At 43.0% G+C, this 230,686-nt stretch carries 219 protein-coding genes, 8 tRNA genes, 6 rRNA genes and 2 pseudogenes (2 of these 235 cut by a window edge); 143 read left to right on the forward strand and 92 right to left on the reverse strand.

All coding sequences use genetic code 11. The features are described 5' to 3' along the window. Positions 1–613, reverse strand: partial view of a phosphoglycerate dehydrogenase gene (serA, locus tag BS636_RS07125; protein ID WP_099338153.1) — the beginning only. It extends 620 nt beyond the left edge of the window; only the first 613 of its 1,233 coding nucleotides appear in the window; its start codon is at positions 611–613; its stop codon lies off the left edge, out of view. Between the two features lie 354 nt (positions 614–967). Here serA and BS636_RS07130 point away from each other — a divergent pair, with 354 nt between their 5' ends. From BS636_RS07130 to BS636_RS07145, 4 genes are all read left to right on the forward strand, one after another. Further along, a complete protein-coding gene (locus tag BS636_RS07130) occupies positions 968–2,377 on the forward strand; it encodes an FAD-binding oxidoreductase (RefSeq protein WP_099339621.1) in 1,410 nt (469 codons plus the stop codon). A gap of 151 nt (positions 2,378–2,528) precedes the next feature. Beyond that, positions 2,529–2,900: a hypothetical protein gene (locus tag BS636_RS07135; protein WP_099338154.1), complete on the forward strand. Its 372-nt coding sequence runs from the start codon at positions 2,529–2,531 to the stop codon at positions 2,898–2,900. A 76-nt stretch (positions 2,901–2,976) separates the two neighbouring features. Further along, positions 2,977–4,062: a hypothetical protein gene (locus BS636_RS07140; protein ID WP_099338155.1), complete on the forward strand. Its 1,086-nt coding sequence runs from the start codon at positions 2,977–2,979 to the stop codon at positions 4,060–4,062. Positions 4,063–4,210: 148 nt separating this feature from the next. After that, positions 4,211–5,440 (forward strand): MFS transporter, encoded by a 1,230-nt coding sequence (locus BS636_RS07145; protein ID WP_099338156.1) that lies wholly within the window; start codon positions 4,211–4,213, stop codon positions 5,438–5,440. Between the two features lie 153 nt (positions 5,441–5,593). On the opposite strand, the gene BS636_RS07150 is transcribed toward BS636_RS07145, so the two are convergent. The 4 genes from BS636_RS07150 to BS636_RS07165 form a co-directional block, all read right to left on the reverse strand. Beyond that, positions 5,594–5,896: a DUF3817 domain-containing protein gene (locus tag BS636_RS07150; RefSeq protein ID WP_099338157.1), complete on the reverse strand. Its 303-nt coding sequence runs from the start codon at positions 5,894–5,896 to the stop codon at positions 5,594–5,596. Positions 5,897–6,113: 217 nt separating this feature from the next. Continuing rightward, the gene (sodC, locus tag BS636_RS07155; protein ID WP_099338158.1) at positions 6,114–6,677 is read right to left on the reverse strand and encodes a superoxide dismutase family protein; all 564 of its coding nucleotides are present in this window, start codon (positions 6,675–6,677) and stop codon (positions 6,114–6,116) included. Positions 6,678–6,804: 127 nt separating this feature from the next. Further along, complete coding sequence (locus BS636_RS07160) at positions 6,805–7,947, reverse strand: AI-2E family transporter (RefSeq protein ID WP_099338159.1); 1,143 nt, start codon at positions 7,945–7,947, stop codon at positions 6,805–6,807. Between the two features lie 117 nt (positions 7,948–8,064). Next, on the reverse strand, positions 8,065–8,709 hold the full coding sequence (locus tag BS636_RS07165) for a ParA family protein (RefSeq protein ID WP_099338160.1): 645 nt from the start codon (positions 8,707–8,709) through the stop codon (positions 8,065–8,067). Positions 8,710–8,833: 124 nt separating this feature from the next. On the opposite strand from BS636_RS07165, the gene BS636_RS07170 reads away from it, so the two are divergent. Further along, positions 8,834–9,310 carry a Holliday junction resolvase-like protein gene (locus tag BS636_RS07170; RefSeq protein ID WP_099338161.1) on the forward strand — a complete coding sequence of 159 codons (477 nt, stop codon included), beginning with the start codon at positions 8,834–8,836 and terminating at the stop codon, positions 9,308–9,310. Positions 9,311–9,321: 11 nt separating this feature from the next. Then, a complete protein-coding gene (locus BS636_RS07175) occupies positions 9,322–9,900 on the forward strand; it encodes a hypothetical protein (protein ID WP_099338162.1) in 579 nt (192 codons plus the stop codon). Between the two features lie 26 nt (positions 9,901–9,926). Here BS636_RS07175 and BS636_RS07180 read toward each other — a convergent pair whose 3' ends face one another. Beyond that, a complete protein-coding gene (locus BS636_RS07180; RefSeq protein WP_099338163.1) occupies positions 9,927–10,553 on the reverse strand; it encodes a class I SAM-dependent methyltransferase in 627 nt (208 codons plus the stop codon). A gap of 195 nt (positions 10,554–10,748) precedes the next feature. On the opposite strand from BS636_RS07180, the gene BS636_RS07185 reads away from it, so the two are divergent. Next, the gene (locus BS636_RS07185) at positions 10,749–11,300 is read left to right on the forward strand and encodes a hypothetical protein (RefSeq protein WP_099339622.1); all 552 of its coding nucleotides are present in this window, start codon (positions 10,749–10,751) and stop codon (positions 11,298–11,300) included. 82 nt (positions 11,301–11,382) lie between these two features. Here the strand turns inward: BS636_RS07185 and BS636_RS07190 are convergent, their stop codons facing one another. Further along, entirely contained in the window at positions 11,383–11,715 is a 333-nt protein-coding gene (locus BS636_RS07190) for a HopJ type III effector protein (protein ID WP_099338164.1), read from the reverse strand. A gap of 167 nt (positions 11,716–11,882) precedes the next feature. On the opposite strand from BS636_RS07190, the gene crcB reads away from it, so the two are divergent. Then, entirely contained in the window at positions 11,883–12,263 is a 381-nt protein-coding gene (gene crcB, locus BS636_RS07195; protein ID WP_099338165.1) for a fluoride efflux transporter CrcB, read from the forward strand. Between the two features lie 63 nt (positions 12,264–12,326). Here crcB and BS636_RS07200 read toward each other — a convergent pair whose 3' ends face one another. Together BS636_RS07200 and BS636_RS07205 are read right to left on the reverse strand one after the other, a co-directional pair. Then, positions 12,327–12,578, reverse strand: coding sequence for a type B 50S ribosomal protein L31 (locus BS636_RS07200; RefSeq protein WP_099338166.1), 252 nt, complete (start codon positions 12,576–12,578; stop codon positions 12,327–12,329). Between the two features lie 118 nt (positions 12,579–12,696). Continuing rightward, positions 12,697–13,995, reverse strand: a complete 1,299-nt coding sequence (locus tag BS636_RS07205) for an ABC1 kinase family protein (protein WP_099338167.1) — start codon at positions 13,993–13,995, stop codon at positions 12,697–12,699. A gap of 256 nt (positions 13,996–14,251) precedes the next feature. On the opposite strand from BS636_RS07205, the gene BS636_RS07215 reads away from it, so the two are divergent. Next, the gene (locus BS636_RS07215; RefSeq protein WP_099338168.1) at positions 14,252–14,467 is read left to right on the forward strand and encodes a DUF1737 domain-containing protein; all 216 of its coding nucleotides are present in this window, start codon (positions 14,252–14,254) and stop codon (positions 14,465–14,467) included. Between the two features lie 205 nt (positions 14,468–14,672). Here BS636_RS07215 and BS636_RS07220 read toward each other — a convergent pair whose 3' ends face one another. Together BS636_RS07220 and BS636_RS07225 are read right to left on the reverse strand one after the other, a co-directional pair. Further along, positions 14,673–16,031, reverse strand: a complete 1,359-nt coding sequence (locus BS636_RS07220) for an MATE family efflux transporter (protein WP_099338169.1) — start codon at positions 16,029–16,031, stop codon at positions 14,673–14,675. A 40-nt stretch (positions 16,032–16,071) separates the two neighbouring features. Further along, positions 16,072–16,530 carry a DMT family transporter gene (locus BS636_RS07225; protein ID WP_099338170.1) on the reverse strand — a complete coding sequence of 153 codons (459 nt, stop codon included), beginning with the start codon at positions 16,528–16,530 and terminating at the stop codon, positions 16,072–16,074. A gap of 124 nt (positions 16,531–16,654) precedes the next feature. On the opposite strand from BS636_RS07225, the gene hemW reads away from it, so the two are divergent. Next, positions 16,655–17,809: a radical SAM family heme chaperone HemW gene (gene hemW / locus BS636_RS07230; RefSeq protein WP_099338171.1), complete on the forward strand. Its 1,155-nt coding sequence runs from the start codon at positions 16,655–16,657 to the stop codon at positions 17,807–17,809. A gap of 3 nt (positions 17,810–17,812) precedes the next feature. Here hemW and BS636_RS07235 read toward each other — a convergent pair whose 3' ends face one another. From BS636_RS07235 to hemF, 7 genes are all read right to left on the reverse strand, one after another. Beyond that, positions 17,813–18,781: a hypothetical protein gene (locus BS636_RS07235; protein WP_099338172.1), complete on the reverse strand. Its 969-nt coding sequence runs from the start codon at positions 18,779–18,781 to the stop codon at positions 17,813–17,815. A gap of 148 nt (positions 18,782–18,929) precedes the next feature. Beyond that, positions 18,930–19,211, reverse strand: coding sequence for a hypothetical protein (locus BS636_RS07240; protein ID WP_171265995.1), 282 nt, complete (start codon positions 19,209–19,211; stop codon positions 18,930–18,932). 377 nt (positions 19,212–19,588) lie between these two features. Further along, positions 19,589–19,798: a cold-shock protein gene (locus BS636_RS07245; protein ID WP_004786992.1), complete on the reverse strand. Its 210-nt coding sequence runs from the start codon at positions 19,796–19,798 to the stop codon at positions 19,589–19,591. A gap of 360 nt (positions 19,799–20,158) precedes the next feature. Beyond that, the gene (locus tag BS636_RS07250; protein WP_099338173.1) at positions 20,159–21,982 is read right to left on the reverse strand and encodes an acyl-CoA dehydrogenase C-terminal domain-containing protein; all 1,824 of its coding nucleotides are present in this window, start codon (positions 21,980–21,982) and stop codon (positions 20,159–20,161) included. Positions 21,983–22,374: 392 nt separating this feature from the next. Further along, positions 22,375–23,163 carry a shikimate dehydrogenase gene (gene aroE / locus BS636_RS07255; protein WP_099338174.1) on the reverse strand — a complete coding sequence of 263 codons (789 nt, stop codon included), beginning with the start codon at positions 23,161–23,163 and terminating at the stop codon, positions 22,375–22,377. A gap of 92 nt (positions 23,164–23,255) precedes the next feature. Further along, positions 23,256–23,462, reverse strand: coding sequence for a hypothetical protein (locus BS636_RS07260; RefSeq protein WP_099338175.1), 207 nt, complete (start codon positions 23,460–23,462; stop codon positions 23,256–23,258). A gap of 280 nt (positions 23,463–23,742) precedes the next feature. After that, on the reverse strand, positions 23,743–24,687 hold the full coding sequence (gene hemF / locus BS636_RS07265; protein WP_099338176.1) for an oxygen-dependent coproporphyrinogen oxidase: 945 nt from the start codon (positions 24,685–24,687) through the stop codon (positions 23,743–23,745). A gap of 238 nt (positions 24,688–24,925) precedes the next feature. Here hemF and hemN point away from each other — a divergent pair, with 238 nt between their 5' ends. Then, positions 24,926–26,299 carry an oxygen-independent coproporphyrinogen III oxidase gene (hemN, locus tag BS636_RS07270; RefSeq protein ID WP_099338177.1) on the forward strand — a complete coding sequence of 458 codons (1,374 nt, stop codon included), beginning with the start codon at positions 24,926–24,928 and terminating at the stop codon, positions 26,297–26,299. 142 nt (positions 26,300–26,441) lie between these two features. On the opposite strand, the gene ribA is transcribed toward hemN, so the two are convergent. Continuing rightward, positions 26,442–27,044, reverse strand: a complete 603-nt coding sequence (gene ribA, locus BS636_RS07275; protein ID WP_099338178.1) for a GTP cyclohydrolase II — start codon at positions 27,042–27,044, stop codon at positions 26,442–26,444. A 312-nt stretch (positions 27,045–27,356) separates the two neighbouring features. Here ribA and dxs point away from each other — a divergent pair, with 312 nt between their 5' ends. The 8 genes from dxs (at position 27,357) to BS636_RS07315 (ending at position 36,173) form a co-directional block, all read left to right on the forward strand. Then, on the forward strand, positions 27,357–29,261 hold the full coding sequence (gene dxs, locus BS636_RS07280) for a 1-deoxy-D-xylulose-5-phosphate synthase (RefSeq protein WP_099338179.1): 1,905 nt from the start codon (positions 27,357–27,359) through the stop codon (positions 29,259–29,261). A gap of 120 nt (positions 29,262–29,381) precedes the next feature. After that, complete coding sequence (locus BS636_RS07285) at positions 29,382–30,212, forward strand: inositol monophosphatase family protein (RefSeq protein ID WP_004809859.1); 831 nt, start codon at positions 29,382–29,384, stop codon at positions 30,210–30,212. A 451-nt stretch (positions 30,213–30,663) separates the two neighbouring features. Beyond that, a complete protein-coding gene (locus tag BS636_RS07290) occupies positions 30,664–32,538 on the forward strand; it encodes a DEAD/DEAH box helicase (RefSeq protein ID WP_099338180.1) in 1,875 nt (624 codons plus the stop codon). A 403-nt stretch (positions 32,539–32,941) separates the two neighbouring features. Further along, positions 32,942–33,760 (forward strand): ABC transporter ATP-binding protein, encoded by an 819-nt coding sequence (locus BS636_RS07295; RefSeq protein WP_099338181.1) that lies wholly within the window; start codon positions 32,942–32,944, stop codon positions 33,758–33,760. Further along, positions 33,757–34,536, forward strand: coding sequence for a lipid asymmetry maintenance ABC transporter permease subunit MlaE (gene mlaE, locus BS636_RS07300; protein WP_099338182.1), 780 nt, complete (start codon positions 33,757–33,759; stop codon positions 34,534–34,536). Before BS636_RS07295 ends, mlaE begins: the two co-directional genes overlap by 4 nt. Continuing rightward, positions 34,536–35,216 (forward strand): outer membrane lipid asymmetry maintenance protein MlaD, encoded by a 681-nt coding sequence (locus BS636_RS07305; RefSeq protein ID WP_099338183.1) that lies wholly within the window; start codon positions 34,536–34,538, stop codon positions 35,214–35,216. The genes mlaE and BS636_RS07305 overlap by 1 nt, the downstream gene beginning before the upstream one ends. An 18-nt stretch (positions 35,217–35,234) precedes the next feature. Next, positions 35,235–35,870: an MlaC/ttg2D family ABC transporter substrate-binding protein gene (locus tag BS636_RS07310; RefSeq protein WP_099338184.1), complete on the forward strand. Its 636-nt coding sequence runs from the start codon at positions 35,235–35,237 to the stop codon at positions 35,868–35,870. A 12-nt stretch (positions 35,871–35,882) separates the two neighbouring features. Then, positions 35,883–36,173: an STAS domain-containing protein gene (locus BS636_RS07315; protein WP_099338185.1), complete on the forward strand. Its 291-nt coding sequence runs from the start codon at positions 35,883–35,885 to the stop codon at positions 36,171–36,173. Positions 36,174–36,396: 223 nt separating this feature from the next. Here the strand turns inward: BS636_RS07315 and BS636_RS07320 are convergent, their stop codons facing one another. Next, on the reverse strand, positions 36,397–37,410 hold the full coding sequence (locus BS636_RS07320; RefSeq protein ID WP_099338186.1) for a CorA family divalent cation transporter: 1,014 nt from the start codon (positions 37,408–37,410) through the stop codon (positions 36,397–36,399). Positions 37,411–37,563: 153 nt separating this feature from the next. On the opposite strand from BS636_RS07320, the gene BS636_RS07325 reads away from it, so the two are divergent. Further along, positions 37,564–38,154, forward strand: a complete 591-nt coding sequence (locus tag BS636_RS07325) for a TIGR00730 family Rossman fold protein (protein ID WP_099339624.1) — start codon at positions 37,564–37,566, stop codon at positions 38,152–38,154. A gap of 31 nt (positions 38,155–38,185) precedes the next feature. Continuing rightward, positions 38,186–38,587 (forward strand): NUDIX hydrolase, encoded by a 402-nt coding sequence (locus BS636_RS07330; RefSeq protein ID WP_099338187.1) that lies wholly within the window; start codon positions 38,186–38,188, stop codon positions 38,585–38,587. Position 38,588: 1 nt separating this feature from the next. Here BS636_RS07330 and BS636_RS07335 read toward each other — a convergent pair whose 3' ends face one another. Together BS636_RS07335 and recG are read right to left on the reverse strand one after the other, a co-directional pair. After that, positions 38,589–39,224, reverse strand: coding sequence for a ComF family protein (locus BS636_RS07335; RefSeq protein ID WP_099338188.1), 636 nt, complete (start codon positions 39,222–39,224; stop codon positions 38,589–38,591). Continuing rightward, complete coding sequence (gene recG / locus BS636_RS07340; RefSeq protein WP_099338189.1) at positions 39,211–41,256, reverse strand: ATP-dependent DNA helicase RecG; 2,046 nt, start codon at positions 41,254–41,256, stop codon at positions 39,211–39,213. The genes BS636_RS07335 and recG overlap by 14 nt, the downstream gene beginning before the upstream one ends. Positions 41,257–41,290: 34 nt before the next feature. On the opposite strand from recG, the gene BS636_RS07345 reads away from it, so the two are divergent. After that, positions 41,291–42,091 carry an NAD-dependent epimerase/dehydratase family protein gene (locus tag BS636_RS07345; protein WP_099338190.1) on the forward strand — a complete coding sequence of 267 codons (801 nt, stop codon included), beginning with the start codon at positions 41,291–41,293 and terminating at the stop codon, positions 42,089–42,091. A gap of 124 nt (positions 42,092–42,215) precedes the next feature. Here the strand turns inward: BS636_RS07345 and plsB are convergent, their stop codons facing one another. Next, positions 42,216–44,777, reverse strand: a complete 2,562-nt coding sequence (gene plsB / locus BS636_RS07350) for a glycerol-3-phosphate 1-O-acyltransferase PlsB (protein WP_099338191.1) — start codon at positions 44,775–44,777, stop codon at positions 42,216–42,218. A gap of 285 nt (positions 44,778–45,062) precedes the next feature. Between plsB and BS636_RS07355 the strand changes: the two genes are divergently transcribed. Beyond that, the gene (locus BS636_RS07355; RefSeq protein WP_099338192.1) at positions 45,063–45,935 is read left to right on the forward strand and encodes an acyl-CoA thioesterase; all 873 of its coding nucleotides are present in this window, start codon (positions 45,063–45,065) and stop codon (positions 45,933–45,935) included. A 387-nt stretch (positions 45,936–46,322) separates the two neighbouring features. Next, complete coding sequence (locus tag BS636_RS07360) at positions 46,323–47,558, forward strand: dicarboxylate/amino acid:cation symporter (protein WP_099338193.1); 1,236 nt, start codon at positions 46,323–46,325, stop codon at positions 47,556–47,558. Here the strand turns inward: BS636_RS07360 and BS636_RS07365 are convergent. The 7 genes from BS636_RS07365 to BS636_RS07395 form a co-directional block, all read right to left on the reverse strand. Continuing rightward, positions 47,555–47,974: a VOC family protein gene (locus tag BS636_RS07365; protein WP_099338194.1), complete on the reverse strand. Its 420-nt coding sequence runs from the start codon at positions 47,972–47,974 to the stop codon at positions 47,555–47,557. The two genes, BS636_RS07360 and BS636_RS07365, sit on opposite strands and share 4 nt — an antisense overlap. A 96-nt stretch (positions 47,975–48,070) precedes the next feature. Beyond that, a complete protein-coding gene (locus tag BS636_RS07370; protein ID WP_099338195.1) occupies positions 48,071–49,015 on the reverse strand; it encodes a metal-dependent hydrolase in 945 nt (314 codons plus the stop codon). A gap of 102 nt (positions 49,016–49,117) precedes the next feature. Continuing rightward, complete coding sequence (yihA, locus tag BS636_RS07375; protein ID WP_099338196.1) at positions 49,118–50,041, reverse strand: ribosome biogenesis GTP-binding protein YihA/YsxC; 924 nt, start codon at positions 50,039–50,041, stop codon at positions 49,118–49,120. Positions 50,042–50,140: 99 nt separating this feature from the next. Then, on the reverse strand, positions 50,141–50,581 hold the full coding sequence (locus BS636_RS07380; protein ID WP_099338197.1) for an RrF2 family transcriptional regulator: 441 nt from the start codon (positions 50,579–50,581) through the stop codon (positions 50,141–50,143). Between the two features lie 85 nt (positions 50,582–50,666). Then, complete coding sequence (gene hmpA / locus BS636_RS07385) at positions 50,667–51,875, reverse strand: NO-inducible flavohemoprotein (protein WP_099338198.1); 1,209 nt, start codon at positions 51,873–51,875, stop codon at positions 50,667–50,669. Between the two features lie 152 nt (positions 51,876–52,027). Then, on the reverse strand, positions 52,028–53,611 hold the full coding sequence (locus BS636_RS07390; RefSeq protein WP_099338199.1) for a helicase HerA-like domain-containing protein: 1,584 nt from the start codon (positions 53,609–53,611) through the stop codon (positions 52,028–52,030). An 18-nt stretch (positions 53,612–53,629) separates the two neighbouring features. Further along, the gene (locus BS636_RS07395; RefSeq protein WP_099338200.1) at positions 53,630–54,832 is read right to left on the reverse strand and encodes a PLP-dependent transferase; all 1,203 of its coding nucleotides are present in this window, start codon (positions 54,830–54,832) and stop codon (positions 53,630–53,632) included. A gap of 162 nt (positions 54,833–54,994) precedes the next feature. On the opposite strand from BS636_RS07395, the gene BS636_RS07400 reads away from it, so the two are divergent. From BS636_RS07400 to BS636_RS07545, 30 genes and pseudogenes are all read left to right on the forward strand, one after another. Further along, a complete protein-coding gene (locus tag BS636_RS07400) occupies positions 54,995–55,729 on the forward strand; it encodes a type 1 glutamine amidotransferase (RefSeq protein WP_099338201.1) in 735 nt (244 codons plus the stop codon). A 274-nt stretch (positions 55,730–56,003) separates the two neighbouring features. Next, on the forward strand, positions 56,004–56,315 hold the full coding sequence (gene rpsJ, locus BS636_RS07405; RefSeq protein WP_000070912.1) for a 30S ribosomal protein S10: 312 nt from the start codon (positions 56,004–56,006) through the stop codon (positions 56,313–56,315). Positions 56,316–56,375: 60 nt separating this feature from the next. After that, positions 56,376–57,014, forward strand: coding sequence for a 50S ribosomal protein L3 (gene rplC / locus BS636_RS07410; RefSeq protein ID WP_086195775.1), 639 nt, complete (start codon positions 56,376–56,378; stop codon positions 57,012–57,014). An 11-nt stretch (positions 57,015–57,025) separates the two neighbouring features. Beyond that, complete coding sequence (rplD, locus tag BS636_RS07415; RefSeq protein ID WP_004786925.1) at positions 57,026–57,628, forward strand: 50S ribosomal protein L4; 603 nt, start codon at positions 57,026–57,028, stop codon at positions 57,626–57,628. Next, positions 57,625–57,945 carry a 50S ribosomal protein L23 gene (gene rplW / locus BS636_RS07420; RefSeq protein ID WP_099338202.1) on the forward strand — a complete coding sequence of 107 codons (321 nt, stop codon included), beginning with the start codon at positions 57,625–57,627 and terminating at the stop codon, positions 57,943–57,945. The genes rplD and rplW overlap by 4 nt, the downstream gene beginning before the upstream one ends. 11 nt (positions 57,946–57,956) lie before the next feature. Beyond that, a complete protein-coding gene (rplB, locus tag BS636_RS07425; RefSeq protein ID WP_004809807.1) occupies positions 57,957–58,781 on the forward strand; it encodes a 50S ribosomal protein L2 in 825 nt (274 codons plus the stop codon). A 19-nt stretch (positions 58,782–58,800) separates the two neighbouring features. Further along, positions 58,801–59,076, forward strand: a complete 276-nt coding sequence (gene rpsS / locus BS636_RS07430) for a 30S ribosomal protein S19 (RefSeq protein ID WP_004673001.1) — start codon at positions 58,801–58,803, stop codon at positions 59,074–59,076. Between the two features lie 11 nt (positions 59,077–59,087). Continuing rightward, a complete protein-coding gene (gene rplV, locus BS636_RS07435) occupies positions 59,088–59,417 on the forward strand; it encodes a 50S ribosomal protein L22 (protein ID WP_001982638.1) in 330 nt (109 codons plus the stop codon). A gap of 1 nt (position 59,418) precedes the next feature. Then, positions 59,419–60,235, forward strand: a pseudogene (rpsC, locus tag BS636_RS07440) (30S ribosomal protein S3). Next, a complete protein-coding gene (gene rplP / locus BS636_RS07445) occupies positions 60,175–60,588 on the forward strand; it encodes a 50S ribosomal protein L16 (protein ID WP_099338203.1) in 414 nt (137 codons plus the stop codon). The pseudogene rpsC and the gene rplP overlap by 61 nt, the downstream one beginning before the upstream one ends. Next, positions 60,588–60,785 carry a 50S ribosomal protein L29 gene (gene rpmC, locus BS636_RS07450; RefSeq protein WP_004786915.1) on the forward strand — a complete coding sequence of 66 codons (198 nt, stop codon included), beginning with the start codon at positions 60,588–60,590 and terminating at the stop codon, positions 60,783–60,785. Before rplP ends, rpmC begins: the two co-directional genes overlap by 1 nt. Then, complete coding sequence (rpsQ, locus tag BS636_RS07455; RefSeq protein WP_004809803.1) at positions 60,782–61,039, forward strand: 30S ribosomal protein S17; 258 nt, start codon at positions 60,782–60,784, stop codon at positions 61,037–61,039. The genes rpmC and rpsQ overlap by 4 nt, the downstream gene beginning before the upstream one ends. A 91-nt stretch (positions 61,040–61,130) precedes the next feature. Beyond that, positions 61,131–61,499 (forward strand): 50S ribosomal protein L14, encoded by a 369-nt coding sequence (gene rplN / locus BS636_RS07460; protein ID WP_001982634.1) that lies wholly within the window; start codon positions 61,131–61,133, stop codon positions 61,497–61,499. 11 nt (positions 61,500–61,510) lie between these two features. Then, positions 61,511–61,828 carry a 50S ribosomal protein L24 gene (gene rplX / locus BS636_RS07465; RefSeq protein WP_099338204.1) on the forward strand — a complete coding sequence of 106 codons (318 nt, stop codon included), beginning with the start codon at positions 61,511–61,513 and terminating at the stop codon, positions 61,826–61,828. A gap of 16 nt (positions 61,829–61,844) precedes the next feature. Continuing rightward, positions 61,845–62,381, forward strand: a complete 537-nt coding sequence (rplE, locus tag BS636_RS07470) for a 50S ribosomal protein L5 (RefSeq protein WP_099338205.1) — start codon at positions 61,845–61,847, stop codon at positions 62,379–62,381. A gap of 9 nt (positions 62,382–62,390) precedes the next feature. Next, complete coding sequence (gene rpsN, locus BS636_RS07475) at positions 62,391–62,696, forward strand: 30S ribosomal protein S14 (protein ID WP_004809795.1); 306 nt, start codon at positions 62,391–62,393, stop codon at positions 62,694–62,696. A 12-nt stretch (positions 62,697–62,708) separates the two neighbouring features. Next, the gene (gene rpsH, locus BS636_RS07480; protein ID WP_099338206.1) at positions 62,709–63,104 is read left to right on the forward strand and encodes a 30S ribosomal protein S8; all 396 of its coding nucleotides are present in this window, start codon (positions 62,709–62,711) and stop codon (positions 63,102–63,104) included. Between the two features lie 13 nt (positions 63,105–63,117). Further along, on the forward strand, positions 63,118–63,651 hold the full coding sequence (rplF, locus tag BS636_RS07485; protein WP_099338207.1) for a 50S ribosomal protein L6: 534 nt from the start codon (positions 63,118–63,120) through the stop codon (positions 63,649–63,651). A gap of 14 nt (positions 63,652–63,665) precedes the next feature. Continuing rightward, positions 63,666–64,016 (forward strand): 50S ribosomal protein L18, encoded by a 351-nt coding sequence (gene rplR, locus BS636_RS07490; RefSeq protein WP_004281497.1) that lies wholly within the window; start codon positions 63,666–63,668, stop codon positions 64,014–64,016. 2 nt (positions 64,017–64,018) lie between these two features. Further along, the gene (gene rpsE / locus BS636_RS07495; RefSeq protein ID WP_004657688.1) at positions 64,019–64,516 is read left to right on the forward strand and encodes a 30S ribosomal protein S5; all 498 of its coding nucleotides are present in this window, start codon (positions 64,019–64,021) and stop codon (positions 64,514–64,516) included. A 5-nt stretch (positions 64,517–64,521) separates the two neighbouring features. Beyond that, positions 64,522–64,698, forward strand: coding sequence for a 50S ribosomal protein L30 (gene rpmD / locus BS636_RS07500; RefSeq protein ID WP_004809788.1), 177 nt, complete (start codon positions 64,522–64,524; stop codon positions 64,696–64,698). A 3-nt stretch (positions 64,699–64,701) separates the two neighbouring features. Continuing rightward, on the forward strand, positions 64,702–65,142 hold the full coding sequence (gene rplO, locus BS636_RS07505; RefSeq protein ID WP_099338208.1) for a 50S ribosomal protein L15: 441 nt from the start codon (positions 64,702–64,704) through the stop codon (positions 65,140–65,142). Positions 65,143–65,187: 45 nt separating this feature from the next. After that, the gene (secY, locus tag BS636_RS07510; protein WP_171266072.1) at positions 65,188–66,507 is read left to right on the forward strand and encodes a preprotein translocase subunit SecY; all 1,320 of its coding nucleotides are present in this window, start codon (positions 65,188–65,190) and stop codon (positions 66,505–66,507) included. Between the two features lie 19 nt (positions 66,508–66,526). Then, positions 66,527–66,643, forward strand: coding sequence for a 50S ribosomal protein L36 (rpmJ, locus tag BS636_RS07515; protein WP_000867907.1), 117 nt, complete (start codon positions 66,527–66,529; stop codon positions 66,641–66,643). A gap of 107 nt (positions 66,644–66,750) precedes the next feature. Beyond that, positions 66,751–67,107: a 30S ribosomal protein S13 gene (gene rpsM / locus BS636_RS07520; RefSeq protein ID WP_004281492.1), complete on the forward strand. Its 357-nt coding sequence runs from the start codon at positions 66,751–66,753 to the stop codon at positions 67,105–67,107. A 19-nt stretch (positions 67,108–67,126) separates the two neighbouring features. Beyond that, the gene (gene rpsK / locus BS636_RS07525) at positions 67,127–67,513 is read left to right on the forward strand and encodes a 30S ribosomal protein S11 (RefSeq protein WP_001040166.1); all 387 of its coding nucleotides are present in this window, start codon (positions 67,127–67,129) and stop codon (positions 67,511–67,513) included. Positions 67,514–67,525: 12 nt separating this feature from the next. Then, positions 67,526–68,152 (forward strand): 30S ribosomal protein S4, encoded by a 627-nt coding sequence (gene rpsD / locus BS636_RS07530; protein ID WP_004809780.1) that lies wholly within the window; start codon positions 67,526–67,528, stop codon positions 68,150–68,152. A gap of 16 nt (positions 68,153–68,168) precedes the next feature. Then, positions 68,169–69,176: a DNA-directed RNA polymerase subunit alpha gene (locus tag BS636_RS07535; protein WP_004809777.1), complete on the forward strand. Its 1,008-nt coding sequence runs from the start codon at positions 68,169–68,171 to the stop codon at positions 69,174–69,176. 18 nt (positions 69,177–69,194) lie between these two features. Then, complete coding sequence (gene rplQ / locus BS636_RS07540; protein WP_004786886.1) at positions 69,195–69,560, forward strand: 50S ribosomal protein L17; 366 nt, start codon at positions 69,195–69,197, stop codon at positions 69,558–69,560. A gap of 217 nt (positions 69,561–69,777) precedes the next feature. Further along, on the forward strand, positions 69,778–71,283 hold the full coding sequence (locus tag BS636_RS07545; protein WP_099338210.1) for a flavin-containing monooxygenase: 1,506 nt from the start codon (positions 69,778–69,780) through the stop codon (positions 71,281–71,283). Positions 71,284–71,344: 61 nt separating this feature from the next. Here the strand turns inward: BS636_RS07545 and BS636_RS07550 are convergent, their stop codons facing one another. Continuing rightward, positions 71,345–72,517, reverse strand: a complete 1,173-nt coding sequence (locus BS636_RS07550) for an acyl-CoA dehydrogenase family protein (RefSeq protein WP_099338211.1) — start codon at positions 72,515–72,517, stop codon at positions 71,345–71,347. Positions 72,518–72,693: 176 nt separating this feature from the next. On the opposite strand from BS636_RS07550, the gene BS636_RS07555 reads away from it, so the two are divergent. The 5 genes from BS636_RS07555 (at position 72,694) to BS636_RS07575 (ending at position 77,915) form a co-directional block, all read left to right on the forward strand. Continuing rightward, a complete protein-coding gene (locus BS636_RS07555) occupies positions 72,694–72,951 on the forward strand; it encodes a succinate dehydrogenase assembly factor 2 (protein WP_099339625.1) in 258 nt (85 codons plus the stop codon). Further along, positions 72,944–73,330 carry a hypothetical protein gene (locus BS636_RS07560; RefSeq protein WP_099338212.1) on the forward strand — a complete coding sequence of 129 codons (387 nt, stop codon included), beginning with the start codon at positions 72,944–72,946 and terminating at the stop codon, positions 73,328–73,330. The genes BS636_RS07555 and BS636_RS07560 overlap by 8 nt, the downstream gene beginning before the upstream one ends. 532 nt (positions 73,331–73,862) lie before the next feature. After that, positions 73,863–74,903 (forward strand): hypothetical protein, encoded by a 1,041-nt coding sequence (locus BS636_RS07565; RefSeq protein ID WP_099338213.1) that lies wholly within the window; start codon positions 73,863–73,865, stop codon positions 74,901–74,903. Positions 74,904–74,964: 61 nt separating this feature from the next. Then, positions 74,965–75,543 (forward strand): rhombosortase, encoded by a 579-nt coding sequence (gene rrtA, locus BS636_RS07570; RefSeq protein ID WP_099338214.1) that lies wholly within the window; start codon positions 74,965–74,967, stop codon positions 75,541–75,543. A 176-nt stretch (positions 75,544–75,719) separates the two neighbouring features. Continuing rightward, the gene (locus tag BS636_RS07575) at positions 75,720–77,915 is read left to right on the forward strand and encodes a TRAP transporter large permease subunit (RefSeq protein ID WP_099338215.1); all 2,196 of its coding nucleotides are present in this window, start codon (positions 75,720–75,722) and stop codon (positions 77,913–77,915) included. Between the two features lie 48 nt (positions 77,916–77,963). Here BS636_RS07575 and BS636_RS07580 read toward each other — a convergent pair whose 3' ends face one another. The 6 genes from BS636_RS07580 to rnr all read right to left on the reverse strand — a co-directional run bounded on the left by BS636_RS07580 (position 77,964) and on the right by rnr (position 84,835). Continuing rightward, entirely contained in the window at positions 77,964–78,851 is an 888-nt protein-coding gene (locus BS636_RS07580; protein WP_099338216.1) for a DMT family transporter, read from the reverse strand. Between the two features lie 55 nt (positions 78,852–78,906). Further along, entirely contained in the window at positions 78,907–79,338 is a 432-nt protein-coding gene (locus tag BS636_RS07585; RefSeq protein ID WP_099338217.1) for a hypothetical protein, read from the reverse strand. A 28-nt stretch (positions 79,339–79,366) separates the two neighbouring features. After that, positions 79,367–79,567, reverse strand: a complete 201-nt coding sequence (locus BS636_RS07590) for a YheV family putative zinc ribbon protein (RefSeq protein WP_171266075.1) — start codon at positions 79,565–79,567, stop codon at positions 79,367–79,369. Between the two features lie 40 nt (positions 79,568–79,607). Then, positions 79,608–81,647, reverse strand: a complete 2,040-nt coding sequence (locus BS636_RS07595) for a M3 family metallopeptidase (protein WP_099338219.1) — start codon at positions 81,645–81,647, stop codon at positions 79,608–79,610. A gap of 74 nt (positions 81,648–81,721) precedes the next feature. Next, on the reverse strand, positions 81,722–82,309 hold the full coding sequence (locus BS636_RS07600) for a hypothetical protein (RefSeq protein ID WP_099338220.1): 588 nt from the start codon (positions 82,307–82,309) through the stop codon (positions 81,722–81,724). A 78-nt stretch (positions 82,310–82,387) separates the two neighbouring features. Next, positions 82,388–84,835 (reverse strand): ribonuclease R, encoded by a 2,448-nt coding sequence (rnr, locus tag BS636_RS07605; protein ID WP_099338221.1) that lies wholly within the window; start codon positions 84,833–84,835, stop codon positions 82,388–82,390. A gap of 262 nt (positions 84,836–85,097) precedes the next feature. Between rnr and BS636_RS07610 the strand changes: the two genes are divergently transcribed. From BS636_RS07610 to BS636_RS07630, 5 genes are all read left to right on the forward strand, one after another. Next, positions 85,098–85,187 (forward strand) — tRNA-Ser (locus BS636_RS07610). A 16-nt stretch (positions 85,188–85,203) separates the two neighbouring features. Next, positions 85,204–85,280 (forward strand) — tRNA-Arg (locus BS636_RS07615). A 49-nt stretch (positions 85,281–85,329) separates the two neighbouring features. Next, positions 85,330–85,406, forward strand: a tRNA-Arg gene (locus BS636_RS07620). 115 nt (positions 85,407–85,521) lie between these two features. After that, the gene (locus BS636_RS07625) at positions 85,522–86,124 is read left to right on the forward strand and encodes a dihydrofolate reductase family protein (RefSeq protein ID WP_099338222.1); all 603 of its coding nucleotides are present in this window, start codon (positions 85,522–85,524) and stop codon (positions 86,122–86,124) included. 205 nt (positions 86,125–86,329) lie between these two features. Then, positions 86,330–86,406 (forward strand) — tRNA-Arg (locus BS636_RS07630). A 100-nt stretch (positions 86,407–86,506) separates the two neighbouring features. On the opposite strand, the gene BS636_RS07635 is transcribed toward BS636_RS07630, so the two are convergent. Further along, positions 86,507–87,808 carry an SRPBCC family protein gene (locus BS636_RS07635; protein WP_099338223.1) on the reverse strand — a complete coding sequence of 434 codons (1,302 nt, stop codon included), beginning with the start codon at positions 87,806–87,808 and terminating at the stop codon, positions 86,507–86,509. Between the two features lie 171 nt (positions 87,809–87,979). On the opposite strand from BS636_RS07635, the gene BS636_RS07640 reads away from it, so the two are divergent. The 3 genes from BS636_RS07640 to BS636_RS07650 all read left to right on the forward strand — a co-directional run bounded on the left by BS636_RS07640 (position 87,980) and on the right by BS636_RS07650 (position 90,366). After that, complete coding sequence (locus tag BS636_RS07640) at positions 87,980–88,477, forward strand: YcxB family protein (RefSeq protein ID WP_099338224.1); 498 nt, start codon at positions 87,980–87,982, stop codon at positions 88,475–88,477. 31 nt (positions 88,478–88,508) lie between these two features. Beyond that, complete coding sequence (locus BS636_RS07645; RefSeq protein ID WP_099338225.1) at positions 88,509–89,150, forward strand: fumarylacetoacetate hydrolase family protein; 642 nt, start codon at positions 88,509–88,511, stop codon at positions 89,148–89,150. Between the two features lie 295 nt (positions 89,151–89,445). Beyond that, positions 89,446–90,366, forward strand: a complete 921-nt coding sequence (locus BS636_RS07650; RefSeq protein ID WP_099338226.1) for a DMT family transporter — start codon at positions 89,446–89,448, stop codon at positions 90,364–90,366. A gap of 106 nt (positions 90,367–90,472) precedes the next feature. Here the strand turns inward: BS636_RS07650 and BS636_RS07655 are convergent, their stop codons facing one another. Next, a complete protein-coding gene (locus BS636_RS07655) occupies positions 90,473–91,756 on the reverse strand; it encodes a YihY family inner membrane protein (RefSeq protein WP_099338227.1) in 1,284 nt (427 codons plus the stop codon). 111 nt (positions 91,757–91,867) lie between these two features. Here BS636_RS07655 and wrbA point away from each other — a divergent pair, with 111 nt between their 5' ends. Then, on the forward strand, positions 91,868–92,464 hold the full coding sequence (gene wrbA, locus BS636_RS07660) for an NAD(P)H:quinone oxidoreductase (RefSeq protein ID WP_099338228.1): 597 nt from the start codon (positions 91,868–91,870) through the stop codon (positions 92,462–92,464). A 26-nt stretch (positions 92,465–92,490) separates the two neighbouring features. Here the strand turns inward: wrbA and BS636_RS07665 are convergent, their stop codons facing one another. Continuing rightward, positions 92,491–92,907 (reverse strand): hypothetical protein, encoded by a 417-nt coding sequence (locus BS636_RS07665; RefSeq protein WP_099338229.1) that lies wholly within the window; start codon positions 92,905–92,907, stop codon positions 92,491–92,493. Positions 92,908–93,768: 861 nt separating this feature from the next. Between BS636_RS07665 and BS636_RS07670 the strand changes: the two genes are divergently transcribed. From BS636_RS07670 to BS636_RS07680, 3 genes are all read left to right on the forward strand, one after another. Next, a complete protein-coding gene (locus BS636_RS07670) occupies positions 93,769–94,146 on the forward strand; it encodes a hypothetical protein (RefSeq protein WP_099338230.1) in 378 nt (125 codons plus the stop codon). Further along, on the forward strand, positions 94,140–95,342 hold the full coding sequence (locus BS636_RS07675) for a CsgG/HfaB family protein (protein WP_099338231.1): 1,203 nt from the start codon (positions 94,140–94,142) through the stop codon (positions 95,340–95,342). The genes BS636_RS07670 and BS636_RS07675 overlap by 7 nt, the downstream gene beginning before the upstream one ends. Positions 95,343–95,428: 86 nt before the next feature. Beyond that, entirely contained in the window at positions 95,429–96,103 is a 675-nt protein-coding gene (locus BS636_RS07680) for a hypothetical protein (protein ID WP_099339626.1), read from the forward strand. A gap of 206 nt (positions 96,104–96,309) precedes the next feature. On the opposite strand, the gene BS636_RS07685 is transcribed toward BS636_RS07680, so the two are convergent. The 3 genes from BS636_RS07685 to BS636_RS07695 form a co-directional block, all read right to left on the reverse strand. Further along, positions 96,310–96,885 carry a xanthine phosphoribosyltransferase gene (locus tag BS636_RS07685; protein WP_099338232.1) on the reverse strand — a complete coding sequence of 192 codons (576 nt, stop codon included), beginning with the start codon at positions 96,883–96,885 and terminating at the stop codon, positions 96,310–96,312. Between the two features lie 90 nt (positions 96,886–96,975). Continuing rightward, positions 96,976–97,689 carry a DUF3108 domain-containing protein gene (locus BS636_RS07690; RefSeq protein WP_099338233.1) on the reverse strand — a complete coding sequence of 238 codons (714 nt, stop codon included), beginning with the start codon at positions 97,687–97,689 and terminating at the stop codon, positions 96,976–96,978. A gap of 138 nt (positions 97,690–97,827) precedes the next feature. Beyond that, positions 97,828–98,517 (reverse strand): hypothetical protein, encoded by a 690-nt coding sequence (locus BS636_RS07695; RefSeq protein WP_099338234.1) that lies wholly within the window; start codon positions 98,515–98,517, stop codon positions 97,828–97,830. Positions 98,518–98,784: 267 nt separating this feature from the next. Here BS636_RS07695 and BS636_RS07700 point away from each other — a divergent pair, with 267 nt between their 5' ends. Next, positions 98,785–99,648: an energy transducer TonB gene (locus BS636_RS07700; RefSeq protein WP_213064238.1), complete on the forward strand. Its 864-nt coding sequence runs from the start codon at positions 98,785–98,787 to the stop codon at positions 99,646–99,648. Here BS636_RS07700 and BS636_RS07705 read toward each other — a convergent pair. From BS636_RS07705 to miaB, 5 genes are all read right to left on the reverse strand, one after another. Beyond that, the gene (locus tag BS636_RS07705; protein WP_099338235.1) at positions 99,645–99,944 is read right to left on the reverse strand and encodes an antibiotic biosynthesis monooxygenase family protein; all 300 of its coding nucleotides are present in this window, start codon (positions 99,942–99,944) and stop codon (positions 99,645–99,647) included. The genes BS636_RS07700 and BS636_RS07705 overlap by 4 nt on opposite strands. Positions 99,945–100,039: 95 nt before the next feature. Beyond that, positions 100,040–100,357: a hypothetical protein gene (locus tag BS636_RS07710; RefSeq protein ID WP_228206889.1), complete on the reverse strand. Its 318-nt coding sequence runs from the start codon at positions 100,355–100,357 to the stop codon at positions 100,040–100,042. Between the two features lie 328 nt (positions 100,358–100,685). Beyond that, the gene (ybeY, locus tag BS636_RS07715) at positions 100,686–101,168 is read right to left on the reverse strand and encodes an rRNA maturation RNase YbeY (protein WP_099338237.1); all 483 of its coding nucleotides are present in this window, start codon (positions 101,166–101,168) and stop codon (positions 100,686–100,688) included. A gap of 22 nt (positions 101,169–101,190) precedes the next feature. Next, positions 101,191–102,267 (reverse strand): PhoH family protein, encoded by a 1,077-nt coding sequence (locus BS636_RS07720; RefSeq protein WP_099338238.1) that lies wholly within the window; start codon positions 102,265–102,267, stop codon positions 101,191–101,193. 39 nt (positions 102,268–102,306) lie between these two features. After that, positions 102,307–103,764 carry a tRNA (N6-isopentenyl adenosine(37)-C2)-methylthiotransferase MiaB gene (gene miaB, locus BS636_RS07725; RefSeq protein ID WP_099338239.1) on the reverse strand — a complete coding sequence of 486 codons (1,458 nt, stop codon included), beginning with the start codon at positions 103,762–103,764 and terminating at the stop codon, positions 102,307–102,309. A gap of 295 nt (positions 103,765–104,059) precedes the next feature. Between miaB and BS636_RS07730 the strand changes: the two genes are divergently transcribed. The 6 genes from BS636_RS07730 (at position 104,060) to BS636_RS07755 (ending at position 109,012) form a co-directional block, all read left to right on the forward strand. Then, positions 104,060–106,033 (forward strand): lytic transglycosylase domain-containing protein, encoded by a 1,974-nt coding sequence (locus BS636_RS07730; protein ID WP_099338240.1) that lies wholly within the window; start codon positions 104,060–104,062, stop codon positions 106,031–106,033. Between the two features lie 31 nt (positions 106,034–106,064). Next, positions 106,065–106,703: a ribonuclease I gene (locus BS636_RS07735; protein ID WP_099338241.1), complete on the forward strand. Its 639-nt coding sequence runs from the start codon at positions 106,065–106,067 to the stop codon at positions 106,701–106,703. Between the two features lie 173 nt (positions 106,704–106,876). Next, positions 106,877–107,863, forward strand: coding sequence for a malate dehydrogenase (locus BS636_RS07740; RefSeq protein WP_099338242.1), 987 nt, complete (start codon positions 106,877–106,879; stop codon positions 107,861–107,863). 182 nt (positions 107,864–108,045) lie between these two features. Beyond that, a complete protein-coding gene (locus BS636_RS07745; RefSeq protein ID WP_099338243.1) occupies positions 108,046–108,324 on the forward strand; it encodes a DUF2789 family protein in 279 nt (92 codons plus the stop codon). A gap of 50 nt (positions 108,325–108,374) precedes the next feature. Continuing rightward, on the forward strand, positions 108,375–108,638 hold the full coding sequence (locus tag BS636_RS07750; protein ID WP_099338244.1) for a DUF2789 family protein: 264 nt from the start codon (positions 108,375–108,377) through the stop codon (positions 108,636–108,638). Positions 108,639–108,754: 116 nt separating this feature from the next. Next, the gene (locus BS636_RS07755) at positions 108,755–109,012 is read left to right on the forward strand and encodes a DUF2789 family protein (protein ID WP_099338245.1); all 258 of its coding nucleotides are present in this window, start codon (positions 108,755–108,757) and stop codon (positions 109,010–109,012) included. A gap of 70 nt (positions 109,013–109,082) precedes the next feature. Here BS636_RS07755 and BS636_RS07760 read toward each other — a convergent pair whose 3' ends face one another. Both BS636_RS07760 and BS636_RS07765 read right to left on the reverse strand, forming a co-directional pair. After that, complete coding sequence (locus BS636_RS07760) at positions 109,083–109,610, reverse strand: hypothetical protein (protein WP_099338246.1); 528 nt, start codon at positions 109,608–109,610, stop codon at positions 109,083–109,085. A gap of 61 nt (positions 109,611–109,671) precedes the next feature. Beyond that, positions 109,672–110,274: a 2OG-Fe(II) oxygenase gene (locus BS636_RS07765; protein WP_099338247.1), complete on the reverse strand. Its 603-nt coding sequence runs from the start codon at positions 110,272–110,274 to the stop codon at positions 109,672–109,674. Positions 110,275–110,387: 113 nt separating this feature from the next. Between BS636_RS07765 and BS636_RS07770 the strand changes: the two genes are divergently transcribed. The 9 genes and pseudogenes from BS636_RS07770 to BS636_RS07815 form a co-directional block, all read left to right on the forward strand. Beyond that, positions 110,388–111,245, forward strand: coding sequence for a 23S rRNA (adenine(2030)-N(6))-methyltransferase RlmJ (locus tag BS636_RS07770; protein WP_099338248.1), 858 nt, complete (start codon positions 110,388–110,390; stop codon positions 111,243–111,245). 40 nt (positions 111,246–111,285) lie between these two features. After that, positions 111,286–112,104, forward strand: coding sequence for a CDP-diacylglycerol--serine O-phosphatidyltransferase (gene pssA, locus BS636_RS07775; RefSeq protein WP_099338249.1), 819 nt, complete (start codon positions 111,286–111,288; stop codon positions 112,102–112,104). 18 nt (positions 112,105–112,122) lie between these two features. Continuing rightward, positions 112,123–113,199, forward strand: a complete 1,077-nt coding sequence (locus tag BS636_RS07780; RefSeq protein ID WP_099338250.1) for a DUF6670 family protein — start codon at positions 112,123–112,125, stop codon at positions 113,197–113,199. 432 nt (positions 113,200–113,631) lie between these two features. Beyond that, a 16S ribosomal RNA gene (locus BS636_RS07790) occupies positions 113,632–115,170 on the forward strand. A gap of 61 nt (positions 115,171–115,231) precedes the next feature. After that, a tRNA-Ile gene (locus tag BS636_RS07795) sits at positions 115,232–115,308 on the forward strand. A 57-nt stretch (positions 115,309–115,365) separates the two neighbouring features. After that, positions 115,366–115,441: transfer RNA gene (locus BS636_RS07800), tRNA-Ala, on the forward strand. A gap of 418 nt (positions 115,442–115,859) precedes the next feature. Continuing rightward, a 23S ribosomal RNA gene (locus BS636_RS07805) occupies positions 115,860–118,753 on the forward strand. A 217-nt stretch (positions 118,754–118,970) separates the two neighbouring features. Beyond that, a 5S ribosomal RNA gene (gene rrf, locus BS636_RS07810) occupies positions 118,971–119,085 on the forward strand. Together the 16S, 23S and 5S rRNA genes with 2 tRNA genes alongside form the textbook arrangement of a ribosomal RNA operon. Before the next feature lie 148 nt (positions 119,086–119,233). Continuing rightward, positions 119,234–119,443: pseudogene (locus BS636_RS07815) on the forward strand (Na/Pi cotransporter family protein); the annotation flags it as partial. A 70-nt stretch (positions 119,444–119,513) separates the two neighbouring features. On the opposite strand, the gene istB reads toward BS636_RS07815, so the two are convergent. Continuing rightward, the gene (gene istB, locus BS636_RS07820; protein ID WP_099339628.1) at positions 119,514–120,287 is read right to left on the reverse strand and encodes an IS21-like element ISAba8 family helper ATPase IstB; all 774 of its coding nucleotides are present in this window, start codon (positions 120,285–120,287) and stop codon (positions 119,514–119,516) included. After that, the gene (gene istA, locus BS636_RS07825; protein ID WP_099338251.1) at positions 120,287–121,306 is read right to left on the reverse strand and encodes an IS21 family transposase; all 1,020 of its coding nucleotides are present in this window, start codon (positions 121,304–121,306) and stop codon (positions 120,287–120,289) included. Before istA ends, istB begins: the two co-directional genes overlap by 1 nt. Before the next feature lie 100 nt (positions 121,307–121,406). Between istA and BS636_RS07830 the strand changes: the two genes are divergently transcribed. Genes BS636_RS07830 through BS636_RS07840 form a run of 3 tightly spaced genes read left to right on the forward strand, consistent with a single transcriptional unit; the run spans position 121,407 to position 123,254 of the window. After that, the gene (locus tag BS636_RS07830) at positions 121,407–121,703 is read left to right on the forward strand and encodes a DegT/DnrJ/EryC1/StrS family aminotransferase (protein ID WP_228206947.1); all 297 of its coding nucleotides are present in this window, start codon (positions 121,407–121,409) and stop codon (positions 121,701–121,703) included. Continuing rightward, complete coding sequence (locus tag BS636_RS07835; protein ID WP_099338253.1) at positions 121,703–122,332, forward strand: acetyltransferase; 630 nt, start codon at positions 121,703–121,705, stop codon at positions 122,330–122,332. Before BS636_RS07830 ends, BS636_RS07835 begins: the two co-directional genes overlap by 1 nt. A gap of 7 nt (positions 122,333–122,339) precedes the next feature. Next, the gene (locus BS636_RS07840) at positions 122,340–123,254 is read left to right on the forward strand and encodes a glycosyltransferase family 2 protein (RefSeq protein WP_099338254.1); all 915 of its coding nucleotides are present in this window, start codon (positions 122,340–122,342) and stop codon (positions 123,252–123,254) included. A 34-nt stretch (positions 123,255–123,288) separates the two neighbouring features. On the opposite strand, the gene BS636_RS07845 is transcribed toward BS636_RS07840, so the two are convergent. Then, positions 123,289–124,377, reverse strand: coding sequence for a glycosyltransferase (locus BS636_RS07845; RefSeq protein WP_099338255.1), 1,089 nt, complete (start codon positions 124,375–124,377; stop codon positions 123,289–123,291). A gap of 156 nt (positions 124,378–124,533) precedes the next feature. On the opposite strand from BS636_RS07845, the gene BS636_RS07850 reads away from it, so the two are divergent. Then, positions 124,534–126,513: an acyltransferase family protein gene (locus BS636_RS07850; protein WP_099338256.1), complete on the forward strand. Its 1,980-nt coding sequence runs from the start codon at positions 124,534–124,536 to the stop codon at positions 126,511–126,513. A gap of 64 nt (positions 126,514–126,577) precedes the next feature. Here BS636_RS07850 and BS636_RS07855 read toward each other — a convergent pair whose 3' ends face one another. The 4 genes from BS636_RS07855 to BS636_RS07870 all read right to left on the reverse strand — a co-directional run bounded on the left by BS636_RS07855 (position 126,578) and on the right by BS636_RS07870 (position 130,752). Then, positions 126,578–126,796, reverse strand: a complete 219-nt coding sequence (locus BS636_RS07855) for a hypothetical protein (protein WP_099338257.1) — start codon at positions 126,794–126,796, stop codon at positions 126,578–126,580. Between the two features lie 109 nt (positions 126,797–126,905). Continuing rightward, positions 126,906–127,772, reverse strand: coding sequence for a lysophospholipid acyltransferase family protein (locus BS636_RS07860; protein ID WP_099338258.1), 867 nt, complete (start codon positions 127,770–127,772; stop codon positions 126,906–126,908). Positions 127,773–128,041: 269 nt separating this feature from the next. After that, positions 128,042–129,826, reverse strand: a complete 1,785-nt coding sequence (aspS, locus tag BS636_RS07865; RefSeq protein WP_099338259.1) for an aspartate--tRNA ligase — start codon at positions 129,824–129,826, stop codon at positions 128,042–128,044. 161 nt (positions 129,827–129,987) lie between these two features. After that, the gene (locus BS636_RS07870) at positions 129,988–130,752 is read right to left on the reverse strand and encodes a DUF4184 family protein (protein ID WP_099338260.1); all 765 of its coding nucleotides are present in this window, start codon (positions 130,750–130,752) and stop codon (positions 129,988–129,990) included. A gap of 152 nt (positions 130,753–130,904) precedes the next feature. On the opposite strand from BS636_RS07870, the gene znuD reads away from it, so the two are divergent. Both znuD and BS636_RS07880 read left to right on the forward strand, forming a co-directional pair. Then, complete coding sequence (gene znuD, locus BS636_RS07875; protein WP_099338261.1) at positions 130,905–133,070, forward strand: zinc piracy TonB-dependent receptor ZnuD; 2,166 nt, start codon at positions 130,905–130,907, stop codon at positions 133,068–133,070. A gap of 106 nt (positions 133,071–133,176) precedes the next feature. After that, positions 133,177–134,640: a phospholipase D family protein gene (locus BS636_RS07880; protein WP_099338262.1), complete on the forward strand. Its 1,464-nt coding sequence runs from the start codon at positions 133,177–133,179 to the stop codon at positions 134,638–134,640. A gap of 54 nt (positions 134,641–134,694) precedes the next feature. On the opposite strand, the gene BS636_RS07885 is transcribed toward BS636_RS07880, so the two are convergent. The 3 genes from BS636_RS07885 to BS636_RS07895 form a co-directional block, all read right to left on the reverse strand. Further along, a complete protein-coding gene (locus BS636_RS07885) occupies positions 134,695–135,990 on the reverse strand; it encodes a Y-family DNA polymerase (RefSeq protein WP_099338263.1) in 1,296 nt (431 codons plus the stop codon). Between the two features lie 14 nt (positions 135,991–136,004). Further along, on the reverse strand, positions 136,005–136,583 hold the full coding sequence (locus BS636_RS07890) for a LexA family protein (protein ID WP_099338264.1): 579 nt from the start codon (positions 136,581–136,583) through the stop codon (positions 136,005–136,007). A gap of 322 nt (positions 136,584–136,905) precedes the next feature. Then, on the reverse strand, positions 136,906–138,546 hold the full coding sequence (locus BS636_RS07895) for an acyl-CoA synthetase (RefSeq protein ID WP_099338265.1): 1,641 nt from the start codon (positions 138,544–138,546) through the stop codon (positions 136,906–136,908). Between the two features lie 480 nt (positions 138,547–139,026). Here BS636_RS07895 and BS636_RS07900 point away from each other — a divergent pair, with 480 nt between their 5' ends. The 5 genes from BS636_RS07900 (at position 139,027) to BS636_RS07920 (ending at position 145,103) form a co-directional block, all read left to right on the forward strand. After that, positions 139,027–140,307 carry a D-arabinono-1,4-lactone oxidase gene (locus BS636_RS07900; RefSeq protein ID WP_099338266.1) on the forward strand — a complete coding sequence of 427 codons (1,281 nt, stop codon included), beginning with the start codon at positions 139,027–139,029 and terminating at the stop codon, positions 140,305–140,307. A 22-nt stretch (positions 140,308–140,329) separates the two neighbouring features. Further along, positions 140,330–141,487 carry an alanine racemase gene (locus BS636_RS07905; protein WP_099338267.1) on the forward strand — a complete coding sequence of 386 codons (1,158 nt, stop codon included), beginning with the start codon at positions 140,330–140,332 and terminating at the stop codon, positions 141,485–141,487. A gap of 238 nt (positions 141,488–141,725) precedes the next feature. After that, a complete protein-coding gene (thrS, locus tag BS636_RS07910) occupies positions 141,726–143,648 on the forward strand; it encodes a threonine--tRNA ligase (RefSeq protein WP_099338268.1) in 1,923 nt (640 codons plus the stop codon). Positions 143,649–143,707: 59 nt separating this feature from the next. Next, complete coding sequence (gene infC, locus BS636_RS07915; RefSeq protein WP_416202893.1) at positions 143,708–144,205, forward strand: translation initiation factor IF-3; 498 nt, start codon at positions 143,708–143,710, stop codon at positions 144,203–144,205. 226 nt (positions 144,206–144,431) lie between these two features. Further along, entirely contained in the window at positions 144,432–145,103 is a 672-nt protein-coding gene (locus tag BS636_RS07920) for an HAD hydrolase-like protein (protein ID WP_099338270.1), read from the forward strand. A gap of 46 nt (positions 145,104–145,149) precedes the next feature. Here BS636_RS07920 and BS636_RS07925 read toward each other — a convergent pair whose 3' ends face one another. Next, entirely contained in the window at positions 145,150–145,623 is a 474-nt protein-coding gene (locus BS636_RS07925) for an Hsp20 family protein (RefSeq protein WP_099338271.1), read from the reverse strand. Positions 145,624–145,905: 282 nt separating this feature from the next. Here BS636_RS07925 and BS636_RS07930 point away from each other — a divergent pair, with 282 nt between their 5' ends. From BS636_RS07930 to BS636_RS07940, 3 genes are all read left to right on the forward strand, one after another. Continuing rightward, positions 145,906–146,526 carry a glutathione S-transferase family protein gene (locus BS636_RS07930; protein ID WP_099338272.1) on the forward strand — a complete coding sequence of 207 codons (621 nt, stop codon included), beginning with the start codon at positions 145,906–145,908 and terminating at the stop codon, positions 146,524–146,526. Positions 146,527–146,601: 75 nt separating this feature from the next. Further along, positions 146,602–146,892, forward strand: a complete 291-nt coding sequence (locus BS636_RS07935) for a hypothetical protein (protein ID WP_099339629.1) — start codon at positions 146,602–146,604, stop codon at positions 146,890–146,892. Positions 146,893–146,908: 16 nt separating this feature from the next. Further along, complete coding sequence (locus BS636_RS07940) at positions 146,909–147,331, forward strand: YqaA family protein (protein WP_099338273.1); 423 nt, start codon at positions 146,909–146,911, stop codon at positions 147,329–147,331. A 26-nt stretch (positions 147,332–147,357) separates the two neighbouring features. On the opposite strand, the gene BS636_RS07945 is transcribed toward BS636_RS07940, so the two are convergent. Both BS636_RS07945 and BS636_RS07950 read right to left on the reverse strand, forming a co-directional pair. Next, the gene (locus tag BS636_RS07945) at positions 147,358–148,098 is read right to left on the reverse strand and encodes an energy transducer TonB (RefSeq protein WP_099338274.1); all 741 of its coding nucleotides are present in this window, start codon (positions 148,096–148,098) and stop codon (positions 147,358–147,360) included. Positions 148,099–148,194: 96 nt separating this feature from the next. Beyond that, a complete protein-coding gene (locus BS636_RS07950; protein WP_099338275.1) occupies positions 148,195–149,448 on the reverse strand; it encodes an MFS transporter in 1,254 nt (417 codons plus the stop codon). A 231-nt stretch (positions 149,449–149,679) separates the two neighbouring features. Here BS636_RS07950 and rpmI point away from each other — a divergent pair, with 231 nt between their 5' ends. Together rpmI and rplT are read left to right on the forward strand one after the other, a co-directional pair. Next, complete coding sequence (rpmI, locus tag BS636_RS07955) at positions 149,680–149,874, forward strand: 50S ribosomal protein L35 (RefSeq protein ID WP_004278281.1); 195 nt, start codon at positions 149,680–149,682, stop codon at positions 149,872–149,874. Positions 149,875–149,885: 11 nt separating this feature from the next. Further along, on the forward strand, positions 149,886–150,245 hold the full coding sequence (gene rplT / locus BS636_RS07960) for a 50S ribosomal protein L20 (RefSeq protein ID WP_004647525.1): 360 nt from the start codon (positions 149,886–149,888) through the stop codon (positions 150,243–150,245). Positions 150,246–150,327: 82 nt separating this feature from the next. Here the strand turns inward: rplT and BS636_RS07965 are convergent, their stop codons facing one another. Continuing rightward, positions 150,328–151,353 carry a hypothetical protein gene (locus BS636_RS07965; protein ID WP_099338276.1) on the reverse strand — a complete coding sequence of 342 codons (1,026 nt, stop codon included), beginning with the start codon at positions 151,351–151,353 and terminating at the stop codon, positions 150,328–150,330. 159 nt (positions 151,354–151,512) lie between these two features. Here BS636_RS07965 and pheS point away from each other — a divergent pair, with 159 nt between their 5' ends. The 3 genes from pheS (at position 151,513) to BS636_RS07980 (ending at position 155,301) form a co-directional block, all read left to right on the forward strand. After that, a complete protein-coding gene (pheS, locus tag BS636_RS07970; protein WP_099338277.1) occupies positions 151,513–152,493 on the forward strand; it encodes a phenylalanine--tRNA ligase subunit alpha in 981 nt (326 codons plus the stop codon). Positions 152,494–152,626: 133 nt separating this feature from the next. After that, positions 152,627–155,008 (forward strand): phenylalanine--tRNA ligase subunit beta, encoded by a 2,382-nt coding sequence (pheT, locus tag BS636_RS07975; RefSeq protein WP_099338278.1) that lies wholly within the window; start codon positions 152,627–152,629, stop codon positions 155,006–155,008. Beyond that, complete coding sequence (locus BS636_RS07980; RefSeq protein ID WP_004813003.1) at positions 155,005–155,301, forward strand: integration host factor subunit alpha; 297 nt, start codon at positions 155,005–155,007, stop codon at positions 155,299–155,301. The genes pheT and BS636_RS07980 overlap by 4 nt, the downstream gene beginning before the upstream one ends. Before the next feature lie 102 nt (positions 155,302–155,403). Here the strand turns inward: BS636_RS07980 and BS636_RS07985 are convergent, their stop codons facing one another. From BS636_RS07985 to trxA, 3 genes are all read right to left on the reverse strand, one after another. Continuing rightward, a complete protein-coding gene (locus BS636_RS07985; protein WP_099338279.1) occupies positions 155,404–155,691 on the reverse strand; it encodes a hypothetical protein in 288 nt (95 codons plus the stop codon). A gap of 413 nt (positions 155,692–156,104) precedes the next feature. Continuing rightward, positions 156,105–157,373: a transcription termination factor Rho gene (rho, locus tag BS636_RS07990; RefSeq protein WP_004812998.1), complete on the reverse strand. Its 1,269-nt coding sequence runs from the start codon at positions 157,371–157,373 to the stop codon at positions 156,105–156,107. Between the two features lie 327 nt (positions 157,374–157,700). Continuing rightward, entirely contained in the window at positions 157,701–158,027 is a 327-nt protein-coding gene (gene trxA / locus BS636_RS07995; RefSeq protein WP_004812997.1) for a thioredoxin, read from the reverse strand. A 269-nt stretch (positions 158,028–158,296) separates the two neighbouring features. On the opposite strand from trxA, the gene ppx reads away from it, so the two are divergent. From ppx to BS636_RS08020, 5 genes are read left to right on the forward strand one after another with little or no spacing between them, the layout of a single operon-like run. After that, positions 158,297–159,817 carry an exopolyphosphatase gene (gene ppx / locus BS636_RS08000; protein WP_099338280.1) on the forward strand — a complete coding sequence of 507 codons (1,521 nt, stop codon included), beginning with the start codon at positions 158,297–158,299 and terminating at the stop codon, positions 159,815–159,817. A 30-nt stretch (positions 159,818–159,847) separates the two neighbouring features. After that, positions 159,848–160,672 (forward strand): acetyl-CoA carboxylase carboxyltransferase subunit alpha, encoded by an 825-nt coding sequence (locus BS636_RS08005; RefSeq protein ID WP_099338281.1) that lies wholly within the window; start codon positions 159,848–159,850, stop codon positions 160,670–160,672. Continuing rightward, positions 160,609–161,982: a tRNA lysidine(34) synthetase TilS gene (gene tilS / locus BS636_RS08010; protein ID WP_099338282.1), complete on the forward strand. Its 1,374-nt coding sequence runs from the start codon at positions 160,609–160,611 to the stop codon at positions 161,980–161,982. The genes BS636_RS08005 and tilS overlap by 64 nt, the downstream gene beginning before the upstream one ends. Positions 161,983–161,984: 2 nt before the next feature. Next, positions 161,985–162,815: a pyrroline-5-carboxylate reductase gene (gene proC, locus BS636_RS08015; protein WP_099338283.1), complete on the forward strand. Its 831-nt coding sequence runs from the start codon at positions 161,985–161,987 to the stop codon at positions 162,813–162,815. Positions 162,816–162,848: 33 nt separating this feature from the next. After that, positions 162,849–163,418 (forward strand): YggT family protein, encoded by a 570-nt coding sequence (locus tag BS636_RS08020; protein ID WP_004889875.1) that lies wholly within the window; start codon positions 162,849–162,851, stop codon positions 163,416–163,418. Between the two features lie 343 nt (positions 163,419–163,761). Here BS636_RS08020 and polA read toward each other — a convergent pair whose 3' ends face one another. Next, positions 163,762–166,518, reverse strand: coding sequence for a DNA polymerase I (gene polA, locus BS636_RS08025; RefSeq protein WP_099338284.1), 2,757 nt, complete (start codon positions 166,516–166,518; stop codon positions 163,762–163,764). A gap of 161 nt (positions 166,519–166,679) precedes the next feature. Here polA and BS636_RS08030 point away from each other — a divergent pair, with 161 nt between their 5' ends. Continuing rightward, the gene (locus BS636_RS08030; protein ID WP_099338285.1) at positions 166,680–169,382 is read left to right on the forward strand and encodes a DUF2339 domain-containing protein; all 2,703 of its coding nucleotides are present in this window, start codon (positions 166,680–166,682) and stop codon (positions 169,380–169,382) included. A 151-nt stretch (positions 169,383–169,533) separates the two neighbouring features. Here BS636_RS08030 and BS636_RS08035 read toward each other — a convergent pair whose 3' ends face one another. Both BS636_RS08035 and BS636_RS08040 read right to left on the reverse strand, forming a co-directional pair. Beyond that, positions 169,534–170,457: a mechanosensitive ion channel family protein gene (locus tag BS636_RS08035; RefSeq protein WP_099338286.1), complete on the reverse strand. Its 924-nt coding sequence runs from the start codon at positions 170,455–170,457 to the stop codon at positions 169,534–169,536. Between the two features lie 9 nt (positions 170,458–170,466). Then, a complete protein-coding gene (locus BS636_RS08040; RefSeq protein ID WP_099338287.1) occupies positions 170,467–171,288 on the reverse strand; it encodes a hypothetical protein in 822 nt (273 codons plus the stop codon). Between the two features lie 103 nt (positions 171,289–171,391). Between BS636_RS08040 and gspE the strand changes: the two genes are divergently transcribed. Further along, positions 171,392–172,885, forward strand: coding sequence for a type II secretion system ATPase GspE (gene gspE, locus BS636_RS08045; RefSeq protein WP_099338288.1), 1,494 nt, complete (start codon positions 171,392–171,394; stop codon positions 172,883–172,885). 152 nt (positions 172,886–173,037) lie between these two features. Here gspE and BS636_RS08050 read toward each other — a convergent pair whose 3' ends face one another. The 5 genes from BS636_RS08050 to BS636_RS08070 all read right to left on the reverse strand — a co-directional run bounded on the left by BS636_RS08050 (position 173,038) and on the right by BS636_RS08070 (position 177,058). Next, a complete protein-coding gene (locus BS636_RS08050; protein WP_099338289.1) occupies positions 173,038–173,463 on the reverse strand; it encodes an organic hydroperoxide resistance protein in 426 nt (141 codons plus the stop codon). 102 nt (positions 173,464–173,565) lie between these two features. Next, the gene (locus tag BS636_RS08055; protein ID WP_099338290.1) at positions 173,566–174,390 is read right to left on the reverse strand and encodes a carbon-nitrogen hydrolase family protein; all 825 of its coding nucleotides are present in this window, start codon (positions 174,388–174,390) and stop codon (positions 173,566–173,568) included. A 24-nt stretch (positions 174,391–174,414) separates the two neighbouring features. Beyond that, complete coding sequence (gene gigB / locus BS636_RS08060) at positions 174,415–174,933, reverse strand: anti-anti-sigma factor GigB (RefSeq protein WP_099338291.1); 519 nt, start codon at positions 174,931–174,933, stop codon at positions 174,415–174,417. Between the two features lie 112 nt (positions 174,934–175,045). After that, positions 175,046–176,014, reverse strand: coding sequence for an RsbU family protein phosphatase GigA (gene gigA, locus BS636_RS08065; RefSeq protein ID WP_099338292.1), 969 nt, complete (start codon positions 176,012–176,014; stop codon positions 175,046–175,048). Between the two features lie 102 nt (positions 176,015–176,116). After that, complete coding sequence (locus BS636_RS08070; RefSeq protein WP_099338293.1) at positions 176,117–177,058, reverse strand: VacJ family lipoprotein; 942 nt, start codon at positions 177,056–177,058, stop codon at positions 176,117–176,119. Positions 177,059–177,602: 544 nt separating this feature from the next. Here BS636_RS08070 and BS636_RS08080 point away from each other — a divergent pair. The 12 genes from BS636_RS08080 to hisC all read left to right on the forward strand — a co-directional run bounded on the left by BS636_RS08080 (position 177,603) and on the right by hisC (position 190,355). Continuing rightward, a 16S ribosomal RNA gene (locus BS636_RS08080) occupies positions 177,603–179,141 on the forward strand. Between the two features lie 61 nt (positions 179,142–179,202). After that, positions 179,203–179,279, forward strand: a tRNA-Ile gene (locus tag BS636_RS08085). A gap of 57 nt (positions 179,280–179,336) precedes the next feature. Then, a tRNA-Ala gene (locus tag BS636_RS08090) sits at positions 179,337–179,412 on the forward strand. Positions 179,413–179,885: 473 nt separating this feature from the next. Further along, a 23S ribosomal RNA gene (locus BS636_RS08095) occupies positions 179,886–182,779 on the forward strand. 215 nt (positions 182,780–182,994) lie between these two features. After that, a 5S ribosomal RNA gene (gene rrf, locus BS636_RS08100) occupies positions 182,995–183,109 on the forward strand. A 258-nt stretch (positions 183,110–183,367) separates the two neighbouring features. Next, positions 183,368–184,819 carry an RNA polymerase factor sigma-54 gene (locus tag BS636_RS08105; protein ID WP_099338294.1) on the forward strand — a complete coding sequence of 484 codons (1,452 nt, stop codon included), beginning with the start codon at positions 183,368–183,370 and terminating at the stop codon, positions 184,817–184,819. 177 nt (positions 184,820–184,996) lie between these two features. Further along, positions 184,997–185,329: a ribosome hibernation-promoting factor, HPF/YfiA family gene (gene hpf / locus BS636_RS08110; RefSeq protein WP_099338295.1), complete on the forward strand. Its 333-nt coding sequence runs from the start codon at positions 184,997–184,999 to the stop codon at positions 185,327–185,329. Positions 185,330–185,463: 134 nt separating this feature from the next. Then, positions 185,464–185,715, forward strand: a complete 252-nt coding sequence (gene ibaG, locus BS636_RS08115; RefSeq protein ID WP_099338296.1) for a BolA family iron metabolism protein IbaG — start codon at positions 185,464–185,466, stop codon at positions 185,713–185,715. A 7-nt stretch (positions 185,716–185,722) separates the two neighbouring features. Further along, a complete protein-coding gene (gene murA, locus BS636_RS08120) occupies positions 185,723–186,979 on the forward strand; it encodes a UDP-N-acetylglucosamine 1-carboxyvinyltransferase (RefSeq protein WP_099338297.1) in 1,257 nt (418 codons plus the stop codon). Continuing rightward, positions 186,979–187,680, forward strand: coding sequence for an ATP phosphoribosyltransferase (hisG, locus tag BS636_RS08125; RefSeq protein ID WP_099338298.1), 702 nt, complete (start codon positions 186,979–186,981; stop codon positions 187,678–187,680). The genes murA and hisG overlap by 1 nt, the downstream gene beginning before the upstream one ends. 185 nt (positions 187,681–187,865) lie before the next feature. After that, positions 187,866–189,167, forward strand: coding sequence for a histidinol dehydrogenase (gene hisD, locus BS636_RS08130; RefSeq protein ID WP_099338299.1), 1,302 nt, complete (start codon positions 187,866–187,868; stop codon positions 189,165–189,167). A gap of 99 nt (positions 189,168–189,266) precedes the next feature. Next, entirely contained in the window at positions 189,267–190,355 is a 1,089-nt protein-coding gene (gene hisC / locus BS636_RS08135; protein WP_099338300.1) for a histidinol-phosphate transaminase, read from the forward strand. A gap of 125 nt (positions 190,356–190,480) precedes the next feature. On the opposite strand, the gene BS636_RS08140 is transcribed toward hisC, so the two are convergent. Continuing rightward, positions 190,481–191,812 (reverse strand): anthranilate synthase component I family protein, encoded by a 1,332-nt coding sequence (locus BS636_RS08140; protein ID WP_099338301.1) that lies wholly within the window; start codon positions 191,810–191,812, stop codon positions 190,481–190,483. Positions 191,813–192,070: 258 nt separating this feature from the next. On the opposite strand from BS636_RS08140, the gene BS636_RS08145 reads away from it, so the two are divergent. The 6 genes from BS636_RS08145 to BS636_RS08170 all read left to right on the forward strand — a co-directional run bounded on the left by BS636_RS08145 (position 192,071) and on the right by BS636_RS08170 (position 200,189). Continuing rightward, positions 192,071–193,183 (forward strand): DUF6160 family protein, encoded by a 1,113-nt coding sequence (locus BS636_RS08145; RefSeq protein ID WP_099338302.1) that lies wholly within the window; start codon positions 192,071–192,073, stop codon positions 193,181–193,183. Positions 193,184–193,380: 197 nt separating this feature from the next. Then, positions 193,381–194,214: a C39 family peptidase gene (locus BS636_RS08150; protein WP_099338303.1), complete on the forward strand. Its 834-nt coding sequence runs from the start codon at positions 193,381–193,383 to the stop codon at positions 194,212–194,214. A gap of 36 nt (positions 194,215–194,250) precedes the next feature. After that, on the forward strand, positions 194,251–195,399 hold the full coding sequence (locus BS636_RS08155; protein ID WP_171265997.1) for a hypothetical protein: 1,149 nt from the start codon (positions 194,251–194,253) through the stop codon (positions 195,397–195,399). Positions 195,400–195,411: 12 nt separating this feature from the next. Further along, positions 195,412–197,076: an OmpP1/FadL family transporter gene (locus tag BS636_RS08160; RefSeq protein ID WP_099338304.1), complete on the forward strand. Its 1,665-nt coding sequence runs from the start codon at positions 195,412–195,414 to the stop codon at positions 197,074–197,076. An 8-nt stretch (positions 197,077–197,084) separates the two neighbouring features. Next, the gene (gene filE / locus BS636_RS08165; protein ID WP_099338305.1) at positions 197,085–198,224 is read left to right on the forward strand and encodes a putative pilus assembly protein FilE; all 1,140 of its coding nucleotides are present in this window, start codon (positions 197,085–197,087) and stop codon (positions 198,222–198,224) included. Between the two features lie 21 nt (positions 198,225–198,245). Continuing rightward, a complete protein-coding gene (locus tag BS636_RS08170) occupies positions 198,246–200,189 on the forward strand; it encodes a hypothetical protein (RefSeq protein ID WP_099338306.1) in 1,944 nt (647 codons plus the stop codon). A 57-nt stretch (positions 200,190–200,246) separates the two neighbouring features. Here BS636_RS08170 and BS636_RS08175 read toward each other — a convergent pair whose 3' ends face one another. Next, positions 200,247–201,881: a phospholipase D family protein gene (locus BS636_RS08175; RefSeq protein WP_416202894.1), complete on the reverse strand. Its 1,635-nt coding sequence runs from the start codon at positions 201,879–201,881 to the stop codon at positions 200,247–200,249. A gap of 101 nt (positions 201,882–201,982) precedes the next feature. On the opposite strand from BS636_RS08175, the gene BS636_RS08180 reads away from it, so the two are divergent. After that, positions 201,983–202,993, forward strand: a complete 1,011-nt coding sequence (locus BS636_RS08180; protein ID WP_099338307.1) for a metallophosphoesterase — start codon at positions 201,983–201,985, stop codon at positions 202,991–202,993. A gap of 24 nt (positions 202,994–203,017) precedes the next feature. On the opposite strand, the gene BS636_RS08185 is transcribed toward BS636_RS08180, so the two are convergent. From BS636_RS08185 to trhA, 3 genes are all read right to left on the reverse strand, one after another. Continuing rightward, the gene (locus BS636_RS08185) at positions 203,018–203,458 is read right to left on the reverse strand and encodes a hypothetical protein (protein WP_099338308.1); all 441 of its coding nucleotides are present in this window, start codon (positions 203,456–203,458) and stop codon (positions 203,018–203,020) included. A gap of 144 nt (positions 203,459–203,602) precedes the next feature. After that, on the reverse strand, positions 203,603–204,910 hold the full coding sequence (locus BS636_RS08190) for an MFS transporter (RefSeq protein WP_099338309.1): 1,308 nt from the start codon (positions 204,908–204,910) through the stop codon (positions 203,603–203,605). A 142-nt stretch (positions 204,911–205,052) separates the two neighbouring features. After that, entirely contained in the window at positions 205,053–205,697 is a 645-nt protein-coding gene (gene trhA / locus BS636_RS08195; protein ID WP_099338310.1) for a PAQR family membrane homeostasis protein TrhA, read from the reverse strand. Positions 205,698–205,798: 101 nt separating this feature from the next. On the opposite strand from trhA, the gene BS636_RS08200 reads away from it, so the two are divergent. Beyond that, a complete protein-coding gene (locus BS636_RS08200; protein WP_099338311.1) occupies positions 205,799–207,019 on the forward strand; it encodes a class I SAM-dependent methyltransferase in 1,221 nt (406 codons plus the stop codon). After that, positions 207,013–207,444, forward strand: a complete 432-nt coding sequence (locus BS636_RS08205; RefSeq protein WP_099338312.1) for a GNAT family N-acetyltransferase — start codon at positions 207,013–207,015, stop codon at positions 207,442–207,444. The genes BS636_RS08200 and BS636_RS08205 overlap by 7 nt, the downstream gene beginning before the upstream one ends. Before the next feature lie 61 nt (positions 207,445–207,505). Here BS636_RS08205 and BS636_RS08210 read toward each other — a convergent pair whose 3' ends face one another. The 4 genes from BS636_RS08210 to BS636_RS08225 form a co-directional block, all read right to left on the reverse strand. Beyond that, complete coding sequence (locus tag BS636_RS08210; RefSeq protein ID WP_099338313.1) at positions 207,506–207,856, reverse strand: hypothetical protein; 351 nt, start codon at positions 207,854–207,856, stop codon at positions 207,506–207,508. A gap of 153 nt (positions 207,857–208,009) precedes the next feature. Next, the gene (locus tag BS636_RS08215; RefSeq protein ID WP_099338314.1) at positions 208,010–210,142 is read right to left on the reverse strand and encodes a 3-hydroxyacyl-CoA dehydrogenase NAD-binding domain-containing protein; all 2,133 of its coding nucleotides are present in this window, start codon (positions 210,140–210,142) and stop codon (positions 208,010–208,012) included. Positions 210,143–210,152: 10 nt separating this feature from the next. Then, positions 210,153–211,358 carry an acetyl-CoA C-acetyltransferase gene (locus tag BS636_RS08220; protein WP_099338315.1) on the reverse strand — a complete coding sequence of 402 codons (1,206 nt, stop codon included), beginning with the start codon at positions 211,356–211,358 and terminating at the stop codon, positions 210,153–210,155. Between the two features lie 212 nt (positions 211,359–211,570). Beyond that, complete coding sequence (locus BS636_RS08225) at positions 211,571–212,581, reverse strand: AraC family transcriptional regulator (RefSeq protein ID WP_099338316.1); 1,011 nt, start codon at positions 212,579–212,581, stop codon at positions 211,571–211,573. A gap of 212 nt (positions 212,582–212,793) precedes the next feature. Here BS636_RS08225 and BS636_RS08230 point away from each other — a divergent pair, with 212 nt between their 5' ends. The 3 genes from BS636_RS08230 to BS636_RS08240 all read left to right on the forward strand — a co-directional run bounded on the left by BS636_RS08230 (position 212,794) and on the right by BS636_RS08240 (position 216,293). Continuing rightward, on the forward strand, positions 212,794–213,915 hold the full coding sequence (locus BS636_RS08230) for a CaiB/BaiF CoA transferase family protein (RefSeq protein ID WP_099338317.1): 1,122 nt from the start codon (positions 212,794–212,796) through the stop codon (positions 213,913–213,915). A 256-nt stretch (positions 213,916–214,171) separates the two neighbouring features. Beyond that, entirely contained in the window at positions 214,172–215,815 is a 1,644-nt protein-coding gene (locus BS636_RS08235; protein WP_099338318.1) for a nitrite/sulfite reductase, read from the forward strand. Beyond that, on the forward strand, positions 215,808–216,293 hold the full coding sequence (locus tag BS636_RS08240; protein WP_099338319.1) for a DUF934 domain-containing protein: 486 nt from the start codon (positions 215,808–215,810) through the stop codon (positions 216,291–216,293). The genes BS636_RS08235 and BS636_RS08240 overlap by 8 nt, the downstream gene beginning before the upstream one ends. Positions 216,294–216,336: 43 nt before the next feature. Here the strand turns inward: BS636_RS08240 and BS636_RS08245 are convergent, their stop codons facing one another. From BS636_RS08245 to BS636_RS08255, 3 genes are all read right to left on the reverse strand, one after another. After that, on the reverse strand, positions 216,337–216,798 hold the full coding sequence (locus BS636_RS08245) for a VOC family protein (protein WP_099338320.1): 462 nt from the start codon (positions 216,796–216,798) through the stop codon (positions 216,337–216,339). Between the two features lie 271 nt (positions 216,799–217,069). Continuing rightward, on the reverse strand, positions 217,070–218,245 hold the full coding sequence (locus BS636_RS08250) for a thiolase family protein (protein ID WP_099338321.1): 1,176 nt from the start codon (positions 218,243–218,245) through the stop codon (positions 217,070–217,072). Between the two features lie 111 nt (positions 218,246–218,356). Next, a complete protein-coding gene (locus BS636_RS08255) occupies positions 218,357–218,878 on the reverse strand; it encodes a GspH/FimT family pseudopilin (protein WP_099338322.1) in 522 nt (173 codons plus the stop codon). A 372-nt stretch (positions 218,879–219,250) separates the two neighbouring features. On the opposite strand from BS636_RS08255, the gene omp38 reads away from it, so the two are divergent. Next, positions 219,251–220,369 carry an outer membrane protein Omp38 gene (omp38, locus tag BS636_RS08260; RefSeq protein ID WP_099338323.1) on the forward strand — a complete coding sequence of 373 codons (1,119 nt, stop codon included), beginning with the start codon at positions 219,251–219,253 and terminating at the stop codon, positions 220,367–220,369. 106 nt (positions 220,370–220,475) lie between these two features. Further along, a complete protein-coding gene (locus BS636_RS08265) occupies positions 220,476–221,009 on the forward strand; it encodes a peptidase C39 (protein WP_099338324.1) in 534 nt (177 codons plus the stop codon). Between the two features lie 48 nt (positions 221,010–221,057). On the opposite strand, the gene BS636_RS08270 is transcribed toward BS636_RS08265, so the two are convergent. From BS636_RS08270 to BS636_RS08280, 3 genes are all read right to left on the reverse strand, one after another. Next, a complete protein-coding gene (locus BS636_RS08270; RefSeq protein WP_099338325.1) occupies positions 221,058–222,521 on the reverse strand; it encodes an amino acid permease in 1,464 nt (487 codons plus the stop codon). Next, on the reverse strand, positions 222,521–223,555 hold the full coding sequence (locus BS636_RS08275) for a methyltransferase (protein ID WP_099338326.1): 1,035 nt from the start codon (positions 223,553–223,555) through the stop codon (positions 222,521–222,523). Before BS636_RS08275 ends, BS636_RS08270 begins: the two co-directional genes overlap by 1 nt. A 66-nt stretch (positions 223,556–223,621) precedes the next feature. Beyond that, positions 223,622–224,992 carry a uracil-xanthine permease family protein gene (locus BS636_RS08280; protein ID WP_099338327.1) on the reverse strand — a complete coding sequence of 457 codons (1,371 nt, stop codon included), beginning with the start codon at positions 224,990–224,992 and terminating at the stop codon, positions 223,622–223,624. 162 nt (positions 224,993–225,154) lie between these two features. Here BS636_RS08280 and typA point away from each other — a divergent pair, with 162 nt between their 5' ends. Next, the gene (typA, locus tag BS636_RS08285; protein WP_099338328.1) at positions 225,155–226,990 is read left to right on the forward strand and encodes a translational GTPase TypA; all 1,836 of its coding nucleotides are present in this window, start codon (positions 225,155–225,157) and stop codon (positions 226,988–226,990) included. Positions 226,991–227,155: 165 nt separating this feature from the next. Continuing rightward, positions 227,156–227,596: a large conductance mechanosensitive channel protein MscL gene (gene mscL / locus BS636_RS08290; RefSeq protein WP_099339632.1), complete on the forward strand. Its 441-nt coding sequence runs from the start codon at positions 227,156–227,158 to the stop codon at positions 227,594–227,596. A gap of 170 nt (positions 227,597–227,766) precedes the next feature. Here the strand turns inward: mscL and BS636_RS08295 are convergent, their stop codons facing one another. Then, entirely contained in the window at positions 227,767–228,051 is a 285-nt protein-coding gene (locus BS636_RS08295; RefSeq protein ID WP_099338329.1) for a peptidylprolyl isomerase, read from the reverse strand. Next, complete coding sequence (mutM, locus tag BS636_RS08300) at positions 228,048–228,908, reverse strand: bifunctional DNA-formamidopyrimidine glycosylase/DNA-(apurinic or apyrimidinic site) lyase (protein ID WP_099338330.1); 861 nt, start codon at positions 228,906–228,908, stop codon at positions 228,048–228,050. The genes BS636_RS08295 and mutM overlap by 4 nt, the downstream gene beginning before the upstream one ends. Before the next feature lie 383 nt (positions 228,909–229,291). On the opposite strand from mutM, the gene BS636_RS08305 reads away from it, so the two are divergent. After that, positions 229,292–230,560 (forward strand): carbohydrate porin, encoded by a 1,269-nt coding sequence (locus BS636_RS08305; RefSeq protein ID WP_099338331.1) that lies wholly within the window; start codon positions 229,292–229,294, stop codon positions 230,558–230,560. A gap of 91 nt (positions 230,561–230,651) precedes the next feature. Beyond that, positions 230,652–230,686, forward strand: partial view of an NADH:flavin oxidoreductase/NADH oxidase gene (locus BS636_RS08310; RefSeq protein WP_099338332.1) — the start only. 1,090 nt of this gene lie beyond the right edge of the window; the window shows 35 of its 1,125 coding nt (coding positions 1–35); it begins with the start codon at positions 230,652–230,654; its stop codon lies beyond the right edge, outside the window.

Raw genomic sequence — 230,686 nt, forward strand, 5'->3', positions numbered from 1 at the left:
CATTTGCAAGAAGTTCACCCATTGTGCCGACCTGACGTGCATTACCTAATGGTAATTTAGTCACTGTGTCGAAATAGATCACTTTCATGCCCATGCTTTCAGCAAGTACAGAAAGTTGTGAACCAATTGAACCGTAACCAACGATACCTAAAGTCTTACCACGAGTTTCGAACGAACCTACAGCAGATTTGTTCCAGCCGCCTGCGTGTGTATCTGTAGATTTTTCAGGTACACGGCGAAGCAGAAGAATCGCTTCAGCAAGTACAAGTTCAGCAACCGAACGAGTATTTGAGTATGGTGCGTTGAATACCGGAATACCGCGACGCATTGCTGCATCCAGGTTCACCTGGTTGGTACCGATACAGAAACATCCTACCGCGATCAGTTTGTTCGCAGCTTCAAACACTTCTTCAGTGAGCTGAGTACGGGAACGGATACCAATGAAGTGCGCATCTTTGATCGCTTCTTTCAGTGCTTCACCCTCAAGCGCTGTTTTACGATAGTCGATGTTGGTATATCCAGCTGCATTCAATGTGTCGATTGCGTTCTGGTGAACGCCTTCTAACAATAGAAAACGGATTTTATCTTTAGGTAGAGATAGATGTTGGCTCATTACGGCTCCGCTACAAAGGCCAAATTTAGTCGCCGTATAATAGCATAGGAAAGCAGCTGATTCACATTTCCATCTTGACGTGAATATCAGGTATTTTTGCAAGTGATATTGGTGAAAATGATGATTTTGGTTGAATTAAACTATCATTTTCAAAGGTATATTATCAAAATTGTCATTTTTTCAGGGAATCACCCAAAAATAGCTTATAATATTGCGCCATGCTTTTAAAGCAGCCCATTTTGATGCTTTAATGGTCATGCATCGTCTGAATTTCATACAGGCCTTGATGCCTGAAAAATATGCAAATGAACGGACGATCTCTCTCTTGTTTACTTCATGCTAGGTCTGCAAACGATGAATGCTCCAGTCGCTTTAACCCCTGAGTTATTGACCCAATTGACTGCAATTGTGGGTGAAAACCGTATTAAAACTGATGAGGACAGTCTCCAGAATTGGGGGCGCGATCATACTAAGCACTTTGATCCAAACCCATCGGTCATCGTTTTCCCATCAACCACTGAACAGGTTCAAGAAATTGTAAAGCTTGCTAACCTGTTTAATGTTGCTGTGACTCCATCAGGCGGTCGTACTGGTCTTTCTGCAGGTGCAGTAGCTGCGAATGGCGAGATCGTGGTGAGCATGGACAAGATGAACCAGATTCTGGAATTCTTCCCGGCTGACCGTATGGTACGCGTGCAGGCAGGTGTAGTAACTGAACAGCTTCAAAACTATGCTGAAGAGCAAGGCATGTACTACCCGGTAGACTTTGCATCTGCAGGTTCATCTCAGATCGGCGGTAACATCGGTACCAATGCCGGCGGTATTAAAGTGATCAAATACGGCATGACCCGTAACTGGGTACTTGGCCTGACTGTAGTAACAGGTAAAGGTGATGTGCTGCGTCTGAACAAGGGCATGATCAAGAACGCGACTGGTTATGCGTTACAACACCTGTTCATTGGTGGTGAAGGTACTTTAGGTTTAGTGACTGAAGCTGAAATCAAACTAGAGCGTCAACCACAAGATCTTCAAGTGATGGTACTCGGTGTACCTGACTTTGATGCCATCATGCCATTACTGCATGCTTTCCAGGCGAAAATTGACCTGACTGCATTCGAGTTCTTTGGTGAACTTGCCATGCAGAAAGTTCTGGCAAATGGTCATGTACAACGTCCATTCGAAACTGAGTGCCCATTCTATGTATTGCTTGAGTTTGAAGCGCCGTTTGAGCCGATCATGGACAAGGCGATGGAAATCTTTGAGCATTGTATGGAACAAGGCTGGGTACTGGATGGCGTAATGAGCCAAAGCCTGGAACAGGTACACAGCTTATGGCGTCTGCGTGAAGACATCTCTGAGTCAATCGCACCGTTTATTCCATACAAAAATGATATCTCAGTATTAATCACTCACGTACCAGCATTTATTAAAGAAATTGATGCGATCGTGAGCGAGAACTACCCAGACTTCGAAATCTGCTGGTTCGGTCATATTGGTGACGGTAACTTGCACTTGAATATCTTGAAACCGGCTGACCTGACGAAAGATGAATTCTTTGCAAAATGCCAAGTTGTGAACAAGTATGTATTTGATACTGTGAAGAAATATGACGGTTCAATTTCTGCAGAACACGGCGTGGGTATGACCAAGAAACCTTATCTTGAATACACCCGTTCAGCTGAAGAAATCGAATATATGAAAGCTTTGAAACAGGTATTCGATCCGAAAGGCATCATGAATCCGGGTAAATTATTTGACCTTTAATCAGATCGGATTTTAAAAATTTACAAAAGCGCATCGAAAGGTGCGCTTTTTTTATTGCTATGTAAACACACTTACATAGTCTCAATAGTTCGTTAAAAGAAAGCTCGGCATCATAGTTTCGAATAAGAAAGATCACAACGGAAACAAGACCATGCTACGTATAATTTTATTTGCTTCAACTTTGGGTGTGGCGGTGACAGGTTGTGCTACAACAGAGAATATCATTGCTAAAGTGCATACCCCAGATACACCATTAGAACAGGTTCTAAAATTACGTCCTGAATTGCGTAATGAAATGGCGACGGTAGAGTTACGACAATTTTTTAATAATCCAGAGTCGCCTACGGCAGGACAGGTGAAGGTGACGGAAACAGGCTTAAAAGATGATTCGGTAAAAGCAATTCAAACCATTTATCACTTTAAGTTGGATGGTCGTCAATGGGAGTTAGTGAATACTCAGAAGATGTATCAATGCACACGCAGTAGCGATCCTAAAAAATTCCAGCAAGAGACATGTCCATAATTTTGTTTGATCTTTAAACAAAATTTGGTTAAAAGCGTATCTAATTGATGCGCTTTTTTACTTTTGGGGATAAAAGTTGAGTACAAATAAGAATATTTCGGATGCGATAAAAGAGATATATGTTTCTTTGCATTTTTTAGAAGAAAAATATTCATTAGCAGGATTAGAAAAATATCCTCATATTATAAAAATATTCAAAGAGTTTGATGATTCAGATAAAGAATGGCGTTATTTTTATAAGCTTGAGAATCATACAGTACTACTTGATTTGGCAAGTATTTTTAGAAATTTTTTAGCTAATTTTAGAGATGACCTTTTACCGAGAATAGAAGAATTAAGCAAAAAATTATTGTCTCAACTTGTAAGTGTAAGATCCCAATCCGCAGTATTTCAAGGTTATGAAATTGATTGTGAGGAAATTCTACAGAATAGATTGAGATATATTCATCTTTCAGAAGAACTAGCTTTCAGCTTAAAACGTTGTAGAACTGAGCTAAAAGATTTAGAAAATAAAATTGATAAGGTTGAGGATCAAAGAAAGGAAACACTAAGTTCTTATAAAGACGCTAATCTACTTATCAGTGAATTAAAAACGAAAAAAGAATTACTTAATAAAATTACAGATGAGGTCACAAATTCAGAAATAAAAAAATTGTATGATGAAATCTATATGGAAGAGATATTAATAGCTAATAAATATAGAAATTGGGCATTAGGAATTTTTTTAATTATTGGAATTATTCTAATATTCGGGTTTCTTAATGTATCTATTCAAAATTGGAACCATTTAAGAGATAGTAATTATATTTATATCCCACTTGATTGGGGTAGTCTTGTAAAAACTCTAATGCTGTTTAGTCTAACAACACCAGCTTGGTATTTGGCTCGGGAATCATCTAAGCATCGACAAGTCGCTTATAAAGCAAGAATGTTAGGTACAGAACTTTCCTCATTCCCACTTTATGCACGTGAATTTAAAGATGAAGACCGTTTAGAACTTCGGAAAATCTTAGCTGATCGCTTCTTTGGACAAGAGCTTTATAACGATTCAAAAGCTAGTTCAAATTCTGATAATTCGTTGGAACAAATTAAATTATTAAATGAGGCAAACAAGGTTTTAGCTGAATCACTTAAAATTAAGAAAGTTGCTGAAGGAAGTTAACATTTTCTAAGTTAAGCCTATCGGGCAACAATGTACGGTAGGCTTAGCTCAAAAGCTTTAAACAAGAAACTCTGCTAAACTGCACCAAATTTTTTCAAATTCAGCTCTTTTAAAATTCCAAAAAGAGTAAATGAGCATTAACTCTTCCATGCAAAATATCCAGACCACAAAACTCACTCGCGCCACCATTATGTTCCCATTGGCGCTGGTGCTGTTTGAGTTCTCCGTCTATATCGGCAATGACCTGGTACAACCAGCCATGCTCGCCATTACTAAAGACTTTGGTGTGAGTAGTACTTGGGCACCATCGTCCATGTCCTTCTATTTATTGGGTGGAGCATTTATTGCGGCTGTGCTTGGACCTCTGTCAGATCGACTAGGTCGTAAAACTGTACTGCTCGGTGGCGTAGCTTTCTTTGTTCTGACTTGTTTGGCAATCTTATTTACCCCAAATATTGAAAGCTTTATTGCATTACGCTTTTTGCAGGGCTTTGGCCTGTCTGTGATTGGGGCAGTGGGCTATGCCGCAATTCAGGAAACCTTTGAAGAACGTGATGCCATTAAAGTCATGGCACTGATGGCGAATGTATCCTTGCTCGCGCCATTATTAGGACCAGTACTCGGTGCTTTTATGATTGAGCACGTGTCCTGGCATTGGGGTTTTATCGGTATTGCTTTGTTAGCTTTTCTAAGCTGGTTTGGTCTGAAAGCCAAAATGCCTGATCCTCAAATCAGTCGGGTGAAACAGCCACTCAGCTATGTTTGGGATGACTTTAAACAGGTTTTAAAGAATAAGCGTTTTGTCACGCTGACCATGTCATTGCCAACCATTTGTATGCCATTGATGCTGTGGATTGCACTGTCTCCAGTGATGCTAGTCGAGCATTTAGGTCTGACCAGCATGCAGTACGGCTTGGCACAAATTCCAGTGTTGGGTGGCTTGATTGCAGGCAATTTGGTGCTACTGAAAATCATCGACAAAATGCCATTAGGTCAAACGGTTATGCGCGCCGTACCCATGATGTTTGTGGGGACATTGGTGATCGTCGTAGGTCTGTTTATCCCAGATTATTTTGTGCATTGCCTGATTCTCGGCATGACTTTAATTAGCTTCGGTGAAGGTCTGAGTTTCTCAGTAATTTACCGCTTTGCTTTGATGTCTTCTGAAGTGTCTAAAGGCACTGTAGCCGCGGCTTTGTCAGTGCTGATGATGCTAAGTTTCTTCGGTGTGATTGAACTGGTACGAGTGATTTATGAAGCCTACGATATCTGGGGCTATAGTATTTCTTGCGCTGTACTGATTGCATTATGGTTTGGTATTCCAAGAGCGTGTTTAAAAACGCTGATGGCAGAAAGGAAGGGAAGAGGAAAGTTTTGATATTGTTTTCTTAATAACCTCACCCTAACCCTCTCCTGAAAGGAGAGGGAACATTTATTATAAATTTAATAGTTTTTAGAATTCACAACGAAAAATGAAAGAGGATTAAAAGTCCTCTCTCCCTCTGGGAGAGAGTTAGAGAGAGGGTAGAAGTTAAGCCTCCTCAACCACCGGCTGCTCCAACTTTTTCAATTTCATATCAAAGATAAATGGCCCAAACGGCAGGATCGAAGCGATCAGTCCCATTATAAAAATGCTAAGTGACCATTTCTGTTTTTCGCATACGGTAAACAGTACCACCAGAAAAAGCACAAATAACACGCCATGACCCATGCCGATATATTTAACCAAAATCGGGTTATCCATCATGTACTTCACAGGCATGGCAATGAATAACAACAGCAGAAAAGAAATACCTTCAATCAGGCCAACCAGGCGCAAGGTTTTGATGTTCATAAGCACATTTCAAAAATAAAAAACTGGGTTGAGTGTAGCTGATATAAATAACAGAATAAACAGATTTGAATAATTATAAGTATTTGTATTTAAATAAATAATTTAGAGTGGTGTGGTCGGTTTTAGCTACGTTTTTGCACTTTGGTAAAATGATCTACATGATTTATAAGACATAAAAAAAGCACCTTCGAGAAGGTGCTCCGCTATAGCAAATGAATTAGATCACGCCACAGGCAATACGGTCACCGCCACCGCCAAGTGGTTTAGGTGAATCGGAATAGTTATCGCCACCGGCATGAACCATAATGGCACGGTCTTGAACATCAGCCAGTTTCAAACGTGGTGCAACCACAGTCACTTTAGCAGTACCATCTGCTGCTACTTTCAATGTTGGCAAGTCACCCAAGTGACCGCTCATTGGCGTACCGTGATTCGGTGATTGGTTTATATTCAGGTGACCACCAGCAGCAATTGCAGCACCTACTTTTCCGTCTTTTTCAGCTGGGTCGCATGAACCATTTTCGTGGATATGGAAACCACGTTCACCCGCAGGCAAACCGCTTAAATTGGTGCGAATTACCAAACCTGCCGGACTATCAGCCAGGTAAACCATACCAATGGACTGACCAACACCTTGTGGTGATACGGCATTCACCGTAACTGCTTTCATATTGTCGATACTTGGTTGGGTAGAGGAAGTTGCACAACCGGTGAACAGTGCAGCGCTGATCACACCGAGTGCGGATAACTTGAACATCGATGACTTAAACAATGAAGACATGATTTGGCATCCCATACTTATTTTGATTATGTGCCTTCATTGAAACAGACAATTTTCGGCAATTCTATATAGATGAATTACTTAAATGTTTTAGCTTTGTAATCCTAGTAAGACTTGGCGACATCATTTAAAGCGGAGATGTTGGCGGAGGATCTTTCTTTTCTTCTTCCAGATCATAAGCCATGGTGGCTTTCGGCATCATCAATGGTTCATGTTGGTTATTTTCATGTAGCCATTCACGCCAGATTGCCAACAATACCGCCAGAATCACTGGACCGATAAACACACCAATCAGACCAAAGCTGGCAATACCACCCAGTACACCAAACATGATCAGCAGGAATGGGATCTGGGTTGCACCGGAAATCACCAATGGACGAATCACGTTATCTGCAGTACTCACGATACATACGCCCCATGCCATCACGCCGATTGCTTCAATGGTCTGACCTTGTGAAAATAGCCAGAGTGATACTGCGCCATAGGCCATTGGCGGGCCAAACGGAATCAGGGCGAATATAAAGGTGATAATGGTGAGTACCATGGGGTTCGGCACGCCCGCGACAAAGTAACTCACGCCAGCCAGCAATGCCTGTGCAATCGCTGTCAAACCAACACCATAGACCACGGCACGCGTGGTGTCAGAAATGGTATCCAGATAATGATGCACACGTGGACCGATGACTTTTTCTAGCGCTTTACTCACCTGCTTCAGGATGATTTCACCATCGCGATAGAAGAAAAACAACGACATCATCGCAAAAGTCAATTTAATTAGGTTTTTGCTGATCTCATTAAATAGGACTTTACCGTAGTTCAGATGTCCCTGAATCCAGATCGAAACATTTTGGGCAATACTGTTCGGGTCGTTATTGATGTCACGTAAGGTACGAGAAATTTCCTTACCCACAATCGGCAGGTTACGAATAAAGTCTGGAACAGTCAGATGGCCAGAAAAGACCTGTTTCTGCAATTCGAAATACAGGTTGCGACCTTCATGTTGTAGCAAGAAAATGGCAAAGGTCAGCGGAATACCAACTACCAACGTCACCATCAGCATCATGATAATCGCACTCAGGTTCGGTCTTGATCCAACAGAGCGCTTGATGGACTGATACAGCGGCCAGGTCATATAGGCAATAATGGCTGCCCAAACGACAGGTACAATAAAGTATTTGAGGACATTAAAACTCAAATAAAGCAGGATAAAAAACAATCCGAACAGTAAAACTTTTTGTATTGTTGGCGCGTATTGTTGCACTGAATTCAATGACTCATTCCTTAGGTCTGTCAGGCATATTAACTGAAAAAAAGCCGGGCGAAAACGCACACTGACAAAGTTATACGGATTCTTTTATAACAAAGAAAGATATAGCGCGCTGTGGATTTAGAACCACTGGGTTGGATCATCGATAATGGCATTTAATACAGGTTGCCATTGTTCCTGCATTTCGCGGTACATTTTTTGTGGTTTATCGAAGATCGACAGACCTTGCATCGCCAGACGTCCATACGGTGCACGCTCAGCAATCCAGGCCACCGGTTGCTGTTCAATCCGGTCAAAGAACTGCTGGATTTCCTGATTGGATGCTGCATTGGGGCGGGTACGATTGGCCAGAAGCAGAATCTGGACTTTGCCTTTGCGAATTCGCTTGATCTCCTGAAGATGTTTCAGGAAGCGTCGGGTCGAATCGATATCAAAGAATGAAGGCTGTAAGGGAATAATAATGGCATGTGCTTCACTGACCAATTGTTCTGCATGGTCACCATTCAACGCACCCGGAGCATCAATGATCAGATATTCGATTTTCTTCGGCGCATCGCCAATAGATTTGGCACTACGCCAGTCTAGACTCTGGATGGGTGCGGCATTTTCAGGACGATGTTTTAGCCATTGCAGCGCAGATTTCTGGTTGTCGGCATCAGCAAGCGCAACCTTGTAGCCTTTTTGGGCCAGTGCTGACGCCAGACTGATGGCAGTCATTGTCTTGCCACAACCGCCTTTCTGATTGGCAACTAAAATCGTTTTCATGAGTCGGGATGATTTCTTTTTGTACACTGCTAGCATATCATTCTTTACAGGCCGGCAGATGGCAGAAAACCTCGACTTCAGTCGAATCTACCCATAACTTAAGTAGCAAATTAAGGAAGATTGAATGTCCATATGGATGGCGATGTTAATAGGGGCATGTATCGGGATTGTACTGACCACCCTGATTCTGGGACAAAGCCGTAATGGCCGGATTAAGGCAGAATATGAGCAGTACATTGCCGAGCTTGAACTAGAACATCAGCAGGCACTAACTGCAGCTCAAAAGCGTAGCGTGAACACTAGCCGTGCCGTGCTTAAGGGGAAAATGGCCGAGCAGTTAGCCCCGATCATGCCTGAGTTTCAGTATTTACCGAGTGATGCCAAGTTCTTGGGTGACCCGGTGGATTATGTGGTCTTTGATGGCTATACCGATTTTCGTGATGGTGATGGTCTGGCCGAAGATATTGAAGTGGTACTGATTGATATCAAGAGTGGCGGGGCACGACTGACCAAAGGGCAGCAGGCGATTGCCCGGGCGATTCAGGAAGGGCGGGTGCGCTTTGAAACCATCCGCATCGACTTTGAAGAATTTGAGGATTAGGAAAATGTCGTATGGATAAGTTACTGATCACGGCAGCATTGTTCGCGCTTGGCGTCTGGATCTGGTCGGAGTATTTTCGTGCCATTCCACATTTGGAAGAAAGTGGTGTGCTCAAGAATTTCAAGGTGGAATCGGTGCAGCCTGTTTCAGCAACTTATATGGTTTTGGATAAGTCTTTTATCAAGCCAGACCGTCGTGTTTTGCATCAGGCCAGTCCCTTCGTTGGCAGTTTTAATGATCTGGCTTATGTCAGTAACATTGATGTCTTGCTTACCACTCAGCCTTTGCCAGATATGCAAGCGGAACTGGAGCTGGATAAGCCGAAACGCTGCTTTCAGATTGAAGGCGCAATCAATAATGCAGAGCAGGAAACAATTAAAACTCATGTACAACATTTTAGCCTGATTGCGGCCAATGAAAATATTGCCAATCTAATCCGCCGTCTGAAATCAGGACAGCAGGTTCATCTTCAAGGTGACATTGTCTCAGTTCATTCCGGGACTACAGGCCAGGCTTTTCACGCAGGAACTGGATCGAAACATCGTGCGCAATGTCAGATGCTGAAAGTGACATCTATTCAGATTCAATAATATTATTTAATTTCATATTTAATGCCTTAAGCAGGCTTACGTGCTCGAGCCAGCAGCATGCGCTGTCCAATACTTGGAATACCCGCAGCATCAACATATTTTACTTCATCCAGTTCAAAACCGGCTTCGAGTAAGGCAGTTTCAATATCCCGATCAAGATGGCATCCATCTGCGACTTTTTTCTGAATTGAGGTTAGTAAATGCTGTAAGCGTTGCACATTTAGATTCTGCCGATTAAGTACATGTTCCACCACATGCAAAGTCCCGCCCGGAATCAGTACCCGATAAATTTCCTTCAGGCTCTGATGCAGATCAGGGATGCTACATAAAGTCCAAGTCGAAACCACATTTTCCAACTGATCACGATCAAAAGGCAGTGCTTCGGCACTGGCAAGAATATGCTCAACTAAAAAGGGTGCAGACCGAATCCGTTCTTTTCCTAGTTTAAAAATCTCGGTACTGGGTTCTAAGGCATAGACAGTATTTACGCCTTGATAGAAGGGCAGATTCAGCCCGGTACCAAAGCCGATTTCTAGAACGTCGCCAGAAACGCCAAGCAGTAATTCACGGCGCAGATCCATCAGTGATGCAGTTTGCATGACCTGATTCAGCAGGTGTGGAAAAATGTGTTTTTGATAAAATTTATACAGCATAATTCTAAATTCGATTTGTTGCTGGACTAGGCTTAGCTTAACTGAAAATATCCTAGAAAATGTAATTTTCAGTGCGACTAATTCGCAGCACATTGTTACCAATTTCAACTATTTCCTTCACAAGTTCGCGCTAAGATAGTTGGAAAACAGATGAACTGAGAAGATTGGAATAATAGCAAGATGATGTTGAAAAGCATGAAGCATATTGCCCTGTGTCTGGGCCTGATGTTACCGGTGCTGTCACAGGCATCCATAGAGCATAATATCGCCAAAGGCTTGCCACCTGTGGCAAAAGGTCAGTCAATTTCGGTATTGCAGCCATTTAAAGGTGACTTCCGGATTTTGGGTTCAAAAATTTATAACAATGATCCGCAAGCCAAGTTTTCTCCGATCGATTATGCGGTGAGTTGGGGACTGTTTGCTGAGCCGGAAATTGCCCGTCATATCACGGTGAATCAGTATGACCGTTATCTGAACTGGAAAATGGATCGTCTGCCGGTGCCAAAAGCGCAGGCCATGCAGATGGTATCCAATATGCACATCATTCCTGCTAATCCTCAAATTGCTAAAGCGATTAAACAGGTGAAGCGTGGCGATTTGGTACGCTTGAAAGGCGAGCTGGTTGAAGTACGTGATAAAGATCTGGTCTGGACGTCTTCACTGACCCCGACAGATACCGGCGATGGTGCCTGTGAAGTGTTCCGTGTTAGTTCGATCCAATGGATTGAGAAAGTACAGCGTAGTTAATTATAGAGAAGCTTATTCACTGCCTACTATAGAAAAGAAAAACCGCTCAAAAGAGCGGTTTTCTTATGGCTTGGTGTAGCACTTATTTAGCAGTCAGTGCTTCGCCTTCAAACTGGATACCATCCCAGCCATTAATCATGAACTGACGGATATTCTGATGATCAGTCGCTTCAGGCGTTGCCAGTACTACTACATAGTGTTCAGCAAACAGGCTTAGCGTTTGTGCCTGATCTAAATCATTCAGTTTTGCAAAAGAAAATACTTTGGCACTGCCTTGGTTTTCAGTTGCCGCATTGGCTTGTTTACCATTTTTAAATGCAGTTGGTGTGTGCTGATAGCGTGCATCAATGAATGCGATTACATCAGCAAATTTTGCTTCGCCAGCAGCCAATTGAGCCAGTAATTCCTGAGCCATGTACTTTCCCTCTAGAACTTAAATAAATTTGAATGGCGTCGAATATACCAATTTTTTGGCAAAGATCCATGTTCATTGTGCAATTTTAGGTGCATGATGTTATTCATTATTCTCGTCTAGCATAATGGCTGGCGATGTATTTAAGATTGAATGATGACGGAGAGGACATGAACTGGCTTTTAGTGGCAATAGGCGGCGCGATCGGGGCGACACTGCGTTATGGAACAGGCATGCTAATCGCCAAGCCGCAGATGGTATTTCCTTGGCCAACCTGGTGGATCAACATCATTGGCTGTCTATGTGCTGGTATTTTCTTTGCCTTTAGCCAGAAATATAGTTTCCTGCAAAATGAAGCACGATTGCTGTTGATGGTAGGAATCTTGGGTGGCTTTACTACTTTTTCCAGTTTTGGCCTAGAGACCTTTCAGTTACTTAAACAGGGAGCGGTAACTATCGCTGTGAGTTATGTCGTATCTAGTGTGGTTGTTGGTGTGCTAATGCTCGGGATCGGTTTCTATCTGACTCAGCTGGCTTTAGCGCAGGCATAAAAAGTCAGGAAATTAGGGAGATTTCCTGACAATCGAGGTATTTAGAAAAGAGACCTTTAAGATTTAGCCACGTTTGAAGCGTGCAAAACGTTTGTTGAAGCTTGCTACACGGCCTTCATTACTGGTTTGACGCTGCTCACCGGTATAGAAGGGATGAGATGCACTTGAAATATCGAGAGTGACGTAAGGATAGGTCTTGCCTTCAAATTCACGGGTTTGACTCGAATTCATGGTGCTGCCAATTACAAAATAAACATCGGCATTGGTGTCATGAAATAACACTTCACGATACTCTGGATGGATATCTGAACGCATATTTTTCACCTTGCTTGAACAACAATGATTAGATTAATTGTTATGTTATAATATAACAATATTATTTTCAATATAAGCTCGGTTACGATCTGTATCTAGGCGTGATTCTTATTAAAGCTTAAGCACGTTTCGGTACCAGCTCTTCAAAGACATCACTCAAGTCATCTTTAACTTTCAAATGAATCAGGTTCCAGTATTGTCCAGAAATGGTCCGGTTCACCATTAACGTATCTGGAGAGGGCTTAAATACATCCCAATATTTTAAGGATGGTTTAATCAATTCCATACCATCATGATGTGCCGAGTTTTCCTCAAAATCATAATAACCATTCAGTGGACGTAACAACACTTCCAGCCATTGTTCATATAATTCTTGAGGGAATTTGCCCAGTTCTGTAAGTGATTTGAGTGAGTCTAACTGCTGCTCAATCATCGGGATATTCTGTTCCCGAGCGGCATGGACTAACTCTCTAAAATGACCAATCACCTCTGTAGATAAAGTTTTCACGCCACCGAAATCATAAATAATGACAGTGCCATCTTCACGGAAGGCGAAGTTACCCGGATGTGGGTCACAGTGGAAACGGCGCAAATAGAAAATTTCCTGACCTATGGCACGAAACAGGCGACGCCCTAAATCATTACGAATTTCCAATGGCCAGGTGCTGGCAGTTTCAATGCTTTCACCATGTTCCAGACTTAGGGTCAGAATATGGCGGGATGAATAATCCGGATAAACTTGCGGAATCATAATTTTGCTATCCAGGGTTTCGTGGAAAGCACGGGCTACATCCAGATTCTGGGCTTCGATCTCATAGTTCAGCTCATCGTCCAGACTATGCTGGATTTCCTTAAACAGCTGATCTTGCAGTTTACGGTCAATTTTCAATACGCCCATTAGACGTAGTGCCAGACGAACCTGTTTCAGGTCGCTTTCACAGGCTTCTTCCACACCCGGATATTGCACCTTGACCACGACTTGCTGACCATTCGGTAAGGTGGCTTTGTGCACCTGACCAATCGAGGCAGCTGCAAAAGGTTTAGGTTCAAAATCCTGGAAAATCTGTTCTAGTGGTTTACCGAGTTCTTTTTCGACCTGGGCTTTGATCACATTAAATGGCATAGCTGGCGCCTGACGTTGCAGCTTAGAAATGGCACGTGCCACTTCAGGCGGGAAAATGTCTTTATATTGAGAGGCGATCTGACCCACTTTCATTACCGCGCCTTTCATTTCTCCCAGAGTGTCAGCAATCTGCACGCCAATGTCCTGAAAAAGTTTGCTGCGCGATGCATTTTTCTGCTCTTCGTCGGCAGTTAAATTTTTAATAGAATTTGATAGTGTTTTGCTGGCGATACTTGCTGTCATACCGGCAAGTTTCATAAAGCGACGACCGGGTGTGCTAGCCGTTTTTGCCATGCGGAATTCCTCAAAATCATCTTTTTAATACTGCCTTTGATCATAGGTGACAAAGGCGTAAATGCCTATAACTAATTGTAGAGGTTGTGTTGCCAGGTCAATCTCATGCTTCACAATTCCTTCAAAAGTCTTCCAAAAACTATGCCAATCCAGCTTTAGTTTCGTTATAAGTATTGATTAGGCTGAATATTCATTTTGATTTTTTATATATTGATGGGATTAGAATAGTCAGCATTGTTTAAGCTAAGACTATTTCATGAAAGTTTATCGTTATTTTACCGGCAAGGATGATGTGCATTTTTGTGCCAGAGTCACCAAGGCATTGAATGAAGGTTATGAGCTGTATGGCTCACCCACCATGACTTTTAATGGTACGGATGTGATTGTGGGGCAGGTGGTGATTAAAGAAGTAGCAGATGAGTCGGAGATTCCGCAGGGCTTAAAGGATGCAATATCGGCAGGTCAATCTTGATTGGGTTGATTTCAGCACGGCCGCATATTGTTATTAGGGTTTTGATATTAGCGTGTAGGCTTGATTTACTTTTGACGGGGCAAAAGTAACAAAACCCCTTCATTGGTCTGATGCTACTTCCCTGTAGCACAGATCAATGACGGCATCCATGCCGCCTGATAGGTAATTCAATATAGATTTGAAAATTAATCCTTTTTTAATTTTTTTAAGCCTGCTGACTTAAACGTTTATTGTTGCCATAGAGACGCATTAGTAAAAGTACACAAGCTATACTAAGACCGACAATCAGCCCGACCCAGACACCGGCAGCACTCATATCACTAAAGCGAGATAGATAGACACCAACCGGGAAGGCAATCACCCAATAAGCAATCATGGTGATCCACATCGGACCTTTTGTGTCTTGCATACCGCGTAAGCAACCTGCGGCACTGATTTGCCATGCATCCATCATTTGATAGGCAATTGCGAACAGCACCAGATATACTGCGATCTGGGTAACCTGCATGTCTGAGGTATACAACGCCACAATTTCATGCTTAAAGAACCACAGCAGAAGCATGGTTAATATCGCAAGTACAGTGGCAGTGGCTAAACCGAGCCATTGCACCTTACGCATCGCCACCCAGTTTTTCTCACCATAATAGGTGCCAACACGAATGGTGAGTGCAATCGCCAAGGACATTGGAATCATAAACAGCTGCGAAGTAATCGAAATCGCAATCTGGTGTGCTGCGACAATGGTTTCACCAAGCGGACTCAGCACAATCGCCGCCGTACTGAAAATACTCACTTCAAAGAAAATTGCCAGACCGATTGGCAGACCGAGTTTTAAAATACGCTTGAGCCAATAGCTGTTAATCTTTTCCCAATGAGTAAAAGGTTGGGTCGCCTGATAGGACTTATTTTTTAGGATATAAGTTGCAAGCGTAACCAGCATCAGCCATTGTAGAATCGCTGTAGCAAAACCACAGCCAGCACTGCCGAGTGCTGGAATCGGACCGAATCCATACATAAAGATGTAGTTCAGCGGAATCAATGCCAGCAGTGCTAATAAACTGATAGCGGTTACTGGTCGAGGATAGCCAATCGCTTCGGAATAACCACGCAGCGCTGCATACATAGTCACAGCCGGCATACCAAAACCAATCGCGTGCAGGAACAAACTGGCTTTAGGTTGTAAGCTTTCCGGTACACCAAGTAATGGTAGGGTTAAAGGCAGAATTTGCAAGACTAAACCAGCAATGATCCCGAGCACTAACGCAACCCAAAGCGATTGGCGTGCAATGGTTGAAATTTTTTCAGGAGTACGAGCGCCATAGGCTTCTGCAACTAGAGGAGTCGTGGCGATCATGATGCCACTAAACAGTAACATCACTGGAATCCATAAACCGACCCCAACTGCAATGGCAGCTAAGTCAGTTGCAGACAAATGCCCCGCCATAATCGTATCAATCAGACCAAGTCCGGCTTGGGAAAACTGGGTTACCAAAATTGGCAACATTAAAGTAAACAGTCGTTTTAATTCAAAGCTTAGGGTTGTGGCTGACGAAACATTCGACACAAAAAATACTCATCTTTCATCATGTGCTTAGATATAAGGTTTAGCGTTGTAAAGTGAGAAGCACACCTATAAAAATCACCACGCCACCCAGAAGACGTTGCCAGTTGAGTTGTATTCTTTCACTACCGAGCCAGCCAAAATGATCGATGATCATCGATGAAACCAGCTGTCCAAAAATCACCAGAGCGGACAAAGCGAGTAACCCAAGTTTAGGCGCGCTATAGATGCTCATACTGATCGCATAGACGCCGAGAACACCCCCCAACCATAAATACCAGGGCAATTGTGCGAATGTGCTCAGGCCCGGTTTATCGACCTGCTGAAAAAATACCAACACAGCAAGCAATATTGTACCAATCAGAAAGGAGAAAAGGGCAGCTTGTAAGGGAGAATATAAATATTCCCGCAGTTGGGTATTAATACCGGTCTGAAAACTCAGGGCAATACCAATGGCCATTGCCAAAGGAATAAACAGCAGGATTTCGGAAGATATTTTCATTCTCAGGGTCTTGTTTTTGTTGGACTAAACTGAGTCTACTGTAAAGCGGATCAGAATTCATAAGCAGGGTACTTTTGTCATGCTAAAATACAACAAAATTCATCTGATGTTCTGAGCACTGTCCTTGACTGATTTAAACCCTGCCGCTATTCCACTGTCCTTATATATCCACATGCCATGGTGTGTGCGCAAATGTCCATATTGTGATTTTAATTCGCATGCGGTGCCTGACGGTAAACTGTCTTTGGATTTGGAGCAGGAATATTTGCATGCCTTGGTTGAAGATTTTAAAACCCAGGTTAGCTTTGCACAGGGGCGTCAGATTCATAGTGTATTTATTGGTGGCGGTACGCCGTCGCTGATTTCTGCGCAAGGTTATCAGTGGCTATTTAGCCAATTAAAAGTACTAATTCCGTTTGAAGAAGACTGTGAAATTACCCTGGAAGCCAATCCGGGGACGGTAGAGCATGATCCGTTTGCTGGTTATCTGGCTGCTGGAATCAACCGTCTTTCTATTGGCGTACAAAGTTTTAATACTGAGCATTTAAAAAAGCTGGGGCGTATTCATAGCAATGGTGATGCAATCTCGGCGATTGCGCATGCCAAAGAAGCTGGTTTTCAGCGTATCAATGTTGATCTGATGCATGGCTTGCCAGAACAGACTTTGGAACAGGCTTTAAATGATTTAAAACTTGCGGTGGCAAATGGTGCAACCCATATCTCCTGGTATCAGCTCACGATTGAACCGAATACTGTATTTTTCCGGACTCAACCGATTTTACCTGTGGATGAGGTCTTGGAGGATATTCAGGAACAGGGTGAGGCATATTTAAAATCTCAGGGCTTTATCAATTATGAAGTCTCTGCATGGCGTAAGGAGTTGCCATCGGCGCATAATCTGAATTACTGGCAGTTTGGCGATTACTTGTCGATTGGAGCTGGGGCACACGGGAAAGTGACTCAACCGGATGGGATTTATCGTTTCCAGAAAACCCGTTTGCCAAAAGACTATTTAGCCAAAGTACCCGCAGAGCATTTGCAGTTTAAGCCGATTGCAGCGGAAGACATGCCATTTGAATTTATGATGAATGCATTGCGTTTAAATGAGGGTGTTGAAGCGAAGCTGTATGCAGAGCGTACTGGCCTCAGTCTGGATAGCCTAAATGAATTGCTGACTTCACTGCGTCAGCGCAAACTCATGGTTGAAGATCTAGAATGTCTGGCATGTACCGAGCAGGGACATATATTTTTAAATTCAGTTTTGGAAGAGTTTTTATAAGACTTAATCTTGTATTCTAACTCGATGTAAGTGAGCCTTTCGGTGACCTTTATCTCCTACTGCAAAAAGGATGTTTAATTCTTTTCTCACCCCATCAATCGCTAAACCTTCAGGTTCCCAGAGGTTAGAATTACCAATAGTTCTTGCCTCTCTCATACCAAGATTAAGATTATCTATTTTTTGAATAATTTTTCCTGATAGATCATAAACGTATAAGCGTTTAGAAAATAAATTTCCTTTCCCGCTTAACATATACACATATCTACCATCTGTAGTCATTGCTTGGAATGGTTGTCCGCCTTGAGTAAAATCCGGATCAACTTGCCATTCATTATTAAATTTTGAGGTAATATCTGTTTGATTTCTAATCTTTGGAAAAGAATAGATCCGTATAATATTTGATTTCCCCTTTTTTCCTCTTACTACCATTATTTTTCCATCCGGAGAAATAGAAGGCATCGTATTCAAATTGGTATTATAGGTTTCATCAAATACTTTAATAATTTTTATATTTTTAGGTAAGGATTTTGGACTATAATTAAACTTAGTAATATACCAACCATTATTTACAACCCCTGTTCCACTTGAACTATATAGAGTACCAGATAAAGGATCTAGGGTAATTCCTTGATGTCCAATTAAATTAGAAGGGTTTTGAGTATCGCTAGCTATCCACTGTTTAGCTTTGTTGTTTATTTTAAAACGGTTTAACACTCCTTTTTCAGGATTGCCAGTAACATGTAATGTATAAAAGGTTTCACGTTTAGAATCTATCGTTAGACCTTGAACAACATTATTTTTTCCTGCACCTCGCCTTAATACAAGAGTAGGTTTATTTGAATATTGATCAAATAAATTTGAAAAAAATGTAGATTTTTTTTCGAGAAAATTCTGATTAAGAGGAATTGCTATAGCTCCTAATGAGATAAGGTAAATACTTAAACCTAAAGTGCAGGTAAGTAATATTTTCATTATATTCAAGTCTCATTAAAAGAACTGTTAAAGTATAGTTGATAGAGGTTATTTTTCTTAAATATAGTCGTCAAGACAATTAAAATTTTTGTTAAGAAATAATTTTTATAAAAAAGAGCGCACAGGCGCTCATTTTTTTTTATTCATCTTAACGATGCTTAGGCGGCATTTTGTGGTGTGGACCATTGTGATGATTTTTGTTGAAGAAGCCTTTATGGTCTTTCTTATCAAATCTGTCATGACGGTCATGTTTGTTGAAATGCGGTTTAGGGGGCGCTTTATGGAAACCACCTTTATGGGGCATTGGTTTATGATCAAAATGCGCTGCATGTGACGGAGCATGATGGTTATTACTAGGTGCAGCCATTGCCGACATAGTTGCAGTAGTTGCGATCAAGCCGATCATGAGGGAAGAAATCAATTTTTTCATGGTGATCCTCTATTTATTCAATGAGCTCATCATAAGAGTCTGTAGTGGAGAGAAGATGAAGCTATAGATTGCGCTTTTGTAAACTTGAAAGTTTTTTATTATTTTTAATTTAAGTTTATGAAATAGTTAAATTATTAACATTATTTTGAAGCTTTAAATCATAATTTTTGATTTTAAAATCATCAAACTTCTTCTTAATTCCTTCATGTTTTTACACTTTTGAAATCAGATGAATAAATTTGGTAGAGCATCTTGAATTGAAAGGTGAGGGCTTGGAGAGAAGTAAGGCTTTAATTAGTTGATTTGAGGTGAACATTCATTTATTTAGGGCACAAAAAAAGCACTCTAATGAGTGCTTTTTTTCATCTTAGCAACGATTAGATTGCAGTGATGTTAGTAGCTGTAGGACCTTTTTGGCCTTGAGCAACGCTGAAAGAAACCTTTTGGCCTTCAGCTAAAGTTTTGAAACCTGAACCTTGGATTTCGCTGAAGTGAGCGAAAACGTCTGGACCATTGTCTTGTTGAATGAAGCCAAAACCTTTAGTTTCGTTGAACCACTTAACTGTACCGGTAACTGTATTAGACATAATATAACCTATTGAGTTTTATTGATTTATAGCCAATCATTTTGAATGACTAAGATGTAACTTGGAAAAATAGACAGGATGGAGCTTTTGATCTATAAAAACGGAGGTTTATGACTAAAACTGCGATACTTAAAGAAGACTAACCAAAACAAGAATTTTTCTAGTTGCAACCATCATACCCGGAATTCTCAGATATTCAAGCTGTATATCACTATTATTTTTTATGCAGTTGATATCACTGAAAATAAAATTGTAGAAAATTTCGACAGCATCATAAAATCAAGGATTTATTAAGCCGTAAACAAAAAAAAGAGCGCCGTGGCGCTCTTCTTATTTTTAATTTAAAAATTCAGCGAGAACTTAGTAATCGAAACTAAAGTGTTCAGATGCCAGTGAAGTCATGGTTTTAGATGGATTGACCATCGCTTCAGCATGACCTTGCGTACGTGGCAACATACGCTCGAAGTAGAAATCAGCGGTTTTGATCTTCGCTTTATAGAACTCAGGAACTTCAGCACCGTTACCTTCAGCCAGTTTCGCTGAAGCCACGGCAGCCTGTTGAGCCCAGAAATACGCCATCATCACATAGCCTGAGAACATCAAGAAATCGACAGATGCAGAAGATACGATGTCACGGTCCTTACGGGCAGCCAGCATGATACGAACAGTTAATGCATTCCACTGTGCACATAGCTTGGTTAAGTCCCAAGCGAAACGGCGCATATACTTGTTACGAGCATGCTGACCACAGAATTTCAGGATTTCTGCGGTGTAGTCACGAATCACTTTGCCTTTAGAAGTTAACAGCACTTTACGACCGATCAGATCCAGTGCCTGTACGCCTGTTGTGCCTTCATACAAGGTAGAGATACGTGAATCACGTACGATCTGTTCCATACCCCATTCTTTGATATAGCCGTGGCCACCAAAGACTTGCATACCGTGATTCGCTGCTTCATAGCCCAGTTCAGTCAGGAAGCCTTTCAAAATAGGAGTATAGAAACCTAAGTGATCATCATGCGCTTCAAATGCTGCTGTATCACCGCGAACCAGAGCATCATTCATTTTGTCCGCAATTTGCGCTGCGTGATAAATCATTGAACGACCACCTTCAGCAATCGCTTTCTGAGTCAGCAACATACGGCGCACGTCAGCATGGTGAATGATGGCATCCGCTACTTTTTCTGGATCTTTCTTGCCAGAAAGGGCACGCATCGACATACGCTCTTTGGCATAAGGCAGAGCACCTTGGAAAGACAGCTCTGCATGGCAGATCCCTTGAATTGCAGTACCGATACGTGCGGTATTCATAAAGGTAAACATTGCATGTAAACCTTTATTTTTTTCACCAATTAGGTAGCCGACTGCATTATCAAAGTTCAACACTGCAGTTGCAGATGCGCGGATCCCCATTTTGTGTTCAATCGAACCACAAGTTACCGGGTTACGTTCACCGACACCGCCATCAGCTGATGGAATGAACTTCGGTACGATGAATAGGGAAATACCTTTAGTGCCTGCAGGTGCATCTGGCAGGCGCGCAAGTACGATATGAATAATGTTTTCAGTCAGGTCATGTTCACCAGCAGAGATAAAAATCTTGGTGCCTGAAATCGCATAAGTGCCATCCGCATTTGGTTCAGCTTTGGTTTTGACCTGACCCAAGTCGGTACCACATTGTGGTTCAGTCAGACACATCGTACCGGACCAAGTGCCTGCTACCAGGTGTGGTAGATAAAGATTTTTTTGCTCATCTGAACCAAATTGCATAATCGTGTTGATACAGCCGACGCTTAAGCCTGGGTACATCTGGAAGGACCAGTTGGCCGTCCCCATCATTTCAGATTTCACCAGATTTAAAGACATTGGCAGGTTTTGACCACCGAATTCTTCAGGATAAGAAAGACCTTGCCAGCCACCTTGTACGAACTGATCGTATGCTTCTTTAAAGCCTTTCGGTGTAGTCACTTCGCCATTTTCAAAATGACAACCTTCCAGATCACCACTTTGATTCAGTGGAGAAAGCACGTTTTCACAGAAATCTGCCGCACCTTCCAGAATCATATCCACGGTGTCAGTATCGGCATATTCACCATTTGACAGCGTCTGGTAATGTGCAGGGTAATCAAGCACTTCATTCATAAGGAAGCGAATGTCGCGTAACGGGGCTTTATATGCTGGCATGCGTTTTAATCCTGATTAAAATAGTTTTGGATTATCTGTATCGATTCTCTGATTATTCACATTGCTGTTAAAAATACATTGATAAGGCACGCAAATAAAAATGTCAGAAAGGCGAATCGAATTGATCTAAAAATATAGGCAATTCAAGTTAAAGGTATGAAGTAATAATGAGTGGTGAAAAATAAAAAAAGCTTATATGAAATGACTTTAACGAATAAATAATGGATTTGTCCAGATGATATTTCGAGTAATTTGTTCGCAAATATTATTACCTATAAATGAATAGAAGTAGTGTCATTAAATCCAATTTAGAGTTTGGGTATCGCCTTCTGTCGGAAAATAAAAAGAGCCTCCGGAGAGACTCTTGAATCACAATGAAAGCTTAAAGCAGCTTAAAGAAAATCTTTCAGCTCAGGTTTGACACCATTCCAGATGGAGAAAGATTCAATCGCTTGACCGACCAGCATGCCAAAACCTTCCGCGGTAGGAACACCACGCGCACGAGCTTGATCCAGGAAAGTGGATGGTTTGCCATAGGCCATTTCATAGGCATGCTTAAATTGTAGTGCTTCTGGCAGGATTAAGGCATCACCACTCAGGCTGGCAGATGTCGCGTTAATAATGATGTCGAAATTACCCGCTAGATCAGTTAAGGCAATCGCTTGCAGTTCAGCTTGTGGTACGGCATCTTTCAGATCCGCAATTAACTGTTCAGCACGGGCGAGGGTACGATTGGCAATGACAATTTTTTTCGCACCTGCTTGTACGAGGGGGTAGATCACGCCACGAGTCGCACCACCAGCACCAATAATCAGAATATCGGTATTTTCCAGCTTCCAGTCTAACGCACGAATGGCTTCAACCAGGCCTTGACCATCAGTATTGTCACCATGCAAGATGCCATTTTCCATCCATAACGTATTCACTGCGCCAGCAATACGGGCGCGTTCAGTCAGCACCTGACACTGGGCATAGGCTTGTTCTTTAAAGGGAACCGTGACATTCATGCCGATACCGCCTTGGGCAAAAAAGTCCTGAATATTGGCTTCAAAGCCATCTAGCGGAGCGAGGCGTTTACTATAGATGAGATCAATGCCGGTTTTAGCGGCAAAGGCATGATGTAATTCAGGAGAACGTGATTGTTCAATCGGGTTGCCAATAACAGCAAATTGTTTGCTCATTTCACAGTGTCCATGTGCTGAAATGCCCAACAATATACGTGAAAATGGGTATGGACTAAAGTGAAGAAAGGTCTAATTCTATAAGCTTATTTTTAGGAATTACAGGTTTTAATAATACGTTCAGTCAGTAGCAGGGCGCCACTTAAAATAATACCAATAATCATAAGAACACTGACACTAATTGCCAGACTGTCTAGGAGAAGATCCTTGGTTAAGAATGTTGTAGTAATTGCGCTGACTGTCACGGCCAGAAATATCCACATCATCAGCACATGATTATTGCGACGTTGTAGCTGCATATATTTTTTACCTTGTGTTTTTAAGATTTTACTATACAGGAGAGCTTGCGACGAAGTGAGGGCATTTCTGCTTATTTATATAAAGAAAGGTTTCTAAATGTTTACAGGATTTTTTTCTTTCACCTTTATTGTATCAAAGAATTACTTTTGTGAATTTTAGAATAGTTTTTGTGAGCACAATGGCGTTTTAAAGAGAGGGAGGATCAGATCTTTTTCATGTAGAAATTCATCAGATCAAAAAAATGCTCTCAGGTTAAGAGCATTCTTACAGGTATCAAATTTATTTCTTTAACCCTTTCAGCCAGTCTCGTGGTTTCAAATAATAATCGGTAAGCCTTTTTTCTGGAGAACCTTCAGCCCATTCGGGACGATAGGACCAGCCAGTGAGTGGAGGTAAGCTGACTAAAATGGATTCAATCCGCCCACCAGTCTGTAAACCAAACAGAGTGCCGCGATCATAAACCAAATTGTATTCCACGTAGCGTCCACGACGATAAAGCTGGAACTCACGCTGTGCTTCGGTATAAGGCTTGTCCTGATTGCGCTGGAAGATAGGTAAGATTGCTTCTAGATAGCCATTACCAACCGCCTGCATGTATTTAAAGCAGGTTTCAAAATCCCATTGATTCAGGTCATCAAAGAATAAACCACCGACACCACGCTGTTCATCTCTGTGCTTCAAGTAGAAATAATCATCACACCATTTTTTGTGCTGTTCATAAACATCTTCGCCGAATGGCGCACAAAGGTCATGTGCAGTCTGATGCCATGAAAGTACATCTTCATCATTTGGGTAGAACGGTGTCAGATCGAAACCGCCGCCAAACCACCAGATCGGATCCTGGCCTTCTTTTTCAGCGACAAATAAACGCACATTGGCATGTGAGGTCGGCACATTCGGATTTTTAGGGTGAATCACCAAAGACACACCCATCGCCTGTGCTTTAGCGCCTGCAATCTGTGGATGACGTTCAGTGGCAGAAGCAGGCAGCTTGGAAATATTGATGTGCGAGAACATCACGCCGCCTTTTTCAATCACCGTGCCATTTTGCAGGACACGTGAGCGGCCACCGCCACCTTCAGGGCGTTCCCATTCATCAATGATAAATTCAGCCGAGCCACCGCCAGCACGTTCTTGTTGTTCGAGAGCCGCACAGATGCGCGCCTGTAAGTCGAGGAGGAATTCGCGTACGCGTTGAATATCCGCAGAAGTTGGATGCTGCATCAAAGCCCTCATGGGGAGAAAGAAAGACTGCCTACATCAAAGCATAAAATGACATAAAAATTAAGGTGTATTTGCCGATACTGACCATCTGAAAAGACTTTCAAGTCATGATAAATCCGGGTGGGGTAGTCTTCTAAATCCGACTGATATGCTGGGTTGAATTCTTTTTTCAGCCCCCACACAATAGCTTGAGATGCCCAATCTTTGGGTCAGTTCTTGATGGTTATAGGTGGATAATATGTCGGTTCAGGCTGCTTCCCTCATTCAAAAATATAATGTCCCAGGTCCACGCTATACCAGCTATCCAACTGTTCCCTATTGGGAAGAACAGCATTTTTCACTGGAGTTGTGGAAACAGACTTTAAAGCGTTCCTTCCTTGAATCGAATCAGACTGAAGGTATTAGTCTGTATATCCATCTGCCATTCTGTGAAAGCCTGTGCACCTTCTGTGGCTGTCATAAACGTGTCACTAAACGTCATGAAGTTGAACAGCCTTATATTCAGGCGGTGTTAAAAGAATGGAATCTGTATTGCGAACTCTTAGAACAAAAACCGGTAATTAAAGAAATTCACCTTGGCGGTGGTACACCAACCTTCTTTTCAATTGAGCATTTAGCTCAGCTGATTCAGGGGATTTTGTCCAAAGCCGAAATTGCACCTGAACATGAATTTAGCTTTGAAGGGCATCCGAACAATACCACTCGTGAACATTTGCAGGGCTTGTATGACTTGGGTTTCCGCCGGGTCAGCTACGGCGTGCAAGACTATAATGAGACTGTGCAAAAAGCCATTCACCGCATTCAACCTTATGAAAACGTCAAACAGGTGACCGAATGGGCGCGTGAAATTGGCTATACCTCGATTTCACATGATCTGGTGTTTGGCTTACCATTCCAGAGCCTAGATGATGTGCTGAATACTATTGATCAAACTAATACCCTTATGCCAGATCGTTTAGCTTTATATAGCTACGCGCATGTGCCATGGATCAAGGGCAATGGCCAACGCGGCTTTAAGGATGTCGATGTACCGAAAGATGAGATCAAACGCCAGTGCTATGAAGAAGGCAAAAATAAACTTCTAGTACATGGCTATCATGAAATTGGTATGGATCACTTTGCTTTGGAAAGTGACAGCATGTACCAATCTTTTAAAGAGGGTTCTTTGCACCGTAACTTTATGGGTTATACGGCATCTAAAACCCAGGTGATGATTGGACTCGGAATTTCATCTATCAGTGATAGCTGGTACGGCTTTGCCCAAAATGTGAAAACCATTGAAGAATATTATGAATATTTAGAAAGAAATGAGATCCCGGTCTTTAAAGGACATATCTTAAGTCAGGAAGATTTGATTATCCGTAAACATATTCTGAATTTGATGTGTAGCTTCACTACTTCCTGGGCTGATCCTAAGATGCAGTTTGCTGAAATTGAGGATGTGCTGGAGCAGTTGGAAGAAATGGCGCAGGATGAGTTAATTAAAATCGAAGACTCATTAGTCACAGTTTTAGAGAAAGGGAAACCTTTTGTACGCAATATCTGTATGGCTTTCGACCTGAGACTCAAGCGCAAAATGCCGGAGAACCGGATTTTTTCGATGACGATTTAAGAATCCCTCCAAACCTCCCTGAGCGAGACTTAAGCATTGCTTTAAGTTGAAGCGCAAGAAAGGGAGGCTTTTATTCCTCCTCTTTTTCAAAGAGGGGTTAGGGGAGATTTTAAAAGCAGGGTAAGATTTAATAAAAGAAAAATTAAAAATCATCCTTCCGATATAAATGTGCCATACGCTCATGTTTAGTCTTGAGGTATTGCTCATTAAATGGATTTAGACCAACTGTCAGCGGTACACGGTCCACTACATTAATACCTAATTCTTTAAGTGCATTGATTTTTGTCGGGTTATTGGTAATCAGACGAACCGCTTTCACACCCAAGTGATCCAGCATGATACTGCACATGTCATATTCGCGTGCATCGGCTGGTAAATTCAGCATTAAGTTAGCATCTACAGTGTCATGACCTTGATCTTGCAGGGCATAGGCACGGATTTTATTGGTCAAACCAATCCCGCGGCCTTCCTGACGCAAGTATAGGATCACCCCACGACCGACTTCATTAATCAGCTTTTGTGTCGCCTGAAGCTGCGGTCCGCAATCGCATTTCAGTGAAGCAAAAGCATCACCGGTTAAACATTCAGAATGTACACGTACCAGCACTGGTTCATCACTTGGCTCTTCCAGTCCTTTAGACAGTGCGACATGTTCTTCGCCAGTCTTAGGGTCTTGAAAAACAGTAATTTTAAATTCACCGTGAGCGGTAGGTAATCTTGATGTTGCGACAAACTCGATAGGCACAGCTGAACCCGTTAAATCCTGAAATTGCTCAAAGTATAGCGTAATGATTGGACATTAGTAGGGTTGCATAGATGAATTTCTGGAGAACATTTTCTTTTTTGTATAAAGCGAACGATAATAGTTGATAAACAGTAAGATTATTCAGGATAATCGTATTCTGCAAAATTTTACCCTGATCAGGATCATTGTTTAATATTGCGCCGGTAACAGCTTTACACAATTGAAGCTGCTACAATTCGACTATATGATCGGGACTCCCCCATAGACAGACCTAGCTTAGGATTTGCCAGGCTTTTGAAGGCTTTGCCATTTATGCTGTATACAGAAATACCAACTCAACGCCCTGTAACACCGTTGCTTGATGCGATCGATCATCCAGAGCAATTGCGTTCACTTGAGCAAAATCAGCTTGAGCAGGTGGCCGATGAGTTACGTCAGTACATTTTGTATGCTGCAGGACAAAGTGGTGGGCATTTTGGTGCCAATCTGGGGGTGATTGAGCTGACTGTGGCTTTGCACTATTGCTTCAATACGCCAAACGATCGCCTGATCTGGGATGTAGGTCATCAAGCCTATCCGCATAAAGCCTTAACCGGCCGTCGTGAACAACTGACCACTATTCGGGCCAAAGATGGTCTGGCTGCATTCCCGGCACGTGATGAATCTGAATTTGATACCTTTGGTGTAGGGCACTCTTCAACGGCGATTTCAGCAGGTTTGGGGATGGCACTCGCACGTCGCTATCAAAAGAATCCATGTGAAGTGGTGTCTATCATTGGTGATGGTGCCATGACCGCAGGTATGGCCTTTGAAGCCATGAATGACGCCGTAGCACACAATGCAGATCTGATGGTGGTGCTGAATGACAATGATATGTCGATTTCCTGCAGCACTGGTGGTTTTGCCAAGCATCTAGCAGCACTGTGGGAACGTGGCGAATCGGTAAATATTACTGCAGAAGGTGAAGCCTTCGTTCAGCCCCATCCAGAATGGGTATATAACTCACGTCTGCATTCTGCTGCGACTGATGCTGCGGATAATCTGTTTAAAGCAATTGGTTTTGATTACTTCGGTCCTTATGATGGCCATGATCTGAATCAATTGGTACATGTCTTTAATGCGCTGAAAAAGCGTAAAGGTCCACGCCTGATTCATGTCTATACTAAAAAAGGTAAAGGCTTTGCTCCGGCAGAAGCAGAACAAATTAAATATCACGCGATTAGTCGTTTAAATTCAGTGGCTGCTGTAAATACAGCACCAAAATATTCTGATGTCTTTGGTCAATGGCTTTGTGATGAAGCGGCTAAAGATGATCGCCTGCTTGCGATTACCCCAGCCATGTGTGAAGGCTCGGGTATGGTGAAATTTGCTAAAGATTATCCTGAGCGTTTCTTTGACGTTGCAATTGCTGAACAGCATGCAGTGACTTTGGCAGCTGGTATGGCCTGTGAGGGCTTAAAACCCGTTGTAGCGATCTATTCAACTTTCTTGCAACGTGGTTATGACCAGCTAGTGCATGATGTGGCGTTGCAGAATCTGGATGTGACCTTTGGTATCGATCGTGCAGGTTTAGTGGGTGAGGATGGTCCTACGCATGCTGGGGCTTATGACTATGCTTATATGCGGACCATTCCAAACCTAGTGATCATGGCGCCTAAAGATGAAAATGAATGTCGCCAGATGCTGCATACTGCTTATCTATATAAAGGTCCGGCAGCAGTACGTTATCCACGTGGCAATGGTCTAGGTGTTGAGATTCAGCAGGACATGGTTGAATTACCAATTGGTCAGGCGGAAATTGTCGCCAGCTTTAATAGTCAGCATGATGACTATATCTCTGTGCTGGCTTTCGGTAGTCGCGTACAGGCTGCGATCGATGCAGCACAAACTTTTGCAGCCAAACATGATGTGGCAGTGCGTGTGGTGAACATGCGTTTCATCAAACCACTCGACACACAAATGCTAGATGACATTGCACCAAGTACCAGTCTGTTTGTGACTGTAGAAGAACATGCAGTGATGGCCGGTGCGGGAAGTGCTGTGAATGAATATCTGGCAGAAGCACAGATTGTGAAACCAATCTTAAATCTCGGTCTGGCTGATACCTTTATGGCGCAAGCGACGCATGCACAGATGCTGCAACAGGCTGGCCTTGATGCTCAAGGCATTGAAAAGTCGATGAATCAGGCTTGGTCTTCACTGACTCAGGCAGTCTAAAACAACGCCTGCAAAATTTTAGAAACATTTTTTTCCCAAAAAGCCCTTATATTTGCTAAAATGTAAGGGCTTTTATGCATTATTCTTTATCAATATCTTCAAATTTGTAGTGGGTGTTCAATGGAACCTATGGTGGTGATGGCTGCGCGTGCGGCTCAATTAGTTGGTCAAGAGCTTTTAAAAGCGCATCAAAATCGTCATAAACTCGATCTACAAGTCGAAGAAAAAGGCATTGATGGTCCTGTAACGCGTGTTGACCGTTACCTGGAACAACTGACTATCGATACGCTGCGTAAAAGTTATAAAAACCACAGCTTCCTTGGTGAAGAGTTTGGTCTGCAAGAAGGTAAAGGTCACGACGCTGAATGGTGTTGGGTGATCGATCCTCTTGACGGTACACTAAACTTTATCAACGGTTTCCCGCATTTCTGTATCTCTATTGCTGTTCAGCACAAAGGCGTAACTCAACACGGTGTGATCTATGACCCTGTGAAAGACGAGCTATTCTCTGCAAGTCGTGGTCGTGGTGCAATGTTGAACCAGCGTCGTATCCGTGTAAACGTAAAAGACAACTTACAGAATTCTTTCCTGGCAGTCGGTCATGCTTACCGCGCTCAACGCGGCGGTGAAGTGGTGTCTTATGCGAAAAACCATTTTGAATCACTTTTAAATGTAACTGAAGCGGGTGCTCAATACCGCCGTGCAGGTTCTGCTGCACTGGATCTGGCTTATGTTGCTGCAGGTCGTTTAGATGGTTACTTTGAACTTGGTTTGAAACCTTGGGATATCGCCGCTGGTGAGCTGATTGTGAAAGAAGCTGGCGGTACCGTAGTTGATGCACGTGGTGGCAGCGAATCTATGGAAAAAGGTCAGGTCATTGCCTGCTCTATGAAAATGCTTAAACCTTTAATGCAGGCTGTTGTGCCAGCATGGGGCGAGGCAGCTAAATAATCGGGTTTAGATATTTTGATCTAACATCTATATAAGAGGCATCCTACGGGATGCCTTTTTTATTTCTGAAAAATATTTTTGCTGCTAAATATGGTTAAAATATCAACTAATTTTTGATTAATACAAAATAACAATAAAACTTAATGACATTATTTTAAATCCTGCTATAATCCGCGCACGCACTTAATTTCTGTTCGTTACCTGAACATTTCTCTTCTTATCATTGTGTATGCGCGTGCGGTCCAAAGAGAGGACGATATCTCGCGCCCCAATCGCTAAAGCGATTCCTTCAGGTTATGCCGTAATCATGCGTGCGTTATATCACATCGTCGTTACTCGGATCGCCGCTGAATGATCTCTTCTTTTCAGCGTTTATTGCTGTACCGCTTTTTGTCGATGTTCATTTGACTTTATTTTTAATGGAGCACCCAATTTCCGGGTGAAAGACTCTATGAGCAAAACTTTTGCTGATTTTCCTCTGCACGAATCCTTACAACAAGCTTTACAAGCACTAGGCTTTACTGCGCCTACACCTGTACAGGAACTATCTATTCCTGCGGCGCTTGAAGGTAAAGACCTTCTAGTGTCAAGCCAGACTGGTTCTGGTAAAACTGCGGCCTTCCTTCTCCCTACATTGAATGGCCTTGCAACTGAAGATACTTTCGTTCCGTTCAAAGAACGTATGAAAGCAGTGACTCAACCGAATATCCTGGTAATTTCACCAACACGTGAACTTGCACAACAGGTATGTCAGGATGCAATTGCATTTGTACGTCACATGAAAGGTGTTCGTATTGCTGCAATCATGGGTGGTATGCCATTTGGTAAACAAATTCAACAATTAAAAGGTGCACAAGTTGTTGTTGCGACTCCAGGTCGTTTACTTGATCTTGTAAACCGTCGCCAGATTAAACTGGACAAAGTTGATGCGTTAATCGTCGACGAAGCTGACCGTATGTTAGACCTTGGCTTCTCTGAAGACCTTGAGGCAATCGGTGACTTGGCTGCGAACCGTAAACAAACTTTGATGTTCTCTGCAACATTCGCTCCGCGTATCATTACACTTGCTGAACGCATGATGAATGAACCAGAACGTATTGCGATCGAAACTGGTCACTCTACTAATACTGACATCACTCAGACTTTGCACTGGACTGATGGTTTTGAGCACAAGAAAAAATTATTAACTCACTGGTTAAACGAAGAAGACGTTGATCAGGCAGTTGTATTTGCTTCTACTCAAGAAGATACCGATATGCTGGCTGAAGAACTTGCTGAAGCAGGTCTATCAGTTGTAGCACTTCATGGTGCAATGCCACAGACTGTTCGTAACCGTCGTCTGCGTAGTATCCGTGAAGGTCGTGCAAAAATCCTGGTTGCAACTGACGTTGCAGCGCGTGGTCTAGACGTACCAACAATTTCTCACGTAATTAACTTCGGTCTTCCAATGAAGAACGAAGACTATGTACACCGTATCGGTCGTACAGGTCGTGCGGGCCGTACTGGTAAAGCGATTACTTTAGCAACTTACCGTGAACGCGGTAAAATCCGTGCGCTTGAAGATTACCTAGATGCTCGTTTAGAAGTATCTGAAATCGAAGGTCTTGAGCCATCTCCACCTCCTGCACGTGGTAGCCGTGATGGCGCTGGTCGTGGTCGTGGTCGTGATGGCGGTCGTGGCGGCCGTGGTGGCTTCGGCGGTGGTCGTCGTTTCGAAGGTGAAGGTAACTTCAAACGTCGTGATGGTGGTGATGACCGTCCACGTCGTAGCTTCGATGACAAACCTCGTGGCGAACGTCCTGCGTTCGGTGGCGAAGATCGTCCACGTCGCGAGTTCAACAGCGATCGTCCACGTCGTGAAGGCGGTTTCGGTGATCGTCCTAAACGTGACTTCGGTGATCGTCCAGCTCCACGTCGTGAAGGTGGTTTCGGTGATCGTCCGCAACGTTCTTTCGATGACCGTCCAAAACGTGATTTTGGCGACCGTCCTCGTTTCGAAGGTTCTGATGACAACCGTGGTAACCGCGTAGACTACAAACCACGTCGTGAAGGTTCTTTCGGTGACCGTCCTAAACGTGATTTCGGTGATCGTCCAGCTCCACGTCGTGAAGGTGGTTTTGGTGACCGTCCTAAACGTGATTTCGGTGATCGTCCAGCTCCACGTCGCGAAGGTGGCTTCGGTGACCGTCCAGCACGTTCATTCGGTGATGACCGTCCTAAACGCGATTTTGGTGGCGATCGTCCACGTCGTAACTTCGATGACAAACCACGTGGTGAGCGTTCGTTCGGTGGTGAAGACCGTCCACGTCGCAAATTCAATGACTAATTGAATCTAGCCAGAAAAAACCAGCGGTAACGCTGGTTTTTTTACAGGTGCATTTTTTTTGATTTTTTGGCTAAAGTGTGTGCTGTTTCTTAATTTAAATCAGTTATGATAATTAATCCTCAGAAAACACACCAAGTTCGTTATATCAATGAGGTCGCTATGCCTTATCTTGCGCTGATACTGATCTTATGTAATATCATTCTCTTTCTCTATAATTTTTATAATTGAGTGATTATTGAACGTATAAACAAGCCATAAAATTATAAGAACAAACCGTGCTTTTTCATTTTTTTCATTCAGATACTCTGTTTATGCCCTTGTAACATTCCGATCAAAAGGTAACATTTAGAGTATTAATCCTTTATAGTACGCATGCTGAAAAAATGCAGGAAAACGCTTAGCTATGAAAAATCAAACAGCGTTTGAGACTCAATCACTCATAGAAGTGAAGGGTTTGAGCTTCAAGCGAGGCGAACGTGTGATTTATGACAATGTCAGCCTGAATATTCGTCGTGGTCAGATCACTGCCATTATGGGACCTTCTGGTACCGGTAAAACTACATTATTACGTTTGATTGGCGGACAGTTGACGCCGGATCAGGGACAGGTATTGCTGGATGGCAAGGATATCGCACGTATGTCACGTAGCGAACTGTTTGCCGCACGTGCGCGTATGGGCATGCTCTTCCAGAGCGGTGCATTGTTCACGGATATGAGCGTCTATGAAAATGTGGCTTTCCCGATTCGTGCACACACTAAATTGCCTGAGCATCTGATTGCTGAAATCGTGGCGCTCAAACTGGAATCTGTCGGCCTGCGTGGCGCAGAACAGATGATGCCATCCGAATTATCTGGTGGTATGAACCGTCGTGTGGCATTGGCACGTGCGATTGCACTCGATCCAGAACTCATCATGTATGATGAACCGTTTGCCGGACAAGACCCGATTGTGATGGGCGTGCTGACACGTCTGATTCGTTCCCTGCGTGAAGCATTAGACCTCACGACAATTATCGTTTCTCATGATGTAGCAGAAACTCTATCAATTGCTGACTACATTTATGTGGTTGCACAAGGGAAGATCCAGGGCGAAGGCACACCTGAAGAATTAAAAGCACATCCTTCTGCATTTGTTCAGCAGTTCCTGACAGGTTCTGTTGAGGGACCTGTGGACTATCAGTTTAGCCATCAGGCTTATTTAAGTGATGAGGTGCGTTCATGAATGCCATTGCCTTATTGGGTAGACGCGTCATCGAACGTGTGCGCGGGATTGGGGTTGCGACCCTGATGCTGTTGCAAATTCTAATTTCGATGCCAACCTGGCTCGGGGTCAAGCTATTTGTCTACCAGATGTATCGAGTGGGTGTGCTGTCACTGCTGATTATTTCAGTATCCGGCCTATTTATTGGTTCGGTGCTTGGTCTGCAGATGTATACCATTCTCTCGACCTTTGGTAGTGAGGCAATGCTCGGTACTGCAGTAGCTTTAACTTTACTGCGTGAACTGGCACCTGTCGTAGCAGCTTTACTGTTTGCCGGTCGTGCTGGTTCTGCATTGACTGCTGAAATTGGTTTGATGAAAGCGACTGAACAGTTATCTAGTATGGAGATGATTGGGGTTGATCCGTTGAAACGGGTGATTTCACCACGTCTTTGGGCAGGTATTTTCAGTCTGCCAATGCTATCCGTGATTTTCGCTGCCGTAGGTATCATGGGCGGTAAAATGGTCGGTGTAGATTTCCTTGGCGCAGATGAAGGTGCTTACTGGAGCGGCATGGAAAGTACCGTGCAGTTCTATAAGGATATCTTTAACGGCACCATCATTAAAAGTTTTGTATTTGCATTAATTTGTACATGGATTGCGGTGTATCAGGGTTATGCCTGTGAGCCAACATCTGAAGGGATTGCAACGTCCACAACACGTACTGTGGTGTATTCATCGTTGTGTGTTTTAGGTTTTGATTTCGTGTTGACTGCGGTCATGTTCGGAGGTGTTTAATGAAATCACGTACCAGTGAGCTGGCCGTTGGTGTTTTTGTCATTCTATTTGGAATTGCAATTTTCTTCTTGGCAATGCGTGTTAGTGGTTTAGTCGGAACCAATATTGCCGACAGCTATAAAATGACAGCGACTTTCGAAAATGTGAACGGTATTAAGCCGCGCGCTAAAGTGGCTTTAAGTGGTGTGAAGGTCGGTCAGGTAGATACCATTACACTTGATCCTGTGACTCGTTTGGCAACCGTGCATATGACGCTGGATGGCTCTCTGACATCGTTCAATGCTGAACAGTTGAAGAAAGTACAGCAAGAAGCTCTAGATGAATTACGTTACAGTGCTGACTATGAAGCTGCGGCTCCTGCGCAACAAAAAACAATGGAAAAACAACTCTTAGATAACATGACATCCATCACCAATATTGATGAAGATGCTTACATTATGGTAGCGACTAATGGCTTGTTGGGTGAAAAGTATTTGAAAATTATTCCAGGTGGCGGTCTGAATTATCTAAAACGTGGTGACCAGATTGCGAATACCCAAGGCACCATGGAAATTGAAGATTTAATTACCAAATTCGTGACAGGTGGGGCAGGCAGTAAGTCATCAGAAACTCAGGAAGCATCTGCTGATGAAGCAGCGACTTCTGAAGCTACCGATGCAGAACCTGCATTTGTTGAATAATAGATTGAGGAAATTTGAGTGAATATTTTAGTGAAACAAACCCTTGCAGCAAGCATTCTATCTACCATGGCGATGGGAAGCGTTTTTGCTGCTCCGGCTGAAGCACCCCCTGCATTTATCAAGAAAGTAGCAGACAATCTGATCACTCGTCTGAAAGCAGATCATAGCAAGTTGCAAAGCAATCCGGCACTGGTGAAAACTATTATTCGTCAGAACCTTGATCCATATATCGACTCACAAGCATTTACCCGTATTGTAATGGGTACTTATGCGACCAATCAGTATAGCTCTGCTGCACAGCGTGCTCAGTTTGAACGTAACTTCCGTGAAACACTGATTGAAAACTATGGTTCAGCATTTGCGAAATATACCAACCAGTCTTATAGCATGCGTCCATACAAAGACACAGGTAGCAAGAATCCGGTTGTGACGATTGATTTCCATAACAATGGTGAAAAAATTCCGGTTTCTTTCCAGTTGGCGGATAAAGGTTCACAATGGAAAATCCGTAACATCAACGTTTCTGGTATCGACCTTGGCTTGCAATTCCGTAACCAGTTTGCAGCAACTGTAAAACGTAATGGCGGTAACCTGGATAAAGCAATTGCGAACTTCAAACCAGATGCAGAAGCAGCGGTTGAAAAGAAAAAATAAGATAGGTGAACTGTGATCAAATTCAGTAATCAGGAACTGCATGTTTCAGGCAAAATCGACTATAGCAATGCACAGCAATACTATGAACAGGGGCTGTGTGAAATTCAGTCGCAGGCAGGTTTTCCCATTGTGGTGAATCTGGCTGAGCTTGAAAGTGGCAGTACTTTGGCTTTGGCGATATTGGTTAGATGGTTACGCCAGACGCCAGAAGCGAAAGGATTACAGTTTAAAGCTGTTCCTGAAAAAGTGATGAAGATCATACAGGCCTGTCATTTAGAGAATGATCTGCAGATTATTCAATAAATAAAAAAAGCACCGAAAGGTGCTTTTTTAATGGATATAGAAATAACCAAATAAACTAGTGGAGTTCCCTCTCCTTTTAGGAGAGGGTTAGGGTGAGGTAATTATTTAATAACCCTCTCTCTAACTCTCTCCCAGAGGGAGAGAGGATTCCATTATTCATTTTAAGAAAGATTAATTATTAGATATTTGAGGACTTAATCGTAGTTCTAAAAATATGAACTCATCAAATCCATTTTTTCCATCTAAAGTAAATCAGTGGCCCAAAAAAGAAGACGGCAAGAATAATACTAACGATGACAAAACTGGTAGTACCGTGAGCGAATGGCAAAACTTCAGTGTTCATTCCATAGATACTTGCAACAAGCATCGGTGGCGCAAGCATACTTGGCAAGATCGAGAATCGACGAATCGTGTCGTTCTGTTCGGTGTTAATGAATCCTGAGGTAGTATCGAGCAAGAATCGAACCTTCTGGAATAAGAAGGCATCATGCTCAACCAGAGAGCGGACATCTTCGCTGAGCTCTCGAATATCCGCATCATAAATGTGACTACCCAGCGCACGTGGACGGGACAGGAAGGTGAGTACCCGGCGTAAATCGATCAGACATAGCTGAGCTTTTCCGAGCATATCTTCGAGTTGTGCCAGACGAGTAATCATGTCATCCAGATCCAGAATCTGTTCACGATGGCGGTTGTTCAGCACTTCGGTCGAATATTTCTCTAAGTCCTTATGCACATCTTCCAGAATATCGGCCAGCTCATCCAGTTTCGCTTCCAGCAAACCGAGTAGAATCCAGGTTGGATCTTTATAATCAATCTCATAGTCATTACGGCGCGCGCGGGCACGGAAGGCACGGAACGCGACCAGCTTTTCCCCACGCAGGGTAAATAGCCGATCTTTATGCAGAATGAACGCGACCGTTTGAACCGTGGCTAAAATACTGGACTGGTCTTCGGTATCTTCTTCGACCTGATAATTTTTATTTTTCGTTAAAAAATAAGTGCTGATATGCAAAATACCGTCGTCATCGCGGTAGAATCGTGCACTGGATGAAATGTCTTCTAATGATTTGAGGGTAGGAAGATTTTGCTCATACGCATCCATGATCCATTGCTGCTCTTCCTGTGAAGGTGCAATCAGATCGACCCAAACTAAATCTTGATGTAAATCAAAGTCGCCATTAATAGTGGCATCTTCTAAGCTACCGCGCTCTGTGGCATAAAAGGCTTCAAGCATGCTGTCTTTTCTCCCTTGCGCAGTATGTAAATTGGAATGGGTGTATTTTAGACAAGGAATTGAATAAAAACACTGATTGAACAGTTATTTTTTCAAAAAAACGTTCAATGGGGGATTCCTTGTGATGTTCAGAGAACTAAACGGTGAAAAATGATGAATTCTATCGCAATTTTTTGTGGTTCCGCACTGGGTGTTTCACCTGTTTATGCCGCGATTGCTGAAAAAGTAGGTCAAGCTCTGGCTGCAAGACAACTTACATTAATTTATGGCGGTGGACGTTCGGGCTTGATGGGAATAGTCGCAGACAGTGCTTTGGCTGCTGGTGGCAAAGTGATCGGGGTAATTCCAAAGCAGTTGGTTGATCGTGAATTGGCACATCCGGGACTGACCGAGTTGCATGTGGTAAACAATATGCATGAGCGTAAAACCAAAATGTCAGAATTGGCAGATGGTTTTATTGCGATTCCGGGTGGCGTGGGGACGCTGGAAGAAATTTTTGAACAGTGGACCTGGGCACAGCTTGGCATTCATGAAAAGCCATGCGCATTTTTAAATGCAGAAAATTTCTATACTGGTCTGATTCAGTTCCTGCAATACACTATGGATCAGGGTTTTACCAAGGAACGCTTTATGGACAAGCTGATTGTCAATGCGGACATTGATCAAATTCTGGATGTCTTTGCAGGTTACAAGCCACCACAAGCGAAATGGGGCATGGTGGATCAGCAAGATCTTGTAAAATAAAACTATTTGTTATTTTTAAATTTGAGTTGATATGAAAGTGATTACTGTTGCAGCAGGAATTGTGCTGAACGAAGCCCAACAGTTATTGGTGGTGCGTAAAAAGGGCACCAGCTGCTTTATGCAAGTTGGAGGCAAGCTGGAACCCAATGAAGCACCTGAAGTCACCATTGTGCGTGAGATTCAGGAAGAGATCTGCTGCAACGCTGAAGTACAGCAATTTATTGGCCGTTTTGAAACGAAGACAGCGAATGAGCCAGACCATCAACTAGTGAGTTATGTGTATTTAGTGAAATTAGATCAAATGCCAAAAATTGAGGCAGAAATTGCCGAGATGAAATGGATTGATCTGGATGAGCGGGACCTGTCATTAGCCCCACTGACGACAGAAGTTGTGATTCCGTGGGTGAAGTCAAATTTATTGGCTCAAGCCTGATTCAAAGTTTTGCACCTGCAACACAGGCGGCATAAATTTGCTGGCAGCCAAGTTCTTCCAGCTTTTGACTAAGTGCACGAAGCGAACTGCCTGTCGTGACCACATCATCAATGATCAGCACTTTGCGGTAACGCAGTTTTGATGATGTGCTGATCTGAAATTGTGCCTCAATATCTTCAATCCGTTCCAGTCGGCTTAAACCTTTTTGTGAATGCTGTTTGAGTCGACTTACTGGTTGCCATACTGGAACCTTAAGATGCTTTGCGACCTGTTTCGCCAGTAGTAAGGACTGGTTATAGCCACGCTGTACCAGCTTGTCTGTTGAGATCGGCATCGGAACAACCGCACTGACTTTAGGTAGATTCAGGCTTAGCAGAACACCTGCCAACAGATTTTCCAGATAGAGCTTCTGTTCATACTTAAATAGTTGAATCAAGCGATCCATGGGGTAGTCATAATGACAAGCAATCTGAATCTGTATTTCCTGACGCTGAATAGTTTGATGTGCCCAAGGCAGTTGCTGCCAGCAATCCTGACACACCGAATGAATCGCCTGATAATCACTGTGACAGAGCTGGCAGGGCTGTAACTTGCCCAGCCAGTGCTTGCCTTGCTGAATCAACTTAGACATAGGCATATCGTGGTGCCTCAGGCAGCCAGCGTTTTAATAGCGCATCAGCCTGTTTCGGATAATCTTTTAACATCTGTTGAGCCACATAATGTGACTGATTCAGCAGGTGGTCATCACGTTCCAGTTTGGCCACGCGAAAGCCCATATCACCCGTTTGTTTGGTGCCGAGCAGCTCACCTGGACCACGCAGTTCCAGATCTTTTTCCGCAATGATAAAGCCGTCATTGGTTTCACGCATGATACGCAAACGTTCCTGACCATTCTGGGAAAGAGGGTGCTTATATAGCAAGACACAGAAACTGGCTTTGACACCCCGACCGACACGACCACGTAACTGATGCAATTGCGAAAGTCCTAAACGCTCAGCATTTTCAATGACCATTAAAGAAGCATTCGGTACATCGACACCGACTTCAATGACGGTAGTCGCAATCAGCAGCTGCAGTTCATTGTTCTTGAATTGTTGCATCACGGTCTGTTTTTCATCGGCCTTCATTTTGCCGTGTACTAGACCAATGTTAATGTCTGGAAAGCGCTCCTTGATTTCGGCAAAAGTCGCTTCAGCGGCCTGTGCATCCAATGTTTCCGACTGTTCTACCAGCGTACACACCCAATAGGCCTGTTTGCCTTCAGCACAGTTGGTTGCAATGCGATGTAACACCTCTTCGCGACGATCCAGTGGAATAGTCACGGTTTGAATCGGGGTGCGGCCTGGAGGGAGTTCATCAATAATAGACGTATCCAGATCGCCATAAGCTGACATCGCCAAAGTGCGAGGAATTGGTGTTGCAGTCATCACCAACTGATGTGGTGACATCCCATCTAAGCCTTTATTGCGCAGGGCTAGACGTTGATCTACACCAAAGCGATGCTGTTCATCAATAATCACTAAGCCCAGTTTGGCAAACTCGACATTTTCCTGAAATAGAGCATGCGTGCCTACGACTAGATTAGCACTGCCATCTTTAATGCTTAGTTCTGTAGCAGTACGGGCTTTACCTTTTTGCTTACCAGAAAGCCAAGAAACATTTAGTCCGAGTGGTTCAAACCATTTTTTAAAATTTAAATAATGCTGTTCTGCGAGAATCTCGGTGGGTGCCATAAGAGCCACTTGCCAGCCTTCTTCTAAAGCATGACAGGCTGCGACACCGGCAACCAGTGTTTTACCTGCACCTACATCGCCCTGTACCAGACGCAACATCGGTTTGTTACCTTTCATGTCATGGGCAACTTCACGAGACACGCGTTTTTGTGCTCCAGTCATTTCAAAAGGTAGGCCGGCCAGTAGCTGTTTGGCATAACGCTTACTTGGGGAAAATGCAGGAGCTTCAACCTGCTGAATGAAGGCACGACGTGTGAGCAGGCTGATCTGATGTGCCACCAATTCTTCAAAGATCAGACGCTGTTGAGCTGGATGTGAACCTTGTGCCAGTTGCAACATATTGGCATCAACTGGCGGATGATGGATATATTCCAGTGCCTGTTTCAGGTCATAGCCATTGCTGAATTTTGCTGGTAATAGTTCTGGCAGATCATCACTATGTAGGGCTAAGGCTTGCTTGATATATTCACGCAGTTTTGGCTGAGTCAGTCCTTCAGTGGCTGGGTAGATCGCCGTCAATTGGGTTTGTGGCAGTGGGGTATGTTCAGTAATTACCTGCAGTTCAGGGTGATACATTTCCAAACCACGTGCACCGACACGCACTTCACCGAAGACTCTGAGGCGTGCACCGAGTTTGCAGCGGTCGGTAATGCCTTTATAGATATGATAGAAACGTAGAGTAACTTTGCCCCAGTCATCATCCAGTAGCACTGCCATAGACTTGCGTTTGCCCGGTGGAAAATCCACGCCTTTGACAATACCTTCCAACAAATAGCTACGTCCCACGGTCAATTGATTCATGGGAATGATCGTGCTACGGTCTTCGTAATCACGTGGCAGATGAAAGAGCAAATCATCAGTTGTAAACAGATTTAATTTTTCAAGTAATGCGGCGGCGGCATTGCCGACACCTTGTAACTGATGGACTGCAGCCATGTCCCCTCAACCAGGTCTTGTGATTCGGTGCTGAATGCATATTTTATTTATCGGTTATGGTAAAACATCCGCACGTATAGCTAAACAATTATTTGAGCAAGGTCATCAAATTAGCACAATCAGTCGCAGTGCTAAAACGGATTTGTATGCCACTCATCATATTCAGGATGTGCATCAGCTTGACCTCAGCAGCTTTGCGCCGATTGATTGGGTCTATGTCCTGCTTAGTCCAGATCAAAGCACGGTTGAGGCCTATCAACAGACTTATCTGGACTCCGTTCAGCCGATTGTCACTGCCTTAAAATCTCACCCTGTACAACGTTTAGTAGTGGTATCTTCCACCCGAGTTTACGGTGAAAATGCTGGAGAGAGGATAGATGATGACAGCGCGATTTATCCGGATGATCTGCAAGGAGAAATTTTGCGTCAAATGGAACAGGCTTATTTAGCAGCCTATCCAGACCGATGCACGATCATTCGCCCAAGCGGAATTTATGGCACCTCGGTGGCACGCTTAGAGAAAATGGCTACAACGATGACCAGCTATCCAAATTTGCACTGGTCGAATCGAATTCATATTGAAGATTTGTCACGTTTTATGGTGGGAATGATTCACGTGGAACATCTTGAATTTTCATATATTTTGACCAACAACCAGCCACAGCTGTTGCATGAAGTGCTGCAATGGTTCCAGCAGCAGATGGGGTTACCTTTATTGAATGTGGAAAGTGAGAAGGTGACTGGGAGAAAGCTCTATGCAACACGTATGGAAAAGATGGGGTTTCAGTTAAAGCATCAAGATTGTTTTCGGGATTATTTGGAATTGATGAAGTAATCCACTCATCTTGCATAAAGTTGAGTTCCCTATCCTTTTAGGAGAGGGCTAGGGAGAGGTTAATTTGTTTGAAATTCTCCCTCATCCCAACCTTCTCCCAGAGGGAGAAGGAGCTTAAAGAATTTTATTTCTTCTTCCGCTTTGCACGTTTCTTCGCTTGTTCTGCTGCCAACGCATCCAACGCTTCTTTCAGTTCTTCATCAGTAAAGGCTGTCAGGTTATGCAGCATTTGCAGCTTCACTTCATCCAATACTAGATCAGCATACTGAGCGATATTCTTGAAGCTTTCATCAAAGACAATCGCATTGTCTTCATTGGTCGCAATATAGCCTTTTCTGGTCAGTGTTTTGATAAAGCTTTGGAACAGCGCTTTATCAAAGAACTCTGGTGAGTTGAACTCGTACAGTACAGACAGGCGTTGACCAACTAGATGGCTTAGTTCTTCAACCTGACGGGTCGAAATGTTGCCTGAACCGCGTTGGGTGATGAGTGCCAGCGTCATGTAATAACGCTCGATACTTTGCATCACAGGTGCAGCCAGAACTTCTAACTGATGATGTGCTTCACTGTTAGGTGTCGGTGCAACTAGATTTTCACTATCTTGCGCAATCAGCTTGGCCGCAATCAAGGCATCAATATAAGCATTGACTGGCGCCTTAATTTCATCTTCATCCCATTTCAGAAATAGTTCAGCTTTCAAGAATGGATATAGAGTACTGCTAATATTCACCACATCATCACGGCGGATAATACCGTTATGATTGACCAGTGCAGCGACTAATGACGGTAATACAAAGGCATGCAAAATATTGTTGCGGAAGTAAGTCAGTAAAATCGCCTGATTATCTTCAATGGCAATAATATTGCCTAGCACATGATCCACACGTTTAATCAGCTTCAATTTCATTGCATAGGCAATGATTTCCTTACCTGATAACGGTGTTACTTGCATACGTTCATCGTATGGCAAGGAGATCAGCAGATTACGATAGGTATCTAGCTGTTTGATACAAATCGCTTCATCCAATGTGTGTTTTGGCGTTGCCAACAGAATGAGTGACAGTAGAGATACCGGGTTGATCACCGCTGCACGGTTGATATTTTCTAGAATCGCCTGTGCAGAGCTGTTGACTGCTTCAGATACCGCTGGTGGAATTGGATCATCATTCTTTTCAATTTTGACATCTTCCACACCGTGCTGTTTCAGGATATCATCTAAAAAGACGGGCTCACCAAAGTTCAGATGCACTTTACCGAAAACACGTTCAATCTTGCGCAGAGTCTTGAGAATGCCAAAGATCGATTCGGCTTCTTTCGGTTTACCATTCATTTCACCCACATAAGTTGCACCTTCCATCAGGCGTTCATAGCCGATATAAGTTGGTACAAATACGATTGGCTTAGACTTGCCACGCAGGTGACCATGCACCGTCATTGCCAGCATGCCAGTTTTTGGTGGTAATAAACGACCAGTACGTGAACGACCACCTTCAATGAAGTATTCCAGTGGATTGTTACGAGACAAAATACTGTATAGATATTCTTTAAAGACAGTCGTATAAAGCGCATTGCCGCGGAAGGTACGGCGAATAAAAAATGCGCCACCGCCACGAAGAATCTGCCCCACAAATGGCATATTCAGGTTATCACCCGCAGCAATATACGGCACCATCAGACCACGGCTATAAATCACATATGATAGTAGCAGGTAGTCGATATGACTGCGGTGACATGGCGCATAGACAATTTCATAGTCCTTCGCCAGTTCACGCACGGTACTGAAGTTATGCACTTCAACGCCGTCATAGAGCTGTGTCCACAAACGGGTTAATAATTTGTCGGCAAAACGCACGGTTGAGTTTGAATAGTCTGATACGATCTCATTTAAATAACCAATCGCACGACGTTCAGCTTCGTCTACACTAATTTTGCTGCGAATGCTTTCATTGCGAATAGCCGCTTGTACATCTGGGGACTTGATCAGGCCCTGCATCACATTACGGCGATCGGAAAGATCAGGGCCTAGAACGACTTCACGCTGTGCATCCAGATAGTCATTTAAGGTGCTGACAATATACGTTGCGGGAGACAGATTTGGATGCGTTACTTTGGCATGATCAATGAGCGCACGTAGTGATTGCGCTTCATGGAACTCTAGATAAGACTGACGACCATGCAGACCGATATTCACCAGCTGTTTCATCTTGCTTGGTGTTGACCAGGTATCGGTAAATAACAGTTTGAACCAGGAATCTTCTTTCTCTGGCTCACGACCCCACAGTACAGTTACTGGAATTAGTTCTACATCTAGTTCAGGATTTTGTTCCAGTACTTCAATCAGACGTAGTAAACGCGGCGGGAAAGCATGCGGTGGTGAGCTCAGCAGATTACTCTCATCGTGATATTGCAGGAACAATACTGATGCTTTTTCTTGGCTGGTGCCCAGATCCATTGGATCAAGTGCAGCAGGCAATTTCAGGCGACGGGTTTCACCATCCACCACCAACGCATTACTGCGTGAATGATTTTGCAGAACATAGCACACAATCTTTTTCTGATCTTGCTGGTCAGCCGCTGGAGCAGGGACTTCCGTTGGTACTTCCCCAAGTACATGCGGGGTAACCACAAGTTCAAGCATCTTACTTGAAAGCTTGCGATACATTTGACCAAAGCCACTCTTGGACATACCTACTCCTAATTTTACTGACCAGAACCACAGGATTTCTGAGGGGAATCTATTTTGATAGATTGTATTTGAAAACAATATGTCATTTTCTAACAAATTCTACAAAAGTTCTTTGATTTTAACGTGAAAAAACGTTTTTTTTATCGGAACGTACACAAAGGAAATGACAGGACAGTCAGCCAATCTCTAGGGATTTACTCAGAATTTGTGGCAGAATATTCTCAGAAATGAAGCACATTGTTATTTTTCCAATTTTGGATATCCCGAATATCGTATAGGTTGCCTATGAATGTCTTAACACAAGAACTGGTTGAATTGCTTAGCCTGGAAAAGCTGGAAGAGAATATTTTCCGCGGAATTAGCCGTAACCTGGTAGGCAAGCGCGTATTCGGTGGACAGGTGTTAGGGCAGGCATTGCGTGCAGCATCGTATACGACTGATCGCCCAGCACATTCATTACATGCCTATTTCCTGTTTGGCGGTGATGTCAATGCGCCGATTATCTATGAAGTAGATCGTATCCGCGATGGTAAGAGCTTTGTCAGCCGTCAGGTTCGTGCGATTCAGCATGGTCGAACCATCTTTATGTGTATGGTGTCTTTTACCCAGCCAGAGGAAGGACTGAACTATCAGATTTCTGAGCCGGAATATCCACCAGTTGAAAGTCTGAAAAATGAAGCTGAGCTGAAGCATCAAATCGTTGAATTTGTGCCTGAAAATGTACGTGCTTCATTCATGCGTGACCGTCATGTGGAAATCCGTCCGGTGATGCCGGTGAATCCATTCCAGCCGCAACCGGAAGCACCGAACTATGCACATTATGTGCGTACACAAGATCTAATTTCTCCAGAAGTTGATGAAGTATCTCTGCATCAAGCAATTGCAGCGTTCTACTCAGACTTTACTTTGATGACCACTGCACTACGTCCGCATGGTCTGAGCTATCTATCTCCAAACCTGCAATGTGCCAGTATTGACCACGCCATGTATTTCCATAGACCATTCCGCGCCGATGAATGGATGCTGTACGATATGGATGCAACTGTAAGTGCCAGCTCACGTGGTTTGAACTTCGGTCGTATGTGGCAAAATGGGGAACTGGTCTGCAGCACTACCCAGGAAGGCCTGATTCGCTTACGTGAAATCGAAACCCAGTAAGACTGAAAATAAAAAAAAGCCGGACTGAAGTTCCGGCTTTTTTATTACATCATCTACACTTAGTGGCAATGAGGTACTTCATTAGTCGAGTGCTTATGACAACCTTGTTGCTCTTTATTGCCCGAAGAATGTGCAAAAACCTGCCCGATGCTGCAAATAAGTGCAACAGCAATAATCATTTTTTTCATGAACGTGTATTTCCTTTCTATAAAACTATCTTATTGCACTGATTAAGCACATCGCGTGCCAGAATTAGTTACATCAACATATGTATTAAATGAATAATCAAAGAGATTATGCTGCAAAGCATTTATAAAATTTTACTCGATTATCCAAAACTTGCATGGCATAGTGCCGGATAAGTTCAATATTAAAACGTCTATGAAGATGAGCTTAAATACGCAGATTTTAGTTGCCGCGGTATTGGGTGTCCTGTTTGGTTTTTTATTAAATCTTTTTCCACAAACCACCTTTGAAGATGTCAGTCTGTATGGCCTAGGCATCATGAGCAGCATTTTTATTGGTTTGTTAAAGATGCTTTTGGTTCCGCTGATCTTTAGCTCGATTGTGGTTGGGGTATCCAATCTGCAGGCAGGTGGGCAGCTGAGTCGAACCTGGAAAATCACCTTGGCTTGCTGTGTCACCACGACTACGCTGGCACTCATCTTGGGGTTGGCTTGTGCGCATCTTTTTGACATCGGTAGGGGTGTCGATGTCGTGATGTTCCAGGATGCCATGGCCCAACATAAAACCCCCGATACTTTAACGCCGTCTTCATTCTTCACCAACTTTATTCAGAATACTTTAATTAATCCGTTTAAGGCTTTTGCCGATGGTAATGTGCTGGCAGTGGTGGTCTTTGCGTTATTTGTCGGAGTAGCATTGGTCGCAGGCGGGGATAAATTCCGTACCGTGCGTAAGCTCAGTATCCAGTTCTTTGACATCATGATGCTGATGATTGGCTGGGTGATGAAGCTGGCACCTTTTGGGATTTTTGCATTACTTGCCAAGCTGATCGCCACTGAAGATATTTCGGTACTGAGCCGTCTGGCAGAATTTGCTGCTGTAGTGACGGGAACGACCATTTTCCATGGTCTTGTAGTCCTGCCATTATTGCTGTGGATCTTTGGAAAAATGGATCCGATTACCTTTTTCAAAGGCACACGTGCAGCACTGATTACAGCGTTCGCAACCAGTTCCAGTTCAGCCACCATGCCACTCTCTATGAAATGTGCGCAGGAAAATCTCGGTGTACGTCCGCATACCGCAGGTTTCGTAATTCCGCTTGGGACCCAGCTAAATATGGATGGTACGGCACTGTATGAAGCTGCCGCAGCTCTGTTTATTGCCAATCTGATGGGGCTGGATTTAACTTTAGGTCAGCAACTGGTGGTTTGTGCCACTGCCATGATTGCATCCTTAGGTGCGCCGGGTATTCCAAGTGCTGGGATGGTGACCATGATCATGGTACTGCAATCGGTCGGTCTGCCGGCTGAAGCCATTGCGATTCTGTTGCCGATTGACCGTTTGCTGGATACGGTACGTACGGTGGTGAATGTGCAGGGCGATATGATGATCAGTGTGGTAGTCGATCGACATACCCGTGAACCGCAACTGGATTAGTCCATTTCCAGATTTGGATTAAAAACCACTTCCCACAAGTGTCCATCCGGATCCTGAAAATAGCCTGCATAGCCGCCATAAAATGTGGCTTGTGCAGGTTTCACAATCTTGGCGCCAGCTTTTTCAGCCTGCATCATCACTTGATCCACATCTAATGGGCTATAAACATTATGTCCCAAGGTCATTTGTGTCGGACACATTGGGCTGAGTTCCAGTCCGGTATCATGCTGAATACTGCTTTGCGGCCATAAAGCCAGTTTGAGTCCGGCCTGCAATTCAATAAAAGCCACTGCGCCGTATTCAAATTCTTGACCAATAATCCCTTCACTGGGAAAACCTAAGCCATCTCGATAAAACCGCAATGAAGCCTCTAAGTCGCACAAACCGAGTGTAATCACTGAAATCCGTGCTTGCATAGGTCCATCCTGATTATGATTGTTATCGTTCTATCTTAGGATAAATAAAAAGCAGGGAAGCGATCCCTGCTGTTAGAAATTGTAATAAGAGAGGGCTTAGGCGACTTTTAAACCCACGCGTTTGGCAGCAGGGGAATGGTTGAGATAATGTAGTGCATCATCCGTACTGCCTTCATGTACTGGGTCATACCAAGGCATCAGGTAGCCGAGTTGTTGTGAGACCAACCAGAGGGGATTGGGCAGTAAGCGATTATCTTCTTGGGAAATACGGAACCATTCTTTCCAGATCCACGGTTTATACACTGCAGGCTTAATCTGCTTAAAGCGCGGATCTTGTACTAACAAACGCGCTGCACCATCAACCCAAAGACCAATTACGCCAATAATTACCACCACGCTTAAATAGTAACGGGCAATATACCCACCCCCGAGATGGCGGTATAAATCGAAAGCAACACTGCGATGCTCGATTTCTTCAGCACCATGCCATTTCACTAGATCCAGCATATTCGGGTCGGCACCGAGTCGTTCCCACTCTGTATTGTAGAGCGCGTATTTCCCAAGGACACAGGTCATATGTTCCACCGTCGCAACAATTCCAAGACGGAACAGATCCCATTGATGTGCTGCGATTTTAGGAACTTTTAGACCAAATGGCTGATCAGCCAGCAACTTATTAAATAGGAAATTCATAATGTCCAGATTGTGCTGGATATCAATCTGACGCTCAGACAAATATTCTTTATTGGCCGAGTTATGTGCTTGAGCATGCATGGCTTCCTGACGGATAAAGGCCTGTACATCATGTTTTAATTTTTCATCAGTGATCTGCGGCAGTACCTTGTTATACAGGCGGCAGAACCAGAATTCACCGGCCGGCAGAATATTATTAATTTCATTGACGAAGTAACTGGAAAAAGGCTGATTCGGAATCCAGTCAATCGGGGTATCTTGCCATTCAAACTTGACTTTGCGCGGCTGGATGAAATAGGAAATTGAAGAGCCAATTTTTGTTGTTTTGAATTGCGAGAGTAAAGACATGGGGTGTATCCATCACTGCTTGATAAAGACAGTATGAAAAAAATGTCCCGAATCGCTGCAGGCAATACGGGACATTATTTTGTCACTTGGATCACATCACACTTATTTTGGTGGATCTTGTTCGACAATCTCTGACTGATCTGCTTCAACCGGCGCATCCAGATCATTTAATTCACTAGGAGTGATTTCATGAGCTGGTTCTGAATCAGTTTCATCTTCGAGTTCAACCGATTCAATCGGCTCATCAGCTTCGTTCAAATCATGGATTGAAGCTTCGGGAATACTGTCCAGATCAAATTCAGTTGGTTGATCCAAAGTAAAGTTTAGACGACCCGCCATCACGCTTGCCAGTTCTTCCAGACCTTCTTTGTTTAAAGAAGAGAACAATTGAATCGAGAAGTTCAGCTTCATTTTATTTAATGTTGCTTTAACTTCTTGTAGGGCTTTAGAGGCAGGACCGCGATTCAGTTTGTCTGATTTGGTGAGCAATACATGCACGAACAGGTGACGTGAATAAGCCCATTCCAGCATCATGACATCGAAGTGCTGCAGCGGATGACGGATATCCATCAACAGCACCAAGCCTTGCAGGCTCTTACGGTGAATCAGGTAATTTTCTAGTTCTTTCTGCCAGACCAGTTTCATTTTTTCAGGTACAGCTGCATAACCATAACCCGGTAAATCGACCAGACGCTGATCCGGATTGCCCAAGCTGAAGAAGTTAATCATCTGGGTGCGGCCTGGTCTTTTCGATGCACGTGCTAGTTGTTTTTGATTGGTTAGCGCATTGATGGCACTAGATTTACCTGCATTGGAGCGGCCAGCGAATGCCACCTCATAACCGGTATCTTCAACACATAGATTGAGTTTCGGAGCACTCATTAAAAATTCAGCTTTACGCAACCAATTAAGCGAGCGTACAGAGTATTCAGTAATCGCAGGATCGACTTTTTTGGTATAGCTAATCTTTTGCTTTGGGGCAGCAGCTGCCTTACTGTTTTTCGATTTTCCTCTGCTGTGGTGCATGGCTCACTTCAATAACTCAATTTACAAGCAGCTATTATAAAGGAAGTCGCTTGGGCAAGCGAACTTTCAATGCAAGACTTAGTAAGCAGAAAGAGAAAACTAGAGATTGATCAGGCTGATCGGAGACTGTGTACTGTAATGTCCTTGCAGTGGCGTCACGACTTCACTTAGGGTGTACTGATCCAAGCTGGCATAGAACTGTTCTACGGCATCATCCAAAATGCCTTTCAAGCCACAATTGCTGCGCAGCACGCAGGGTGGGGTATTACATTCTACCACCTGGCTATCCTGTTGCAGGATACGCACAATTTGACCGAGTGGAATTTTTAAGGTGAGCGGATTCATGCGAATACCGCCGCCTCGTCCACGGGTGGTGATGAGCCAGTCCTGCTTCGCCATAAAATGTACAATTTTTACGGCATGATTCTCTGACACCTGCAGCTCATTTGCCAGTTCCGCAATGGTATACGGCACTTCTTTCGGCTGGGCGATGTACATAAGAATCCGTAAGGCGTAATCAGTAAATTTATTTAACTGCATTATAAATCTAGAGTTTTCATAAAAAGCAAGGCTAGTCTAACACAGCCAGACTAGCCCTTGCTTGATTTCAGTTTAAGCTGACTGCTCAGTGGCGAACGCCACCAGTGCCAAAGGCTTCACTGTGAATATTCTCAGCAGGAATGCCTCGTGCAATCAGCACTTTGTGTTGTTCTGCCATAAATGGCATTGGGCCACACAGGTAGTAATCCGCATTTTCTGGTAATAGGGCACGGTCAACATTACTCAAATCCAGACGACCTGCTACATCATAATCCTCACCCAGTTTGTCACCTTGATGCGGGAATTCATAAGCAGTCAGGGTGCTCAAACGTGGATATTTAGCTTTCAGATCATGGATGTGCTGCTTCATAGCATGAACCTGTTTGCTACGGCAGGCATGAATGAAAGTCACAGGTTGTGGCATATCCAGTGTTACCAGTTGATTCAGCATCGCCACCATTGGAGTCAGGCCGACACCACCGCTAATAAATACATTACGTTTGTTTGGATCAATCAGGTAGAAATTACCTGTCGGTGCAGATACTTCAATTTCCGAACCTTCTGCCAGGCTATGTAAAGTATTCGATACCCAACCTGGAACCAGATCACCTTTTTGATCTTCACGTTTTACCGAAATACGCAGGTATTCATCTTGAGGGCAAGTTGAAAGCGTATATTGACGCGGTTGTCTTAAGTTTAATTCAGGGACAAACACACGTACAGAAATATACTGACCTGCTTCATATTTCGGTAATGGACCGCCGTCAACTGGTGCTAGGTAGAACGAAGTAATCTCATCGCTTTCTACCACTTTTTTCGCAATCTTGAAATTACGCCAGCCTAACCAGCTACCTTTAGTTTGTTCATGCTGCTCATAAATCGCTTTTTCAGTCGCAATGAACAGGTCCGCTAATTGACCATACGCCGCAGCCCAAGCCTCAATCAGTGGATCTTCCATAGAAATGTTCAGCACTTCGCTGATCGAATGCAGCAGATTTTCCCCAACAATACCGTAATCCGGCGCTTTAATATTCAGGCTGACATGTTTATGTGCAATCAGTTCAACTACAGGTAACAGCACAGAAGGATCTTCGATATTTTCAGCATAAGCCAGAACTGCACCAGCCAAAGCCTGTGCTTGAGCACCACTGCGCTGGTGACCCATGTTGAAGGTTTCTTTCAGGTCCGGGTTATTGCCTAACATACGGTTGTAGAAATAACCGGTTAAGGCAACGCCATTTTCACGAAGGACAGGAACTGTAGCTTTTACTAGGTCAATTTGCTGTGGAGTCATAGTAGATCTCTCATGGCTGTTATTTATAAGATGTATTTAAAATACATTTTTAAAGGTATATTCACAATACATCTTTAAATAAAAACCATAAAAAAATTATGGGATATCAAAATATCCCATAAAAATGACGAAGATGATCGGAGAAAGGAGGGCTATCTCTTGCCGAATAATGAACCTAATAAACCGCGGACAATTTTCTGCCCAGTACTTCCGCCCAAGCTACGTGCCGCACTTTTGGCAAAGGTACCAACAATGTCCTGTGTTAGCTTTTCACGTTGCTTGGCTGAACGTTCTGCTTCCTTCTGTTGCTCGCGTGCCAGACGTTCCTGTTCACGGGCTTGTTGTTTGGCGAATGCTTCTTGTTCTTTTGCGACTTGTTTGGCATGAGCCTCTTGTTCTTTGGCTTGCTGTTTAGCAAGTTCTGCCGCCTGAGCTTGTTGCTGACGTTCAGCGACTTTGTTTTGCAGCATTTCATGGGCACTTTCCCGATCGACCTGTTGCTCATAAATACCGGCTACAACGCTTTGTTGCATTAAAGCTTTACGTTCTTCGGCAGTGATCGAGCTAAAAGAAGAGTGTGGCGGCATGACCCAACCGCGCTCGACAATTTGTGGTGTGCCTTTTTCATCCAGGCAGCTAATCAGTGCTTCACCAACAGCCAGCTCGGTAATAGCCTCCTGAACTTTAAATTCTGGATTAGCCCGGAACGTATCGGCAGCTGTTTTTACTGCTTTTTGATCTTTGGGTGTGAAGGCACGTAAGGCATGCTGCACACGATTACCAAGTTGACCGAGCACGCTTTCAGGAAGATCCAATGGATTCTGGGTGATAAAGTAAATCCCCACACCTTTGGAGCGAATCAGACGCACGACCTGTTCGATCTTGTCCTGCAGGGCGGGGCTAGCATTATCAAACAGTAAATGCGCTTCATCAAAGAAGAACACCAGTTTAGGTTTATCCAGATCACCGACTTCTGGCAACTGTTCAAACAGTTCTGACAGCATCCATAACAGGAAAGTTGCATACAGCTTTGGTGTGTTCATCAGCTTGTCGGCAGCCAGGAGGTTGATATTACCGCGACCCTGACTATCGGTTTGCAGAAAATCCATCAGATCCAACGCTGGTTCACCAAAGAACTTGTCACCGCCCTGATCGGCCAAAGCTAAAAGATTGCGTTGAATAGCGCCAAGGCTGGCTGGTGAAAGATTGCCGTATTCTGCCTTGAAGTCAGCTGCATGCTCACTGACATAACTTATCATTGCCTTTAAATCTTTAAAATCGATCAGCAGTAATCCCTGATCATCAGCAATACGGAATACTGCAGACAGTACACCTTCTTGAGTGTCATTCAGATTCAGAATACGGGCGAGAAGGAGAGGACCAATTTCAGAAATGGTGGTGCGGATCGGATGTCCTTGCTCACCGAATAGATCCCAGAACACCACGGGTGAGGCTTCGAAAGGAATGGAGTCGATATTCAGGCTTTTAATGCGCTCATCAAATTTAGGATTACTTTCGCCGGGTTTCGCCAGGCTAGAAACATCACCTTTGGCATCAGCCAGGAATACGGGTACACCAATTCGGGAAAAGCTTTCTGCCAGTACCTTTAAGGTTACAGTCTTGCCGGTACCAGTAGCGCCGGCAATTAGTCCATGACGATTGGCGAGCTGAGAATGCAGCACGATATCTTGTGTAGTATCGGCGGTTTTTTTAGCGATTATGATTGGTGTACCCATATAATTTCCTATTGTTATTTATTCATTTTTAACTTTTTTCATCTGTTGTAGTGCATGTTGAATATCTTCAATCAGATCTTCAGGGTGTTCCAGCCCGATACAGAAGCGAACTAGGAAGCCATCTTTCAAATGTGAATGTTCAAGCACACGCATTTCTTTTAAGTTATATAACATGACCAGGCTGACAGGACCACCCCAGCTAAAGCCAAGCTTAAACAGTTTTAAGTTGTCACAGAAATTGCGGATATCTTGCAGTTCATATTTGTTGTCAAAAATCACACTGACCAGACCAGCACTATGACCTTCCTTGCAAATTTCTTTCCAATACTGATGACCGGCACTATGTGGATCGGCTGGATGTAGTACTTGCACAAACTCCGGTTGCTGTTTTAACCAGGCCAGGATGTTTAGCGCACTACTAGATTGATGTGCATAACGCAGTTGCATGGAAGCGAGACTACGTTGTACTTGAGCAACATCATCACCTGATACGGCAATGCCCTGAATGGCATGTGCGCGGAACAGTTTATGATGTAGTTCTTTATTACGGGTTACGACTGAACCCATCAGGATGTCACCGCCACCACTTGGATATTTGGTCAGCGCATGCACGGACAAATCTACGCTCAGGTGCTCATCACCAAAGTCAAAGGCGTTAAAGGCTAGGCCGGCACCCCAGGTATTATCCAGTGCTGTCAGAATATTGTGGGCTTGAGCTTTTTTCACCAAGCCATTTAAGTCCGGAAATTCCAGTGTGACTGAACCCGCTGCTTCCAACCAGATCAGTTTGGCTTTCTCGGATGGATTAAAGCTTTCCAGGCACACTGGATTATAAACTTGCACCTGAATGCCATAACGTGTTTCCAGATTACGCAGATGCTCCATATTTGGGCTATAGATATTGTCTGGTACCCAGACCTCATCACCATGGCTTAAAAAGCAGGAATTCACGAGATTAATCGCGGATAAACCGCTGGGTGCCAGCAGGTGATAGAGTCCACCCTCGAGCTGGGCAATGTTGTCACCCAAAGTAAATGTAGTTGGCGTGCCATGGGTGCCATAACTATAGTCATAGTCATCAGTCCAATGGCGATTAAACAGGGCATCGGTGTTATTAAAAATAATCGTTGATGCACGATAGAGGGGAGGTTGAACCGTCGAAATGTACTGAGGGGCCTTTCGTGGTGCATGAATCAGGGCGGTTTGAGGATTTTTTTTCATGCTGCAGCTCATATCTGGAATCAAAAACAGCTTTAGCTTAAGAGAATCTGTGCTTTAGCGCTACTTACGTTATCAATTGTTTAAAAACCTTACGTAAAAGAAAAAGTTGGCTTCATTTTTGCAAAACCTAGCTCATATAGATACAAGAATAGGTTCGAGCGCATGAAGTCGCATTTACGAGTACATTATTTTCAGCATATTGCTGGTGAAGGTTACGGTAGTTGTCACGAATTTTTAAAGCAGCATCAGGCACAAATTACAGCCACTGAATTTTTTGCTTTACCAGTGGATCGTCCACTGGAAATAGAAGCGCTGCCTGCAGTAGAAGAAGTGGATTTACTTATCATTATGGGCGGCACCATGAGTGTTAATGATGAGGCGAATTATCCTTGGCTAAAGCTCGAAAAACGCTGGTTACGTCGTTATCTTTCTCAAGGCAAGCCAGTCATTGGCTTATGTTTAGGTGGGCAGCTGATTGCTAATGCTCTGGGGGCAGCAGTAAGTTATAACCCAGAACAGGAATTAGGCTGGATGTCGGTCAGTAAAGTGGCCAATGTGCCAACAGACTGTTTTAATTTGCCTGAACAATTCAGGATTATGCAGTGGCATAGTGAGACCTTTGAAATTCCAAAAGGGGCGGTGCATCTGGCAGAAAATGAAGCCTGTCGTAATCAGATGTACCAGTTGGGCAAGAATGTACTTGGTTTCCAGTTCCATCCTGAGATTACCCCAGAAACCTTGGCCCTGTTTTTAGAAGATGAAGATGAACTGTTAAAATTTTCAGGAAAATATGTACAACCTGTGCATGAGCTTAGAAAAAGTCCAAAATCAAATTTTATTGAAGGAAATCAAATACTAAATCGCGCAATTGAATATGTCGTGGAAAAATCTGCCTAACGGGTGAAAAACAAACTCTTGATTTCCCAATCAAATTGATTCGTAGACGAAAACCATAAAATGGATTTGCTTATGCAATAAACAATGGCTATAATAGGCCACCCTTCGATAGGAAGGGCGTTAACTGCGAAGAAAGTAGTTAACTATCGTTACAGTCGTGGCATCGATCATGACCTTAGTGATAATTCACTGCTCTTGACACTTACCTCAAAAATTAGTGGGGTGAGATGCGTCAAGAGTGATTCTTTATATATTTGGCTTGGAGTTTACTGGTATGTCTAACCAGAGAATTCGTATCCGTCTTAAGTCTTTTGATCACCGTCTAATTGATCAATCAGCTCAAGAAATCGTAGAAACAGCAAAACGTACTGGCGCACAAGTTTGTGGTCCAATTCCAATGCCTACACGCATTGAACGTTTTAACGTTTTAACATCACCACACGTAAACAAAGACGCTCGTGACCAGTACGAAATCCGTACTTACAAGCGTTTGATCGACATCGTTCAACCTACAGACAAAACTGTAGATGCATTGATGAAGTTAGATCTTGCAGCTGGTGTTGATGTTCAGATCGCATTGGGTTAAGGCTTTCGGGTTAATTAACGCTCTAAGTTAATTAGGCCGCTTTTTTAGAGGTTTATGCACATGGCTATTGGTTTAGTCGGTCGCAAGTGCGGTATGACACGTATCTTTACAGATGCTGGTGTTTCTGTGCCTGTTACAGTGATTGAGGTTGATCCTAACCGCATCACTCAAATCAAAACGCTTGAAACTGATGGTTATCAAGCGATTCAAATCACTACTGGTGAACGTCGCGAATCTCGCGTAACTAACGCTCAGAAAGGTCACTTCGCGAAAGCGGGTGTTGCTGCTGGTCGTCTGGTTCAAGAATTCCGCGTATCAGAAGCTGAGCTTGAAGGTCGTGAAGTTGGCGCTACTATCGGTGTAGATCTGTTCACAGTTGGTCAAATTGTTGACGTAACTGGTCAGTCTAAAGGTAAAGGTTTCCAAGGTGGTGTTAAACGTTGGAACTTCCGTACTCAAGACGCTACTCACGGTAACTCTGTTTCTCACCGTGTTCTAGGTTCTACAGGTCAAAACCAGACTCCTGGTCGCGTGTTCAAAGGCAAAAAAATGGCTGGCCATTTAGGTGCTGAACGCGTAACTACACAGGGTCTTGAAATCGTTGCTATCGACGCAGAACGTTCAGTTCTAGTTGTTAAAGGCGCGGTTCCTGGTGCTACTGGTGGCGACGTAACTGTTCGTCCTACGATCAAGGCCTGAGGGGAAATAACGTGAATTTAAATACTGTTTCCGGCTCTGCTGTTGAATTATCAGAAGTTGCGTTCGGTCGTGAATTTAATGAAGCTCTTGTACACCAAGTTGTTACAGCTTATTTAGCTGGTGGTCGTCAAGGTTCTAAAGCTCAAAAATCACGCGCAGACGTTTCTGGCGGTGGTAAAAAACCATTCCGTCAAAAAGGTACTGGCCGCGCTCGTGCTGGTTCTATTCGTAGCCCAATCTGGGTTGGCGGTGGTAAAACTTTTGCTGCTCGTCCACAAGACTGGTCTCAAAAAGTAAACCGTAAAATGTACCGCGGTGCTATGCAATGCATCCTAGCTGAACTTGTTCGTCAAGATCGCTTAGTACTAGTTGAAGAGTTTGCTGTTGCAGCTCCAAAAACTAAAGAATTGCTTGCAAAACTTAACGACTTGAATGCTACTCGTGCATTGATCGTTACTGATGCTGTTGATGAGAACTTGTATCTAGCTGCTCGTAACCTTCCACACGTAGATGTGGTTGATGCGACTGCAATCGATCCTGTTAGCTTGATCGCGTTCGATAAAGTTGTTATGTCTGTAGCTGCTGCTAAGAAAATTGAGGTAGAACTCGGATGAACAACGAACGTTTATATCAAGTCCTGCAAGGACCTGTTTTCTCAGAAAAAGCACAAGTTTTAGGTGAAACTGCTGGTGTTCAAGTTTTCAAGGTTGCTACTGATGCAACTAAACTTGAAATCAAAAAAGCAGTTGAACAATTGTTTGGTGTTCAAGTTGTTAAAGTTAACACTACGATCACTAAAGGTAAAACTAAACGCTTTGGTAAAACATTAGGACGCCGTTCTGATGTTAAAAAAGCATACGTCACCCTGAAAGCTGGCCAAGATGTAGAAATGGCTGACTTGGGCGATGCCGCTGAAAGCGCAGCGGAATAAGGACGAAAACTATGCCTATTCAAAAATGTAAGCCAACGTCTCCAGGACGTCGCTTTGTAGAGAAAGTGGTTCATGATCACCTTCACAAAGGCGCGCCTTATGCTCCACTAGTTGAAGCTAAAAAACGTACTGGCGGCCGTAATAACAACGGTCACATTACGACTCGTCACGTTGGTGGCGGTCATAAACAACACTACCGTATCGTAGACTTTAAACGTAACAAAGACGGCATCCCAGCTGTAGTTGAGCGTATCGAATACGATCCAAACCGTTCTGCGCACATTGCGTTGTTGAAGTATGCTGACGGTGAACGTCGCTACATCATCGCGCCTAAAGGTTTACGCGCTGGTGATTCAGTACAATCTGGTAACGATGCTCCAATTCGTCCAGGTAACTGTTTACCACTTCGTAACATGCCTATCGGTTCTACTCTTCACAACATCGAGCTTAAAATCGGTAAAGGCGCACAATTAGTACGTTCTGCTGGTACATCTGCTCAATTGTTGGGTCGTGACGGTTCATACGCTATCATCCGTCTTCGTTCAGGTGAAATGCGTAAAGTACACGTTGAATGTCGCGCTGTGTTAGGTGAAGTATCTAACTCAGAAAGCAACCTTCGTTCATTGGGTAAAGCTGGTGCAGCGCGCTGGCGTGGCGTTCGTCCTACCGTTCGTGGTATGGCGATGAACCCGGTAGATCACCCGCACGGTGGTGGTGAAGGTCGTAGCAAAGGTATTCAACCTGTAAGCCCATGGGGTCAAAAAGCTAAAGGGTACAAAACACGTACCAACAAGCGTACGACTAAGATGATTATTCGCGACCGTCGCGTTAAGTAACAAGTAAAGGAATCTGACAATGCCTCGTTCTCTGAAAAAAGGCCCATTCGTCGATGCGCACTTGTTCGCTAAGGTTGAAGCGGCTATCGCGGCTAATAACCGTAAGCCGATCAAAACTTGGTCGCGTCGTTCGATGATCCTCCCGGATTTTGTTGGTTTAACAATTTCTGTACACAATGGCCGTAACCATGTTCCAGTGATCATCTCTGAACATATGGTTGGACACAAGCTTGGTGAATTTGCACCGACTCGTACCTACCGTGGTCACGGTGTTGACAAGAAATCTAAACGTTAATAGGTGCTATGATGGAAGTAACTGCTAAATTACGCGGTGCCGCTATCTCGGCACAGAAAGCTCGTTTGGTTGCAGATCTTATCCGCGGCAAATCTGTTGCGCACGCACTTAACATTTTGAACTTCAGCAACAAAAAAGCTGCAGTACTGGTTAAGAAAGCGTTAGAGTCTGCGATTGCAAACGCTGAACACAATAACAGTTTAGATGTAGACGACCTTAAAGTTTCTACGATCTACGTTGATGAAGGCATGAGCCTGAAACGTATTATGCCACGTGCTAAAGGCCGTGCAGATCGTATTACTAAGCGTACTTGTCACATTACCGTTAAGGTAGGGGTTTGATATGGGTCAGAAGGTTCATCCAATCGGTATCCGCCTAGGTGTTGTGAAACGTCATAACGCTAACTGGTATGCGAGTCCGAAACAATACGCTGAATACTTGCTTAAAGATTTGCAAGTTCGTGAGTTTTTAACTAAAAAACTCAAGAATGCAATGATCAGCAATATTCTTATCGAACGTCCAACAGGCGCTGCTAAAGTAACTATTAGCACTGCTCGTCCTGGTATCGTAATCGGTAAAAAAGGCGAAGACATTGAGAAATTACAACGCGAATTAACATCTATTATGGGTGTTCCTGCGCAAGTAAGTATCAACGAAATTGATCGTCCAGACTTGGATGCGCGTCTAGTTGCTGAAGCGATTGCTTCTCAATTAGAAAAACGTGTAATGTTCCGTCGTGCTATGAAGCGTGCGGTTCAAAACACGATGCGTGCTGGTGCGAAAGGTATCAAAGTAGAAGTTTCAGGCCGTTTAGGTGGTGCTGAGATTGCTCGTACTGAATGGTATCGTGAAGGTCGTGTACCTTTACATACTCTTCGTGCAGATATCGACTACGCGACTATGCGTGCTGAGACTACTTACGGTACGATTGGTGTTAAAGTTTGGATCTTCCGTGGCGAGATCTTGGGTGGCATGAAACAAGTCATGAACCCAGCTCCAGCTGAAGAACGTCCAGCTAAACGCGGTCGCGGTCGTGGTGAAGGTCAAGAGCGTCGTGGTCGTCGCAATGATCGTTCTGCTGAAAAAGGAGAATAATCCATGTTGCAACCTAAACGTACTAAATTCCGTAAGGTGCAAAAAGGCCGTAACACTGGTCTAGCTCACCGCGGTAGCGCAGTATCTTTTGGTACTATCGCACTTAAATCAATTGAACGTGGTCAAATGACTGCGCGTCAAATTGAAGCAGCGCGTCGTACAATTAGCCGTCGTATTAAACGTGGTGGTAAAATCTTTATCCGTGTATTCCCGGACAAGCCAATTACTTCTAAACCACTTGAAGTGCGTATGGGTAAAGGTAAAGGTTCTGTGGAATACTGGGTTTGCCAAATCAAACCAGGTAAAGTCTTGTACGAAATTGATGGTGTTAACGAAGAATTGGCTCGCGAAGCGTTTACGCTTGCAGCTGCTAAACTTCCGTTTAAAACCACTATCGTGACTCGGACGGTAATGTAATGAAAACTAAAGATCTACGTGAAAAGTCGGTAGAAGAGTTGACAGCTTTGCTTGATGAGCAACAGCTTAACCAATTCCGTCTTCGTATGGCGAAAGCAACTGGTCAATTGGGTAAATCGCACGAAGTGCAATTAACTCGCAAGACTATTGCTCGTATCAAGACCCTCCTTACCGAAAAACAGGGGAACGGACAATGAGTGAACAAACAGTCCGCACGTTAACAGGCAAAGTAGTAAGCGACAAAATGGACAAGTCTATTGTTGTGCTTATCGAACGTCGTGTTCAACACCCGTTGTATGGCAAATCAATCCGCCGTTCAACAAAATTACATGCTCATGATGAAAACAACACAGCTAAAACTGGTGATGTTGTAACAATCAAAGAAAGCCGCCCAATTTCTAAAACTAAGTCTTGGACTCTAGTTGAAGTTATTGAAGCAGCTGCTGAGTAATTAACGTTCTTGTTGCATCATCGGACAAATTCGAGTACTCTTTGAGCCTTTCGAATTTGCGACCGGTGATGCTCGGTTTTGGAGTAGGGCAATGATTCAGACCGAAACTATGCTCGACGTAGCAGACAACAGTGGTGCACGCCGCGTACAATGTATTAAAGTACTTGGTGGCTCACATCGTCGTTATGCTTCTGTTGGCGACATTATTAAAGTTACTGTAAAAGAAGCAATTCCACGCGCACGTGTTAAAAAAGGTGACGTGATGAATGCAGTAGTTGTTCGTACTAAATTCGGCATCCGTCGTCCAGACGGTTCAGTGATTCGTTTTGACGATAACGCTGCTGTTATTTTGAACAACAACAAAGCGCCGATTGCAACTCGTATTTTTGGACCAGTGACTCGTGAACTTCGTACTGAACAGTTCATGAAAATCATTTCATTGGCTCCTGAAGTTCTATAATAGAGGCAATCATGGCTAAGATTAAAAAAGGCGATCAAGTAATTGTGATCGCAGGTAAAGAAAAAGGCAAACAGGGTACTGTATTGTCTGTTTCAAATGACCAAGTGAAGGTAGAAGGTCTTAACCTAGTTAAGAAACATCAGAAGCCTAACCGAGCTACTGGCGCTGAAGGCGGCATCGTAACTCAAGAAGCTTCTCTTCACATCTCAAACGTGGCACTTTTTAATGCTACAACCCAAAAGGCTGACCGTGTTGGTTACCAAGTGATTGACGGCGTGAAAACTCGCGTTTATAAATCAAATGGTGAATCAGTGGCGGTAGCGAAGTAATAGGTTGAAAAAGGCAATGGCCAGACTTAAAGCACGTTACAACGACGAACTTAAAGCTCAATTACAAGAACAATTGGGTGTTAAGAATGTGATGGAGATCCCTCGCATCACTAAAATCACTATCAACATGGGTGTTGGTGCAGCTTCTGCTGACAAAAAACTCCTTGATGGTGCTCTTTCTGATATGCAAGCTATCGCTGGTCAAAAACCAGTACTTACGTTAGCTCGTAAATCTATCGCTGGTTTCAAAATCCGTGATGGTTGGCCGATTGGTTGTAAAGTTACTTTACGCGGCGAACGCATGTACGAATTCTTAGACCGTTTGATCTCTATTGCGATTCCTCGTATCCGTGACTTCCGTGGTTTCTCAGCGAAATCATTTGATGGTCGTGGTAACTACTCAATGGGTCTTAAAGAACAGATCATGTTCCCTGAGATCGATTTTGACAAGATTGACCGTATTCGTGGTATGGACATTACCATCACTACGACTGCTCGCACCGATGACGAAGGCCGTGCGCTAATGCGTGCATTCGGCTTCCCGTTCAAATAAGAGGTCGAAATGGCTAAGAAAGGTATGATTAATCGCGAATTGAAACGCGAAGCTACTGTTGCTAAATACGCTGCAAAACGTGCTGAATTAAAAGCTGTTATTGCAAACGTAAATGCGTCAGACGAAGAACGTTTCGAAGCGATGATGAAATTACAAGCATTACCACGTAATGCATCTCCAGTACGTCTACGTAACCGTTGTGGTTTAACTGGTCGTCCTCATGGTTACTTCCGCAAGTTCGGCTTAAGCCGTAACATGGTACGCGAAAAAGTAATGCAAGGTGATGTACCTGGCGTTGTTAAGGCAAGCTGGTAAGGAGCACTATAAATGAGTATGCAAGATACCGTTGCCGACATGCTAACACGTGTTCGTAACGCACAAATGGCGAAGAAACAAACTGTTTCTATGCCTAATTCTAAGTTGAAGGTTGCTATTGCAAACGTTCTTCAACAAGAAGGTTACATTTCAAACGTAGAAGTTGCTGATGTTGAAGGCAAAGCAACTTTAACTATTACGTTAAAATATTTTGAAGGCAAACCAGTTATCGAAACTGTGAAACGCGTAAGCCGTCCAGGTCTACGTCAGTATCGCGGTAAAGATGCACTTCCGAGCGTTAAGCAAGGTTTAGGTATTGCAATTGTTTCTACAAGCAAAGGCATCATGACTGATCGCGCTGCACGTGCTGCAGGCGTTGGTGGTGAAGTTATTGCTTTTGTTTCTTAATAGGTGATTCCTCATGTCTCGTGTGGCTAAAGCCCCAGTAACTGTACCTAACGGTGTAGCAGTTACTCAGAACGGCCGGCAGGTCGAAGTGAAAGGCACTAAAGGTACATTGTCTTTCAACCTGCATGCGCTGGTCGAGCTAAAACAGGAAGACGGTACTCTAGTTATTGCTCCTAAAGCTGAGTCGAAAGACGCTTGGATGCAAGCTGGTACTGCTCGCGCTGTGCTTAACAACCTTGTTAAAGGTGTTAGCGAAGGTTTCGAACGTAAGTTGCAACTTATCGGTGTTGGTTATAAAGCTGCGGTTAAAGGTAACATTGTTAACCTTAACCTTGGTTTCTCTCACCCGATCGATTACAACCTTCCTGAAGGTGTAACTGCAGAAACTCCTACAGCGACTGAAATCGTACTTAAATCTGCTGATAAAGCAAAATTAGGTCAAGTTGCTGCGGAAATCCGTGGTTACCGTCCACCAGAGCCGTATAAAGGTAAAGGTGTTCGTTATTCTGACGAAGTTGTACTTCGTAAAGAAGCTAAGAAGAAATAAGGCGCGAGGTTCTTATGAACGAAAAGAAACAATCCCGTTTGCGTCGTGCGAAAAGCACACGCTTGCACATCCGTGCATTGGGTGCGACTCGTTTGTGTGTAAACCGCACTCCGCGTCACATCTATGCTCAAGTTATCTCAGCAGATGGTGGCAAAGTATTAGCGCAAGCTTCTACTCTAGACGCTACTCTACGTGCTGGTACAACTGGTAATGTTGAAGCAGCTCAAAAAGTAGGTGCTTTAATCGCAGAACGCGCTAAAGCAGCTGGTGTAACTAAAGTTGCATTTGACCGTTCTGGTTTCAAATATCATGGTCGTATCAAAGCCTTGGCTGATGCTGCTCGTGAAAACGGCTTGGAGTTCTAATCATGGCTAAAGTTGAACAAAACGAAGGTCTTGTTGAAAAGCTGGTTGCCGTTGATCGTGTAGCCAAAGTTGTTAAGGGTGGTCGTATCTTCTCTTTCACAGCATTAACTGTGGTAGGTGATGGTAATGGTCGCGTAGGTTTTGGTCGTGGTAAAGCACGTGAAGTTCCAGCTGCTATCTCTAAAGCACTTGAAGCTGCTCGTCGCAACATGATCACTGTAGATCTTGCTGGTACGACTTTACAACACCCTGTGAATGCTCGTCACGGTGCAAGCCGTGTTTACATGCAGCCTGCTTCTGAAGGTACTGGCGTAATCGCTGGTGGCGCTATGCGTGCCGTTCTTGAAGCTGCTGGTGTACACAACGTACTTGCTAAATGTTACGGTTCTACTAACGCTGCCAACGTAGTTAACGCGACATTCAAAGGTCTGCGTGACATGACTTCTCCTGAGAAAGTTGCTGCGAAACGTGGTCTTTCAGTAGAACAAATTCAAGGGTAATAATCATGAAAACGATTAAAGTTACCCAGACTAAATCTGCATCGCACCGCTTGAAAAATCACAAGCTGAGCCTTAAAGGTTTAGGTCTGCGTCGTATTGGTCATACTGTTGAAGTGTTAGACACTCCATCTAACCGTGGTATGATCAACCAAGTCTACTATATGGTTAGTGTAGAGGAATAAGCCATGACTCTGCGTTTAAATACTATTGCACCTGCAGAAGGTGCTAAGCGTGACAACCTTCGTCTAGGCCGTGGTATCGGTTCTGGCGTTGGTAAGACTGGTGGCCGTGGTGTCAAAGGTCAAAACTCACGTAAGAGCGGTGGTACTCGTCCAGGCTTCGAAGGCGGTCAAACAGCGTTATATCGTCGTTTACCTAAATTCGGTTTCACTAGCCAACAGGCTTTGAAAACTGCTGAAGTACGTTTATCTGAGCTTGCTAAAGTTGAAGGCGACATCGTGTCTCTAGAAACTTTAAAAGCTGCGAACGTTGTACGTAAAGACATGACTCGTGCACGTATCGTACTTTCTGGTGAAATTACTCGCGCATTCACTATTCAAGGTGTTGTGTTGACTAAAGGCGCTAAAGCTGCTGTTGAAGCTGCTGGCGGTAAAGTCGAGGAGTAATCTCCAGTGTCTATGTCTCCTAGTTCTTCAGGTCATGTCAACATGATGAAAGGCCAACCATTTCATGTGAAATACCGTGAAATTATTCGTCGAATGATGTTTCTCATTGGTGCGTTGTTGGTGTTTCGACTGGGAGCACATATTCCAGTACCGGGCATTAACAATGCTGCGCTGGAGAATCTGTTTAATGCAAACCAAGGTACAATCCTTGGTTTGTTTAACATGTTCTCTGGTGGTGCATTGGAGCGAATGTCTATTCTTGCTCTTGGGATCATGCCATACATTTCTGCATCGATTATTGTGCAGCTGATGTCAACAGTCGTTCCGTCGCTGGAAGCTTTGAAAAAAGAAGGCGAGCAAGGCAAACGTAAAATAAATCAATACACACGACAGGGCACACTGTTCCTTGCATTTGTGCAAGCGGTCGGTATGTGCGCGGGCTTGATCAGTCAAGGAATTACTCTGACTGCTGGTCTGGCTTTTTATGTTCCTGCGGTAACCTCACTGGTTGCGGGGACCATGTTCCTGATGTGGTTGGGTGAACAGATTACCGAGCGTGGGGTGGGGAATGGTATTTCCATGATCATCTTCGCAGGTATTGTTGCAGGTCTGCCTACTTTGGTAATGCAGTCTCTGACTTCTGTCGATAATGGTCAGTCCAGCTTAATGGGTCTGGCAATATTTGCATTGTTATCCATCGCCGTGCTTGCAGCAATTGTGTTTATCGAGAAGGCGCAACGTCGTATTCCGGTGAACTATGCTCAGAAGCAGCAGGGTCGTCGCGTATTTACTGCACAGCAGACACATTTGCCACTTAAAATTAATATGGCCGGTGTGATTCCTGCAATTTTTGCAAGTTCATTGCTTTTGTTCCCTGCGAGCTTAGGTCAGTGGGTTGGTAGTGCAGATCCTGATGCAGGAATTATCAAGCGTAGTCTACAAGATTTGGCATTAGTTTTGTCGCCTGGTCAGCCGTTGTATTTGGTGCTCTTTGGTGCGTTAATTATCTTTTTCTGTTACTTCTACACTGCGCTAGTATTTAGCCCGAAAGAAGTGTCAGAAAACTTGAAACGCAGCGGAGCTTACGTGCCTGGTATTCGTCCAGGTGAGCAAACTGCTCGTTACTTAGATCATATTCTCAATCGTTTGACCTTTATTGGCGCGATTTACATCACTGTCATCTGTTTAATGCCGATGATCTTGCAAAGCTCTTTTGGTATTCCATTTAGCTTGGGCGGAACATCGTTGCTGATCGTGGTAGTGGTGGTGATGGACTTTATGGCTCAGCTACAAGCACATCTCACTTCGCACCAGTATGACAATCAAACATTAATGAGAAAAACGACTGCTCATCCTAAGGGATAGCGCACTTAGAGGTTTCATCATGAAAGTACAAGCTTCTGTAAAGAAAATTTGTGGTAGCTGTAAAGTTATCCGTCGTAATGGGGTTATCCGCGTAATTTGTAGCGCAGAACCTCGTCATAAGCAGCGTCAAGGTTAATCTGATCAAGACCTGTTGATTTCAGTAGGCGAATTGGGTTATTATCCGCCCCTCAAGATTTTTGTGGGGCGGTTGATTATCTCAGCTGCCTTTTTGGAGAAAATTGAATGGCTCGTATTGCCGGTGTAAACATTCCGGATAACAAGCATGCTGTTATCTCTCTAACGTATATCTTTGGTATTGGTCGCCATACTTCAAAAGCTATCTTAGCTGCTGCAGGTATCGCTCCGACTACTAAGATTCGTGAATTAGATGACGCTCAGCTTGATGCGATTCGTGCAGAAGTTGCTAAGGTTCCGACCGAAGGTGATTTACGTCGCGAAATTTCCATGAACATCAAACGTTTAATGGATTTAGGCTGCTACCGCGGTCTTCGTCATCGTCGCAGCTTGCCTGTCCGCGGTCAACGCACCAAAACTAACGCACGTACCCGTAAAGGTCCGCGCAAACCAATTAAGAAATAAGATTTCTGGAAGCTAAAAGATGGCTAAAGATACTCGCACACGCAAGAAGGTCACTCGTACCGTCTCTGAAGGTGTTGCACACATTCACGCTTCTTTTAATAACACCATTGTGACTATTACCGATCGTCAAGGTAATGCACTGGCTTGGGCCACTTCAGGTGGACAAGGCTTCCGTGGATCACGTAAATCAACTCCGTTTGCTGCTCAGGTAGCTGCTGAAGTTGCTGGTAAAGCTGCTTTGGATTACGGTTTGAAAAACTTGGATGTCCTTGTTAAAGGTCCTGGTCCAGGTCGTGAATCTGCGGTTCGTGCTTTAGGTGCAGTGGGTTATAAAATTAATAGCATTACCGATGTGACTCCAATTCCTCACAACGGTTGCCGTCCACCTAAAAAACGTCGCGTCTAAGGAGAATCATTCATGGCTCGTTATATTGGTCCAAAATGCAAACTCTCTCGCCGCGAAGGGACAGACCTGCAATTAAAATCTGGCGTTAAACCATTTGACGTTAAGACTAAAAAACATGCTAAAGCGCCTGGCCAACATGGTGGTGCGCGTGGCAGCAAACAATCTGAGTACTCACTACAATTACGTGAAAAACAAAAAGTACGTCGCATGTACGGTGTTTTAGAGCGTCAATTTAGTAACTACTACAAAGAAGCAGCTCGTGTTAAAGGCGCAACTGGCGAGAACTTGTTAAAGTTACTTGAAAGCCGTCTTGATAACGTTGTTTATCGCATGGGTTTTGGTTCTACACGTGCTGAAGCTCGTCAGTTAGTATCTCACCGCTCAATCACTTTAAATGGCCGTCGCGTTAACATCGCGTCTATCCAAGTTAAAGCTGGTGACGTGATTGCAGTTCACGAAGGCGCTAAACAACAATTACGTATCAAAAACGCAATTGAATTAGCTGCTCAACGTGGCATTCCTTCTTGGATGGAAGTAGATCATTCTAAACTAGAAGGTACGTTCAAAGCTGCACCGGATCGTTCTGATTTACCTGCTGAAATCAACGAAAGCTTGATTGTAGAATTGTATTCTAAATAATCCTTGAGGTAGCAATATGACGCGTACTGCAAATGAGTTTCTAACTCCGCAAGCGATCAAGGTCGAAGCGGCAAGCGGGACCTCGGCAAAAGTTATTCTAGAACCCTTAGAGCGTGGCTTTGGTCATACTCTGGGCAATGCTTTACGTCGCATCCTTCTTTCTTCTTTGCCTGGCGCTGCTGTGGTAGAAGTTGAAATTGAGGGTGTTGAGCACGAGTACAGTACTTTGGAAGGCTTGCAGCAGGACATCGTCGAGCTCTTGCTGAACCTAAAAGGATTGTCTATTAAGCTGTTCGATCAAAATGAAGCTTATTTAACATTAGAAAAACAAGGTCCAGGCGACGTAACTGCGGCTGACCTTCGTTTACCTCATAATGTTGAAGTGGTTAACCCTGAACACTTGATCGGCACATTAAGTGCTTCAGGCAATCTTAAGATGCGCCTGAAAGTGGCTCAAGGCCGTGGCTACGAGACTTCTGACTCACGTTTCCCAGAAGGCGAGACTCGCCCAGTGGGTCGTTTACAGTTAGATGCTTCTTACAGCCCGATCAAACGTGTGTCTTACACAGTTGAAAATGCTCGTGTAGAACAACGTACTGACCTTGATAAACTGATCATTGATCTTGAAACCAACGGTACAGTTGATCCTGAAGAAGCAATCCGCAAAGCGGCAACAATCTTGCAACAACAAATTGCAATCTTTGTTGACCTTCAGAAAGATCAAGCTCCTGTTGCTCAAGAGCCTCGTGAAGAAGTTGATCCGATTTTGCTTCGTCCAGTAGATGATCTAGAGCTAACTGTTCGTTCTGCTAACTGTTTGAAAGCAGAAAACATTTACTACATTGGTGATCTTGTACAGCGTACTGAAGTTGAGTTGCTTAAAACTCCTAACTTGGGTAAAAAATCGCTTACTGAGATCAAAGATGTTCTGGCTTCCAAAGGCTTACAACTCGGCATGCGTTTAGAGAACTGGCCACCAGCTAGTCTCCGTATGGACGATCGTTTCGCCTATCGTAGCCGTTAATTAAGTAGGACTATCACCATGCGTCATCGTAATAGTGGTGTGAAATTAGGCCGTACAAGCAGTCATCGTAAAGCGATGTTCCAAAACATGGCTAACTCTTTGTTTGAGCACGAGTTGATCAAAACAACCGTGCCTAAAGCAAAAGAATTACGTCGTGTTGCTGAGCCTTTAATCACTTTAGCTAAAGTCGATACAGTAGCAAACCGTCGTTTGGCGTTTGCTCGTACTCGTTCAGCTGCAACTGTTGGTAAATTATTTACCGTTCTTGGCCCTCGTTACAAAGAGCGTAACGGCGGTTATCTACGTGTTCTTAAAGCGGGCTTCCGTGCAGGTGATGCTGCACCGATGGCTTACGTTGAGCTAGTAGATCGCGAAGTTAACTAATTTCGTGAAGAGCAGCAAACGTTGTTAGGAAAGGTCGGTTGAATAAACCGGCCTTTTTTAATGTCTGTAATTTTTCTAAATAGACCAATTGTCGGACAGACTAACAATTTGTCCCAAAAAGATAAAAAAAGTAGGGCAATTATACAAACTTGACATGGAGTATTGTCAGTTTTATGTTTTAATAAAATAAATGATAAACATAGGTCAAAAGAAGAACATGGAAAAACAAGTTGATATCTTAATTGTGGGTGCAGGCATCTCGGGAATTGGACTGGCAGCTCATCTCTCTAAAAATTGTCCGAAACGTTCATTCGAGATTATTGAGCGTCGCGAAAGTGTAGGCGGTACCTGGGACTTATTTAAATATCCTGGTATCCGTTCTGATTCGGATATGTCAACTTTTGGCTTTAATTTTAAGCCTTGGAAAAAAGCCAGTGTATTGGCTGATGGCGCATCAATTAAAAATTATCTATCTGAAGTCGTAGATGAATTCAAACTGGAATCCAAAATCCACTATCAGCACCGTGTATTAAATGCCAATTATGATACGCATACTCATAAATGGTCAGTAAAAATCGAAAATGCTCAAGGTCAGACTGAAATTTGGGTAGCGAATTTTGTTCTGGGATGCACTGGTTATTACAATTACGATCAAGGCTTCCAGCCAGAATTTTCGAATCAGGATGCATTTAAAGGTACATTTATTCATCCGCAGCATTGGCCTGAGAACTTCGACTATAGCGGTAAAAAAGTGGTAATCATTGGCAGTGGCGCAACTGCGATTACTCTTGTTCCAGCCATGGTTAAAGGCGGGGCAGCGCATGTGACCATGTTGCAGCGTTCTCCGACCTATATTGCTTCTGTGCCATCGATTGATATGGTCTATGACAAGATGCGTAAGTATCTGCCTGAGGATGTGGCTTACAAGATTACGCGTGCGCGAAATATTGGTATGCAACGTGGGATTTATGCACTGGCACAGAAACAGCCAAAATTGCTTAAGAAACTGCTGCTGAATGCGGTGAAATTCCAGCTCAAGGGTAAGGTGGATATGAAACACTTTACTCCGGATTATGAGCCTTGGGATCAGCGTTTATGTGTAGTGCCGGATGGAGATTTGTTCAAGATTCTGCGTTCAGGTAAAGCTTCTGTTGAAACGGATCATATCGAGAAATTTACTGAAAATGGTATTCAGCTTAAATCAGGAAAACATCTAGATGCAGATATCATTATTTCTGCAACCGGACTGAATATTCAAATCCTTGGTGGCATTCAGGCATCTATCGATGGCAAGCCAATCGATACCTCTAAACATATGCTGTATCGCGGTATGATGGTCAGTGATATCCCGAATATGGCGCTGATTATTGGCTATATCAATGCATCCTGGACGCTGAAAGTAGACATTGCCGCTGAATATATCTGCCGTCTACTCAATTATATGGACAAAAAAGGCTTTGATGAAGTACTGCCGGAAGGTAATGCTGCAGAATTACTTGAGGATACTGTAATGGGCAGCCTGAGCTCAGGTTATATTGCCCGTGCTGCTGACGTGATGCCGAAACAGGGTAAGCATGGGGTATGGCGTGTTAGCAATAATTACCTCGCAGACCGTAAAGATCTTAAGAATGCAGCCTTTGATGATGATATTCTGCAGTTTAAGGCGAAGGCTGAGCAGGGAAAGACGCTCGGCAAGAAGGTTAAACCTCGTCTAGTATCTTAAAATTTGAATATATTATAAGGAGCATTTCAGTGCTCCTTTTTAATTTGCGTTTATATTTGAATTAAATTGAGCGTGAGATCAGTTCTTTCATAATTTCATTGGTACCGGCATAGATTCGATTGGCACGATGATCTATGTAGGCTCGTGCTATTGGATATTCCAGCATATAGCCATACCCGCCATGGAGTTGCAGACATTCATCGACCACGTTACTGAACATTTCTGAAATTTTGTATTTGGCGGCGGCAGCTGCATCAACCCCAAGCTGTTGCTGTAATTCCTGTTGCATGCAGCGGTCCAGATAAGCCCGGCAGATTTCAATTTCAGTACGCATTTCAGCCAGCTTAAATCGGGTATTTTGAAAGGCAGAGATGGGTTTGCCAAAAGCCTGCCGTTCCTTGGTGTATTTCACCGTATGGGCAAAAGCAGCTTCTGCGCCGGCCTGACAGATCATCGCCACAATCAAGCGTTCCCAGGCCAGTTCTTTCATCAGCATCATAAAGCCCATACCGGGCATGCCGAGCAGGTTTTCTTTAGGCACCCGCACGTTGTCAAAGAACAGTTCACAGGTATCTTGACCTTTCATGCCGATTTTATTGAGCGGTTTACCTTTACCAAAACCGTCCCGATCTGCTTCGACTATGATCAATGACAGATTGGCCGAGCCTTTATCACTATCACCAGTTTTACAGACCACAATTGCCATATCACAAAGATAGCCATTGGTAATAAAAATCTTTGAACCATTAATCACATAGTCATCACCTTCTAGAGCTGCGCTGGTACGGATAGCCTGTAGGTCTGATCCTGTACCAGGTTCGGTCATTGCAATCGCAGTGATGACTTCTCCGCTGGCCATTTTCGGTAACCATTGCTGTTTCTGGACTTCATTGCCAAAGTTCAGAATATAATTCGCCACAATATCGGAGTGCAGGGAAAAACCAGTCGCCGAGTCACCGGCATAGGCCTGTTCTTCAATCAGGATCATGCTATAAAGCCGATCTACACCTGAACCGCCATATTGTTCTGCTAAGGTCGGGCAGAGCAGACCTAATGCTCCGGCCTTCTTCCACAGCTCACGATCAACATGCTGTTGCTGTTCGAAGCGTTCGGTATGTGGAATCACTTCCTTCTCATAGAATTTGCGCACAGTCTCGCGGAAAGCATCATGCTCAGCATTAAACAGAGTACGTGGTAATAGATGCGGCAGCGGCCGAATCGCAGCAGATTGCATGACCAAGATTCCTTGTTCTGATTATTAGTCTTCTGAACATACGGGCAGGGTATAGCTGTGGACAATGTGCGAAATGTACAAAATACAGATAATACTGATGCTTTCCGCCAATTCCCTCGAAAATTACTTGGGGCTTAGGTAAACTACTCATGTTTTTAACACGTTGGGGAAATATGATGACTGAAGACATCAGCCTGGAAGAGCGTAAAGTGATTTACCGCGCACGTCGTGGTCTCAAAGAGATAGATGTGTATTTTGATCCCTATGTCAAAAACTACTATTTGACAGCAGAACCATTTGAAAAAGAAATGTTTGCTGAGCTGGTAGCGCAGGAAGACCCGGACCTGCTGGACTGGTTTATGGAAGTTTCTGAGCCGCCACGTCCTGAATTACGTGAGTTTATTAATAAGCTTAAACATTACGTTCATGGATAATCGTTGTTATCAGCTGAAACGTAGCCTGCTTGCACTTGCGTTTCAGTTTTTTATTTTTGCTGTATTAATGTTTGTGATGTATCAGTTATTGCCCCTATGGCTATGGGGGATTTGTCTGGTTGCAGGACTGATCATCTATCATCTGTTTTATCGCAAGCGTCCCCAGATTGCCCAGTTTGAATATCTGGATGGTCGGGAATGGACTATTACCCATCATGATCAGCGCACGCAGCGTGCTCAGATCAGTCATGTGATTGATCATCAAGCTTATCTGGTGGTGTATTTCCAGCATGCCAAAGTACCGCCACTGCTGATCTGGTGTGACCAGTTGCCAACACAACAATGGAAGTCACTGAAAGTCCTCACGAAAATGATCTGATTGCCAGACAATCGGTATTTTTATAAAGATCATAATTATATATTTTTCAAAATCTTATCTTTATAAAATGAGATTTTGTCGGACAATTCACTTAATTTATTCGAAAATGTTTGAATTGTCTGACAATTTTCTCAGCTGCTTTTATTTTAAACGGGTACATTTAACTCACCGAAGTCAACAGAGGAGATTAATATGGAGTTTCCAACGTGGATATTTCTAGTCGTCGCGGTAATTCTGGCACTGGTCATTGGAAGACTCGGAACAATTGTTAAGGAACGAATTTCAACTCAACCACATTAAGCTAAAAATTTAATTTAAAGCTTTCTCAGTTAATAAGTAGCATGTGCTGAACCGTCGCAATGCTACTTTTTTTTGCCCAAAATTTAGTATTTCTTTCTATCAAGTCAATTGCAGCGCCCGCAATTAATGGCAAAGTGACTCATCTAATTTAGAGTAAATACTCTTTAATTCATATATTTCATCTGCTATGTTTAGCAGCATGGACATAATCACAATTATAGAGGACAGGAAAATGTCAAAAGTCCAACAAATATGCCAGGGTATGGCGGCCATAGTAATAACAACAACGGCTTTAACAGGTTGCTCACAGGTGGTTAAAACTGGTGCCAATGTAGCGCTGGGTTTCACTGAAAAACATATTGTGCCACCGATTCTGGCTATGGACGATGCAGAAATGGTCTGTCATTCAGGTAACGCTTTGACCCCAGCCATTATGTCAACCAAGGACATGGGTGCGGATCCGACGCGTGTTGCAGTGCTGATGTATTCTGCAGCAGGGATTTGTGCAGAGCAGAAAGCACTGGATGCTGAACTACGTTATATGCGTGCGTCTAAAGCCAATCAGGTCACTGAGGCACAGGATGCTCGTGTAGAACAGAAACGTTGGGCGGCACTGGCTGCACAGCGACAATATACTGGCTATCAGATGTTCCAGAAACGTTATGAGAAAAAATATAGTGTAGCGCTGGGTGAGAGTTGCCCAACCTTGAAAGGTGATACAGAACAGACCGTCTATCTGCTAGGCATGCTCAGTGGCCTACAGGCGATGACCAACGATATTAACTCGGGTGGTGCAGTGCAGGTACCGAAAGATATCGCTGCGGTGGTAGAACGCGGTATGACTTGCCTAAACAATGAAAAATTCTGGGGTGCGCCAATGGCGACCCGTGCAGTGATCTGGACTTTATTGCCAGGCGCGGGTGAGGGTAAGCCAGACCCATATCAGACCTTGAAACAGTCCACTCAGATTGGTGAACAGAAAGGTGTGCGTCTATCCCATGCTCTTTACGCCGTAGCTGCTCAGGCTTCAGGTGATGATGCCAAGATGCGTGATGCATTGAAGACCTTTGCTCAGGCGCGTTCTGATGAAAAACCGGTGAATCCGCAATTCAAGCTGATCGATAGTATGGCTTCAATTATGGTGGGTGGTATTGCAGACCGTTACTGGACTGAACATACCGGCGTACGTAGTGCGGACGATGGCATGCAGCGTTTCTGGGATGAAAATGATACTGCATCCGATCTTGATGACCTGTTTAATACTGATTCCTGATCCAGTCTGATCCGTACACTTGAGATGGATCTGAATTGACAAGACGCTAAGGGACTAAGCGATGCAGATGCATGATCACTATCTTCGCAACAAGATTATCTTTCTGGCAGTCTTTGTTGTTTTCTGCGCGTGGCTGCAGATTTTCAAGGATAGTTTTATTTTTTGGCAAGACAGTCTGATGACTGAGCCCTGGCGCTGGTGGACAGCACATTGGGTGCATGTCGGCTGGACGCATTATTTCCTGAATATGCTGGCCTTTATCTGCTTGCCCTTTATTTTTCCACGTGCTTCGGTGTGGAATTTCATCAGTATTTTGCTGGTTCTGCCTCCACTGATCAGTCTCAGTTTCTATTATTTCCTGCCCGATATTGAGGCCTATGCAGGACTGTCTGGTGTCTTGCATGGTGCTTATGCTGCTGTGGCCTGTGTACATCTGCTATATAAGAGAGAGCGCAATTTTGCAGCTTTGGTACTGTTCCTGATTTTTGCCAAGCTGGTTTGGGAAAATACCATGGGCAGTGAAGGCACAGCACAATTGATTGGCAGTCCGGTACTGGTCGAAGCACATTTACTGGGGGTGATCTGGGGGATTGTGGTGGCAAATGTCTATATCGTGGGCAACTATTTACTTGATCAATGATGTAATTGGCATAAATAACGAAAAAGAAAATGCAAATTGTCATTTTCATTTTGCACAGTCTGGTGCAGAGTCAGAAGCATAATAATCAGATTGGTCTGTAAAACGGACTTACAAGACAAAGGGAAAGGGAAGCCGGTTATGGTGGACATTCCCAGAAAATAACAATAGGAATACACATGCAAAATGATGCTGAAAACAGATCAGGATTAGGTCTGTTGCGTTATATCTGGACAGAGTGGATCTCGACATTTGTCGTGCTGGTCTTGCTGCTGCTGACCCTTGTCATTGGTACTGGTGAAATGATCCATGGGCAATTACTGCGCATGGGTGAACGCCTGTATGGTGATCCAGCCACAGGGATGCAGTATTCATTCTTACGTGCAGAACCGAAAGCTCCGACCTGTGAACGTAATATTGACGTCGATAGCCGAATTCGGGAACAGAGACAAGCGGATGCGGCCGATGAATTTGCTGATATTTTCGGGGTACGCTCTGACGCTGATATCCGCGCAGCGATCATGCAGGCACAGCAGGTCTGTGAAGAGTCACATGCTTTCTATGACAAGGCTATCAAACATATTGAAGCGAATCCAAGTATTCGTGCCTACCGCACCTTTGAAACCAGTTTCTTTGGTCTGTTCAAGTTTGGAGTAGAAAACCGAGCGCTGCTGCTGGTGCTCATGGTGGTATTCGCTGCCATTAGTGCAACCTTGAAAACCCATCATATCGGCCTGCGCAGCCCAGCCACCAAGATTGATTTCCGGGTCTATACCCTTGCCATGCTGGCAGGTAATGCATTCCTGGCATTCTCATCCTATAGCCAGTATCAGTCAGTGTTGAATTCTGGTGTGGCCATGGGCGAGATGAAATATATCTACTGGCTATGGATGATCCTGTTTGGCACTTTGACCCTGATCAGCTTGTTCCAAGTAGTTAAGCTACCGAAACCTACCCGTGAAGGCGGCAGTTTTGGCCTGGCTTTCCTGAGTGTGCCACTGTATGCCTATATGGCGATCAGTACCGGGATTAATTTTACCTTCTTCATGGATTATCCAATGGGGCAGGGGATTTATCTCGGGCAGCTGGTAGAGTTCTCCAGTATCTTCCTGAACTTGGCGCTGTTTATCTGGGCAGGTATGTTATTGAAACAGACCCGTGTCGTGGACATGTTCCTGAACATTCTACGTCCATGGAATCTGGCACCAGAAACCCTAACCTGGTTAATCCTGTTAGCTGCTGCATTACCAACTGCTTATACCGGTGCATCGGGGATCTTTGTGATTGCCGCGGGTGCCATTATCTATAAGGAAGTCTGGAATGCGGGTGGACGTCGCCAGTTTGCTTTGGCGGCGACTGCTATGTCAGGTTCGCTAGGTGTGGTATTACGTCCTTGTCTGTTGATTGTCGTGGTGGCATCTTTGAATAAGGAAGTCACCACAGATATGCTATACCAATACGGTGTATATACCTTCCTGCTCAGTTCAACCCTGTTCCTAGTGATTTCGTTATTCTTTGCTGAAAGCAAGTTCCGTATTGCACCAGCAGGCGTAGCAGCACCGCAGTCCGGTCGTGCATTCTTAGCGGTGATTCCATATATCGTGATTTTTGTGCTGATCTGGGCATTCTATAAATATGCGCTATCGACCAATTTGAACGAGTTTACTGCACCAGTCATGATGCCAGTAATTCTGCTGATGATTGTGCTATATGACAAACTACGTCATCAGCCTGCACCAATACCACCAGTGGGGCATTGGGATGAAAGCCTGAATGTCAATTTGAATGGGATTAGCGGTGCGGCAGCACAGCCTGAACCAGCACCGGGTTCATCCCTACGTCAGTTTGGTTTCTGGAAGTCCATGCATATCTCGACCAGTGAAACGGTAGGGCATATCGGGGCATTGGTGATTCTGATGGCCTTGTCTGTCAGCGTGGGTGGTTTGTTGGAACGTCTGGAAATCATGGAAGCCTTCCCGACAGATATCAACAGTACAATTCTGGTCATTACCATGATTGTCGGCTTGATGGTCTTTGTCGGTATGATCATGGATCCATTTGGTGCTGTGATTCTGATTTCTGCAACGGTAGCACCAGTGGCGTATCAATATGGTATTCACCCGGTACATTTCTGGATGATTACCCTGATTGGCTTTGAGCTGGGTTATGTGACACCACCAGTGGCACTGAACCATCTGCTGGCCAGGCAGTCGATTGGCGATGCCGAAGTCGCTGAAGCGGATGCAGAAGTACGACATTTGTCCTTCTATTATCGCTATGAGCGTTGGATTCTGCCAGTAATTGTCTTACTGCCAGCGATGCTGATCATTGCTTACATCCCATATGTATTCAAACTATTCGGTTGGTATCATTAAAAACTGAATATTAAAAAAGCACCTGCGGGTGCTTTTTTATTGCTGCCTCTAAGATGTTGTGTGATTTCGTTTAAAGCGATTTTGCAGTAGAGGACTACAAAGTAGGATAGCTGAGAAAATCAGTGCCAGCCCAAGCAGGCTCATCACATCCGGTATTTCTTTCCAGAATATATAACCCCAAATCCCGGCAAAGATAATGGCTACATAGTTGACTGGTCCAATCTGACCTGCGGGTGCCAGTTTATAGGCATTCGACATAAAGATCTGACTGACATTGGCCAGAATACCTGCTGCGACTAAGTACATCAGTTCGGTCAGCTCATAGGGACGCCAGTGCCAGAACATCGGAATCACGGAAACCAAAGTACCGATAAAGCAGAAATAGAATACGATGCGTTCTGGCGGTTCGGTATCCGTCAATGCACGTACAGTCACAAAAGCCATCGCAGCTAAGAAACTGGCACTAAGTCCAATCACTGACATGATGTTAAACAGTCCCGAGTCTGGCTTGGTTACACAGAGAACCCCAATAAAACCGATCCCTGCGGCAAGTAGCATCGCTTTGGTGATCTTTTCTTTTAAAAATAGCCAGGCAATGAAGGGGATAAAGATCGGGGAAGAATAGGTAAACACCATGGCATTGGACAGCTTGAGATGAGCAATGGCATAGAAGAAGCCATACATTGCCATTAAACCGACCACAGAACGCCAGACATGCATCCATAACTTTTCAGTTTTAAAGAAACCGATACCTTTAGTCAGCAGCAAAGGTAGGAATAACAGCATGCCTACTGCATTACGGAAAAACACGACAGTCGCGTTATCGGCTGTATGTGAGGCATAGCGAATGCAGACACCCATCATGGAGAACAGCAAAGCTGAGCAGGTCAGCAGAAGGATGGCTTTAATCAGATTGGATGGGGCTGCGCTGGGCATAAAAAGGCATCGCTAAAAGATTGTGGAATATTCTAGCGAATTATTAGATTAAAAATTATGATTTTTCTGCAAGTTGGGCTTCAAGCAGCTTGATCTGCTCTTCCTTGAGTTTGATTAGCTCATCGGCATCTTTGTGCTGGGCATCTAGCGTCGCCTTCTGCTCATCTAGCTGTGACTGGATATCTTCCAGACGGGAGATTTCCTCTTTGGCTAATGCAGGGTTCTCAGGCACTGGTGCTTTAATCAGATCGTCCTGTACCAATCGCTTAGCACGGTTTGCTTCTGTTTCAGCTGGGGCAGTTTTAGCAGTTGCCTTAGTCTCAATAGGTTCTTGAACAGGAGTGACTGTTGCGACTTCCTGTTCAGGCGTTTCCTGTGACGAAGATGCACTGAACCACTGATACGCAAATACCAGAATCACGACAGTGACTAAAGCCCCAATAATCCCCATTAAAAGTTTAGAACTATCCCTTTGCTCCACACTCATATTTTCAACCTTATTTATTTTTCTATACTTAACGTGGTTTAAATTGAATCACACCCACTTCATCAGGTACAGCAGGAACTTCAGGTTGCTCAACGTGGGTCGGACGGTTTTCCTCATAGCCACAGTCGATACATTCGATCCATTCATTCTCGCCGGAGGTCAGCATGACAATCCGATCCATCGCCTGACATTTTGGACATTTAGCACCTGCAATGAAACGACGTTTGATGGTCATCATACTCACCTGTTGATTAACTTAAACCGCTAGTTTAAGCATTTTTTACCGTATTCGTCCAACCTTGATGACGGAGTAGGGCATCAATTTTTGGTTCACGACCACGGAAGTTCACAAATGCATCCAGTGCAGTGTCTTTTCCGCCGACTGCCAGGATGTTCTTGCGGAAGGCATGACCCGTGTCAGTATTGAAAATACCTTCAGTTTCAAAACGGTCAAAAGCATCACTTGCCAGGACTTCTGCCCATTTATAAGAATAGTATCCGGCTGCATAACCACCTGCAAAAATATGACTAAAGCTGTGCTGGAAACGGTTATACGGTGTTGTTGGCAACACGGCATATTTGTCGCGAATATCATTCAACGTCGCCTGAACCTGTTCGGCATTTAGCGCTGGATTGGCACGGTGAATGGTCAGATCGAACAGAGCAAACTCGAGCTGACGTAAGGTCTGCATGCCTGACTGGAAGAAGCGGGCATCTAGCAGAGCTTTAAGCAGATCTGCTGGCAGAACTTCTTTGGTCTCAATATGCTCGCTCAGCAGGTTCAGGCTATCCTGATCCCAAGCCCAGAATTCCATAAACTGACTTGGCAGCTCGACTGCATCCCAAGCCACGCCATGTGTACCCGCAACGGAGATATTGTCCACTTCAGTCAGCATATGATGCAGACCATGACCAAACTCATGAAATAGGGTAGTGACTTCATCGTGGCTCAATAGGGCAGGTTTGTCGCCCACTGGTGGGGTAAAGTTACCGACCATATAGCAGATTGGCTTTTGTACGCCGTCGTGAGTACGCATACGTGAGCGGAAACCACTCATCCAGGCACCACCACGTTTACCTTGGCGGGCATACAGGTCAAAGTAGAAACCACCGACCACTTCACCCTGATCTTCCAGTTCAAAGTAATGCGCATCTGGATGCCAAAGCGGCGCTTCACGTTCGATGACCTGAATGCCATATAGACGGTTCACAATATTAAACAGGCCTTGAATCACTTTTGGTGTTGGGAAATAAGGTTTCAATGCTTCTTGTGACAGGTTGAACTGCTGCATTTTCAGCTTTTCAGAATAATAGCTGCTGTCCCATGGTTGCAGTTCAGTAATGCCATCTTCAGCTGCAATCGCTTTCAGTTCAGCAATTTCTTTTTCGGCAGGTGCACGTGCATGTTCAGCCAGATCTCGCAGGAATTCATCAACCGCATCTACACTTGGTGCCATTTTGCTAGCTAGTGAATATTCGGCATAGTTGTTAAAGCCGAGCAAAGCTGCCATTTCCTGACGCAGACTCAGAATTTCTTCCATCACTGGCGTATTGTCAAATTCAGACTTGTCAGACTGATCTGAAGCACGCGTGGTATACGCCTTATAGATTTCCTCACGCAGACTGCGGTTTTCTGAATGAGTCATGATGGCTAGATAAGACGGGAAATCTAAGGTCGCAACGGGCTGATCTAGCTCATGTTGCTTGCCATATTGTTTGAGTAGTTCAATATTGCTTGCTGATAAACCTGCCAGCTCATCTTCATTTAATGGTCTGAAGTAGGCCTGAGTGGCATCCAGTACATGGTTAGAGAAGTCTGATGATAGGTGAGACAAACGTGCCGAGATTTCTGCATAACGTTTCTTTGCTTCACCTTCGAGTGCCACACCAGACAGTTTAAAGTCACGCAATGCCAGTTTAATCGCACTTTGCTGTGCGGCAGAAAGGTCAGTAAAAATCGATGCATCATGCACATGCTGATAGGTTTGATACAATGCTGTATGTTGACCGAGCTGAGTATAGTATTCACTTAAACCTGGTAATAGTGCTTGATAAACTTCACGCGTTTCCGCATTGTTCTTCACGGCATTGAGATGCGACAGGATGCCCCAAGCCTCGCTCATATTATTTTCGAGTGTGTCGACATGTTCTAAAATAGCGAGCTGTTCCTGAGCTGAATCAGGCGTTTCTGTGAGGTCATTTAGGAATTTTTGTCCTTCAGTAATACAGCTTTCAATCTTTTGTTTGAGCTCTTCTAATGTAATCTGATCAAATTGTGGAACAGGCAAAGTTGCCTTTTCTAAAGTCATGTCGGTCTGCCGATTTATTTCCTATGTTGGTTCTAGAAATAAGGGTACGCGAGGGATAAATCAAGCTTTTGATATTATTTATTCTGTATTGTTTTGAGCGTTTGAATGGATTCGATATTTTGTATATAGGTGCCAAAGCGACCTTGAATGATGGATAACTTCATGTGTAGAAATTGGTTTTTGTAATTTTCATATTCGATTGAGTTGAGGCGAAAAATACGGGAAGTGTCATAAGGTGTTTTAAAAGAATAGTAGATACTTCCTTTTTTGCCATGTTTTTTGACAGCTGTAGTATTGATCGTAACAACAGTAGGTTGACCAAAAATCATGGTGTGAAGCAGAGGTGGATAGAACATTATATTTGGATAAAGAATCAAAATAGCAAAAAGGGGAAGTAAGAATAAAAAATAGAACTTTGGTTTGTTATGTGCATTTTTCCATGTACGGGGTATGACCCACTCTTCCTGCCGATAGAGAATATAAAAGTAGATCAAAATAACCAAATAAATAAGAGTTGAAACAATGAAGGCACCTATTTTGACCTGAAGCGTTGGCGTAAAATCCAAAGCAAAGATGGCAAACAGTCCTGAAATAGCTAGCAGTAAAAATGTGATTAGCACATATTCATGATAATAATATTTAGAGATATTTTTGGGTTTCATTTTTTTAAGTGACTTATTTTTATAGAAATATATTAAATGAAAAAGAGCGCCGTAGCGCTCTTTTTTTAACTGTGAAAATTATTCACCCTTTGGCTTTGCATTGGATTTTTTCTTTTTCACTTTAGCTTTTTTCTTTACTTTACCTTTATCCTTTGCTTCAGACTTTCCTGCAGATTTTTTAGCAGGCTTTTTGCTGTAGGAACTGGGTTTTCCTTTGTCTTTTTTGCGTCGTATGGGTTGTTCTCCATCAGCACTGTCCTGGGCTTTGGACTCACGTTCATTTTTGCCAAAGACTTGTTCAGCTGCTTCTGGACGGACTAAAGGCTTTTTCTCTGCGACACGTGGTGCACGGGCACGGATTTGACGGCCAGCATGAGTGAGCTGTTGTACCAGTTCGAAGTCAATCTTACGTTCTTCCAGATTCACACCGGCAACTTTAATTTTCACTTCATCACCCAGACCGAAGATCTGACCACGGTTCTGACCGACCAGACTTTGGCTGCTTTGATCAAAGACAAAGAAGTCATCGCCGAGCTGGCTGACATGGATCATGCCATCGACATAAAGGTCTTTCAGCGTGACAAAAAGACCGAATTCTGCAGTCGCACTGATAATACCAACAAACTCTTCACCCAGATGCTGCTGCATATAGTGACATTTCAACCAGGTGGTTACAGAACGTGAAGCTTCATCGGCACGACGTTCAGTTGCAGAGAAATGCTCACCGGCATCATCCAGTGATGCACCTGAAATAGGATATGGTTTTTGCGCCAACTGTGCTTTGATCGCCCGGTGTAACAACAGGTCAGGGTAACGACGGATTGGCGAAGTGAAATGCGTATAAGCATCATATGCCAGGCCAAAGTGGCCATCATTCTTCGCGCCGTAGTAGGCCTGCATCATTGAGCGTAACAATACCGCATGAATACTTGGTGCATCGATCCGGTCTTTGGTCGCTTCAATAACTTCCTGATAATCTTTTTGTGTTGGCTGTTCCGGGAATTTCAGGCCGAGCAACTTCACAAAGTCACGTACTTTCTGGATGCGAGAAAATTCTGGTGGCTGATGCACACGGTACAGCATTGGAATTTCATTTTTTAGTGCATATTCCGCAGCGGCCACGTTAGCAAGCAACATGCATTCTTCAATCAGTTTGTGTGCATCATTACGGGTGCGTGGCAGAATTTCTTTAATACCGCCCAGCTCATCGAAAGTCATATAGGTTTCAATAGTTTCGAATTCCATTGCATGACGATCTGCACGTAATTCTTTTAATACCTGATATAGCTGGAATAGGGTGTTCAGTGATTTACGTACCTCACGATCTTCAGTAATCGCTGCACTATCACCATCAAAATACTTGGCCACCTGATCATAGGTCAGACGTGCTTTCGAATGCATCACAGAAGGGTAGAATTCAAAACTGGTCACCCGGCCAGCGCGTGATAGTTTTAAATCACAGACCATACATAAACGATCAACGTTTGGATTTAAAGAACATAGGCCATTGGATAGGGCTTCAGGCAGCATTGGCAAGACATAATGCGGGAAGTACACCGAAGTACCACGTTCCTGAGCTTCATCATCCAATGGTTTACCGACACGGACATAGTGGCTCACATCAGCAATGGCGACAACGACACGGTAACCGCCACCCGGACGTTTCTCTGCATAAACAGCATCATCAAAATCGCGGGCATCTTCACCATCAATAGTCACTAACGCCAGATCACGCAGGTCGATACGGCCTTCGCGGTCTTTAGCACTTGGTTCTTTAAAGCTTTCAGCTTCTTTAACGACTTCAGCAGGGAACTCGTACGGCAGGCCATATTCTAAAATCGTTTGTGGAATAATAATTTCTGTATCTGCTTTATCAGCCATTGACTGGATAATATGCGCAGTCGCAAATTCTTCTTTGGTTGGATAGGTATCAATCGCGACACGAATGGAGTCGCCAACTTTTACTTTGGCATGTTCAATCAGTTCTTTTTCTAGGGTGATTGGTTGATGTGCATTCGGGCTGGCTGGTTGTACGAAATATTCGCCTTCATATTCACACAATTTACCAATAATCTGTTTGACGCGATGCTGCACGACTTCAGTAATAAAGCCCCAAGCTTTGCCTTTGCGGTCGACTGAAGTTTGACGGACTTTAACGCGGTCACCATTAAAGACCTGACGTAATTCACGTTCTGGAAGTAACAGGTCATCCTGTCCAGAAATATTGGCAGTGCCCATGCCTTTAGAATTGATATACACCGTGGCTTCATATTCTGGTTGCTCTGTGGCAATCTGGAATTTATAACCATCTTTCATTAACTGACCATCACGCACCATGGCAATCAGGCGGTGGCTCAGGGCATCAATACTTTTTTGATCTGCAATTTCGAAATGTTCGACCAGGTCGGCATGCGACTGGGCATTATTCTTTTCAATAGTTTCTAAAATCAGTGTACGGCTTGGGATAGGGTTGTCATAACGTTCAGCTTCAGCTTTTGCTTCAGGATCGACCCAATTTTTCATCATGTCTTTAAATTTTCCTAGGAGATGGGATTAGCATAAGACATGTACGCTCAGACTGCACGTAAATGATTGCAATAATCTGTTTAAGTTTCCGTTTTTCGGCTGATTTTCGACTACTGGATATAAAGCGGAGCTTTTTCGCGCAATAAGTGTATAAAAATAGGTAAATTGTTTAAAAAGTATTTAATCGAGCAAAAAACTGCACTTTTTTTCAAAGCTTCGCTTGCAGTGCTATGCCGAAATTTGTATTATGGCGGCACGTTACGGTGAGATGGGTGAGTGGCTGAAACCACGTCCCTGCTAAGGACGCATACGGGTAACTGTATCGAGGGTTCGAATCCCTCTCTCACCGCCACGCTTACTTACGTCGCGCGCTCATAGCTCAGCTGGATAGAGCACTTGGCTACGAACTAAGGGGTCGGGAGTTCGAATCTCTCTGAGCGCACCAAGTAAGTTAAGCAGAAAAAACGTATTGCCAACCTAGGCACACAAGTTACGCGCTCATAGCTCAGCTGGATAGAGCACTTGGCTACGAACTAAGGGGTCGGGAGTTCGAATCTCTCTGAGCGCACCAACTTGAACAATTAACCGTACATGTTGCGGTTTTTTTGTGCCTAAAATATACAGAATTAAAATACATTGAATGCTAAAAATAAGTCTTAGGCGACATAATAAAAAGAAGGCATGCAATGAGAAAAATTATCGTACAGGAATTTCTAACCTTAGATGGTGTGATGCAGGCACCGGGTGGACCTGAGGAAGATAGCTCGAATCATTTTCAATATGGTGGTTGGGTTGCACCTTATTTTACCGATTCAGATGACGTATTTAATCAAATCATGCAAACCTGGATGCGGTCTACCGATATTCTTCTAGGTAAAAACACCTTCCAGATTTTTGAACCTTACTGGCCAAAGCATGCTGATGAGTGGCCGGGAATTAATCAGGTCAACAAATACGTTTTATCTACTAGCTTGAATCACTCGGATTGGCAAAATACATTTTTTCTGAAAACGATTGATGAGATAAAGCAGGTTAAAGCTTCGGAAGGTAGTGATATTAAAGTTCATGGCAGTGCCAGTCTGGTACAGGCACTTTTTAAACATGGGCTAGTGGATGAACTTAGTTTGATGACGTTTCCTGTTATTCTTGGTACAGGTAAGCGTCTGTTTGCTGAAGACTCCATTCCTGCAGCTTTTGAATTGACAGATCATCTAGTCACATCTAATGGCATCGTTTTTTCTTACTATAAGCGGGCAGGAAAGGTAAGAACTGGTACGGTAGGTGAGTGATCCATCATCTTGTGTTGTAATCCTCCAGGAAATCTCATGTGAGTGAGGGTGATTTATTGGTTTTAGCTCTAAATTGGCCGGGAAATTCCCCTATAAAACCTGAATTTGCTGATATCGTTTATTTACTGTACGTTTGGTTGGGTTTTTATTAAAAAAGACTTAACAAGTTTTGAAAAACATATATAATGCACCCCATCAAGACGTCGCGCTCATAGCTCAGCTGGATAGAGCACTTGGCTACGAACTAAGGGGTCGGGAGTTCGAATCTCTCTGAGCGCACCAATCTTGATAAGAATTCTGAAAAAACCGCACATTGATGCGGTTTTTTTACGTCTGCTGTTTTTGGTTTATAGATATAAAAAAACAATAACTACTTCTAAAGTCACTTCAACTTTTGCTGCACTTTCAGTGCATATACCGTATTTGCTCCCACTGCTGGCAGAACATCGTGATAAGGCATACTACGCATGGCACGTAATAAAAATGGTGCCTGATCATGAATCTTCATGCTGCTGGTCATTTGAAATAAAGTGCCATGATTCTGCGGCAGCAGTTTCATGCTTGCCTTTACAAATTTGAGATCTCCGCCAATCGCATCAAACTGACTTTGCAAAGGTGAAGGCTGTTGGTAACGCAGTTTAAAATCGAATGGAATTTGAATCACACCCAGTCCCACTGACACCTTATAGTTAGCATCCATCTGCTGACGATTTACTGGATTCAGTTCCACCTTGCGGATCTGTCGTGGAAATAATTGCTGACTGGCATCTGCTGCGAGCCAAGGTTGCAGTTTTTGTACGGGTTGCGGGTAATAATGAAAACTGGTGCTAAAGCGCATGTTTTCTGGTGTCTGTCCGTATTTAAGCTGATGTGCAGGCAGAATAAAACTGACAGGCTGGGCAGACTGTTGACTCAGTTGGCTGATTTTCTGTATCTGTGCGGTATTGAACTGAACTTGCGGAATCTGGCTTGCAGATAAGGGCGTAATGGTCTGGGATTTAAAGCGTTGCTGTAATGCTTCAAGCAAGAAAGCATTGGTGCCGGCCGGGATTCCCAATTTAGCTTCAGGTAAAGCATTCAGAATTTTGCTAAATAAAAAGCCTTTTGGCTGATCTAAATCTCCCCATTGGGTCACAGTAACCAGGGTTTTATTCGACCCGAGTGCAAACCATTCTAGTCGTCCTGCACCATAAGGAATCGGCGCATCTACAATCAGGGTTTCAATACTATTCTCGGTCACATGATGCTGCATCACCACATTTTCCTTGAAATTTAATACTGGAATGGGTGTAGGGATATGCACCTGATAACGTACTTGCTGAATGCTGCCTCGAGATTCTAAAATCTTGGCAGACTTGAGTGCCGGAAAAAGGCCAGCATAGCCTTGATAGTTTAAAAGATGCTTTTTAACTTGGGCTTCAGGGATCGGCAACACCACGGCACTGCTATAAAACTGCACTCTTTGAGCAGTCGATTGCTTAAAGGTCGGGAGTTGTAAGGATTGCCGAGGATGTGCATAGATCAATAGCCGGTCACCAGTCAAATCGGCTAGCTGCTGCGGACCACCGGAAAAAACATCAATACTGCTTGGAAGTGCGGGTGTCCAAGGAATGATTTTCGCCCAGCTAATAGGAATATAAGTCGTGCAGAGGCAGAGAAGCAGACACGATTTTAGTGATTTCATACAACGTCCTGTTGTGCATTTTATTATTCTGATACTGGTGAATTAAAAACGATTTTTATAGCCAGCGAAAGCACAGATATGTAATTCATTTCCGAATACATTTTGTTAATGGGGAGAGCAGTGAATTTGATATAGTATCACTCAAGGATTTCTATATTTTGATGTGATGCTATGACTGAGTCAGCACCGACTTTATCGACCCGCTATTTTCTGACTTTGGAAGAATCTCAGGACGGATTTGCCTTGGCCACTTTTGGCAAGAAGCAGATCAGCCGCTTCCTGACACCATTGGTGAGTATCGGGATCATCATCTGGGGCTTTTCTATGGGCTTCGATGGTGTAGGGCGTTATTACGTGGCACTGGGTGCATTCTTTCTACTGTTACAAGGCATCATGCGTTACTGGTTCCTGCCAATGATGTTCAAGCGTCAGTTTGTGAAATACCAGTTTGGCAAGAGCGAGCAGGGCATTGACCTGTATCAGGACCATGCACAAATCTTTCATAATGGCCGCAGCAAGATTGTACCTTATAGTGAAGTACAAAACTTTGCCAAAGGTAAGCTGACCTATATGCTGGAACTCAAAAATCGTACCGTGGTCATTGTGCCTAAGCGTGCCTTTGCCGATGCCACTGAACAAGGCATTTTCGAACATACTTTCAAGAAATAAGTTCAATATTTATCAGGGAAAATAGTCAATCATGAGTACACGTCTATCCAAGATTGTTTGTGTCGGCCGCAGTTATGCAGATCATGCCAAAGAACTGGGTAATGCCATTCCAGACCGTCCGGTACTGTTTATCAAGCCACCAAGTGCATTAGGCGATCTGGATGCGGGGATTGACTGGAATCGTGATCTGGGCAGCTGTCATTATGAATGTGAATTGAGTCTGCGTATTGACCGTACCCTGAAAAATGAAACTGATCCTGCAAAAGCTTTAGAGGCGGTGGGTGCGGTGACTCTAGGTCTGGATCTGACTTTGCGTGATTTGCAGGATGACTTGAAGAAAAAAGGCCAGCCATGGGAACGTGCCAAGGCTTATGATGGTGCTTGTTTGCTCTCTGACTGGGTGCCTGTTGAGGACGTAGTGAATGACTGGAAAGATGTGCACTATACCTTGCATGTGAATGATGAACTGCGTCAGAAAGGTGATACTGCTTTATTGATCTTTGATGTGGGCACATTGCTGGCGGATATTAGCCAAGTATTTACTTTGGAAGAAGGCGATGTGGTAATGACGGGTACGCCAGCAGGTGTTGCGGCATTGCAATCTGGCGAACAGCTGAAAATGACCTTACAAGGCAAAGATCAGGAATATGTCTGGACGACTTTTGTGAAATAAGTTGAATCTTGCTTAGAAAAAAAGGAGTTTAAAGACTCCTTATTTTATTGGGAATTTTATTAAGTAGTAGTATACGCAGGCTAAGTTTTATTAAGTTGAGCATCAAATAATATTAATAAAAATAAAAGGTTCCATGTGAAATCCCTAAATTGTGAGCCAAAGAATAAGCTCACTCATTCGTATTTTTAAATTTAAGTTAATAGAAAAATATAGTGAATGATCCAATTTAAGGCCTCGCTTTTTACTTTGATAGATTTATAGTGTGCATCTTTGATGATGTTTGTAGAGTTAAATTGTGGAGCAGCGTAAAGCGCTTAATGCGCAAGCCTCATTAATCATGTTTGTCTTGTGCATGCTGTGGGGACTCCAGCAGGTTGTACTTAAGCTGGCAGCGCCAGATATTTCAGCTTTAATGCAGATTGCATTGCGTTCAGCCTTATCGGCATTCATGGTGTATCCACTGATTCAAGCAGGTGTACGTCGGCAATTATGGAGTAGAAACTATCTTTCGGCTGGTCTACTGGTTGGTGTATTGTTCGCTTTAGAGTTCTACCTGGTCTCTGAAGCACTGCGTTATACCTCTGCCTCACATACCATCGTATTGCTGTATACCGCACCCATTTTCGTGGCATTAGGACTACATTGGAAACTTCCTTCGGAACATTTATCTCCGCTTCAGTGGGGCGGTATTCTGGTTGCATTCAGTGGGATCGTAGTAAGTTTTTTATTTCGTAGTCAAACTGGTCATGCGATGCAAGTCAGTGTGCTGCGGGGTGATTTATTGGCCTTAATGGCGGGGATATTCTGGGCGGCGACTACGGTGAGTGTTCGATTAACACGATTAGCTGAAGCGCCAGCCACGCAGACTTTATTCTATCAACTGTTGATGGGTGGCATCATCTTATTACCTCTCACTTGGATGACAGGGCAAGTCACAGTGAATTGGACAACACTCTCTATTTCTAGTTTGATCTTTCATACCGTTGTCATTTCTTTTGCCAGTTATCTGATCTGGTTCTGGATGCTGAAAAAATACTTAGCTTCACGTCTGGGTGTATTCTCTTTTCTCACGCCAGTATTTGGGATGATTTTTGGAATTCTGCTCCTTAATGAAAAGGTAGAGATGAACTTTATTATCGGTACGATCATGGTCATGCTTGGTGTAGTGTTGGTGAGTTTACAGGGCTGGCTGAAGCCGAAAAATATAAAAGCTTAAGACATTTTTATAGAGAGTATTTAATAGGCGTGAGTAATACGGCGAAAATAAGATCTTACCCTAATAAAAGATCCTCTCTTATGAGAGGATTTTTTATTAGAAGTGTTTAAGCTTTAGGCTGAGCTGGAGGTTCATTTTGTGCTTCTTTCTGCTTGAATAGCTCCGAAAGTGGAATGCCCAGATTTTCTGCCAGATACTGATCTGCATCTCGTAATTTCGGCTGTAGTCGTTGCATCCATAGGTCATCAATTTGAACATTTTCAATTTGATGCGTATGTGGCAGAGCATAAGGAAGTTTGAGGTAGAAATCCCAAAAATTGACCTGATCCAGATCGCGTACCAGAACATATTCATTATCGTCGGTACGTTTAATTAAATTCTGCTTTTCAAACATGGTGATATAGCTTGGTAAGCGGCCAATTTCATCACGCCCTAAGACTTCAAGTGCCTGTGACTCGCTAATACTTTCTCCAGTTTTCTGCTTACGATAAAACAATTCCAGTAAATCCAGCAACATTAGGATTGGATGGCTTTTACGATCCTGACCGGATTCAAAAGCAGTAATCGCATAACTAATCTCTACACCGAGCAGGACGATATTCCAGGAGAGATAAATCCAGAGCAGGAAAATAGGAACTGCTGCAAAAGCCCCATAAACAATTTCATAACTGGTGAAATTGGCCATGATTACGCCAAACAGATTCTTTAAAAGTTCAAAGACCACGGCACTAAATACACCCCCGACCAGTGCAGATTTAATCGGTACACTGCGGTTAGGAATGGTCCAGTTCAGGATGAAAAAACCGAGAATAGTCAGAGAAAATGAAATTAGCCAGAGTATAAAAGCGCCGTCCAGTTCATAGCCAGCAAAGTTATTGCTCAGCACATTCATAGAAGCTACGGTCGAGGAAATCACGAAAGCGCTGCCGAGTAAAATCGGACCTAGTGAGATAATAGTCCAGTAGCGCATAAAGCCGATAATCCCGCCACGGGTTTCGGTGACACGCCAGATCCGGTTAAAGACAGTTTCAATACTGGTCAGCATCATTACTGTGGTAATAAACAGGAACAGGATCCCGATAATCGTCAGATTACTGGATTTATCGGTAAAGGCGCTGAGTGCTTTGTCAAAAGCAATGGTGGTCTTAGGTAGGAAATTGGTATAAATCATTTCCTGAAGCTGTTGACGAGCGGGTTCTAAAGCCTTTATTGACGAGATGATGACCAGAAACACCGTCAGCATAGGAACAACGGCAAACAGGGTAGTATAAGTCAGTGAGCCGGCCTGTTCACGGCAGCGGTCAGCCTCAAAGCGCCTGAGTACAAATAAAATAAATTGAAACCAGTGTTTTTCATAGAAAGGTAATTTCTTTAAGTATTCAACGATCATGCGCTTGTTATCTCAATTTTTTATACATCATGAATTTTCTGGTTCAGCTTACCCAAAAAAACAGAAAAATACCGTATAGTTTTCTTTTTTTAAGTATCGAACATTCATATTATGCAACCTTATGTCCTTGTTTTATATTACAGCAAATATGGTTCAGTTAAAGAAATGGCACATCTGATTGCCAACGGGGTGGAATCTGCAGGTATGGCAGTGAAAATCAGAACAGTGCCTAATATTTCGACTGTGGTGAAGGAAGCCGAGCCAAGTATTCCAGCAGAAGGGGATATCTACTGCACGCTCGATGAACTGGCAAACTGTTCGGCTCTAGCAGTAGGTTCACCGACACGTTTTGGCAACATGGCTGCTGAAATGAAATATTTTTGGGATCAGACTACCAGTCTTTGGCTGAATGGGGCATTACACGGCAAGCCAGCCTGTGTGTTTACAGCATCTGGTGCAATGCATGGTGGTCAGGAAAGTACGTTGCTGAGTATACTACCGCCGTTGTTCCACCACGGTATGATCATTATGGGACTGAGTAATGCAGTTCCTGCACTGTCAAATACCAAAACGGGTGGTACACCATACGGTGCCAGCCATGTCAGTGGTGCACGTCATGACCAAGCACTCAGTCAGGATGAAAAGTTACTTTGTGAAGCACAAGGTAAGCGTCTAGCAGAAGTAGCCTTAAAGTTAAATCGGGCTTGAGCATTTTCAATTAAGACAATAAGGTTTCAGGCCTTATTGTCCTGATCATTAGATTCTAGGGTGGCATCTTTATTCGATTCAAGTGCCTGAGGATCTGTTATCTGGACATTAAAGCGATGTTTGCACTTCAGACAACGGTAGTCTAGAAATAAGTTACGATCCACGGTTACACCAGCTTTCTTGCCTAAAAAGTTACCGACTACACCGCCTGTAATACCCACACTAATTGCCCCGACAAAAGTTCCGACAGTTCCGCCGACAATCACTCCCAATGGGCCTGCCACGGTACCAATCGCTGCACCAATAGAGGCACCTGAAGCCGCACCACCTACTGTTCCTGCTGTTGCCCCCGCAGAGGTCATTAGCAGACCGCCAATTTTTTTCAGATTTTGTTCATGATCACGTTGTTCAATATCTGTTGAGCCACATTTTGGACATTGCATAGGTTATTCCATCAACGATTATTCTTTGCTGCTATGCAGCATAGTTATGATTTGTCATTTTGCCTCATCAGGCAGGTTAGAATGACGTTTCTAAAGTATGTCTGCTCTATGTTTTTATGTCAGGGGCATTTCCTGCCAATTTGATTGTAGATGAAGTGCGAATAAGGCTTTGTATTTCAGCTGTAAATTAAAACTTAGTCTTAGAGATTCTTTATTTTCTCGATGTGTCATGATCTGCATGTATTAAAAATAAGATCCTCCGCATACCCTTTTTACTTTTTATAAGAATAATTTTACTTGTCAACTTTTTACACTAAATAACATGATGTTCATAAATTTTAATTAAGCGTCTCTTAATAGGTGTATTTGGTATCTGTATTAGGGTTTTTAATTTGAGAAATTTTATAGGGTAAAAAATATATTTTAAAAAATAGTCTTTCGTATAATCGTGTAATTATATTTCTTAATAAAGTGATTTTTTAATTTTTATTAAAATATAAGTTTTTATAAAGTGAAAAATAATTAATAAATGATCGTGAAAAAGCATCATAAATATTTCTATAACTAGGTTGATTATTTGGTTTTATAAATACATTGAAAATATTAATTCAATTCATATTTAAAAATTGAATGTATATTTCGATAAATTTTATAAAAAATTTTTTATAATAGTAAAATTCAAAACAAATAATCTAAAATAAATAAAAACAATAATTTAAATTTTATTAAAAATAATAAAATATGTGAATAATAATTAAATGTAATTTTTAAATTTTTATATGATCTAATTTTTGTCAGATAAATTAAATCTTAATTAAGCAGAAATTAAATAAACATACTAAATTAGAGGATATTAAGGATATGAAAATATTGGTAATCAATGCAGGTTTATTGTATTTATTTTTTTTGAGCAACGCTTATGCTACCTCGGATGAGTGGACTCAGCGCTGGAAACCTTCACCTGCCCGTTCTAGTGAAAACTTAGTTCAAGCAAATCTGATTGAGCTTAGAGAGTCGGATTATTATTCTGGACTAGGAAAAACTACTGTTTATAGCACTTCGACCACCTCTATCGGTACGGTAAATACTCCAACTAATAATATTAATATAGAGGGTGCAGATAACAATATAGATATTGCGAGTGAGTTGCTGAATGAAGCCCCTGTAAATTCAAACACCAATCAAAATACCAAGCAATGTCCTAACTTGAGTACTAGACAGGGAGAGTCAGTATGCTGAATTTCTCATCCAGAAGAAAAATTTCTTTTGTGAGCCTCCCAATACTTTTGAGCTATTTCTTGACAGGGTGTACAGGTTTAGCCCCGGCTAACAAGAAGCCAGTTAAATTGGTACAAGGACCTCCTATTACCGATATTTTTACCCCTTTTGATATGGCTTTATCCTGTTTAAAGGGACAATTGCGCAATGATATCAGCTTTTCTGTAGGTGCGATCTTAGACCAGACAGGTAAAGATGTCGTTACCAATGGCGGTAGTGGAAAAATGGTGACCCAAGGCGCGGGAGATATGGTGCAGTCTGCCTTATTTCAGGCGGGAGTTAACTTAATGAACCGGCGTGATCCACGAATTATTGAAAGTGAAGCCAAGTGGGGCATCCGCGATCCAAGACAAATTCAAGCTTCTGACTACTATGTGACTGGCAGTATTAATAGTCTGGATTTTATTCCAGGCGGTGGATTTGACATGCAGATCGCTGGTGTTGGTCCGAATTACAGTCAAACCCGAATTATGGTCGGTTTGGATTTGTCTCTTACCGATACACGTACCAGTAAAGTGGTTGCGAATGTATCGTTACAGAAGCAGATTGCTGCACAGGACTATGGCATCAGTGCGGGTCGGTTTACTGGTCGTACCTTGTTAAATGTTCAGATCGGGAAAGGCGAACGTGAGGCGACCAATTTTGCTTTACGCCAAATGCTGAATCTGGCCACTTTTGAATTACTCAGCCAAGTGGTTCCGCCCCCAGTTTTCGCTGGTTGCCGTGCACAAATACCACCTGAATATGGTCAGCTCAATTTGACTCGAAGCTCTGTGGCCTTGCATAAGTACAAAAAAAGTCAGGAGAAAAGCAATATAGCTTCCAGCGCTGCTGTTCAGGAGCCAACTGTAACTGAATCTTCTTCACCCAATGAAAAAAATAAATCAACCAATACACCGAGTAAAGATACGAAGCCACCTAAAAATAAAGAATCAGAAGTGATTCAGAATCCAGAGGCAGATCCTGAAATGAGTAAACAGGATTTAATTAAATATATCAGTAAGAAAAAACCTTCGTCGTCTTCAAGTGTAGTAAAGGACGAAAAAGATCGGCAAGAAATGAATTCTAAAGAAAAAGAAGAGGAGAAGGTATCCATGTTATGGGATGCCAATCCTGAAGTTATAGAAAATTACTGGTCAAGTTCTCAGCGTGATTAATTGACCAGTAAAAATGGGCTCGCTCCCATTATGAGAAAGAAATACTTAGCGAGAAGTATTTCAAAACTAAAAAAGGAAAAACAATGATGAAAAACACGATCAAAACAATCGCTTTATCCGTCGCTTTCCTGTCTAGTGCAGGTATGGTATATGCTCAAGGTGATGAAACGCCGACTGAAGTAACCGTAGATACAGGTTTACAAGCTACCCTGGATTCTATCTCTCAGCAGGTTGAAAATGGTTCTGCTTTAAATCTTGCAGTAAATACAGGTAATGTGGATGCAAGTGTCGATTTAACAGCACTGGCAGATGTATCAAGAGAAGCACAGGACGCGATTAGTTCAATTGAAGGTAGTGTCGAAACTACAGCTATTGGCGCAGCGAATACAGGTAGTATTACACTAGAGCAAGGCAGCTTTAATAGCGTGATATCAGATGTATCAGATGAAACTTCAGATTATTCATATGATAGTGTGACAAGTGCAGTTAATAATTATACTAATGTAGATGAGTTATCAGAGGTTTCAGATAGTGCAGATGTATCAGAAGTTGTGAATACAACGCTGTCTACTAATTATAGTGAGGAAATTAATGAAACTTTAAGTAATTATAGTGCAGCAAACATAGCTTACAACGCTGGTACTATTGATGCATCTGTGAATGCGATCGCAGAAGGAACTCAAACTGCTATTAATAACAGCATCACAACTACCGCCATTGGTGCTGTCAACAGCGGTAGTATTACTGTGACTGTGAAATAAAAACTTTGTTCAATTTGATCAAAGGTCTAACTATTGGCAGATAGTTAGGCCTCTTTATTTTATCTAAGAATTAGTAGAAATTATTGTTTATTCATCGGAATGTTAGGTAACTCCCATTCAATATTCTTTTTAGATTTTGGCGAGGAATAGATCAGGCAATAAAAAAGAGCGCCTCAGCACTCTTTTAGAAGAAATCTATTCAGAACTTAATCGCGAACAAATTCAACTGTACCGTTTGCTAGTGATTTAACACGAGCTAATGATTCTACACGGTAGCCTTTTTCTAGCAAGATATCACGACCTGGTTGGAATGATTTCTCAATTACAATACCAATGCCGACTACAGATGCTTCTGCTTGGTGAATCAAATCTGCAAGACCCAGAGCTGCTTGACCATTCGCAAGGAAGTCATCAATCACCAGTACCTTGTCAGCAGCGTTGATGTGCTTTTTAGAAATTGCAATCGTGCTTTCAGTCTGTTTAGTGAAAGAGAAAACTTTAGAACGATATAAATCATCTTTCAGTGTCAATGACTGGTATTTACGTGCAAAGATCACTGGAACACCTAGTTCAAGGCCAGCCATTACAGCAGGTGCGATCCCTGATGCTTCAATGGTGATGATTTTAGTGATACCAGCATCTTTAAATAGACGCGCAAATTCTTGACCAATCTGCTGCATCATGACAGGATCAATTTGGTGATTTAAGAAAGAGTCAACTTTCAAAACTTCTTCAGATAGAACGATACCTTCAGCTAAGATTTTCTGTTCTAGTGCGTGCACGGGAGAATCCTCAAGACCAGATGCTTTTTCAAGCAAAAGCGTATTTTAAAAAGCACCCGGAAAAAATCAAGCGAAAATCGTTAAAAATACTCAGTTCGTTGGACCTTTATAGCCAGTCAGTAATAAACCATATGAAGTTTTCTTGTCAACATGCGCTACTTTGACGGGTAAGTAATCAAGTTTAGGCGCTAACCAGAAAATAGTTTCACGTCCCGGCTTGTCGTGTTTCATGACGACTTTCATGGTGCTAAAGGTGCCGTAACTGGTTTTAATATTTTCCGTGCCTTGTTTAACGAACTTACGCGCTTCCAGTTCTTTGGCATCTGCAATGTAGTAATTGCTCTTTAAACCAGATGCTTTTAAATCTTCACGAATCTGTAACTCAGCATTCAATTCATCCAGTGCACCATCTCTCCAGGCAAATGAACGAGCCTTATCATCTTTTTTAGTGGTGATGGTTTTAGAAGACGGATTGAACTTGATGCTCATAGTATTGTTATTGACCAAAACCTTACTGCTACGACTAAAGCTGGTTGAACCAATCTTGCCATTATTAAAAGTAAAATGGCTGGTTTCTGTCGCAGAAGCAATCGCAGCAGCCTTAGCTGCGAATACGTAAGTCCAGTTATTACCTGATTTGCTCAAGGTACGTGTCGCTGAACCCATGTTCTTGCCATTGTAGCTGAACTGATAAGTCGCTTGGAATGGACTCATGGCAAACGCTTGACTGGACATGCCTGTAAATACCAGTGCTGTAGCCAGTCCTGCAGTCATACCAATAGTTTTAACGAAGTGTTGTGCCATAAGTGAATTTTCCTATATGAAAGGGCAGTCAGTCACTTCTGCCAAGTTTTAATTATGGGATTAAAATGTGAAGATTGAACTGACAGAATTCGCAGAAGTGTATCATTCATGTAGTTTTTTTCACTGTCATTTCACAATTTAAGAGTCTGCTTTTTGCTTGATAGGTGTTACCTGATTTTCACTAAATTCATCTGCATCATCCCAGCTCTCTTCTTTCTCTTGAGATAGCTTTCTGAATAAAGCGGTCAGATTCACATTACCAATCACTACCAACTCAGCCTCACGCAGTACAGCATGATTGACATGAACTTTGGATAGCGTATCGATGACTGATCGACTCTTACCCAGCCAGCGGTTGAGATCTAAATGCAATAAATCATCAACGACTTTGATTACACCTAGTTTCTCCAGAATCATACCAAGTGGGTCTTTGTTTAGAACTCGCTGATAGAAGAACAAGGCACAACGTACCCCAAGTTTATAGAATACATTCGGGTATTTGGCATCAATGACTTGGGTATCACTAACCTGTTCAAATACAATCAGCTGTCGGTCTTTATTGAGTTCCATCTGTACCAGTTTCAGATCGACAGACAGGGTAATGACCATGCCGTTGTAGTCAAGCGTGGCGTATAAGCGTAACCAGTCATCATGCAAGTCGGCGTGCAGGTCTTTTAAGGCTTTGACATTATCAGTAACAAAACGCTGAAAAGTTGCATTCAAAAATACTTGAGAGAGGGGAAACTCACGTTCATCTTCAATAAACCCTTCCGCCTTCTGATACACTTGGCGAATGCGTCTGGAAATATTGGAAATGATGGTTTGCATATGGAAGCATCCTGGCAACTATATTTTTGATAGCATGTATCTTGTCGAAAAGTATAAAAAATACAAGAGCGTGTGCTTGCAGTTTAGCAAAATAAATTGCACCATTTTTAGTGTTTTGTTTATACAACGTAGAAGATTTGATATATGTCTCACTACTGATTGAAAGTGAAAGATATATCAATATTTATATATTGAATAATTTTCTTTGCAAGATATTAAGGATAAAGGCTCATGGCTGAGCCTGAATATGTGAATAGAATGACCCTGATGCCGTTGGTTAAATCATGGTGGAAAGATCCTGTTTTTAGCAGTGCTGTAGTTATTGCTGCAGTATTGCATGTCATGATTTTAATGCTGCAGTTTGGTATGCCGTCAGAACAGGATACTTCAACCAAGGAAATCGCGGTCAGTCTGCGAATTAGCAATGATAAAATCGAACATGCCGATTTTCTGGCTCAAACGGATCAGCAGGGTTCTGGTCAGTTCCGTGAAGCACATCGTATGTCCAGCGATGTTCCATTGCCAATGCCGGATCAAACCGCGGGGAAAGAAGAATCACATCAGAACAGCTCAGACATGCTGCAGCAAAAGCAGGAGTTGAGCTTTGAAGAAAAAGTCCTGATGACAACGATGAGTTGGCAAAAACAGGCAGAAGAAAACCAGCGCAAGAAACGTCAGGAAGAACTGAATAGCCAGTTTCAAGCCAAGGCTGCCATGGTCGCTAGTCTGGAAGCTCAATATACACAGCGCCAGAAAAACTTTAGCCGTCAGCAGAAAATCAAGACAGTGGATGGTATTCAGGCTAAGCAAGATGAATCCGCCGCATATTTAGAAAAATTCCGTCAAAAAGTCGAATTTTATGGCAACCGTTTTTATCCAGATTCCGCACGGGTACAGCACTTGGCGGGTGATGTCCGCCTTATGGTGATTCTGAATCAGAATGGAGGCATTCGTGCCATTCGCTTGCTGGAGTCTTCTGGACATACGGTGCTGGATGAGGCAGCGAAAATGTCATTGCGTAAGGCTGCGCCGTTTGGTGCCTTTGATGCCAAAATGAAAGATATTTCAGAATTACGAATTATCCGAACCTGGCGTTTTGATCCGGCTGAAGCAGAATTTGAAGTACGCTAGTTGATTGAGGCATCGTAACGGCGTAACACTTTACAAACATCAACACTGAAATACGTATACCAGCTGTTCTTGCCCAGTTGTTGTGCTACCTGATGTTCAGCATCGCGATGCCAAGCTTGAATATCCTCAAGACTGTTCCAGTAGGAAAGAGCTACTTCCTGATTATTTTCAGTTAAAGCTTCAAACTGCTGACAATGAAATTGAGAAAGGGCCTTTTCTCGTAGGCTTTGAGCAGTGACAAAATAAGACTGATCTAAGTGTTTAATCTTCGCTTTAAAAATTACGACATAGCGCATATTTATTCTAATATAACTTTTTGATTTGGCTGATTATGTAGTGAAAGGGATAATAATTACCAGCAAGAAGCTATTTAAAATTTGATTAAAAGGGATTAGGGGTTTGCACGCTGATAGCTACCGTGCGATGAACCATCCTGCCAGATCACATTCAGTTTTTGGTCTTCTATCTTTAAGTAGTTGGGAAAGATCATAAGATCTTTAAATTGAGAATCAGGCCGAAGACCAATGCAATTGGTATTGTTCCACCATTTCCCTTCAGCATATTGATCCAGTGCGCCGTAGGCCAAATACCATTGAAATGTGCCATCCGCTTGCAAAAGTAATTCTGAACCTAATTCCATGACTCCATTTAAATAATAACGACCTGCCAATGAACTTTGGTTTTGTTGAGATTCTATTTGCGGACACATAGGGATCATGTGGGAATAAACAAATGTACAAACCAAGGGAGAGAGCATTAGTAATATAGTCGAGAACAATATTTTCATTGCGTTCTCCTAGACTTTTTCAATCATTAGTTTGAGTCAAAATGTATTATGTACTTACTTATTATCCAGATAAAACATTGAATGAGTAAGCGGATATTTTTTCAAAATAACCGTGTTCTCATTCTTTAGATTGCCTATTGAAAATCACGGCATATTTCATTGTTATCTTTATTCGGATTTTAAATTGGTTTTATTAAAATGAATGAAATCAAAAAAAGCGAGCCGAAGCTCGCTTGATGTCTTTTGATTCTTAATCTCTTTCCAAATAGGGATTTTCAAAACCAAGTTTCGCCAGAATCTCGATTTCTAATGCTTCCATTTCTTCTGCATCTTCATCTGAAGTTTCATGATCATAGCCCATCAGATGCAAGGTGCCATGAACCAGCATATGAGTGAAATGTGTTAAAGGCGCTTTGCCTTGTTCAACTGCTTCACGCAATACCACTGGAATACAGATCACCAAATCCCCGATCGGGAAGGCGTCCAAAACTTCTGCCATTTCATCTGGAAGATCACTTGGGAAAGACAGAACATTAGTCGGTTTGTCCTTACCGCGATATTCCAGATTCAGCTTATGACTTTCATCATTGTCCACACAGGCAATGCCAATTTCACAGTCGCTTTGCGTACCGATATGACGTAAAGCAGTTTCTACAACTTTCTTGATATAGGCACGCTTAATGACGAGTTCAGGTGCCTGAAAATCCTGTTGCAGACTAAGACTAAGTTTCAAAACAAATCCTTAAAAATAAATATTAATGCTGGGCATCAGCTGCCGCATCATTTTCAGCGATTAAGGCTTCCTGACGCGCCTTGCGCTCAGCACGTACTTCGGCACTTAAACGTTGCTGCTCACTGTCCCAGCCTTCATAAGCTTCAACAATCTTCTGAACCAGCTGATGACGTACTACATCACGTGAATGGAAACGGGTGATATGAATTTCTTTCACATTTTCCAGTACACGCAACGAATGCGCCAAACCAGATTGCTGACCGCGTGGCAAATCGACCTGAGTTACGTCACCGGTAATCACTGCACGAGAGCCAAAGCCGAGACGGGTTAGGAACATCTTCATCTGTTCAGGAGTCGTGTTCTGTGCTTCGTCCAGAATCACAAAAGAGTGATTCAAGGTACGACCCCGCATGTAGGCTAGAGGCGCAACTTCAATGATCTGACGTTCGATCAATTTAGCGACTTTTTCAAAACCGAGCATTTCATACAGGGCATCGTAAAGCGGACGTAAGTATGGGTCGATTTTTTGTGACAGGTCACCCGGCAGGAAGCCAAGTTTCTCACCAGCTTCTACTGCAGGACGAACCAAGAGAATACGCTGAATCTCATTACGTTCCAGCATATCCACCGCAGCGGCTACAGCAAGATAGGTTTTACCTGTACCGGCAGGGCCAATACCAAAAGAAATATCGCTTTGCAGAATGCGCTGCACATAACGTTTCTGGTTAGCACCACGTGGATTGATACGACCTTTGCGCGTCTGTAGCCAAACATTGTCCAGACCAGTATGTTCCTGACCATGCAGGTCTTCCTGCAATTCACGGTCGGTCTGGCTGCCTTGAATCATTAAGTGCAGTGTATCTGCACTGATCTGGCCACTATGTTCAGATTCTTCATGGAGCCGCTGCAGGAGCAACTCCGCTCTCTCAACGGCATCGATTTCACCATCTACAAAGAAGCTATCACCTCGATGGGAAACTTTGACGTCTAAACGTTGTTCAATTTGCTTCAAATGACCGTTATAAGCACCGAGCATGCTCTGTAAACGGTCCATTGAAATTCCAGGAAAAGCTACGGTACGTCGAATCGCTGCTGTCAAAGAGAGTTCCTTATAGAGATAGGTTTTTATATCTCTACATTACGCCACGTCAGGCTCAAGATTCAATAGTTCACCGTAAACTAAATTGAGTGTTTTTATTTCAGTGATTTCGATCTCGGCAAAACGTCCAACCCACGCTGGATCCCCGATAAATGTCACATAACGCGTGTTATCTGCGGTGCCTACCAGGACATTTGGATCTTTGTCAGAAACTTTTTCAATAAGTACACGTTGGATGGTTCCGAGCATGGCATCTGTTTTTTCAATACTGGATTGCTTGATCCATTTTTGAACTTTGGCCAGGCGTTCTTTTTTTACCTGTTCAGGCGTGGTGTCTTCCAGTTCTGCTGCAGGTGTACCCGGACGTTTTGAATAAACGAAGCTATAAGAATGGTCAAAGTCCATATCTTTGATGAATTGATAAGTTTCTTCAAAGTTCTCATCAGTTTCACCCGGGAAACCAATAATGAAATCTGAAGAGAGGTGCATATCCGGTCGAACTTTACGCAGTTTGGAAATCTTCTCGATATAGACATCGATGGTATGGTTACGCTTCATCGCTTGAAGCACATCATTAGAACCACTTTGAACCGGTAAATGCAGATGTGACACCATTTGTGGCAGGTCACGGTAGCATTGGATCAGATCATCGTTGAATTCGAGTGGATGTGAAGTGGTATAACGTAGGCGACCAATGCCCGGAATTTCTGCAACCAAACGTAACAGATCAGCAAAAGTACAGATCTTGCCATCGAAGGTTTCACCACGATAACCATTTACGTTCTGACCCAATAGGGAAATCTCGCGTACACCTTTTTCAGCTAAGCCAGCAATTTCTGCCAGTACGTCATCCAGCGGACGTGATACTTCTTCACCACGGGTATAGGGCACCACACAGAATGAACAGTATTTTGAACAGCCTTCCATGATTGAGACAAAGGCTTTGTAGCCTTCTACACGTGGTTCAGGCAGGAAGTCAAATTTCTCGATATCCGGGAAGGAAATATCAACTAATTTAATCTTATCTTTCTTTGGTTTTTCTACTTGCTCAAAATGCTGATCCAGCATTTGTGGTAAACGGTGCAGGGTTTGTGGTCCAAAAATCATATCCACATAATTGGCACGCTTCTGGATATTGTCACCTTCCTGAGAAGCAACACAGCCACCGACACCAATAATCAGGTCTGGATTCTTTTCTTTTAGCTTGCGCCAGCGTCCCAATTCAGAGAATACTTTTTCTTGTGCTTTTTCACGAATTGAGCAAGTATTCATCAATAGAATATCTGCTTCTTTAGGATCAGTAGTCAGCACATAACCATGTGAGTCGCCCAACAGATCTGCCATACGATGACTGTCATACTCATTCATCTGACACCCTTGCGTTTCAATGTACAGTTTCTTGACTGCAGCATCGCTGGCTGGGGTGTGCGCTGGCTGGGTAACAGTGTTTTCTGAGGCAGCTGGGGCACTATTCGGAATGAAGGTTTGAACCGTCATGAAGGCTCCTAGGGATAATGCGTTTAGATTGTGAACGGATGACCTTATTAATTTATTAATCAGGTCAATTAGAATTCAATTCACAGAATGAATTTTTTGGAAGTCGCATATTTTAGCAGGAAAGTGGCTTAAACTTATAGCCTTTCTTGGTGGCCTGAAAATATTGATTTATGAACAGAAAATGTTTCAAGATTAATATTGCTGAATCATAAGGTTACATAAGAGAACAGTAGAGTCGGTCTAGAATTTATAAACTAGCACCGATGTTGAAACAAAATTGTCTGGCACGAACTACATGATAGAAGTTAAATTAATGTTGAAACAGATTATAAGTACATATAAATATTCAAGATTATTCACTGTAGGGATAGCTTGCCTGGGTTCAGTGGGCGTGCAAGCTGCCGAAGAGCAATTTAATGACGCATTAAGTGCGGCGAATGCTGGAAATATTGAATTATTACAACAGTATCGTGCGGCCATGCAAAATGATGCCTTGGGTTACTATCCGGAATACTGGATTTTGAACCAAAATTTGGCCATGCAGCCAGCCAGTCAGATTATTAATTTTGCCCAGCGTTACCCGCAATCTGCCATGGCGGAAAAACTGGCGGCAGATTATGTTGAAGAAAAAGTAAAACAGGCAGATTTTGAGACTGCACAGCCAGTGCTGCAGTATGTGACCAATCCAGATCAGGCGGAAAGCTGCGCGATTGCGCAAGTGCGTGCCAAAAGTGGCGATCCTCTGGTTTATGCGGAATATAAAGATGTTTGGCTTACCACGAATTCTCAACCGGAATCTTGTACTGGTCTAGGACGCATGATGCTGTCTAGCCCATTATTAACTACGGAAGACCGCCAGCAACGTCTATGGGCACAATTGCGTGCAGGTCAGTCAGGACAGGCAATTGCAACTGCACAAAGTATTGGCATCAATATTACTTTGGCGCAGCTGAACAGTATTCAAGCCAATCCAACTGCCTATTTATGGACGGCGCCGAAAGCGACCACAGCTGATCATGCTTATCTGGTCTATGCCATGGGTCGACTGGCAGATAGCGATCTAAATACAGCATTTTCGAGCGTACGACGTACCGCCGAAGGTACACCTGAACAGATCCAAAAAGCCTTGTACCGTGTAGTGGGCTATATCGGTGGCACCACGGTCATGAAAAATAACTTTAACCGTGAAGTATTGAATTATCTGGACCTGAGTTATGGCTTGCCATTCAGTCCGGAAGAAGCTGAAATCTATGCGCGTCAAGCCATTCGATTCAGTGCCTGGGAAAGCCTGATTCGTGCCATTGATGCCATGAGTGTGACGCAGAAACAGGAAGACCGCTGGCAATACTGGCTGGCACGCGCGAGTGAACAGCGCTCAGATCGAGCATCAAAAAAAGCAGCTGAAGATATCTATCGTAAACTAGCCACTGGTGATGATTATCATAATTTGCTGGCGCGTGACCGTTTAGGACAGTTAACTCTAGGTGCTCCGAAATCAGCAGAGCCTTCAGCTCAGGCGATGCAACGTTTGAATCAGGATATTCATTTCCGTCGTGCTTTTGCCTTGCGCAATATCAATGCCTCAGCTACCTATGTAAACCGTGAATGGAACTGGGCGGTGCGCCAAGCCTACTTGAAACATGATGATGATCTGCTACTTGCGGCAGCAAAACGTGCGCATGATATTGGCTGGCATGACCGTGCTATTTATGCGGCGGATCGTACTGTGAATAAGCACAACTATGATTATCGTTTCCCGATGCCATACCGCAACTATGTGGTCAGCCATAGCCAGAATGCCAGTATTGATCCGGCATGGGCCTATGGTTTGATGCGTCAGGAAAGCCGTTTTAATACTGTGGCACGTTCGCATGTGGGCGCGGGTGGTCTGATGCAGATCATGCCAGATACGGCCAAACTGGTCGCGCGCCAGATGGGCGAAACTTATAACCCGGCAGCGCTCAGCGACATGAATACCAATGTTCGTTATGGCACTTTCTATTTATCTACGATTCAGCGTCAGCTGAGCAACAGTCCAGTACTGGCGACTGCAGGCTATAATGCCGGACCGAACCGTGCCCGCCGTTGGCAGCCAGACTTCCAGAATATCGCTGCAGATCAATATACGGAAACCATTCCTTTATTAGAAACACGGGATTATGTGAAACATGTCATGACCAATGCCACGTATTACGGCATTTTGTTAGGGCAGGGAGCTCAATCGATTGGGAAGCGTATGCAGGCAATTCCGCTACGTAGCACACAATAAGAATGAATGACTTAGGGATAGAGAATTATTCATGAATTCAATGAATAGTCGTCGAGTATCAGTATGGCTTTCCGCTTGTTTAGCAGCAGGGGGAAGCTTTCCTGTGCTTGCAGCACCGACGGGCTATATCATGGATGTGCAGATGGTGCCTGCGGTTTGCAGTCTGTATCCTGAGTTAGCGAAAAAACGAAAATGTCTGGAAGGCTATTCCTTGAATATCTCCGGTTTGTTCCCGGAAACCAGTCAACAGGATTGCAGCACGCATACCTCATCCGCACTTCCACCGCTACAAGCCAAGGTGGTCGCCCGGGTTATGCCTGATGAGGCATCACGAGCACGCTTATGGCAGAACATTGGTGGCTGTATTCCGATGAGTGCCAGCCAGTATTTTCGGACCATTATTAACTATGCAGATCGTCTGAAAGTACCGCAGGAACTGACTGATCAAGAAAACATGGTCATGTCGCTGGATACCTTGCGTGCAAAATTCCTGAAGATTAATCCGCAGTTACCTGCCAGTGGCATCCGGTTTAACTGTCAGAGCAATCGTCATGCCAGCCTACTGACTGCAGTTAAAGTTTGCTATCGCAGCAATGGGCAGTATAAGCAATGTCCGGGTAATGTGATCAATACCTGCCCTCAAAGCATCACAATTAAAGGCACATACTGAGCTTTTCAGGCAAATTAATTTATATTTCCTATCAGACTTTTGTTGGAATTCATTCGCTTTTACATGCATCTCAGAAAGGATTGGAGTACAATCTTTGCCGTTTATGATTATTAAGATTAGATAGAACAGCTATTTAATCCGCATTGACTATCCTCTCAATTGGAGATAATTACATGAAGCAACCTGTTCGCGTTGCCGTTACTGGCGCTGCTGGTCAAATTGGTTACAGCCTATTATTCCGTATCGCTAGCGGTGAAATGTTGGGTAAAGACCAACCAGTTATTCTTCAATTATTAGAAATTCCTGTTGAGAAAGCTCAACAAGCGCTTAAAGGCGTGATGATGGAACTTGACGACTGTGCATTCCCACTTTTAGCGGGCATGATCGGTACTGATGATCCTAAAGTTGCGTTTAAAGATGCTGATTACGCGCTTCTAGTTGGTTCACGTCCACGTGGTCCAGGTATGGAACGTGCTGACCTTCTTAAAGTAAACGGTGAAATTTTCATCGGTCAAGGTAAAGCACTGAACGAAGTTGCTAGCCGTGACGTTAAAGTTCTTGTTGTAGGTAACCCTGCAAACACTAACGCTTACATCGCTATGAAATCTGCTGCAGACCTTCCTGCGAAAAACTTCACAGCAATGTTACGTCTTGACCACAACCGTGCGTTAACTCAACTTGCTCAAAAAGCAGGTGTTGCAGTTTCTGACATCAAAACAATGACAGTTTGGGGTAACCACTCTCCAACTATGTATGCTGACTACCGTTTTGCAACTGTAAACGGCGAAAGCTTAAAAGACAAAATCAACGATGCTGCTTGGAACAAAGACGTGTTCCTTCCAACTGTTGGTAAACGTGGTGCTGCGATCATCGAAGCACGTGGTTTGTCTTCTGCTGCTTCTGCTGCAAACGCTGCAATCGACCATATGCGCGATTGGGCTCTTGGCACAAACGGCGAATGGGTAACTATGGGTATCCCTTCTGACGGTTCTTACGGTATTCCTGAAGGCGTAATGTTCGGTTTCCCTGTAACTTGCGAAAATGGCGAGTACAAAATCGTTCAAGGTCTTGAAATCGACGAGTTCAGCCGTGAACGTATCAACGTTACATTGAACGAACTTGAAGAAGAACGTGCAGCAATTGCTGACATGCTTAAATAATTTAGTTTTAAACTAAGTTAGAAAAAGGCACTCCATTTGGGGTGCTTTTTTTATTTTAGAAAATTTAAAAACAAAAAAATAAAGAACAAAAAATAACATCCTGTGAAGGAGCGACAACTGAACTTTCTAGATAGGTCGTTTAATTTGTAAACAGAATCATCAATAAAAGAGGAGGTACTGAGATGTTAGAGCAGCGACCTACCATGGAAGTATTCTTTGAGCAACTCGGTCTGGACTCAAGCCCGGAAGCTATCGATGAATTTATCAAAACTCATCAGATTGGGATGGATGTTCCATTACATAAAGCACCTTTCTGGACTAAGAACCAACATGATTTTCTAATTGGACATTGGAAAGAAGATGATGACTGGGCCATTTTTGTCGATGTGTTGAATGAACAGTTACATATAGAAGCAGAAGGTTCAGGTTCTTGTGATATGCCGACTTCCAAAAATACTTAAACGTTAAAAACAAGCATTAAATCATTTTATGTCTATTACGGAGCAATCGAATGGTATTGGAACAGCAAGTTACTTTAGAATTATTATTTGAGCAATTAGGTTTGCCAGCTGATGAAGCATCAATTGATGAATTTACCAAAAATCATCAGCTACCATCAGAAGTGATTTTGCCGGATGCAGATTTCTGGAATGAAGGGCAAAGTGCTTTTCTTCGCGAACACTGGCATCAGGATGATGAATGGATCGTAATCATTGATAAACTGAATCAGCTTTTACATGTCGAAAGTGATAAAGAAGGTCCTGAAAGCAATTAGAGGCTCTTTATACAAAAAGACACAACAAAACCTAGTCCTTTGACTAGGTTTTTTTTATCTTATCTTATAAGTTAGTCATATAAATAACTACAATATATCTGATATAAGGAGGGCATATGCTCGGGAAGAACCAACCATCCTTAGAAATGTTATTTTCTCAACTCGGCTTGGCTAACAGTCCGGCGGCAATTGAGCTTTATGTCCGCACTCATCAGTTACCCAAGGGAATGTCACTGCATGATGCCCATTTTTGGAATAAAGCACAGCGTTCACTCTTAATTAGCCATTTGGTACAAGATGATGAGTGGGCAATTTGGGTCGATGAACTGAATCAACAACTGCATCTGGATGCGGATCGCCGTCGATTGGCTTAAGCAGACTAAAATCAGCCATAAAAAATGCCTCATGAGAGGCATTTTTTTTATAAAAACAATTTCAGCAGTTTTAGTGCATACGGCTGCGTAGAATTTGAATGAACCATTCCTGTTGACGGTAATCTTCAAAAGCTGGATGTTGATCTACCAGTTCCAAATCAAAATTATTCGATTTACTGTATTTGTTTAACCAGTGACGGGTCATGGCAGGTTCTTTTTTGCTGGCTGAAGCATAGGCCAAGAAGAAATAGATATCCGCATGCTCATAATTGGTCATTGGTTTCAGAATCTGCTGGGTAATCAGCGCATAGCGATTTTCTTTGGTCAGTTCAAAGTAGATCATATAGGCTTTGGCCAGATGCAGTGACAGATTGATATACAGATCTAGCGGCATTTCTTCAAACTCGATTCGGCCTTGCTCAAGCAGCACAATCGCCTCTTGCAAGAAATGCACCTGCTCCTGACGTACCTGACTAATCGTGACCAGCTGCAGGCGAAGGTCAGCCCGTTCAAGCGCCAGCTCAGGAGTATTACCATCTAAAAATAGCTGATCTGTTTCACCAATGCGTGCAATGATCTCTTTGGTGGTTGGTCGCATGAACGCAGTCCTCGTGTCTCAATGATTGCTATATGAGGCTAAAAAAAGAAATTTAAAGTGATTAGATCAGACTGGCATCAGAACGGAGCCAAGCCGTAATCGACAGGCGTTGATGTTTAGCTTTGACCACTTCATGCAGCAAATCGCTCTGGAATATGGCAATCCGATTCGGTTTTGGCTGTAAGGTATGCCACTGATCATTTTTATCCTGTAGATGTAATTCGCCACCCCAGTCATCCTGCCATTGATCATGTAAGTAATAGACTGCGGAGATCATACGGCCATTTTTGCCTTGCGGATTGTCACGATGCAGGGCATAGAATTCGCCAGCGTTATAGTAGGCAAAATGCGCTTCCACATCTTTAATGCCAAGAAAAAAAGCACGATTCAGTTCCTGACCAAGCGCGTGTAAAGTTTGCACATGTTGGTTGGAAATTTTTAGGTCTTCGGTCAGCCACAGGATATGATCACTGCGGATATTGCTGACCACGCCATTTTGAATAGCGGCATCGCGAAAGCGGGCTAAATTGTCAGTACATTCAGCAATAAGCTGTTCAACATAGGTCAGATCATAAGCATTGTCGATAATACTAAAACCGTGTTGATCCAGATCATCAAGAATCTGATCAACTGACCATGACGCTGGGAGTTGAACTGCTTCCATAGAGATTCACTCAGAAGGGTAAATTGAAGTCGCGCTATTCTATGTAAGAAACGTATCTGAACGAAACTGTTTTTCATGTTAAAATAGCTGTTGATCTTAGGAATAATTGAAACATGAATTATCGTCACCACTTCCATGCAGGCAACTTTGCCGATGTCATGAAGCACGTTTTATTGCTTCAGATTTTGTCTCGCCTTAATAATAAAGATAAGCCATATCGTTATATTGATACGCATGGCGGCGCAGGTAAATATGACTTATCGACTTCAGAAGCGCAGAAGTCTGGTGAATTCTTAAACGGTATTCATCGCCTGATTAAACTGGATGATTCAATCAAGCGTAATGCCCCTGAAGGCGTTCAACAATATTTAAAGATTGTTGAAAAAATGCGTGAAAATTTTGGTAAAGGTGCATATCCAGGTTCACCTTGGTTTGCCCTTGAAGGCATGCGCGACATCGACAAAGCCACCATTTTTGAAATGCAGCGTGATGTATTCCAGCAGCTTGATCAGAATATTTTTGACAAGCGTGCCGGTCTGCATGAACGTGATGCTTATGAAGGTTTGCTTGCAGTCATTCCACCGAAAGAAAAACGTGGTCTGGTGATGATTGATCCGCCATATGAAGTGGAACGTAAAGATTTCCCTCAATTGGTCGAGCTCATTGCAGCGGCTTATAAAAAATGGCCGACAGGCGTATTCGCAGTTTGGTATCCAATTAAAGACCGTGCCATGATTGAGCGTTTCGAGAAGAAAATGTTCAAGACTGGTATTCGCCGTCAGCTGATCTGTGAAGTATGTGTATGGCCAGACGACACACCAGTTGGTCTGAATGGTTGTGGTTTATTGGTGATTAATCCACCTTGGAAATTCTCTGAAGATGCTGATGAAGCATTGCAATGGTTATTCCCGCATTTACGTATGCAAGAAAACGGTGGTCACGCCGCAGTTCGCTGGTTAGTTGGCGAATAAGATAAGAAAATTAGTTCATAGGTAGCATGGATCGACGATAATGACAAATATACAAAAACCGGAACGCGAATCTTCATCAGATTTGCCATTTGATGGCATCACCTTCGAGGTGGAGGAAGAGGAGCACACCCAAGAAGGTCAAAAGGTCAAACGTCGCGGCATCTACCTATGGCCGAACCTGATTACAACCGCCGCGTTGTTGTCAGGTTTTTACTCGATCATTGCCAGCATGAATGGTGAATTTCAGCAGGCGATTTATGCGATTTTCCTAGCTGCCTTGTTTGATGGTCTGGATGGTCGTGTTGCACGTGCTATTGGTGCGCAAAGTCCGTTTGGCGAACAGTTTGACTCACTGTCTGACATGTTGGCGTTTGGTGTGGCACCAGCGATTCTGATGTATAGCTGGGGTTTGAGTGATCTTGGGCGTATCGGTCTTGCTGCCTGCTTTGTCTATACCGCTTGTGCAGCTTTCCGTCTGGCACGCTTTAATGTGCAGATTGGCGTAGTAGATAAACGCTATTTCATTGGGGTCGCGAGTCCGCTTGCCGCAGTCATGATCATTTCGCTGGTTTGGGTCGGTTTAGATTTTCCAGAAATTTTCGATATCAAAGATTCAGTGGTTCAGATCATTAATGCGGTTGCGATTGTGATTACCGGTTTGCTGATGATCTCCAATATCAAATACTATTCTTTTAAAACAGTAGAGCGTAAACGCGTTCCATTTTTTGTTTTGCCAATCGCCGTGTTTATCTTTGCAGCGATGACTTACAACATTCCAGTGGGAATCTTGGTCATTTCTGTGATCTATGCTTTGTCAGGTTTCGTGACAACTGTTATGGCGAAACGACAAGTGAGCTAGCATGCAGGAGAGTCTGATATGCCGTTTCTTCAAGATTTATTGGATCGTTCGAAACAGCTGAATCAGACTCCTGCTGCCCAGGCCGATTTGGCCTGTCATGGCCCCAACAAAAAATATAAATATATTCATCAACGTCTCGTTATTCCCAATCTTCCTGCGCCACTACATTATTTCAATTTTTTTAGCATGATCGGTCAGCCGAATGTGCCGATGCTCTGCAATCCAGATGCGATTCATACCGATGCCTTAGATACTGCAACCGTGATTTGTAGCACCAGTGCTCACATGGTCGGTCAACTGAATCATTATTCTATTCAGAATGAATGCCACTTTGAAAACTGTAATTTTAACTTCCATGCACGTGAGCAGCTGAGTAGTACATTCCCGGAGTTTCATTTTTCCCGGCAGGATGATGAACTCAGTGTGGATTTAAATATTAGAGCCATTGAGCTGATTACCCACTTTACCCAGCTTCGATTTTCTCTTGCTGACTATTGGTCGATTCCATGCTGGTGTGAAGGCGTTATTCAATATAAAGATCAGCAATACCAAATCGAAAGCCTGGGCAGCTTTGAATACGCTCGCAGTTTCAAATTTCCTTATTTACCATTCGCTTTTCTAACTTATCAGATGATTAATCTGAATCAGAACCGGCAAATTATTTTGGTTCAGGTACGCGATAGCTTTAACAAGATCATTCAGTCACGTATTTACTATAAAGATCTTGAAAGTCAGCAAACCCAGATGCTGGATGAAAAGGTGATTTTTAAAGTTCATCGGGTCTATCCAAGTGTGACCACACCGAATGGTCAGACCATGTATTTACCGCGTGAATTTGAATGGCACTTTGAAAGTAAAGATGGAATGCAGATTTCGATTCAGGGACAAAGTCGAGGTGATTTTAAATTTGGTCTTGGCGCAGGCTATGTCGGTAGCTTTACTTACCAGATCAAGATCAATGATCAGGAAGAAAATGGGGAAGGGGGCTATATTGAATACATCGATTGCCGCGCTTTACGTTTCCAGGAGTTAACTAAAGAAGAAAAAATATTAAGTAATGTGGTTAATTCTGTTCCCTTTTTAGTCAAAAAATAGAAAAAGTGGCTATTTCTGTAGAATAAATAAACAGACGAGTGTTTTTGTTGAAAAAGGGGGTTGCAAGGGCTCTGAAATACTGTAGAATGCACATCCATCGGCGGTGATGAAGATTAAAACTTCTGATAAAACAGTGACTTAGCATAAAATGGTTAAGTTGGGTTTTAGAAAGAAAGTTTAAAAATAATTTGATTTACTGGTTGACTTTCTAGAGATAGAGAGTAATATAGCCGACCTAGCTTGCTACTGACGAAGTAGTGAGAAGATCATTAAGAGATTATGAAGAACAACTTGTGTGGATTTTTACTGGTTGATTGATCGAAATTATTTTCATTGATTGAATGGTAGAAATTACTCGAAGTTTATTTGAGAAATATTTGTCAGAAAATTGATGAGCCAAGATTGGTACCCTTTAAAGGTACTACTGATTTTAAACTGAAGAGTTTGATCATGGCTCAGATTGAACGCTGGCGGCAGGCTTAACACATGCAAGTCGAGCGGGAATAGGTAGCTTGCTACTGATTTCTAGCGGCGGACGGGTGAGTAATGCTTAGGAATCTGCCTATTAGTGGGGGACAACGTTCCGAAAGGAACGCTAATACCGCATACGTCCTACGGGAGAAAGCAGGGGATCTTCGGACCTTGCGCTAATAGATGAGCCTAAGTCGGATTAGCTAGTTGGTGGGGTAAAGGCCTACCAAGGCGACGATCTGTAGCGGGTCTGAGAGGATGATCCGCCACACTGGGACTGAGACACGGCCCAGACTCCTACGGGAGGCAGCAGTGGGGAATATTGGACAATGGGGGGAACCCTGATCCAGCCATGCCGCGTGTGTGAAGAAGGCCTTTTGGTTGTAAAGCACTTTAAGCGAGGAGGAGGCTTACCTAGTTAATACCTAGGATAAGTGGACGTTACTCGCAGAATAAGCACCGGCTAACTCTGTGCCAGCAGCCGCGGTAATACAGAGGGTGCGAGCGTTAATCGGATTTACTGGGCGTAAAGCGTGCGTAGGCGGCTTTTTAAGTCGGATGTGAAATCCCTGAGCTTAACTTAGGAATTGCATTCGATACTGGAAAGCTAGAGTATGGGAGAGGATGGTAGAATTCCAGGTGTAGCGGTGAAATGCGTAGAGATCTGGAGGAATACCGATGGCGAAGGCAGCCATCTGGCCTAATACTGACGCTGAGGTACGAAAGCATGGGGAGCAAACAGGATTAGATACCCTGGTAGTCCATGCCGTAAACGATGTCTACTAGCCGTTGGGGCCTTTGAGGCTTTAGTGGCGCAGCTAACGCGATAAGTAGACCGCCTGGGGAGTACGGTCGCAAGACTAAAACTCAAATGAATTGACGGGGGCCCGCACAAGCGGTGGAGCATGTGGTTTAATTCGATGCAACGCGAAGAACCTTACCTGGCCTTGACATACTAAGAACTTTCCAGAGATGGATTGGTGCCTTCGGGAACTTAGATACAGGTGCTGCATGGCTGTCGTCAGCTCGTGTCGTGAGATGTTGGGTTAAGTCCCGCAACGAGCGCAACCCTTTTCCTTATTTGCCAGCGGGTAATGCCGGGAACTTTAAGGATACTGCCAGTGACAAACTGGAGGAAGGCGGGGACGACGTCAAGTCATCATGGCCCTTACGGCCAGGGCTACACACGTGCTACAATGGTCGGTACAAAGGGTTGCTACTGCGCGAGCAGATGCTAATCTCAAAAAGCCGATCGTAGTCCGGATCGCAGTCTGCAACTCGACTGCGTGAAGTCGGAATCGCTAGTAATCGCGGATCAGAATGCCGCGGTGAATACGTTCCCGGGCCTTGTACACACCGCCCGTCACACCATGGGAGTTTGTTGCACCAGAAGTAGGTAGTCTAACCGCAAGGAGGACGCTTACCACGGTGTGGCCGATGACTGGGGTGAAGTCGTAACAAGGTAGCCGTAGGGGAACCTGCGGCTGGATCACCTCCTTAACGAAAGATTGACGATTGGTAAGAATCCACAACAAGTTGTTCTTCATGACGATGTATCTGAGGGTCTGTAGCTCAGTTGGTTAGAGCACACGCTTGATAAGCGTGGGGTCACAAGTTCAAGTCTTGTCAGACCCACCACTACTGACGAAGCAATTCATACAGAAACGGAACGATACATTGACTTATTGATAAGCTGGGGACTTAGCTTAGTTGGTAGAGCGCCTGCTTTGCACGCAGGAGGTCAGGAGTTCGACTCTCCTAGTCTCCACCATACATTCCTACGGAATGTATAAAGAACGAAGCTAAAATAAACAATCAAACGGTTGTTAGCCTAGTCCTTAAGCGATCAAGTGCTTAGGTTATAGAGTTTAGTGATAAAGAGGCGTATTATTCGCTTCGTTGTTATTAACCTCTGTGATTTATCACAGTAATGCAGTCCGATGAGGATGCATTAAATCATTAACAGAATATATTTGAGTTGAAATAATTTGTTCATACTCGTTAAGACACAAACAAGCAATTGTTTGAAGATTAATGAGTACTAGCGATTAAACTGAATCAAGCGTTTTGGTATATGAATCTAATTGAAGCTGTACAGTGATTAAGTTCACGAACTCTACAAACTGTGGCGATTAAGTTCGCAACGCGAAGTACTACTTGTAGGTACGAGCGACTGTTTGGGGTTGTATAGTCAAGTAATTAAGTGCATGTGGTGGATGCCTTGGCAGTCAGAGGCGAAGAAAGACGTGATAGCCTGCGAAAAGCTCCGGGGAGGCGGCAAATATCCTGTGATCCGGAGATTTCTGAATGGGGAAACCCACTTACCATAAGGTAGGTATCATTAACTGAATACATAGGTTAATGAGGCGAACGAGGGGAAGTGAAACATCTCAGTACCCTTAGGAAAAGAAATCAATTGAGATTCCCTCAGTAGCGGCGAGCGAACGGGGAACAGCCCATTAAGTCATATCAGTTTTAGTGGAACGCTCTGGGAAGTGCGACCATAGTGGGTGATAGTCCTGTACACGAAAGGGCTGATATGATGATGTCGAGTAGGGCGAGGCACGTGAAACCTTGTCTGAATATGGGGGGACCATCCTCCAAGGCTAAATACTCCTGACTGACCGATAGTGAACCAGTACCGTGAGGGAAAGGCGAAAAGAACCCCTGTGAGGGGAGTGAAATAGATCCTGAAACCGCATGCATACAAGCAGTGGGAGCCACGTCAAGTGGTGACTGCGTACCTTTTGTATAATGGGTCAGCGACTTATATTCAGTAGCGAGGTTAACCGTATAGGGGAGCCGTAGGGAAACCGAGTCTTAATAGGGCGTTTAGTTGCTGGGTATAGACCCGAAACCGGGTGATCTATCCATGAGCAGGTTGAAGGTTAGGTAACACTGACTGGAGGACCGAACCCACTGTCGTTGAAAAGCCAGGGGATGACTTGTGGATAGGGGTGAAAGGCTAATCAAACTCGGTGATAGCTGGTTCTCCCCGAAAGCTATTTAGGTAGCGCCTCGGACGAATACCATTGGGGGTAGAGCACTGTTTCGGCTAGGGGGTCATCCCGACTTACCAAACCGATGCAAACTCCGAATACCAATGAGTACTATCCGGGAGACAGACTGCGGGTGCTAACGTCCGTAGTCAAGAGGAAAACAATCCAGACCGCCAGCTAAGGCCCCTAAATTATAGTTAAGTGGGAAACGATGTGGGAAGGCATAGACAGCTAGGAGGTTGGCTTAGAAGCAGCCACCCTTTAAAGAAAGCGTAATAGCTCACTAGTCGAGTCGGCCTGCGCGGAAGATGTAACGGGGCTAAAACTATATGCCGAAGCTGCGGATTTGCAATTTATTGCAAGTGGTAGGGGAGCGTTCTGTAAGCCGATGAAGGTGGATTGAGAAGTCTGCTGGAGGTATCAGAAGTGCGAATGCTGACGTGAGTAACGACAAAACGGGTGAAAAACCCGTTCGCTGAAAGACCAAGGGTTCCAGTCCAACGTTAATCGGGGCTGGGTGAGTCGACCCCTAAGGCGAGGCCGAGAGGCGTAGTCGATGGGAAATTGGTTAATATTCCAATACTTCTGTTTAATGCGATGAGAGGACGGAGAAGGTTAAGTCAGCCTGGCGTTGGTTGTCCAGGTGGAAGACTGTAGGCATGCATCTTAGGCAAATCCGGGGTGCTCTATGCTGAGAGTTGATAGCAAGCTGTACTTGTACAGTGAAGTGGCTGATACCATACTTCCAGGAAAAGTCTCTAAGCTTCAGTTAAACAGGAATCGTACCCGAAACCGACACAGGTGGTCAGGTCGAGTAGACCAAAGCGCTTGAGAGAACTCTGCTGAAGGAACTAGGCAAAATGGTACCGTAACTTCGGGAGAAGGTACGCTGCCGGCGGTGATAGGACTTGCTCCTTGAGCTGTTGGCAGCCTCAGAAACCAGGCCCCTGCAACTGTTTATTAAAAACATAGCACTCTGCAAACACGAAAGTGGACGTATAGGGTGTGATGCCTGCCCGGTGCTGGAAGGTTAATTGATGTGGTTAGCGCAAGCGAAGCTATTGATCGAAGCCCCAGTAAACGGCGGCCGTAACTATAACGGTCCTAAGGTAGCGAAATTCCTTGTCGGGTAAGTTCCGACCTGCACGAATGGCATAATGATGGGGGCGCTGTCTCCAGCAGAGGCTCAGTGAAATCGAATTCGCCGTGAAGATGCGGTGTACCCGCGGCTAGACGGAAAGACCCCGTGAACCTTTACTGCAGCTTGACATTGAACTTTGATCTTACTTGTGTAGGATAGGTGGGAGGCTTTGAAGTGGCGACGCTAGTTGCCATGGAGCCGTCCTTGAAATACCACCCTGGTAATATTGAGGTTCTAACTCTGTCCCGTTATCCGGGACGAGGACCATGTCTGGTGGGTAGTTTGACTGGGGCGGTCTCCTCCTAAAGAGTAACGGAGGAGTACGAAGGTGCGCTCAGCGTGGTCGGAAATCACGCGTAGAGTATAAAGGCAAAAGCGCGCTTAACTGCGAGACCCACAAGTCGAGCAGGTACGAAAGTAGGTCTTAGTGATCCGGTGGTTCTGTATGGAAGGGCCATCGCTCAACGGATAAAAGGTACTCTGGGGATAACAGGCTGATACCGCCCAAGAGTTCATATCGACGGCGGTGTTTGGCACCTCGATGTCGGCTCATCTCATCCTGGGGCTGAAGCAGGTCCCAAGGGTATGGCTGTTCGCCATTTAAAGAGGTACGCGAGCTGGGTTTAGAACGTCGTGAGACAGTTCGGTCCCTATCTACCGTGGGCGCTGGAAATTTGAGAGGATCTGCTCCTAGTACGAGAGGACCAGAGTGGACGAACCTCTGGTGTACCGGTTGTGACGCCAGTCGCATCGCCGGGTAGCTATGTTCGGAAGGGATAACCGCTGAAAGCATCTAAGCGGGAAGCCTACCTCAAGATAAGATTTCCCTTGGACTTTATGTCCACTAAAGAGCCGTTGAAGACTACGACGTTGATAGGTTGGATGTGGAAGTGCAGTGATGCATGAAGCTGACCAATACTAATTGCTCGTGAGGCTTGACTATACAACACCCAAGCAGTTGTATACGAACTTCGAAAGAAGTGAGCATCAATTGATTTCATATTGATCTAACGATCAGACAAAAACTTGATTTAGTGAACGCTAAAGCGCAAACTACGACAACTCAGATATTACTGTTAATGAATTCTATTTGAAGAAAGCTAGGCACACGAAGCGTAAGCAACGTAGATAAGACCATAGCGAGTAATCATACCAGTTGTGCTGGCGACCATAGCAAGAGTGAACCACCTGATCCCTTCCCGAACTCAGAAGTGAAACCTCTTAGCGCTGATGGTAGTGTGGGGTTTCCCATGTGAGAGTAAGTCATCGCCAGCTCATTATTCCAAACACCCTCAAGTCAAGGCTTGGGGGTGTTTTTTTATGGGTGGAAATTAGACAAGTCTAAAGTGTTCGGCAGGCTTGGTTTCGTTTTAGCGATCGTATATAAATTATTAGAATTTAAAAAATATAAAATGGGATAGGCGTGTTTGACGTATTTGCGCAACTTTGTGGTGGAATCGGCTTATTCCTGTTTGGTATGACTTTAATGACCGATAGCCTAAAGGATATTGTAGGTGAATCTTTGAGACAGTGGTTAGGCAGATTTACTGGTTTTCCATTAAAAGCAATGAATTTAGGCATTATCTTTACCCTGATTGTTCAGTCTTCAACAGCGACTACACTTGCCACTGTCAACGGCATTTAAAAACTGACCCCTTTTACCTTACGAATGGCAAAGTAAAATTGACCCCTTTGATTTCCTATTAAGTTTCAACCTGAGGCTGAATCCCAATTCTTTTTTTATCCTTCAAACGATAACTCTCACCTGATATTTGTACGACATTACAATGATGCAGTAACCGATCTAACATTGCAGCAGTCAATGTCACATCATCTGCAAAGGATTTTGCCCACTGGCTAAATGGTAAGTTACTCGTCAATATCGTACTGCCTTTTTCATAACGCTTGGCAATCACGTTAAAGAACAGATTCGCTTCTTCACGCCCAAAGGGCAAATAACCAATTTCATCGATAATCAGTAATTTCGGGGCGAGTATCACGCGCTGCATATAGCTTTTCAATTTACCTTGCTGATAGGCTGTACTAAGTTGCAGCATGAGATCAGCAGCGGTAATAAACTTGGTTTTGATATTGTTCATGATGGCCTTATAGCCCAATGCCATGGATAAATGCGTTTTTCCAACACCACTAGCACCAAGAAACACCACATTTTCTGCTCTCGGGATAAAGCTCAGGTTGAACAACTCAACCACCTGTGATTTGGGAGCACCCAGTGCATAATTAAAATCGTAGCCTTCCAGCGTTTTCACTTGAGGCAGCCCTGAAAGTTTCATTAATACCTGCTGACTACGCTGTTGCCTAGCAGCATATTCATGCATCAGCATGGCTTCAACAAAGTCAGCATAACTTCCATCCTGACCTAATGTTTGTTGTGCATGATGTGACCATTGTGATGCGATGGCGGGTAGATTGAGCTTTTGGCAAAGCTGCTCTATACGTTCGTATTGCAGATTCATCATGAAGCTCCCAGCAATTGGTCATAGACTGATAATGGATGCTGCAGACTTTCGTAGGGCATTACATGCTGTGCCGCTGCAATAGGCACAGTGCCGGAAACCGTATTTGATTGCGGTAATGGCGCAAATCTTTCCTGCTCCTGCTGCAGACGAATAACCGGTTTTGCTTGTGTGGTGGCATGGATTCGCTGATTGGCTGTTTCATGTAGCCATCGACCAATATGTGCGTTGGCGGTCACCACATCTAAAGTCAATCCTGCAGTCTTTAAAGTTGCCTTCAATGGCACAATAAAACTGGATTTTAGATAGCTGTTAAAACGTTCAACTTTACCTTTGGTTTGTGCACGGTAGGGCTTACATACGCGGGGGCGAAAGCCATAATTCTTGGCACAGTCGAGCAGTTTGGGGTTCCATTTATGCTGCCCCTCTTGATAAGCATCCCGCTCAATCATAATAGTTTTGGCATTATCAAACAGGATTTCCTGAGGCACTCCGCCAAAGAATTGGAATGCATTTTCCAATCCATCAATCCATGCTTCAGTGCGTTCGTGATCATAAAATTTGACAAAGGTTGCTCTGGAGTAACCCAATGTGGCTACAAATGCTTTTAAAGTCGTGTTGTTGCGTCGAATCGTGGTGAAGTCAACCTGCATTTGTTGGCCAGGTTGAGTTTCAAAACGAATAACGGGTTCCGGTTTGGCGACTGGTTTTAATGTTGCAAGATATTGCCTCAATATCCTGATCTTTCCTGGATATCCAAACCTTAAAATTTCCTGGTAGAGCACAACGGCAGGAATCCATTCAGGATGTGCTGCATTTACACGTTGGAGTAAATAGGGTTTATATGGATCAAGAATACTAGTTCTAGGTTGTGTACGCCGATACTGAGGTGTTTCCTTGTGCCGTAAATATTTACGCACAGTATTTCGGGACACCCCAAGTTCACGACTGATCCCTTTAATAGATAGACCTTGTTGATGAAGAATTTGGATTGTCACTGCTTGCTCCAAAGTTAACATGTTGAGCAGTCCAAAATGACCGCTATATTAACCAAGGGGGTCAGTTTTTAAATGCCGTTAGGGGGTCATTTTTACACTGCCGATAACAGAAGTAAAAGGCATTACCTGTATAGCACGTCCTGATGTAGATCAAGATAACTATGCGTACTTCCCAATTATTGTGAAAGAAAACTATCCTTTAAGTCGTGATGAGTTATTTGAAAAATTTAAAGAAAATAATATTTTTGCTCGAAAATACTTTTATCCGATTATGAGTGATTTAGATATTTATGCAAATTTTAGATCTGATGTACAAAAAGCAAAACAGTTATCCGAATCAGTCTTGTGTTTACCTATGTACCCAACTTTATCATTGGATCAATGTGAATTGATTGTAGATATCATGAAAGGGAACTAGTGAAAGAAATTATTATTATTGGTGCGGGTGGTCATGCAATTGAGATTGCGTGGCTCGCTAGTCGATGTAAGCGTAAAGTTAAGGGCTTTCTCGATGATACTTTGGAAAAACAAGGTAAATGTTTTTCTAATATTCCTGTATTGGGAAAGATTGAAGAGAGAAAAAAATATTTAGAATGTGAGTTTATTATTGCGATTGGAAATCCTAGAGCAAGAAATAAAATTGTCGACTATTTCTTTTCTGACGAGCATTATTCTTTTGCGACATTAATAGATCCTACTTGTATTTTAGGAGAAAATATTAAAGTAGGGGAAGGTAGTATGATTTGTGCTGGCACTATTCTGACTATCAATGTAGATATAGGGAATCATTGTATTGTAAATATTAACTCAACATTATCACATGGTGTAAAACTTGATGATTATGTAACTATCGCACCAAATGTATCCATATCTGGTGATGTCTGCTTAAAACAATTAGTTGAGATAGGAGCTAATTCTTCTATTCGAGAAAAGGTTACAATATATGATGGGGCTATGGTTGGAATGGGAACAGTAGTAATTAAGGATATTGAAGAAAATCATACTGTTGTCGGTAATCCAAGTCGAATAATTAAGATTTTAAATTAGGTTAGAAATGAATATATTGGTTTCTGTGTGTGTAGTGACTTATAATCAGGAAAGATTCATTGAGGATAATCTTAGAAGTCTACTTGCACAAAAGACAAATTTTAGTTATGAAATTGTCATAGGGGATGATAGCTCTACTGATTCTACACGTGAAATTATAGAGCGATTATATAAGGAATATTCTAATATTATAGTTCCCATTTTTCATGAAAAGAATATAGGTCCTATAGGAAATATTAAATCTGTATACAAAAAAGCTAGGGGTAAATATATTTATCATTTGGATGGGGATGACTTAGCTTTGCCGAATAAATTGCAACGACAATTTGATATTATGGAGCTTAATCCCGACGGTACTATATGTACACATGATATGAAATATGTGAATGCTCAAGGCGACTACTTAAAATCTTGGACACACTTTGAAGGAAAGTTTAATTTAGATTATTTATATTTGAATTTACCTTTTTTTGCACATTCTTCTAAAATGTTTAGAAATGACTTTAAACTTGAATATTTAAATGAGTTACATCCTCAAGCATTGGATATTGAAATACATATTGCTCAAGCTAAGAAGGGAAATATTTACCATATTAATGAAGAGCTTGGAGAGTATCGAGTTGATGTGGGAATAAGTAAGATTGGGAAAAAAATTAATCCAATTTTACCTAAAGGCTTAATTAGAGCTTATGAAAAAGCCATATTTGAGGAAAAAAATGAAATTAGAATAAATGAATTAAAAAGGGTTTACGCAAAAACAATGCTTCAATATGCCCGTCAATTTTATTTAACAAACAGTGACTATGAAGTTTTTTGTATGTTGGTAAAAAAGTCCTTAAGTATAAAATTTTATACTCTTAGACAACTTAATTATTACTTACTCATGTTGTTACCAAGGAAGATCATTTACAATAGGAAATAAAAAGATAGTTTTATTTATTCATAATATTTTGATTTTATATAATTGACAAAAAACTAGAGGCCATATTTTTAATGTGTAAGATTTCTTTGGTTTCTTTATGAATAGCATAAGGAGACTTAATACAATTTTGTATTTTATTGGAAAGCATGTTGATATCATTGTGTTGGATTAAATATTTTTTCATATTTTTTTGAAGGTGAAATATGTCTTCTACGCCCGAAGAACAATTATAAGCAATTACGGGTGTGTTTAAAGTGATACTTTCTGCAAGCACTAATCCGAATGATTCGTATTGCGATGTTAATATCAGACATTTTGATTCGGATATGAATTTATAAGGGTTATCAACCCAACCTAAAAAATCAACTCGATCGGCTATTTTTAATTCTTTGGTCAACTCTTCTAGTTTTTGTCTTTCTGTGCCATCACCAACAATTGCCATTCTGCCATTTGTATTAGACATAGAAAAAGCTGTGATCGCATGATCTACTTGTTTGATAGGAACTAATCTTCCAACAAAAATAACATCCCATTTTTTTTCTGTTATTGGATATCGATTAAGGTATTTGAATGGAATATTTACACCATTCGCAATCGTTTTAATGGAATTTGGATTGGAATATGTCCTAGCTTTATTTTCTAAATCACGGTTTACAGTAATTAAATTCCGGTTACGAAATAATTTAGAAAATTTTCGTTTATTTTTTAAAAAACGAATATGTTCTTTAAGTTGTTTGAGGGGATTATTAAACCTTCTAATTTCGAGTAAATCTCCGTGAATCCAGTGCCAAACATTACCTTTTAGATATGGTGCGAGCCAATGGCCATTATTATATCCAGTTATTATTAGGTCGAAACCATAAGCTAGGAGTTGATCAATTTTTTGTTTTTCATAGTGTGTTAGTGTTTTATTTTTCCACATTTTGCCATAAGCAAAGGATTCAGTTATTTGCAGATCCGTATAGTGGACAAGGGAAGAACAATGATAATGATTACGTTGTCCATTAAGAACAGCTAAATAAATAATATGATCTTGTTTTGCCAGATATTCAGCAAGTTGCAGTGTAATCTTTTCTGCGCCTCCACAGCCTAAGTGGTCGATAATAAACAGGATTTTTGACATTTTTTTAGCAGTAGTAGGTGAGTGCGATCAGTATATCAGCAAGATTTTTTTTGTAAATTACACTAATGACTAAAAAACGATCCATTAGTTGATATGTCTTGTAAATAGGAATCAAGGAAATACAATAAGTACATTTTTATATTGCATAGTTATTGTATGAGTATTAGATATAATCCAGTAATTGATGGATTGAGGGCACTTGCTGTATTGCTGGTGATTTTCAACCATATCGGGATACATTTATTTTCTGGAGGGTTTATCGGGGTTGATATTTTCTTTGTAATTTCAGGTTATTTGATTACTTCAATTATTTATAAAGACATGAAATTAGGGAATTTTTCAATAGGGAGCTTTTATAAAAAACGGGTGATTAGACTGGCACCAGCATTTTTTACTGTATTGACAGTAGTATCAATAATTAGCTGGTTTAGTATGTTGCCACATGAATTGGCTGAATATGCAAAGAGTGCTGTATATTCAACTTTCCTGATGGCAAATGTCTATATGCGCAAGGAGGTTGGAGGATATTTCTCCACTAGTGTTGAGGAAGTACCTTTATTACATTTATGGTCTTTAGGAGTAGAAGAACAGTTTTATCTATTCTGGCCCTTATTATTGTTGATGCTAATAAGGAAAACTAATCCTAAATGGATGCTCTGGATTATTATTGGATTAATTATTGCTTCAGTTTTTTATGCTGAACAGCAAATTTTGAAAAATGCTGGTAAAGCATATTATCGGATGCCTGTTCGCGCATGTGAAATGTTTTTAGGAGCGCTGATTAGTTTTCTACCTGTAATTCGTATCAAAGATATTTTAGCCAAATTATTAATTTATCTAGCAACAATTTCACTTTGTATTACAGCCATTCTTTTTAATGAAGAGACTAAATTTCCAGGCTTGAATGCTCTGATCCCATGTTTATTAACAGCTAGTATTATTTATTTTAGTCAGACTTTACAACAGCAAACTATTTTATCTAGTTCAGCCTTTTTATGGATTGGTAAAATTTCCTATCCTATGTATCTTTGGCATTGGACTATTATTGCATTTCTTAATATATATTTGATTAATATAGATTTTTATATTCAAGTTTCTATTATTTTGCTCACTATAGCATTAGCTTGGTTAACTTATATTTATTGTGAAAAGCCAGCTAGAAAATGGGTAAAGATATCTAATAAGAAAGTTCTATGTATCGGATTCTTATTGCCTAGCCTTAGTTTTGCAAGTATGTCCGGTTTTATTCAAATTAATAATGGTCTTCCCGGACGATTTGAGCCTATCATCAGTCAGCAAGTTGAAGCTCTTCAGTCTGCGGCACATTTTGTTCGAAAAGAATGTCACGATGCCCCAAAAGATCGTTCTATTTTACCAGAAGCATCACTATGTAGTTTTGGAGAACGCGATAAGGCTAATATTGATCTTTTAGTATTAGGTGATTCTCATGCTAATAGTTTGATTGGTGCACTTGAAGTTTGGGCCAAGGCTGCAGGTATGAGAGGATATGATCCGACCCAAAGTACCAGTTTGTATTTACCTGGGGTTGCTCTGTATGAGAGAAAAACTGGAGACACATATGTAGAGTTTTCATCATTTAAAGTCAGGAATGAGAGCTTAACTTCACATTTAGCATCCAATCACTATCCAATTATCGTTGTATCAGGATACTTTTCGACCTATTTGAGTGAGAAGGTTAAACTTGATGATGGTACAGGAAGATCGAACGAAGAAATTTTTGTAGAAAGCTTTAAAAAAGGTTTAGATAATATTTATCAGTCAACTGATAGGGTTATCCTTATTCACGATGTACCAGAGTTATTTGACTTACAAGCAAACTGTAATACTCGCGTTAATATGCTTAAATTAAACCATGCCTGTACTACAGATGTGCAAAGCTTATACTCACGGGATAAACGATTCCTTCAAATTTTGGACAGAATAAAAGTAGGTTATTCAAATCTGGAAATTGTAAATCTAAATTCTATTATTTGTGATGAATTGGTTTGCCAAAGTCATTTAAATAATATCCCATTATATAGGGATAAAGACCTGAATCATTTATCCTTTATAGGAGCATCAATATTAGGTAAAGAGTATCTACGATTAAAAGGGAATCCGTTGATAATTCAATAATTAAAATGGTAGTCTAGTGTTCACTAGGCTACCGTTTTAATTTAAAATAAGAATTTAGCGAGTATTATTCCTTCTCCGGATTACCCTTCAGCACCATATAAATTAACCCGACAAAAAACATGAAGGCGCCAATAATGCTGCTCAGGCAGAAGTAGACAATGCGGTCATTAGTATCTAAGGAGAACAAGTTGTTCGCCAGAATGTAGCGCATAAACAACCATTGCACGATTGAAAAAACAATCAGCATAATGCCACGATTACGGACAGCAGGACGCATAGCCATGGTAGAAAATCCACTTCTTCAAAGAACTTAAAGATTATGCCACTGTTAGGGGGGAATCTCAATTCATTCTATTTTTATCGCATCTATATAGACTGAATAGGTACTGATCTTAGGATTTATAGAGATTCAGGCTATGAGAGCAGTTACGGAAACGCTTATAAGACCAGATGTATTGTAGCGGTGCAACCGCAATAGTCTGTTCGATATGCTGGTTTAAAGAAAGCACACTAAGATTTAAATCTTTGGAACTGATTTCGGCTGTAACAGGTGTGCAGTGAATATCAAATGAACCCTGCGAATGATGACGTAAACAACTGAGTCCGACTACACGGCATCCGGTTTTTTGGGCGAGCTTAGACACAATAGTTCCGGATAGAACATGTTGCTTAAAAAAGTCAGTATAGATCCCACCAGAAGGTTTCGGTAGATGATCGGGTAAAATGACAGTCAAGCCGCCTTGTTTAAGATGCTTAAAAATAGCTCTCACACCACTTTCATTTGCTGGTACGAGCACAGCACTGGTTTTTTGGCGGGCTTCCAGAATATAGCGGTTAATCTGTTCATTTTTATTGGGCTTGTACATAATCATGGGCTGTGCTTGCTGACATAGCCAGGCATTAAGTAATTCCCAACTGCCTAAATGCGGCACAATTACAATTACCCCGTGCTTTTCATTGAGTGCATTTTCTAAATGCTCAGCGCCTTGAATATTCTTAATCTTACTTAAACTATATTCAGGCGACATGCCCCAAAACTTGATGCATTCGAGATAACTTAAACACTGGCTGTGAATACTGGCTCGAACCATTGCTTCTTGCGCGGCAGGCTTTAACTCAGGATAAGCCAGTTGGATATTAATTCGCGTAATACGTTGAATAGATGAAGGTGTCTGAATTAAAACCCAAGCAATCAGATAACCAAGAAAGTGTAGGACACGTAAGGGAAGTAAGGCTAAAAGCTTTAATAAAAAATACATGCGAAGACAATTACTCAAGATCAGGCAGTTTAATAGATGAATTTAAGCGCCTAAAAATCTGAGAAAAGAGTCAAAAATAGCCAAGCAGCTTAAGTAGTAATGGAGAACAGGTATCAGTCGATACACAAGAATCAGCTCATATTCTAACCTGAAGCACTACTAAAAGGGGAATTTAAAATATTGAATATAATTCTTAAAACGACGGGTAATGAGTGTTTCATAAAAAAGCCCTGCATAGGGCAGGGCTTTTGAACATCAGTTACTAAAAATTATCTAGCTTCTTCTGCTTTTGGTTTTTCACGTAAACGAATACCTAAATCACGCAATTGAGTTGCTTCAACTGGTGCAGGTGCTTGAGTCAACGGACATTCAGCAGTTTTGGTTTTCGGGAATGCAATCACGTCACGGATTGAAGATGCACCTGTCATCAACATCACCAGACGGTCAAGACCGAATGCTAAACCACCGTGAGGAGGTGCACCGAATTTCAATGCATTTAATAAGAAGCTGAATTTCTCTTCTGCTTCTTCTTCAGAAATACCAAGCGCTTCAAAGATCGCTTTTTGCATTTCTAGGTTATAAATACGCAGTGAACCACCACCGATTTCAGTACCGTTCAATACCATATCGTAAGCAACAGACAATGCAGCACCTGGATTGTTCTTCACTTCTTCAACGCTTGATTTAGGCAGTGTGAATGGGTGATGCACAGAAGTCCATTTGCCATCGTCAGTTTCTTCGAACATCGGGAAGTCAACAACCCAAAGTGGTGCCCACTCACAAGTTGCAAGCTTCATGTCATGACCAATTTTCACACGAAGTGCACCCATCGCATCATTTACGATTTTCGCTTTGTCTGCACCGAAGAATACGATGTCGCCATTTTCAGCGCCAACACGTTTCAATAGATCAAGCACGATTGGCTCGATGAATTTCACGATTGGAGATTGAAGACCTTCGATGCCTTTTTCAAGTTCGTTGACTTTGATGTAAGCCAAACCACGTGCACCATAGATGCCTACGAATTTAGTGTATTCATCGATCGCACTACGTGGAAGAGAGCCAGCACCTGGTACACGAAGCGCAACGATACGGCCTTTAGGATCTTTTGCAGGACCTGCGAATACTTTGAACTCAACGTCTTGCATTAAGTCTGCAACGTCAACAAGTTTCAATGGAATACGTAAGTCAGGCTTGTCAGATGCATAGTCACGCATTGCATCTGCATAAGTCATACGTGGGAATTTTTCGAATTGAACGTCTAGAAGTTCTTTGAACATCTTAACAGTTAAACGTTCCATCAAATCCATAATGTCATCGTCACTCATGAACGATGTTTCAACGTCGATTTGGGTGAATTCAGGCTGACGGTCAGCACGCAAGTCTTCATCACGGAAACATTTAGCGATTTGGTAGTAACGATCAATACCACCCACCATCAACAACTGTTTGAATAGCTGTGGAGATTGTGGAAGTGCGTAGAAACTACCGTTAGAAACACGACTTGGTACTAAATAATCACGTGCACCTTCTGGTGTTGCACGAGTCAAAATTGGTGTTTCAACGTCCAAGAAACCATTGTCTTCGAAGTAGTTACGAATCAGGTTAGTCAGTTTAGAGCGGAAACGTAAACGATCTAGCATTTCTGGACGACGAATGTCCAAGAAACGGTATTTTAAACGTACTTCTTCAGAAATATTTGTGTTTTCGTCATTCAATGGGAATGGTGGAGTTTCAGACGCAGCAAGAACTTCGATTTCTTTACCAAGAACTTCGATTTGACCGCTAGTGATATTCGCGTTTTCAGTACCTGCATAACGACGACGTACGCGGCCTGTAATTTTTAATACGAATTCTGAACGTGATTTGTCTGCAGTTGCGAATGCCTCAGGGGTATCTGGATCGATAACCACTTGAACAAGACCATCACGGTCACGCATGTCAAGGAAGATTACACCACCGTGGTCACGGCGACGGTGAACCCAACCGCATAATGTTACGGTTTGGTCAATTTGAGCTTCGGTTAAAGAACCGCAGTAATGAGTTCGCATCATAGCGTTAGAAATCCAACTATATGGGTTAAGGTCAGCGAATACGTAAACAGCGTACCGCTTTTAGTAAAAGTAGGATTATGCCTCTTTGGGCCTTCAGTCACAAGAACTTGCGTGAAAAACAGTATGATTTGGAGATATGGCTATATTAATCTGACTGGAGCTTAGCCCATGCGGTGCTGGCGATCCAGAAATAAAAATAGGATGCAACCCAGTGTAAAAACTAATAGAGCCCATTGACTGAATTCGTTGATAGCACGACCAGTAAAATAATACAGATCAGACTGCCAAATCTCAGTAGGAATATGTCTGGAGTAATCCCAAACAGAAAGCATGCCCATAACAAAGGTAATACTGAGTAGGCCCCAGGCAAAGGTTCTAACCTTTTTATTCACTGGCAAATATTGCTGATAAGTATGGTAATAACACCATATCATCCAGCCAATAAAAGGCAGCGCTAAAGCAGAAGTTCCGAGCTGGAGCATGCGATGCATTGGGAAATAATATCCAAGTATTGCAACTGGTTGGGCTAGAAAATCCCGAAAGGCAAAAGTCCGAAAATCCGCATGAGTGAGTCCATCCCAGATGAGGTGAGTAGCAATACCTAGAATCAAAGCAATACAGGTTGCACAAATAAATTTGATTGCTGAAACTACATTATGTATATCGAGTTCATGCTGGATACCGACAAAGCGGTAAACTACAGGACGGTAGATGGCATACCAGAGTAGACAGAAACCTAGGCCGATCCATAGATTAGGATGAATGATCGAAGACCATAGATGAGTGATATTAGATGATGCCTGAGTAAACAACCGATATAAATCCGGCACCATACAGCCAATCGCCAATGCGGCTACAGGCAAGCGATGCCCTGTTAATTTGGAGAGTGGAGGAGCAAGTACTGCATGAGATAAAGTAAAGGGCATAGTAGATAATGTAATTATGTATTTTAGTGGTGATTAAAATATAAATAAAAAATCGGTTCTAAATTATAGCTTAAATCAAAAGAAATGATTGTAAAAGTAATGAAATGTTATATTATAACATTATTCTGTTTTGATCATTTTGAGTTTGGGTCATGTCGTTTCATAAGAACTTAATAACACTCTCCATTTTTGCAGTTGTCACGCCAGCTGCCTGGGCACAGCAAGAACAAAATGCTGTGCCGGTACAAACCTTGGAAACTATCCAGATTCAGGCTCATCCTTTGGTACAGACGGCAACCGATTTTGCTGTGGCGGATCAAGTGATTGATCAGAAAGTTCTGGCTGAAGGCGCCACTACTATTGGAGATGCCTTAGCTGGTCAGTTAGGGGTGTATTCCAATCAGTATGGTACTAGTGCCAGTCGTCCCGTCATTCGTGGCCAGGATGGGCCACGGGTAAAAGTATTGCAGCATGCTTCTGAAACTGCAGATGTATCGACTTTATCTCCTGATCATGCGGTAACCGTTGATCCGATTCTGGCGAAACAGGTTGAAGTGATTCGTGGACCTTCAACACTGCTTTATAGTGCGGGAACAGTCGGTGGTCTGGTGAATGTGACTGACCAGAAAATTCCAACCCAAATGCCGGAAGATGATCTGGAAGGTAAAGTTGGACTACGTTACAACTCAGGCAGTGATGAAAAGCTGGCAAGTGCAGGTGTAACCGCAGGTATAGGTGAAAACTTTGCCCTGCGTGTAGAAAGTTCTAAACACAAAGCCAATAACTATATTGCCCCGGATTATTTTCATGATCATGATGGTGAATTAGAAAAAGAGCGTCGTGTGGGAAATACCTTCTCGGAAGGCCAGACTGTAAACATTGGTGGTTCATGGATTCATGACCGTGGTTTTGTCGGCCTGTCTTATAGCAACCGTCAGGATGAATATGGCTTGCCAGGGCATAGTCATGAATACCATGGTTGTGAGTTACACAACGACCATTTTCATTGTCCAAAACCAGATTCAGATCATGAAGATGAACATGATCATGCTGGTGGACCATGGGTGGATTTAAAATCCGAGCGCTATGATTTACGAACCGAGCTTGATCAACCATTTACCGGTTTTGAAAAATTGCGTGCCCATGCCAGCTTTACCGATTATGAGCATGATGAACTCGAAGAAAATGAAGTGGTTAGCAACTTCAAAAGCCGTGGTTATGATGCACGTTTAGAACTGGTGCATGTTCCTGTTGCTGGTTGGGAGGGTGTGATTGGTACACAGTTCAGTCAGCAAAAAATTGATTTAGCTGGCGGAGAAGGTCATGACCACGATGAGCATGAAGATGAAGGCCACGATCATAGTGAACATCATGTTGCACATGAAGGACATGATCACAATATTCTCATGGCCGATACGAATACCAAAAAATATAGCCTGTTTGCTTTAGAGCATAAACAGTTGGGTGATGTGCATCTTGAAGTCGGTGCACGTATTGACCATCAAACTATTGATGTGGAATCTGGGCAAAACAACTATTCAGGTACAGCCTATTCAGCATCTGCTGCAGCGAATTGGGAGTTTGTGCCGAACTATAAACTTTCTATTGTTGGTTCTCATCAAGAACGTTTACCGTTGGCACAGGAACTGTATGCTGATGGGATGCACTTTGCGACCAATACCTTTGAAGTGGGTAACCCAAATATTGATAAGGAAACTTCAAACAACTTAGAACTTGGTTTCCATTATGAAGGAGACAAGCTCAATTATCATGCACATGTTTATCACAACTGGTTTGATGATTATATATATGGTGCAACTGTTGCGAAAAAAGGCAATTTACGTGGTGTCCAATATACCCAAGACAAAGCCCGTTTTTATGGTGCAGAAGCAGAAGGGACTTATGCACTGAATGACACCTATAAGCTGGGTGTATTTGGCGACTATGTGCGTGGCAAGATTGACGGTGAAAATGCACCACGTGTACCAGCAGGCCGTTTAGGTACCAAGGTTGAAGCTGACTTTGCCGATGGCTGGTCAGGTCTGGCAGAGTATTATCATGTATTTAAGCAAGATAAAACGGCTAGCTACCGCAAGGCTCAAGGTGAACGTGTTAGCTACGAAGATGCCACCCAAGGCTACAATATGGTCAATGTTGGTTTAAGCTATGCCAATAGCATTGCTGATAAAAATGCTTATCGTGTCTATCTGAAAGCCAATAACTTACTAGATGATCAGGTCTATTCAAATACCTCTTTCCTGTCGAATATTCCGCAAGTGGGACGTAACTTTACAGTAGGTATCGAGTACGATTTCTAAGGATTTAACTGGTGTAAATAGCTGCATTCCGGCCAAAACACTGAAAATGACTTGAAAAATCATCAGATAAAACCTAGCCTGATTATATTGGGTTAGGTTTTTTTATATGCATATCTTTCAGCGAATTCATAATAAACTAAATTGGTCAGGACGCCGCTATATGGCAGTTATCCTTATATTGCTTGCAATTAGCTATCTGGGTTCAGCGTTATATCACACCTTTAAGCCATTGCCAGATGGCTTGAACTACACGGGCCAATTACGTCATTCAGAAGTGAAGTTTCTGGCAGATCAGACCTATATTGATGCTCAAGGCAAACAGCAACTGGATCATCATATTTTCAAGGAAATGCTGGGCATGATTGAGGAAGCGAAAAGCCTGATCATGCTGGATATGTTCCTGTTCAATACCGAAGTAGGGGAATCCAAGCTGGAACATGAGCAGCTGACCAAAAAGCTTACTGATGCGTTGATTAACAAACGCATTCTCAATCCTGAACTGGAAGTGAAGCTGATTACCGATCCGATCAATTCCGTCTATGGCGGGATTGCACCTGAACATTATCGGGAATTACGTCAACATGGCATCGATGTGATTGAAACGGATTTGACGCCGTTACGTGCTTCCAACCCGATGTGGTCGGGGTTCTGGTATTTGTGCTGTCAGGGTATTGGCAATAATCCGCAGAAAGGCTGGCTGCCAAATCCGTTTGGCGATGAAAAAATTACCCTGCGTACCTATTTCAACCTGCTCAATTTCAAAGCTAATCACCGCAAAACTTTGGTGGTCGACACTGATGATGGCTGGAAAGGTTTGGTCACTTCCATGAATCCACATGATGGCAGTTCACGCCATTCCAATATAGCACTGGTGGTGAAAGGCAAAACAGCACTGGATATTCTGCAGACTGAACAGAGCGTTGGCATGATGTCTGGTGCCAATATGCCTGCAGTGGTTGCTGGTGAGTTTGAAGCGGCGAAAACTGAGCCACAGGCACAGGTACTGACGGAAAAAGGTATTTATGATGCCACCTTGAATCTGATTAATTCTGCGAAAAAAGGCAATCATATCGATCTGGCAGTGTTCTATCTGTCGGAACGCAAAATTATTAAAGCGCTTCTGTCAGCGCATGAACGTGGTGTGCAGATACGTATTCTGTTGGATCCGAACAAGGATGCTTTTGGCCGTCAGAAAAATGGGGTGCCCAACCGTCAGGTAGCACATGAACTGCATCAGGCTGGTATTGATGTACGCTGGTGCAATACGCAAGGCGAGCAGTGTCATAGCAAGATTATCATCAAGCGTAATGGTCAGCAGGCGGAGATGATTTTAGGTTCAGCCAATTTCACTGCTCGTAATCTGAAAAACTATAATCTGGAAACCGATATGCGGGTGGTAGGTTCGCCACAGTCTGCGGTTTTTGTGGATGCCCAGCGTTATTTTGATAGTTCCTGGTCGAATCTGAATGGTCGAAAAGCCAGTCTGGATTATGCAGCTTATCAGGATGACTCGCGCTGGAAATACTGGCTGTACCGTTTTATGGAATGGAGTGGCTGGTCGACGTTCTAAACTTATTTTCACTAGAAAAGGAAGTTGAAATAGCTTCCTCTCTTATTTCTAGATTTACTTAATTTCCAGCAAGCTATCCCATTGGAAATAATTCTGACTAAGCCGATCGCGACTCATATTCCAGTGTCGGTAGGGTAACATACTGGCGCCTAGCCCCAGTTTGCTTCTGCCAAATTTACTCTGAATCTTTTCTAGAGAAGTCATCAGTTGATTCTCTTTCTGAACCTGCTGCATATCTGTAAAAATGTCATAAGTATGTTTGGCTTTGGGTTCCAGACAGGTCAGGATCACACCACACTTTTTAAAGACGATGTCTTTCTGATAAAGCTGATCCACCATCGATACCACAATTTTGGATAATGTCAGCAGATGGTCGGTGGGTTCCGGCAAAGCAAAAGACAGTGATTGATTATAATAAGCCTGTTGTTTATCAAAAGGGTTGGACTGGACAAAGGCAATGACGCAGCCACAAAGCAACCGATCCTGCCTGAGCCGGATTACCGCATCCTGAATATACAGTGACATGGCCTCTTTCAGGTCGTTTAGCTCGGTGACCCGATGCCCAAAGGAGCGGCTGGAGACAATCTGTTTGCGGGCTTCAGGTTGATGTTCTAGTTCTATGCAGGGGATGCCCTGTAATTCCAGTACTGTGCGTTGCAATACTACGGAAAACCGCTTACGGATCATTTCCGGAGAGGTTAGGGCTAGATCAAGCACGCTATAAATATTCATTTGATTGAGTTTTTCTCGCTGACGCCGTCCCACTCCCCAGACTTCGCTAATGTCGGTCTGCTGATATAATAGTTCCAAGGCGCAAGGATCCATCTCTATCAGGTTGCAAACTCCATTAAAATGCTGATGCTTTTTCGCCAGATGATTGGCCATCTTGGCTTCAGTTTTGGTACGGCCAATCCCGATACAGATCGGTAATCCGAGCCATTGCCAGACTCGATTTCGAATGCTTTGCGCAAACTGGTTCAGATCGTACAGTGCAGCATGCGAGCTTAGATTCAGAAAACATTCATCAATTGAATAGATTTCCCGTTCATTCGGCTCGACAAATTCCCCAAGAATCTTCATAAAGCGTCGTGACATTTCTGCATAGAGTGCATAGTTGCTGGACAGCACCTCCACCTGATGCTGCTCGACCAGCTCCTTAATCTGGTAATAAGGCACCGCCATCTTGATACCCAAGTCTTTGGCTTCTTGGGAGCGTGCCACGGCACAACCATCGTTATTAGACAGTAAAATCACAGGACGATTGTTTAGACTAGGATTAAACACCCGTTCGCAGCTGACATAGCAATTATTGATGTCAACCAGGGCAAAAATACGTGGCGGACGATCCATGTGCTGAGCCGTATTTATTTGCGTTTACGGAAAGGCCTAATGACATAGGTCACCACACCCCAGATCATCATCTCCTGACCGTCTTTCAGGTGGATATCGGCATGATCTGGGTTTTCTGCTTTTAGCCAGCGTTCATCATCTTCGATCATCAAGCGTTTTACAGTGAATTCATTGTCAATCAGGGCGACCACGATATCTTCATGCTTGGCCGTGAGGCTGCGATCAACCACCAGTTCATCATTAATATCAATCCCGGCATCGCGCATCGATAGTGAAGCGACCTTAACGATAAAGGTGGCCGCTTCGTTCTTGATGAGGTGTTCATTCATGTCCAGGGTTTTATCGACATAATCCTGGGCTGGGGAAGGGAAGCCGGCAGCAATTTTTTCAGAAGCCAATGGAATTTGCATCTGGGTAATGGGATCAATTGCAGTAATCGAAGCAATATTATCAAAGTATGGTGTACGGCTTTGATTTAAATACTGTTTGATTTCCACGACCCGTGAAGCAGGAATGCGCATCACTTTGGTGGGTTCATCATAAAGTGGTTTACGTCCTGCGCCTTCACGGCTTCCTCCACGACTTGCTGCCATTTGATTATTTCCCCCGAATCAATTGATTAAGTTATAAAATCAAATCTTAATAAATTTTGATTTTGTTTCACAATCAAATAACGATAAGTGGTAGAGAATAAGCGTTTATAAATGAATGAGCTAAGGAGAATTAATTGCCGAAAAGCGATATCAGTGAAACTTCCAGAGGTAAATTTAGAAGAACAAAAAATTAAGAAACTAAAAATAAAAAAACGCTGACAGGAGGAATATTCTGGTCTGGGAACCAGTCTCACTGTCAGCGATAAAAACGAGCAGAAGAATGTATCCTTTACCTTCCCTGCATCAGCACAACGTCAGGTGATTAACTAAATTCACCTGCTGAGCGTTCTTTGGCCCATTCACGTAACACAAATTTTTGCAGCTTGCCGGTCGAAGTTTTTGGAATTTCAGTAATCACCACATCTTTTGGCACTTTGAAGCGCGCCAAATGTTCACGGCAGAATTCAATGATTTCTTCTGGTGTCACTTCGAAGCCTTGTTTTAGCTCGATAAAGGCACATGGCACTTCTTGCCAGCGCGGATCAGGTTTCGCTACGACTGCCGCAGTCAGGATCGCAGGGTGTTGATACAATACTTCTTCAACTTCCAGTGAAGAAATATTTTCACCGCCAGAAATGATCACGTCTTTAGAGCGGTCGGTAATTTTTGCATAACCATCCGGCTGACAAACGGCCAAATCACCAGTATGGAACCAGCCACCGGCAAAGGCCTCTGCGGTCGCTTCTGGATTTTTCAAATAACCTTTCATGACAATGTTGCCACGGAACATGATCTCGCCCAGCGTCTTACCATCATGTGGCACTTCCTGCATGGTTTCAGGATCTAGTACTTTCATACCATCTTGTAGTGGATATGGTACGCCTTGACGTGAATGCAATTGTGCCTGTTCCTGAATCGATAGATCTGACCAACCCGCCTGAGAAGCACATAGTGCAGAAGGGCCATAAGTCTCGGTTAGACCATAGACGTGAGTCACGTTAATACCGATATTACGCATGCCTTCAATGATGGCCGCTGGAGGCGCAGCACCTGCCACCATTACTTCTACGCGATGATCGAACTGGGTTCTTTTCTCCGCTGGCGTATTGATCAACATCGACAGCACGATTGGCGCACCACAGAAATAATCGACTTTGTGTTTGGCAATCAGCTGGAAGATCAGTTCAGGATCGACTTTGCGCAAGCAGATATTGGTCCCGCCATTGGCAGCCATGGTCCAGGCAAAACACCACCCATTACAATGGAATAATGGTAGGGTCCAGAGATAAGTTGCACGTGGCATCATCCCGCAGGCAATGATATTACTTGCCGCATTAATATACGCACCACGATGATGATAAACCACGCCTTTCGGATTACCCGTCGTACCTGAAGTATAGTTCAGGCTGATGGCATCCCATTCATCTTGTGGCAGGTGCCATTCAAAATTGGCATCGCCTTGCGCTAGCCAGGTTTCATATTCAATCTGACCAATGCTGTTGCCAGCTTCTTCATAGTTCTCATCTGCGACATCGATGATATAAATGTCTTGCTTGATCAGGGCCAGCGCTTCCTGCGCAATCGCAGTAAATTCAGGATCGACGAGTAGAACTTTAGTTTCGGCATGTTCTAGCATAAATGCCAAAGTCTTGGCATCTAGACGGGTATTTAAGGTATTGAGTACAGCACCTGCCATCGGAACAGCAAAGTGCGCTTCGATCATGGCTGGGACGTTGGGAAGAAGTACAGAGACGGTATCGTTTTTGCCTACACCCAGTTGTTGCAGCTGATGGGCAAAACGACGACAGCGCTGATAAGTGTCACGCCAGGTGATTTCACGCTGGCCATGAATAATGGCATTCTGGTTGGGATAGATATAGGCCGCACGTTCTAGATAGCGTAAAGGTGAAAGCGCTACAAAGTTTGCTGGTGTGCGTGGTAATTCGTCATATGCACTGACCATTGTTCTACTCCATGAATAAATAATTATTGTGTAATTGCTCTAAATCTAGCAATTTTTATCCATTTTGACATTTATGCTTTAGTCGAGCGTGTGTTACTTGGAATGATTTTTAGAGTCATATATTTGTTTTTATTAAAATTTAATAACTAAAATGAACTGTTAATTTCCATGTCTATCATCAAAATAAATAGAAAAAAGTAGAGCTAGATGAAGATCAGTTTAGAGTTTAACTTCAAAGAGTGAAGCAAGTAGATAAAATTATGGGCTTTTATTTTTGTGGATTAGTGACTGATAAAATCAAATTATTTTGCAAGTATTTATAAAAAAACAAGTTTTACAAATTTACACAGACAAGCGAATTGACTTGTTTCTTCAAATAGCTGCATGATGATTTGTAAATAACAAGATATTCATAACAACAATAATAAAAGCAATTATGCCCGGGTTTTATGCACGCAAACAGGGTAAAAGGAAGTCGCTATGGAGATAGCACAAGCGGAGATGTGGGCCAACTGGTCAGGTTCCCAGCGATCCAGTCCCAGTATTTTTCATCCTTACAGTATCGAGATGCTGCAAGGGCTTGTGCGTGTCTATCCAAAATTACGTGTCGTAGGGGCAGGGCATTCCTTTAGTGCTTTGGCAAAAACCAGTGATGTGCTGGTTTGTCTAGATCAGCTTAAAGGCATGTGTGGCTATGATCGTGAGCAGTGCCGCAGTACCTTTTGGGCTGGAACCCGTTTATATGATGTCGGCGAGAAGCTGACCACCATTGATCAGGCACTGGCAAACCAGGGCGATATTGACCGGCAAAGCCTAGCCGGTGCAATTGCCACAGGAACGCATGGAACCGGGGTGGAGTTACCTTGTCTGTCTGCCTTAGTTTCTGAATTTGAATTGCTGACTGCCGACGGTAACTTGCTGCTTTGTAATCCTAAACGGAATCCTGACATCTTTGCTGCAGGACGTGTGGCATGTGGCAGTCTGGGCATCATGACCCGTATCCAGCTACAGAATCGTCCTATGTACCGGTTGCGGGAACAGATTCGTCTCTGCTCACTGACAGAGCTGTATGCGAACATCGAAAAATGGAAGCATCAGCACCGGCATATAGAATTCTGGGCCTTTACCCATAGCGATAATGTCATCCTCAAAAGTCTAGATGAAACCCAGGAAGACGCACAGGCACGACCGGATGGTTGGATGGATGAAGACTTTATGTTGAACATGTGCTGCGAGCTGACCCGGCTTTGGCCTGGACTGAATCCATGGTTACAACGCCTGTTAAATGTCGCGATCCGACCCTCAACCGTGGTGGACTGGTCTAGCCGTATTTTTCCCAGTGTACGCAATACCCGTTTTAACGAAATGGAATACCAGCTTCCAGTGAAACAAGGTTTAGCGTGTTTTGAAGAAGTGATGGAAGTACTACAGCAGCAGAAGGCGCCAGTATTTTTCCCAATTGAGTTTCGTTATGTGCATGGCGATGACATCTGGTTGAGTCCATTTTATCAGCGGGATTCGGTTTCGATCTCGATACATCAGTTTCATAAACAAGATTATCAGGTGGTTTTTGATCTGGTCGAACCGATTTTCAGAAAATACGGTGGACGCCCACACTGGGGTAAGCTGCATTCGCTGGAAGCCCGACAACTTTGCGAACTCTATCCGAAATGGGATGAGTTTATGCAGTTACGAAAAGCGCTTGATCCACAGGATAAATGGCTCAATCCTTATCTGGAGCGCCTGTTCATTCCATCTTGAATGAACTGAGGAGGAACACAGCATGGTATATGTTGATTATTTTCAGGAACTCCAGAAAAGCCTGCACGAGCAGGGAAATGGACAACCACAACTGATCTTGGATGTGTCTACGCTGGAGCAAAATGTCGACTGGCTACAGCACAAGATCCCAACACATCTGAATCCGCGTCTGGTGGTGAAATCATTAGCCAATTCAATGCTGCTGAAACGTATTGCCAAAGCATTCAACACGCAGTCGTTTATGGTGTTTCACCTTCCGCATGCCGTGCATATTCTGCAAGCCTATAAACAGGCAGATATTCTGATAGGTAAGCCAGTACCCTTGCAGGGGCTGAAAAGCTTTACTGAGAATCAGGCCGAGCATCTGCCAAAAGTACAGTGGCTGATTGATTCAGCGGAGCGTCTAAAAAATTATCTGGCTTATGCGAAGGAGCGGAATCTACAACTGCGGGTCAATCTGGAGATTGATATCGGATTGCATCGTGGTGGTTTATCAGATCTAGAAGAATTTATGCATTGCCTGGCGATGATTAAAAGCCATTCTGAGTATCTGATTTTGAGTGGGCTGATGGGTTATGACGCCCATGTTGCCAAACTGCCCAGTGCCTTATTTCCACCCATTCAGAGCTATCAGAAATCTCAGCAGCATTATAGGAACTTTATTGACGTGATGTGCCAGATGTTGCCTGAACTGGATCTGTCTACGCTTTGTCTGAATGGGGCGGGCAGTGGCACCTTGCATCATCATTTTATCCAAACTGTCTGTAATGATGTGTCCTTCGGTTCCATGCTGCTTAAGCCGATGGATTTTGATCTGGAAGGACTAGAGCCGATGCAGCCTGCTTTATGGATTGCTGCACCAGTATTGAAAGTGCTGGATCAGATTCAGTTGCCGGGTTTGGATCGATTGAAACGTTTTCAGCCGCGGCAGCGGGCAGTATGTATCTATGGTGGCTACTGGCGTGGGAAATGTATCTATCCTTTGGGTGCAAAGCCGCATTTGCTGTATGGGCGCAGCAGCAATCAGGAACTGTTGCAGATTCCATCCAGCTGTCAGATTCAGGTTGATGATTATGTATTTTTCCGACCGGCTCAAAGTGAATCGATTCTGCCACAATTTGCCTCGCTATATGCCTATGAACAGGGGCAATATCAGAAGTGGGAGAATTTTAGAGAATAACAGGGTGAATCACGGTGTTTATTTTCCGAATCATCTCGAATATCTCACAAAGGATTGCTAGCACAGTAGGTTTCCGGCGGAGAAAAAGGGATTAACGGTTTATTAAATGGCCCGAGACGTGTAAAATTCTAGGCGATTTTTTATTTATCCACCGTTTTTATCTTTTGAGGTTCTCCTCGATCATAATCTCGCGGTGACATGCTCCATTGTACGGGGCATCACTCCTTAAGGATTTCATATGCCAATTATCACTTTGCCAAATGGCGATCAAAAACAATTTGATCAAGCCGTATCTGTGATGGAAGTTGCTCAAAGCATCGGTCCTGGTCTAGCAAAAAATACTGTTGCAGGTCGTGTTAACGATCGTTTAGTGGACGCTTGCGATCTAATTACTGAAGACGCAACCCTGCAGATTATTACGCCTAAAGACGAAGATGGTATTCACATCATTCGTCACTCTTGCGCACACTTGGTGGGTCATGCTGTTAAGCAATTGTTCCCAGAAGCAAAAATGGTAATTGGTCCAGTCATTGAAGAAGGTTTCTACTATGACATCTGGATGCCACGTCCATTTACTTTAGATGACATGGCTGCCATCGAAGAGCGCATGAAAAAGCTCATCGACCAAGACTATGATGTCATCAAAAAAATGACACCACGTGATGAAGTGATCAAAGAATTCACTGCACGTGGCGAAGAATACAAATTACGTCTGATTGAAGACATGCCTGAAGAAACACAAATGGGCTTGTACTACCATCAAGACTACCTGGATATGTGCCGTGGTCCGCACGTTCCAAATACCAAATTCTTAAAATCGTTCAAACTGACTAAAATCTCTGGTGCTTACTGGCGCGGTGATGCGAAGAACGAACAGTTGCAACGGATCTATGGTACAGCGTGGGCTGACAAGAAACAGCTAGCAGCTTATATCAAACGTATTGAAGAAGCGGAAAAACGCGACCACCGTAAAATCGGTAAAGCGCTAGACTTGTTCCATATGCAAGAAGAAGCGCCAGGTATGGTGTTCTGGCATCCAAATGGCTGGACCATTTACCAAGTCCTTGAACAATACATGCGTAAAGTTCAGCAAGACAACGGATACCTGGAAATCCGTACACCGCAAGTGGTTGATTTCACGCTTTGGGAAAAATCAGGTCACGCAGCAAACTATGCTGAAAACATGTTTACGACTCATTCTGAGAACCGTAACTATGCCGTGAAACCGATGAACTGTCCTTGTCACGTGCAAGTATTCAACCAAGGTTTGAAATCTTACCGTGATCTTCCAATCCGTCTAGCTGAGTTTGGTTCATGTCACCGTAACGAGCCATCAGGTTCATTACACGGCATTATGCGTGTACGCGGCTTTACTCAAGATGATGCGCATATTTTCTGTACCAAAGAACAAATCGGTACCGAAGTTGCAGACTTTATCAAATTGACACTCGATGTATACAAAGATTTTGGCTTCGAAGAAGTACAAATGAAGTTGTCGACTCGTCCTGAAAAACGTGTGGGTGATGATGCACTTTGGGATATGGCAGAAAAATCTTTGGCTGATGCTTTAGATGCTGCTGGTCTGGAGTGGGAACTGCAACCGGGTGAAGGCGCATTCTACGGGCCGAAGATCGAATTCTCATTGAAAGACTGCTTAGGCCGTGTATGGCAGTGCGGTACCATTCAATGTGACTTTAACTTGCCAGAACGTTTAGATGCATCTTATGTAACTGAAGATAATGACCGTGATCAGCCAGTAATGTTGCACCGTGCAATTCTTGGCAGTTTCGAGCGTTTTATTGGTATACTTATTGAACACTACGCTGGCTTTATGCCACCTTGGTTATCGCCAATTCAAGCGTGTGTCATGAATATTACCGATTCTCAAGCTGAAGCTTGTGAGTCAGTCGTCGCAAAACTTAAAGAAAGCGGTATCCGCGCGATTTCCGACTTGAGAAATGAGAAAATCGGCTTTAAGATTCGTGAACGTACTTTAGAGCGTATTCCTTATCTACTGGTACTTGGGGACCGTGAAGTAGAGGAAGGTACGGTGAATGTCCGTACACGCTCAGGAAAAAATTTGGGTACCATGTCAATCGATGCTTTCGTTGATCTGGTAAAAACAGCCGTAGCCGAACGCGGCCGGTACATTGTGGAGTAACAGCGATTAAACAGCCTGACCGTAATCAACAGGGCGGTAACAAATCAAACCGTCCTGCGTTGAATGATGAAATTCGTGCTAAAGAAGTCCGTCTTGTAGACGAAAATGGTGAGCAAAAAGGTATTGTAAGCTTAGCTGAAGCCTTACGTGCTGCAGAAAGTGTTGAGCTTGATCTTGTTGAGATCGTAGCGAATGCTGAGCCACCTGTTTGTAAAATCATGGACTTTAACAAGCATTTGTTTGATCTTAAACAAAAGCAGAAAGAAGCGAAGAAAAAACAACATCAAGTACAGGTGAAAGAAATCAAGCTACGCCCTGGTACTGATGTCGGTGATTACAACGTAAAACTACGTGCAATTATCAAGTTCCTTGAAGAAGGCAACAAGGTAAAAATCACGCTTCGTTTCCGTGGTCGTGAGATGGCTCACCAACAATTGGGTCTGGCTCAATTACAAAAAATTGAAGCTGACGTAGCTGAAATTGGTGTAGTTGAACAATCTCCAAAAATGGAAGGCCGTCAAATGGGTATGCTACTTGGTCCTAAAAAGAAAAAGTAAGCACTCATTGAGCGAAAAAAGCCCTGCAATTGCAGGGCTTTTTTTATAGCTGAAAAAAAACGATAAATTTCTGCTATCAATCTAAAGCCGAAAAAAACAACTAAACTATGACGCATTATTTGTGCTGAAATCATTTTGATCAGGATTGAATTGATACACATCACAAATATGAAATAGAGAACAGATACATTTTAAAAATTGGCATGAATTGCTGGATGATTGCCTTATGGCGTTTTTACATAATCCCCCTGTACCGTATCAACTGGTGATTTTCGATGTAGATGGTACCTTGGTTGATTCTTTTGAACAGTTTATTGAGCTGCTCAACCACTTTGCCGGTAAATATCGCTATGCCTTAATGCATAAAGATCAGGTTGAACATCTCAGGGCTTTGCCACCACGACAGATCCGTCGAGCACTCAATCTATCCATGTTTCAGACCTTTCGCTTGATGTATGACTGTAAACGAGAGATGCGACGTAGTGGCAAGACGCCAGAATTGTTTGATGGAATTGCGGATCTGCTGCATCAGCTTAAACAGCAGGGGGTTCGCCTGGCCATTGTCACTTCAAATACACCAAATAATTGCCGGAAGTATTTAGGTAGCGAACTGCTTCAACTATTTGACTGGGTCGAAACCAATGCTTCAATTTATGGCAAGGCCAAACAGATTAGAAAAATTGCGCAGCAATCTAAATTGCGTCCAGAGCTGGTCATTTATATTGGCGATCAGATTATTGATGTAGAGTCAGCTCATCGCAATGGGATTACTGTCGCTGCAGTGACTTGGGGATTTAATAGTGAATCAGCCTTGATTGCTCATCAGCCGCATTATCTGATTCATACAGTTCAGCAATTAGAAAGCCTGTTATTAACCGTACAATCCAGACTGGCCTAAAAATAAGGAAAGGCCCCGAAGGGCCTTTTCAGAATGTTCTGTGTGCTTATTCCGCATTGACTGTTTTTTCAGTCACTTCTTCCGGATTTTCTAGCAACAATTTTTTGCCAATCGGAATTTGTCTTGGCAATTTTTCTTCCGGAATGACACGTTGCAGGTCAATCACCAGCAGGCCGTTGGCATAATCCGCTTGTTGAACTTCAATATGTTCATCCAGACGCAGTGACAGTTTAAAAGCACGACGTGCAATGCCTTTATGTAAATACTCAGTACCTTCAGTCTGAATGGCTTCAGGTTTTCCAGAAATGGTTAGCAAGCGATTTTCAAGAGAAATGCTCAATTCTTCCTGATTAAAACCAGCGGTTGCCACCACAATACGGTAACGGTTTTCACCGTGTTTTTCGATATTGTATGGCGGATAATTTGGAGCATCGCTCTGCATAGCGTAATCAATGAAATCGTTCAGACGATCAAAGCCAATACTACGGCGGAATAATGGATGAAGATTGATATTGCTCATAATTAGAACCTCCTGAGGTCAGCAAAGTTTTAAAAATAAGGAAACACATCTGTCATGATCATCATCGACAGGGCAAAAGATGAAGGGATCATCCTTATGCAGAAATAAATATGTGTTCAGGCCGAAAATTTTCAAGGAATTTGAGGGAGATTTTTAATAAAACCATATTAATTTATTGAAATTAAATTAAAAATTATTTTATAAAGCTTTGCTTGTTGTTTTTGATCAGATCCATTATTTTGTTAAAACACCATAATAAAGGTGTATGGAGCATAGGCACGAATGATTGATTTATATTATTGGGGTACACCCAACGGCCATAAGATTACAATCGCATTAGAAGAAATGGGGCTGCCTTATCAGATCTTTCCAATCAATATTCTGGAAAATGATCAGTTTCAGCCAGACTTTCTGGCAATCTCACCAAACAACAAAATTCCAGCTATAGTTGATCAGGATGGACCAAACCATCAGTCGATTTCAATCTTTGAATCTGGTGCCATCTTGCAGTATCTGGGACGTAAAACCGGTCTGTTTTATCCAACGGATGAAATTAAGCGGATTCACGTGGAACAATGGTTGATGTGGCAAATGGGTGGATTAGGCCCGATGCTGGGACAGAACCATCATTTCAGTCGCTTTGCGCCAGAGCGAATTCCTTATGCGACCGAGCGCTATGTAAATGAAACCAAGCGCTTATATGGTGTGCTGGATAAACAGCTGGTTGGTCAGGACTATGTCGCGGGTGAATATTCAATTGCAGATATGGCAATTTTCCCGTGGTTACTGCGTTATGAGTGGCAAGGTATTGATCTGGCGAATTATGCTGAAGTCAGTCGATATATTGAGCGTATGAAGGCACGTCCTGCAGTGCAAAAAGCATTAGCGATTCAGGTCAGTTAATCTGCTGTTGTTATGTTAAGATGTGCAAAAGCTATTAAAACCACCGATTCAGGTGGTTTTTTATTGGATATGAGCATGAAAGCATTTTTCCTGAACTTCACTCGAATTGTGGAAACCAATCCTCGAATTTACTGGAGCATTATCTTTGGTCTGGCTGCCTGTTTAGCCTTATTTGTAACTGAGATTGTGCATATTCAGATGGTGATTAATGAATTGAATACCAAGGATCAAAATGTATTGGCTGAGGCGATTTTGCCGCTGGCAACCAAATATAAATGGTCCCGTATATTTGCGATAGTGGTCGCTATTTTCTGGTCAACTATGGAATATTGGAAAGCCAAAAAACAGTTGGGTTTGACACGCTAAATTTTGGATCATCGAGATGGCATTGCTGATCCTGTTTCTGTCTGCCTTTGGTGCAGCGACTTTATTGCCTTTGCAGTCAGAAGCGGTATTGCTGGGACTGTTAGTTAATAGTAGCTATTCAGCTTTTGTGCTGATCGCAGTTGCCAGCGTAGGCAATATTCTGGGCTCTTGTGTGAACTGGTATTTAGGCCTGAAGATTGAGCAATATAAAGACCGAAAATGGTTTCCTGTATCTGAACCGCAGATGCAAAAAGCACAAGGGATTTACCAGAAATATGGCTATTGGTCTTTGCTGTTGAGTTGGGTACCAATCATTGGTGATCCTATTACCTTAATTGCAGGACTGCTTAAAGAAAACTTTGCTCGATTCTTACTGATCGTCAGCATTGCGAAAGTTGGACGCTATCTGTTTATCTATCTGGCCTATAGCATGATTTAAAAAAGAGGCTTATAGCCTCTTTTTATTTATTTGCATTCATTCAGCTTAAACTGAATTTCATCCTTAAAGCTGGATGGTTTATACAGCCATAAGGTACTTGCTCGACGTTTGGTGCGGATTTGTGAACCTTTTAAGGCATTCGTCACTTGCTGATTCAATTGATAAATGCCTGAGCCTTTTTTGATATTGACCTTTTTAATCTCGCCTTTGCTATTAGCTTTAATCTGGAATTCTACTTTGCGGTCATATTCATTCAATAAATCTGTATCGACATTGAGTTCCGGTTGATTCACATATTGGAATTTGGTTTTTTGATGCTTTTGCTGTGCCTGCCAATTTTTAGAATTAAAACTGTACTCACAAAATTCCTGATCTTGCTCAGTCAGTTTCAAGTTAAACACCTGATAGCCAATAATCGGTAATGCTATTTTATTTTCAATATGTGGTTTAACCTCAGCTGATTTCACGGCATTGAGTAGCAGCTGATCCAGTTGAGGGTAACCAGTACTGTCCTGTATGGTAGCCTGTTTAATTTGACCGTGTTCATTGGCATAGATGCGTACTACTGCAGAACGGTCCTGACCTTTTAAATCTTCATTGCTGTATTTTGGTTTGGGAAACTTGCGCCATTCAATGCGTGTCGTCAAATGCGTTGGCTGTACATCAATAGTCTGTGTGGGTAATTGATGTGCTTTTTTTATTGATGCGCTATAACTTGCTGCGAAAGGGAAGCCCATCAATAGGGACATACACAGAATACGTTTCATAAGTTTCAATCTTGAATCAAGCTAAGAAGATGGCCAATTTTGAAGCGCAGTATTTCCTGAATTAGAAATACTGGCAAGTACCTCATTCAAAATAAGTTATTTTTCTGTCCCTTTATTAATGTCAATCGAAAATAAATCCCGGGTTTTGGCCCAGCTGATCGCTACCACAGCCAAGGTCATGCAGCCACCAAATACAGTGGCCATGGCTGCGCCCATATATTTGGCAGCAAGTCCCGACTCAAAGGCACCAAGTTCATTACTCGAAGAAACAAACATGCCATTTACGGCTGCAACACGGCCACGCATGTTCTCAGGTGGATAGATCTGCAAAATAGTCTGACGCACCACCACAGAGATACTGTCACATGCACCGGTCATCGCCAAAGCAAATAGCGATAGCCAGATATTGCTCGAGAAGGCAAACAGCAAGGTAAAGGCACCAAAGCCTGCGACAGCCAGCAGCATATTACGCCATGCATTTTGCGTTGGCGGAATTTTGGTAAGCGCGATCATTGTCACCAAAGCACCGATAGAAGGCGCAGCACGCAGATAGCCCAATCCTTCCGGACCAATTTTAAGAATGTCTTCGGCAAAGATCGGCAATAAGGCAATCACACCACCAAACAATACAGAAACCAAGTCTAGAGAAATGGCCCACAGGACAATTTTGGTATTCCAGATAAAACGGAAACCATCTCCCAGACTGCGCCACAAATTTTCAGTTTCAATTTTTGGGAAGCTACGTTTTTGTAGCAAGTTCACCAAAATAAAACAGATCGAAACCAGGATTGCTACGCTAAACAGGCTGGTTTCACGTCCGAGAAAAGCCAGCATGAATCCACCCAGCATCGGACCGATAATGACAGCACTTTGCCAGCCAATCGTGGTCCAGGTCGCACCGTTAGCATACAGCTTACGTGGAATTAGAAAGGGTTTGAGTGAAGTAGCAGAAGGATTATAAAAACCACGGATCGTGCCCAAGCTAAAAATCACCGCATAAATACCCCAAGCCAGAGAGTTGGTCGTGATTTGTCCCAAGCCATGAGCATGAAACAGTGACCAGAGAATCAAAGGGGCAGGGATAGCGAAGAATAAACAGATTTTCATGATAGTCTGTTTATTAAAACGATCTGCGAAATAACCGCCCCAAAGAGACAGGCTAATAAAGGGAATCGCTTCTGCCAGACCGATCAGACCTAACGTCAACGGATCTTTGGTAATCTGATACAGCGAATACGCCACAATAATTTCCTGAATTAATATGGCGAGGGTCAGACAGAACTGATTGAGAGTGACGATGAAAAAATCACGATAGCGCAGGGCTGCAAATGCATCATGTGCAGGAGTCATAAGCTTTTTTTATTTGAAAGGTGGGCAGATTATAAAAGGCTTGGATCAGGATGCTTAGTATTTCATCGCGCAATACTTATGGGAAATAGGACTAAGCACCAGTCATCTATCTTTTAGTTTCAATACTGCTTTTGTTTTAAACAAAGATGCATTAGAATATCGGCTCCCTTACCTGCAGGGCGTCTTTGCAATGGTGCAGACGTGCCGAACAGGTGTTCAAAAGAGGTTGTTATGCCTAAGATGAAAACTCGCCGTGGTGCAGCTAAACGCTTCAAAGCGACTGCTAACGGTTTTAAGCGTAAACAAGCGTTCAAACGCCACATTTTGACCAAAAAATCTGCTAAGCGTATTCGTCAATTGCGCGGCTGTGTAATGGTTCACGTAAGTGACGTTGCTTCAGTTCGTCGTATGTGCCCGTACATCTAAGGAGATTATAAATGGCTCGTGTAAAACGTGGTGTACAGGCTCATCGCCGTCACAAAAAAATTCTTGCTCGCGCTAAAGGTTACTATGGTGCTCGTTCACGCGTTTACCGCGTAGCGTTCCAAGCGGTAATCAAAGCTGGTCAATATGCTTACCGTGACCGTCGTCAGAAGAAACGTCAATTCCGTGCTCTATGGATTGCGCGTATCAATGCTGGTGCTCGTCAAAATGGTTTGTCGTACAGCCGTATGATCGCTGGCTTGAAAAAAGCTCAAGTGATTATCGACCGTCGCGTACTTGCTGACATTGCTATGCATGACGCAGTTGCGTTTGCTGCTTTAGCTTCTAAAGCTAAAGATGCATTGGCTGCATAAGTCTTTAAGGCTTAAAAAAAGACCGCTTTTAGCGGTCTTTTTTTATCTCTGTCTTTTTATATTTTGAACTTCAAATCAGTCTTTAAAGTCCAAAATAATAACCAATCAAACAGATAATTACCGTAATAATAATCAAAGTAATGACATTACCTGAATTGGATTTCGCTGCATCATGATGAGGCTTATGCGCTTTAGATGGTTTGGTCGCATGTTCTTCAGTCTTCATGCCAACAAATGGATCGGCACTGATTTTTGGACTCAGTTTGGCAGTCTGATAATGATTCGCGACTTTGACAATAAACTTGGCTTTTAGGTCATCCAGCTTTTGCGCAAAATGACGCAGATCAAGTTGTTGATCTGGTGTCAGCACTTCACCATTTTCATTATAAGGTTGCTGAATTTTGCTTTGAATCAGTTCTTCTAGCCCATCTAGACGGTATAGCATGTCATGGGCAAAATCAGCCGCATAATCAGTTGGCAATAAGGCAAGTTTATTACCGATGCCTGTGTCAGCAGTAGGGGAAACCCCATAATACGGTTGTCCAAGCTGAACGGGTTGAACAAAACCTTGCGCAAACCTGGTATCAAATAATTCATGATCCATAAAGACCTGAATGTCATCCCAATTTGGCTGTTCCAGATCAGCAAGTACACGTCGGGCCAGTTTGCTGTTCAGTTCATATTGCCAAAAGGTTTCCTGACGTAGAGAAGATCGCTGTGCAGCAGGTGCTTCATAGTCATTGTCTGCGGTATACCATTCCGGTAATTCCTTGCCAATAATCCAGGCATTTTTTTTCTGGGCCTCATGGCTGACAATGAAATATTCAAAGGGCAGCAGCTCAACATTGACATTGGGATTTTGCTCATCCTCAAGCAGAGTAGAGCGATGCAGACTTAGGCGCTGCACGCCTTGTTTCTTTAAGCCTTCCAGCCAGACCTGAAAATGCTGGGCCAAAAGATGCTGTGAAATCAGATCACGAAAGGCAAATTGATGCTGATTAAAGATGGAATGCTGAAGCCAGCGATTGAAACTTAAGTCCTGAGCCAGGTACTCATTTCCATATGTCACTAAAGTAAGTTGCTGTTTCCAAATCTGATCGATTGCCATAATGATTTGATCTAATTGATATCATGCTTATTTTATACTTTTTATTTTTGAATCTGCCAATCTAATTTTCATTGCACGCTATCTTCATCAACGTGCCTAAAAACTGTTAGAATACGGGGTTTTTAAAAATATTTCTAACCTGTTGCTTTGAGAGTTACTATGTCACTGGAAGCCCTGACCACTGAAGCGCTCGCTGCGATTGCAGCAGCTCAAGACCTTGCTGCACTTGATCAAGTACGAGTGCAATTTACGGGGAAAAAAAGCCAGCTCGCGGAACAATCTAAGTCGCTGGGTAAAATGGATCCGGAACAACGTAAAGAATTCGGTGCAAAAATCCATGCTGTACGTGAAGCGATTACAGGTGCACTGACAGCACGTCAGGCAGAACTGCAAAAAGCTGCGCTGGAGCAAAAGCTTGCCAGCGAAACAATTGATATTACATTACCCGGTCGTGGCCAGCAGGTGGGCAGTATCCACCCAGTGACCCAAGTACAGGACCGTATCTGCCAGTTCTTTACCAAAGCAGGTTTTACCGTGGCAACTGGCCCGGAAGTTGAAGATGACTATCACAACTTCGAAGCTCTGAACATTCCAGGTCATCACCCTGCACGTGCCATGCACGATACTTTCTACTTTGATGTGAACCATCTGCTACGTACGCATACTTCTGGTGTGCAGATCCGCACTATGGAAACTCAGCAGCCACCAATCCGTATCGTGTGCCCAGGCCGTGTATACCGTTGTGACTCGGATCAAACGCATTCACCAATGTTCCATCAGATCGAAGGTTTATACGTTGCTGAAAATACGAGCTTCGCTGAATTGAAAGGTTTACTGGTGAACCTGCTAAATGAATTCTTTGAAAAAGATTTGAAAGTGCGTTTTCGTCCGTCTTATTTCCCGTTCACTGAGCCAAGTGCTGAAGTGGACATCATGGATGAGCGCGGCAAATGGCTGGAAGTTTTGGGTTGCGGTATGGTGCATCCGAATGTACTTCGCGCTGCGGGCATTGATCCGGACAAATACAAAGGCTTTGCTTTCGGTCTGGGTGTAGAACGTTTTGCAATGCTGCGTTATGGCATTAATGACTTGCGTATGTTCTACCAAAACGATGTGCGTTTCTTACGCCAGTTTGCTTAAAGAATTTATTAAACCTCTCCCTGACCTTTCCTAAAAGGAGAGGGGTAGTCCTTAGGTGACTCAGGGTTCTCCCCCTTTGTAAAAGGGGGAGTTAGAGGGGGATTTAAAAGATTAATTTATAGGTTTTAAAGAAATGAAAATTAGCGAAAATTGGTTGCGCACATGGGTTAACCCAGCCATCGACAGCGAAAAATTATCTGACCAACTGACTATGTTGGGTCTGGAAGTGGATGAGCTTGCACCAGCAGCAAAACCATTTACTGGCGTTGTGGTAGGCGAAGTGCTGACTGTAGAGCAACACCCGGATGCAGACCGTTTACGTGTAACGACCGTGAACATTGGTTCAGGTGAGCCATTACAAATTGTATGTGGCGCGCCAAACGTACGTGCGGGTATGAAAGCACCAGTTGCGACGATCGGTGCAGTATTGCCAGGTGATTTCAAAATCAAAAAAGGCAAACTTCGTGGTGTTGAATCACAAGGGATGCTATGCGGCGCTTCAGAAATCGATCTTGAAGACAAAATTGATGGTCTGTTAGAGCTTCCTGCAGATGCACCAGTCGGTGTCAATGTTCGTGAATATCTGGATCTTGATGACAACGTGATTGACATCAGCATCACACCTAACCGTGGTGACTGTTTCAGCATTCGCGGGATTGCACGTGAAATTGGTGTGATCAACCAGTTGCCGGTGACTGCACCTGAAATTAAAGAAGTCGCAGCGACACTTGCTGATGAGAAGAAAGTCGTTGTTGAAACTGAAGGTTGTCCACGTTATTTAGGTCGTGTGATCAAGAACGTCAATACTAAAGCACCAACCCCTGAATGGATGGAACGTGCATTGGTACGTGCCGGTATCCGTCAGCACAGTATTCTGGTCGACATCACCAACTATGTATTGATGGAACTGGGTCAACCATTGCATGCCTTTGATGGCGGTAAGGTTCAAGGTTCAGTACATGTACGTCAAGCGACTGCAGGTGAAAAACTTGTTCTATTAAATGAACAGGAGGTTGAACTGCAAGATAATGTTATGGTGATTGCAGATGACGAAAAAGCTTTAGCGATTGCCGGCATCATGGGTGGCTTGTCTTCATCTGTTACTGATGAAACTACCGAAATCTTCCTAGAGTCTGCTTTCTTTGCTCCATTGCATATTGCGGGTCGTGCACGTAGCTTTGGCTTGCATACTGATGCTTCACAACGCTATGAACGTGGTGTTGATTTCGAACTACCAATGATTGCAATGCATCGTGCATCTCAACTCATTGCAGAACTTGCAGGCGGTGAGTTTGGTCCAATCACTGTCGCTGAAAATTCAGCAGTATTGCCAAAGCGTGAAGCGATTAAGCTTGAACAAGCACAAGTGGATCAGCTGTTAGGTTATACAGTTGAATCAGATTTCATTACTGATGCTTTAACACGTTTAGGCTGTGAAGTGACTGTGAAAGCTGAAGGTCAATGGTTAGTAGTTCCTCCATCTCATCGTTATGATATGGCGATCTACCAAGACCTGATCGAAGAAATTGCCCGTATTCACGGTTATGACAACATTCAAATCAGCCTGCCTGTCATTGATGTGAAATTGGCAAAATATGAAGACCAGTTTGAATTGGCTCAACTTCGTCAAACCGCAGTGACTTTAGGTTATCAAGAGGCGATCAGCTTCAGCTTTGCTGACCTGAAACTGGAAAAACAACTGAACCCTGCAGTAAATCCATTGGCATTGGCAAACCCAATCTCAAGCGATCTTGCTGTCATGCGTTCAACCTTGCTGTCTAGCCTGATTCCATGCGTACAGTACAACGTGAATCGTCAGCAGAACCGTGTGCGTTTCTATGAACTTGGTTTGTGTTTTGATTATCAAGATGCTGCATCAATTCATGACCTGAAACAGATTCCAACTTTTGCTTTGATTGCGACAGGTTCGCGTACCAATGAATCATGGCATGGTAAACCACAGCCAATGGATTTCTTCGACTTTAAAGGTGATGTTGAGGAAATTCTGGCAGCCGCCCGTCTGAATGTGGAATATGTACGTTCTGAACGTAGCTGGTTACATCCTGGTCAATCTGCTGAAATTCTGGTGGATGGTCAGTCTATTGGTTACCTAGGTCGCCTACATCCATCGCTAGAAGATGAGCTTGATTTAGCAACCACTTGGGTTGCTGAACTGGATCAAAAAGCCGTTTTGCAAACTTATGTATCTAATTTTACAGAATTATCACGTTTTCCGTCGGTTCGACGTGATATTGCGCTTTTAATTAGTGATAAGATTAATGTTAGCGAAATTCAGAGACTTATCGAAAAGACTGGCGGTGAACTCCTGGAGTCAACCTGGTTATTCGATGTGTACACTGGACAAGGGGTAGAAGAAGGCAAGCGTTCTCTTGCATTTGCTCTTCTCTGGCAGCATCCAACCCGTACCTTGGAAGATGCTGAAATTAAATCAGGCATGGATAATATCCTGCAAGTGTTGGAAAACACTTACCAAGCGACATTGAGGGCTTCATGACAGCACTAACTAAAGCAGAGATGGCTGATCATTTAAGTGAGCTCACGAGTTTAAACCGTCGTGAAGCAAAACAAATGGTCGAGTTGTTCTTCGACGAGATTAGCCAAGCGCTAATCTCGGGTGAACAAGTAAAACTATCAGGTTTCGGTAATTTTGAGTTGCGTGATAAGCGTCAACGTCCTGGCCGAAATCCAAAGACCGGTGAAGAAATTCCGATTTCTGCCCGCCGTGTTGTAACCTTCCGTGCGGGACAGAAGTTCCGTCAACGTGTAGGAACTGAGCAGGTCAATTGATCTGCTTTTTTCTTTACAGGAGTGCCTTTAGAAATTCCGGTTTCTACAGGCATAAAAAAAGAGAGCCAATGGCTCTCTTTTTTGTACTGAATAATCGTTAGATTATTGAGCAGCAGCTTCAGAAGCAGCAGTAGCGTCAGCAGCAGCGTCAGTAGCAACAGCAGCAGCAGCGTTAGCTTCTTCAGCAGCAGCAGCGTCAGAAGCAGCAACTTCAGAAGTAGCTTCTACAGCAGCAGCGTCAGCAGCAGCTTCAGCTTCAGATGCAGCTTCTACAGCTTCAGATGCAGCTTGGTTAGCGTCAGCAGCAGCATCTTCAGTTTTTTTAGCACAACCAACGAAAGCTAAAGTAGTAGCAACTGCAGCAGCAATAGCGATTTTTTTGAATAACATGGCATCACTCTCTAAAATTTGAGATTAAAAAATAACCGACGTTAGCCTGTTGTGTGCTTTTATTATTCCTAATTGTGTTAGGTACTAACAACGCAGGAGCAGTCTAACTGGTCTGCAAATATGCTATCACTGCGCATTTTTAATTGCTACAGGGCAAGTCTAAAAAAGTGCGAAAAACACATGAAATTCATGGTTTTTTTAACAGAAAATAACAATTAAAGCGAAGACTTGCATTGGAGAAAGGCGAATTAAGCCTCTAAAACTTATACAATTTTTTTTACCATTATTTTATTAATCATAAACTTGCAAATAAGTTTACAAACCCGCGTACACTTTGTTTCTTTGTGTAATCAATGTCAACCCCAATAAAAAAGGCCATCTTTTAGATGACCTTTATCTAATTCTAAACAGGCTTAGTTAGATGCTTTACGCTTCATCTGATCGAAGAAGTCATCATTGGTTTTGGTTTCTTTCATGCGATCCAGCAGGAATTCCATTGCCGCCAATTCATCTTGAGTATGCAATAGCTTACGCAGAATCCAAACCTTACGCAAATTATCTTCAGACATCAGACGTTCTTCACGACGGGTACCAGATTTCTTGATGTTCATTGCAGGGAATACGCGTTTCTCAGCAATGCGGCGATCAAGGGTAATTTCCTGGTTACCTGTACCTTTGAATTCTTCGTAGATCACTTCATCCATTTTGCTGCCAGTTTCAATCAGCGCAGTAGAAATGATGGTCAGTGAACCCCCTTCTTCAATATTACGTGCAGCACCGAAGAAACGTTTTGGACGTTCAAGCGCATGTGCATCAACACCACCAGTTAACACCTTACCTGATGAAGGAATAACAGTGTTGTAAGCACGTGCCAGACGGGTAATTGAGTCGAGAAGGATAACTACATCTTTCTTGTGTTCAACCAGACGTTTCGCTTTTTCAATCACCATTTCAGCCACTTGTACGTGACGGGCAGGCGATTCATCGAAGGTAGAAGCAATCACTTCACCACGAACAGTACGTTCCATTTCTGTTACTTCTTCAGGACGTTCGTCAATCAGAAGCACAATTAGGAAACATTCAGGGTTGTTACGAACAATCGACTGCGCGATGTTTTGTAACAACATGGTTTTACCGGCTTTCGGCGGGGCAACGATAATCGAACGTTGACCTTTACCAATCGGAGCAACCAGGTCGACCACACGAGCAGTCAAGTCTTCAGTTGTACCGTTACCTAATTCCATCACCAATTGCTCAGTTGGGAATAATGGGGTCAAGTTTTCAAATAGAATCTTGTTACGAGAGTTCTCAGGGGTGTCGTAGTTAATTTGGTTCACTTTTAACAGTGCAAAATAACGTTCACCTTCTTTTGGTGGGCGAATGGTACCAGTAATGGTATCGCCTGTACGAAGGTTAAAACGACGGATCTGGGAAGGGCTGACATAGATGTCATCAGGACCTGCCAGATATGAGCCTGCCGCAGAGCGTAAGAAGCCAAAACCATCTGACAGAATTTCCAAAACGCCATCACCAAAAATCTCTTCGCCATTCATCGCATGGCGCTTTAAGATGGCAAAAATAATGTCTTGCTTACGGTTACGGGCCATGCCTTCAAGGCCCATAAACTCGGCAATCTTGATGAGTTCGCCAATCGGTTTTTTCTTGAGTTCGGTTAAATTCATAGGTGGTCGGATAGAATCAAAGTTCTGAGGTACAGGTTAGAAAGGGAGTAACATTCGGCCGCATACAAGCATTCAAACGAAAGCAATTGAATTTGCACAAGAACAATTCAGAGGTTTGTTTGATTGTTTCAAAGAGAAATGTGAAAAACAATTTCTATTGCCGAGCGGCATCTTATGTATTGTGTCTTGTAAGAAATTGACAGGATTTATATTCCTGAACTCTTGAATGAGCAATATAAGAGAGAAACAGGCATTTGTCAATTTATTCTAGGCGAAAAAAATACGCGATATCGGATCGCGTATTCTTATCTTTTAAAACAGCGTTGATTAGATGTTTTCTTCAATGAACGCAGTTAATTTAGATTTAGGCGCTGCACCAACTTGAGTCGCAACCACTTCACCATTTTTGAACATCAATAGTGCAGGGATGTTACGGATGCTGTAGTTCACTGCAGTTGCTTCGCAAGAAGTCACATCAACTTTTACGATTTTAACTTTGCCTTGGTATTCGTCAGCAAGTACTTCTAGTACAGGAGCAATTGCTTTACATGGCGCACACCAGCCAGCCCAGAAGTCAACCAATACAGGAACGTCTGATTGAAGAACGTCTGCTTCGAAGTTTGCGTCAGTAGTATTTACGATGTTGCCAGACATGGAGTGCTCCAGAAAATAATTTTTTAAATTAAAGATGACTATAATTCTTAGTATTACATAGCCTTCTTTAACAATGTAGGGGAATATGCAAATTTTCAACCTATATTGTCAATTTGTCTAATGGATGATCACGATAGAGCTGATCGTGTAACACAATTGCGACAGAGAAAGAAAAAATGAAAAGGCGTTAATTTGTCGCTACAAATGGCTTTTAAATTGCATGGTTGTGAATTACTCTAAGCACAATTCGTTAAAGGTTTATTTCTGGAATGTCTGACTTTTTGATTGATGAAGAATTACTTGCCGCCATCGATATGGGATCAAATAGCTTTCATTTGGCCATTGCCCGAGTGGATCATGGCGAAGTCAAAAAAGTGGCATCAATGTCAGAAAAAGTTCAGCTTGCAGCAGGCCTGGATGAAAATAAAAATTTAACCGAAGCTGCGCAGCAACGCGGTCTAGCCTGTCTAGCACGTTTTGTCGGACGTTTAGGTGCGGTTCAGCCGAATCGTTTACGTATTGTCGCGACCAATGCCTTGCGTCAAGCCAAAAATGGTCATGAATTTATTCAGAAAGCCGCAGAAATTTTACCCAAGCCGATCGAAATTATTGCTGGTCGTGAAGAAGCCCGTCTGATTTATTTAGGTGTGTCACACACCATGGCTAACAGTGGTCGTCGTCTAGTGGTGGATATCGGCGGTGGTTCAACTGAACTGATTATCGGTGAAGAATTTGAGCCGATCCATACTGAATCTGTACAGATGGGTTGTGTCACTTTTACCAAGAAATTCTTTGCTGATGGTGAAATCACTCAAAAAGCCTTTGATAAAGCGGCCACTGCAGCACGTAAAGAAATTTCTGGTATTGCCAATACTTATAAGGCAGCAGGTTGGGACGCGGTCGTGGGTTCAAGTGGTACGATCAAAGCTTGCCGTCAGATCTGTGTGAATATGGGCTGGAGCAACGAGCGTGAAGAACTCACCCGTGAAGGCCTGGAAAAACTTAAAGATAAATTGCTCAAATACAAACATGTCACAGACATGGAATTTGAAGGTCTGAAGGAAGACCGTCGTGCGGTTTTACCAGCAGGAATTGCGATTCTGTATGCTGTCTTTGATGTACTAAACATTGATCATCTAGTGTATTCAGATGGTGCATTACGTGAAGGTGTGATGTACGACCTGCTCGGGCGTTTCCAGCACGAAGATATCCGTGACCGTTCTGTGCATGCCTTGATGGGACGTTACAATGCCGATACTAAGCAGGCAGAACGGGTTGTTAAAACCGCTCAAAAACTGTTTGATGATGTAAAAAAACCTTTAGGTTTAAATAGCGAAGACAGTGATTTGTTACGTCGTTCGGCTTATCTGCATGAGATTGGTCTGGCGATCAGTCATAGCGGCTATCATCGTCATGGCGCGTATTTATTACAGCACTCTGATATTGCGGGTTTCTCGCAAGTCGATCAGAATTATCTGTCACATTTGGTCGCACATCATCGTCGTAAATTGCGCACTGATGCCAGGATAGATGTTAATAAAGTCGGTGGTTCTCGACTTTTATACCTGTGTTTACTGCTTCGTCTGGCGGTTTTGGTCAATCATAGTCGTAGCGATGAGATGCTTCCTGCCATTGAACTGAAGGTGAAGAATGCGCAACAATGGCAACTCAGCGTAGCCGGTGACGCCCGACAATGGCCTTTACTGGTGGCTGAACTGCATGATGAACAGGTGCAGTTTAGGAATTGGGAGATTGATCTCGCAATTCAGTCTGAACAATTTGTTGATTAACACCTTTATAGGGATGAAAACGGTTAACCTATGAAAAATAAAGCGACTCCATCAAAAGCATGGAAGACCGTGCAAATTGCACGTCATCCTGAGCGTCCACAATTCCTGGACTACGTGGGTGAGATATTCACTGAATTTGATGCTTTACATGGTGACCGTCTCTATGGTGACGATGGTGCGATGATCGGTGGTTTGGCACGTTTTGACGGTCAGCCAGTAATGATCGTAGGTCAGCACCGTGGCCGTAGTACCCGTGAAAAATTACAGCATAACTTTGGGATGTCGAATCCTGAAGGTTACCGTAAAGCACAACGCCTGCTTGATATGGCGGAACGTTTTAATCTGCCTGTATTTACCTTTATTGATACTATGGGTGCTTACCCAGGTGTAGGCGCGGAAGAGCGTGGTCAGGCTGAAGCGATTGCAACAAGTTTGGCACAATTATCTAACTTGAAAGTGCCTGTGATTGCGACAGTGTTGGGTGAAGGCGGTTCTGGCGGTGCATTGGGTATTGGTGTAGCAGACCGTGTGGTAATGCTATCTCATAGTATCTATTCAGTGATTTCACCAGAAGGCTGTGCATCGATCCTGTGGAAAACTGCGGACAAAGCAGAACAAGCCAGCGAGGCATTGGCGCTGACTGCAGAAAAACTGCAGCACATGGGCATCGTAGAATATGTGGTAGATGAAGGCGAAGGCGCTCATTTAAATCCTGATCAGGTCATGCAGGACCTGAAAGCAGTATTGAAAGAAGCGTTGAATGAACTGCAACCGATGGAAGCCGAGGCACGATGCGAAGCACGTTACCAGCGTTTAATGAAGTTTGGCAGCGACAATTTAGGTCTGGTTTCTTAAAACAGCTGCAGGATTTTCCTGCAGAGACAAAATTTCTCATCGGATGTAGTGGCGGCGTGGATTCCATGCTGTTGCTGCATCTGATGTTTTTTTTGTGCCCGGAAAAAATCCGTGCCATCTATGTCGATCACCACCTGCAAAGTATCAGCGCCGAATGGGGCAGCTTTGTCCAGCAAGAATGCCACAAGCTGAATATTCCCTGTATCGTCCAGCCGGTTGAGGTTGCACAAGGTAATCTGGAAAATCAGGCGCGTGAAGCACGTTATCAGGCTTATCTGAAGCATTTACAGCCCAATGAAATTTTGGTTTTAGCGCATCATCAGCAGGATCAGGCAGAAACACTGATGCTGCGTTTACTTTCTGGTGCCGGGGTAGATGGTTTATCTGCTATGAAACGAGTAGATGTAAGGGAAGATCTAACTCTCTGGCGTCCGCTATTAGATATTTCTCGTGAGCAGATTTGCCAATGGGCAACTGACCTGAATATTCAAAATATCGAAGATCCGACTAATCAGGATAGTTATTATGATCGAGCCTGGGCACGACAGATCTTGTGGCCTTTATTAAGTGCACGCTTTCCAAAAATGCAGTCGGCACTGGTTCGCACCGCTGACCTGATGCAGGATACACAGGAAATTCTGCAGGATGTTCTGCAGCAAGATACTCAGACTTGTATCCAAAACAATATTTTAAATTTATCTAAATTTTCTGAATTATCTTTAGCACGTCAGCGCCAGCTGCTATCCAACTGGATGAAAGGAGAAGGGCAGTACCGACCCTCACTAGATATGGTACAGCGTTTACAACGTGAAGTGATTCATGCCCGCCCAGATGCTCAAGCAGCACTGCATTGGCAAGGTTTTTATTATGTGCGTTATCAGCAGTTGGTCTATAAGCTCAGCAAAGAGATTTATCTGGCAGATCAGCAGCCATTTCCAATCGAACAGCAGATCATTTTCAAACTTCAGGATTGTATAGATTTACCTTCAGGGCAGTTTAAAATTCAATCTGCTGACATTGGCTTATCGCCGAATTTATTGAATCAGCACTTGAAACTGACACAGCGTCAGGGTGGAGAAAAGATTCATTTATATGGTCGCATCGGTTCCTGGCCATTAAAAAAAGCCATCCAGGATGCGCAAATATTTCCATGGATGCGGCATACAATTCAAATATTAAGCATAGATGATGTTATGCTAGGCGTGTTTACGCCCAAAGGATTTTGGTTGGCTGAATCTGCCTATTGTGAGGCGGAGGGGTGGCTGCCAATTTCAGTCTCTTCAATCTCAGAACACAAAGACGAGCATTAAAAATGAGTGCAGCTTTAAATTGTAATATTAGTTTCATTGGTGGTGGTAACATGGCTCAAGCCTTAATTGGTGGCTTGATTGCACGTGGTTTGCCGACGACACGTATTACAGTTTCTGATCCGGTAGAAAAAGTACGTTCACTGCTTGCTGAAAAAGAAGTGAATGTGACCGATGATAATATTGCTGCAATCAAAGATGCGGATATTGTGCTATTTGCAGTGAAACCGCAGGTACTGGCCAATGTCCTTAAGCCACTACAAGGTTTATTGGATGGTAAATTGGTGATTTCCATTGTGGCGGGTGCTGAAATTGCGACTTTGTCGAGTCTGCTTGGTACTGATCGTATTGTGCGTGTGATGCCAAATACACCAGCATTGGTACAGACGGGTGCGCACGGTTTATTTGCCAATGCCGAAGTCAGTGCAGAAGACCGTGAGCTGGCGAGTCAGGTTTTGGCTTCAACTGGTCTGACAATTTGGGTAAACTCTGAAGCGCAAATTGATGCCGTGACGGCGGTTTCTGGCTCAGGTCCTGCTTATTTCTTCTATATGATGGAAAGCATGATCCGTGCAGGTATGAATCTGGGTCTGGATGAGAAAGTTGCAACTGCATTGACTTTGCAAACTGCATTGGGGGCTGCGCAAATGGCAATTACTAGCGCAACTACACCGGCTGAATTACGTAAGAATGTGACTTCACCAAATGGTACGACTCAGGCTGCACTTGAAGTCTTTGATCAGGCCCAGATTTCTCAAAACATTCAGGCGGCTCTTGCTGCTGCTGCAAAACGCAGTCAGGAGCTCGCTCAAGAGCTTAGCGACAACAGTAAATAAATTTTCAAATTTAATATTTAGGAACCTTTAGGTATGGGTGCAAATTCTGCGCTAATTTTTGGCATTATCATTAACGTCGCAATTTTGCTCGTATTCTTCCGCTTTTTGATGCAGCTGGCTTCGGTAAGTCCTTACAATCCAGTGGTGCTTTCAACTGTGAAGGCAACCAAGATTGTAGATGTGTTCAGTCGTATTTTGCCAACTTTGGCAAAAGGACGAGTGAATACTGCCGCGCTGGCATTATTGGTGGTGCTGTATTTGCTGAAAATCTTCGGCATGATGTACCTGTCTGGCGGTATGCCGAATGGTCCAATTCATCTGTTAATACTGACTTTTGTCACCATGATTCAAGATCTGATCCGTTTCTGTCGTTATTTAATTTTCGCGACCATTATCTTGAGCTGGGTGGTGATGTTTACTCAATCCCGTTCACCCTATATTGAAGTGGTTCAGGAACTGGCAGAGCCATTATTGGCGCCATTCCGTCGTATTATGCCGAATATTGGTATGATCGACCTGTCTCCAATTCTGGCGATTTTAGCGTTGATGGTGGTTGATCTGATCATGCGTGAAGTGGCAATGGTATTGTTGACTGGTTTCTAAGATTTAAGAATATAAAAAGGACGCTTAGGCGTCCTTTTTTATTGCTCCTTCCTTTGACAAAGGAAGGTTGGGTGGGATTTAAATCTTCTCTGACTTTTCTTTCTGTCACTGCAAATTTGAAGATACAGATTTTAAGTAAAGCATATGAATAAATGCGGCAAAGTTCCTCTCCCTTTGGGAGAGGTTAGGTGAGGGCGAAATTAAGAGAGATCTATAAGTTGACATGACCTCCATCCCAACCTTCCTCCTAAAAGGAGGAAGGGGCTTTAATCTCCCCACACCCTGAGCAAGCTTAAAGCACTGCTTTAAGTGAAGTGCAAGAAAAGAGGGACTTCAAAGCACTTTAGTGTGCCTCATCCCAGTTTTTGCCTTTACCTACTTCCACAACCAACGGTACAGAAATCTGCACAACAGATTGCATAACTTCTGCCAGTTTTGGTGCTAGTTCATCGGCAATCGACTCTTCGACTTCAAATACCAATTCATCGTGCACTTGTAAGAGCATCTTAGCTTGATCTTTCGGTAACATTTTGTCGACCTCAATCATCGCCATTTTAATGATGTCGGCAGCTGAGCCTTGTAGTGGCGCATTAATCGCAGCACGTTCAGCGGCTTTACGCACCATCATGTTACGAGCATCAATATCTGGGGTATACAGACGGCGACCGAGAATGGTTTCCACAAAGCCTTGTTCTAGCGCAACCTGACGGGTACGTTGCATATACTCATAAATACCTGGATAGCGATGGAAATACTGTTTGATGTATTCCTGTGATTCCTGACGGGTAAAACCAAGCTGACGGGTCAAGCCGAATTCAGACATACCATAAAGCAGACCAAAGTTGACTGCTTTAGCCTGGCGGCGTTGGTCATTGGTCACATCTTCTAATGGAACACCCAGAACTTCCGCAGCAGTACGACGGTGGACGTCTTGGCCATGAATAAAAGCATCGACCAGTGCATCATCTTGAGACAGATGCGCCATTAGACGTAATTCAATTTGGGAATAATCGGCTGCAAGTAGAATACGGCCTTCTGGTGCAACAAAAGCTTTACGGATCTGACGACCGATTTCTGCACGAATTGGAATATTTTGCAGGTTCGGATCTGTAGACGATAAACGGCCGGTTGCTGTTAATGCCTGATGATAACTGGTGTGCACACGGTGGGTATCATTATTGGCTTGTTTACAGAGCCCATCGGTATAGGTACTTTTCAGTTTGGACAGACCACGATATTCCAAAATCAGTTCAGCAATCGGGTGTTCCAGTTTTTCCAATACACTTTCACTGGTGCTGTATTGACCGGTAGAAGTCTTTTTGCCACCTTTCAGGCCCAATTTTTCAAACAGAACATCACCAACCTGTTTAGGAGAGCTGACATTAAACGCTTCACCTGCAATTTCGGTGATCTGATTTTCCAGATTTTGCATGGTTTGAGCGAAGTCACAGCCTAATTGATCTAAGAAAGCTAGATCCAGCTGAATGCCATTTTCTTCCATGCTGGTCAGCACACGAGCAACTGGCATTTCAATATTCAGCAGGATGTTGAGTAATTCTGGATGAACTTCTAATTTTTGACGCAGTACTTCATACAAACGATAAGTGACATGGGCATCTTCTGCTGCATAATGTGCTGCAGTTTCGATATCGATCTGGTTAAAGGTTTTTTGCTTGGCACCTTTACCTGCGACCTGTTCAAAGGTCGTAGTCAAATGGCTTAAATAAAGACGAGCGACATCATCCATACCATGACGGGTCGCCACAGAATTCAGCACATAAGAAGCCAGCATAGTATCGAAATACCAGCCTGCGAGCTGAATACCATGATTTTCTAAGACATGAGCATCATATTTCAGGTGATGACCAATTTTCTGAATATTGTCATCTTCCAGAATCGGCTTAATTTGTGCCAGGATGGTGTCACGATCTAACTGTTCCGGTGCACCGTCATAATCATGTGCCAATGGGACGTAATAGGCATCTTGGGCATCAAACGCCACTGAGAAACCCACGATTTGAGCGATACGATAATCCAGACTGGTCGTTTCAGTATCGAAAGCGAAACGTTTTGCTGTACTTAAACGATTAAATAGAGCATCCCAATCTGCCTGATTCAGAACGGTATGATAAGTTGCTTGACCCAGCTGATCATCACCACTGGTCAATGATGCCTGATCTTCTTCTACTGGAGCTGTAGGTTTAGTAGTAATCGACTGAGCAGCCTGTTTGTAATTGCTATTATTTGGATTATTCGGATGATCCAGAGATTGTAGCTGATTACGGAATTCAAGCTCGGTATACAGTTCACGTAGTTTGGCAACATTTGGCTCAGCAAGTTTTAAATCATCATAACCAAAGCTCAGATCAAGATCGATCACGATGCTCGCCAGCTGGTGGTCCAGCGTAATGCCTTCAACATTGTCTTTAATATTTTGTCCGACTTTGCCTTTGATCTTGTCGACATTTTCCAGAATGCCACCAATCGAGCCATATTCATTGAGTAATTTGGCAGCAGTTTTAGCACCGACACCGGGAACACCCATAATCCCATCTGAGGCATCGCCCATCAGGGTCAGGTAATCAATAATCTGATTTGGCCAGACACCAAACTTTTCAAATACGCCATTTACATCCAGTGGCTTTTCTTTAAAGCTGTCTTCCAGGGTCACTTTTTCTGTCACCAGCTGGGCCATGTCTTTATCGCCAGTGGAGATCAGCACCTGATGTCCTAGTGCTTCAGCACGTTTCGCCAGTGTCCCGATAATATCATCGGCTTCAGCACCCGGCAGGGCATGTAAAGGGATACCGAGTGCTTTGATCAATGCATGTAAATAGGGGATTTGCTCAGACAGCTCACTCGGCATGCTTGGACGGTCACCTTTATAAATCGGTGACAATTCATGGCGAAACGTAGGTTCAGGGGTATCGAAAATCACCGCCATATGGGTTGGCTGAATACGGCGCATCAGTTTTTGAATGGCAGAAATTGCACCACGAATTGCATTGGTGTGTAAACCGGTTGACGTGGTTAACGGTGGCAGCGCGTGAAAGGCACGAAATAAAAAGTAAGAGCCATCGACCAAGACAAATGGTGGCATGTATTCAATTCCTTATTCAAATAATAGCGTTATTGTACGTGATTTTTAGCGTGCCCGCTGAGCAAGTCTGTGACAACAGCTTAGCGAATAATGACCGAAGAGGAAATAAGCGGCAGCGGCATGTTGTATGATGGAATAGTATGGGACTGGAAAATACAAGAATGACAACAGGGCAAAATGAATTGCGCATGATGTGGCTGATCAGCCTGGTGATTGTAGGCTTGAGTGCCTGGTATCTGGATTATGAAATTGTCAGCTATTTATGTGGGCTCGGTTTCCTGATGAGTGTAATGCAGTATGTCAATGCAGTGCAGCAGCCACTTCTAGAAATCGCTGGTCAGCATCAGTTATCTATTCCTGGCTATTCCAAAGTTCCGCTTTATATTTCTTCCTTGATTGCCATTGTGGGTGGCGTGATTGACCTGAAATGGTTGATGGGATTGGGTATCACAGCCTGGATATTTTTCCTGTTCCGCTGGTTGCAACGAATAGAGCTGTCATTGCAACAGTTGCGGCATCGTATTCACTTGGAACCAAGCCCTGAAACCTTAAATTCTCAGTCAGTCCCGCTTCAAGCTTTCCATCAGTCGGCTCAAGTAGAGCAAACTTCACTAGGCTTAATCGATCAGATTCAGCGCTGGATTTTTCAAGGCAATCCGGTACTCAAAGCAGCGATTGGTATTTTAGTCATCGGCATCATTTTGCTTTTACGCTTTGCAACTGAGCATTGGCAAATCAGCCTGGCGATGAAACTGGGATTGATTGCTTTAGCAAGTATGGCTGTCGCTGGACTTGGCTATTGGTTGATTGAGAAAAACCGTAGTTTTGCATTGGCATTAGAAGGACTGGGATTAGGCGCGCTGTTCCTGACTTTATTCTTTGCCTATTACAATCTGGTGATCCCAAGCCTATTCATGGCATCGGTGTTATTCATTCTGATTATGGCAATGACGTTGTACCTCAGCTTTAAGCAGAACAGTTTTGAGCTGACGGTGATGGCAATATTGATTGCCTATATTGCACCGTTTACCTTACCCGTGCGGGAGGCCACCGCCGTAGAACTAATTGCCTATTATCTGGTGATTAATTTCGGAGTGGCTGTTCTAACTAGCTTCAAACCCTGGAAGATTCTCAACCAGATTGCTTTTCTGGTTACCGCGATTGTTGGCGGAGTCTATGCGCTGATTCATGGTTATAGCTCTGAACGCTATAGCATGACTGGATTGATTCTGGCCCATAGTGCCGTGTTTATCTGGCTGGGCTTTCGCTTTAGTCAGTTACTCGCCAAAGATGACCTCACCAAATTTCAGCTCAAACCGATTTTAGATATTGCGCTGATCTTTGCAGCACCCATCACTGCCTATATTTTTCTGTACCTGATTCATTTTAATGATCGCACTTGGCAGGCGGGATTGAGCCTGATTTATGCCGTGGTGTTTGCGGGTTGCTGGTTATGGTCGCGCCGTAGTCATACCTTAAATATTATTGCCAATAGCTATCTCAGCCTGATGCTTATTTTTATTGCCTTGATCCCACCAATTTTGCTGGAAGGCGAATGGAGTGTAATCGGCTGGGCAATCGAAGGCGTACTGATTTATTGCTGGGCTCTGGAAAAGAATCTGAAAGTCGGGCAGTACCTCAGTATGGGCCTGCTGATCATGGCGGGCCTCAGCAGTCTATATTATCTGGTCGAGCTGAATCCGACACCGCGACATATTTTCTGGACTCTGAGTGGCTGTTATTTGGCAGTGATCCTAATCAGCCAGTTCAAAGATCGTTATATCCAGCAATTAGATGGGCTGAGTACTGGTTTCCTCAGCTTACTCAGTTTCTCTGCCAGCCTGATGCTGTTTGCCTTGCTGGAAGACGAATTCACTTCTGCAGATGCACATATTTATAGTCTGGCAACAGTTGTGCTGATTTATGCTGCCCTAAATGAAATCATCTTAAGAAAGAATCAGGATTGGAGCTGGTTCATTCCGAAATGGTGCGGCTTAACACCCTTAGTATTTGCGGGTGTCGTTTTGGCAATTGATCATAGTGAAAATGGAGTGCTGGTCTGGGATAGTCAAGTTGCTCGTATTGCCTTTGGACTATCAACTCTACTGTTAGCCTGGCAATGGTTAAGACCATCCTCAGGCTTATTACTTTCTAAAGAATGGGTGAGTTTAGGGGCTTTACTTAGTCTGACCCTGGCTAGTCTGTGTCTGATTCCTAGTATGCCCTATATCAGTATGGTGATTTTGCCATTAGGTCTATGCTTTTGGTCATATAAACAATCTGCAAATTCAGCATGGCCGAAGTTGTGGCAAAGTAACAGTACCTTGATCCTGATGGCAGCATGGTTGCTATGTTCGCAACTTTTAAGCCAGCAAGCTTTTGCATTCTATTTACTCCCTATCCTGAATCCATTTGATCTGGTCAGTATTGCCATGCTGGTTGGTTTTATCTGGATGCTGTTGCAACAGATCCGGGCAGGACGAGACAAAGGTATGATGGCAGTACTGATGGTACTAAGCCTACTCTGGCTCTCCAGCTATATCGTATTGCGTGCGCTACATGTTTATCTGGGTACGCCGTTAAACAGCCTGGAAGTCTGGAGTGATGCGACTGTTCAGTTAAGTTTAACCATCCTGTGGGTACTACTCGCTTTTGCCACCATGTGGATTGCCACATTGAAATCCTTGAAACCGATGTGGATTTTAGGTGGCAGTATTCTGGTGATTGTAACCCTGAAATTGGTGTTGTTTGATCTGTCTCATATTGGGACCTTGACCCGCGTGATTTCATTCTTATTGGCAGGTGGGGTGATGCTGTTGATTGCGTATGTGGCGCCGATGCCGGATGGGGAGAAGAGGGTTTAAACTCTTCTTCATTTTTACAGACAGCTTTAGAGCATTATTGTAAAACTGCCTCTCCCAATGGGAGAAGGCTGGGGTGAGGGCAAAGATTTACCTCTCCCTTGCGAAGCAGTGCTTCTCATCTCCTAAAAGGAGAGGGAAGTTTAGAACTAAATTATTTTAAATCCGGCTCTCTTTTTAACTCTTTCTCATTGGCATATTGATCAACATCTTCATTCTCCAGCGGACGTGCCAGAGGATGATCGACAAAACCCATTTTCGGTACTGGAATCTCAATATGATTTTCCAGAAAACCATTGCGAATGCGTTCCTGCATTTCATCACGAACTTTCAGGAAGTTTTCACGTTGGCACCAGACCGCAAACAGCAATTCAATTGAGGATTCTCGGAAAGCAGTGACTGTCACAGCCGGTTTGGGATCAGCGAGTACCATAGGATATTTACTGGCCACATCCAGCAATACTTCACGAACTTTGATAATGTCTTCATGGAAATTAATCGCCAAGGTAATTGGAATACGCCGGATTGGGAACTTGGAGAGGTTGTGTACCGGGGCACGGATCAGCTGTTCATTCGGTAATCGCACATAGATATTGTCCTGGGTTAATAATTTGACTGAAAGCAGGTCAATCGAAATTACTTCACCTTCAATAGTATGTCCACGAATCAAAGTGATCTGAATAGTATCGCCAACTTCAAACGAACCTTCACCAATTAGGAAGATACCGCTGATCAAGTTTGATGCCGAAGTTTGAGACGCGAAACCTAGTGCGACTGTCAAAATACCTGCTGCACCCAAGAAGACACTCAGTTTAAAGCCGGCTTCTTTCAGGCTCGCCATGACAAATAGCAGGAAAATAAAGTAGAAAATACCGCGACGCCAGACCATTTGCTGATGGGCATTAAAGCGCACCCCAATGGTACGGATAAAAGCATTCGAGAAAAAACGTGCAATCAAAAAGCCGATAAAACATAGCACGATTGCAACAGCGATTTCAGTCAACCGATCGGTATTGATATTGGTAAATACGCCTTTCAGGCTGTTGGTGACTTCAGCAGAGATACTTGAGTTTGCCATTCGCCGTCCTTAAAAGAATGAATCAAACATATTAAACAGATTACCTGCAGGATCGCGTGGCGGATGCAGATAGTCCACTTCACCAGCATGCGGTGGGGTACGGTTTTCAATCCGAATTCGAGGGGGACGATCTAGACCTTCATGTAGGACTTTAATTTGTGAGGTCCAAAGGCGTCCAGTACTGGCACTAAAAAATAATGGCAGAGCAGGCACTGGTACATTCATACGGTCAAAGCGAAGTTGCTGATTGCTGGTATTGTGGAACTCGATCGGAGTCACAGCACGGAATGCACGTGGTGTCAGCTGTTTTAGTTCAGTACGGCCATCGACAGCAGTGGCATAACAGATTTCCCCAGAACGATGATTTGGACCAAACCAGGTATCCTTCGGCAGAATGACTGGAACATCAAAAATCGGTTCACGTTGCCCATCGACAAAACCAGCAATCCACAGAGGAGTACTGATATATAGCGTTCCACGTTGACCGGCAGGAATATAAATTGGATCGACCGGTTTGATCACCACGGAGCGATCTGCCAGACGAGGCATGAGTTGTAATTTGCTTTTGGTCGATTTGAACATATAGCGTTCAATCTTCACCGGCTGTGGAAAGGCAAAGTTAGGATCTTCGATCTGATGCCATTTTTGCTCATAGTCAAACTGCACTACAGGGCGATAGTATTCCAGACGCCACTCCTGCAAGCCACGAGTCAGGCGGAATAGGAGGGAGCCAAATTGCCATGCTTTGGATTCATTTATTTCAAAATTCTGTTCACCCCACCAATGAATCGATGGCTGAGTAGTGGAAAAATCAACTTGATCTTGTGGCAATGCGGCGGTCCTTTCGTACTAAATCTTTCTAAACATACTTCACGCTGTCATGTGCTTAGAGTACACTCAATTTAAATTTTTTCACTATTATTATAATTCTGCGATGCAAGTACTGAAACAATTACAAATCCCTTATAGTTTTGCCAAACGCCATGGGGTGTTGTTGCGTTATGAAGGGGATCAGGTCTTTATTGTCCGTCGTGATAATACCTCGATGCTTGCATTGCAGGAAGCACGCCGTTTTCTGGGACATCCTGCTCAATATCAACTTTGTGATGATCACGAATTCAGCCAGTTGCTCAGCAGCAGTTTTGCCGGCGACAGTGGCGAATCGCAACAAGTCGCTGCAGGTCTGGAAGATCATCCGGATTTATTGAGCTTGGCTGATTCTGTCCCTGAAGCTGAAGACCTGATGGACCAGGAAGATGATGCGCCGATTGTCCGGCTGATCAATGCTTTACTTTCAGAAGCAATCCGTGTTGGTGCTTCCGATATTCATATTGAATCCTTTGAAAAGAAATTATCAGTACGTTTACGTGTCGATGGTCAATTACGTGAAATCGTACAGCCACGCCGTGAACTGGCACCGTTATTGGTATCGCGTATCAAAGTCATGGCCAAGCTGGATATTGCCGAAAAGCGTATTCCACAAGATGGTCGTATTTCCCTGCGCCTAGCGGGACGTGAAGTTGATGTCCGTGTTTCAACCTTGCCATCTTCTTATGGTGAGCGCGTGGTGATGCGTCTATTAGATAAACAGGCCGGTCGCCTGAATATGACGCATTTGGGCTTGATGAATAATGATTACGATCGACTTAAGACTTTAGTGCATCGTCCACATGGGATTATTCTGGTGACTGGTCCAACCGGTTCAGGTAAAACGACTACACTCTATGCAGCACTCTCTGATCTAAATGATGGTTCCAAGAATATCCTGACGGCTGAAGATCCAGTCGAGTATCAATTAGAAGGTATTGGGCAGACTCAGGTAAATACCAAAGTAGATATGACCTTTGCCCGTGCTTTAAAAGCGATGTTGCGTCAGGATCCAGATGTGGTCATGGTGGGTGAGATTCGAGATCTGGAAACCGCAGAAATTGCAGTACAGGCTTCTTTAACAGGTCACTTGGTGTTATCGACCCTGCATACCAATACTGCGATTGGTGCGGTAACGCGTCTTAAAGATATGGGAATTGAACCTTTCTTATTATCCAGTTCCCTGATAGGTGTGATTGCCCAGCGTTTGGTTCGTACCTTATGTTCGCATTGCGCGACCTGGCATGTGGCCGATGAATTTGAACAAGGTCTATTTGCTCATGTCTATGACGGTACGCAACTAGAGCTACCACAGCCGAAAGGGTGTGAACGCTGTTCCCATACTGGCTTTACTGGTCGAACTGCTATTTATGAAATTGTGCCGGTGGATGATCATATGCGCCGTCTGATTCATGGCAATGCGCCAGAATATGAATTAGAAACTTATGCACGCCAACAGTCTGGCTCTATTCGTGATGATGGTTTACGTAAAGTGCTGGCAGGAAAAACCACGGTTGAAGAGGTATTGCGTGTCACCAATGAAGCAGCTGAGTTAGCTTAAGAGAAAGCTAGTTTTAAATTAAGAATCATATTTATAAAAATAGCAGCCACTTAGGCTGCTATTTTTTTGGATCGATGGCTAAAACCAGGCATATTTTTAGATTGTTGGTATATCTGGTTTAAGCCATCTAATTTTATAAATGCCATTTAAACTCAGGTAATCACATTTAGAGTCACATCGACATTATTCCGGGTCGCATTAGAATACGGACAGACAATGTGTGCAGCATCGACCAGTTTTTGAGCTTCGTCCTGGTCCATCCCTTCCAGATGAATATTTAGCGTGACTTCAATACCAAAGCCTGTTGGGATCGGACCAATACCCACATCACCTTCAATATAAGCATCTTTACTGATATTGAGCTTATCGCGATTGGCCACAAATTTCATGGCACCTAAAAAGCAGGCTGAATAGCCAGCAGCAAAGAGCTGTTCAGGATTGGTACCACCACCTGGGCCACCCATTTCTTTTGGTACAGCCAGTTTTACATCAAGTATTTGATCATCGGTGACCGCGCGACCATCTCGGCCACCCGTTGCTTTGGCATGTGCGGTATAAACCGCTTTTTCTAATGACATGATGCTAATCCCTGTTATTTTTTCATGGAGTTTCTATGCTCGATGATTTTTAAATAGGAATAAGCAGGGATTTTGTTATTTTATGCAGGAAAATCGCAAACTTTAAAACTGGATTAGTTTTCGGTGTTGCATCAAGGGCATGGATTCACGAACTTTATGCTGTTCATTTAAATCGAAGTCCACTGTGATGAGTTGAGCGCCTTCCGCATGTACCATATCTAATACCTGACCGCGGCTATTGGTGGCTGCGGCATGTCCCCAAGTCTGACGTTTTTCTCCATGCCAGCCTTGTTGTGCGGCACCGAGAACAGCGCATTGAGTGTCCATGGCACGTGACTGAAGGAGTAATTGCCAATGCATCTGACCAGTCGTGTAGGTAAATGCAGCAGGTGCGGTGAGAATATTTGCACCCTGTTGGCGTAAAGTCAGTGCCAACTCTGGGAAGCGCAAGTCATAACATACCATCAGACCGATATTGCCAAATGGTGTTTTTGCAACAACGACATCGGTGCCTGGTTCAAAGAATTTAGATTCCTGATAACCACCGACAGCATCACCGACTTGCACATCGAATAAATGAATCTTGTCATAACGCGCTTCAGTGCGTTCCGGGCTAATGCATAGACTTACCGTGCGGACACGACCATCTTCAATGACTGAACCATCTGGACGATATGGGCAAGGTAGAGTGCCGGCCACAATCCAGATTTGATATTGATACGCTAATTTTTCGAGGCGTTGCTGAATATCTTCAAACTGAGCTGCGGTTTCACGCTGTTTTCCGGCAGCAAAGCAGACAAAATTTTCAGGAAAGACAATCAGTTCAGCACCATTGGCTTTGCTCTGTTGAATCAAGGATTCTATCGTTTTGAAATTATCTTCAATTTCATTCTGAGAATTCATTTGTACAACAGAGAGTAAAGTCATGGTTTCCTTCCTGGAAAATTGAGATTAAATATTGGGTTCGGACACCTTATCGAGATTGTCCTGCTCTTTTTGCAGCTGTTTAACCAAAGGCTCGAACATATTTTTATTGCTTTCATTGAGTTTCATCAATGTCTTATGCGCATCTAAAACCGTGGTCAGCATATTGCGATGTGTCACGTGCTCTTCGATCAGGGCACGTGTGCAAACATTTGAATCCCCACAGTAATTCAGGATGACGAACACCTGTCCCAGCCCCATACTATTGGCTAAGGTGGTGATATCTGAATTGGTAGAGAGCATGACGGCCTGGATATGATGAATCTGTTTAAGCTTCAAACCTAGCTTTGCAAGAACACCGAGTACAGTGCTGTCAATAAAACTGGTTTCAGTTAAATCGACAATCGCACCAACGACATTATCTTGCTGTTCAATTTTGTTCAGTAACTTGTCTAGACTTATGCAAGATTGCGCACGCACTTCGCCAATAAGCTTAAAAATATGCGTTCCGTTCAAACTTGCATATTCAACATGACCTGTTGACATATAAATGCCATTTGCAGAGAAGGATATTAAATTATCCCATAGGGCAGTTTTATACTCAAGTAGCTGAAGGTCTCAGTCAATTTAAGTATCTATTAAAGCAATAATTATATTATTAATTCATGCGGATAAAGCTAAGGAAGGCAATATCGTCCGCCACATGCTCTGGTGCTTGAAAAGATTGATTTTGCAAGTGATAGACCAGTTGAGCAAACTGTTCATTCAGGCCGCCATCAAAGGGTTCCAGGGCACCATCTGAGCAAAGAATGAAACGGGCATGACGTTTTAGCACGAATTCCTGTTCTTCTACTTCAAGTTCTTCAGTCAGACCGAGTGGGAAGCTGCTGGTCGATAAAATTTTCGGAGGTTGATCTGGTTCGAAGATAATCGGTGGTGGGTAATGTCCAGCACTGGACCAGCGCACCACATGGGTATCAAGATTTAAAATCCCGGCAATCATAGTGATATGCTTTTCAATATTCTCCTGAACCAGCATGCCATTCAGCTTTTTAATCAGCTCACGCGGCGATTTAGAACGACCGTGGAAAGCCGCCATCCATGAGGTCAGTAAGCTACTGGTTACCCCATGTCCAGAAACATCAGCCAGATAGAACATCACTTCTTTATCACTGATTTTCCAGTAATCGTACCAATCACCAGAAAGATAAGCAGAAGGCTGAAAATAGGTTTCAACTTGATAGTTCAACAGCTCAATAGGATTGGGGAGGAGTCTTTGTTGCAACTCTGCAGCAGAAGGCAGGTCACGGCTGTCCTGGTTTCTTTTATATTGGGCATCAATTTTTTGTAAGGCGAGGAGAGGCAGGGCTGGGAGTTTATTCCAGATCCATCCGGCAAGTGCCCCTTGCTCCCAGGCTTGGGACAGTTCGGTACCTTCATTTTCCAAAGCCAAGACAATGGTTGGAAAATTCCATTGGTATTTCAGGTAATCATGTACGTCAGAAATTGCGAGAATGGTCTGGTCATACAACTCATGATCTTCAAGACCAATCATTTGCACATCTGGAAGCGTGTCAAGGACTTGATCAAGATAAGGAATATCACGAGTCGGCTGAATAAAATACATAAGGAAGTGAACTGATCCCAAATTTGTTTATTAGATGTACTATAACAAGCTATTGATTACCAGCGAATCTTTTTCACCGGTAATCTTGCTGAAATTATGCACTTAGAATGCTGGATCTGTCGATTCGGTTTGATCTTCATCAAACTCATCTTCAAATTCATCATCTATATCGGTAAATAGACTTTCTGATTCTAGACCTTTCTTTTCAGCAATTGCATAGCTGGTACGTTGCAGATAAATATCTCGAATCTGCGCATATTTATCACCTGTCAATACGCCTTCAATCTCAAGTAGTTGAGAGCGTGCGTCAATACCACGCCATACCTGATCGAACCAGTACAGGCCATCCTGATCTTCCAAAAGATATTTCTGCGGACGAGCCTGACTATCGACTGCAAGACCAATACCATCACGAATGGTACTTGGACCAAAGACAGGTAACACCAGATAAGGGCCAGAAGGAATACCGTAATAACCCATGGTCACACCAAAACGTTCACCTTCGCTTTCTAAACCAATGCGGCGAGCAGGGTCAGCCAGGCCTAAAGTCGTTAAGGTATTCACGGTAAAACGACCTAATGATTTAGCTGCACGAAGTGGACGCCCTTGAATAAGCTGGTTCACCACATTCCAAGGTTCACTAAGATTACTACGGAACTGGGTATAAGAGCCGCGTACATCTTGCGGTACCTTCTCTGTATACTGAACTGCTAATGGTCGAACAACAGCGCGATCGATCGCATCATTAAAATTAAAGACCTTTCGGTTCCAGGATTGGAAAGGGTCTTTTTGTTCGTCAGCCTGACCTGCACTGGCATTAACATTAATTTTTTCTTTCCATGCAGCTAGCGCCTTTTTGTATTCGGCCATTTCACTGCTAGGTTCAGTCGCATTAGCTTCTACTTCTGTATCGGTAGTAGAAGTAGAGAGATCTGCAGAGGCCTCGGTATTTGCAGATTCATCCGTTTGGAGATCTTCTGCATACACAAAGGAGCTGGTAGCTAAACTGATTAAACCAGCATAAAGATAAGAGGAATGACGCATAGCAAATTCCAGAAATTCTATTTAATGATGAAGCGAAGCCGACAAAGTATAAAAATAATAAACGTGAATAGCAGTCTATAGTCTCTATTTAATCAAATTTGAGCAAATAATGAATCAAAAATTCGTAAAAGATTAAAAAATAAACATACGTTGAGATTATTTTAAAAAAGGTGTTGCAACCCCTCTGAAATGCTGTAGAATGCACATCCATCGGCGGTGATGAAGATTAAAACTTCTGATAAAACAGTAACTTAGCATAGAATGGTTAAGTTGGGTTTTAGAAAGAAAGTTTAAAAATAATTTTCGTCACTAGTTGACTTTCTAGAGATAGAGAGTAATATAGCCGACCTAGCTTGCTACTGACGAAGTAGTGAGAAGATCATTAAGAGATTATGAAGAACAACTTGTGTGGATTTTTACTGGTTGATCGATCGAAATTATTTTCATTGATTGATGGTAGAAATTACTCGAAGTTTATTTGAGAAATATTTGTCAGAAAATTGATGAGCCAAGATTGGTACCCTTTAAAGGTACTACTGATTTTAAACTGAAGAGTTTGATCATGGCTCAGATTGAACGCTGGCGGCAGGCTTAACACATGCAAGTCGAGCGGGAATAGGTAGCTTGCTACTGATTTCTAGCGGCGGACGGGTGAGTAATGCTTAGGAATCTGCCTATTAGTGGGGGACAACGTTCCGAAAGGAACGCTAATACCGCATACGTCCTACGGGAGAAAGCAGGGGATCTTCGGACCTTGCGCTAATAGATGAGCCTAAGTCGGATTAGCTAGTTGGTGGGGTAAAGGCCTACCAAGGCGACGATCTGTAGCGGGTCTGAGAGGATGATCCGCCACACTGGGACTGAGACACGGCCCAGACTCCTACGGGAGGCAGCAGTGGGGAATATTGGACAATGGGGGGAACCCTGATCCAGCCATGCCGCGTGTGTGAAGAAGGCCTTTTGGTTGTAAAGCACTTTAAGCGAGGAGGAGGCTTACCTAGTTAATACCTAGGATAAGTGGACGTTACTCGCAGAATAAGCACCGGCTAACTCTGTGCCAGCAGCCGCGGTAATACAGAGGGTGCGAGCGTTAATCGGATTTACTGGGCGTAAAGCGTGCGTAGGCGGCTTTTTAAGTCGGATGTGAAATCCCTGAGCTTAACTTAGGAATTGCATTCGATACTGGAAAGCTAGAGTATGGGAGAGGATGGTAGAATTCCAGGTGTAGCGGTGAAATGCGTAGAGATCTGGAGGAATACCGATGGCGAAGGCAGCCATCTGGCCTAATACTGACGCTGAGGTACGAAAGCATGGGGAGCAAACAGGATTAGATACCCTGGTAGTCCATGCCGTAAACGATGTCTACTAGCCGTTGGGGCCTTTGAGGCTTTAGTGGCGCAGCTAACGCGATAAGTAGACCGCCTGGGGAGTACGGTCGCAAGACTAAAACTCAAATGAATTGACGGGGGCCCGCACAAGCGGTGGAGCATGTGGTTTAATTCGATGCAACGCGAAGAACCTTACCTGGCCTTGACATACTAAGAACTTTCCAGAGATGGATTGGTGCCTTCGGGAACTTAGATACAGGTGCTGCATGGCTGTCGTCAGCTCGTGTCGTGAGATGTTGGGTTAAGTCCCGCAACGAGCGCAACCCTTTTCCTTATTTGCCAGCGGGTAATGCCGGGAACTTTAAGGATACTGCCAGTGACAAACTGGAGGAAGGCGGGGACGACGTCAAGTCATCATGGCCCTTACGGCCAGGGCTACACACGTGCTACAATGGTCGGTACAAAGGGTTGCTACTGCGCGAGCAGATGCTAATCTCAAAAAGCCGATCGTAGTCCGGATCGCAGTCTGCAACTCGACTGCGTGAAGTCGGAATCGCTAGTAATCGCGGATCAGAATGCCGCGGTGAATACGTTCCCGGGCCTTGTACACACCGCCCGTCACACCATGGGAGTTTGTTGCACCAGAAGTAGGTAGTCTAACCGCAAGGAGGACGCTTACCACGGTGTGGCCGATGACTGGGGTGAAGTCGTAACAAGGTAGCCGTAGGGGAACCTGCGGCTGGATCACCTCCTTAACGAAAGATTGACGATTGGTAAGAATCCACAACAAGTTGTTCTTCATGACGATGTATCTGAGGGTCTGTAGCTCAGTTGGTTAGAGCACACGCTTGATAAGCGTGGGGTCACAAGTTCAAGTCTTGTCAGACCCACCACTACTGACGAAGCAATTCATACAGAAACGGAACGATACATTGACTTATTGATAAGCTGGGGACTTAGCTTAGTTGGTAGAGCGCCTGCTTTGCACGCAGGAGGTCAGGAGTTCGACTCTCCTAGTCTCCACCAAATTTCAAGATCATAAAACTTAAAGCACTGCTTTAAGGCTTTTACTTGAAATTTAAGCAAGAAGCTACGCTTCGCGCAGTATGTGAACATACGGCAGCGATGTTGTTTAGTTCCTAAGCGATCAAGTGCGTAGATCCTAGAGATTAACAAGTAGAAGCGTTAAGATACGCACCACTTGATAATCTCTGTGATTTATCACAGTAATGCAGTCCGACGAGGATGCATTAAATCATTAACAGAATATATTTGAGTTGAAATAATTTGTTCAAACTCGTTGAAAGCAACACAGGCAACTGTGAAGTGATTAAATGAGTTCTAGCGATTAAACTGAATCAAGCGTTTTGGTATATGAATCTAATTGAAGCTGTACAGTGATTAAGTTCACGAAACTCTAACTGTGTAATTAACTGAGTGATCGGTTGATTATGTTGTTTATCCTACTTGTAGGGATGAACGACTGTTTGGGGTTGTATAGTCAAGTAATTAAGTGCATGTGGTGGATGCCTTGGCAGTCAGAGGCGAAGAAAGACGTGATAGCCTGCGAAAAGCTCCGGGGAGGCGGCAAATATCCTGTGATCCGGAGATGTCTGAATGGGGAAACCCACCGGCTATAAGGTCGGTATCGCAACATGAATACATAGTGTTGCGAGGCGAACGGAGGGAAGTGAAACATCTCAGTACCTCTAGGAAAAGAAATCAATTGAGATTCCCTCAGTAGCGGCGAGCGAACGGGGAACAGCCCATTAAGTCATATCAGTTTTAGTGGAACGCTCTGGGAAGTGCGACCATAGTGGGTGATAGTCCTGTACACGAAAGGGCTGATATGATGATGTCGAGTAGGGCGAGGCACGTGAAACCTTGTCTGAATATGGGGGGACCATCCTCCAAGGCTAAATACTCCTGACTGACCGATAGTGAACCAGTACCGTGAGGGAAAGGCGAAAAGAACCCCTGTGAGGGGAGTGAAATAGATCCTGAAACCGCATGCATACAAGCAGTGGGAGCCACGTCAAGTGGTGACTGCGTACCTTTTGTATAATGGGTCAGCGACTTATATTCAGTAGCGAGGTTAACCGTATAGGGGAGCCGTAGGGAAACCGAGTCTTAATAGGGCGTTTAGTTGCTGGGTATAGACCCGAAACCGGGTGATCTATCCATGAGCAGGTTGAAGGTTAGGTAACACTGACTGGAGGACCGAACCCACTGTCGTTGAAAAGCCAGGGGATGACTTGTGGATAGGGGTGAAAGGCTAATCAAACTCGGTGATAGCTGGTTCTCCCCGAAAGCTATTTAGGTAGCGCCTCGGACGAATACCATTGGGGGTAGAGCACTGTTTCGGCTAGGGGGTCATCCCGACTTACCAAACCGATGCAAACTCCGAATACCAATGAGTACTATCCGGGAGACAGACTGCGGGTGCTAACGTCCGTAGTCAAGAGGAAAACAATCCAGACCGCCAGCTAAGGCCCCTAAATTATAGTTAAGTGGGAAACGATGTGGGAAGGCATAGACAGCTAGGAGGTTGGCTTAGAAGCAGCCACCCTTTAAAGAAAGCGTAATAGCTCACTAGTCGAGTCGGCCTGCGCGGAAGATGTAACGGGGCTAAAACTATATGCCGAAGCTGCGGATTTGCAATTTATTGCAAGTGGTAGGGGAGCGTTCTGTAAGCCGATGAAGGTGGATTGAGAAGTCTGCTGGAGGTATCAGAAGTGCGAATGCTGACGTGAGTAACGACAAAACGGGTGAAAAACCCGTTCGCTGAAAGACCAAGGGTTCCAGTCCAACGTTAATCGGGGCTGGGTGAGTCGACCCCTAAGGCGAGGCCGAGAGGCGTAGTCGATGGGAAATTGGTTAATATTCCAATACTTCTGTTTAATGCGATGAGAGGACGGAGAAGGTTAAGTCAGCCTGGCGTTGGTTGTCCAGGTGGAAGACTGTAGGCATGCATCTTAGGCAAATCCGGGGTGCTCTATGCTGAGAGTTGATAGCAAGCTGTACTTGTACAGTGAAGTGGCTGATACCATACTTCCAGGAAAAGTCTCTAAGCTTCAGTTAAACAGGAATCGTACCCGAAACCGACACAGGTGGTCAGGTCGAGTAGACCAAAGCGCTTGAGAGAACTCTGCTGAAGGAACTAGGCAAAATGGTACCGTAACTTCGGGAGAAGGTACGCTGCCGGCGGTGATAGGACTTGCTCCTTGAGCTGTTGGCAGCCTCAGAAACCAGGCCCCTGCAACTGTTTATTAAAAACATAGCACTCTGCAAACACGAAAGTGGACGTATAGGGTGTGATGCCTGCCCGGTGCTGGAAGGTTAATTGATGTGGTTAGCGCAAGCGAAGCTATTGATCGAAGCCCCAGTAAACGGCGGCCGTAACTATAACGGTCCTAAGGTAGCGAAATTCCTTGTCGGGTAAGTTCCGACCTGCACGAATGGCATAATGATGGGGGCGCTGTCTCCAGCAGAGGCTCAGTGAAATCGAATTCGCCGTGAAGATGCGGTGTACCCGCGGCTAGACGGAAAGACCCCGTGAACCTTTACTGCAGCTTGACATTGAACTTTGATCTTACTTGTGTAGGATAGGTGGGAGGCTTTGAAGTGGCGACGCTAGTTGCCATGGAGCCGTCCTTGAAATACCACCCTGGTAATATTGAGGTTCTAACTCTGTCCCGTTATCCGGGACGAGGACCATGTCTGGTGGGTAGTTTGACTGGGGCGGTCTCCTCCTAAAGAGTAACGGAGGAGTACGAAGGTGCGCTCAGCGTGGTCGGAAATCACGCGTAGAGTATAAAGGCAAAAGCGCGCTTAACTGCGAGACCCACAAGTCGAGCAGGTACGAAAGTAGGTCTTAGTGATCCGGTGGTTCTGTATGGAAGGGCCATCGCTCAACGGATAAAAGGTACTCTGGGGATAACAGGCTGATACCGCCCAAGAGTTCATATCGACGGCGGTGTTTGGCACCTCGATGTCGGCTCATCTCATCCTGGGGCTGAAGCAGGTCCCAAGGGTATGGCTGTTCGCCATTTAAAGAGGTACGCGAGCTGGGTTTAGAACGTCGTGAGACAGTTCGGTCCCTATCTACCGTGGGCGCTGGAAATTTGAGAGGATCTGCTCCTAGTACGAGAGGACCAGAGTGGACGAACCTCTGGTGTACCGGTTGTGACGCCAGTCGCATCGCCGGGTAGCTATGTTCGGAAGGGATAACCGCTGAAAGCATCTAAGCGGGAAGCCTACCTCAAGATAAGATTTCCCCGAGACTTTATGTCTCCTAAAGAGCCGTTGAAGACTACGACGTTGATAGGTTGGATGTGGAAGTGCAGTGATGCATGAAGCTGACCAATACTAATTGCTCGTGAGGCTTGACTATACAACACCCAAGCAGTTGTATACGAACTTCGAAAGAAGTGAGCATCAATTGATTTCATATTGATCTAACGATCAGACAAAAACTTGATTTAGTGAACGCTAAAGCGCAAACTACGACAACTCAGATACATCTGTTAATGAATTCTATTTGAAGAAAGCTAGGCACGAAGAGCACTGCTCTGAGAGAAGACCATAGCGAGTAAGCATACCAGTTGTGCTGGCGACCATAGCAAGAGTGAACCACCTGATCCCTTCCCGAACTCAGAAGTGAAACCTCTTAGCGCTGATGGTAGTGTGGGGTTTCCCATGTGAGAGTAAGTCATCGCCAGCTCATTATTCCAAAAGCCCCCTGCTAGCCAGGGGGCTTTTTTTATGCGTTGAAATTTTTAATTTTTAAAAAATTTAAATAATCTATTAAGTCATCTGATAAAAATAAGCTTCTAATTAATATTAATATTTCAGATGAATAGCTTAAATAGTGCATAAAAAACGCAAGGAATTGTATGTAATTTAACAAATCTGTGTTATAAAAAATTAAAGCGGCATAAAAATTGCTTATAAAGCGCGGTTTGAATAATGAGGGGTAACAATGAAATTATCAGTGGGCTTAAAAGTTGCGAACTCGCTGTCATTAACTCCACAATTACAGCAAGCAATTCGTTTATTGCAATTGTCTAGTCTGGAACTGGAACAGGAAATTCAGTTACAGCTCGATAGTAATCCTTTGCTGGAAAAAGTTGAAGAACAATCAAATTTAGAAAGTTTGTCTACTTCTGAAATTGAGCCTGATCAAAAAGACTTAACCAATGAGTTAAATGCTGATCATTTGCCTGATGATTTGCCTGTTGATACTGATTGGGATGATGTCTATACCCATCAACCCACCAGCTTGGGTGCAGCTGAATACGAAGAGCGTGAAGATAATCGTCAGGGACATTTAAGCCTACAGCAACATCTCATTGAACAAGTTAATCTTCTACATTTTTCTAAGATTGATAAGTTGATTGCGCATTGCATTATTGATTCATTGGATGATAAAGGTTTCCTCGAAGTTGATATTTCCGAAATTACTGCCTCAGTTCAACACTTGCTACAAAGCATGGACTACGATGAAGAAATTGAAGACGATGAAGTCCTTGTTGTCCTCAAGCATATCCAACGTTTAGAGCCGATTGGTGTCGGTTCGCGCAACTTGGCTGAATGCCTGATGGTGCAGCTGGATAATTTGCCTGCTTCTACCTCTTGTCGTGCTGATGCAATCAAGCTATTGCAGCATTATGAACTGCTGATTACTAACGAATTACCACGACTGATCAAACAAACTGGTTTAAATCCCGATCAATTACGTTGTGCAGTAGATTTACTTAAAACATTAAAACCACATCCTGGTTTGGAATTTGAAGATCGTGAATCTGATTATCAGGTACCGGATGTTGTGGTGTTAAAAAAGAATGACTGTTGGCAGGTGATGCTAAATCCAGACGTGATGCCAAAACTACGTGTGAATTCTTTTTATGCCAATATGATTCGTCGTGCTGATCAGAGTGATGATAATCAGTATTTAAGAAATCAAATGCTGGAAGCCAAGAACTTTATTAAGAGTATCGATGAACGACATAAGACCTTGTTGAAAGTAGCCACTTGTATTGTTGAACATCAAAAAGCCTTCCTAGAAATTGGTGCTGAGGGCATGAAACCTTTGGTATTGCGTGACATCGCTGAAGAAGTCGAACTACATGAGTCTACAGTTTCTCGTGTGACGACCAATAAATACATGCTGACTCCACGTGGATTATTTGAATTGAAATATTTCTTCTCCAGTCATGTCGGTACGACTTCGGGAGGGGAGGCATCTTCCACTGCAATTCGTGCCAAGATCAAAAAACTGATTGCTGAAGAGAATGTACGTAAACCTTTGTCAGATAATGCAATTGCTAATATGTTGAAAGAAGAGGGTATTGATGTGGCTCGACGTACGGTCGCTAAATATCGTGAATCGTTACATATTCCTTCATCTTCTGAACGAAAGGTCTTGATCTGAGTTTTAAAATCTGATTATTCTAGAGATTCATCATGACAATATGATGAATCTCTTTTTCTTTTGAGGAACTGTAAAATGATTTGATCCAATTACTGAACTGTAACCTTGCATTGGTTATTGTCATCGAATCATTTGACTGTGACTCGTCTAATCCTAACGAAGGTGAGGGATAGAATTATGCAAATAACAATTCGTGGACATCATTTATCTATTACGCCAGCAATTGAAGATACTATAAAAACAAAGTTCCAGCAGATGACTAAACATCTGGATCAAGTGAACAGTATGCAGGTCAAACTTTCAAAAGATCATCAAATTGATAAGCGCTCTAAAAAAGGAAGTAGTAATCACATTGCGGAAGCGATTATCAGATTACCGGGAATCGAATTTTTTGCGCATGCCAATGCCGATGATATGTATACCTCAATTAAGCTTTTGACGGAAAAATTAAAAAAACAGATTGACCGGTATCGAAAAATGAACATGAATTATCAGCCACTGGCCCTATAATCAGGCAGATTGTAAAAAGAGGTTTTTAAAAGCCTCTTTTTTTATATATATAATGTATGTGACTAATGAATTATTTTTTTTATTTATAGTAAAATGATCCGTTTTACACCGTTAGTCCTATAAGAGGTCTTGTGATGAATAATGAACAGCTCGCTGAAATCTTAAAAGCCGCGTTCCCAGAGGCTGAAATTGCTGTGAGTGGTCAGGGCGGAAAATATGATCTCCGTATTGTGGATGATCAATTCGATGGTAAGCGCCCAGTTGCTCGACAACAAGCTGTTTATGCTCCACTAAACTCTTATATCGCCAGTGGTGAAGTCCATGCCGTAACAATTCGCGCAATGACCAAAGAAGAATGGCGCAAAGCAAGCTTATTTGGAGCTTAATAGATTAATGGATAAATTTTTAATTCAGGGCGGCAATAAGCTCGAAGGTGAAGTGCGTATTTCCGGTGCGAAAAACGCTGCACTTCCACTACTGGCTGCAATGATTCTTGCAGATACTCCGATTACTTTAACCAACGTGCCAAATCTGAAAGATGTGAACACACTGGTTAAACTTATTGCCGGTCTCGGGATCACCATGAAATATGAAGGTGATACTGTTGTTGCGGATACTTCAACACTAGATAATCAGTTTGCACCGTATGAGTTGGTAAAAACCATGCGTGCATCTATTTTGGTGCTTGGCCCGTTGCTGGCGCGCTACGGTAGTGCACAGGTGTCTTTACCGGGTGGTTGTGCAATTGGCTCACGTCCTGTCGATCAACACTTAAAGGCTTTAGAAGCTTTAGGTGCTGAAATTGTGGTTGAAGCTGGCTATGTCCATGCCAAAGTCGATGGTCGCCTAAAAGGTGGCGAAGTTGTCTTTGACATGGTGACTGTTGGTGGTACTGAAAATATTCTAATGGCAGCTGTATTAGCGGATGGTGTGACCACGATCCGTAATGCGGCACGTGAACCTGAAATTACCGATCTTGCGCAAATGCTCATTAAAATGGGTGCCAAGATTGAGGGTTTAGATACAGATACGTTAGTTGTGACTGGTGTAGAAAGTCTGCATGGTTGTGAATATGCTGTCGTAGCTGACCGTATTGAAACGGGTTCATACTTGGCAGCTGCTGCGATCACAGGTGGTAAAGTTAAAACCACAAATACTGATCCAAACCTGCTGGAATCAGTATTAGACAAGTTTGAAGAAATGGGTGCAGAAGTTACACGTGGTGACGACTGGATCGAGCTGGATATGATGGGTAAACGTCCGAAAGCAGTTAGCTTCCGTACTTTGCCACATCCAGAATTTCCAACAGATATGCAAGCTCAGCTGATGGCAGTCAATGCAATTGGCCGTGGTTTTGCGACAATTTCCGAAACGATTTTTGAAAACCGTTTCATGCATGTTCCTGAATTGGCACGTATGGGTGCAAATATTCAGGTTGAAGGTAATGATGCTGTTGTAACTGGTGTAGAAAAGCTTTCTGCAGCACCAGTGATGGCGACAGATTTACGCGCTTCATTCTCTTTAGTATTGGCAGCGCTTGCCGCTGAAGGAGAAACAGTGATTGACCGTATCTATCATATTGATCGCGGTTATGAAGATGTCGAAGCGAAGTTACAAGGTTTAGGCGCCCAAATTAAGCGAGTAAGTTAATGAGCGATATGAGAAACGATGATCCAAACTTTGACGTAATGGGCAATTTTGATCATGGTTTAACTTTAGCATTAAGTAAGGGCCGTATTTTAAAAGAAACTTTACCGTTACTTGAAACAGCAGGCATTAACCTGCTGGAAGATCCGGATAAGTCTCGTAAACTGATTTTCCCGACGACCCATAAACAAGTCCGTATTCTGATTCTACGTGCTTCTGACGTTCCGACCTATGTAGAAAACGGTGCCGCGGACATTGGTGTGGCTGGTAAAGATGTTCTTATGGAACATGGTGCACAGAATGTTTATGAGCCACTGGATCTGAAAATTGCTAACTGTAAACTGATGACAGCCGGCAAAGTAGGAATGGAACGTCCGAAGGGCCGTCTCAAGATCGCAACCAAATATGTGAATCTGACACGTCAATACTATGCAAGCCTTGGTGAGCAGGTGGATGTGATCAAGCTTTATGGTTCAATGGAACTGGCGCCACTGGTTGGTCTAGGTGATTACATTGTCGATGTGGTGGATACAGGTAACACACTACGTGCCAATGGTCTTGAACCACTTGAAGAAATCTGCAAAGTGTCTTCACGCCTTATTGTGAACAAAGCGAGCTTTAAACGTAAGCAGGCTTTGTTAAATCCAATTCTTGCACAGCTCGAAAAAGCTGTGGAAGCACGTGAGCAGGCGAAAAAAGCTTAATATTTTTATATTGAATCTGCCGTCCTTAGGGGCGGCTTTTTTATATCTGATACATTTTCAGTTTATTAAATCCTTTCATCAATTTTTGCGAAAGTTATTTCCAATAAAACTCATGTGTGATGCAGCAGAATGATAACCACAAGTGCTGTTAAAAAAGGTAAACTAATCTTTTCCATATCAACCTTGTGGGTAAATTGATGCGACGTTTATCGACTCAAGATCAGAACTTCAAGCAGGTATTTGCTGACTTGTTAGCTTTTGAAACAGTGAGTGATCCTGAACTTTTAAAAACCGTAGACCAAATCATTGCTGATGTTCGTCAGCATGGTGATGCTCATGTTCTTAAACTCACTCAACAGTTCGATCGACATCCAGCGCATCAATTTTCAGATCTGGAACTGACTCAAGAACAACTTAAAGCAGCTTTTGATGGTCTAACTGTTGAAGTACGTGAAGCTTTAGAATTGGCTGCCAATCGTGTACGTGAATTCCACCATGCACAAAAGCAAGATGGATGGACGTATGTAGATGCTTTGGGGAATACCTTAGGTCAAAAAGTAACTCCGCTTGATCGCGTTGGTATTTATGTTCCAGGTGGCTTGGCATCTTATCCATCTTCAGTATTAATGAATGCTGTTCCTGCGCATGTGGCTGGCGTGCCTGAAATTATTATGGTTGTACCTGCACCAAATGGTGACATCAATCCATTAGTCTTGGCAGCAGCGTATTTGGCGGGTGTGACTCGCGTATTTACCATTGGCGGGGCACAAGCGGTTGCGGCACTGGCTTATGGTACAGAAACGATTCCACGAGTAGATAAAATCACAGGACCGGGTAACCGTTTTGTGGCTGCAGCGAAACGTGCTGTATTCGGTCAGGTCGGTATCGACATGATCGCTGGTCCTTCTGAAATTCTGGTGTATGCAGAAGGTGAAAATAATGCCGAATGGCTGGCGATGGACTTATTATCACAAGCTGAACATGACACAGTTGCACAAGCAGTATTCATCACACCGGATGAAGCGCTGTTAAATGCAGTTGGTGAATGGATTGAAAAGCATTTAGAAGCATTACCAAAAGCGGATATTGCACGTACTTCAATTGAGAATCGTGGCGCATTAGTTTTGGTGAAAGACCGTGCGGAAGGTATTGAGCTGATTAACCAAGTTGCACCTGAACACTTGATGCTTTGTCTAGATGAAGCTCAGCAAATGGCGGAAGAGATTCGCCATGCGGGTGCAATCTTCATGGGACGCTATACACCTGAAGCAATTGGTGATTATTGTGCAGGGCCAAACCACGTACTACCAACTTCGGGTACAGCACGCTTCTCGTCACCATTGGGTGTATACGATTTCCAAAAACGTTCAAGCTTGATTATGTGCTCTGAACAGGGCGTGAAAAGCTTAGCGAAAACTGCAGATGTATTGGCGCAAGAAGAAAATCTTGATGCACATGCACGTTCTGCGCGTTATCGTTATCAATAAATTGAAAAGATAAAACCTCTCCCTAACCCTCACTTGCGCTTCATTTTAAAGCAGTGCTTTAAAACTTGCTCAGGAGAGGGGAACCACGAGATTGAAAAAATGCCTATTACAAATGAACAAATGCGTTTTTGGAGTCCAGAAGTACGTGAGTTAGAGCCGTATGTCCCTGGTGAACAACCTAAAATCCAAAATCTTTTAAAATTAAATACCAATGAAAACCCATATCCACCATCTCCTAAAGTGGTAGAAGCTGTACAAAAAGTTCTAGCTAACTCAGCAGATGTATTGCGTTTATATCCTGATCCAGATGCATCCGAACTAAAGCAGGCGATTGCTAAGCAGCAGAAAGTTGCTGTTGAAAATGTCTTTGTCGGCAATGGTTCTGATGAAGTTCTGGCACATATCTTTAAAGCATTCTTTATTCAAGAATTGCCACTGCTTTACCCAGATATTACTTACAGCTTTTATCCGGTTTATAGTCAGTTTTTTGGTGTGAAAACCAAAGTTTTGCCACTCAATGAAAATTTTGAAATTGTGGTAGATGACTATAAACAGCCAAATGGCGGTATTATCATCACCAATCCAAATGCACCCACTAGTATTACATTAGGTTTATCTGCTATTGAAGAAGTACTGCAAGCCAATCCAAATTCAGTGATTGTGATTGATGAAGCCTATGTAGATTTTGGTGCTGAATCTGCGGTGGCATTGGTCGAGAAATATGAAAACTTAGTGGTATGCCAAACGACTTCTAAATCACGTTCATTAGCTGGTTTGCGTGTTGGTTTTGCCATCGCTCAGCCGCACTTAATCGCGGCATTAGAAGCGGTGAAAAACAGTTTTAACTCCTATCCAATGGACCGTTTTGCGATTGCGGCTGCGGTCGCTTCATTTGAAGATCAGGAATACTTTGAAGCACAAAATGCCAAAGTGATAGCGAGTCGTGAGAAGTTGGTTGCACAGCTTTCTGAACTTGGCTTTAAGGTATTACCATCAAGTGCGAACTTTATTTTTGCTTCTTTACCTACGAAAGATGCCAGTGAATTAGCTACTGAGTTACGTGAGTGTGGCATCATTGTGCGTTATTTCAATAAGCCACGTATTAATCAGTATCTTCGTATCACGATTGGTACAGATGAGCAGAATCAACGTTTGGTAGACACGTTGAAAAATGATATTTTAGCTTAATTAAATCCACCCTAACCCTCCTTTGATAAAGGAGGGAACATCTTTCTTTTTAAAGAGAGAGAATCCCCCTCTTTGTTAAAGAGGGGTTAGGGGAGATTCAAGACTCTATGGAGTCGCTTTTTTATTTACTCAGGCTTATACCAAGCATTTAATAGATTGAGCATCGCTTCAACCTTATCAAAACATTCCTGATATTCTGCATCGCAGTCAGAAGCAATGGTAATTCCACCACCTGCCCAAAGTGAAACTTCATCCTGATATTTTTGAATCGAACGAATCAAAATATTCCAAGAACCTGTACCATCAAAATTAAAATAGCCAAGTGAACCACAATAAGCCCCACGTGGTGCATTTTCTAGTTCTTCAATAATCTGCATGGCGCGAATTTTAGGAGCACCAGTAATGGAACCACCAGGTAGGGCAGACATTAAAACATCAAAGGGATTTATACCCTCTTTTAAAGTTGCTTCCACTTCGCTGACCATGTGATGGACTTGTTTAAAGCTTTCAATATTAAATAACTTTGGCGTTTTAACTGAACCGGTTTCTGCATAAACACTCAAGTCATTACGCAATAAATCCACGATCATGACATTTTCAGCCTGATCTTTTTCAGAATTCTTTAAGGTCTGTTTGGATTGCGCATCCAAGATCGGATCTGCATAACGTGGCATAGTGCCTTTAATTGGCTTGGTCAAGATCTTTCGTTCAGGTTGAAACTCAATAAAAAGCTCTGGTGAACAGCTTAACAGTTCAAACTCACCTATGCGTAAATAGCCCGCATAGGGTGCATTGGTTAGTTGCCAAAACTGTTCTGCTGTAGTCAGTAGAGAACCTTTGGCTCGTGCTGAAAATTCCTGTGTCAGATTAATCTGATAACAGTCACCTGCTTTAATATATTCTTGAACTTGGTTAAATGCCTGCTGATAAGCTGATTTATCCCAGCATGCTATACATGGAGACACTAAACTAAATTCTGACTTATCTCGGTATTGATCAATCAAAGCCTGAATTTTCTGAAAAATTTCTTCAGCATTTGGAGCATAACTTTTAAATAACCATCCTTCCGTACCTAGTTCTAAATAAGTAGAAAACTGCCCAATAAAAAGTGCTGGCTGATGGCGCTGTTTATACTGTACTTGTTGCTGAGCCGCATAATCATAGGAAAAAAAACCAATATATCCGCCATTAAATTTTTCTGAATTATTCTTAAATACAGATTGAAAAGTAAAGTCTAGTTCATTTTCAATTTTTATATACTCATTAAAGACCTTTGCCTGATAAGTCTGCACCTTACCTTCTTGGACTAACGTATATTGCTCAACACAAAAAGCAATAAAAGGTTTTCCCTGATTTTCTAAAAAAATGACATGATCTAATAGATGCAGTGCTTCCAAAATATAATGTGGTTGTATATTGGTGGATTTAAGGAGAGATTGATAAGTTGCGCTGTACATTCAGTTTAGAAAATTGAGAGGATTATCTTAATTCTATCTTAACTGGACAGAAAAATGAGGGGAAACTTACATTTACCGTTTGTCGGCGAAACACTAAATATGACCAACAACAGTTGATCAAAATTTAACATAAAGCTAATTTAGTCGTGCGAGCAAATCACTCAAGGATTAATTGCTTGTGCTGTTAGAAAACTAAAAATACAGCAGAAACACAGAGTGATTCACAACCAAAAAAATAATACTCTTGGGAGAGTACGAATGAAAAAATTTACTAAACTGGCTTTAATTTCTTCAATGGCAATTAGCGCAAATGCGATGGCAATGCAAGCCATGGATGATTCTGCACTTAGCGCAACAACTGGTCAAGACGGTTTATCAATTGGTATTGGTATTTCTAAAATTGCTATTGAACGCTTATTTATTCATGATAATGATGGTTTAGCAGCTAAAGGTGCAGCGGGTGATGCTGGTTACGGTGGTACAGGTAATGCTGGTGCAATTGTAATTATGGGTAAGAAAGCTACTGCAACAAGTGAAGCTACTACTGCTAACTGGGAGGCTCCTTCAACTGATTCACACGGTATTGTGATTGGTGCTAACTATGAAAAAGATGCAGATACTGGTGAATATCTTCACTTACTTGGATCTAGAAACTTAGCAGATTTAGTGATTGATAGTGATGCAGGTACTGCTGCAAATGGTGGAGCATTTATTAATATTGCTGCTGCTGTTTCGGGCCTAGATATTCAAATCGGTGCTATCGGTGTAACTGCTTCTGCTAATTCGAAAGCCGCATATGATGCTGGATTGGCAGGTGCAGATTCAATCCGTAGAGGTGGTGGTGCAACTGTTAATAAAATTTTAAGTGGCTTAGACATTAAAACAGGGCAAATGAATGCTAATATCCAGGTAGGTTCATCTCCTCAAGGGGCTATGATTAAGCTTGATACAATAATGACTGGTGGTTTAGAAATTAATAATTTAGGTTTGCTGGATAATTCATCTGCTACTAAACCAATTGGGCAGAACCCAGACACATATGCTGCGATTACTACAGGAAATCCTGGTGAGCTATTCATTGAAAGCATTAAATTAGCTGATGCAAAATCAAAAGATTTAACTATTAATCAAGATATTAATATTTATACAACAACAAAAACAGGTGATGTCGGGACTGCTGGATTTATCAAAATTGTAAGTCATGGTGGACCTAAAGATAACTATGTAGCCGGTATTCGTATTGGTGGTGCTGAGGCTGCGTCTATTGGTGATGTAGAGGTTCAAGGTTTACAAACTTACTATACTTCTCAAATCAGTCCTTCCGGTATGACCTATACTCCAGGTGCTGTGATTACAATCAAAGGTCACTAATCTTTTAATTATAAGATTTAAAAAAGCGCGTATCGATACGCGCTTTTTTTATGTCTATCACGTTCATCTTAAATATAAAAAAAAGCTGTTATTTTTTGAAAAAAAAGGTATCTTAAAGGTTACAAGGAAGTAGAGTGAAAACTCTATAATAATGACTGACATGGCAACTAATGCCGATAAAAAGAAAAACAAAACCTATGTTAGAGATCGCATTGGGCTCGGCATTGATGTATTACGCTGCCAAAGAAGCCTTTGATTTAAAGCAACAGCCTCCAGGAACCATTAAGTACGCTGAAGTCCTAGATTCGCGTAATGACTCTTTTGTGCGTATGCATCAGGAGGCCGTTCAGGTTCGTCCAGCCATTGAAGATCAATTCCGAGGCATTGTCCGTCAAGCTTATGACTATAGCTGTGGCTCGGCAGCACTGACTACATTGCTCAACGGTTATGTGGGGACACAGCTAGACGAGCAACAGATCATGAATGGTCTGATGCAATATGGCGAAACAGAAAAAATTGTAGAACGCCGCAGTTTCTCATTATTAGATATGAAACGCTTTGTAGCTGCACTGGGTATGGAAAGTGGCGGTTACCGTGGTGAATTTAATGACCTTGTCAAACAAGGGCAACCTGCGATTGTGCCAATTTCCTATGCAGGCTTTAAACACTTTGTCGTTTACAAAGGCTATAAAAATGGTCGTGTTTATGTGGCGGATCCAGCGATTGGTAATATTAGTTTCGATGAACAACGTTTTAAAGATGTTTGGGAAAATAACACACTGTTTTTAATTAATGTGCCTGAACAATATCGTAAAGATTTATTAGCAATTCAAGATCAAGACTTACGTCATGTAGAGGATTCAGTTATTAATCGCTATGCATTGGCAGATATTCAATATCCTCAGTTTTATATGGATAAAATTGCAGATAAAGCATCAACCATCAGCAAAAATCGCAATCGAAATTCAGAATCGGAAAATTTTGGAAAATTTGAGCATAACTTTCTTAGGCTCTACTACAAAAACAAATAATGCAGACATTATGGAAATAAAAAATAATACGGTGGAATGGATATGAAAAGTCAATGGATGAATAAGACTCTACTGGTACTCAGTGTTCAAATGGCGATGGGGGTTGCTTATGCAGCAGATGATGTTGCATTGGGTGAGTACGAAGCCGTTGAAGAAACAACTGAGTCGGTTGAGGTTGAACCTGAGTTAGGTGGTTATGAAACGGTTCAAGAAGTTGAAGAGCAAAGCGAAACGCCAGAACCAGCGAAACCAAGTACAGCTAGTCAGGCATTGCAACAACAAGAAGGTGATGCAACTCAAGCCACCAACCTTGAGGAAGTATTTACTTCGAGTGAACGCCAGTATTCACTGATCAAGCAAGGTGAAATTTCATCCTATTATGATATTGATTATACGTATTATCGTGATACTCAACTTGATATGGAAATGGCTCAAGGTCAACTCTATCAACTACGTGTTCAGGAAAATGCATCACATACAATTACCAATACATTTACCGCACAGTACGGTTTAAAAGATAACTTGACTTTAACCGCATCGATTCCACTGGTAGCGAAAACTGATTTATTAAAAGACACTTCAACTGCCGGGCTAGGTGATATTAGCTTAGGGGCACGCTGGGAGCCGTTCCCTTTAAAAGCTGGACGTTTACCACTGATTTTATTTGGTAACTTATCGACCAAGACGGGTGATAGCCCCTATGAAATTAATGCAGCGACAGACTTAGCAGCAGGTAAAGGTTACTATTCTGCAGGTATCGGTGCGAGTACCCGTAAATATATTGATCCAGTGGTTCTGTTTGCTTCAGTTTCTGCTAATTATGGTTTTAAAGAGTCAGGATTAAATCAAATTCGTGGTAGACGTATTATTGAAGAATTTGATCCAGGTATCAGCGGTGGTTTTGCATTTGGTTTTGCTTATTCGTTTAACTATGACGTATCAATGACCATGTCATATCAACAAAGCTTCAATACTGGAGCTGAATTTACTTATAACACGGGTGAAAGTTACTCAGCAGCAGATCAAACCAGCTCCACTTTCTCTATTTCATTGGGTGTGCGTACATCACCTGAAACAATTGTAAATGGAACACTTGGCTTTGGCTTAACTGAAGATGCACCGGATGTATCACTCGGTCTATCTTTCCCACTTGATATCTTAGGCTTCGGTAAAAAAATCCGCTAATAGGGGTGTCGTATGAAATACATTCGACTGAATCCGCTATTGGTTGGTATCATAGTAGCGGGTTGTTCATCGTATTCGTTTGCTCAGTTAGGGACAAACCTTTCTGTAGATTTACGTTCATTGGCTATGGGGAACGCTGTTACAGCAGACCCACCAGGTGTGAATTCGATTCACTTTAACCCAGCCGGTCTAACAAAAATTAATGGTCTGCAAACAGAACAGCAAATTGTGGTTGCAAACTTTGATATTCAGCGTGAGTTCTCTGTACCTGCAGGTTATAACGTCTTTGGTTATTCAGATGACCCATTGGTCTGTAATGATGGTCCTGAAGTATCATCCGACCTGTGTACCGACTTTAAAGATAAAGTTACAGGTGATGTTGAATATGCGAGTCTTTATGTTCCTGGCTTGAAAAAAATGGTTGACCTAGGCGACGGTTTACCTTTGGTCGCACCAACCATGGGGATTGCTTATAATCCACCGGGTTCAAAAGCGACCTATGCAACGGCTGTTTATGCACCTTTAGTTGCCGGTTTTGGTCATGAAAATGGTAATCCTGCCAATTTTATGGGGCAACAAGTTGCTCTAGAGCGTATCACATATCTATCGCCATCAATTGGTTATGAAGTAAGTGATCATTTGTCAATTGGTGCATCAATTGGGATGTCATATCAAGCTATTGCAATGAAAACGGATCTACGATTTCCGAATGAGTTAATTGGTATGCTTCGAATGATCGATGAGGTCGTTTGTACACCTTTTAAAGAAAACTCAGACATTATTACCGATATTTTACTTTTGGGGATCTGTAATGCCGAAGAAGGCATGAATCCATTTGGTAAATTTGGTCAAATGCAATTGGCACTTGAGCAAAACTTAAGCCCAAGTTATAACTTGGGGGTACTTTGGGAACCAACAGAAGATTTTAGCTTTGGTTTGGTCTATCAAAGTGCAGCCAAAATGCGTTTAAAAGGCAAATATCATATCGATAATGCCAAAGCTCCACAGGAAATGATCAAAGGATTGATGACATCTCCAACAGGGCAAATTCTAGCGGCTATTCTTGGATTCCCAACCTATATTCCATCAAGTGAATCTGGTTTAGTATCGATGGATTTTGAATATCCAGAGCATATACAGGCCGGTATTAAATACAAAATCATGCCCGATCTTCAAATTAATTTTGATGTGGGGTGGACCAATTATGCTGCATGGGATGAGTTTAAGTTTGAATTCGACCGTCAAATTTCAGCACTTAAAATTGCAAAATTATTATCTGCAAATGTAACCGATACATCGTTGGCATTACCTTTAGGGTTTGAATCGCCATGGAACTTTGGTGTGGGTCTTGAATATTCTGCGACAGACCGATTAAAGCTCCGTATGGGTTATGAGCCACGTACATCTGCAATTCCAGATGACAAGCGAAATACCATGGTACCGATTAATGGTGCACAGCTCTTTGGTATGGGTGTCGGTTATCGCTTTGATGCTGACACAGATCTTGACTTATCTATTGGTTTCTTGCGTAGTAAGGATAATATCCCAGCAAATACGAGTAGCCTAGCAAACCAAACTGGGGTCAACAATTTATTACTTAACCCATATGCAGGCTTAAATGTAAAAACAAATACCAAAATTACGATTTTAGGTTTGAACTACCGCACACGTTGGTAAAGGAATATATGATTAGAAAGGATGTATGGTTAAAGACGGTATTGGTGCTAAGTCTAGCGCCAATCTCTGTTTCTGTGTCAGCAAAAGAGTTCGTCACAATTATTGGACCAGATGGTCGACCGATGGTTGTGCCTCGGCCAGTAAGTGCGAAAGATAAAAAAGTAAAAGATGTTATATCGAAACCATCAGCAGCAACTCACCATGTTAATCCTGTTCCATTATCTGTTCAGCAAAATCAGCCTATAAAATATGTCAATTTGAGTGACTCACCTGAGCAGAAAATAAATACTGTTGTACAACCAGTACAACCAGTACAACCAGTACAACCAGTACAACCAGTACAACCAGTACAACCAGTACAACCAGTACAACCAGTACAACCAGTACAACCAGTTAAGGTTCAACAAGCGACAACTAAAACTCAAGAAAAGCAACCTCAGCCGCGTTCAGGTATTAGCCAAGTGGATGGGGTAGAATACGTTGATAGTGAATACTTGGAAGCAAAAGAATTTAATTTAGAAGGCAAAAAACGCTTTTATACGATGCCAGAAGGCATTGTAGATAAAAACCTCGGCAGTGTTCGTTTTCAAAGCGTAGAACGTGAAAAAGGGGTGGGTGAGTCGACCTTGAAAGCATTATTCCAAAAGCCGACTCAACAAGATGGCCCTGTGGTATTGGCACAAACGTATTACCGAATTTCAGGTGAGGAAACGATTAATAGTCTGGGGCAACAATGCTTTAGTAATAAAAAGTTTAAAAAAGCCAAGAAATTAGAACCAAAACAAGAGATTAACGTATGGCCACGAGCACCAATTGCCAAAGATGAATTTGATTACGAAGTTGTAGCCATTGATGTAGGTATTAAAAATATTCAGCTGAAATCTTTCGCATCTAGCCAAAATAAGCCTGTGTATTATTGGCCATTTACGGTATTTCTAGACAATAAAGGCTGTGTCTTAGAGGGTGCAGGTGGTTTTAAAAACCAGGATGGACAAGCCAATCATTTTCAATATGAATCTATTGAGGGAATCTTGCAGATTCCTAAACAAACAGCTTATGTGCTTCTTACACCGCTCGCTTCTGCAATAGATGTGGAAGATAAAATGTTGAGCAATCAAGGACAACTAAAATTAATCGCAATTCGATAAGGATTATTCGAGTAAATCATCATGAATATAAAAAAAATCTTTCCATTTGCTTTAACGGCATTGGTCACAGCATTAACAGCTTGTGGTGGTGGCGGTAGTACCAATGTAAAATCTGAAAATGATGAACCTGCGACAACCAACGGGAGTTGTAGTGGTCAAGGGTGTGTACAGTGGGGCTTGGAATATCCCCTTGATGGCTTAAATTTCAACTGTAGTAGTGATACTAAAAATAATTTTATTACTCAATTTAATCGTAACGATGGTGTTGCAACGGGGCGTTGTAAAGAAACTGATGAAATCGAATTTTATATTGCTAGTGAACTCGATACGCGGATCAATATTGGGAAAATTAAACTCAGTGATTTTATTCAAATTTCAGGAATCGAATCGAGTTTCCCACGTTTGAGTTTATTGGATATTAGCGCAGGACAACCGAATGCTAGTAGCTTGAATCTAAATGATCCGAGTATTAAAAAAGCAATGAATACTGTTAAAGTATTGCAAACTTTGGCATTAGAAGAAAAGAACATTACTGATCCAACAGATATTCAGCCACTCTATATCAATGAAAAGATTCGTGAACGTTTAAACAAAATTACAAAGTCTATCAACGTTGCTGATACAGATTTTGAATCACAAATTAAACCTGTGATCGATATTACTAAGATTAAAGATGAAGATGCATTTAAGGCAGTGAGTAAGCTTGCGATTATTGCCAATGCTGCAGTGTACCAGCCTGAATTTTCACTGTTTTCTACTGACGGTTTATTGAGTCAGCTCAGTGGCTCAAATGGTCTGGTAGGATGTGATAAGACAAGCTGTAGTGCTTCAGATAAAAATACGCGTCATGTATTTGGTCATTTCATGCTGATTACAGACCGTCAGGGGTATACCTTTGGTTCAGGTGTTCAGTGGCGTGATAAAGACCTCATTGTTGCAGGTAGTAATTTAACCTCCTTAGGTGGTATCAATGCTGAAATGATTCGTAAGGTGAAGCCAGTTGGAATGACTGCTCTGCCACAAAAAACATGGTTAGATGTAGTAGCGGATAAGATCACCTCTCCGTATCAATTTAACGTGGGTCAAAGTCAAGATAAGCTAGAAATTACACAAGGTACTTTACTCAGTGACTCGGTGATTGCAGGGACTGAAAACTTCTATAAATTGATCGTGAAAGGAAAAGTAGATAACACACCGTTGACTGCAGTTGAGCAAGCAAAACTTGGTAAATGGAGAATGTCAGCAGATAATCTGAACTACAATGGTTCAGTAGATTTATATAAGATTTTCCCAATCAGCTATTTAGATGGCGAAGTCTTTAAAACTGCGAGTAATGTGGCGAAAGGTCAGAAATATATCTTCCCAATTTATGGCGAACTTGAGTTTAAATTTACTGATACTACCCACAGTCCTGTAAAAGTAGGTGTCGTTATTGATAGTAATGGTGATGTCCGCACTAATCGTCAATCTGAAACGACCCTTGCAATGGATCAGAGCAATGGCTGTCAAGGCGATGTTTTAGGCGATAATCTTGAAGATGCCAATGGCGTTACCCAATATCGTTTAGGGACTTTGGGTCGTGCATTTGCCAAAGATAAAACATTGTCGATTCGTATGGTTTTAGGTCATGAAGACTTTGGTGATATTAATGGTGCTTTGATTGGGGTGGATTCGCGTATTGAAACTTCAACAAATGCCAATGACAGTATTGTGATTGGTGGTGCACTGATTAATGTCTCGAATTTATTGAATTCAAGTGCTGGACAAAAAGGTCGTATTACCTTTACCAACTCAGCCGGAGAAGCTGTTGGTTGGGCAAATACTTTGGCAAGTTTCCAAAATATTTATAATACAGCGAATAAAGAATCGACTTCTGTAACAGATGACGATAAAGCGCTGGCAAAACTCAATGGCGGTACAGTGAGTCTGAATCTTGCGAACTGTTATACGGTGAAGCAAAAATAATCCAATTATAAAAAAGCCCATCATTGATGGGCTTTTTTATATCTTAAGATTTGAAGTTTACATAAACCCTTCAAGCGGTAACCAAGAAACGAATTTTACCAACGCTTTGTTATACCATTTCATATGAGGTTCTTTGGTCAAAGTTTTAATCTCACCATTAGATTGCTTGATCTTCCAGTTGATATTTTGATTAGTATCTAAAACCAGTTTATAGGCATATTTACTCAAGTTCTGATCCATCGTTTTATGCACAGCTTGGGCAAGGGTAGGACTGTTAAGTAATACACCAATTTCTGTATTCAGGTAGGCTGAACGTGGGTCAAAGTTAAAAGAGCCGATAAATACTTGTTTCTCATCTAAGGCCATCAGTTTGGCATGTAAGCTGGAACGACTTAAGCCTTTCAAACTAACTTTAGCCTTGTCGGCAATTTCCTTGGTATTAGCATTCAGGTTTGCTGCCTCAGGTGCAGCGAGAAACTCATACAATTGAACATCATTTTTCAGTAAATCCTGGCGATACTTAGAATAAAAAGCATGCACAACAGGAACATCATTGGCTTTATAAGAATTGGTTAGTACTCGAACCTTAATATTATTTTGAGCAAGATCCTTCAGGCGTTCGGCACCTTCTTTCTCTGGCACAAAATAGGCAGAAACAATATCTACACTCTGTTCAGGCTTTTCCAGATGTTGTAACAATTGGAAATTTAGATGCTCTTCTTTTTTAGCCTTGGACTTGATCTTAGTAGGTGGATCTTTGACTACTTCTGCTTCGACCCAATCCAGCTGGATATTATGCTCAAGCCATTTGTCAAAAGCCTGAGACCTGTTGGCTAAATCGAGATAGTTTTGTACTCGCGGATCATCCTGATGGGCTTTTAGCTGCTGTTTCAGGCTTTCAAAGCGCAAGCTGTGATGGCCTGGATTAACAATATTTCGAACCGGGTAAGCATAGTCATCATTCCAGTACTCATCGAAGGAATGGATGATCTCATCAGAGGCTGCACCAGCAAGCAGGACATCGACATCAGAGAATTGATAGTTATCACTGACATTGTAATACTGGTTGCTCATATTACGACCACCAATTAGCGCAATTTGATTATCAGCAATAAAGCTTTTGTTATGCATACGTCGGTTGATTCGTTTCAGATCCAGCACCATATCCATAGCACGATGCTGACGGAAGCGGTAAGGGTTATATAAGCGCACATCGATATTCTGATGCTGATCTAGCGCCAGATAAATACCTTCCATCTTCTTGGCATTGTTATCATCAATCAGGAGGCGAACCTTCACCCCACGGTCGGCAGCCTGAATAATGGCATTCAAAGCCAATGCACCAATCCGGTCATTATCCCAAATGTAATATTGCAGGTCTAAAGATTTTTCAGCCTTATGAATCAGTTGTATACGAGCTGCGAGTGCTTCAAGTGGATCATATAAAACATGATAGCCAGTCAGACCGACATATTGATCACGTAAAGGTTGTACTATTTTGGACAGGGAAGTCTGTGAAGTATCGGTTTCAAAGGCGGTATGCGAAGGTCGTTCTACCTGCGGAGGTAGCGTGCTACAGGCAGGGATTCCCAGAACAAGGCTAAAACCCAGTAAGACAGCAGATTTATATGAAGTATTACGTTCGGGAGTGACCAGGGGCAGGTCGGCCTTGGAGCGGGGAGCAATCGTCATATGAGTCTAAGCGTGATAAATTAGGTTTGAGTATAATTGCCAGCTGTGAAAAGATAAATACAAAGCAGCGTATGTACTGAAGAACTGGACAAGGCGAAACTATGGGGAATATTGATTCCGTGATCTTTTATTTCTATATCGGAATGGCGATTTTGGCGCTGTGGTGTATATCACAGGCATGGATCAGTCAGTCACATACCCAGACCATTCATCCCTTTAAAGCCTTTACCCATCTGCTCGCTTTTTATCTGTCTTATCTGCTGATTCCTTTATTTTTCTTCAGTATTTATGCCGGATTTGCAGGCTATTACTCGATTCATGAAGCTGTTTTTATTTGTTTGTTGAGTGGGGTCTTGAGTTATGCGCGTTTTATCGAACCGCATCTGATTCAAGTTAAAACGACGCGTTATCAGATTAATCCCGATAAAAAATTGGATAAGCCAGTCCGTATTGCACTCATTGCGGATCTGCATATTGGTTTATTTTCTGGTCATGAGCGCCAGCTGAAGCAAATTGTACATAAATTAAATCAGCAGCAGCCAGATTTAGTGGTAGTGGCAGGTGACTGGACTTATGAACCGGAAGACACCTTAACCGAAGAGATCGCCGTCCTGAAGGAGATTCAGGCACCAGTTTATTCTGTTAATGGCAATCATGATGAACAGTATCCTGGACCTCCTATTCAAGAGCTATTACATACTGCGCTTGCAACCAACAACGTGATGGATATTGAAGGGCAGATCGTTGAATTTAATGAATTCCGCTTAGTCGGTATTGGCGATCTGTGGGCAGGAAAAGCAGATATGCGTTTCTTACCTGACTTGCCACAAGACAAGCCATGGGTGATCCTGTCGCATAATCCGGATACGGTAGATATGGTGCCGCAATTGCCAAGTCGACCACTGATGCTTTCTGGGCATACGCATGGCGGGCAAGTGGAACTGCCATGGCTGACGGATTATGTGATGAAAAAGGTATCTATTCTTGGACATAAGCGCGGGCTATACCGACATGAACATGCCGATGTGTTTGTGACCGTAGGAACTGGTCTGGTTGGTGTGCCTTTCCGTTTTCGTGTACCACCAACCATTGATATCATTGAACTGGTATAAATGAGTTGTGGCTGAGTTTAGCCCTTAACGAACCATCCAGATAATTACCGTAATTAAAATAATGATACCTGCAATAATCCAGATCAGATGCGGTCCATTTTTTGCAGTAACGGGTTCAGCAACTTTTTCCTGCAACTCTCGAGTCGATTCAGGGACGGGTGGACGAGTAGCATGATCTTGTGTAGCACTCGTAGGAATGGAGACTGCAATAGAATCAGTCAGTGTTTCAGTCTTTAACTGTCGATCAGCCGTGACATCATCGCTAAATCTTGCACCTTGGGTCTGTACCTGTAAGGCAGCATCATGTTCCATCACAATGGCAGCAATGACTTCCAGCGCCTGTTGTTGGTTCAATGAAGTATGTTGGACAATATATTGGATGGCCTCGGTTTTTTTATCATCTTCCAGTAAGACCACAATATGAACCAATTGTTCTTCGGTTAAATATTCGATCGGATCCTGCATGTTTTATCCTTCTGGTTATGAATCCATCTCTGTATTGTTCCGTAAATAGAAGGGGAGAAATAGCAGTTTTTTGTTGCATCTCGAATTGCAGAAATAAAAAAAGCCAGCGTTAATACGCCGGCTTTTTATTGGGTGATTCCAGAATTAGATTTGATTGTTTACATCATCATTCTTGGTTTCACGAATCAGCAGGAATGCTAATAATGACAGAATCGATGCCGCAGTTAGGTAATAACCTACAGCAGATAAGCCATATTGTGTTGCCAGCTTGGTTGCGATCAATGGCGCAAAAGATGCACCGAAAATACCAGCCAAGTTAAAGGTCAACGCAGAACCTGTATAGCGCACTGAAGTCGGAAAGATTTCAGACAATACGGTACCAATCGGGCCATAAGTTAAGCCCATGATTGCAAGGCCGATACACAGGAATAAGAACACGACAATGGTGCTGCCTGATTCAAGCATGTCAGCAAAGAAGATACCGAAGATCGCAGAAACGATACATACGCCGATTGAAGTTGCTTTACGACCAAACTTCTCTGCAAATACAGCAGATAGTGGGATGAACGCAGCAAAGCATAGTGTTGCTACCAATTGCAGCTGCAGGAATTCTTCACGTGAATAGCCGAGCTGTTTCGTACCCCATTGCAATGCGAATACTGTGGTCAGGTAGAACACAACGAAGGTACAGATGGCAGCGATGGTACCCAATACCAGCATTTTAGAATGCTTTTTGAATACTTCGAAGAAAGGTACATTTACTTCTTTTTGCTTTTTCAATACGTTCTGGAATGCAGGTGTTTCATGCAATTTCAGACGAATCCAAAGGCCCATGATTACAAGCAAAGCACTAGAAATGAATGGAATACGCCAGCCCCATTGCATGAACTCTGCTTCAGTCATTAACGCACCGAGCGTCAAGAATGAGCCAGTTGCCAAGATAAAGCCAAGCGGAGCACCTAATTGCGGGAACATACCATACCAGGCACGTTTACCTTCAGGAGCATTTTCAGTTGCAAGTAATACAGCCCCTGACCATTCACCACCCAGACCAAGGCCCTGACCTAAACGGCACAGTGCCAACAGTAAAGGTGCTACGATGCCAATTTGACCATAAGTTGGCAGTAGGCCAATGGCTACAGTAGACAGGCCCATGGTCAGCAAGGCAGCAACCAGAGTGGCTTTACGACCAATTCTATCGCCGAGGTGACCAAACAATGCCGCACCGATCGGACGAGCAATAAAGGCAATTGCGAAAGTCGCAAGAGACTGAATCGTTGCGGTCATTGGGTCTGTACTTGCTGGGAAGAACAGATAGGGGAAAATAATGACAGCGGCAGTGGCATAAATATAGAAATCGAAGAACTCGATTGTAGTGCCTACTAAACTCGCTGTTAAAACGCGGAATTTTGAGTTTTGTGCTGGCTGAGCAGCAGAATTTGACGACGCCATGAATGACCTTACACTTACTAAAAATAAAAGAACTTAGTTTTAAAAGCGTAATCTTTTTAAAAAAGGCGTAATTTCTTAAAAAAACAACTGCAACCTTCTCAATTCAACTCGCTCAGGGTCACTGAAATGAAGAATGAGAGGATTAAATCACGTAAAGATAGATGGACAGAAAATGTGATCCTGCGCCTATCAATACAAAAATGTGCCAGATAGCGTGCGTATATCTTACTCTTTTTAAGGCGTAAAACAATGCACCCACCGTATAAGCAAGTCCACCAATGATGAGAAAGGTTAAAGATTGAGCAGATAAATATTTCTGCATATCATCAATAACTAACAGTGCAAGCCAGCCCATTGCGAGGTAAGCGAACAGGGAAAGTTTCTGAAAACGATGAATGAATATGAACTTGAATAGTGTTCCAAGGACAGCAATGATCCATAAAGCGATCAATAAATACTGGGCTTTGGCCGTCGGGATGGCGATCGCCAGAAATGGTGTGTAAGTGCCAGCAATCAGATAATAGATCGCAGTATGGTCAATTTTTTTATAGAAGTAACGTCGATCCGCAGTAGTGGCCATGTGGTACAGCATCGAGGCAGAAAAAAGCACAATCATGCTTAGTCCATAGACCCATAGGCCAAGCCATTGACCCGTGCTGAGGTAAGAGCCTTTAATGACCAGCAAAATCCCGGCAATCACCGATAAGGCAGCACCTACACCGTGACTGATGTAGTTGATGCGCTCTTCGACAGCATCATAATCCTGAAGCAGTGGTGCATTTGACATAGTTATCATTCTTCTTAAATATACAAATGTATAGTAATTCAATTTTGCTTTTAGAGTAAGAACATTTACACTTTAATGGCAATTCATTTTAGGTTTCATTTATGTCCACTTTGGCGTCTCTCTCAGTTCAAGAACAGCAATTTCTGGATACTTTCCAGCAAGCCATTGAAACAGATCATTTTGATCGCCTGATTTTAAGTCAGTATAAGGGCGAATTGGAACAGCTAGAGAAAATGACCTTGCGCGTCATTTTACTGAATGAACAGAAAGTATTGAGTTGTCTGTACCGATATAAGACCCAGGATGTCACCAAAAATTATCCTTTATCAGAAGCTCTCTCTCAGGTGACTGAATTACTGGCATGTTGCAAGCAGGCCAATTTGATCACCACAGCCGAAGAATTGCAGCTGAAAAAGAACAAGAAAAAAGTCATGCTGACTCGTAGCAAAACTAAACCCGTCATTAAGTCCAAAACTGCTGAACAGGGTCATGACCGAGTGAAGCAGCGCTATGTGGATCAGGACAGCGTATTTCTACAACATCTTGGCATTACCGATCAGCAAGGTCAGGTCATTCCAAGTATGGCGCGTAAGTGGAAACAGATTAATAAGTTTGTGGAAATCTTCTCGAATGCGCTTTCGCAGATTCAAGCTTCTCAAGAAGGGCTGCGGGTGGTGGACTTTGGTTCAGGTAAAGGCTATCTGACTTGCGCCTTATATGACTATATGCAAAAGCATGGGCAGACGCCGTGGGTGACTGGCGTAGAGCTAAATCCGAAAATGGTTGAGTTTTGTCAGAATGTGGCAGATCAATCCCAGTTTAACCAGCTCGATTTCTTCCAGGGCGATGTACGGACTTATGAGCCGGAACGTTTGGATGTGATGATCGCTTTACATGCCTGTGATGTGGCGACAGACTTTGCCATTCATACTGGTATTCGCCTGAATGCCCAGATCATCATGTGCGCGCCATGTTGTCATAAGGAACTGCGTCCACAGTTGCAGGCACCGCAAATACTCAGTCCGATGCTGCAATTCGGGATTCATGCCGGTCAGCAGGCTGAAATGCTGACTGATACGATTCGTGCCTTATTACTCAAAGCTTATGGTTATGAAACCAAAGTATTTGAATTTGTCGCGCTAGAACATACCAGCAAGAATAAAATGATTCTGGCGGTGAAACGTAAAGACTATCAGGAACCAGATCAGGACGTACTGAACCAGATTCAGGCTTTAAAAGAGATGTATGGGATTCAGAAACATTCGCTGGAATTATTGCTCAAAGATGAATGGGATCAGCAGGGGATTGGTTGTAAATGCTAAGTTCAGCTGAGCTGAGAATTGTTGTTGGAACATGGGATGTGTTAGCAACAGATGCCAAAATGATTCGTGAAGCAGTGTTTATTCAGGAGCAAAACATTGCGCCTGAAGATGAGTGGGATGCTAAGGATGAAGTGTCTACCCATTTTGTGGCTTATCTGAATGATCAAGCAGTTGCCACAGCCCGACTATTAACAAGTAATAGTATCGGTCGTGTCGCAGTACTGAAATCAGCGCGTGGTCATAAGGTTGGGCAATGCCTAATGCAGTTTGTGATTGACTATGCACGCGCTGAAAGTCGGCAGTTTGTTAAACTTTCCTCTCAAGTGCATGCCATTGGCTTTTATCAAGCCTTAGGTTTTCAGCTACAGGGTGAGGAGTATTTAGATTGTGGTATTCCACATATTGATATGTATTTACCGTTGTAAGGTTTCATTGTTCAGATATAAAAAAAGCGAGGTACTGACCTCGCTTTTTCATTTTTAAATCTTAATGACCATGTGCGCCGTTTGCAGTATGTTCAGTATCCGTATTGGCATGTTCATCTGCTGACATATTGTGTTCTTTAGCAGTATCCGATTGAGGTGCAGTACCTTGTTGAGCTGCTGCACGCGCTTCCCGATCTGCCTGAGCTTTAGCAATGGCTTCTTCAGACATGGTCGGAGCATTTTTAAATGCATGTTGCTGAGTATTCTGTTTTTTCTGCTGGCTTGGCATATAGTCCGGTTCATTGCTAACTGCTAGCCAGAAGATAAACATGAATATGCCACCAATTATGCAGAAGATAATCAGTGCTCTCCAACCCCAAGGCGAATTTTCAGGTGTATTTTGATCAGACATAGCATGAACCTAAAGCGGATATAGAATCTATGTTACTTTATAACATAGATTGATTGAAAAGCAGACTGGATTTGCACCGCAAAATATAGTTGGTTTTCAGCAAGCTAATAAAAAGAGGAGCTTGATGCTCCTCTTTAGTTGGATCGGATTAGATCAAAAGGTTTCAGCAGCAGCAACTTTGTTTTTAAGCAATGCTGGCGCCTTAAAGCGTTCGCCATATTTCTTTTCCAGTACATTGGTACGAGCCAGTGCCTTTGCCAGTCCATATTGATTCAGGTACTGGATGGCACCACCAGTCCACGCCGGGTAACCAATACCAAAGATTGAGCCGATATTGCCTTCCACTGTAGATTGCAGCACGCCTTCTTCCAGACAACGCACGGTATCCAGTGCCTGCACAAACAGGAAGCGTTCAGTCATTTCCTGCTCAGACATCTCGGTATTTTTATTCCAATGACTTAAACCTGACCAGAGCTGCTTTTTGCCACCTTCAGGGTAATCATAGAATCCGGCACCAGCGGCTTTCCCTTTACGGTTAAACTGGTGAATCATAGTCTGAATCACTTCATCGGCAGGTGAGTCCGCACGCTCTTTAGCTTCAGCCTGAAGCGCCTTACGCGTTTCAGTGGCAACATACTCGGACAAGGTTAAGGACACTTCATCCTGAATCGCCAATGGCCCAACGGGCATACCGGCTTTCAAAGCAGCCATTTCAATACGGGCTGGATGCACACCTTCTGCCAGTAGACGTAAACCTTCCTGCACGAAAGTGCCGAACACGCGACTGGTAAAGAAGCCACGGCTATCATTCACTGAAATTGGCAGCTTGCCGATCTGCTGCACGAAATCAAATGCCTTAGCTAGAGTTTCATTAGAGGTATTTTTACCTTTAATGATTTCTACCAGCTGCATTTTATCGACCGGACTAAAGAAATGCAGGCCGATAAATTTCTCTTGGTCTAGGCTAGCTTGAGCCAAATTGCTAATTGGCAGGGTAGAGGTATTCGATGCCATCACGCCGTCGGCAGCCAGATACTGTTCCGCTTCCTGAGTCACTTGGGCTTTGAGTTCCTGATTTTCAAAGACCGCTTCGATGATCAGATCACAGCCCGCCAAATCTTCTGTGCTTGCAGTGGTATGAATTAGATTTAAAATCTGATCGCGTTCCTCAGCTGTTAAGCGACCTTGCGCCACTTTTTTATCTAACAGTTTCTGGCTATAAGCTTTGCCTTTTTCACTAGCTTCGATCGATACATCTTTTAGAACGACCTGAATGCCTCTGCTAGCGGTGACATAGGCAATGCCAGCACCCATCATGCCTGCCCCCAAAATCCCAACTTTCTTGGCTTGCCATTTGGCAATATCTTTCGGGCGATGAGCACCGGATTTAATGCTATTCATACCATGCCAGAAAGTACCAATCATGTTTTTGGACACCTGACCGGTCGCCAGATAAGTGAAATAACGCGACTCAATGCGGAGCGCGGTATCCACATCAACCTGCGCACCTTCAACCGCAGCAGATATGATGGCTTCCGGTGCTGGATAACAACCCTTAGTCTTGTCACGTAGCATAGCAGGTGCAATTGCCAGCATTTGGGCTACCGATGGAGCAGAAGGTGAGCCACCTGGAATCTTGTAGCCTTTCTCATCATAAGGCTGCACAGATTTCGGATGTGCTTTGACCCATGTAACTGCTTTTTCTAGCAGTTCATCAAGGGTATTAGCCGTATCATGAATCAGACCTAAGCTTTTAGCTTTGTCTACACTGAGTTGCTTACCTTCCATCAAGAGTGGAAAGGCATTCTGTAAACCCAGCAGACGCACGATACGGACAATCCCACCACCACCCGGTAACAGACCTAAAGTCACTTCAGGCAGACCGAATTTGCTTTTTGGGTCATTCAATGCGATACGGTGATGGGCACATAGTGCGATTTCCCAGCCTCCACCGAGTGCTGTGCCATTCAAGGCTGCAACAACTGGAATGCCACGCGTTTCGATATAGCGCAGTTGAGCTTTCATCTCTTCAATCATATTGAAGAATTCAGTAGCATGTTCTGGTGTCGCCTGAATTAGCTCATCCAGATCGCCGCCGGCGAAAAAGGTCTTTTTGGCTGAACTGAAGATAATGCCGGAAATTTCCTCATCTACTTTGAGTTTGTCGACAACTTCGCTGAGTGCAGTACGGAAATCTGCATTCATGGTGTTTGCAGACTGGTTTGGAGAGTCGAAGGTTAGAAGAATAATATTATCATCAGTTTTTTGATATTGAATTGCGCTCATGGTTCTCTCCTTAAACCAGTTCAATAATTGTAGCGATGCCCATACCGCCACCGACACATAATGTTGCCAGACCTCGTTTTTTGCCCTGGCGTTCCAATTCATCCAGCAAAGTACCGAGAATCATGGCTCCAGTCGCACCGAGTGGATGGCCCATAGCAATGGCACCACCATTTACATTGACTTTAGCAGGATCGACCTTTAGTTCATTGATAAAGCGCATCACCACAGCAGCGAAAGCTTCATTGACTTCAAACAGGTCAATATCATCAATGGTGAGTCCAGCTTTGGCCAAGGCTTTACGGGCTGCAGGGGCAGGGCCGGTGAGCATAATAGTTGGATCAGCACCGACCAGTGCAGTCGCTAATACTTTGGCACGCGGTTTCAGATTCTGTTCTTTGACCGCTTGTTCTGAAGCCAGCAGGACTAGTGCAGCACCATCGACAATGCCGGATGAGTTGCCTGCATGATGCACATGATTCACGGAACCGATTTCGGGATATTTCTGTAGAGCAATCGCATCAAAACCCATTTGTCCCATAGTGGCAAAACTTGGATTCAGCTTGCTTAGTGTTTCCACCGTCGTATTTGGTTTGATGAATTCATCCTGATCCAGAATCACCACACCGGCTTTATCTTTTACCGGAATAATGGATTTATCGAAATGACCATTGGCTTGAGCCGCCGCCGCTTTTTTCTGGGACTGTTCGGCAAAGGTATCCACATCAGCACGGCTATACCCATCAATGGTTGCGATCAGGTCCGCACCAATGCCTTGCGGAATAAAGTCACAGGCCATATTGGTTTCCGGATCGAGCGCCCAGGGACCACCATCTGAACCCATCGGTACACGGGACATGGATTCTACGCCACCGGCAACCACCAGATCCTCCCAACCGGAACGAACTTTTTGCGCTGCCATATTCACCGCTTCCAGACCGGAAGCACAGAAACGGTTGATCTGTACACCAGCCACATCATTGTCCCAGCCGGCGGCAATTGCTGCTGTTTTGGCAATATCAGCACCTTGATCACCAATGGGGGTCACGCAGCCCAAGACTATATCATCGACTTTTGATGTATCTAATGAATGACGTTCTTGCAATTCATTGAGCAGGGTAGTGAGTAACGTGATCGGTTTGACTTCATATAAGGATCCATCCTTTTTTCCCTTGCCGCGCGGCGTGCGAATGGCATCGATGATATAGGCCTCGCTCATACAATTTCCCTTTTTTTGAATGAATAAGATTTGTTCTAATAATTTTGAGTGTAATGATTCTTTAGCTCAGCGCAATGACGAGAACGGACCAGGTCATTTGAGCAATCTGGTCAATCTAGATAACAGGCAGATAAAAAAACGCCCAAGTCTGGAGCTTGGGCGATAACTGAGATTAGCACGAAGGCCAATACTAAATATGAAGAGGATGTGACTTAATGGTAACCATGCAGCTGGCGGTATAAACCTGGCGTTACCCCGGTCCATTTTTTGAAGGCACGGTGGAAAGTACTGGTTTCACTAAAACCGACTTGTTGCGCAACATCTTCCAAAGTCAGAGCTGGATTCAACAATAGGTGAATTGCAGCATCTCGGCGCAAGGCATCTTTCACACCTTGATAGCTCTTGCCTTCCGCAGCCAGACGACGACGTAAAGTTTGTGGAGATAGATATAGCATTGATGCCACATCATTCAATGTTGGCATTTCTTCACCAATCTGACTCTTTAATACATCACGAATACGTGAAGTCAGGGAGTTGGTGTTTTTGAATTTCACCAATAACTGTGCAGGTGCCGCTTTCAGGAATTCTTCTAGGGTTTCTTCATTCTGACGGATTGGTAGATCCAGATAATCCGCTGCAAAAGTAATCTCAGTACGTGGTGCGTCAAATTGCATGACTGGTGCAAAGAATAGTGCATCATATTCATCAGCATGATTCGGACGTGGATAGCTAAAATGCACACGCTCCAATGGAAGACGACGTTCAATCAACCAAGACGCCAGACCATGCCAGATCATCAGCATACTTTCAGTGATGAAATGATCTGGATCCATTTCTTTGGGAATTTGAGGAACTAAACGGGCTTCATGTTTGTCACGTTCCAGTGTCACAGCCCAGTCATCACCAAACAGCTTGTAGAACTGAGAAGAAAGTTCCAGCGCATCGCCTAAAGTTTTAGCGTGAATGATCAACTGACACATGATGGCAAATGTACCAAGACGGCGCGGCTGTTTGTCAAAGCCAACGTGTTCGTCCTGTGTCACCATCCACAGCATTTTGATAAAGCGGGTATATTGTTCTGGCGAGATACGGGCCTTAGGCTGATGCAGAAGTTCAGCTTCAATACCCACATGAGACAATAACGTATCGACATCCATACCGAGACGCTTTACGCCGGAGAGTGCAGCGTTAACGAAATGGATACTGATCGTATCGCGACTCATGTTTAATCCTTCAGTCTCTTTGATGTTCACTAATGCTTGACCTAATTGACAACAAATAATAAATCAATGGCAATTTACAAAATCTGATTTGCCATTTGTTACATATTAAATTGCCGAAATGATGAAGGTAAATGGCTGAACATGACATTGTTTTTGTGTGTTTATGTATCTAATATGCATAAAAAATCAACATAAATAGAGTAATTATTCTAATGTCCTATGCACTAAAAGGATTGAAAGTCCTAGATTTTTCTACACTTTTACCTGGTCCCTTTGCCACCATGTACTTGGCAGATCTTGGTGCTGAAGTTGTGCATATTGAATCACCGACACGACCTGACTTGTTGCGATTAGTGCCACCGTACGCACATGGACAAGCAACTGCACACAATTATTTGAATCGTAACAAACAATCTATCACGCTAGATCTAAAAAATCGTGACTGTATCGAACAGATCAAAAACAGGATTTCAGATTATGACATTGTAGTTGAGCAGTTCCGTCCCGGCGTCATGCAACGCTTGGGATTAGATTACGCCACATTGGCTGAAATCAATCCGCGACTCATCTATTGTTCAATTACTGGTTATGGCCAAACTGGATCCTATAAGGATAAGGCTGGGCATGATATTAATTATTTAGCTTTATCTGGAATTGCAGGACATAGCGGCCGGGTTCAGGGTGGTCCGCCGGCCTTAGGGATTCAGGTAGCTGATGTTGCTGGCGGCTCTATGCATGCAATCATTGCGATCCTGGCGGCAGTAATTGAACGTCAGCGCAGCGGCATGGGGCAGTATATTGATATTTCCATGACCGATTGTGCGGTGGCCTTAAATAATATGGCTGCGGCAGCAAGTCTGGCGGCAGGTGTGCATGCTAAACCAGAATTAGGTCATCTCAATGGCGGCACTTTTTATGACTATTATCAAACCCAAGATAGACGTTACCTTTCCATTGGTAGTTTAGAGCCACAATTTATGCAAGGGCTGGCACAGGCATTAGAGCTACCGATCTTATTAGAAAAAGGTGCATCCTTAGATGCTCAAGACCGAGCAGAGGTTAAAGCTGCGATTCAACAGAAAATTCTCAAGAAACCTTTGGCAGAGTGGCAGTCAGTATTTTCAACACTGGATGTTTGTGTTGAACCTGTATTAACACTGAATGAAGCTTTAAATTCCCAACTGGCCAAAGAACGCAGTTGGGTGGTGCAGGTTCCAGTCAAAGCAGGAGAACAGGAAGCCGAGCCACAACTCGCTTGTCCAATCAAGTTTTCCCGCTCCAGCTCACGCTATGATTTTATTGGGCAAGCACTGGGTGAATCTGAACAGTGGTAAGGTTTCATCTTTTAATGTGATTATTTATAAATCAGTAAGGGCACGATGCTTTTATATGAAATTAATTGCTAAAGATCTAAAAAATAAATCATTATTGGTTGAAAAGTGGTTTTGTCCGGCAAATCCTTTATATCACTGAATTTCTGGTAGGCTTATCAATAAAATCGCTATGAAATATGTATAAAAAGCATTTTATTGATAGATTTAATCTCGTTATCCTTGCCGTCGATATAATAGAAACTACTAGCTGTACGCCATGTATTTATATACTGATTTCGATCAGCAACTGATTAATGAACGTGTTGCACAGTTCCGTGACCAAACGGAACGTTATTTAGCGGGCAAATTGACGGAAGATGAATACCGTCCGCTCCGCCTTCAAAATGGTCTATATGTACAACGTTACGCACCAATGCTGCGTATTGCGGTGCCTTATGGCCTAATGAATTCTAAACAACTTCGTAAAGTGGCGGAGTTGGCAAAAGAATATGACCGTGGCTATGCACACGTTTCAACTCGTCAGAATATCCAGTTCAACTGGCCTGCACTGGAAAATGTGCCGGACATGCTGCAAGAACTGGCATCAGTACAAATGCATGCGATCCAGACTTCTGGTAACTGTATCCGTAATACGACGACTGATCAGTATGCGGGTGTGGTTGCAGGCGAGATTGCAGATCCACGTCCAACATGTGAATTAATCCGTCAATGGTCTACTTTCCACCCAGAATTTGCTTTCTTGCCACGTAAGTTCAAGATCGCTGTTTCTGCGCTTGAAGAAATCGATCGTGCGGCAACTTCATTCCACGATATCGGTGTATATATCGTTAAAAATGAAGCTGGCGAGATGGGCTACAAAATCAAAGTTGGTGGTGGTTTAGGTCGTACCCCGATTATTGGTAGCTTTATCCGTGACTTCCTGCCACGTGAAGACCTGATTGCGTACCTAGAAGCTGTGCTTCGTGTCTACAACTTGCATGGTCGTCGTGACAACAAATATAAAGCACGTATCAAAATTCTTGTAAAAGCGCTTACTCCTGAAGTATTTGCTGAGAAAGTTGAAGCTGAATTTGCACATACAGTTAAAACATTGAAAATCGATGCTAAAACTTTGGCGAAAATGGATGAAAACTTCACACCATTTAATTACCAAGATTATGCAGATGAAGATTTCTCTGAACAATTCGCTGCGCATCCGAAATTCAAGCAATGGTTCAATATCAATACCAATGCACATAAAGTGAAAGGCTACCGTATTGTTACGATTTCTCTTAAACGTGCAGGTGTTGCGCCAGGTGACGTAACCACTGAAGAAATGAACCTGATTGCAGATCTTGCAGACAAGTACACTTTCGGTGAATTACGTACCACGCATGAGCAGAACATTGCCCTTGTTGATGTACCACAAAAAGATCTATTCGAATTGTGGACTATCCTTGAACAAAACAACCTGGCACGTGCGCATATTGGTTTCTTGACTGACATCATCTGCTGCCCAGGCGGTGATTTCTGTTCGTTGGCGAATGCGAAATCAATTCCGATTTCTGAAGCGATTTCACGCCGTTTTGATGACCTGGATACCATTTATAACCTTGGCAAAATTGACCTGAATATTTCAGGCTGTATGAATGCTTGTGGTCACCACCACGTAGGTAATATCGGTATCTTGGGTGTAGATAAGAAAGGTGCTGAGTTCTACCAAATCACTTTAGGTGGTAATGCGGATCACGATGCATCAATTGGTGACATCCTTGGGCCATCATTTGCTGCTGAAGTCGTGCCAGACATTATCGAAGAAATTCTGAATACTTACCTTGACCTGCGTCAGGAAGGTGAAGAGTTTATCGATACCTATCGCCGTGTTGGCATTCAACCATTCAAGGAGCGTGCATATGCTTAATACCGCACTACAAGTGCTCTCTAAAGATGGCACGATTGCAGACAATACTTACCAGTTAATTGGTGAAGATGGCGTATTGCCACAAGGTGATGTGGTTTTAACTGTTGAGCAGTTAGACCAAATTGCCCATGTTTCAGGTAAAAAAGCATTGTACTTAACGATAGATGCTTCACCTGAAACCAATGAATTTCCGCTTGATCAATTAGATGCAATCTTCATTGAATTTGCAGGCTTTAACGACGGTCGTGGCTATTCATTCGCTGCATTGCTTCGTCGTCAAGGTTTCCAAGGCGAACTTCGTGCAACAGGTGATGTGTTCAAAGATGTGTTGAACTACATGAAGCGTTCTGGTTTTGATAGTTTCGTGATTAAAGAAGGTAAAGATATTCAGGAAGCGGCTGCTGGTTTGAATGACTTTACCAATCCGTACCAGGCATCAACAGCTGTACCAAAACCGAACTATCAAACTGGGGCTTAATTCTCCTTCAGTTAAAAAGCCTCCGAATGGAGGCTTTTTATTTCTAGAGATTTGGGCTACGTTCTTCTAATAAACAGTTAATCATCCATTGCACACCGAACTGATCAGTAAAGGTGCCGTAGAGTGCACCCCAAAAGGTTTTTTCCAAAGGCATTTCGATTTGCCCTTTGGCAGATAAAGCTTCAAACAATCGTTGCGCCTCAGTCTGTTCGCTGGCACTTAAAATAATCGCAATATAATGATTGGTGCCTTTGGTAAATGTAGGGGAGTTGGGGCTACATAGCTTGTCATTAATATCAGAACCCATTAATTCCGTATATTCATTGATGGGAAGTGAAATATGTAAAATCTGGCTTCTGTCAGTATCTGACAGGTCAATACCTTCCTGTCCCGGCATATCACCATAACGGCTCAAATTGGAAAATTCACCACCAAATACTGAGCGATAAAAAGTAAAAGCAGCTTCAGCTTCACCTTGGAAATTGAGATAGTGATTGAATCGCATGCTATGTTCCTTTTCTTGTTTTGATGCTCTCTAATCTACTCCTTGAAGCGTGTCTGATTGATAAAGAAGCTTTGTGAAAATGTAAGCAGGGAAGTTTTGCTATTCATAGGCCAATCAGAACAAAAATAAATTCCACTTTAAAGTCCTGTTTTAAATAATTGTTCAAGTAAAGCTGAACCATCATTATTAAAGACATTTATCCAAAATAAATCTTGGACCAATAAAAAAGAGGGCTTTAAAAGCCCTCTTCGTATTTTCACTATATGGAAAATTAAATTAGCTCAATTGCTACCGCAGTTGCTTCACCGCCACCGATACATAGTGCTGCAACACCTTTCTTGCCGCCAGTACGTTTCAGTGCATGGATTAAAGTCAGGATAATGCGCGAACCTGTAGAACCGACAGGATGGCCCAGTGCACAAGCCCCACCATTAATATTGACTTTTTCAGGATCAAGCTTGAACTCATCCATTGGACACATGGTCACCATGGCAAAGGCTTCATTGATTTCCCAGAGGTCCACTTCTTCAGCTTTCCAACCTGCTTTATCTAGGACTTTCTGGATCGCGCCCACAGGAGCAATAGTAAATTCAGAAGGGTGTTGTGAATTAGAAGCATAGGCAACAATTTTAGCCAAAGGTTTTAAACTTTGGGCTGCAGCATTGTCAGCAGAGGTTAAAACCAGGGCAGAAGCACCATCTGAAATTGAGCTGGCATTTGCTGCAGTAATGGTTCCGTCTTTGGCAAAAGCTGGACGCAATGTTGGAATTTTATCGATATTGGCATTGAATGGCTGCTCATCTTTATCAATTACTACATCACCTTTACGGGTAGGAACAGTGACTGGCACGATTTCATCAGCAAAGTAGCCTTCATTTACTGCAGTTTGTGCGCGTTTTAATGAACGGATGGCAAAATCATCCATCTGTTCACGGGTATAACCTTTAGTATTTGCCATATCCTGAGCAAATGAACCCATCAGACGACCCGTTTCAGCATCTTCTAAACCATCAAGGAACATATGGTCTTTAATTTCACCATGACCCATACGGAAACCACCACGTGCCTTCGGCAGTACATAAGGTGCATTGGTCATAGATTCCATCCCACCTGCAACCACATAAGTTGCAGAACCGGCCTTGATCATATCAGCAGCTTGCATCACTGCTTTCATTCCTGAACCACAAAGCTTGTTAATCGTCACAGCGCCAGTACTGTCTGGAAGACCTGCTTTACGCATGGCCTGACGGGCAGGACCCTGTTTTAAACCTGCAGGAAGAACACAACCCATAATGACTTCTTCGATGTCTGTTGGTTGTAAACCTGCACGCGCAATGGCTTCTTTGATTGTTACAGCCCCCAGTTCAGGCGCAGTGACACCTGATAAGCTGCCTTGGAAGCCACCCATGGCTGTACGTGCACCATTGACAATTACGATGTCAGTCATTGTTGTATCTCCGTATGAGTTTTAGTCATTTATTCTCGACCTAAGCAGTATATTGAAAAAACTGCAAGATTAAAGCCTCAAAAAAGTCGAATCATAAACCGAACAGTTTTCTTAGCAGGTACTGAGATTTTCTTTACGCAGATGCCCCATCTTGCTGAGTACAATTCTGTAATAGTGGGAATGTTGAGAAGAGCAGTAATAAAAGCTGCCATTGGAACCAATGGGTAAGTTGGTCTGTGCCTGATAATTGACACTTGGAATACTTAAAGCACCTCTCCAGTCCAGTTGTCCATATTTGAGTTTGAGATGATCAATATGCAGTACGGTTTCACCTGAATCAACTTGTCTATTTTTATTTTGATCGACAAATACCAGCCAGGCATTGCTCCACTGATTGGCTTGACAGGTAGAGAGATTTAATGTGGGACAAATTACAATATTTTGACGCAATACAGCAGATTGGCTACGTGCATAGCGATTTACTGCTGTAATCTTATGGTAAATGTTATTAGCTTCTTGTTTTGCCTGATATTCTTGAAAGAAAGGAACCGCTAGGGTTGCAAGTATTGCTAGAATGGAAATAACAACAATAAGCTCCACAATTGTGAACGCATTATTTCTTTTTATATACATGGTTTAACCTATTTATATATTATTTTTATTGGATACATGCTATTAATTGAGCGTTTTTTAATGCTTTTTTTTATTTATCTACTATTTTTGTACGTGATACAGGAGAAAGCTGTTAAAATTAGCAAGAAACAATAGGGTATTCACAATAAAAAATTGAGTAAAAAATTACCGAATTACAACGGAAATTGTAAGTAATTTTGTCAATAATTTACTTGATTAGATATATCAAGCACTTGGAAAATTTATCAAGTGTTTGTATGATTCCCTGTGAATAGCTTAAAAATAAAACTGGGGTAAAAAGAAGCCTATCTCAGGAAAGCCAATTTAGGCTTGAGCTTGAACAACAATTTCTTATCTCTGGAGGATAAATCCATGAAAATGAGTCGTATTGCATTAGCAATGCTCGTAGCTGCTCCTTTTGCCGCAGCAACTGCAGGCGTAACTGTAACTCCTTTAATGCTTGGTTATACTTGGCAGGACACTAAGCACAACAATGGTCAGTCACAATTGTTGTCATCTAAATTAGCCCAAGGCGAAATGAAAGATGACATGTTTGTTGGCGCTGCGCTTGGTGTAGAATTAACTCCATGGTTGAGCTTTGAAGCTGAATATAACCAAGTGAAAGGCGACGTAAGCCAAATGAATGGTTCACATGGTTTTGGCGGTGACGCTAGCTTAGTTGAGCCAGGTGCAGAATATAAACAAACTCAAATCAATGGTAACTTCATTGCTACTTCTGACTTGATTACTCAAGATTACGATAGCAAATTCAAGCCATATGTATTAGCTGGTGCAGGTCACTATAAATACAAATTTAGTGGTGTAGCGCGTGATAATCGTTATGGTGCTGACAACCGTGACCGTGGTAACACAGAAGAAGGTACGTTGGCAAATGCGGGTATCGGTGCATTCTATCGTTTGAACGATGCTTTATCTCTTCGTGCAGAAGGTCGTGGTACTTATAACTTTGATGAACAATTCTGGAACTATACAGCACTTGCTGGTCTGAACGTAGTTCTTGGTGGTCACTTGAAACCTGCTGCACCAGTAGTAGAAGTTGCTCCAGTTGAGCCAGTTGCTCCAGTTGCTCCAGCTCCACAAGAGTTAACTGAAGACCTGAACATGGAACTTCGTGTATTCTTTGATACTAACAAATCAAACATCAAAGATCAGTACAAACCAGAAATCGCGAAAGTTGCTGAGAAACTAGTTGAGTATCCAAACGCAACTGCTCGTATCGAAGGTCATACTGACAACACTGGTCCACGTGCACTAAACGAACGTCTATCTCTAGCTCGTGCTAACTCTGTGAAATCTTCACTAGTTAACGAATACAACGTTGATGCTTCTCGTTTGTCTACTCAAGGTTTCGCTTGGGATCAACCGATTGCTGACAACAACACTAAAGAAGGTCGTGCTATGAACCGTCGTGTATTCGCGACTATTTCTGGTAGCCGTACTGTTCTAGCTGAACAACCAGCTGCTCAATAATTCGTTATTGAACACTGATTAAAAAAAGCGACTCTTTAGAGTCGCTTTTTTTATGACTTTAATTTGATTACACTGCATAGCCCTAAACCTGTTTTTGAGTCTGAGCATGAGTGTGGAACTCCCTGAAGATTTACAGAATCTGGATGCTAATAGTGGAATCTATGCAATCTGGATGATCTTTCATCACTATGGTATCGATCTGCATATTCTAGATCTGATCCAGCTCACACGTCATGACCCTGAAATGGGAACTTCGAGTATCGCCTTGGCAGTCACTTTAAAAACTCTAGGCCTAGATGTCGATTTTTATACTGAATATGATGCCGATAAACAGCCGATTGAAGTCGAGTTTTATCAACAAGCACAGCGCTTAAATATCCCAGTTATAGAACAGCCACTATCTTATGCAGAGATTCAAGAAAATGTAGAAGCGGGACGTTTTGTCATTGTATTCTATGACACCCTAGAGGGAGTAGGGAACCATTCTTTGGTGTATGAAATCAATAAAAATGAAATCAGCTTCTTTGATAGTTTTGAGTCCATGCCTAAAGAGATCTTCGAACAGCAGCGTCGAGTAGAGGGAATTTGTCAACAAACCATTGTTGTTGATGACCGAAATTTTGTCATGCGTCATAGTTAATACAATAAAAAAAGCAGCCATTTGGGCTGCTTTTTTTCAGATTAGAACTTATTCACGATCTATGTTCATCGGCTGAACATCCATTTTTTTGTAAGGAATGAGTTTAGTATTGTGTTTCCACTTATAACCTAACCAAATCGCCAGGAATAAGAAAATACCAATATAAGTGGAAAGGACTGAAAGCCATTCACCCTCTAATACTGCCTGATAATTTTGTCCTAGAACCACAATTGCACACAGCACAAAAGCAAACCATGGGGCAAACGGGAAGAACTTAGCACGATAAGCCAGATCTTCAAGCTTATAACCTTGAGCTAAATAACCTTTACGGAAGCGGTAATGCGAGATCGCGATACCTAACCAGACAATAAAGCCACACATACCAGACATGTTCAGTAGCCAGTTAAATACTTCCTGTTCACCTATAAAGGTGGTCAGGAAGCACAGGGCAGCAATTGCCGTCGTTGCATATAGTGCATTCATTGGAACGCCACGCGCATCTAGACGACCAAACAATTTTGGTGCACTACCTTTACGTGCCATATCAAATAGCATACGGGTAGAGGAATACATACCTGAATTACCTGCGGACAGAATCGCAGTCAGAATTACCGCATTCATGACACTCGCTGCAAAGGCAAAGCCAGCCTGTTCATAGAGTAAAGTGAAAGGTGAAAGGGCAATATCTTCACTAGATGCTGCTTGCAAAAGACGTGGATCATCATAGGCAATCAGGGTGCCGATAATGAAAATACACACGATATAGAACAGCAGGATACGCCAGAAAATTTGCTTGATTGCCACTGGAATAGTTTTCTGCGGATCTTTAGATTCACCAGCAGCCACGCCCACCATCTCAGTCCCTTGGAAAGAGAATCCGGCAATCATCGCCACACCAATCAGCGCAGACAAACCACCTACAAATGGTGCTTCACCTTTAGTCCAGTTGGCAAAAGTTGCTACTTCCGGAGTCATCATGATTTTCACAATCATGAAAATACCGATGATAATAAATGCAATAATCGCCAGCACTTTGATTAAAGAGAAGAAAAACTCAGATTCACCAAAGCCTTTTACGGTTAGGGCATTAATACCGAAGACGACTGCCAGGAACAGCGAACTCCAGTAAAAGCCAGGAATATCCGGGAACCAGAATTTCATGATGAACTGTACTGCAACTAGCTCGAAAGCCACGGTAATTGCCCAGTTGTACCAGTAGTTCCAGCCGAGTGCGAATCCAAAACCACCCTCGACATATTTGGTGCCATAAGTAAAGAAAGCACCTGAAGTCGGGTTGTGTGTTGCAAGTTCACCTAAGCTGGTCATCAGGAAGTAGATCATGACACCAATGAGCGCATAAGCAAGTAGTGCACCACCTGGTCCGGCATTGGCAATGGTCGCACCTGACGCCAGGAATAAACCTGTACCAATTGATCCGCCAATGGCGATCATATTCAGATGACGAGCACTCAGCTTACGCTGCAGCTGTGTGCTGTTTTGAGTTTCGCTCATCATGATTCCTTAACATTTTTTTGAGTGCTGGCGAAAAGCACCTTGAAGCCTTGTTGATCGGTTTTGACCGTACATTGGCCAAAACTTTGTTCAATTAAAATCGGGTAATTTAAGAAGCGGTTCGCCACAATCCATAATTCACCGCCAGACTTGAGATGACGACGTGAAGTTTTGCACAGATTTTCACTGGCATCATAGTTGGTCTGAATGCCTTGATGGAAGGGTGGATTGCTGACGATGGCGTGCAAAAATAATGGTGCATCCTCAATTCCGCTCACTGCCTTAATTTCAAGCTGTTCAGGTTCAAGCTGATTCTTCTCGAAAGTCATTTTGGTAGAGGCTAATGCAAACGCATCCACATCTAATGCAAAGATGCGATTGTTCGGATTGAGTTTGGCCAGATAGGCGCTGATGACGCCAGCACCACAACCAAAGTCGGCAATTTTACCTGAGGTCACTTCAGACAGGTAAGGCAGGAAAACTGCCGTACCGACATCCAGACGATTTTGACTGAATACACCAGGAAGTGCACAAATCTGTAAATCGCCTTTGGGAGTAGAGACGCTATAGATTTGAGCCCAGTCTGCTAACGCTTTCTTTTCAACGTTGCAGTCTAGAGTTAATTGCCACAATTGGCAATGTCGTGCACTGTCGAGCTTAAGGGATTTGCCGTAAGGTTGCAGCTGTTTAGCTGCACGTTCTACACCACCTTTTTTCTCACCCACCAAAAACACATGACTGCCTTGTTTTAGGTAAACTGCTACATTGTGGATGAGATAATTGAGTAATTCTTTTGATTTTGGAACAAAAATTACCGCTTGATCAAATTCACCTTCAGGAAATTCTGCACCAAAATGCACACTAGCTTGCTGAGTCTGAAAATACAGATAATCATTATAATTCCATGTCCACACTGCAGCCTGAATGGATTCATCAAATTCAGCCAGCAGGTGATCCGTTGGAGGATTAATCAGCAGCACACGACCCGACAAATAATCATATTGTCTTAATAAAACTTCGCTTTTAGCATCCATAGGAATCTCTCCAATAGAAAAAACACTGTCCGAGTTCAACTCAGACAGTGTTTTCTGGACATGAACTTACTTCTTTGTTTCAGGAAGTACAATATTTAGAATCAGGGCAGCAATACCGCCGGTCGCAACACCAGAACTAAAGATATTACGGAATAATTCAGGAAGATGTTCCAAAATCTGTGGAACCTGTGCAACACCTAAGCCCAATGCAAGAGAAATTGCAATGATCAGCAGGGCACGACGGTCCAGGTGGATACCAGACAGGATGTTAATCCCAGATGCAGCGACTGCACCGAACATGACCATCACCGCGCCACCAAGCACAGCTTGAGGAACGGCCTGAATTACACCCGCTACTGCTGGAAGTAAACCCAGAATCACTAACAGTGCTGCAATCCAGATACCGACATAACGGCTTGCCACACCAGTCAGTTGAATCACACCATTATTTTGTGCAAATACAGAACTTGGGAATGTATTGAATAAACCTGCAATTAAAGAGTTCGCACCATTGACTAACACACCGCCTTTAATACGATTCATCCAGGTTGGACCATCAACAGGCTGATTCGATAATTTCGATGTTGCCGTAATATCACCAATCGCTTCTAGTGAAGTTACCAGGTAAATAAATGCCATTGGAATGAATAAGCTCCAAGAGAAACTTAAACCAAAATGCATTGGGGTTGGAATTTGAACCAGAGGCGCATCTTTTAGACCATCAAAATTCAAATGACCCATAAAGCCAGCAAGGACATAGCCTACAACCAGTGCAATGAGAATCGCTGAGCTTTTTACCCAGGTAATGCGTACACGGTTGAGTAAAATAATCAGGGCCAGAACGGTACATGACATGATCAAATTATCTGCATTGGCGAAGGTTTTATCGCCCATCGCCTGATAACCGCCACCCATGCTGATTAAGCCTTCTTTAATCAAAGTCAGACCAATCAATAAAACGACAATACCCGTTACGAGTGGTGTAATCAGTTTTTTCACCCAAGGTAAAATGCGTGACACGCCCATTTCAATAAATGAGCCTGCAATCACCACACCAAAGATCGAAGCCATGACCGCTTCTACAGGCGTACCGGCAGCGACCATCGCTGAACCAATGCCGATGATTGGACCAATAAAGTTAAAGCTGGTGCCTTGAACAATCAGCAAGCCTGCACCAAATGGACCAACTTTTTTAGATTGTAAAAAAGTTGCGATACCAGAAATCACCAAAGACATGGATAAAATCATGTTGGTGTCTTCTTTAGATACACCAAGTGCCAGACAGATCAGCAGGCCAGGGGTCACAATCGGGACAATAATGGCCAATAAATGCTGGAATGCGGCTAAAAATGCGATAAACGGTTTAGGACGATCTTCAAGGCCATAGACAAGGTCAAGTTGATCTTTAGAGGAAGGAGATTGATTAAAATCAGACATGTGTCAATGCAAATTAAGGCTGGGTGGCGCTATTCTAATCGAGTTACACGTCATTACAAAATCAATTAGGAAAAAAATTGACGCTCTCTACAAACTGTCACTGTCAAAAGTTTGTATTTTTCTGTATAATTTGCCCTCAAATTTAAAACGTATCGAATTTACATGTCAGATATTAAAACTCTCCGTAACATTGCCATTATCGCGCACGTCGACCATGGTAAAACGACTCTTGTAGACAAACTTTTGCAGCAATCAGGTGCTCTTGGCGATCGCGCGGGCGAGATCGAACGTGTGATGGATTCGGGCGCAATTGAGTCTGAACGTGGTATTACCATTCTTGCAAAAAACACTGCAATTAAATGGACAGATGCTCGTACAAATACTGAATACCGCATTAACATCGTGGACACCCCGGGACACGCCGACTTCGGTGGTGAAGTTGAACGTGTTCTTTCTATGGTTGACTGCGTATTACTTCTTGTAGACTCACAAGAAGGTCCAATGCCACAAACTCGTTTCGTAACGCAAAAAGCGTTCGCACGTGGTTTGAAACCAATCGTAATCATCAACAAAGTCGACAAGCCAAGCGCGCGTCCAGACTGGGTTATTGACCAAGTATTCGACCTGTTCGACAACCTTGGCGGTACTGATGAACAGTTAGACTTCCCAGTAGTTTACGCTTCTGGTCTTCGTGGTGTTGCCGGTCCTTCTCCAGAAGAACTTGCTGATGACATGACTCCATTGTTCCAAACAATCGTAGACATCGTTGAACCACCAGCAGTTGACGTTGATGGTCCATTCCAAATGCAAGTGTCTTCACTTGACTATAACAGCTTCGTAGGCGTTATCGGTGTTGGTCGTATTCAACGTGGTTCAGTGAAATTAAACACTCCTGTAACTGTGATCGACAAAGAAGGCAAAACACGTAACGGCCGTATCTTAAAAATCATGGGTTACCATGGTTTAGAGCGCGTTGATGTTGAATCTGCTCAAGCAGGCGATATCGTGTGTATCACTGGTATCGATGCACTGAACATTTCTGACACTATCTGTGATCCGAAAGCAGTTGAAGCACTTCCAGCACTTTCTGTAGACGAACCTACAGTGTCTATGACATTCCAGGTAAACAACTCACCGTTTGCTGGTAAAGAAGGTAAATTCGTAACTTCACGTAATATCCGTGAACGTCTTGACCGCGAATTGATTCACAACGTAGCACTTCGTGTTGAAGATACTGATAGTCCAGACCGTTTCAAAGTATCTGGCCGTGGTGAACTTCACCTTTCAGTATTAATTGAAAACATGCGTCGTGAAGGTTTCGAAATGGGCGTATCTCGTCCACAAGTAATCATCAAAGAAATTGATGGTGAAAAACAAGAACCTTACGAAAACGTTACCTTTGATGTTGAAGAACAGCACCAAGGCGCTGTAATGGAACAAATGGGTCACCGTAAAGGCGAAATGACCAATATGGAAGTTGACGGTAAAGGCCGTATCCGTATTGAAGCAACTGTTCCTTCACGTGGCTTGATTGGTTTCCGTTCAGAATTCCTAACCATGACTTCTGGTACTGGTATCATGACGTCTAGCTTCTCGCACTACGGTCCTATGAAACAAGGTACTGTTGCGAAACGTCAAAACGGTGTGCTGATCTCTATGGTTCAAGGTACTTGCCTGGGCTATGCATTGTTCACACTGCAAGACCGTGGTCGTCTATTCGCGAAACCACAGTTAGAAGTTTATGAAGGCATGATCGTGGGTATTAACTCACGTTCTGACGACATGGTTGTTAACCCAACTAAAGCGAAACAGTTAACTAACGTACGTGCTTCTGGTACTGACGAAGCGTTAACTCTTGTTCCTGCAATTGAATACACGCTAGAACAAGCGCTTGAATTCATTGAAGATGATGAGCTAGTTGAAGTAACACCTAAGTCAATTCGTATCCGTAAACGTTTCTTGACTGAAAATGAACGTAAACGTAACCGTGCTAAATAAGCTCGATTACTGATACTTCCAAAAAACCGCTGACATTGTTCAGCGGTTTTTTACTTGCCTATAGAAAATTTGGGGAATTTACAGAAACTTGATAAATTAGTTTTAAATAGAAATACCTAACTAATGTATAATCCATCACAAAATTTTAGAAAAACTGGTGACTTTATGAGCATTATTCAAGAATTTAAGGAATTTGCGGTTAAGGGCAATGTCATGGATCTCGCGGTCGGTGTGATCATTGGCGGCGCTTTCGGTAAAATTATCGATTCCATGGTGAAAGACATTATCATGCCTTTAGTGAGCTGGGTCCTTGGTGGTGATGTCGACTACTCCAACTGGTTCCTGGTATTAGGGGATAATCCAAATAATGTGACCAATCTGGCTGCAGCACAGGCAGCAGGGCTAAATGTCTTTGCTTATGGTAACTTCCTGACCATTCTCATTAACTTCCTGTTATTGGCATGGGTGGTATTCTGGCTGGTAAAACTGATGAACAAATTGCGTCGTCAACAACCTGCAGAGCCTGAAGCACCAGCAGCCACACCTGAAGATATTGAATTGTTACGTGAAATCCGTGATGAGTTAAAAAAACGTCCTGAAGCTTAAGCTTTTGGAGTAAATAAAAAACGGCGCTGAGTGCGCCGTTTTTTATGCATCATTTCCCTCTCATCTTAGGAGAGGGTTAGGGAGAGGTAAATTTTCATAATAGGAATATTAGACCTCCATCCCCTTGCGGAATATATTCCTCACCTCCTAGAAGGAGGAAGGAGCAATGTTTAAAAATCTATCCGAAATTTAATTTCCACCAAATGAAAACCAAACTGGCTTTTCACTGGGCCATGCAAAACACGTTCTGCTGCAGTAAACACGAGTTTATCAATCACTGGAACCAGCTGACCTTTTTTCACTTCACCTAGTTCACCACCACGTTTGGCAGAATTACAGGTCGAATATTGTTTAGCGATCTTAGAAAAATCTGCGCCAGCGAGAATCTTCTTTTTCAGTTGCTCGCAGGTATCTTTATCTTTAACCAAGATATGACGGACAATAGCAGTCTTCATGATTTTTTACCTCGTACAGCTGCTACACGCTTACTGGAAAGCTTTACCTTTTTCAGCGGTTGGCACTCAGGACAATAGACAGATGCCCGCTGTCCTAACTTGATATTTTCCAGTGTTGTTTCGCAGTTCACGCACATTTCCCCGGCACGGCCATAAGCCAGCAGCGTTTGCTGGAAATAACCATTTTCTCCCATGGCATTGGTATAGTCGCGTAAGGTCGAACCACCGAGATCAATCGCCTGTTTTAAAATCCGCTTAATTTCGACTACCAGCTTTTCGATCTGCTCAAAACTCAATGTAGAGGCAGGTTGTGCAGGATGAATGCCCATATTGAATAGACTTTCAGTCGCATAAATATTGCCTACACCAACCACGACATGGTTATCCATAATTGCAACTTTGGTGCCAACGTTTTTATTTTTTAATTTTTCAAAGAGATAGTTGGGATTGAATGCATCACTCAGGGGTTCAGGACCTAAAGTATCAATCAGCTTGCTTTGTGATTGTGCATCTAACCACAGAATGCAGCCGAAACGACGCGGATCATGATAGCGAAGTTGAATATCTTCAAACTGTATAATTAAATGATCATGTTTACGTAATTCTTCACTCGCTTCACACAAACGGAAGCTGCCTGACATGCCCAGATGCCACAGCATCGTATCCTGTTCAAATTGCGCCAGAATATATTTAGAGCGGCGCGTAAGTTGAATCAGGCGTTGCCCTTGCAGGCGAGCAATATCATCAGGGATTGGCCAGCGTAGACTAGACTGACGAACTTCGATTTTCAGTACTTTCTGATCAAGGAGGGGCAGGAGACTGGTCTTAGTAGTTTCAACTTCGGGTAATTCAGGCATAACACTTAGCAGCTAATATCATGACGCTAATATTGGGTGTTTTAAGCCTGAATGCAAGTCCTGTTTAAAATAGGGTCATAGATTGCAAGTTGAAAATTATTTGATCAATCGTTTAAAAAATAAACTTTAAAATAAGACTCATTTTTGATTTTAGAGGTGAAGTTAAGACGAATTTTAAACTTATTCTATAAATTAAATCATTGAAAAATATAAACTATCTAAAATTATTTGTTATGTAGAATAGACTTTCTTATAACTTAAAGTTTTACCAATAATAAAAAAAATGCTGTGTATTTAAATGAAAAGTTATGTAACGTTCCGTATCAAGTCATACAGGGCAAGCATCAGCCTGCCTTTACTCTCTCCGTATGTTTAGGTTTTATATGAAAAAGTTAAGTTTCGCTTTATTGCCATTCATGGTAGCCATGACTTCAGTTCAGGCTGAATCTGCATTTGATCCTCAAGGCCAGTACCTGTTCGGGGACTGGAATGGAAAACGTACCGAACTTGCCCAGCAAGGTGTCAAATTTGAAGCGAATTTACTGACTGATACTGCGTATCTTGCAGGGGGTGGTCGTGATGAAGATCATGAGGCGCTAACATCTGCACAGCTATGGCTTGGCACACAACTTGATATGGAAAAACTTGCAGGTTGGGATGGCGTAACTGTTCGTGCAGTCGCGACTGCACGTCAAGGTCAAAGCGTATCAGGTGAATACCTACAAGGTGATGTACCACATATGGCCAATGTACAAGGTACATTTGGTCGCGGTAACCAAAAGAGCCGTTTATCTGAACTCTCAATTGAAAAGAAATTTAAAGACCAAGGTACAAGCATTAAAGCAGGTCGTTTAGGTTTAGGTATGGACTTCAATGTGATGGGATGTGACTTTGCAAGCACTGCTTTTTGTGCTGCCCAAATGGGTAAATGGCAAGGCAATATCTGGATGAATACGCCAGTATCTCAATGGGGTGCACGTGTTAAACAAGAACTTAACTCAGAACTTGCTGTTCAAGTGGGTGTATATGAATTCAACCCTGAAAATGCTTTAGAGCGTCATGGTTGGAACCTAGATACAGACAATGCCGATGGTATAACGATTCCTGCTGAAGTGATCTGGACACCGAAGAACTTTGTGAATGGTTTACCGGGTAGTTACCGTGTTGGTGGTATGTATAATACGGCTGATAATGCAGAGAATCAGTATGATGTCGCTAAAGGTACAGTAAATGGCGTGGGTGTTGATGGTAAAAATCGTACCTTTGCAGGTTGGTTAGCCGTAGAGCAACAATTAACGTCTACTGGTCAAGGCCGCCAAGGTCTGCATTCATTTGCCAACTTTACCTGGCATGATCGTGATACCAATAAAGTAGATAACTCACAACAAGTCGGTGTGAAATATATCGGTTTAGTAGACAGCTTACCAAATGATATTTTAGGTCTAGCAGTGAATCGTGTGCATGTGAATGATCGTTTGAATCAAGACACTTTCGATGCAAGTGCGGAATACAATATCGAGTTGAACTATAGCTACAACCCGACCAAATGGTTGATGCTACGTCCAAATCTTCAATATGTTATCAACCCAGGTTCAACGAATCGTGTGGATGATGCATTCGTTCTCGGTTTAGGTACAAGAATCATCTTCTAAAGTTGGATTGTTCACGCTATAACTAAACAGGCTCCTGGGAGCCTGTTTTTATTTTAAAGAGAAACCAGCCAATAAGAAGAGGAAATACTGCGTGACATTACTATTTCAACCCATTCAGTTTGGATC

Origin of the sequence: Acinetobacter sp. LoGeW2-3, assembly GCF_002688565.1 — a bacterium.
Lineage (GTDB): Bacteria > Pseudomonadota > Gammaproteobacteria > Pseudomonadales > Moraxellaceae > Acinetobacter.

Coding starts and splice junctions, on each gene's coding strand:
- BS636_RS07130 (WP_099339621.1), top strand. CDS start 968: ATGAATGCTCCAGTCGCTTTAACCCCTGAGTTATTGACCCAATTGACT.
- BS636_RS07135 (WP_099338154.1), top strand. CDS start 2,529: ATGCTACGTATAATTTTATTTGCTTCAACTTTGGGTGTGGCGGTGACA.
- BS636_RS07145 (WP_099338156.1), top strand. CDS start 4,211: ATGCAAAATATCCAGACCACAAAACTCACTCGCGCCACCATTATGTTC.
- BS636_RS07150 (WP_099338157.1), bottom strand. CDS start 5,896: ATGAACATCAAAACCTTGCGCCTGGTTGGCCTGATTGAAGGTATTTCT.
- sodC (WP_099338158.1), bottom strand. CDS start 6,677: ATGTCTTCATTGTTTAAGTCATCGATGTTCAAGTTATCCGCACTCGGT.
- BS636_RS07165 (WP_099338160.1), bottom strand. CDS start 8,709: ATGAAAACGATTTTAGTTGCCAATCAGAAAGGCGGTTGTGGCAAGACA.
- BS636_RS07170 (WP_099338161.1), top strand. CDS start 8,834: ATGTCCATATGGATGGCGATGTTAATAGGGGCATGTATCGGGATTGTA.
- BS636_RS07175 (WP_099338162.1), top strand. CDS start 9,322: ATGGATAAGTTACTGATCACGGCAGCATTGTTCGCGCTTGGCGTCTGG.
- BS636_RS07180 (WP_099338163.1), bottom strand. CDS start 10,553: ATGCTGTATAAATTTTATCAAAAACACATTTTTCCACACCTGCTGAAT.
- BS636_RS07185 (WP_099339622.1), top strand. CDS start 10,749: ATGAAGCATATTGCCCTGTGTCTGGGCCTGATGTTACCGGTGCTGTCA.
- BS636_RS07190 (WP_099338164.1), bottom strand. CDS start 11,715: ATGGCTCAGGAATTACTGGCTCAATTGGCTGCTGGCGAAGCAAAATTT.
- crcB (WP_099338165.1), top strand. CDS start 11,883: ATGAACTGGCTTTTAGTGGCAATAGGCGGCGCGATCGGGGCGACACTG.
- BS636_RS07200 (WP_099338166.1), bottom strand. CDS start 12,578: ATGCGTTCAGATATCCATCCAGAGTATCGTGAAGTGTTATTTCATGAC.
- BS636_RS07205 (WP_099338167.1), bottom strand. CDS start 13,995: ATGGCAAAAACGGCTAGCACACCCGGTCGTCGCTTTATGAAACTTGCC.
- BS636_RS07215 (WP_099338168.1), top strand. CDS start 14,252: ATGAAAGTTTATCGTTATTTTACCGGCAAGGATGATGTGCATTTTTGT.
- BS636_RS07225 (WP_099338170.1), bottom strand. CDS start 16,530: ATGAAAATATCTTCCGAAATCCTGCTGTTTATTCCTTTGGCAATGGCC.
- BS636_RS07235 (WP_099338172.1), bottom strand. CDS start 18,781: ATGAAAATATTACTTACCTGCACTTTAGGTTTAAGTATTTACCTTATC.
- BS636_RS07240 (WP_171265995.1), bottom strand. CDS start 19,211: ATGAAAAAATTGATTTCTTCCCTCATGATCGGCTTGATCGCAACTACT.
- BS636_RS07245 (WP_004786992.1), bottom strand. CDS start 19,798: ATGTCTAATACAGTTACCGGTACAGTTAAGTGGTTCAACGAAACTAAA.
- BS636_RS07250 (WP_099338173.1), bottom strand. CDS start 21,982: ATGCCAGCATATAAAGCCCCGTTACGCGACATTCGCTTCCTTATGAAT.
- aroE (WP_099338174.1), bottom strand. CDS start 23,163: ATGAGCAAACAATTTGCTGTTATTGGCAACCCGATTGAACAATCACGT.
- BS636_RS07260 (WP_099338175.1), bottom strand. CDS start 23,462: ATGCAGCTACAACGTCGCAATAATCATGTGCTGATGATGTGGATATTT.
- hemF (WP_099338176.1), bottom strand. CDS start 24,687: ATGCAGCATCCAACTTCTGCGGATATTCAACGCGTACGCGAATTCCTC.
- hemN (WP_099338177.1), top strand. CDS start 24,926: ATGTCGGTTCAGGCTGCTTCCCTCATTCAAAAATATAATGTCCCAGGT.
- dxs (WP_099338179.1), top strand. CDS start 27,357: ATGCTGTATACAGAAATACCAACTCAACGCCCTGTAACACCGTTGCTT.
- BS636_RS07285 (WP_004809859.1), top strand. CDS start 29,382: ATGGAACCTATGGTGGTGATGGCTGCGCGTGCGGCTCAATTAGTTGGT.
- BS636_RS07290 (WP_099338180.1), top strand. CDS start 30,664: ATGAGCAAAACTTTTGCTGATTTTCCTCTGCACGAATCCTTACAACAA.
- BS636_RS07295 (WP_099338181.1), top strand. CDS start 32,942: ATGAAAAATCAAACAGCGTTTGAGACTCAATCACTCATAGAAGTGAAG.
- mlaE (WP_099338182.1), top strand. CDS start 33,757: ATGAATGCCATTGCCTTATTGGGTAGACGCGTCATCGAACGTGTGCGC.
- BS636_RS07305 (WP_099338183.1), top strand. CDS start 34,536: ATGAAATCACGTACCAGTGAGCTGGCCGTTGGTGTTTTTGTCATTCTA.
- BS636_RS07320 (WP_099338186.1), bottom strand. CDS start 37,410: ATGCTTGAAGCCTTTTATGCCACAGAGCGCGGTAGCTTAGAAGATGCC.
- BS636_RS07325 (WP_099339624.1), top strand. CDS start 37,564: ATGAATTCTATCGCAATTTTTTGTGGTTCCGCACTGGGTGTTTCACCT.
- BS636_RS07330 (WP_099338187.1), top strand. CDS start 38,186: ATGAAAGTGATTACTGTTGCAGCAGGAATTGTGCTGAACGAAGCCCAA.
- BS636_RS07335 (WP_099338188.1), bottom strand. CDS start 39,224: ATGCCTATGTCTAAGTTGATTCAGCAAGGCAAGCACTGGCTGGGCAAG.
- recG (WP_099338189.1), bottom strand. CDS start 41,256: ATGGCTGCAGTCCATCAGTTACAAGGTGTCGGCAATGCCGCCGCCGCA.
- BS636_RS07345 (WP_099338190.1), top strand. CDS start 41,291: ATGCATATTTTATTTATCGGTTATGGTAAAACATCCGCACGTATAGCT.
- plsB (WP_099338191.1), bottom strand. CDS start 44,777: ATGTCCAAGAGTGGCTTTGGTCAAATGTATCGCAAGCTTTCAAGTAAG.
- BS636_RS07355 (WP_099338192.1), top strand. CDS start 45,063: ATGAATGTCTTAACACAAGAACTGGTTGAATTGCTTAGCCTGGAAAAG.
- BS636_RS07360 (WP_099338193.1), top strand. CDS start 46,323: ATGAGCTTAAATACGCAGATTTTAGTTGCCGCGGTATTGGGTGTCCTG.
- BS636_RS07365 (WP_099338194.1), bottom strand. CDS start 47,974: ATGCAAGCACGGATTTCAGTGATTACACTCGGTTTGTGCGACTTAGAG.
- BS636_RS07370 (WP_099338195.1), bottom strand. CDS start 49,015: ATGTCTTTACTCTCGCAATTCAAAACAACAAAAATTGGCTCTTCAATT.
- yihA (WP_099338196.1), bottom strand. CDS start 50,041: ATGCACCACAGCAGAGGAAAATCGAAAAACAGTAAGGCAGCTGCTGCC.
- BS636_RS07380 (WP_099338197.1), bottom strand. CDS start 50,581: ATGCAGTTAAATAAATTTACTGATTACGCCTTACGGATTCTTATGTAC.
- hmpA (WP_099338198.1), bottom strand. CDS start 51,875: ATGACTCCACAGCAAATTGACCTAGTAAAAGCTACAGTTCCTGTCCTT.
- BS636_RS07390 (WP_099338199.1), bottom strand. CDS start 53,611: ATGGGTACACCAATCATAATCGCTAAAAAAACCGCCGATACTACACAA.
- BS636_RS07395 (WP_099338200.1), bottom strand. CDS start 54,832: ATGAAAAAAAATCCTCAAACCGCCCTGATTCATGCACCACGAAAGGCC.
- BS636_RS07400 (WP_099338201.1), top strand. CDS start 54,995: ATGAAGTCGCATTTACGAGTACATTATTTTCAGCATATTGCTGGTGAA.
- rpsJ (WP_000070912.1), top strand. CDS start 56,004: ATGTCTAACCAGAGAATTCGTATCCGTCTTAAGTCTTTTGATCACCGT.
- rplC (WP_086195775.1), top strand. CDS start 56,376: ATGGCTATTGGTTTAGTCGGTCGCAAGTGCGGTATGACACGTATCTTT.
- rplW (WP_099338202.1), top strand. CDS start 57,625: ATGAACAACGAACGTTTATATCAAGTCCTGCAAGGACCTGTTTTCTCA.
- rplB (WP_004809807.1), top strand. CDS start 57,957: ATGCCTATTCAAAAATGTAAGCCAACGTCTCCAGGACGTCGCTTTGTA.
- rpsS (WP_004673001.1), top strand. CDS start 58,801: ATGCCTCGTTCTCTGAAAAAAGGCCCATTCGTCGATGCGCACTTGTTC.
- rplV (WP_001982638.1), top strand. CDS start 59,088: ATGGAAGTAACTGCTAAATTACGCGGTGCCGCTATCTCGGCACAGAAA.
- rplP (WP_099338203.1), top strand. CDS start 60,175: ATGTTGCAACCTAAACGTACTAAATTCCGTAAGGTGCAAAAAGGCCGT.
- rpmC (WP_004786915.1), top strand. CDS start 60,588: ATGAAAACTAAAGATCTACGTGAAAAGTCGGTAGAAGAGTTGACAGCT.
- rpsQ (WP_004809803.1), top strand. CDS start 60,782: ATGAGTGAACAAACAGTCCGCACGTTAACAGGCAAAGTAGTAAGCGAC.
- rplN (WP_001982634.1), top strand. CDS start 61,131: ATGATTCAGACCGAAACTATGCTCGACGTAGCAGACAACAGTGGTGCA.
- rplX (WP_099338204.1), top strand. CDS start 61,511: ATGGCTAAGATTAAAAAAGGCGATCAAGTAATTGTGATCGCAGGTAAA.
- rplE (WP_099338205.1), top strand. CDS start 61,845: ATGGCCAGACTTAAAGCACGTTACAACGACGAACTTAAAGCTCAATTA.
- rpsN (WP_004809795.1), top strand. CDS start 62,391: ATGGCTAAGAAAGGTATGATTAATCGCGAATTGAAACGCGAAGCTACT.
- rpsH (WP_099338206.1), top strand. CDS start 62,709: ATGAGTATGCAAGATACCGTTGCCGACATGCTAACACGTGTTCGTAAC.
- rplF (WP_099338207.1), top strand. CDS start 63,118: ATGTCTCGTGTGGCTAAAGCCCCAGTAACTGTACCTAACGGTGTAGCA.
- rplR (WP_004281497.1), top strand. CDS start 63,666: ATGAACGAAAAGAAACAATCCCGTTTGCGTCGTGCGAAAAGCACACGC.
- rpsE (WP_004657688.1), top strand. CDS start 64,019: ATGGCTAAAGTTGAACAAAACGAAGGTCTTGTTGAAAAGCTGGTTGCC.
- rpmD (WP_004809788.1), top strand. CDS start 64,522: ATGAAAACGATTAAAGTTACCCAGACTAAATCTGCATCGCACCGCTTG.
- rplO (WP_099338208.1), top strand. CDS start 64,702: ATGACTCTGCGTTTAAATACTATTGCACCTGCAGAAGGTGCTAAGCGT.
- secY (WP_171266072.1), top strand. CDS start 65,188: ATGAAAGGCCAACCATTTCATGTGAAATACCGTGAAATTATTCGTCGA.
- rpmJ (WP_000867907.1), top strand. CDS start 66,527: ATGAAAGTACAAGCTTCTGTAAAGAAAATTTGTGGTAGCTGTAAAGTT.
- rpsM (WP_004281492.1), top strand. CDS start 66,751: ATGGCTCGTATTGCCGGTGTAAACATTCCGGATAACAAGCATGCTGTT.
- rpsK (WP_001040166.1), top strand. CDS start 67,127: ATGGCTAAAGATACTCGCACACGCAAGAAGGTCACTCGTACCGTCTCT.
- rpsD (WP_004809780.1), top strand. CDS start 67,526: ATGGCTCGTTATATTGGTCCAAAATGCAAACTCTCTCGCCGCGAAGGG.
- BS636_RS07535 (WP_004809777.1), top strand. CDS start 68,169: ATGACGCGTACTGCAAATGAGTTTCTAACTCCGCAAGCGATCAAGGTC.
- rplQ (WP_004786886.1), top strand. CDS start 69,195: ATGCGTCATCGTAATAGTGGTGTGAAATTAGGCCGTACAAGCAGTCAT.
- BS636_RS07545 (WP_099338210.1), top strand. CDS start 69,778: ATGGAAAAACAAGTTGATATCTTAATTGTGGGTGCAGGCATCTCGGGA.
- BS636_RS07550 (WP_099338211.1), bottom strand. CDS start 72,517: ATGCAATCTGCTGCGATTCGGCCGCTGCCGCATCTATTACCACGTACT.
- BS636_RS07555 (WP_099339625.1), top strand. CDS start 72,694: ATGACTGAAGACATCAGCCTGGAAGAGCGTAAAGTGATTTACCGCGCA.
- BS636_RS07560 (WP_099338212.1), top strand. CDS start 72,944: ATGGATAATCGTTGTTATCAGCTGAAACGTAGCCTGCTTGCACTTGCG.
- BS636_RS07565 (WP_099338213.1), top strand. CDS start 73,863: ATGTCAAAAGTCCAACAAATATGCCAGGGTATGGCGGCCATAGTAATA.
- rrtA (WP_099338214.1), top strand. CDS start 74,965: ATGCAGATGCATGATCACTATCTTCGCAACAAGATTATCTTTCTGGCA.
- BS636_RS07575 (WP_099338215.1), top strand. CDS start 75,720: ATGCAAAATGATGCTGAAAACAGATCAGGATTAGGTCTGTTGCGTTAT.
- BS636_RS07580 (WP_099338216.1), bottom strand. CDS start 78,851: ATGCCCAGCGCAGCCCCATCCAATCTGATTAAAGCCATCCTTCTGCTG.
- BS636_RS07585 (WP_099338217.1), bottom strand. CDS start 79,338: ATGAGTGTGGAGCAAAGGGATAGTTCTAAACTTTTAATGGGGATTATT.
- BS636_RS07595 (WP_099338219.1), bottom strand. CDS start 81,647: ATGACTTTAGAAAAGGCAACTTTGCCTGTTCCACAATTTGATCAGATT.
- BS636_RS07600 (WP_099338220.1), bottom strand. CDS start 82,309: ATGAAACCCAAAAATATCTCTAAATATTATTATCATGAATATGTGCTA.
- rnr (WP_099338221.1), bottom strand. CDS start 84,835: ATGATGAAAAATTGGGTCGATCCTGAAGCAAAAGCTGAAGCTGAACGT.
- BS636_RS07625 (WP_099338222.1), top strand. CDS start 85,522: ATGAGAAAAATTATCGTACAGGAATTTCTAACCTTAGATGGTGTGATG.
- BS636_RS07635 (WP_099338223.1), bottom strand. CDS start 87,808: ATGAAATCACTAAAATCGTGTCTGCTTCTCTGCCTCTGCACGACTTAT.
- BS636_RS07640 (WP_099338224.1), top strand. CDS start 87,980: ATGACTGAGTCAGCACCGACTTTATCGACCCGCTATTTTCTGACTTTG.
- BS636_RS07645 (WP_099338225.1), top strand. CDS start 88,509: ATGAGTACACGTCTATCCAAGATTGTTTGTGTCGGCCGCAGTTATGCA.
- BS636_RS07655 (WP_099338227.1), bottom strand. CDS start 91,756: ATGATCGTTGAATACTTAAAGAAATTACCTTTCTATGAAAAACACTGG.
- wrbA (WP_099338228.1), top strand. CDS start 91,868: ATGCAACCTTATGTCCTTGTTTTATATTACAGCAAATATGGTTCAGTT.
- BS636_RS07665 (WP_099338229.1), bottom strand. CDS start 92,907: ATGCAATGTCCAAAATGTGGCTCAACAGATATTGAACAACGTGATCAT.
- BS636_RS07670 (WP_099338230.1), top strand. CDS start 93,769: ATGAAAATATTGGTAATCAATGCAGGTTTATTGTATTTATTTTTTTTG.
- BS636_RS07675 (WP_099338231.1), top strand. CDS start 94,140: ATGCTGAATTTCTCATCCAGAAGAAAAATTTCTTTTGTGAGCCTCCCA.
- BS636_RS07680 (WP_099339626.1), top strand. CDS start 95,429: ATGAAAAACACGATCAAAACAATCGCTTTATCCGTCGCTTTCCTGTCT.
- BS636_RS07690 (WP_099338233.1), bottom strand. CDS start 97,689: ATGGCACAACACTTCGTTAAAACTATTGGTATGACTGCAGGACTGGCT.
- BS636_RS07695 (WP_099338234.1), bottom strand. CDS start 98,517: ATGCAAACCATCATTTCCAATATTTCCAGACGCATTCGCCAAGTGTAT.
- BS636_RS07700 (WP_213064238.1), top strand. CDS start 98,785: ATGCCGTTGGTTAAATCATGGTGGAAAGATCCTGTTTTTAGCAGTGCT.
- BS636_RS07705 (WP_099338235.1), bottom strand. CDS start 99,944: ATGCGCTATGTCGTAATTTTTAAAGCGAAGATTAAACACTTAGATCAG.
- BS636_RS07710 (WP_228206889.1), bottom strand. CDS start 100,357: ATGTGTCCGCAAATAGAATCTCAACAAAACCAAAGTTCATTGGCAGGT.
- miaB (WP_099338239.1), bottom strand. CDS start 103,764: ATGACGGTTCAAACCTTCATTCCGAATAGTGCCCCAGCTGCCTCAGAA.
- BS636_RS07730 (WP_099338240.1), top strand. CDS start 104,060: ATGATAGAAGTTAAATTAATGTTGAAACAGATTATAAGTACATATAAA.
- BS636_RS07735 (WP_099338241.1), top strand. CDS start 106,065: ATGAATTCAATGAATAGTCGTCGAGTATCAGTATGGCTTTCCGCTTGT.
- BS636_RS07740 (WP_099338242.1), top strand. CDS start 106,877: ATGAAGCAACCTGTTCGCGTTGCCGTTACTGGCGCTGCTGGTCAAATT.
- BS636_RS07745 (WP_099338243.1), top strand. CDS start 108,046: ATGTTAGAGCAGCGACCTACCATGGAAGTATTCTTTGAGCAACTCGGT.
- BS636_RS07750 (WP_099338244.1), top strand. CDS start 108,375: ATGGTATTGGAACAGCAAGTTACTTTAGAATTATTATTTGAGCAATTA.
- BS636_RS07755 (WP_099338245.1), top strand. CDS start 108,755: ATGCTCGGGAAGAACCAACCATCCTTAGAAATGTTATTTTCTCAACTC.
- BS636_RS07760 (WP_099338246.1), bottom strand. CDS start 109,610: ATGCGACCAACCACCAAAGAGATCATTGCACGCATTGGTGAAACAGAT.
- BS636_RS07765 (WP_099338247.1), bottom strand. CDS start 110,274: ATGGAAGCAGTTCAACTCCCAGCGTCATGGTCAGTTGATCAGATTCTT.
- BS636_RS07770 (WP_099338248.1), top strand. CDS start 110,388: ATGAATTATCGTCACCACTTCCATGCAGGCAACTTTGCCGATGTCATG.
- pssA (WP_099338249.1), top strand. CDS start 111,286: ATGACAAATATACAAAAACCGGAACGCGAATCTTCATCAGATTTGCCA.
- BS636_RS07780 (WP_099338250.1), top strand. CDS start 112,123: ATGCCGTTTCTTCAAGATTTATTGGATCGTTCGAAACAGCTGAATCAG.
- istB (WP_099339628.1), bottom strand. CDS start 120,287: ATGAATCTGCAATACGAACGTATAGAGCAGCTTTGCCAAAAGCTCAAT.
- istA (WP_099338251.1), bottom strand. CDS start 121,306: ATGTTAACTTTGGAGCAAGCAGTGACAATCCAAATTCTTCATCAACAA.
- BS636_RS07840 (WP_099338254.1), top strand. CDS start 122,340: ATGAATATATTGGTTTCTGTGTGTGTAGTGACTTATAATCAGGAAAGA.
- BS636_RS07845 (WP_099338255.1), bottom strand. CDS start 124,377: ATGTCAAAAATCCTGTTTATTATCGACCACTTAGGCTGTGGAGGCGCA.
- BS636_RS07850 (WP_099338256.1), top strand. CDS start 124,534: ATGAGTATTAGATATAATCCAGTAATTGATGGATTGAGGGCACTTGCT.
- BS636_RS07855 (WP_099338257.1), bottom strand. CDS start 126,796: ATGGCTATGCGTCCTGCTGTCCGTAATCGTGGCATTATGCTGATTGTT.
- BS636_RS07860 (WP_099338258.1), bottom strand. CDS start 127,772: ATGTATTTTTTATTAAAGCTTTTAGCCTTACTTCCCTTACGTGTCCTA.
- aspS (WP_099338259.1), bottom strand. CDS start 129,826: ATGATGCGAACTCATTACTGCGGTTCTTTAACCGAAGCTCAAATTGAC.
- BS636_RS07870 (WP_099338260.1), bottom strand. CDS start 130,752: ATGCCCTTTACTTTATCTCATGCAGTACTTGCTCCTCCACTCTCCAAA.
- znuD (WP_099338261.1), top strand. CDS start 130,905: ATGTCGTTTCATAAGAACTTAATAACACTCTCCATTTTTGCAGTTGTC.
- BS636_RS07880 (WP_099338262.1), top strand. CDS start 133,177: ATGCATATCTTTCAGCGAATTCATAATAAACTAAATTGGTCAGGACGC.
- BS636_RS07885 (WP_099338263.1), bottom strand. CDS start 135,990: ATGGATCGTCCGCCACGTATTTTTGCCCTGGTTGACATCAATAATTGC.
- BS636_RS07890 (WP_099338264.1), bottom strand. CDS start 136,583: ATGGCAGCAAGTCGTGGAGGAAGCCGTGAAGGCGCAGGACGTAAACCA.
- BS636_RS07895 (WP_099338265.1), bottom strand. CDS start 138,546: ATGGTCAGTGCATATGACGAATTACCACGCACACCAGCAAACTTTGTA.
- BS636_RS07900 (WP_099338266.1), top strand. CDS start 139,027: ATGGAGATAGCACAAGCGGAGATGTGGGCCAACTGGTCAGGTTCCCAG.
- BS636_RS07905 (WP_099338267.1), top strand. CDS start 140,330: ATGGTATATGTTGATTATTTTCAGGAACTCCAGAAAAGCCTGCACGAG.
- thrS (WP_099338268.1), top strand. CDS start 141,726: ATGCCAATTATCACTTTGCCAAATGGCGATCAAAAACAATTTGATCAA.
- BS636_RS07920 (WP_099338270.1), top strand. CDS start 144,432: ATGGCGTTTTTACATAATCCCCCTGTACCGTATCAACTGGTGATTTTC.
- BS636_RS07925 (WP_099338271.1), bottom strand. CDS start 145,623: ATGAGCAATATCAATCTTCATCCATTATTCCGCCGTAGTATTGGCTTT.
- BS636_RS07930 (WP_099338272.1), top strand. CDS start 145,906: ATGATTGATTTATATTATTGGGGTACACCCAACGGCCATAAGATTACA.
- BS636_RS07935 (WP_099339629.1), top strand. CDS start 146,602: ATGAAAGCATTTTTCCTGAACTTCACTCGAATTGTGGAAACCAATCCT.
- BS636_RS07940 (WP_099338273.1), top strand. CDS start 146,909: ATGGCATTGCTGATCCTGTTTCTGTCTGCCTTTGGTGCAGCGACTTTA.
- BS636_RS07945 (WP_099338274.1), bottom strand. CDS start 148,098: ATGAAACGTATTCTGTGTATGTCCCTATTGATGGGCTTCCCTTTCGCA.
- BS636_RS07950 (WP_099338275.1), bottom strand. CDS start 149,448: ATGACTCCTGCACATGATGCATTTGCAGCCCTGCGCTATCGTGATTTT.
- rpmI (WP_004278281.1), top strand. CDS start 149,680: ATGCCTAAGATGAAAACTCGCCGTGGTGCAGCTAAACGCTTCAAAGCG.
- rplT (WP_004647525.1), top strand. CDS start 149,886: ATGGCTCGTGTAAAACGTGGTGTACAGGCTCATCGCCGTCACAAAAAA.
- BS636_RS07965 (WP_099338276.1), bottom strand. CDS start 151,353: ATGGCAATCGATCAGATTTGGAAACAGCAACTTACTTTAGTGACATAT.
- pheS (WP_099338277.1), top strand. CDS start 151,513: ATGTCACTGGAAGCCCTGACCACTGAAGCGCTCGCTGCGATTGCAGCA.
- pheT (WP_099338278.1), top strand. CDS start 152,627: ATGAAAATTAGCGAAAATTGGTTGCGCACATGGGTTAACCCAGCCATC.
- BS636_RS07980 (WP_004813003.1), top strand. CDS start 155,005: ATGACAGCACTAACTAAAGCAGAGATGGCTGATCATTTAAGTGAGCTC.
- BS636_RS07985 (WP_099338279.1), bottom strand. CDS start 155,691: ATGTTATTCAAAAAAATCGCTATTGCTGCTGCAGTTGCTACTACTTTA.
- rho (WP_004812998.1), bottom strand. CDS start 157,373: ATGAATTTAACCGAACTCAAGAAAAAACCGATTGGCGAACTCATCAAG.
- trxA (WP_004812997.1), bottom strand. CDS start 158,027: ATGTCTGGCAACATCGTAAATACTACTGACGCAAACTTCGAAGCAGAC.
- ppx (WP_099338280.1), top strand. CDS start 158,297: ATGTCTGACTTTTTGATTGATGAAGAATTACTTGCCGCCATCGATATG.
- BS636_RS08005 (WP_099338281.1), top strand. CDS start 159,848: ATGAAAAATAAAGCGACTCCATCAAAAGCATGGAAGACCGTGCAAATT.
- tilS (WP_099338282.1), top strand. CDS start 160,609: ATGCGAAGCACGTTACCAGCGTTTAATGAAGTTTGGCAGCGACAATTT.
- proC (WP_099338283.1), top strand. CDS start 161,985: ATGAGTGCAGCTTTAAATTGTAATATTAGTTTCATTGGTGGTGGTAAC.
- BS636_RS08020 (WP_004889875.1), top strand. CDS start 162,849: ATGGGTGCAAATTCTGCGCTAATTTTTGGCATTATCATTAACGTCGCA.
- polA (WP_099338284.1), bottom strand. CDS start 166,518: ATGCCACCATTTGTCTTGGTCGATGGCTCTTACTTTTTATTTCGTGCC.
- BS636_RS08030 (WP_099338285.1), top strand. CDS start 166,680: ATGACAACAGGGCAAAATGAATTGCGCATGATGTGGCTGATCAGCCTG.
- BS636_RS08035 (WP_099338286.1), bottom strand. CDS start 170,457: ATGGCAAACTCAAGTATCTCTGCTGAAGTCACCAACAGCCTGAAAGGC.
- gspE (WP_099338288.1), top strand. CDS start 171,392: ATGCAAGTACTGAAACAATTACAAATCCCTTATAGTTTTGCCAAACGC.
- BS636_RS08050 (WP_099338289.1), bottom strand. CDS start 173,463: ATGTCATTAGAAAAAGCGGTTTATACCGCACATGCCAAAGCAACGGGT.
- BS636_RS08055 (WP_099338290.1), bottom strand. CDS start 174,390: ATGACTTTACTCTCTGTTGTACAAATGAATTCTCAGAATGAAATTGAA.
- gigB (WP_099338291.1), bottom strand. CDS start 174,933: ATGTCAACAGGTCATGTTGAATATGCAAGTTTGAACGGAACGCATATT.
- gigA (WP_099338292.1), bottom strand. CDS start 176,014: ATGTATTTTATTCAGCCGACTCGTGATATTCCTTATCTTGATCAAGTC.
- BS636_RS08070 (WP_099338293.1), bottom strand. CDS start 177,058: ATGCGTCATTCCTCTTATCTTTATGCTGGTTTAATCAGTTTAGCTACC.
- BS636_RS08105 (WP_099338294.1), top strand. CDS start 183,368: ATGAAATTATCAGTGGGCTTAAAAGTTGCGAACTCGCTGTCATTAACT.
- hpf (WP_099338295.1), top strand. CDS start 184,997: ATGCAAATAACAATTCGTGGACATCATTTATCTATTACGCCAGCAATT.
- ibaG (WP_099338296.1), top strand. CDS start 185,464: ATGAATAATGAACAGCTCGCTGAAATCTTAAAAGCCGCGTTCCCAGAG.
- murA (WP_099338297.1), top strand. CDS start 185,723: ATGGATAAATTTTTAATTCAGGGCGGCAATAAGCTCGAAGGTGAAGTG.
- hisG (WP_099338298.1), top strand. CDS start 186,979: ATGAGCGATATGAGAAACGATGATCCAAACTTTGACGTAATGGGCAAT.
- hisC (WP_099338300.1), top strand. CDS start 189,267: ATGCCTATTACAAATGAACAAATGCGTTTTTGGAGTCCAGAAGTACGT.
- BS636_RS08140 (WP_099338301.1), bottom strand. CDS start 191,812: ATGTACAGCGCAACTTATCAATCTCTCCTTAAATCCACCAATATACAA.
- BS636_RS08145 (WP_099338302.1), top strand. CDS start 192,071: ATGAAAAAATTTACTAAACTGGCTTTAATTTCTTCAATGGCAATTAGC.
- BS636_RS08150 (WP_099338303.1), top strand. CDS start 193,381: ATGTTAGAGATCGCATTGGGCTCGGCATTGATGTATTACGCTGCCAAA.
- BS636_RS08155 (WP_171265997.1), top strand. CDS start 194,251: ATGGATATGAAAAGTCAATGGATGAATAAGACTCTACTGGTACTCAGT.
- BS636_RS08160 (WP_099338304.1), top strand. CDS start 195,412: ATGAAATACATTCGACTGAATCCGCTATTGGTTGGTATCATAGTAGCG.
- filE (WP_099338305.1), top strand. CDS start 197,085: ATGATTAGAAAGGATGTATGGTTAAAGACGGTATTGGTGCTAAGTCTA.
- BS636_RS08170 (WP_099338306.1), top strand. CDS start 198,246: ATGAATATAAAAAAAATCTTTCCATTTGCTTTAACGGCATTGGTCACA.
- BS636_RS08175 (WP_416202894.1), bottom strand. CDS start 201,881: ATGACGATTGCTCCCCGCTCCAAGGCCGACCTGCCCCTGGTCACTCCC.
- BS636_RS08180 (WP_099338307.1), top strand. CDS start 201,983: ATGGGGAATATTGATTCCGTGATCTTTTATTTCTATATCGGAATGGCG.
- BS636_RS08185 (WP_099338308.1), bottom strand. CDS start 203,458: ATGCAGGATCCGATCGAATATTTAACCGAAGAACAATTGGTTCATATT.
- BS636_RS08190 (WP_099338309.1), bottom strand. CDS start 204,910: ATGGCGTCGTCAAATTCTGCTGCTCAGCCAGCACAAAACTCAAAATTC.
- trhA (WP_099338310.1), bottom strand. CDS start 205,697: ATGTCAAATGCACCACTGCTTCAGGATTATGATGCTGTCGAAGAGCGC.
- BS636_RS08200 (WP_099338311.1), top strand. CDS start 205,799: ATGTCCACTTTGGCGTCTCTCTCAGTTCAAGAACAGCAATTTCTGGAT.
- BS636_RS08205 (WP_099338312.1), top strand. CDS start 207,013: ATGCTAAGTTCAGCTGAGCTGAGAATTGTTGTTGGAACATGGGATGTG.
- BS636_RS08210 (WP_099338313.1), bottom strand. CDS start 207,856: ATGTCTGATCAAAATACACCTGAAAATTCGCCTTGGGGTTGGAGAGCA.
- BS636_RS08215 (WP_099338314.1), bottom strand. CDS start 210,142: ATGAGCGCAATTCAATATCAAAAAACTGATGATAATATTATTCTTCTA.
- BS636_RS08220 (WP_099338315.1), bottom strand. CDS start 211,358: ATGAGCGAGGCCTATATCATCGATGCCATTCGCACGCCGCGCGGCAAG.
- BS636_RS08225 (WP_099338316.1), bottom strand. CDS start 212,581: ATGAGTCGCGATACGATCAGTATCCATTTCGTTAACGCTGCACTCTCC.
- BS636_RS08230 (WP_099338317.1), top strand. CDS start 212,794: ATGTCCTATGCACTAAAAGGATTGAAAGTCCTAGATTTTTCTACACTT.
- BS636_RS08235 (WP_099338318.1), top strand. CDS start 214,172: ATGTATTTATATACTGATTTCGATCAGCAACTGATTAATGAACGTGTT.
- BS636_RS08240 (WP_099338319.1), top strand. CDS start 215,808: ATGCTTAATACCGCACTACAAGTGCTCTCTAAAGATGGCACGATTGCA.
- BS636_RS08245 (WP_099338320.1), bottom strand. CDS start 216,798: ATGCGATTCAATCACTATCTCAATTTCCAAGGTGAAGCTGAAGCTGCT.
- BS636_RS08250 (WP_099338321.1), bottom strand. CDS start 218,245: ATGACTGACATCGTAATTGTCAATGGTGCACGTACAGCCATGGGTGGC.
- BS636_RS08255 (WP_099338322.1), bottom strand. CDS start 218,878: ATGTATATAAAAAGAAATAATGCGTTCACAATTGTGGAGCTTATTGTT.
- omp38 (WP_099338323.1), top strand. CDS start 219,251: ATGAAAATGAGTCGTATTGCATTAGCAATGCTCGTAGCTGCTCCTTTT.
- BS636_RS08265 (WP_099338324.1), top strand. CDS start 220,476: ATGAGTGTGGAACTCCCTGAAGATTTACAGAATCTGGATGCTAATAGT.
- BS636_RS08270 (WP_099338325.1), bottom strand. CDS start 222,521: ATGAGCGAAACTCAAAACAGCACACAGCTGCAGCGTAAGCTGAGTGCT.
- BS636_RS08275 (WP_099338326.1), bottom strand. CDS start 223,555: ATGGATGCTAAAAGCGAAGTTTTATTAAGACAATATGATTATTTGTCG.
- BS636_RS08280 (WP_099338327.1), bottom strand. CDS start 224,992: ATGTCTGATTTTAATCAATCTCCTTCCTCTAAAGATCAACTTGACCTT.
- typA (WP_099338328.1), top strand. CDS start 225,155: ATGTCAGATATTAAAACTCTCCGTAACATTGCCATTATCGCGCACGTC.
- mscL (WP_099339632.1), top strand. CDS start 227,156: ATGAGCATTATTCAAGAATTTAAGGAATTTGCGGTTAAGGGCAATGTC.
- BS636_RS08295 (WP_099338329.1), bottom strand. CDS start 228,051: ATGAAGACTGCTATTGTCCGTCATATCTTGGTTAAAGATAAAGATACC.
- mutM (WP_099338330.1), bottom strand. CDS start 228,908: ATGCCTGAATTACCCGAAGTTGAAACTACTAAGACCAGTCTCCTGCCC.
- BS636_RS08305 (WP_099338331.1), top strand. CDS start 229,292: ATGAAAAAGTTAAGTTTCGCTTTATTGCCATTCATGGTAGCCATGACT.